Source organism: Gordonia aquimaris (assembly GCF_026262595.1).
GTDB classification, from domain to species: Bacteria; Actinomycetota; Actinomycetes; order Mycobacteriales; family Mycobacteriaceae; genus Gordonia; species Gordonia tangerina.
The window spans coordinates 1-167,089 of record NZ_JAPKFM010000008.1 but is presented as its reverse complement, the minus strand read 5'-3'; the positions used below and the strand labels follow the sequence as shown (position 1 = coordinate 167,089).

Genomic DNA, 167,089 nt, shown 5'->3' with positions numbered 1-167,089 from the left:
CGCTAGCCGAGGGCGTATCGAGATCACCACCCCAACCACCCACCGACCAGAAAGAAGCCATCGTGGCACCGATCAACTCCGGACGCGCCGGCGGCGTCACCGGCCTCCGCACCCCCCACGGTGAATCGACCGTCCGCCTCACCGTCGCCCAGGCGACCGTGCGATTCCTCGCCAACCAGTACGTCGAGCGCGACGGCGAGCGGAGCAAGTTCTTCGCCGGATGCTTCGGCATCTTCGGTCACGGCAATGTCGCCGGTCTCGGCCAGGCGTTGCTGCAGAACGAGATCGACGACGTGAACAGTGGTCGGGAGCTGTCCCTGAAGTATGTCCTCGGACGCAACGAGCAGGCGATGGTGCACTCCGCCGTCGGCTATGCCCGCATGAAGGACCGGCTGCAGGCGTGGGCGGTGACCGCATCCGTCGGTCCCGGAGCGACCAACATGCTGACCGGCGCGGCGCTGGCCACCATCAACCGGTTGCCGGTTCTGCTCTTGCCGGCCGACACCTTCGCCACCCGCGCCACCTCCCCGGTGCTGCAGGAACTCGAACTGCCCTCATCGGGTGACGTCACCGTCAACGACGCGTTCAAACCGGTCTCGCGCTACTTCGACCGGGTGTGGCGGCCCGAACAGTTGCCGGGTGCCCTGCTCGGCGCGATGCGCGTGCTCACCGATCCGGTGGAGACCGGCGCCGCCACCGTCGCGATCCCCCAGGACGTCCAGGCCGAGGCCTTCGAATTCCCGGAATCCCTGTTCGCCGAACGCACCTGGCACGTCGCCCGCCCGCTCCCGGAGCGCCACGTGATCGCCGAGGCCGCCGAGATCATCGCCTCGGCACAGCGTCCGCTCATCGTTGCCGGCGGTGGTGTCATCTACAGCCACGCCACCGACGCCTTGGCCCGCTTGTGTGAACGGACCGGCATTCCGGTGGGGCAGAGTCAGGCGGGCAAGGGCTCGCTGCCCTATGATCACCCACAGTCCGTCGGCGCCATCGGCTCGACCGGTACCACCGCTGCCAACGCGCTGGCCGCCGACGCCGATGTGGTGATCGGTATCGGCACCCGCTACAGCGATTTCACCACCGCATCGCGCACCGCGTTCACCGGCGACGGTGTGCGTTTCGTGAACATCAATGTGGCGTCCCTGGATTCGGTAAAGCACAGCGGCTACAGCGTGGTCGCCGATGCACGCGAATCCATCGAGGCCCTCGACGAGTTGCTCTCCGAGTACGCAGTCGACCCCACCTACCGGGAGCGGGTCACCGCACTCGCGCAGGAGTGGGACGACATCGTCGAGCAGGCCTACTCCCCAACCTCGGTCGGCACCAACGTCGCCACCGGCGACGAGGCGCTGACCCAGGGTGCGGTCATCGGGCTGGTGAACGAAACCTCCGATCCACGCGATGTCGTCGTCTGCGCGGCGGGCTCCATGCCCGGTGACCTGCACAAGCTCTGGCGAACCCGCGACGCGAAGGGTTACCACGTCGAATACGGCTACTCCTGCATGGGATACGAGGTGGCCGGCGGCCTCGGCGTCAAGATGGCCTGCCCCGACCGTGACGTGTTCGTCATGGTCGGCGACGGCTCTTACCTGATGATGGCCACCGAACTCGTCACGGCGGTCCAGGAGAATCTGAAGGTGATCGTGGTGCTGGTGCAGAACCACGGGTTCGCCTCGATCGGCTCCCTCTCGGAGTCGCTGGGTTCGCAACGGTTCGGCACCAACTACCGCTACCGCGGCGACAACGGGCGACTCGAGGGCGCGACCCTGCCAGTGGACCTCGCCGCCAACGCCGCCTCGCTCGGTGCCGATGTCATCCGGGCCACCACGGCCGCGGAGTTCACCGACGCCATCAAGGCCGCCAAGGCCGCCGAGCGCACCACCGTCATCCATGTGGAGACCGACCCGCTGATCGGCGCCCCGGACAGCCAATCCTGGTGGGACGTACCCGTGTCGGAGACCTCCACACTCGAGTCCACCCAGCAGGCCTACGACGTGTATGCGCAGTGGAAGGCCGTGCAGCGGCCATACCTGAACCCGACCGACCCGAACTCGACCGACCTGACCACGGGAGGAAATCAATGACCACCGACCTGCGCATCGCCGTCCTCGGCGTCGGCATGATGGGTGCCGACCACGTCGCCCGCATCACCGAGCGCACCAAGGGCGCCACCGTCACGGTGCTCAACGACTACCTTCCGGAAAAGGCCGAGGAACTGGCCGCCACCATCCCGGGCTGCCGAGCGATCAACGATCCGCTCGACGCCATCGCCGATCCGGACGTCGACGCGGTCATCCTCGCCACCCCCGGCCCGACCCACGAGAAGCAGCTGCTCGCCTGTCTCGAGGCCGGCAAGCCGGTGATGTGCGAGAAGCCGCTCACCACCGATGTCGCCACGTCCTTGGAGATCGTGAAGCGCGAAGCCGAGTTGGGCCGCAAGCTCATCCAGGTCGGTTTCATGCGCCGCTTCGATCACGAGTACGAACAGCTCAAGGGACTCATCGACGACGGCACCTTCGGGCAGCCGCTGCTCGCGCACTTCGTGCACCGCAATCCCGCGGTGCCGCCGAACTTCGACAGCGCGATGATCGTCAAGGACTCCCTCGTGCATGAGGTCGACGCGACACGGTTCTTCTTCGACGAGGAGATCACCTCGGTGCAGATCATCGCACCCGGTTCGAATCCGAACGCTCCCGAAGGCCTCAAGGATCCGCAGATCGCCATCTTCACCACCGAATCCGGCCGGCATGTCGACGTCGAGTGCTTCGTGACCACCGGTGTCGCCTATGAGGTACGCACCGAGTTGGTGGGCGAGCTGGGCTCGGCATTCATCGGCCTCGACCAAGGTCTGATCCGCAAGCAGCGCAACCCCGTTCAATCCGACACGGGCGACGGCCGCAAGATCGCGGGGATCTCGACCGGGGACATCACGCCGTCATTCGTCGAGCGATTCGGCGTCGCCTACGACGTCGAGATCCAGCGCTGGGTCAACGCGGTCCGCCGTGGCGACAACGTCGATGGCCCGGGCGCATGGGACGGGTACGCCGCCGCCGCGGTGTGCGCGGCCGGGGTCAAGGCACTCGAGACCGGGCAGCCCCAAACCGTCGAGATGGTTTCGCGCGCATCCATTCCCGGCGCCTAGGCGCAGTCGATCCACCCGTCCGAATCCTGCCGACACGCACCGAGCCGACACCAATCCGCTGGTCGAGTAGTTCCGAGCCGCTAGGCGAGGAGCGTATCGAGACCGAACCCGGCGACGTCTCGATACGCCCTCACCCTGTTCGCGGCTACTCGACCGGCGCACCCATCCATCCAGGAGAATCACCATGACCACCACCATCACCCACTGGGTCAACAACAAGGCCTACCCTGGCACGTCGAGCAACACGGCGCCGGTGACCAATCCCGCGACCGGCGCTGTCACCGGCGAAGTCGCGCTGGCCAACGTCGAGGACGCCCGCGCAGTCATCGACGCCGCCTCCGCTGCCTTCCCGGCCTGGCGTGACACCAGCCTGGCCAAGCGCACGGCCATCTTGTTCCGCTTCCGCGAACTGCTCGAGGCCCGCAAACCCGAACTGGCCGCGATCATCACCGCCGAACACGGCAAGGTCCTCTCCGACGCGCTCGGCGAGATCAGCCGCGGCCAGGAAGTCGCCGAGTTTGCCTGCGGTATACCGCATCTGCTCAAGGGCGGCTACACCGAGAACGCCTCGACCAAGGTCGACGTGCACTCGGTGCGCCAACCGCTGGGGCCTGTCGGCATCATCAGTCCGTTCAACTTCCCGGCGATGGTGCCGATGTGGTTCTTCCCGGTGGCCATCGCCGCCGGCAACACCGTGGTGCTCAAACCGTCGGAGAAGGACCCCACCGCCGCGATCTGGCTCGCCGAACTCTGGAAAGAGGCGGGTCTACCCGACGGCGTGTTCAACGTCCTGCAGGGCGACAAGACCGCGGTCGACGAACTGCTCACCAACAAGGCGATCAAGTCGATCAGCTTTGTCGGGTCCACCCCGATCGCCGAGTACGTCTACTCCACCGGCACCGCGGCCGGCAAGCGCGTGCAGGCTCTCGGCGGAGCCAAGAACCACGCCATCATCCTGCCCGACGCCGACCTCGATCTCGCGGCCGACGCCATGGTCAATGCCGGTTTCGGCTCCGCCGGTGAACGCTGCATGGCGATCTCGGTGGCCGTGGCCGTCGGCGACGTCGCCGATGACCTCGTCGACAAGATCGCCGAACGTGCCAAGACCATCAAGACCGGCGACGGCACCCGCAACTCCGACATGGGCCCGCTGGTCACGAAGGTTCACCGGGACAAGGTCGCCTCCTATGTCGACGCCGGCGAACAAGCCGGCGCCACCGTCGTCCTTGACGGCCGCACCGTAGATCCCGACGGTGCAGCCGACGGCTTCTGGTTGGGGCCGACCCTATTCGACAACGTCACCCCCGACATGAGCATCTACACCGACGAGATCTTCGGACCTGTTCTGTCGGTGGTGCGCGTCGACTCCTACGACGAGGCGTTGGAGTTGATCAACTCCAACCCGTACGGCAATGGCACCGCCATCTTCACCAACGATGGTGGCGCTGCCCGACGCTTCCAGAACGAGGTCGAGGTCGGCATGGTCGGCATCAACGTGCCCATCCCGGTCCCGATGGCCTACTACAGCTTCGGCGGGTGGAAGGCGTCGCTCTTCGGCGACACCCACGCCCACGGCACCGAAGGCGTCCACTTCTTCACCCGAGCCAAGGCCATCACCACCCGTTGGCTCGACCCGAGTCACGGCGGACTGAATCTCGGCTTCCCCCAGAATGCCTGAGGCACAGTACGACTGATACGGCCCGCAGCCGACGTTGCCGTGTGACTCACCCCCTCGTGAGTCACACGGCAACTGGGCGTTGACGACCTGTCAGAGTCGGACGGTGTCACCCGTTTCGGAGCTGCGGCGCGCGGCGTCGAGTACGTCGAGCACGGCAATCCCCTCCGACGCCGGTACCGGCTGCGGACCTCTGCCGTCAACGGCGGCGGCGAACTGCCGGTAGTACTCGTCGTAGCGACCCTGTGCCGACGGAATCGTCATCGACCCCTTTGCCGTCGACAGCACGCCGAGGCGATCCTGGCGTTCGTAGCCCCAGGAGTCCAGGTTGTCGGCCGGCCGCAGACCTTGCTTGATCTGATCGGTCTGCACATCTGTGCCGTCGCTGACGTAGCTCCCCGCAGACCCGTAGATACGCCACTGACGTGCCGCCACGTGATTGATCTTGCTGGCACTCACCGTCGAGTGAACACCGCTCAGATGGTTCAACGAGACCGCGAATCCGCAGTCGGTACGACCCTCGGGCTGATCCACGACATCCAGATGCCCGTACACCGTGGCCGCAGGACCGAACAACGTCAGCATCTGGTCGACGAGGTGCGCACCGAGGTCGCGAAGCAGTCCCCCACTCGGGCCGGCATCGAGACTTCCGGGTTCGTCGAGATCGAACCGCGACTCGCAGCGCCAGATATCCCCCAGGCTCGGTAGCACTTCGGCGACTGTCGCGATGTCGGTGTCCCAGCGGCGGTTATGGAAGACGCTGAGCAGGACGCCCGCCGACTCGGCTGCCGTCGCCAGTTCGCGCCCACTTGCGGCATTTGGCGCGAAGGGTTTGTCCGCGATGACGTGCACTCCTCGGGCCACCGCCTCGAGCACCAGATCGCGGCGGGTGTCCGGAGGCGTGGTGATGGTGACCGCGTCGACCCCGGAATCGAGCAAAGCCGAGAGCGAATCGAAGGTCGGGACACCCGGCAGATCCCCACTGACCTCGCGGCGCCGTTCGGGGCTGCGCGTGACCACACCTGCCAGTTCAATCTCGGGCACCGCCGCGATATATGGCGCGTGAAACAGTCGTCCACCCGCTCCGTAGCCCACCAATCCCAGCTTCATTCGACCCTCCATCATGTCCGGACAAATATCGGGGCTAACCGTATCTATCCTGCACCATGAGGATCAATACCTTCATCAACGGAAAACCTTTGACTGTTTGTTAGGACATAGTCGAGATATGGGTTACGATCGCTTGTGACCGCCATCACGAGCGCCGGTCGACTGTAACGCAATAGAGGAGCCCCCCATGTCCACCACCGACAGTTCGGACCTGGTCAACGAGCGAAAAGCCCTGCCACCGCTGGGCACCGGCGCCTTCCGCAGGCGCCTGCACGCAGTGGCACTGATCGCGACCCTCGGCGGTCTGCTGTTCGGCTACGACACCGGCGTCATCAATGGCGCACTCGAGCCGATGAAAGAAGATCTCGGACTCACCGCATTCACCGAGGGTGTGGTCACGAGCTCGTTGCTGTTCGCCGCGGCGTTCGGAGCCATGATCGGCGGCCGCCTCTCCGATGCATGGGGACGCCGTAAAGCCATTATGCTGCTCGCCGTTCTGTTCTTGATCGGCGCGTTGACCTGTGTCGTCGCCCCAGGCTTCGGGGTGATGGTATTCGGCCGTATCGTTTTGGGCTTGGCTGTCGGTGCGGCCTCAACGGTGGTGCCGGTCTACCTCGCCGAACTGGCACCCTACGAGATCCGCGGGTCACTTGCGGGCCGCAACGAGGTCATGATCGTCGTCGGCCAGCTCGCCGCTTTCGTCGTCAACGCGATCATCGGCAATATCTGGGGCGAGCACGACGGGGTCTGGCGCATCATGCTCGCGGTGGCCGCACTCCCCGCGATCTGCCTGATGGTCGGGATGATGCGGGTACCCGAGTCACCGCGATGGCTGATCGCCCAGGACCGCCGCGACGAGGCGCTGAAAGTTCTGTCGACCATCCGCACGCAACAGCGCGCACAGGCCGAGGTCGACATGATCAGCGAGATCCACGACATGGAGAAGGACCGTGTGCGCGGCAGCTGGTCCTCCATCCGGGACAGTCGCTGGGTGCGTCGCATCATCCTGGTCGGTATCGGATTGGGCGTGGCCCAACAGCTCACCGGCATCAACTCGATCATGTACTACGGCCAGTCGGTCCTGAAGGAAGCCGGGTTCGAGTCGAACGCGGCACTCATCGCCAACATCGCGCCCGGTGTCATCGCCGTGGCCGGTTCGATCACGGCACTCTGGCTGGCCCAGCACATGAACCGCCGGACCACATTGATCATCGGCTACAGCCTCACCACCGTCTGTCATTTCCTCATCGGTATCGCGTCGATCATGTTGCCCGTCGGTAACCCGTTGCGGCCCTATGTGATCCTGATTCTGGTTGTGCTGTTCGTGGGTTCGATGCAGACATTTCTGAATGTCGCCACTTGGGTCCTGCTGTCGGAGATCTTCCCGTTGCAGATCCGCGGTTTGGCCATCGGCATCTCGGTATTCTGCCTCTGGATGGCCAACGCCTTCCTGGGGTTGTTCTTCCCCACGCTGGTCGAAGCCATCGGCATCACCGGAACGTTCTTCATGTTCGGCGTCGTCGGCATTTTCGCGATCATCTTCGTCTACACCCAGGCTCCCGAAACCCGCGGGCGCACATTGGAAGAGGTGGAAGATGACGTGACCACCGGCGCAATCTACACCCACCACCTCCGGGCCAAGTCCGCTCCGCACAGCTGAGCCGGGCGAGCGTAGACCGCCGACGGGATGCCGGCTTGCGGTGTCGCGTATCGCGCACCACGAGGGTTGTTGTGCAACCGATGTGGCCGTCGGGTACGCGACACCGTTGCGGTGCCGTTGGTTGACTCTATGGAGTTTTCAAGGGACGGTTGCGGTCCCGACCGGGGTCGGGTGCGTGGGAAGACGTGGCTGCGTGACCTACTCGCCGGTCAGCGTGGCTCAGGCTGCGGCGGGTAGGTTGTCGAGGTTGAGGGTGCGTCGGTTGTAGGCCGGTATCGGCCGACGTGTGGGGTCGACAGCGGCGGGTGGGATGAGCCAGGGATGTCGGTCGTGACCCATGATCACTTCCCACCCGTTGTGGTGGATGTCGGCATGACACGACGGGCACAGCAGACAGCCGTTGTCCAACACCGTGATTCCACCATCAGCCCAATGCACGAGGTGATGGCCTTGGCAGCGGGTGGCCGCCACGCCGCATTTGATGCAGCACTCGTCGCGTTTGTGCAACGCTTTACGGAGATGGGCTGGGAACAGGCGTTTGTCTTTACTCATCTCCATCGGCACCGCCTCACCGTCGACGATCGCGACGGTCGCGGTGGTGTCACAGGTCAGGGTGCGCAGCATGGCTTCGGTGATCGACCCCAGGAACGGTAGTTCGGCCAGGTCAGGGGTATCGGCGGGCACCGACACCAGCAGTTGGTGACGGGGTGCGGAGGCCGCATCACCACTGCGGGCAGCGATATCCAGCAACGCTTCGAGGGCGTCGGCATGCCGGCGCTCGGTGGAACGCGCATCCGGTGAACCGTCGGGTTCAGGGCGGGGTGCCGCCAACTCTTCCATTGCGGCCGAGAATTTTTCGCCGACTTCGGTGTTGAGGTCGGCGCGCACCTGCAGGCGTCCGTCACCGTCGACATCGTGGACGAGCGTGTTGAGGTTGCGGTCCTCGGATGCCGGTAACCCACCGGTGTCGGCGGCGGCCTGGTTGCCCAGACGACGCGCACGTTTACCGATGTCGGCGGGGGTGGCGCCGGAAAAGAAGTGCGCGAGAAGTTCGGTCACGATGTTTAGACGCGCCACATCGTCGATCGGTTCCGCCGATCTTTTCCCGACATGATCGACCCCTTTGCCCACCGCGTCCACATGTTCGGCAGAGATCGCCCCATCGGCGGCATGCGCGGCCAGAGTGGGTAGCTGCGCACGGGCAGTGGCGATACGGATCAGACGGGAGGCGACCGCCGGCGCGAGCCCCATCACGATCAACAGTTCACTGAGTTTGCGGCCGTGGTCGCGGGCCACACCGAGGCGATCGAGATGGCCGACCACCGTCGCGGCGTGATGGTCGATCAGATTACGCAACGTGACCAGAGCGGTCATCGCATCGAACGCTGCACGCCCCGACATATCGTCGCCCAAGTGCAGGTCACGAACAGAATCAGTGATGGTGGTGAGATCCCCCGAAGCTCCCATGACTCCACTATGGTCGAACACCAGTTCGATGTCAAGGAGTTTCTTAAAGATAGTGCAGAAGATTTTTCGAAGGATGCGCGGTGGGTGTTATAGGTGTTGCGGCGCTTCTGGTTTCGATACGCGGCGGGCTCGCAGGCTCGCACGCCGCTACTCAACCAGCGACGGGGGGCGGCGGTGCATGGGCAGCACGCCGCTACTCAACCAGCGAGGGGGGCGGCGGTGCATGGGCGGCACGCCGCTACTCAACCAACGACGGGGGCGGCCGTGCATGGGCAGCACGCCGCTACTCAACCAGGTAGGCGGGGAGCTGGGAAACACGCCCGGCGTCTTCCGAATTGGGGTAAGCGAAACCTGATCCGGACCCCGCTCTCGACGCGTTCACGGCGGCATTTGCGTGATGCTCCGGAGCGGGCGTGCCAACTCCAGCACGGTTTCCAACACCGACCGCGCTGCCTGCGACGGCACCCGAGTCGACGAGTGCGCGATGGCGATGTCCCACATCAGCGCGGTGTCCGAACACGGCAATATCCCCGCACCGGACTGCATCCGGGCCACACTCAACGGAACGAGCGTCACGCCGAACCCCTTGACGGCCAGACTCATTCCGAAGAACTGATCGGCCACCTCGATCACGGTCCGGCGGTTCGGGATCTCCCGATCGACGACGGCCCGAGTCCCCCATCCCGGCGGGTAGTCGATCATCCGTTCCTCGGCGAGATCGGCAGTGGTGAATGATCCTCGTTGCGCCAACCGATGATCGCCTGCACACACCAAGACCAACGGCTCCTGCGCCAGCCTGTGCACGGCCAACCCCGGAAGCCGATCGGGATACGAACCCAGAAAGGCCAGATCCAGGGTGCCGGCGCGTACGCCGACGATGTTGCCCGCGGTGCCGCGCGGGTTCTGCCGCATCGCGATGGTGATTCCGGGATGGCGACGGTGGATCTCGGCGAACGCCTCGGCCAAGTCGATCGCGACGACGTTGACGAGTGCACCCACGGCCACCTCACCGCGGATGTCACCACGCACACCGTCGACCGCGTCGAAGACATCAGCGCGTGCCCGCAATGCCGCGCGTGCCGGACCGACCACCGCCCGGCCCGTCTCGGTGAGCACCAGCACCGTCGGGGTCCGGTCGAAAAGCCGATCCCCCACCTCTCGCTCCAACTTCGCCACTCCGGTCGACACCGCCGACTGCACGACGTTGAGCGATCGGGCGGCCGCGGTGAACGTGCCCTGGTCGACGCACGCGAGGAAGTACTCCAGATGTCTCAGTTCCACTGATGAACCCTCCCGCGTCCATCTCGATTTGCGATGTATACATCAGAATCTATCGCTTTTCATGAGACCGGTGCCGCACGATGATGAAAACATGTCCGCGACCGCCACCACACCTGCAACCACTACGCGATTGAGCCGAATCGTGGTGTTCCTGTTCGCGGTTACCGCCGGGTCATCGGCCGGGTGTCTCTATTACCTGCAGCCACTGCTGCATGAGATCAGCATCGACCTGTCCGTCTCGACGGCCACCGCAGGCCTGGTCGTGGCCATCACCCAGATCGGTTACCTGATCGGTCTCGCCCTGGTGGTGCCGTTGGGTGACTTCGTCAATCGACGGCGATTGGTGACGGGTCTGCTCGCGGTCTCATCTCTGGCTCTCGTAGGTGCCGGCCTGATGCCCGGGTACGCGGGCCTGTTGGTGATGGTCTTCGTTGTCGGGGTGTCGGCGTCAGCGGCGCAGGTCGTGGTGCCGTGGGCGGCCGCCATCGCCGGACCGGGAGAACGTGGCACGGTCGTCGGTCACGTGATGAGTGGCCTGCTCATCGGCATCCTGCTGTCCCGCGTACTGAGCGGCATCGTCGCCGAGGTCGGCGGATGGCGAGCAATCCTGTTCGTCGCCGCGGCATTGCAGCTGACGATGGCCGCCGCGGTCGGATTCCGTGCACCGACTGGGCCCGCCGAGGCGACGGATACCTCGGCGCACTATCTGCAGGTGCTGCGCTCGATTCTCACCCTGGTGCGGCAGCAGGAAGTGCTTCGGCACCGAATGTTGCTGGGCGGTTTGAACATGGCCGCTTTCAGCGCCATGTGGACGGCCATCGCGTTCCTGCTCGCCGGCGGCGGCGCGTCGGGTTACAACTACTCGGAGGCCGTTATCGGACTGTTCGGTCTCGCCGGCGTCGCAGGTGCACTGGCCGCGCCGGTGGTGGGCACGATCGCCGATCGCGGCTACCTCCGGCACACGCAGTACGCCGTCTGGGCCGTGCAGATCCTGAGTTGGCTGCTGCTGTGGGCAGGTGGCCACAACGTGATCGTCCTCGTAATCGCGCTACTGGTGTTCGATTTCGGCGTACAAGGGGTGCAGTTGGCCAATCAGACAGGGGTGTACTCGCTCGACGACACTGCCCGGTCGCGGCTGACGACCGCCTACATGGTGTCCTACTTTGCCGGCGGCGTGATCGGGTCGTCGGTGGGTGCATGGGCCTATCAGGTCGGCGGATGGTCGCTGGTGTGCGAGCTCGGGATCGGCTCTGCGATCATCGGTTTCGTCGCCTGGACGGTGTTCGCGCGGTCCGAGCGCAACCACCCGGTGCAAGGGGTGTCGGCGCATGCGCGGCTGCGGGGGTTGGCCTGCCGCTGATCGAGTAGCCACCGAGCCGCTAGGCGAGGAGGCGTATCGAGATCACCTACGCGACAGCTTGTTGCGCTTCAAATCAGCGATGGCGGACTTGAGCCCCCGGGTACGCGCCATACCGGCGAAGCGACGTTCGGACGCGGTTTCGGGGGCGTCGTCGGCGGTGTCGCGCAGGAATCGGTCGGGCAGCGCCAGTTTGTTGATCGTGCGCAACGTCTTCATGTACTGCACGAACAGCGACCCGGTGGTGTACGGCAGGTCGTACTTGTCGCACAAGGCACGCACGCGTTCGGCGATCTCGGCATAGCGGTTGCTGGGCAGGTCCGGATAGAGATGGTGCTCGATCTGGTAGCACAGGTTGCCGCTCATGAATGCCATCGCCGGTCCGGCGTTGAAGTTGGCGGTGCCGAGCATCTGCCGCAGGTACCACTGCCCCGGCGTCTCGTCGTCGAGCGATTCGGTGGTGAATTTCTCTGCGCCGTCCGGGAAATGGCCACAAAAGATCACCACATACGCCCACAGGTTGCGAATGACGTTCGCGCTGAGATTCGCGGTTAGCGTGTGCCGCGCATTCGGTCCGGTGAGTACCGGGAACAGGACATAGTCCTTGGCGACTTGCCGACCGATCTTCCGTAGGAACAACGTGATCTGCGGGATCGCCTCCTCCTTGGACTTCTTTCCCGCGATGACGTCCTTGAGCGCCAGATCGTGCAGCCCGATACCCCACTCGAAACTCAGCGCCAGCAACACGTTGAACAGCGGCTGGAAGGCGCGGCGCGGTTCCCAGGGCTCGTCCCGGGTGACCCGCAGGATCTTGTAGCCCACGTCGTCGTCCATGCCGACAACGTTGGTGTACTTGTGATGGATGTAGTTGTGCGAGTGCTTCCAGTGCGGGGACGCGCACACCATGTCCCACTCCCACGTGGCGGAGTGGACCTCGGGATCGTTCATCCAATCCCATTGCCCGTGCATCACATTGTGCCCGAGCTCCATGTTCTCGATGATCTTCGACAGGGCCAGCGACCCGGTGCCCAGCCACCACAGCGAACGCTTGTGGCTGCCGAACAATGCGACTCGCCCCACCACTTCGAGTGCTCGGTGCGCGACAATGGTGCGCCGCAGATAGCGGACATCGCGAAGCCCCCGATCGGCTTCGATCTCGCGTCGAAGCGCATCGAGTTCTGCGCCGAGCGCCTCGACGTCCGCGTCGGTCAGATGGGCATACTCATTGATGTCGGTGATGGCCATTGGTCCCCATTATGCCTGCGCAGCCGCGCCGGCCGCACGCCCGACCCCACGCGGTCGGGCGCGTTGGGTTCACGCTGCCCGGCGTTGCGGGGTCGACGTCGCAACGCTCGACACCGAACGGTCGCGCCGCCGACCACGCTTGCGCAGTGCAGCGATGGCGGTGCGTAAACCGCTGCGACGTCCACTGACCGGATCAACCGTGCCCTGCAGGCGTGCACCATCGGCCAACTCTGCCTTGAAACGCCACTCGGACGCCGTCTCCGGCGCGTCATCGACGGTTGCCGACAGATACTTGTTCGGCAACGACAGCTTGGCGATCGTCCGCCACGCCTTCGCGTACTGCACGGGAAGTGAACCGGTGGTGTAGGGCAGATCGTATTTCGCACAGAGCGCCTGCACGCGCACCGAGATCTCCGGCAGTCGGTTGCTCGGCAGGTCGGGGAAGACGTGGTGTTCGATCTGGTAGGAGAGGTTGCCACTCATGAAGCCGAGCACCGGACCGGAGCGAAAGTTGGCGCTGCCCAACATCTGCCGCAGATACCACTCCGCCTGGGTTTCGCTGTCGACGTCCTGCTTGGTGAACTTCTCCGCACCATCGGGGAAATGGCCGCAGAAAATGACCGCGTTGGTCCAGACATTGCGGATCACGTTGGCCAGGGCATTCGCCGACGCCGCCTTGCCGAAGGCACGGGCGTAGCCGGTGCGATGTCCCGTCGCCGCGCTCACCATCGCCGGATACACGGCGTAGTCCTTGGCGATCTGCTTGCCGACCTTCTTGCCGACATCGGCGAGGTCGCGCTGGAATTGCTCCTTGGCCTCGGGCGTCCGACGCTTCTTGCCCAGCTCGAGATGCTGCACGGCGACGCCCCACTCGAACAGCAGCGCGAGGATCGTGTTGTATGCGAGGTTGCCCAGGTAGAAGGGTCGCCACCGCTGATCGCGGGTGACGCGGAGCAGGCCGTACCCCACATCGTCGTCCATCCCGAGCACATTCGTGTACTTGTGATGGATGTAGTTGTGGGTGTGCTTCCAGTGCGCGGACGGGTCGGTGTTGTCCCACTCCCAGGTGGTCGAATGCACCTCCGGGTCGTTCATCCAGTCCCACTGACCGTGCATCACATTGTGGCCGAGTTCCATGTTCTCGACGATCTTCGCGACGCCGAGCGCACCTGCGCCCGCCCACCACATCGACCGCTTGGTGGAGCCGAAGATCAACGCGCGACCGGCGAGCTCCATGCCGCGTTGGAAGCGGATCGTGTTCCGGATGTAGCGCGCATCGCGCTCGCCGCGATCGGCCTCGATGTCGGCGCGGATGGCGTCGAGTTCACGGCCGAGCGCTGCGACGTCGGCGTCGGTCAGATGGGCGTACTCGGGAATGTCGCTGATCGCCATGAGCCCTCCCGGGTGTAGTCGAAGACCTGTGTGGTTCGGCCGGAGCACCGACCTACCATTCCGTAACCTACGCAAGCGTAGGTTAGCCGGAGCCGACGTGTCCACCCCTTGCCGATGTCAGGGCTCGATTGTGACCGAGCGCACTCTGTGCGCGGTCAGGCGTCGTCGCGCAGCAGTTCGTAGCCGACGAGATCCTCGAGGCGCCCCGCGGAGCTGGCGGCGAGCGGTTGGGTGCCGAACTCGCGCAATCCGGCCCGCCGCGCCAACGCTTTACTGCCCTCATTGGAATCGGCGGCGAACATCGTCATCCGGCGAATGTCGAGGACATCGAAGCAATGGCGGACGGCCGCCGGAAACGTCTCGCCGAGGACTCCGCTGCCGCGGGCATCCGGATGGGTGTAGAAGCCGATCTCCGCCCCGGTGACAGGGCTGATCTCGAATATCGAGATGTCGCCCAGATAGTTGTCGGTCTCGAGGTCGGCAACCGCCCAGGTACAGGTCTCCCCGCGTGCGGCGGTCCACCACTTGCGGGTGCGCTCCGCGGCGGCATGCTCGATCAGCAGCGGGTCGGGGCGCCCGAACAGGTACTTGCGCGAGACCGGGTCATCGAGGGTCTGTCGAATCCGCTCGTCATCGGCCTCGGCGAGTGGACGTAATCGGAACCGATCGGTTTCAAAAGTGGTTGCGCGCCAAGTTGATTTGGGCGCGAAGTCGTCGCCGGCACGCCACTTCGCACACCACGCGTCGACCACTTTGCTGTTCATCTCAAGCCAATCCGGGATCTTGGCGGTGAGTGTGAAACCGCAGCTGTGCGCCGTCCGGAGACTCGCGAGGTTCCCTTCCTCGGCCTGCCACCGCACCACCTCGATATCCCGGTGGGCGACGGCGTACTCGATCGCGAGGATGATCGCTCGACGGGCCAGCCCCCGACCGCGCGCATCCGGATGCAGGACGAAACCGATCTCGACGATGCGACCGGAACCGGTCAGATCGACACTGCCGATGAATCGCCCCTCATACTCGATCGCCCAGGTCATCGCGTCCCCGGACTGCCATCCGGCCCGCGCCCCGGCAATATAGCGCTCGGCATCGGTGCGGCCGTAGGGCGAGGGCATCCTGGCCCACCGCATCGTCAGCGGGTCCGTCGCGTACTCCACGACCCGCTCCGCATCCGCGGACGAATGGGCCCGCAGCGTGACGACGTCGTCGGACAGGACCAGCACTTCCATGGTCTGGGTCAGCTCAGCGCGCACGCGGATCTCCTCCGTGGTCGACTACTGCCGTCCTGACGAGCCTAACGCCATCCGGGCGCGACGCCGAGTCGAAACCGAACTCGCCCGCAGGTCCGAACCGGCGCGTCTCACACGTCGAGCGTGCAGTCCCCGGCCGCGACGCTGACGCAGGTCTGGATCCGCTCACCTTCCACGTGTTCGACTCCGGACCGCAAGTCGCGGACACACCCTTGATCCAGCATGACCACGCAGCTTTGGCAGATCCCCATCCGGCAACCGAAAGGCATCAGCACCCCCGCCGATTCACCCGCCTCGAGCAGCGTCGTCGCGCCGTCGGCCTGCGCGACCGTACCCGACCGACCGAAGGTGACGTTTCCGCCCCGCGCACCGACCGCGCCGCGTTCAAGCGCGAACCGCTCGATATGCAGTGCGTCATCGACGCCGGCATCGGCGAACATGGCCTGCACCGAGTCCAGGAACCCGGCCGGGCCGCACGCCCACGTCTGCCGCTCGCGCCAATCGGGCACCACCGTGGCCCATCGATCTCCGGTGAGTTGCCCGACGCTCCGCGTGTACTGCACATGCAGATCGATCAGGCCGTCGGCGGCGAGCCCGGCGAGTTCATCGGCGAACAGCAGATCGTCTTCGTGGGGCACCGAATGCACCAAGCAGATGTCGGCGCGCTGCCCGCGATGTCGGATGGTGCGCAGCATCGACATGATCGGGGTGATCCCGCTTCCGGCAGTGGCGAACAGGATCTTCGACGGCAACGGCTCGGGCAGCACGAACTCGCCACGGGGCGCCGCGAGTCGGACGACGGTACCCGGACGCAGACCGGTCACCAGGTGCGAGGACAGGAATCCCTCGGGCATGGCCTTGACCGTGATGGCGATGATCCGATCATCGCGACCGCCCGCGGTGACCGGGACCGATGTCAACGAGTAGGAGCGCCACGTCCAGCGCCCCTCCATGCCGACGCCGATGCCCACGTACTGTCCCGGCTGATAGTCGAAGGAGAACCCCCACCCCGGCCGGATGCGGATGGTGGCCGAATCCTCGGTCTCGGCGGTCACGGAGACGACCTTGCCGCGCAGTTCCCGAGCCGACCAGAGCGGATTCGCCAGATGCAGATAATCGTCGGGCAGCAGTGGCGTGGTGATCCTGGCGACCGCGGCGCGCGCCCACTGCGCAGCCCGGCTGCGTGCGGCGACCCCCGCCACCGGCTCTTCGAAACGCTCGCGCCAGCCCACCTGCGCACCACCTCACCCGTGACCGACGATCACGCTCGACACCCGACAACCTACGGTTCCGTAGGTTACGCGACCGTTGGCGGGCAGCCAACCGTCACAGCAGTTCGAGCAGGAACGGCAGCTCCTGAGTGGCATACCAGGCAAGGTCGAAGTCCTCCACGTCGCCGACCGCGAGCTCGGCGTCCTGGTCACCGAGGTCGGCGGCATCGATCACCACCGCCGCGGCCCGCACCTTGTCCTCGGCTTCGGCGACGTCGACGTGCACCGAGGCGATGTCACGCAGCGCCACCGGCCCGGAGATGCGAACGACCGCGTCGTCGAGTTCGGGATGCAACGTCACGTCGGCGACATCGGCAGCCACCACCACGCGACGCGGCGGAAGTCTCGGCGTGTCCCCCGGTTTCGTGGTGCGCTCGTCGGCTGTCAGGTCCGCATCGGCGGCGTCGTCGCCGGGTTCGGGAGCCTCGCCGGCGAGTAACCGCAGCGAGGCGCGCGCAGCCTCGCGCATCGCCACCTCGGCGAGTTCCTCGTCGTCACCGGATACGAACGCCTCGCGCAGGGTCGGGGTCAACGCGAAGCCGGTACCACCGACCGCGCGGAACTCGCCGACCTCGTTGAGCTCCATCAGCATCGCCAGTGTCGCCGGCAAGTACACCCTCATCCGCACCATCCCTCAACCACATCGGCACCCCGCTGTCAGATCAATCCACCACCCTATCGGCTCGTCGGCGCCGGCCCCGGTGGGCGGCCGACCCAGCGGATCACTTGGTGGCCAGGAGCTCCTCATATGCCTCGGTCACATAGTCGGTCATCGCCGGCAGATCGTTCATGACCCCGCGATCGGCGATGAACGCGAACTCCAGGTTGTCGCGGTAGTCGGTGATGCTGATGGCCAGCGCCCGCTGGGCCATCAACGTGGGGATCATGTACATCTCCGACACCGGGCACCCGTCCACGAACTTGTCGGCGACCGGCGATGTCCCCATCCCGACCGGCACGTTGTAGGCGCGGCGGTTCAGGCTGCGGAAGGCGCGCGAACTCAGCTCGGGAAAGGGCACCACACCCAATTCGGACAGGATCGGTTGCGGACCCATCGACAACCGTCGCGACGACTGCGAGTACCGATTGGCCAGGCCCGCCACCTGCGCCAGTCGCACCGCCGGATTGTCCTCCCCGACGGGCAGGTCGGTGACGAAGCTCGGTTTGCCCACGGCGATCCAGCGTGCCTCCGAATCGAGACGTCGCTCGACCCCGGGGTCACGCGCCGACAGTGGGAGCACCACGCGGACGGTGTCGGCGACGTTCACCGACTCGTCGAAGGACAGCATCCACCGGCGCATCACACCCGAGATGATCGCCAACTCCACATCGTTGACTGTGCAGTCGTAGCGGTCGGCGATCTTGGCGCATCCGCGACGTGGAACCGACGCCACCGCGAAGATCCGGGTAGACGTGGTCGAGTTGTTGAGTGGGCTCGACGGAGCCGAGTCGGAGAGTTGCTGGACGATGCTGCCCACCCGGCGCAACGCGTCCTCGGCAGTGGAGCGCACCTCGGCGACCACCGAGTTCCCGTGCATCAACGAGTCCAACAAATCGCCGGGCCGGGAGAACGCCTCGGCCACCGCACCCACCGCCAGCGACACCGAACCGGGCGGCGCTCCCGGCATCCACAGGTCTTCGGCGAGCGCTTCGACCTCCGGCTGTTCGTCGCAGATCGCCTCGCTGATCTCGAGGGCGGCCTCGTCATCGACCAGACATCGGTGGGTCTTGGTCAGAATTGCCTGCTGACCGTTTGGGAGTCCCTCGATCAGGTACATCTCCCAGAGCGGCCGGGTCCTATCGAGTGGTCGCGACATGACCCGCGCGATCAGATCCTGCAGCTGCGCGGTGTTTCCGGGGCGCGGCAGGCCGGAGCGGCGGATGTGGAAATTGATGTCGAAATCAGGGTCGTCGACCCACACGGGGCGGGCCAGCCCGAGGGTCACTTCGCGCACCACCTGCCGGTACCGGGGAATGGACTGCAACCGGTTCTCCACCAGCGCGACCAGGCTCGGGTAGTCGAGTGTCTGGGTGGTGGAGCCGCTGCGCGCAGATTTCTTCGCCGACCCGGATCTCGCGCCGTCACCTGACTGCTGTTCGGCCGCCGCAGTCGTGCCCGACTTCTCCGATTCGCCCGCGTCAACGATCAGCAGCGCTCCGAGGTGAGTCGTCGAACCCGTCTCGTCGAGGAAATAGAACATCGCTTCGCGCGGGGACAGCCGGTTGACCACGAGTGTGATCTTAGTGGTGCTGTCGGTGAGTTCGTCCGGACTGTGCTTGCTCGATCGGTGAGTCAGGTCGGGCAACGGACATCAGACCAGCGTGAAAGCAACCAGTTGCCAACGATATTCCGCGGCGCGGGTCAGCACCGGGTGTCGCGGGCCGGGCGTGGCGCGCACACGACACGGCAGCTGCTCGATGCGTGCGGCGAACGCCCGCACACGCATCCCGCGACGATAACTACCGAAGATCTCGGCGGTGCCGGGGCTGAGCATCTGCACGTGCACACGACGCAACGCGGCGGTGTCGCCGTCCACGCCACCGGGTGGTGTCAGGCGGATGAGCGCGGTGACCTGATCGATGAGATGCGCGGTTGCCAGCCCCTCGAGATGTGCCACGGTGCGCCGACGGTCGATGACCTCGAGGACCAGGGTGATGGTGCGGATGGCGTGTCGTCGGGCGTCGACTGTCGCCTTCGACAGTGCCCGACGCGGCCGGCGGGTCGGCTCATCGGGCACCGCGCCGGGCACCGTGGCGGGCGCGCTCGTGTCGGGAGCGCCGCCAGGGACCTCGTCGACGGGACGGGCCGGCGGCTCATAGGACGGTGCGGGTCGGATCAGGACTCGAGAGGGCTCCATATGAATCGGACGCATCAGGGTGCCCGCCGGTTCCGTTTCCACAGCAAATTTCTCGACAAATCCGCTGTCGCAGAACTCGGAGAAGCGTCAGCGACGCTTCTTCTTGGACTTCGGCGGCTTCTGCCGAGCGCCCTTGACGCTCTCTCGCGCGGCCGCGCGGCGTTCGCGACGCGTCGCCGAGACCAACGCCGGATCGTCGAGCTCCTCCTCTGCGGAGTGCACTTCGGTTCCGCCGCCCTCGGAGGGACCGGAGAATGTCATCGGCACCTCCGGCTGCTCCACGCCGACGGCGCGTAGCGCCGGAGGGACCTGCTTCTCGGGGGTTTCCGGCTCCTGCGTAGCGCTGCCGTTCGCGGCCGCGAAGTCGGCGACCTCGGGCGACGACAGGGTCGCCTGCGCGCCCGGCGTGGGGACTCGTGGCGGGGCCTGCTCGGTCTGCACCTGGACGTTGTAGAGGAAGCCCAGTGCCTCTTCCTTCAGACCGTCGAGCATCCCGTGGAACATGTCGAAACCCTCGCGCTGGTACTCCACCACCGGATCGCGCTGGGCCATCGACCGCAGATGGATACCCTCGCGCAGATAGTCCATCTCGTAGAGGTGGTCCTGCCACTTGCGGTCGAGCACGGTGAGCAGAATGGTGCGTTCGAGCTGACGCATCGCGCCTTCGCCGGCGATGGACTCGATTTCCTTCTCCCGGGCCTCGTAGGCGGCGCGTGCGTCGCCTACGAGTACGTCTTTGAGCTCCTCGGCGCTGATGTCGTCGCGTTCGCCGAATTCGTTCTCGCCGACGACCTCTTTGGGATCCAGCTGGATCGGGTACAGCGTCCGCAACGCCGTCCAGAGTTCGTCGAGGTCCCAATCCTCGGCGTACCCCTCGCCGGTCGCGCCTTCCACATACGCTCCGACGACGTCGTCGATCATCGTCTGGACCTGTTCACGGTGGTCTTCGCCCTCGAGGATGCGGCGGCGCTCGGAGTAGATCACCTTGCGCTGCTCGTTCATGACCTCGTCGTACTTGAGGACGTTCTTACGGACCTCGAAGTTCTGCTGTTCGACCTGGGTCTGCGCGCTCCGGATGGCCTTGGTGACCATCTTCGCCTCGATGGGCACGTCATCGGGCAGGTTGACGCGATTCATGATCGACTCGAGCGCGGCGCCGTTGAAGCGACGCATGAGTTCGTCACCGAGCGAGAGGTAGAAGCGCGACTCCCCTGGGTCACCTTGACGGCCGGATCGACCGCGCAGCTGGTTGTCGATACGACGGGACTCGTGGCGTTCGGTGCCCAGCACGTACAGGCCACCGGCCGCGCGCACCGCCTCGGCTTCCTCGGCCGCGGCCGCCCGGGCGACCTCGATGGCCTCGGGCCATGCGGCCTCGTATTCGTCGGGTGTGTTCACCGGGTCGAGCCCGGCCTTGCGCAACCGGGTGTCGGCGATGATGTCCGGGTTGCCGCCCAGCACGACGTCGGTGCCACGACCGGCCATGTTGGTGGCCACGGTGACCGCACCGGTACGGCCGGCCTCCGCGATGATCTGGGCCTCTTGCTCGTGGAACTTGGCGTTGAGGACGTTGTGCGGGATTCCGCGCTTGGTGAGCTGGCGCGAGAGGTACTCCGAGCGTTCGACGCTGGTGGTACCGATCAGGACCGGTTGCCCCTTCTCGTGGCTCTCGGTGATGTCGTCGACGACGGCGTCGAACTTGGCCTCTTCGGTCTTGTAGATCAGATCGACCTGATCCTTGCGGATCATCGGCTTGTTGGTGGGGATCGGCAGCACGCCGAGCTTGTAGATCTGATCGAACTCGGCGGCCTCGGTCTCCGCGGTTCCCGTCATGCCGGCGAGCTTGTCGTACATGCGGAAGTAGTTCTGCAGGGTGATCGTGGCCAGCGTCTGGTTCTCGGCTTTGATCTCGACGCGTTCCTTGGCCTCGATCGCCTGATGCAAACCTTCGTTGAATCGCCGTCCGTCGAGCACGCGGCCGGTGAACTCATCGACGATGAGCACGTCACCGTTGCGGACGATGTAGTCCTTGTCGCGATGGAAGAGCTCTTTGACCTTGATGGCATTGTTCAGGTAGCTGACCAGTGGGGAGTTGGCCGCCTCATACAGGTTGTCGATGCCGAGTTGATCCTCGACGAACTCGACGCCTGCCTCGTGCACGCCGATGGTCTTCTTCTTGATGTCGACCTCGTAGTGCACATCCTTTTCCAGCAGCGGCGCGATCCGCGCGAACTCGACATACCACTTGCTCGATCCCTCGGCGGGACCGGAGATGATCAGTGGGGTACGGGCCTCGTCGACCAGGATGGAGTCGACCTCGTCGACAATCGCGTAGTTGTGGCCGCGCTGCACCAGATCGGGCAGCGAGTGGGCCATGTTGTCGCGCAGGTAGTCGAAGCCGAACTCGTTGTTGGTGCCGTAGGTGATGTCGGCGGCATAGGCTGCGCGGCGCTGCTCGGAATTCATGCCGGTCAAGATCACCGCGGTGTCGAGACCGAGGAACCGGTGTACGCGGCCCATCCACTCGGCGTCGCGCTTGGCGAGGTAGTCGTTGACGGTGACCACATGCACACCGTCGCCCGATAGCGCGTTGAGGTAGGCCGGCAGCACACAGGTCAGCGTTTTGCCCTCACCGGTCTTCATCTCGGCGATATTGCCGTAGTGCAGGGCCGCGCCGCCCATGATCTGGACGTGGAAGTGCTTCTGTTCGAGCACTCGCCATGCCGCCTCACGCGCCACCGCGAACGCCTCGGGCAGCAACTCGTCGAGCGAGGCGCCGTCGGAGATGCGCTCCTTGAACTCGTCGGTCTTGGCCCGCAGTTCGGCGTCGGTCAGTGCCTCGACCTCGTCGGAGAGAGCCTCGACGTGCGACGCGATCGCATCGAGACGCTTGACCATCCGGCCTTCACCGACGCGCAGCAGCTTGTTCAGCACCGTGGATCGAGTCCCTCACTCTTGTCGACAACACACGAAATCCGGCCTGCAACGCAGTACAGGCCGGATTCCATGGTACTCAGGTCGCCTTAGTGCAACCTGATCGGTGTCGGGCTGATCGATGTCAGGCCAAACGGATCAGACCGTAGTCGAAGGCGTGGCGCCGATAGACGACCGACGGCCGGTCGGTTTCCTTGTCGTGGAACAGGAAGAAGTCGTGTCCGACGAGTTCCATTTCGTAGAGCGCGTCGTCCACCGACATGGGGACCGCCTCGTGCTCCTTGACGCGGACGACCTGACCTGGCTCATGGAGCTCGACACCGTCATCCCACTCCTGAGCGTTCGCATCGGCGCCGGCATCGGGTTGGGCAGTGAGCTGGCCATCACGAAGCGGGGGCGCGCCGATCTCGGTGGCCTCGGCCACCGACAGCGGACGGCGGTTGCCGTAGGACACCCGACGGCGGTCCTTCACCCGGCGGAGCCGGGATTCCAGTTTGTCGAGCGCGGCCTCGAGGGCGGCGTAGAAATTCTCTCCACACGCCTGGGCGCGCGCCTTGGGGCCTTTGCCCACCGCGGTGATCTCGACCTGTTGGCAGACCTTGGACTGTCGCCGATTGCGTTCGTGGTTCAGTTCGACGTCGAAACGGAAGATGGACGGATCGAAACGTTCGAGTCGGGCGAGCTTGTCTCCGACATAGATTCGGTAATGGTCTGGGATCTCGACGTTGCGTCCACTGATGTCGACCTTGGCATTGGGTTCGGCGGGTTCGTCGGCGGCGACGGAGCCGGCAGGTCGGACGAAGGCAAAACTGGGATCGAAGGCCTCGTCTGAGGTCGGACGGGCCTGCTTGGAGTCCGGGGTTGATTCGGGGGCTCGTTCACCGACCTTCGACTCGCGATGGCCTTTGCGGTGGATGACTGTTGACATAAACAACTACCTCCTTGTGGTGGTTCCCACCCGAGGACCGCAGTGTCACGACGCGACCTGATCCGATCCACCGGCACAGGCGGCATGATGCCGCTGGTGGAGGACGCCGATCAGGATGTACCACTCGCGTTTCTGCCGCCGGGCGCAGAACCCACGGCAGGAGAGGCTGGACAGCGACGTCAGACTCGTTGTCGCGCTGACACCTTCGTCGTCGGTAGGGAATCGAGTCCATGCCAGCCGACGGCTGACACTCAGTGGCAGGGGCCTCACCTCCTCGTGAAAAGCGGTGGCTACCTGTTGTGCCTTCGACCGTAGCCGGAAGTTCGCCTACTGGCCACGTTTCCGGGCAACAGACGCGTGTCACGGTTGTCCACCGGCGATTCGGTGCATCCCCAGATCTGTCGTCACCGCCTCGGCCGGCGCCGCGACGATCCACAAGCCCGGTCATACTCGACCGATGACCCGATGGCGCCCCGGCCTGGCCGGCCATGCCGTCGACGTCGCGCGCGCCGGGGTCGATCTGATGATCCCGACACACTGCGGCGGGTGCGATCTCCCCGGCATCGCGTGGTGCGCGCAGTGCGCGGCGACCCTGGCCGACTCCCCGGTGCGGCTCGAGCCCCGGGTGAAGGTCGGCGTGCCGGCATGGGCCCTCGGGCGTTACCGCGGGCCACACCGGGCCGCCCTGATCGCGGTCAAGGAGCACGGTCGTCGTGATCTGGTCGAGGAGCTCGCCGATGCCTTGGCGCGGGGGCTGGTGACGCTCGCCCAGTGGGGTGAGATCCCCGACCGCCACACCTTGACCTTGGTTCCCGCGCCCACCCGCGCCGCGTCGGCACGACGTCGGGGTGGAGATCCGGTGACCGCTATCGCCCGAGCCGCCGCTGTGCGCCTCGGACCCCGGGTGCGGGTGGCGGAGTTGCTCGTGACGGCCTCGCGGGCGCGGGACTCGGCAGGCCTCGATGCACGTGGACGGGTGGCCAATCTCACCGGCGCCGTCCACATGCGGCGCCGGGCGCGGACCCGGCCGCTGCCCGGCGGAACTCTGGTGCTCGTCGACGACATCCTCACCACCGGTGCCACCGCGGCCGAGGCGTCGCGGGTACTGTCCACCCACGGCCTGCGCCTCGCCACGGTCGTCGTGATCGCCGGCGCCTGACATGCTCCCTGGGCCGGGAGGTGTGTCAGGCGGGCCGGGTCATGGCAGGACCGGGATCACGTCCGGGGCCATCGCCGGTTCGACTTCCGTCCAGTACTGGTCGGGCTGCCCATTTGAGCTGCCCAGGCGCAGCACACCAAGGGTGTCCCCGACGTAGACGGTGGACTGGTCGGCGACGACGGCACGCACCGGCGGCGACAGGTTGCCCGACAGGAGTCCGACCGCGGGCGTGCCGTTGATCGACAGCTGGGCGACCGGGGACTCGACGGTGTCCCGGGCCACCATCAGGGTGGTGGGCGACGCCCAATCCAACGACACCGCCCGGTTACCGATGTTGTAGGCCGCGATTCGTGGGCTGGTCAGCGAGAGCCCGCCGTCGGCATTGGTGCTGACCACCGCGAAGACCACCTGGCCGCCGACGATGAGCGCCACCCGCACCCCGTCGGGGGCCACCTGCAACTCGGTGATCGCCCCACGCGCCACCGTGGCGATGGCGTCGGCGTTCACCGGGATGAGCCGTTCACTGTCGCCGGACTCGTCGCGCATCCATTGCACGGGTTGTCCGTCGACGACCGCCCAGACCGCGTTGGCGTCCTGCCCGAACGACGGCCGAGTGATCGAGACCCCGCTCGTCACGACCGCCGGATTCGCACCGTAAGGCCCGACGACCAGGTCGAATCGCCGTTCGGCGCGGGCGAGCACGGCCGCGTCGGTCTCGCCGTCGGCGGAGATCACCGCGGAGCGCACCGCGGTGCCCGAGCCGAGCGGGCCGTCGACGGGCACCGTGCCGGAGTCGGTGACCTTCAGCAATGCCCCCGACCGGATGATGTTGAGGCCGACATCGGTGGCAGGCACCGCGGTCGGGTCGAACGAGCGTACGTCGGTGGTCTGCCAGCCGGGCGCGCGCTCGGGGATCAGTGGACCGCCGTCGGCGTTGATCACGTACGGCCCGCCGATGTCGGCGGCGTCGAGGGTCCAGATGATCTGCGCCGCCAGCGCGGTACGGTCGCGGGTCGAACTGGAGCCGATACCGGTCAGTTCCACCCGCACGCCACCGTCGTTCAATGCGGTGACCGGCCCACGTAGTGCGGCACCGTTGGGGAAGCCGCTGTCGACGGCGTCTGCCAGGTCGGCAGCCGGCCCCGCGATCAGCCGGGTGAGCAGTTCGGTCGCCTCGGTGTCCTTGCCGGAGTAGAACCATCGTGGGTCCGCGACGAGGTGTTCGAGGCTGCGGTTGGTGAAGTACAGCGTGGCGCCGCGGTAGGCGGTCTCGAACTGGTTGCGGTCGAGCATCGTGCCGTTGGGCAGCGGACCGTCGATGCGCCATTGATCGCCGACCCGGGCCAGCGAGAGTGTGGTCTCGACCCGGCCTGTCGCCGGCAGCAGTTCCCCGTCGGTTTTCAGCGTGCCGACATTGTCGCCGATCAGACGCAACCGGACGGCGTCCTCACTGCGTTGGTCGACGAAGATGTTGATCTCGTCGATGATCAGCATGTCGCCTCGATCGTCCCACTGCTCCGACGAGGTGGTGGTGAGGAACTTGCGCGCAGCCTCGTGTCCGGAGTCCGGGTCGGCGGTGGCCTTGAGGAAGGCCCGCACCAGCGACTCCGGATCCATATCCGCCTGCGGGACCGGCACGGCATTGGTCGGCCCCTGGCGTTCGAACGCGGTGATCGGTTGAGGTGATGAACTGCTGGGGATCGATCCACAGGCACTCAGACCGCACAAGACTGCCAGCATCATCGCCAGCGTCGACACCGCACGATGCGCCGAGCCCCCGGCACCGGCCGGTGCGTGATCAACCGGCGCCATTGCCACCTCCCCCGTTGCTGCGCTGTGGCACGGTCGGGCCGTGTGGCCCCGATGGGTTCTGCGGCATAGATGTGCTTTGCGTTGCGGGTGGGTTCTGCGACGCGGGCGAGTTCTGCGGTGCTGATGCCGGGGTGTCGTCGGCACCCAACTCGGGCCCCGCGACCGGCTTCGGCGCGGTGCGCGCGGGTGACTGACGGCCCAGCCCCCCACCCACCGGTTTGAGCGGCAACGGGCTGCCGAGCACCTTGTGGCCCCGCACCAATGGCAGCGTCAGCCGGAAGCTGGCTCCGTTGCCGGGTTCTCCCCAGGCCTCCAGCCGGCCCTGGTGCAGGCGGGCGTCCTCGATGCTGATCGCCAGACCGAGCCCGGTGCCGCCGGAACGACGGAAGCGCGACGGGTCCGACCGCCAGAATCGGTTGAAGACGAGTTTTTCCTCCCCGGGCCGTAGTCCGATGCCGTGGTCTCGCACGGTGATGGCCACCGCGTCGCCGTCCGACCGCATCGTCAGCACCACAGGGCTGCGCTCACCGTGATCGATGGCATTGGCGAGCAGGTTCCGCAGGATCCGCTCGACGCGGCGGGGATCGATCTCGGCGATCACCGGTTCGGTCGGAAGGTCCAGCACCAACTCGGTTCCGGTCTCCTCTGCCAGGTGGCTGACCGTCGCGAGCGCACCGTCGATGGGGATCGCCATATCCATCCGCTCGGCGGCGAGTTCGGCCATACCGGCGTCGTGGCGCGAGATCTCGAGCAGCTCGTTGAGCAGCGTCTCGAAACGGTCGAGCTCCTTGTCGAGCAGCTCCACGGATCGTTTGCGCACCGGATCGAGTTCGTCGCGCCCCTCGTAGAGCACGTCACTGGCCATCCGCACCGTGGTCAGTGGAGTGCGCAGTTCGTGGCTGACGTCGGAGGTGAACTGTCGCTGCAGTCCACCGAACTCCTCGAGATGGGTGATCTGTTTCGACAGGCTCTCGGCCATATCGTTGAACGACATCGCCAGCCGCGCCATGTCATCCTCACCTCGAACCGGCATCCGCTCCTTGAGCCGGCCGTCGGCGAAGCGCACGGCGATGCGCGATGCGCTGCGCACCGGAAGCACCACCTGCCGCGACACGAGCCAGGCGATCGCGGCCAGCAGACCAAGCAACACGACGCCACCGGTGACCAGGGTGCCGCGCACCAGATCGACGGTGTTCTGTTCGCTGGTCAACGGGAACACGAGGTAGAGCTCGAGACCTGGCACCGATGCGTTGGTCGGTGTGCCGACGACGAGCGCGGGTTCCGACCCTCCGGACGCATTGGAGATCGAGGTGTATTGGTAGGCGACCTGCCCACCTTCGACCATGTCTCGCAGGTTGTCGGGGATCTCCGAGATCGGTCCGACGCCGCTGTCGCTCCCGTCGTCCTCGGTACCCGGCACCAGCAGCACCGTGTCGAAAGTGCCCACCGTTCCGGAGCTGTCGCTGGTGTCGACGTCACGGTCGGTGAGCAGCGATCGTGTCTGGCGCAGCCGATTCTGCACCGACATGTTGCCATCGCTGCTGGTCAGATCCCGTTCCACGGAGATCCGGGCGCGCTCGACCTCTTCGGTCGCCGCAGCGAGTTTCACATCGAGGAGCCGGTCGGTGATCTGACTGATCAGCACGAACACCAGGATGACGATCACAACGAACGACAGCACCAACGTCGAGACCACCACGCGCAGCTGGAGCGATCGCCGCCAGATCCTGCCGAAGGCACGACCGACGCTGCTCGCGACGCGGGTGACCCGCCCGAAGGTGCTGTTGACGCGACGTCGAGGACGGCCGATCACGGCGGGCCGGCCTTGTAGCCGACCCCCCTCACCGTCAACACGACCTCAGGATTTTCCGGGTCGGTCTCGACCTTGGCTCGGAGACGCTGGACATGCACGTTCACGAGTCTAGTGTCCGCGGGATGGCGGTAACCCCACACCTGCTCCAGCAGGACGTCACGGGTGAACACCTGACGCGGCTTACGTGCGAGTGCCACCAACAGATCGAACTCCAGCGGGGTCAGCGAGATCGGTACCCCATCCCGGGTGACCTTGTGCGCGGGGACGTCGATCTCGACAGGACCGATGGACAACAGCTCGGCCGGCTCCTCGTCGGTACGGCGCAGCCGGGCGCGCACCCGCGCGACCAGTTCCTTCGGCTTGAACGGCTTCACCATGTAGTCGTCTGCGCCGGATTCCAACCCGAGCACCACGTCGACGGTGTCGGATTTCGCCGTCAGCATGACGATGGGTACACCCGAATCGGCGCGCAGTACCCGGCACACGTCGATTCCGTTCATCCCCGGCAACATGAGGTCGAGCAACACCAAGTCGGGCCGGATCTCCCGAACCGCGGTCAAGGCCTGCGTCCCGTCACCGACGACAAACGGCTCGAAACCCTCGCCGCGCAGCACGATGGTGAGCATCTCAGCGAGTGCGGCGTCGTCGTCGACGACGAGGATGCGAGGCTTCATGCTCTCAATGGTGACACTTTCGTGACCCAACCGCGGAGATGACGCGCCGAACCGCACCGGTCCACCCATCCCTCCGGGACACTCCGGCGCCACACTCCTGCACGACGCACCGCCGCGCCTCGGCGGGTCGACCCACCCGCGGCCGTTACCATCGCGCTCGTGGGTCAACTCATTGCCGTCGAGGGACTCGACGGCGCCGGCAAGAACACCTTGGTCACCGAACTCGTCGACCGATGGCGCAGAGACGGACTCCGGGTCTGGACCGTGACGTTTCCGCGCTACGGAGAGTCTGTGACCGCAGATCTCGCCGCCGAGGCGCTGCACGGCCAACACGGCGACCTGCGCGAGAGTGTCTACGCGATGGCACTCATGTTCGCCCTCGATCGTGCCGACGCGGCCGACGAGATCCGCGCAGCCGTCGCCGCACACGACATCGTGCTCCTCGACCGGTACGTGGCGTCCAATGCCGCCTACAACGCCGCACGGCTGAGCCAGGACGCAGACGGCGAGATGGTCGAATGGGTCCGCGAGGTCGAGTTCCACCGATTTCGACTGCCGGTCCCCGACCACCATGTACTCCTCGGCGTGGCGCCCGAGGTAGCCCTCGACCGAGCGGCTCGTCGAGCCGCGACCGACGCCACCCGTCCCCGCGATCTCTACGAGCGGGACACCGACCTGCAACTTCGCGTGGATCACGTGTATCGGCAACTGGCCCAGTCGATGTGGATGTCACCGTGGTTGTCGACCGCGGACGGCGATCCGGCCGAACTCGCGCGACGTCTACTGGACGACTGAGCGCAATGCCCGCCGACGACGATTTCGATAGCCTGGGAGTTCCACCCCGCCGCGGGAAGGAGGGCGCATGACCCAACAGCCGCCGGATGGCCCGCAGCCGTTTCCGCCCGCACAGCACCCTCCGTACGGTCCCGCGCCGTGGCCGCCGCCCACCAACGGGCCGGGCGCAGGGCAGTTCGGCGGGTATCCGCCCACTCCGCAGCACGGCTGGGCGCCTGGGTATCGGCCGCCGTATCCTCCCCCACCGCCCCGCGGCCCGCGCGCCGGGATGATCGTCGGCGCGGTGCTCGGGGTCGTGACTATCGTCGTCATCATGGCCGCAGCGGTCGTGCTGACCGTCGCCACCGAGACCGACAACAGCTCCGCCGGCCGCGATCACCCCATCACACAAGGGGTCCCGACCGAGGAAACCGCGAACGCAGCCGATGCCGGCGCCATCCGCTCGGCCATGCAGATGTTCGTCGACGCGGTCAACTCACGCGACGTCGCCCGTATCCGGGCCTCGGTGTGTAGCGCGTTGCGTCCGCAGGTGACCACGCCCCTCGACATCACCGGAAACGTGGTCCTCGAAGAGTTGACCGATATCACGGTCACCGGGGATGCGGCCGCCTCGACGGTGTCCACACACGTCGAGCTCGGCAACCAACGCTCGATGACCAAACGCAACGACGAGAGCTTCGCCCGCGAAGACGGCACCTGGTACGTCTGCCCCGGCACCCAACTCGACATCGGCACGTAGGGTCCCGCCGACGGAACCCACTTTCACGTCGACAGAACCCCGAAAATCGCCGAGAGAAACCCACGGTCGGTGACCGTGTCGCGACTGTCGATCGCGGTGGGTTCTCTCGGCGATTTTCGGGGTTCTGTCGACCGCCGTGGGGCGAGTGACGAGGTTGGGTGCGGGGTGGGTCAGTAGCGGTAGTGCTCCGGCTTGTACGGGCCTTCGACGTCGACGTTGATGTACTCGGCCTGCTCCTTGGTGAGCTTGGTCATCGTGCCGCCGAGCGCCTCGACGTGGATACGTGCGACCTTCTCGTCGAGATGCTTGGGCAGGCGGTAGACCTCGTTGTCGTACTCGTCCTGCTTGGTCCACAGCTCGATCTGCGCGATCACCTGGTTGGAGAAGCTGTTGCTCATCACGAACGACGGATGGCCGGTCGCGTTGCCGAGATTGAGCAGACGCCCCTCGGACAACACGATGATCGACTTGCCGCTCTCGAAGATCCACTGATCCACCTGCGGCTTGACGTTGATCCGCTTGGCACCGGAGTTCTCGAGGCCGGCCATGTCGATCTCGTTGTCGAAGTGACCGATGTTGCCGAGAATTGCTTGGTTCTTCATCTGCCGCATGTGCGCCAGGGTGATGATCCCCAGGTTGCCGGTCGATGTGATGACGATGTCCGCGTCGGCGATTGCCTGCTCGACGGTCACCACGTCGAAACCGTCCATCAGCGCCTGCAGGGCGTTGATGGGGTCGATCTCGGTGACCTGGACTCGCGCTCCCTGTCCGGCAAGCGATTCCGCGCAACCCTTACCGACGTCACCGTAGCCGCAGATCAACACCTTCTTGCCACCGATGAGCACATCGGTTCCGCGGTTGATGCCGTCGATCAGCGAGTGCCGGGTGCCGTATTTGTTGTCGAACTTGCTCTTGGTAACCGAGTCGTTGACATTGATGGCCGGGAAGGTCAGCTCACCGGCGGCGGCAAACTGATACAGCCGCAACACACCCGTCGTGGTCTCCTCGGTGACACCCTGCACCGAGTCGGCGATGGTCGTCCACTTGGTCTTGTCGGTCTCGAAGCGGGACCGCAGCAGTTCCAGGAAGACCTTGTACTCAGCGGGATGGTCGTCCTCGGCGGGCGGGACCACACCTGCCTTCTCGAACTCGGCACCGCGCAGCACCAGCATGGTGGCGTCGCCACCATCGTCGAGGATCATGTTGGCCGGCTGGTCGGGCCAGGTCAGCATCTGCTCGGCGGCCCACCAGTACTCGGCGAGGGTCTCCCCTTTCCACGCGAACACCGGAACACCCTTGGGCTCCTGTGGCGTGCCGTGCGGACCGACCACGACCGCGGCGGCCGCGTGGTCCTGGGTGGAGAAGATGTTGCAGGAAGCCCAGCGAACCTCTGCGCCAAGCGAGACCAGCGTCTCGATCAGAACCGCCGTCTGCACCGTCATGTGCAGCGAACCGGAGATGCGAGCCCCCTTGAGCGGCAGCACATCCGCGTATTCGCGGCGCAGCGACATCAGACCGGGCATCTCGTGCTCGGCGAGTTCGATCTCTTTGCGGCCGAAATCCGCAAGTGACAGGTCGGCCACCTTGAAGTCGATCCCGTTGCGACTGTCTGCCGCAGGTGCGGAGTCCGCCACCGTGGTCATCTCGTCCCCTTCGTCTACCTTGTCGTCTGCCTTGTCTCTGGCAAGGCTATCCGACCGGGACGCGGGGCTAGGTGTCGCGGGTGGGATGCGGCAGATGCTCGCGTGCGATGTCGTCGGCGACGAGATCGGGGTCCTCGAACGGGCTGTCCGTCTTCTCCGGCCGCAGCCGGAGATTCACGATGCTGGCCGCAAGTCCGCCCCACACGATCACCATCGCGATGATCATCATGATGATGGCACCGGCGCTCATCGAACCGCCTCCTTCTCCGGCTTGGTGTCCAGTGGGGGCCACGGTTGGAATCCAGGATAGTCGCGGCCCCGCCACGACAGCAGGGTCAAGGCCACCGCACCGACGACGAGCAGCGCGATCGTGCCCCATCCGAACACTCCCAGATACCACTGCGGGTAGCCCTCGTAACCGTCGTTGATGATCGAGATGATCTTCTGCACCAACATCACGGTGAGGAACACCGGCCCGACGACGCCGATCAACGCAATCCACCAGCGTCCCAGCTGGAATGTCGACACCGCGTTGAGATGTCGACGCAACAGATCCGCGTCGCGCGCCAGCCACACCGTGAAGACCGTCATGATGATCGCCGAGGACACCACACCGATGTTGTTCGCGAACTGATCGACGGTGTCGAGTGCGATCAGTCCGGAGGTGGTGGAGAACAGGCCGATCGAGATCACGCCGCTCACGCCGGCGGTGATCACTGCGGCCACCACGCGTGACAGCCCGAACTTCTCCTGAAGCGAACTCGAGACGCCGATCAGCAACGAGATCAGGGAGGTGAAGCCGGCGACAACGAGCGAACCGAAGAACAACGCCCCCCAGAAGCTGGCGCCCGGCATCTCCGAGATCACCGCCGGGAAGGTGACGAACGACAAGATCGGGCCGGTCAGGCCCTCCAGGTCCGAGATCGCACTCTGCTGCTGGTAGGCCAAGAAGCCCAGTGCACTGAAGACGCCGATGCCGGCGAGGATCTCGAACGAGGAGTTCGCGAACGCCACCACCAGGCCCGAACTCGTCATATTCGCCTTGCGGCGCTGGAACGACGAGTAGGCGATCATGATGCCGAACGCGATCGACAGGGAGAAGAAGATCTGGCTGTATGCGGCGATCCAGACGTCGAGATCCGAGAGGGCCGACCAATCCGGACTGAACAGCGCGTTGAGGCCGTCAGCCGCGCCGGGCAGGGTGACGGCGCGCACGACGAGTCCGGCGAATCCGACGAACAACAACGGGATGAAGACCATGTTGATCTTCTCCACACCTCGGGCCACACCCAGGCACAGCACGGCCAGGATGGCCAACCACACGATCACCAGCGGCAGCGCGACGTTGCCGACGACCGTCGTGGAGATCTCCGGGTCACCCACCTGGAGGTAGTCGGAGAGGAAGAACGTCTGTGTGTCCTCACCCCAGCGCAGGTCGAACGAGTAGACGAAGTAGCTCATCGCCCAGGCGATCACCGCGGCGTAGTACACGCCGATCACGAACAGCAGTCCGGTCTGGAACCAGCCGATCGCCTCGGCGTGACGCCGGATGCGACGGAACGCCAGCGGCGCAACCGCGCGATATCGATGGCCGATTGCGTAGTCCAGGAACAGGATCGGAATGCCGGCGGTGAGCAGTGCGCACAGATACGGAACGATGAACGCTCCGCCACCGCTTTCGTAGGCAACGCCGGGGAACCTCCAGATGTTGCCGAGTCCGACCGCAGATCCGATCGCGGCCAGGATGAAGCCGGAGTTCCTGGTCCACGTCTCACGATTCGCGGTGCCAGCGTCGGGGTTGGCCACAGTTCCCTCCCTCGTCGGTTCTGCCCGACGCTATCGCACCGGTGGGGTCTGCGGGCGTCATTCGACCTCGCGCGTCAGCCGATGATGACGGTGCGCCGCCGAGCCCGACAGACACAGCGAGGAGGGCCCACCGGCACAGGTGGCCGGTGAGCCCTCCCCGGGTGTGACCGTTCGGGTGTGACTATCCGTGGAACGAGGCGCCGACGGACCGGTCGGTCTGCATCATCCGCTCCGCGGCGTTCGAAACGCCCTGGCCGAGGCCGCTCAGCTGGAGTCGCGCTTCCTCGAACAGCTTGTCCCAGTGCGCCTGAGCAACGCGGTAGGACTCGGCGCCGTCCTGCGAGATCCAGTTGCCGCCGAGTTTGTTGACCTCGCTCTTGAGCTGGTCGGACAGGTGTCCCAGCGCGGCGAAATGGCGATTGAGGTCGCCGGACAGCGTGTCCAGGCCGGCGAAGTCGTACTTGATGGGTTCAGACATGGTGGCTCCCCCTATTGAGGTATCAGTCCTGATGAGATTGGGCTGATGAGATATCGGCTGATGGGATGTGGGCGTACGCAGCGTCGGTGGATCAGAGCTTGAGGTGACCGACGCTCGACGTGATCGCCTGGGCGATGTCCTCGTCGTGCTCCGCGTACCCCTTGAACCCGGTCGTCAGCTTGCCCTCGATCTCGTCGAGCGCCGCCTGCAGTTTCTGCGCCGTCCCACTCCAGTCGGTCTGGGTGGTGTTGTAGGACTTGGCTGCAGTGCCGCCCCACGTGGCCATGCCACTCTGTGCCGAACTCTCGATCTGCCGCAGAATGCCTCGCATCTGTTCGACGATCCCCGCGATCGACTGCGATGACGCCTGTGCGGCAACAACATCGAGATTCAGTCCCGACCCTTCACCGGCCATGCTTGTTCTCCTTCTGTGTTTCGGCACCGCACGGCGATGCCCCGGTGGTATCCGCGGAAAAGTGGCCCGCTCGCGATGCTCCCGGCGCCGGCGACACAGATACCCTGACTATTTCCTCCGTACGGTTCACGGCATCCACCGCCCGTCGGGCAGCGTCTCGATCAGCAGGCCGACGGCCTGCGCGATCCGGTGAGCGCCACCCGGCGACAGCGTGGTCCACACGCGCCCGTCCGGAGACTTGCTGGGACTGGCGACGACTCGTCCACGATCGGTGTCGAAGATCGCCAGTGCACCGCAAGATTGTGTGCTGCCACTGCTCGACCAGGAGACCGCGACGATCTCCGACCGGGTGTGGCAGCAGGTCAATGCCGAGGCGAGCACGACCGCGTCGGAGCCGACAGCCCCGAGTGCATGCAACGCGTCGGCGATGTCGTTGGCGCCGTGGCAGCCGGTGAGCCGCTCGGTCAGTTCCGTGGCAGGAGCACTGAGGCCGCCGAACTCGAGCGGTTCGACGACGTCCAGTTCGCGCGCCACCAGCAACCCGACCTCGGATTCACCGGTGACGCTCACCAACCGGAGATCCACCTGCTCACCGGCCCGGCGCGCGATGACATGGTCGTGTCCGCTGCGCGCCACGCACGTCCGCCGAATCTCGGCCGCACCCGTACCCATCGTGCGGATCTCCAGCTGCCGCTCCGGTGTTCTGAGCACCCGCAGCGCGGTGGCCAGCCAGGCCACCGGCTCCCCGGCATCGATGAGACCGCGCTGCCCGATCTCGCGATCGGCAGCGGCGCGGATGGCATCGAGGTCGTCGCCATCGGCATGCGTGGGCCAGAGGTCGAGCACGACCGGCCAGGTCTGCACGTCGCTGTACTCGCCCAGTCGTCGCAACACGTCGACGTCGAGGCGGGCGGCCGGGGCGTCGGCGCTGAGTTGCCACATGTCAGAACCCCTTCCCGTGCTCGAGCGACAGTGTCTCGTCCAGGTAGCGACGGTCGAGGGTTCGACTGTCGGCGAGGTCCTGGGTGTGCGTCACGGCAGGACTCTGCGCCATGGCCACATCTGCCCAGGTGGCCAGAGGTTCGGCTTCCACCTCTGCGGCCGCCGCTTGTATGTCGGGTTCGGGCGCCGACGGCCCGCGGGTGACGAACCGATCGGCGCTGCCCGCACCATGCGGTGACATCGGTGGGGCCAAGGGCCCCGCGTGCGGAGACGGCGTGGGTTGGCTCGCCGGTGCCGACGACGTGGTGGGCGCGGGACCTCCGCCGGCCAGGATGGTGGGCGCGTAACCCGTCTTCTCCGGAGGCGGCATGACCATGCCCGCCAAGGGCAGCCCGACAGGGGCCGTCGCCGCCGCGATGGGCGCCGGTTGCGGCTGGGGTGGTGCCGGTGCGGCCGCACGGGACGCGGCTTCCCGTGCCGCCCGCTCGGCGGCAAGTGCTTGCCCCGATACCAGGTTCGGTGCAGGAGCGGCGCCGCCCCACGGAGTCGCCGCCGAGTCCGATGCGGCCTCGTAGGTCTGCATCACGCGAGCGGCCCGCAACCGCTGGTCGTGCAGAGCACGTTCTGCCTGGGCGGCGGCACCGACAAGCGCCGGTGCGACTGCGGCGATCGTGCTCGCAGTACGCATCGCCTCCTCGGCCAGGTCGACCTCGGCCAGATTCGGCATCGTCATCCGGGCGACGGTCACCGCGGCCGCCTGCGCCTCGGCACGGGCGGCGTTGCGGCCCGCGGCTGCCGCGGCATCGGCGAACCATGGGGCCAGGCGACTCAGGGTCTCGAACGACTCACTGGTGTGCACCGACTCCCAATGGATGCCGAGCGCAGCCAGAATGGTCCCGTATTCGGCTGCCGCAGATGCCAACTCGGACGCAACACGACTCCACGCCAGCCCCGCCTCGGCGAGCGGGGCTGGTCCGGCGCCATCACCGAGATCCGAGGCGAGTTGCTCGGTGGTGCGGGCGTCCCAGACGACACCGGTGAAGCCGGTCACTGTCACCTCTCCTTCCTGGCGATGATGGGTGGGCGGTCTGTCAGGTCACGTCAGATGCGGAAGCCTGCTGCGGCGTCGTCTTCGCCGCGGGCGTATCCGTCGGCTTGGGCACGAAGCAACGCCGCGATCTTGCGGAGCTCCTCGACGCCCTTCGCGGAATCCGTCGCGAAGGTCTCGGCCACCGAGTTGAAACTCGTCGCGGACACCTGCGATACCTCATCACGACCGGCCGCGGGGACACTCAGGGCGGGCACGGCACCACCCAGAGAGGTCTCCAGCCGCTCGGCCAGGCGGTCGAGTCGGCCCGCCGCCGTGACGAGTTCGGTGGGGTCGACGTTCAAGTGCGAATCTGCCATGTCTTCCTCGTTCTGGTCGGTTCGGTTGGTCAGTGCGATGAGCAGGCCGGTGAGCTCGGGTCGACGACGCCTACGAGCTGTCCGACGGATCGGGTTGCGGGTTCGACGGCGGGCCCAGTCGCAGTTCGATGTCCGGAGATGCCGAAGCCGCAGGCTGGTCGTCCTCCTGACCGATCACTGCGGGCACCACATCGGGGACCTCGCCGACGACCCGCTGGCCGTTGTCCTCGGTCACCAGATAGTCCGGAACCTGATGCTCCTCGGTACCCGCGCCCGCACCCGCGCCGCGAGCGGCGCCGGCGCCGGCCATCGGAGCCATCGATGCCGGCATCGCACCGGTGGAGGTCACCGCACCCCGGGGGGTGGTGGTCGGGCCCGATGCGGCCGGCTCGGTCATCCCGACCGAAGGGGTCATGAACGGGCGAGGCGCCAGCGGAGTCGACGCAGCGCCGACCGCACCGACACCACCTCCGCCTCCGCCTCCGCCTCCGACGCGGCCCTTGCCGCCGGAGCCACCGGCTCCACCACCACCCGGACCACCTGGCCTACCGGCGAGCCCGGCAGCCGTTGATCCGGGCATCGGATCTGCCCGTGCCGCCGACAGCATCCCGGACACCGGCGACGCGATCATCGACGGCAGCTCCGACGCCGACGACACGGCCGGAGAGACCCCGTCCAGCACCGCACTGGCCACGGCGAACGGCGATTGCGTCGCGCCGGCGGTGGTGGGTGCACTGGTGACCGGTACCTGCGCGCCGTTCGCCGTCATCTTCGCGGTGGGCGCGAGTAATTGTGCGCGCGTCACCGCAACCTGGGTGGTCGCCTCGGCGAGACCTTCGGAAGCGAACGCGACCGCCAGCCCCTGCCCGGGTGGGGTCATGATGATCGGAACCGTGCCCGCGATCTTGGCGATGGTAGCCGCGATGATCGCCTGCACCGCGGCGAGACCGGCCCCGACAATGCCCGCAGCGGCCTGGATGTCGATCGACATCCCGGTGCCCTGGGTGGACACATTCGCGGTATCTGCCGTCGCGACCGCGGATTTGCCCACCGCGGCGGTCGACGCCGTGCCGGTCCACAGCTTGTCGAGCGCCTTCACCGCTCCCGATCCCATCGACATGCTGGTCTGCAGCACCTTCGACAGTCCTTCGAAGATCGCCGACGGGTCGAAGTCGGCGCCCGAGAGGTTGCCGGTACCGAAGCCACCGAGGAGGTCGGTCAACGGCTTGATCAACAGGGTGATGTCGATCGGCGGCAGCGGCGGCAGCCCGGGCAGTGGGGGTCCTGGCGGCGGCATCGGGGGCAGAGCCGGCAGACCGTGGCCCGCGAGCACGTCGGCCACACTGGTGTCGAGGATCGGGCCCAGCGGAGATGCATCGATCATCTCCTGCACCGTCATGTGCATCATCGCCGGCACATCCGGCACCGTCACCGGCAACGGCCCGGGGTCTCCGACGCCGGTCACAGGACCGATCGGATGGTGGCCGCGGAATCGCCGTCGGCGCCCTGCATCTGGGCCAGGCCGGCGAAAGTCGCTGCGGCGCTGCCCGCATGCACGGCCGCGAGGTTGCCGACCGACAGCAGGTGGTTGGCCTGCGCGACGATGAACGAGGCCAGGAACTCCTGGCCGATGAGACCGAAGACCGGGACCATCACCGCGGTGTTGGCCGCCGCGTTGATCGATCCGGCGGCGCCGACCGCAGTCGCCATGGCCGCGCTGGTCGCCCCGAATGCCTCGACCGCTTCCGGCACGACTGTCACGTCACTCATCGCTGTCCCTCCCAATTCACCGCTGTGACTTGCTTGCGCGCTCTCGATGTCGAGCGCAACCGCCGCGATTCCCTCTTTGGACGCAGCGGCGTCCGATTCGGTTCCACTCTTGTGAAAGTTTTTTCTCGGTCGTGCCGGCTAGTCGGTCCGTGGCCGGGAATTCACCAGGTCACCGAACGACTCGTTGAACTCCTCGGTGATCGACGCGCGCTTGGCGAATGCCCGCTGAGCCGCCAGCGCGGCGGTGGCGACGATCTGCTCGCCGAGGCGCGGCCCACCCATCTCGTTGGCGCCGGGGGCAAGCCACAGACCGGTGAGCGCTCCGACACCGTCGACCTCCACGGTCACCAGATCGTCTGCCGACGTCTCGCGCACCGAGATCGCCGCGTAGCGCTCGTTGAGCTCGTAGAGACTGTTCAACTGCGCGTGTGCCCGCGCCTCGAGTTCGTCCATCGCCCAACTCATGGCGTCCCCCTACCCTGACCGCAGCCAGGACGCCGGGGCGTCGAGGTCATGGTCGTCGAGTTGCTCGGCACGTGCGAGATCATCAGCCCGCGGCAGCCTCATCGCATCCACCACGTCGCGTTCGACACCCGAGGCGATGAGCTGCTCGCGCAGTCGGATCCCGGCGGCCATCGCGGATTGCCGACACAGCCGCAGGATCTCGTCGGCCACGACCGCGGGTTCTTTGTCGAGTGCCGACTGATCGATCCGCACCGAGACGGGCAATCCCTGCGGCGTGGTGATCACCGCCAGGGAGCCGGAACGTGAGCGTGCGCTCGACAGCGCCTGCGCGGCGTCGGCCGTCTGGTCGTCGCCGGTTGCACCTCTGCGATCTTGGGCGACCCCGCCATCGAGCGCTTCGTCATCCGCGTACCCGTCGTGCGCGAAACCGTCGTGCTGATACCCGTGGTTCGCGTCCCACGTGTGGTGACCTGGTGCGGTCATGGCGACTCCCCCTTCCGGACCCCATCCTGCTGACACTTGGACGCAGCCCGGCCGCGATCGGTTCCCACGATCGACGATGTGGCGATACGAGTCCCCCGACCAACCGTGCGCACGCCCGCGGGTGCACAACAATTCGACCGACGCGTCATAGCGACCGGTCGCCGACGACGATCCTGCCATACCAGCCCGCGACCGCCCACCCAACACTCGGGTTTGCGTTCGTTCGAATGACCTCGCCGACTACCGCACAGCCGTACTCGGCCGCCTCGGCGCCCCACTCACATCACCTCGGACCGGATCGGCGATGCTGGCAGTGTGACGCACACCGACACAGACGTGCCCGGCGCACTAGACGGGCTCCGAGTCCTCGAGCTGGGCACACTGATCGCCGGTCCGTTCGCGGGCCGGCTCCTCGCCGACATGGGTGCCGAGGTGATCAAGGTCGAACCACCCGGGTCGCCGGACCCCATCCGCACCTGGGGCCAGGCCGAAAAGGACGGCCAACGGGTGTACTGGACGGTGCACGCGCGCAACAAGAAGGCGGTCACCCTCGACCTGCGCGCTCCGGCCGGCCGGGCAATCTTCCTCGAACTCGTCGAGGTCGCCGACATCATCGTCGAGAACTTCCGCCCGGGGACGCTGGAACGGTGGGAGCTCGGCTACGACGTCCTCGCGGACCGCAACCCCGGCATCATCCTCACCCGGGTATCCGGATACGGCCAGACCGGTCCGGCCGCGACCCGGGCCGGTTACGCGTCGGTCGCCGAGGCGGAGAGTGGGTTGCGTTATCTGAACGGATACCCCGGGGAGGCGCCCCCACGCCTCGCGCTGTCGCTGGGTGACACCCTGGCCGGGATGTTCGCCGCCCAGGGCACACTTGCCGCGGTGTATCGACGCACCGTCACCGGCCGCGGGCAGGTCGTCGACACCGCGTTGACCGAGGCCTGCCTGGCCGTTCAGGAATCCACCATCGCCGATTACGACCTCGCCGGGGTGGTGCGCGGCCCCTCGGGCACCCGTTTGGACGGCATCGCCCCCTCCAACCTGTATCTGGCGGCCGACGGCCTGCGCGTGGTGATCGCCGCCAACCAGGACACTGTCTTCGGCCGGCTGTGCGGCGCGATGGGCCGGCCCGAACTGGCCACCGACGAGCGCTTCGTGGATCACCGGGCCCGCGGTATCAATCAGGATGAGCTCGACGAGATCATCGCCGACTGGGCATCGCGGCACACCAGCGAGGAACTCATCGACGTCCTGAGCGCCGCCGGCGTCGTGGTCGGGCCGGTGAACACGGTTGCCGAGGTCGTCGCCGATCCGCAGATGCAGGCACGCGAGATGCTCGTCGCCCACCATGACGAGCGGCTCGGCCGAGACGTCCTCGGCCCCGGGATCGTGCCGAAGCTGTCGGAAACGCCGGGCCGGGTGCGCTCGGCCGGGCCTCCGCGACCGGGCACCCACAACGACGAGATCTATCGCGACCTCCTCGGCCTGGACGACGCCACGATGGCGGACCTGCTCCGCGACGGTGTGATCTGATGCACGATCCTCGGCTCGCACACAAGCGATGAGGCGCGACAGCGAGCGGGCAGTCTACATCGCCGCATTCGGCGGGTCGGAAAGTGTTCGTTAGACTCGTCAACGCGCGATGGAATTGCCACCATCGACCACCTACAGGGGGACCTTTTCTCACATGACGTACGACGACTCCGGAAGTTTGGACAATTCCGGTGTGCCGGCGCCCCCTCCATGGCTCCAGTTCGCCGAGCCGGAGCCGACCGAGGCGCCCGCACCGGCCCCGAGTCCCGAAAGCGCGCATCGTCAGCCCGATGTACCGCCGGACCGGCAGCACAACGGTACGGCTGCCGCCGCCGGCGCGCCTGGACACGGCGCCCCGTTGCCGCCGACCACGCCTCCTCCGCCTGGCACCACCCCGCCGAACGGAGCTGCGCAACCGCCCGGTGCGCCCCCAGCCCAGCACACGCCTTCGGCCGGCCCGATGCCCGCGACCGACCCACCGGGCCCTCGCGGTCCCATGCCTACGGCCGGCCCACAGCCGCCGTCCGGCCCACAGCCGCCGTCCGGCCTACAGCCTCCGCACGCGCCGCATTCCCCGAATTCCGCCGCCGCGCCGCAGGGCCCACCGAACTCCTTCGGTGCCCCGCCCTGGCCGGACGCGCCCGCACCCGTGGGTCCACCCCCACAGCCACCGGCCGGACCGCCGCCCGGTCAGCCGCCGATGAACCCGGGCGGACCGTACGGCGGCTACCCGATGGGACCGCCCGGATACGCCGACCCGCAGTCGGGCCCGGCGCTCGATGAGGTCGCCCTCATCCGCAAGGCCCGGCGACCACCGAGCCGAGGGTGGCGGCGCGCCGTGCACACCATCTCCGCCGGAACGATCAATCCGGGTGAGTCGTCGGCCGACGTCGAGTACAAGCGGCTGCTGGAACGCGTCAATCGGCCGGTCCGCGGCGACTACCGGATCGCTGTGCTGTCGCTGAAGGGCGGCGTCGGCAAGACCACCACCACCGTCGGCCTGGGTTCCACCTTCGCGTCGCTGCGCGGTGACCGGGTCATCGCCGTGGACGCCAATCCCGACCTCGGCACCCTGGCGCAACGCGTGCCCCAACAGACCCGCTCCACGGTGCGCGACCTGCTCGCCGATACCAACGTCTACCGGTACTCGGATGTGCGGGCGCATACATCTCAGTCGCCGAGCCGTCTCGAAGTACTCGCCTCCGAGCGGGACCCGGCGATGGCCGAGGCCTTCAGCGAAGAGGAATACCGCGGGGTGATGCGCATCCTGCAACGCTTCTACAACATCATCATCACCGACTGCGGCACCGGATTGAGCCACTCCGCGATGGGCGGGGTGCTCGACCTCGCCGACGCCATCATCCTGGTCAGCTCGCCGGCGATGGACGGCGCACGCAGTGCCGGGGCGACGCTCGACTGGCTGGCCGCCCACGGCTACGCCCATCTGGTGTCGCGCGCGGTGGTCGTGTTGAGTTCATCGCGCCCGGGCGCCTCGACGATCGACACCGATCAGCTGGGCCAGCACTTCCTGACCCGATGTCGAGCGGTGCACAAGGTCCCGTTCGACGATCATCTCTCCGAAGGCGCCGACGTGGATCTCGACCTGGTCAGTAAACAGACCCGACGCGCCTTCGCCGAACTCGCCGCCACGATCGCCGATGACTTCTCATCGGTGCCCACCGACCGCGACGAGCCGTTCTACCAGTAGCCGGTTGGCGGACCTACGACGTCGGTTTCTCGGCGGCGGGCTCGGGATCCGGCTCTTCTGGCCCGGGTTCGGCAGCCCCGTCCTGCGACGTTCGGCGCCCGTTGCGCCAACGCCGCGCGAGATGCAGGGCGGTCGGCACCACCACGGTGAGCACCGAGGCGATGATGAAGACGTCGAGGTGGTCGCGGATGATCGAAACCTGACCGAGGAAGTATCCGAGCGTGATGATGCCCGCCGCCCACGCGAAACTGCCGAGAACGCTGAACATTGTGAAGATCCGGTACGACATCCCGGTGAACCCGGCCACCAGCGGCGTCAGGGTGCGCACGATCCCGATGAACCGGGCGAAGAACACCGTCAGCGCACCGAACCGTTCGAAGTACCGGTGTGTCTTGGCGAGCGGTTCGGGACCCACCAACCGCATCAGCCGGCTCTCCACGACACTGGAGCCCAGCCGTCGGCCGATGGCGTAACCGACCTGGTCACCCATGATGGCTGCGGCGGGCACGGCGATGCACAACAACCACAGCGGCGCGAACGGATCCGGTTGCGCGGCAAACACGCCGGCGGTGAACAGCACCGAGTCGCCCGGGAACACGAACCCGATCAGCAACCCGGTCTCGACGAAGACCAGCAGACACAACCCGATCAGGCCGCCCGTGGCGAGGAAGGTGTCGACGTCGAACGGATTCATCACCTCGAGCCTAATGACGTGGGCGAGAGCCCGGCCGCGTGCGGCGCCGCAGCGGCGCCCGCCCCCCCAGCGTCGACGGACGAGGTTAACTCGATGCAACATGCCGGGCGAGATGTGCCAAACTGCGGTTTACTCATGGGTAAGCACGCCGACGAACGCCGCCGGGCCGACCGGTTCCGCGTACTCGCACGGCGCCCGCAGCCATCACGCAGATGTGATCACCAAGGAGTCACCGTGTCCGGAGCCACACCCCCGCCGGCGGCGGGGCCTCGGAGCCGAACCCACGGCCGCAACGGCAAGAGCCACGCCCTGCGGCCGGTAACCGATACCGAGATCCGCATCGAGTATCACACCATCCACGGGTACCGGCGGGCCTACCGCATCGCCGGCAGCGGACCGGCGCTGCTGCTCATCCACGGCATCGGCGACAACTCGTCGACCTGGGACTCGGTGATCCCCACGCTCGCCCAGCATTACACCGTCATCGCGCCGGACCTCCTCGGCCACGGACGGTCGGAGAAGCCCCGCGCCGACTATTCGGTGCCGGCGTTCGCCAACGGCATGCGCGATCTCCTTGTGGTGCTCGGCATCTCGAAGGTCACGGTGGTCGGCCACTCCCTCGGCGGAGGCGTCGCCATGCAATTCTGCTACCAGTTCCCACGTTTCGTGGAGCGTCTGGTCCTGGTTGCGGCCGGTGGCGTCACGCGGGAGGTCAATCCCGCACTTCGGCTGGTGTCGATGCCGATTGCGCACGAGATCCTCACCCTGCTGCGGGTGCCCGGAGTGGTTCCCTCGTTGCGACTGGCCGCCCGCACCCTGGCCGCGGCACCGCACATCCCCGGTATGCCGGCCGCCGCATCTCCGCGGCGTCTGCTCAACGACCACGAGGACCTGGTGCGCGTGCTGGGTGACCTCGCCGACGCCACCGCGTCGTCTGCGTTCCTGCGCACGCTGCGCGCAGTGGTCGACTGGCGTGGTCAGGTCGTGACCATGCTGGACCGGTGCTATCTCACCGAACGTCTTCCGGTGTTGTTGATCTGGGGCGACGAGGACACCGTCATCCCCTACCACCACGCCCGGCTGGCACATGCCGCGATTCCGCATTCGGAGTTCGAGACCTTCACCGGCTGTGGACACTTCCCATTCCATGCCGATCCGGACCGCTTCACGAAAACCATCATCGACTTCATCGACCGCAACGAGGCCGTAGTGTTCGATCCGGCGAACTGGCGTCATCTGATGTCCGAGGGCCAGCGACTCGGCGAGTTCGCCGGTGACGAGGAGACAGTGGAGGCGGTGCTCGAGGCGATCGAGGACGAACGCAGCGCCACCTGAACGACCACTACATCCGCGCCCGACCACGCCAATGCCCGTGCGATGATGTGACGGTGAGCCACCCGGGACAGCCGCCGAACGACCCGTACCACGATCCGTACGGATACCCCTCCGGTGATCCGCACGGACAGTACCGCTTTCCGCCGGCCGGCGGACAGCCACCGTCGGCGCCCCACAGCGCGCCCGGAGCGGGGCACCAGCCCTGGGGGCCGGCTCCGGTGAATCCGTATCCGCCGAATCCGTACCTGCCGAATCCCTACGGTTTCGCCCCGATGGGCGGTGACCCGTACGCACCGTACGGTCGCGATCCGATGTCGGGACTGCCGTACTCGGGGAAGTCGAAGGTGGTCGCCGGGTTACTGCAGATCTTCTTCGGCACCCTGGGGGTCGGCCGCTTCTACATCGGCGACAACCAGACCGGCGGCATCCAACTCGGGCTCACGCTGGTCGGCTTCGTGACCCTGTTCTTCTTCATCGGGTTCTTCCTGATCCTCGCGGTGAGTCTGTGGGCACTGGTCGACGGGATCATCATGCTCACCGGCGGCGTGACCGACACGCACGGATATCCGCTACGACCGTGACCGTGTCCCGCCGCCGTACCCGAAACCGCCGCTGACTCCGACCGGGCCCGTCCCGACCACGATCAGCCGCCGCAGCAACCGTCGGCGGTGCGGATGTCGCGGGTGACCTCGTTGCGTGCGGCGAGGTCATCGTCGGCGGGGTAGTCGACGCCGACCAGACACAGTCCGCGCGCTTGCGCCACCGGAATCGCGCTGTTGCGGGTCCGCTCGGTCAATAGTCCGCGACACCAGTCGATATCGCGTCGTCCGTCGCCGACGCTGGCGACAGCCCCGACCAGCGAGCGCACCATCGACCAACAGAATGCGTCGGCGCTGACCCGCGCCACCAGCACTCCGTCGGCGTCGGCGGTCCAGTCGAAACGCTGCAGATCACGGATGGTGGTGGCGCCCTCGCGACGACGGCAGAACGCCGCGAAGTCGTTGAGCCCGAGCAGGGTGGAGGCGGCCGCGTTCATGGCCGCGAGGTCGATCGGACGACGCCAGTGCGCGGTGGTGCGGGCCATGATCGGTTCCGCACCCCAGACCGCGTCGGTGAGCCGATACACGTAATGGCGTCGGAGCGCGGAGAACCGCGCGTCGAAATCCCTGTTCACCCGCTCGACGACACGGACACGGACATCATCGGGCAGCATCTTGGCCAGTCTGCCCGTCAACCGCGACGGGTCGCCGGCAATCGAGCGGGTGCCCAGCGTGGCCTCCGGCACGTCGGTATGTGCGACCTGTCCGGTCGCGTGTACGCCGGCGTCGGTACGACCGGCGACGGTCAATCGCACCGGCACACGCAGGATGGTGCCAAGCGTTTCCTCGAGCACACCGCAGACGGTCCGTTGACCAACCTGCGATGCCCACCCGGCGAAATCGGTCCCGTCGTAGGAGATGTCGAGGCGCAGACGGCAGAGCCCGCCGTCACCGGATGTGGTGACGGCGGGCTCTGCGCGCTCTGCTGAGTTCAGCGACTACTTCTTGTCGCCATCGACGTCCGCGCCCGCTGCCTCGGCATCGGGAGCGGTCGCCGCGGAGGACTCGTCGTCCACGGCCTCGGCCACGGCCTCGGCGTTCTCGACGGCCGCGTCGTCGGCGTCGGCCTCGACGGCCTCGACCGGGTTCTCGGCGTCGGTGACGTCGGCGACGTCGCCTTCGGTCGCGACGACCTCTTCGGTCTCGCTGAGCTTCTCCTCGGCGGCCTTCTTGGAGGCGGCGACGCGGGTCGCGCGGCTGGCCTCGCTCGACGCGGTCGACTCACGCACCAACTCGATCACAGCCATCGGGGCGTTGTCGCCCTTGCGCGGCAGCGTCTTGATGATGCGGGTGTAGCCGCCCGGACGATCCGCGAAGAACGGACCGATCTCGGCGAACAGCGTGTGCACGACATCCTTGTCCCGGATGTCCTTCATCACCTCACGCCGATTGGCCAGCGAGCCGGCCTTGGCGTGGGTGATCAGCTTCTCGGCGTACGGACGCAGCCGCTTCGCCTTCGCTTCGGTGGTGGTGATCCGGCCATGCTCGAAGAGCGAGGTGGCGAGGTTCGCCAACATCGCCTTCTGGTGGCTGGCCGACCCGCCGAGGCGGGCACCCTTGGTGGGCTTGGGCATTTCTCTTCTCCTCGAAGAAACTCACGATCTCTCGACCGGAAGGGTTTGGGGCGAGCGCCTTACAGCTGCTCGGTTTCAGCGAAATCCTCACCGGAGTCGGCATCGAACGATGCGTCATCGGTCCACGTACCGGTTGCCGGGTCGTAGCCGGCGACCTGCGACGGGTCGAAGCTGGCCGGGCTGTCCTTGAGCGACAGACCCAGCGCGTGCAGCTTGACCTTGACCTCGTCGATCGACTTCTGGCCGAAGTTGCGGATGTCGAGCAGATCCGACTCGGTCCGGGCCACCAGCTCGCCGACGGTGTGCACACCCTCGCGCTTGAGGCAGTTGTAGGACCGCACGGTCAGCTCGAGATCCTCGATCGGCAGGCTGAACGACGCGATGTGGTCGGCCTCGGCCGGCGACGGCCCGATCTCGATGCCCTCCGCCTCGACGTTGAGCTCCCGGGCGAGCCCGAACAGCTCGACCAGGGTCTTGCCCGCCGAAGCGAGCGCGTCGCGAGCGGTGATCGAGTTCTTGGTCTCCACATCGAGCACGAGCCGATCGAAGTCGGTGCGCTGCTCGACACGGGTGGCCTCGACCTTGTACGTCACCTTGAGCACCGGCGAGTAGATCGAGTCGACCGGAATCCGGCCGATCTCGGCACCCGACGCCTTGTTCTGCACGGCCGGCACATAGCCGCGGCCCCGCTCGACGACGAGCTCGATCTCGAGCTTGCCCTTGTCGTTCAGGGTGGCGATGTGCAGGTCAGGGTTGTGCACGGTGACACCGGCCGGAGGCACGATGTCGGCGCCGGTGACGGTGCCCGGACCCTGCTTGCGCACGTACATGGTGACCGGCTCGTCCTCTTCGGAGCTGACCACGAGGCCCTTGAGGTTCAGGATGATGTCGGTGACATCTTCCTTCACACCCGGGACGGTGGTGAACTCGTGCAGGACACCGTCGATGCGGATGCTGGTGATCGCAGCTCCGGGGATCGACGAGAGCAGGGTACGACGCAGCGAGTTGCCGAGGGTGTAGCCGAATCCCGGCTCGAGCGGCTCGATGACGAACTTCGAGCGGTTCTCGGCGATGATCTCCTCGGTCAGAGTGGGTCGCTGTGAGATGAGCATTTCTGTGTTCTCTCCTTTGGCCTACCGCTATTTGAAGGCCTCGAGGGTGAAACCGAACAGCCAGGTGGCTGCTGGCTGGACTACTTGCTGTAGAACTCGACGATGAGCTGCTCGGTGAGCGGCACGTCGATCTGAGCGCGCGCGGGCACCTGGTGCACGAGAATGCGCAGCGTCGACGGAACCACCTGCAGCCACCCCGGAACCGGACGGTCGCCCTGGATCTCCTTGGCGATCTGGAACGGGACGGTCTGCAGCGACTTCGGCCGGACGTCGATGATGTCGTACTGGCTGACCCGGTAGCTGGGCACGTCCACGCGCACACCGTTGACGGTGAAGTGACCGTGGGTGACCATCTGGCGGGCCTGACGACGGGTCCGGGCCAGGCCGGCGCGGTACACGACGTTGTCGAGGCGGGTCTCGAGCAGCTTCAGCAGCTCGTCACCGGTCTTGCCGGTACGACGGTTGGCCTCTTCGTAGTAGCGACGGAACTGCTTCTCCATCACTCCGTAGGTGAATCGGGCCTTCTGCTTCTCCTGCAGCTGGAGCAGGTACTCGCTCTCCTTGATCCGCGAGCGGCCATGCTGGCCGGGCGGGTAGGGGCGACGCTCGAACGCCTGGTCTCCGCCGATGAGATCGACGCGCAGACGACGGGACTTCTTGGTTGCGGGGCCGGTATAACGAGCCATGTTTTCTCTTCCTCCCTTTCCCGCTAGACCCGACGCCGCTTGGGCGGACGGCAACCGTTGTGTGGCTGCGGGGTGACATCGGAAATGGTGCCGACCTCGAGACCGGCTGCCTGCAGGGAACGGATGGCGGTCTCGCGACCCGAACCCGGTCCCTTGACGAACACGTCGACCTTCTTGACGCCATGCTCCTGGGCCTTGCGCGCAGCATTCTCCGCGGCGAGCTGAGCAGCGAACGGGGTGCTCTTGCGCGAGCCCTTGAAGCCGACATGACCCGAGGACGCCCAGCTGATGACGGCGCCGTTGGGCTCGGTGATCGACACGATGGTGTTGTTGAACGTCGACTTGATGTGTGCGTGGCCGTGCGGGACGTTCTTCTTATCGCGACGGCGGGTGCCCTTCTTGGGGCCTGCGCTACGTGACTTGGGTGGCATTACTTCTTCTTCCCGGCGATGGTCTTCTTCGGGCCCTTACGAGTACGGGCATTGGTCTTGGTGCGCTGTCCGCGGACGGGCAGGCCACGACGGTGACGCAGACCCTGGTAGCAGCCGATCTCGATCTTGCGACGGATGTCGGCCTGCACCTCGCGACGCAGGTCACCTTCGACCTTCACCGAGTTCTCGATGTATTCACGCAGCTTTGCGACATCGGCGTCGGTGAGATCCTTCGCCCGGAGGTCGGCAGAGAGCCCGGTCCCCTCGAGGATCTCCTTGGAGGTGGTACGACCAACTCCGTAGATGTAGGTCAGTGCGATCTCCAGCCGCTTCTCGCGGGGGAGATCCACACCAGCAACACGTGCCATGTGGCGTTTCCTTTACTTCTCAGAGGTCTGCTCCCAGTCCGTCCCCGACTCTTCTTGTGGTGATTGATGCTGCGGGGCCCCGGCCTCTGAACCGGGGGTGGGCGCCGACCCGTATGTCGACACTGGTGCTGGGAGGGCTTCACAAAGAATGTTCAGCTCTTCGATGCATATTCAGTTGTGGTCGGTAACTCTCAAGCGACCCCGAGGGGTGCCGATGATCAGCCCTGACGCTGCTTGTGACGCAGGTTGTCGCAGATCACCATGACCCGCCCGTTACGGCGGATCACCTTGCACTTCTCGCAGATCGGCTTGACGCTCGGCTGAACCTTCACGTCCGCTTCTCCTTGACTTGTCCGGGCACGACCCAGCCGCACCCGATCCTGTCCTCTCCCGGAAACCCGGGGAAGTCCTACTTGTACCGATAAACGATGCGCCCACGACCGAGGTCGTAGGGCGAGAGTTCCACGACGACCCGGTCCTCGGGCAGGATGCGGATGTAGTGCTGCCGCATCTTGCCGCTGATGTGGGCAAGAACCTTGTGCCCGTTCTCCAACTCAATGCGAAACATCGCATTGGGCAGGGGTTCGATCACTCGACCCTCGACCTCGATGGCCCCGTCTTTTTTCGCCATGTCCTCCGCGATCCTGGCTCCTGGTCGGCGGAGATCGCCCATGCGATCCCATGACACGAAGCCCGGTTGAAACCGTGTTTATCCGTTAGTGTGTGGACACCGATCGTCGCCGACCGGCCCCATCGGTGCTGACACCCGCCGGAACCGCCTCGCCGGCCCGTGGGCTCGAAGACATGCGGATACCGGCATGCGAAGCACACCGACGTTCAATGTTACGCGAACTGGCAGTTCAGACCAAACCGCCAGGAGTTGAGACAACCGCGCACTCCCCGCGCTGCCGCGCACGTCGCGACATGCGCGGCACCGTGACAGATGCGCGGTTGTGACGAGTCGCGCCGACACAGCGGCAATACAGCGGCATTACAGCGCCAATGAGGTGTGCGGCCCCACAGCGCGAATTCGGTGTGATGTGGGACACTTGACCACATATATGATACATATGACTTGAAACACGCCACCAGCTGTTGGCTGATGGACGCACACGCGCTCGGTTCGTCGTCGCACACGACTCGGGGGAACGAAGGATTTCGGGGGAAATTCATGAACGCGCCATCGACGTACGCTCCGCCGTGGGCCAAACCGGTGGCCAGGGCGGTCCATGGCGCGGACACGTCCCTGGCCTACGTGGGCCAGTTCCTCACCTTCGTCTACTACACGATCCGCTACATACCCACCACCTTCGTCCACTACCCGCGGCAAACCGTCCGCGCCGTGACCGACCTCGCGTGGGGTCGTGGCGCGGTGATCGTCGGAGGTGGCACAGCCCTGGTCATGGCCGCTCTGGGCATCGCGGCCGGCGCGACCGTAGCGGTGATCGCCCACAGCACCCTCGACCTCGTGGGACTCGGCGCGGTCTCCGGCGCCGCATCGTCGTTCGCGATCACCCGCGAGTTCGCGCCGATCCTCGCCGCGGTGGCCTTCGCGATCCAGGCCGGATGCCGCATCACCGCCGAGGTCGGTTCCATGCGGATCAGCGAGGAGATCGACGCGCTCGAGGTCATCGGCGTGCATGCGATGGCCTTCGTTGTCACCACGCGCGTCATCGCGGGCGTCCTCACCACCATCCCGACCTTCCTCGTCGCACTGGTCGCCAGCTACCTGAGTAGTTCATTGGTCGTCGGGTTCCGCGATGAGTCCGTGGGAGCCTACGAACACTATTTCGACCAGTTCCTGAACTTTCCGGACCTCGTGTTCGCGACGATCAAATGCGTCGTCTTCGTGGTGGCCGTGACCCTCATCCACTCCTATAAGGGCTTCTTCGCCAGTGGCGGCCCGGAAGGTGTCGGGGTCGCCTCCGGTCGGGCCATCCGCGCCAGCCTGGTGTCGATCATGATCCTCGATCTGATCCTCACCGTGGCGTTCTGGGGTATCAACTCTCCGTTCAGTTTCCGAGGCTGATCCGATGGCCGAATTCCGTATTCCCGGGATGTCCGCCGACACGGCGACCTACCGACGACGCGCACTCGCCTTCCTGGCCGCCTCCGTGGTGTTCGTCGGCGCTGTCGTGGTGATCGATCGGGCGATCCCGAGCGACTCGATCCGGATCACCATGTCCACGTCATCGGTGGCCGGTGGTATCCAGCGCGGTGCGTCGGTGGTCCTCAACGGCTCACAGGTCGGCCGGGTGGCTGACGTGACCACGCCGGCACCGGACACCTACGAGATCGCGCTCGATCTCGACCCCGAGCGGATGGGCGCGTCTACCGACATACTCACCGACACAGCGATGGTCAGCTACGCGCCGGAGAATCTCTTCGGTATCGCCGCCGTGGTGCTCTACGGACAGCCCGGAGGCGCCCCGTTGCACGACGGGTCGAGCTTCTCCCCACCGGAACCCGAGGACGCAACCCTCAACACGCTGCTCCACAACCTGAGCGACCTGCAGAACGAGGCGTTCGATCCGTACGTCGGCGGCGTCCTGGACATCGCCAACCAGGCCACCGGCGGTTTGCTGCCCCTATTCGGGGCCATCGGCCAGATCGCCAGCGACATCGCCGACACCCAGGTGGTGACCCCCGCCGAGACCCTCCCGCAGTACACGCAGCTGATCGGACAGGTGCGTGGCGCCGTCGACGACCTGTTGCCGCCGATCAAACAGATCATGGACTGGCAGGCGCCGCGTGCACCCGGATACCTCGAGGCCTCCGAGAAGGGCCTCTCGGCCACCGCCGGTCCGTTTGTCGACGACCTCACCCGCCTCCTCGGTCCGGATGCGCTCGGGATGACCGCGCCGCTGATGCCGGTGCTCACCGAGATCATCGGTCGGGTCCAGCAGACCTTCCCGGACAGCCGACGCAACGGTATCCAGATCGCCACCCTGATCGAACGTTTACGCAGGTCGCTGCCCGACACCCCCGACGGCCCGGTCCTCAACGTGGACGTCGTGCTCAGGTCGACGCCGGGTCTGGCGGCAGCGTTGCAACTGCCCACCGGTGGACCGGCGGGCCCCCGATGACCAGCTTCCGTCGCGCCCTGGTGTACCTGATCGTCTTCGCGGTGATGACCGTTGCCGGGGGCTTGTTCATCAACAATGCGATCGACCGTCCGGTGTCGAACGTGACCCGCACCTACACCGCCGACTTCACCAATGCCGCCGGCCTCAAGGCGGGCAACGACGTGCGGGTGCGCGGTGCACGGATAGGCAAGGTCACGGCCATCGAGGTGCACCACGCTCCCGGCGACGCGACGAGTGTCGCTCGGGTCGAGTTCGAGCTGTCGGGCGATGCCCGGGTTCATGCCAACAGCACCCTGGCCATCCGCTACCTCAACCTGACGGGCATCCGTTACGTGGACCTGCAGGACCCGGAGCAGCCCGGCGACCCGGTTGGACAGGACGAGATCATCGGCACTGCCTCGACGACGCCGTCGTTCGACGTCACGACGGTATTCCACGGTCTCGCACCGGTGTTCGCGACGATGAGCCCGGAAGACATCAACCACTTCTCGGAGAGCCTGTTGGCCGTGGTGGAGGGCGACGGCTCGAGTTTCAGCGAATTCGTGAGTTCGCTGACATCCATGATGCGGCTGGTCGACAACCGGTCCGAGGTGATCAACACACTCGTCGACAACCTCGCCGAGCTGTCCGGCGCGGTCGACGGTCGCGCCGAGTACATCGATCCGATCATCGGCTACATCTCGCGTTTCGGCACCGTGCTCGCCGAATGGACCCCCGATCTGGAGGATCTCGCCAACCACACGGGCGACCTGCTGGTACAGGCCGACTACCTCCTGGCCGCGCTCGGCGTGCAGCCCAACCGCACCCCCGACGCCGACTTCCTGTTCAACCAGATCAAGCCGATCGGTGAGGCCGCCATCGGACTGCTCTCGCTGTCGCCCGGCATCCTGCAGTCGATCAACTCGGTGCTGCCGGCGACCGACGCGGCACAGGTCGATCGAACATGCTCGGCCGGCGCGGCCGAGATACCTGCCGACGTGAAGCTGTTTCTGCGTGGAAGCCAGGTGACCTTGTGCAAACGATGAACTACGACACCCTCCGCGAGGACGGCACGTCCATGCCCAAGCTGTCGGGCCTCGGTTCGGCGATCCGCGGACTGTGGGACCGGGGCATCGGTCTGGTGAACCGCATGACCGACCACAAGCCGATGTCCAATCGAGGTCGCCGCCGCTCCGAACTGCGGTGGGGCATCGCCGGTGTGGCCGTCACCCTCGTCGCCGCGCTGATCGCGATGGGTGTCTATTGGCTGAGCCCGGGCCATTACCGGGTCGTCGCACAGTTCGACGAGGCCGGACAGATGCGAGTCGGCAACAGCGTCCGGGTCGCCGGTGTGCCGGTCGGCACGGTCAAGAGCATCGAGCTCGCAGATGACCACGTCGACGTCGAGATGGCCGTGCGGTGGGGTACATACCTCGGCGACCAGACCCGTGCCGACGTCAAGATGCTCACCATCGTCGGCGGCTCCTTCGTCGACCTGACGACCGCGGGCGACCGACCACTGGGTGACGAGCCGATTCCGGCCGCGCGCACCACGGTGCCCTACAGCCTGATGCAGACCTTCCAGACAATCCAGCCCAAGCTGGCGAAGATCGATGCCAACCCGCTGCGCACGACCATGGCCGACTTCGATGAGGCGCTGACCGCCAACCCCGGCGCGCTGCGCACGAACATCGGCGTGATCAGCTCGATGCTCGACAACCTGCAGCAGCGCCAGGATCAGTTCGGCTCGATGCTGCGATTGGCGGCCGACTACGCCGAGCAGATCAACGCCAACGGCGACGTGATCACCCAGATGGCCCGCAACCTCAGCAGCTTCATCTCCGAGTACGCCGTGTTCGCACCACGTCTGAACGTGGTGCTCGAACACACCGGTCTGCTGCTGCAACGACTGCGCGGTCTCGCCCTGCTCTATGACGACGACATCCAACCCTTGATCGATCAGCTCGACGCGATCGGCCGCGACTTCGGACCGGCGCTCCAGCGCTACACGCCGTTGATCGAGCAGGGCCGCGACCTGATCAAGCGGCTGGAAGGCATGGTGGCGCCGGACGGTTCCATCGTGATCGACCAGAGCAACCTGGTCCTGTCGTCGGACTACTGCGTACCGATGGTGGGGGTGGCGTGCTGATGCTGGTGAAGATCCTCGGTTCGAAGTGGCTGATCTCCGGTATCTCGATCACGGTGGTGGTCGCGACACTGGCGGGCCTCTACGTCGTCGGCTCCGGACTTACCGGCAAGCAGCAGTACTGCGCGGAGTTCGACGACGCCATCGGGCTGTTTCCCGGCAACCACGTCACCCAGCGCGGTGTCACCGTCGGCACCATCACGTCGGTGGAGCCCGGTCCCGGCACCGCGATAGTGCGGTTCACCGCCGACGGTGCACAGCGACTCCCAGCCGAGGTCAAGGCGGCGACGGTCGCGCCGTCGGTGATCGCCGTCCGGCAACTCGCTCTCATCGGTGACGACACCGACGGCGACACGCTGAGCCCGGACACGTGCATACCGCGCCTGTCGACCAATACGCCGGTGTCCATATCGGAGTCGCTGGAGAGCATCTCGACAGTCGCCAAACAGCTCACCACCGCGGGCGGGCCCGATGAGCTGAAGAACGTGCTCGGATTCGTCGGCAATCTCGACGACGAACTCGCCGGCACCGGGCCCGAGCTCAACGCGTTGATCAAGAAGCTCGCGATGCCCGCGAACAGTCCGATCGACGGCGCGCTCGTGGACACCGCACGCATCGTCGACAGCGTGAGCGCCATGTCCACCGGCCTCGCCGGCAACTGGGACTTCCTCGAGAAGTTCATCACCGAGATCACCGGGGTGATCCAACCTCTGGTCCTGCCGACGGTCGGTAACGTCGTCCGCATCATCGCGGCCGTCCCGGAGACGATCAACCTGCTGACCAACGTCATCTCGCACTACGGTCACTTCGTCTGGCCCGCGCTCGACGTCGTGGTGCCGGTCGCGCGCGTGCTCGGTGCCGGCATGCGGAACTTCGGCGACATCCTCGGCATCGTCCCGGTTCTCATCAAGGCCTTCGACATCTCCTTCGATCAGAAGTCGTTGGGCCTGCGTATCCGGTACACACCGCCGACCACCCGCATCCCCGCCAAGAATCCAGAGCTGACATGCGCGAACATCAACCGCCTCGTCCCGGGCCAGTGCACCGTCACCGATCCCGACGGGATGCAGGTCGACGCCATCACGATGGCCCTGATGATGACCGGGGCCAAGCCATGAGAATCGTGCCACGTATGCTGCGTCGGACCACCGCACTCCGACTGATCGCGACGCTGATGGCGGGCTGGTTGGTCACGGGGTGTTCGGCCTACACCCACTTCACCCCGGAGGAACTGCCCACACCCCAGTCCGTGCGCACCGGCTGGATGATGAACGTGGAGGTCCCGACCGCCGTCAACCTGCCGCCGCGTTCGCGGGTCGTGGTCAACGGCATCGCGTCCGGTGTGGTGTCCGCTATCGAGCCCGCGACCGGTCACACGGTCGTCCGACTGCTGGTCGATGAGTCGCAGGCGATCTCGGCGCAGGCCACGTTGGAACTCAAGCAGGACACCCTTCTCGGTGACACCTACGTCTCGATCACCAACCCGCCCGACGCCATCAGCTCGGCTCTGCCCCCCGGGGGCACGCTCCCCCAGTCCCAGGTCCAGCGGCCGGTCCAGATCGAACAGCTGATGGCGAGCCTGTCGAACTTCCTCGGCAGCGGCGACCTCATGCAGCTGGGCAGTACCTTCACCACGGTCAACAACCAGTTCCCGCAGGACCCCGCCGAGGTCCGCAAGATCCAGGCCGTGCTGACCGACACCGTGAACACCTGGGCCGACAGCACACAGGACATCACCTCGATCCTGCGCAACGTCACGGCGCTCACCGAGCGGCTCAAGAGTATGAAGGGCACCCTGCAGTTCGCTCTGAGCCCCGAAGGTGCCGGCCAGTTCCGCGCCATGAGCGACACCACCTACCTGGTGGTCGTCCTGGCCCGGCTGTCGCGGGCACTCGGTCCCGCGATGCCACTGGTGCCGGTGCTCACGGGTCTGACACGACTGATCAACACAGTCGTCAAGCCCATCCTCATCCCGGGATGGCCCGGTTCCGACGTGTCCAATGCGGAACTGCTCGTCGACGTCCTCAACGACAAGCTGGTGCCGTATTTCAAGAACGCCCCGGGGCTGAACATCCGGTCCATGGCAATCGAGAACAACGTTTCCGACCGGGAGATCGCCGGCCAGCTCACCAACGTCTTCCGCATGTTGGGAATGACCCGATGAATCCGCAGACCATCCGAGAACTGATCCTCAACATCGTTGCGTTCGTCGTCGTGCTGATCCTCGGCGGCGGCTATCTGGCGACACAGGCGTACGACTGGCGGCCGTTCGAGCAGCCGAAGACCGTCCAGATGAGCGTGGCGAACACCGGGCTCATCCTGTCCGGAACCGGCGTGTTCGCCAGCGGGGTACGCATCGGTGATGTCCGTGAGGTCCAACTCGCCCGGCAGGGGGCGACGCTGATCCTCGACTACGACAGCGACCAAGAGATTCCTGTCGACTCCACCGTCGAGATCGGTCTGCAGTCGGCCCTGGGCGAGCCGTACATCAATTTCACCTCGGGCACCTACGCCGGTCCGGCACTGCCCGACGGAGCGGTCATCTCGGCCGAGCAGATCGACGAACCCGAGTCGATCCCCGGGATCTTCGATGAAATCTCGACGATGTCGACCGCAATCGCCGCCGGCCCCATGGCCGGCGTGCTGAAGACGGTCTCGGAGGCACTCGACGGAACCGAGCCGTCGCTGGGCCGCATCAGTGACGGCACCCGGCTGGTCGCGGCCCTGCTGCTGTCGCGGTCCGAACAGCTGCGCAGCATGTTCTCCAACACCCAGATCTACACGGCAAATCTCGGGTGGATCGTCGATACCCTCCCACAGTTCTCCCGCGGACTCGATCAGGTGGTCACCGAATTCCAGGGCGCACTGCACGCGACCGCCCACCTGGTCAACAGCACCGATCTGCACGATTCGATCATGAACACGCTGCACCCGTTCTTCGAACAATTCAACCCCTACCTGGAGAAGACGATTCCCCCGGTGATGGATGCCGTGGGCCCACTGATGCCGATCGTGACCGCACTCAACCAGACCCTGCCGCAGATCAACATGAGCGAACTGCTGGCACGTGCGCTGGAACTGTTCGGTGCCGGCGACGGCATGCGACTGGTGATCACCCAGCCGAACTGAGACATCGAGACATACCCGCGTAGCAGAAGGAGATCGGCTGTGGCCGAAAACAACACGTCCACCGAGGACAAGCACGACAACGCCGACGCCGATCGTATCGAGCCAGCGGACACCGAGGCGTCCGAGACAACGACAGGCGACACCGTCGAGAACACCGGCACCGTAGAAAAGGCCGGCACCGAAGAGAAAGTCCACACCGTAGAAAAAGCCGACATCGACGGCCCCACCCCCGCCGGCCCGAAGCCGAGTGCCGAGCACGCGCCGGCACGTGCCGGTAAAGCCAAACGCCAGCTGTCCATCTCGCTCGGCACGCTCGGCATCTCACTGCTCATCGCCGCGCTCGTCGCCGCCCTCGGGACGTTCATCTACCGGGACGTGTCCGCACGCAACGACCTCGACGCCATGACGTCGGAGGCCGCCGATTCGGCGAAGGCCGAAGATGTCGCCGCTCGCTACGCCGTGGCCGCCGCCACCCTGGACTACCAGGATCTGACCCCCTGGATCGCAGCGATGAAGGACGGCGTGAGCCCGGAACTGCAGAAGAAGTACGACGTCATCGGTCAGGCCATGGAGCAGATCATCACACCCCTGCGGATGCAGACCACGGCCGAACTGGTACTGGCCAAGACCCAGGAGGTCAACGGCGACATGTTCCGCGTCGACGCCGTCGTCGACGTCGACACCAAGAGCGTGCAAACCCCCGACGGCGGCAGTGCCGTCGCGGTGTACACCGTGACGCTGGACCGATCGCAGGACTGGCTGATCACCGAGGTCGGCGATCCGACCGGCGCGATCCCCGGCGGATTGGGTGAGGCAGCACCGGATTCGGGCGCACAGGATTCGGGCGCACAGGAATCGGCTCCCGCCCCGTCGCCGGCACCTGGGGGCTGAGCGATGACGCTGAGCCGAGCCTCACGCAGCCCCGCCCTCGACGCCTTCTCCGCCAATTTCTCCGACAACGCGCTCGGCCCGGTGCGGACACTCGGCCGCACATTCCGGCTGTCGATCGTCGCGATGCTCCAGATGGCGCTCGACCTCGTCCGCGGTCAGCTCAAGGTCCGCGAGGCCGTGGTCATGGCCTGGTATCTGGTGAGTGTCACCGCGTTGCCGGCCTTCCTGATGGCCATCCCGTTCGGCGTGATCGTGACCATCCAGATCGGCAACATCATCAACCAGCTGGGTGCTCAGTCGCTATTGGGCGCCGCATCCGGATTCGCCGTCATCCAGCAGGCCGCACCGCTGGCCGCCGGGATTCTGCTCGGCGGGGCAGGTGCCTCGGCGATTGCCGCCGACCTCGGCGCGCGCACGGTCCGCGAGGAAATCGACGCCATGCGCACCATGGGTGTCGACCCCATCCAACGGCTGGTGGTACCCCGGGTGATCGCCGCCGCGGTGGTGGCACCGCTCCTGGCGATCTTCATCGTGGTGGTCGGTGTTCTCGCCGCCTTTTATCTCGCAGTCACCATGCAGGGTGTCGGGCCCGGCAGCTACTGGCAGTCGTTCGGCTCCTTCGCCTCACAGCGCGACATGCTGCTCGCGATGGTCAAGGCGTCCATCTTCGGGGTGATCATCGCGGTCATCGGTTGTCAGCGCGGGCTCGAGGCGAAGGGCGGGCCACGCGGCGTGGCCGACGGTGTCAACGCCACGGTGGTGGTCTCGACGGTGGCGATCATCGGAGTGAACTTCGTCATCACGTTGATCTACACGGTCTTCTTCCCGCTGCAGATCGGCTGAACCACCGGATGTTTGACCGTCCATGCCATCCGCGCACCTGCCATGCATCCGCGCTTGTCGAGACATGCGCGGATGCGTGGCAACCGCGCGGATGATGTGGCCGGCCTGGCACACTGTCTGCCATGTCCGCCTTCTTGATTCGTTCGGCGTTCACCGGGTTCGCCCTGTGGATCGCGACCCTGATCGTGCCGGGCCTGGACTTCGTCGGGGGTTCGACGGGTTGGCAACAGTTCGGCATCGTCGTGGTCGTGGCGTTGATCTTCGGTGTCGTCAACGCCTTCATCAAACCGATCGTGCAGATTCTGTCGATCCCGCTCTACATCCTGACGCTCGGCCTCATCCATGTGGTGATCAACGCATTCATGCTGGAGATCACCGCCTGGATCACCCGCAACACCACCCACTGGGGTCTCGAGGTCGACAGTTTCTTCTGGTCGGCGATCTTCGGGGCGATCGTGATCTCGATCGTCGGGTGGATGCTCGGGCTGTTGATGAAGGAGTCGGTGTGAACCGGCCGCGCCCGCTGCGGGCCGCCGCGGCCGTCGTCGGGGTCGTCGCGCTGCTGTTTCTCACGGCGTGCGGCGATGGTGGTGGCAGCGGCAGCGACCCGCGGACGGTGACTGTCAACGGCAGCGGTGAGGTGACCGGTGTGCCCGACACATTGCGCGCCGACATCGGTGTCGAGGCAACCGGCCCCGACGTCTCGAGCGCGCTCAACGAGTCGAGTGCACAGGTCCGCAAGGTCACCGACGCGGTGGTCGAGGCCGGGGTCGAACGCAGCGACATCCAGACCCAACAGGTGAATCTGTCTCCGCGCTACACCAACCCCGCGCCGGGCACCTCGGGCGAGATCACCGGCTATCAGGCGACCAACACCATCCGGGTCACCATTCGCGACATCGGAACGGCTTCGGATGTCCTCGCCGCGGCAGCCACCGCCGGCGGCGACAACACCCGAATCAGCAACGTCGCCTTCGCCATCGACGACGACTCGGAACTGATGAAACAGGCGCGCGAAGCGGCCTTCGACGATGCGCGCGCCCGTGCCGAGCAGTACGCGTCGCTGGCCGGCGACTCGCTGGGTAAAGTCCAGACGATCACCGAATCGACCAGCGGTCAGCAGCAACCGACCTCGGTGCAACGTGATTCGGCCGTGGCGGCTGCTCCGGTCCCGATCGAACCGGGCGAGCAGACCCTCACCTTCTCGGTGACGGTCACCTACGCGTTGAGCTGAGTTCGTCGGCGATCTCGTCGGCCCACTGCCGGATCGCGTCCCAGTCCCGCGCGTCCCGGTAGGCCTGCGGGGTGTTGCGGGCGACGGATTTCTCCATGAAGCCGTGCGGGTCGTCGGAGACCTTGCCCGCGAACACCATGTGTCCGCGCATCCCGGCCGCCTCGGCGAGTTCGAGGACTTTGTGCGGTTCGAGCCACCGCGAGTCGTCGTCGAGTTGTTCGGCGGCATGCTCACCGGTCGGTCCGGAACTGAAGATCCACAGCGGCATGGTGGCCAGAACGTCGTGGTTGTGGGCCAGGAAGTCGCGTGCGTGTTTGCGCCAACGACCCGTGTACACCGCACTGCCCAGGATCACCGCCTGATACCCCGCACAACCGGCCTGCGCCGCCTCGACGCAGTCGGCGTCGAGGCCACGGGTGCGCAGTTCGGCGGCGATCGCCTCGGCGATCTCGGCGGTAGCGTGATGCTTGCTGGCATATGCCACGAGAACCTTCGACATGTGACCATCGTCACCCTGCAGCCCGACGACGACCAGAGCAGAAGGTCCCGACTGTCGCCGCACGACCGGCGCGGGTGGCCGTGCCGGCCTCGTGGCAGGCTGGTGCGCATGCGTGCAGTGATCCAACGGGTGAGTCGGGCGTCGGTGGCCGTCGATGACAAAACGGTCGGCGAGCTCGATCTCTCCGACGGCCGGCACGGCCTCGTCGCACTTGTCGGAGTCACCCACGACGACACATCCGCGCACGCCGCCACGCTGGCGGACAAGATCTGGCGGCTGCGCATCCTCGACGGAGACGACACACAGGCGTCGGCCGCCGACCTCGACGCACCGATCCTGGTGATCAGTCAGTTCACGCTGTATGCGAACACCGCGAAGGGTCGACGGCCGTCGTGGAACGGGGCCGCGCCGGGGTCGGTGGCCGAACCGCTCGTCGATGCGGTCGTCGACACGCTGCGCGAGCTGGGCGCGACGGTCGCCACCGGCCGCTTCGGTGCGCACATGGAGGTCTCCCTGACCAACGACGGGCCGGTCACATTGATCGTCGACGTCTGATCAGGCCTCCGAGCATCGGTAGGCTGACCACGTGGGACGTATCACCACCCGTCGGCGGGTAACCAGGATTCGGCGTAACGCACCGCCATCGGCGCGCGCCGACGTGCTCGCCGTCGAGGAGCCGCTCGAGATCCGCGTCAACGGTCGCCCGTTGGTCGTCACCATGCGCACACCCGGCAATGACGTTGATCTGGCGTTCGGCTTTCTCGTGTCCGAGGGGGTGATCACCGGCGGCGATCAGGTCCGGGGCGCCCGCTATTGCGCCGGGGCCACCGAAGACGGCGTCAACACCTACAACGTGCTCGATGTCGCACTGACCCCGGAGGTGCCGCCGCCGGCACCGGAGCTGGCACGCAGCTTCACCACCACCAGTGCGTGTGGGGTGTGCGGCAAGGACAGCATCGACGCGGTGACCACCCGATCTGCTTTTCATCCCGCATCCGACCCGCTCATCGTCGACCCCGAGTTCCTGCTGGACCTTCCGACGCGGCTACGCGCAGGTCAGTCGGTGTTCGACAAAACCGGTGGGCTGCACGCGGCGGCGCTCGTCAACGCCGCAACCGGGGACATCGTGGTACTCCGTGAGGATGTGGGGCGCCACAACGCGGTGGACAAGGTGATCGGTTGGGCGGCCGCCGCGCAACAACTTCCCTTGCGCGGGCACATTCTTCAGGTATCCGGGCGTGCCAGCTTCGAGCTCGTGCAGAAGGCGGCGATGGCGGGGATATCGATGTTGTCGGCGGTATCGGCGCCGTCTTCGCTGGCCGCGGACCTGGCCGACGAACGCGGCATCACCCTTGTCGGGTTCTCCCGCGGCGAGTCGATGGTGCTCTACACGCGTGCCGATCGGGTGCAAACCCGGGCGACGGTGACATCGTCCCCTTGAGCTGAGGTCGTGCAGACCCAGAACAACTGCACCATCATGTCCGTTTTCGAACTGACCCTCGATCCCGGCGAGCACATCATCGCCGAGGGCGGCGACGTCGCCTGGCTCACGCCCGGTTTCGACATGGAGACCTCCACGTCGTTCGGCTCCGGTGGCAAGGGCGGTTTCATGAGCGGTCTCAAGCGGATGCTCGGCGGCGGACAGTTGTTCCTGACGAAGTACACAGCGCCGTCGCGTGGCGGCTTCGTCGCATTCGCGGCCAGTATGCCCGGCCAGATCCGTCATCTGCAGATCGACGCGGCCGACGAGTTCATGGTGCAGAACGGCTCCTTCATGGTCAGCACCAACGACGTCGAGGTATCAGTGGGGCTGCAGCGCAAACTCGGAGTCGGTGTCTTCGGCGGCGCGGGCGTGATCTTCCAGAAGCTCTCCGGATCTGGCTCGGCCTGGGTCCAGCTGTCCGGCGAGATTGTCGAATACGACTTGGCTGCGGGCCAATCCATGCTCGTGCATCCCGGCCACCTGGCATTGTTCCGTGCCGAGATGCCGCTGGAGTTCGCGAAGGTCAAAGGCGTCAAGAACAAGTTCTTCGGCGACTCACTGTTCCTCGCCGAGATCCACGGACCGGGCCACATCTGGTTGCAGTCGATGACCCCGGACAAACTCGCCGCCGCCCTGGAGCCCTATCTGCCCAAGGAGAACTCGTCGTCGGTGCCGTCGGGCGCCAATTGAGTCCTGCATAGTCGAGATGGTCGCGACCCGTCCGTGGGTCGAAGAGCACGGGTCAATCGAACGCTCCTGCAGGTGCCACGCCCGTTCTGCGACAACCACGCACTCGATCACCCACCGAAACACCCATGTAGTAGCCCCAGGTGGCCTCCGACCCATCTCTGCGCAAGCCCGAGCGGGTCACCAGATGTTCACGCAGCTTCGACATGCCGCACGGATCGGAGCGAAGGTCGCTGGTCATCGACGGCGAGAAGCAGTCGAGAATACGCGCCTTACCGAATATCTATTCCTCGCGTCACACCAGCTCGTGGCCGTCGCGCAGGTCCGTCGATCTGTACCGCACGCCGGCTACCGCCGAGAATGCTCGTGCAAGGTCTCGAACAGAACGCCGAGGCCACCGTCAGGTCCGCCATCAACCACTCTTGCGTTTGCGAATGGCGACTGCGCCCACCTCGGCGCGCTTACGTTGACGCTGCGCTTTCAGTGCCAGACGTTTTTGCTTGGAACTGGTCTTCTTCTCCGCCATCGTTACCTCAATGCCGAAAGTGATCGCGGATAAAATCCGCTCCCTCGAGACCATAGCCGAGAATCCCACAAAGTCCAGGCGGGCCCAGGCGCAGTGGCGCAGGTATACGAAAATCGACATTCATTTCCTACCAGTGAATTTCCCGATCATCCCGCGCACGACGAGCGACTGGCTTTTTCTTTTTTTTGGGCTAGAGTCCATGGCACCCGCGCCAGAAAAGGAGTGAGTGGCCGTGAAAGCGGTTGTGATGGAGTGTCGTATCCGAGTGTGTGCGTCGCGAGCGCGTCGCGATGCTTTCGTCGAGGCCGCAATCGAACAAGCCGCCGAGGCGTTTCCGCATCCGACCATGCGCTCGTGCGTGGTCGAGGAGAAGGCGTCTCGGATGCTCGCGCGGCAGTGGACTCAGGCCAATTCGAGCCGCGAAGAACCATGTCCGTCGACCTACGACATCTGCCTGGCCTTCGCTGACAGTTCTGGCAGACTCACCGCCGCGCGGTTGGAGAGCTTGTCACGCGACCTCCTGAGGACACTCGATTCGTCTACACACCAGTCGATGTCGGCCGAGGAGACCATTCCTTGGATTCTGACGCTGGTGTCGAGCACCGATCGGCGCGGACGGCGAGACATCGCCTTGCGCCATCCCGCCCTGGGACTGTCGACGTTGGCCCCCATGGTCGTCGGCTGAACGCGAATCTTCGAATTCACAATCCGTTGCAGTTATAGGAGAGACGTGACAATCGTGGAAACCATGTGGCCCGAGACTCGGCCCCGCGCTGAACTACATGACGAGGTCAATCGACTTTCGCAGGAGCGGATCACGGCGCATGCGGCGATGGTCGAACTACGCAGCGTGGGCGATCTCGAAAACAACGACGACTACCATCGCGCAGTACGCGTAGTCGAGATGCTCGACGCCCAACTCGTCCGCGTACGATCAATGCTCGCGTCCTCCAGCGACGGTTGGTCGATCCGGTCCGACGATCCGGGCCGCGCGCAAGAGGGATCAATCGTGACAGTGTCCTTCGATGACGACGTCGATGATGTTGCGCGTATTCATGTCGGCGATCCGACCCAAGAGCCGTTCGTCGGTGTCGAGACCTGCTCACCCGACTCCCCGCTGGGGCAGGCTGTTTTGGGATCTTCTGTGGGCGAGCGACATTCGTACCGCCTTCCCAACGGCACGGTCAGTACCATCACCATCCTGGAGTGTGTTCAACCAAGCTGAACGTGCGCGCCGTCCAAGGTTTCTGAATCACCCGGCGAGCGAGATCGCGCTCACTGTGATCACCGCGAGTTGCCAGCCGGCAACCGTGGTACTCGGGGCCCTCACCGAGGACGGCGCACGCCGCGATTCGCCCGAAACCACGTCGGAGCCTGGCGTGCACATGTTCTCACTCGGGGACCCGCGTAGGACCGATACGCTGCCTGCCGGCGAGCAGGTGGTGATCGTCTGTCCGGTTCCCGCTGCGTCATCAACTCTCCTGCCGTCGAGCTGGCGGAAACGAATCACTATGTTCCGCCATCGATCTCGAATGGTGACCACTGCCGGCGATGTCGCGGCCGCGGCGGAATCGTGTCGACTGCTCGTCATGTCAGACGGACGGGGCCGCTCGAGGCGGGAGCGTCTCGAGTTCACCGAAGAGCTCGCCCGGGCGATCACGTATCACGCGGAGATCAATGGCGGCAGAGTGGAATCGATGTCCGCAATCATGATCGACGGCGCGTCGGTGTCGGTGGATCGTGGGCTGGATCTGCTGTCGAGATGGTGCCGTCGGCATGTCGAACAGATCACGAACGCAGCAGCCGCAGGAACTCCTGCGCGGCCGGATCAAACGGTCCACCGTCGCGCGCGATGAGTGCCACAGACCGGTTCGCGGACGTTGCGGTCTGCAACTCGACCGATCGCACAGCGGGTGACCGGACTGCGATCGCAGCTGGTATCACCGCGACGCCCAGACCAATGGTTCGTGGTAACTGGTGAGAACCTCGCACGGGTGATCAAGTGGTCTATCGTCGAGCGCGATGAAAGCCATGTCGAGGCCACCTCGGAGCAGGTTCTGCATGACAAGCACGAGGGGGGAGATGTCCTCGACGAACTCGATCTTTACCCCTGGATGAGGTCGGTGGTAGTCGGCGAGCACAGCCGGTAAGTCCACCGTCGTGAACGTCTGCGCATGCCCGACGGTCGACTGGTCGATCACACCCCGCACCGGCGCCCGGGTGCGTGACGATGGTCATGTCGTCTGGGATTCTGTCGACCGATAGGCTCGCGAGGAGCTGTCGCCTCACCACATCGCGTTGGAAGGCGACGACAGACAGATTTTGACAGGAGGTCGCGCAGACGTGACGAGACTCGACGGAAAGATCAGCGATCTCTACGACGAGGTCGTCGCCCGCAATCCGGGCGAGGCAGAGTTCCACCAGGCGGTGCACGAGGTCTTCGACAGCCTCGGGCTGGTGTTGGCACAGCATCCGCACTACGCAGATGCCGGCATCATCAAGCGGCTCTGCGAACCGGAACGTCAGATCATCTTCCGCGTTCCGTGGGTGGACGACGACGGGAGAGTCCAGATCAACCGCGGGTTTCGCGTGGAGTTCAATTCTGCGCTCGGACCATACAAGGGTGGCCTCCGCTTTCACCCCACTGTGTACCTGGGCGTCATGAAGTTCCTCGGCTTCGAGCAGATCTTCAAGAACGCTCTGACCGGTCTGCCCATCGGCGGCGGCAAGGGGGGCGCCGATTTCGACCCCAAGGGGCGCTCGGACGGTGAGGTGATGCGTTTCTGCCAGTCCTTCATGACCGAGCTCTACCGGCACATCGGCGAGTACACCGATGTACCGGCCGGGGACACCGGCGTAGGCGGCCGAGAAATCGGATATCTCTTCGGTCAGTACAAGCGGATCACCAACCGCTATGAGTCGGGAGTGCTCACCGGCAAGGGGCTTGCATGGGGCGGCTCCCAGGTGCGTACCGAGGCGACGGGCTACGGCGTCGTCTACTTCGTCCAAGAGATGTTGGCCGCGTCGGGAGCGCAGTTCGATGGCCGACGGGTCGTGGTATCCGGCTCCGGCAACGTGGCACTTCATGCGATCGAGAAGGTGCAGCAGCTCGGTGGACACGTCGTGGCATGTTCGGACTCCAATGGCTATGTCATCGACGACAAAGGGATCGACCTCGCCGCGTTGAAGCAGGTGAAGGAAGTCGAGCGCGGACGCATCTCCGACTATGTGGAGCATCGCGGCGAGAGCGCCCGCTCGGTCACCTCCGGGTCCATCTGGGACGTGCCCGCTGACATCGCGATCCCCTGCGCCACCCAGAACGAACTCGATGCCGACGGCGCACAGGCGCTGATCGACAATGGTTGCCAGATCGTGGCCGAAGGCGCGAACATGCCGTGCACGCCCGATGCGATTCGCGCTTTCGCTCGCGCGGGCGTGCGGTTCGCCCCCGGAAAAGCCGCCAACGCGGGGGGCGTCGCCACGAGCGCACTCGAGATGCAGCAGAACGCTTCTCGCGATTCCTGGAGCTTCGAGCACACCGAGGATCGTCTCTCCGACATCATGAGCGCGATCCATCACACCTGTCTGGCCACCGCCGATGAGTACGGCGTTCCGGGCGACTACGTCCTGGGCGCCAACATTGCGTCTTTTACCCATGTGGCCGACGCGATGCTCTCGCTGGGTGTGATCTGAGACGATGACCGACGAGGATGCCCTATCGTCCATACGTCGATGGCACGACTCAGGTGGCGTCGTCGAGATTCTGTCGCTACGGCACGACGAAGCGGTCGTGTCACTGCGAACCTGTGACGCGGGCGAAGAGATGACTCGGCTACGCAGTACCGACCCCGCGGTCCTGCGATGGATCGACCAACATATCGGGGATGACTCTCGATCCGAATAGACGTTCTCGATGATCGCGGAGTACCCGTCGGCGATCGTGCGTGGATTGAGGTCGTTGGCCAGGGAGGTGACCACGGCGCCCCTGGCGACCAGGTGTCATCAACGATGGCAAGGTTCTCGACCTACGCAGGACAATCTGGGTTGCAGCCCATTCGCAGCGACGAGGCACCATCAGTCGCCGCCGCGCGAGGCCGCCAACCGCACCAGCTGACGCGGAGTCGCATCGGGAAGATACGCCCTGCTGATCGCCACGCCGATACGCGGAAGGTCGGCCTCGTCGCGATAGGCGAGGTACACCGCCTCATAGCGTGGATTGAACTTCTTCTTGAAGACATGTAGCGATCGAAAGCCGTAGAACGGTTCCATCGCCGCACCGAGACTGTCCAGCACCCGATCCATCCGCTCGGGCTCCGGCGCGTCCTCACTGTGCGCCAACGGTGCGCCGGACAGGGAAATGAACTGTGCCCCTTCGCCAGAGAAGATCACCGCAGATGACGCGATCAGATACTCGATGACCGGCCCGAAGCCGTCGGTCCGTCGACGCATGATGTCGAGGGTCCAGCCGCGGATCTCGCCACCGGTAGCGTAGACCGGCAGCCACGACAGCACGCCGTGCACACTGCCCTCGTCGTCGAGCGCCAGCGCCACCCGCACCTCGGGATCCATCGCCTCGTCGACGCTGCCGAGCGTGAAACCCATTTCCGGCAGCCCCTTGTCCCCCACCCATTCCTCGGAGATGGCCCGGACCTGCGACTTGATCGAGAACGGTTCGGCGGACAGATCCGTCACCCGGCATGAGATCGATTGCTTCTTGGCCTTGTTCAGCGCCGACCGCACGTGCTGCCACTTCTTGCCGGTGAACGCGAGGTCGGTCAGGTCGACGATCGTGTCCTCGGCGATCTGCACGCTGCGCCAGCCCAGTTCCTCTGCCGCACGGGCGGTGTCCGCACCGACCGAGAACCAGCAGGGCGTCTTCCCGCTCCGCTCCGCAAGATCGATGAAACCCTGCACGGTCGGCAGCAGCTCGTCGTCGTCACACACGGGATCGGCCAATGCCAGCAGGGTGCCCATGTGGCTCTGATACGCCACCACACCGGACCCGTTCGCGGAGAACAGGTAATCGTTTCCGGGCCAGGTGATCATCCACGACATGGTGCCGCCACCGTGCTCGCGCACCAGATCCTTGACGGCGGCGACCGGATCGTCGCCGGCAGGCCCGTCGTACTTGACCCGCCACGGCACCCGGAAGGCGAACCGCCCGGGGATCAGGATGGCCAACTCCACGGCCCACAGCAGTGACGTCCCCATGGTCACGGAGCCCTCGGAGTCGAAATCCCTCGTCACGGCGAGCAGCACCAGGACCACGACGGTGATGCTGACGGTGAGCGAACCCAGCACCACGGCCACCCACCACGCCCACCGACGGCCGCGCCGGAGCTGATCGGCGATGAGCACGTTGATGACGACGCCGATCAGGATGGACCACACGGAGTCGTCATCGGCGGCGTCGGTCGGCCCGAACGGGCCGTCGGTGGGGAACATCCACACCACCAGACTCGCGGCCGCGATGACCAGCACACCGATGCAGGCGAGCAGCCGGACCTCTCGTCGGGTCCGGGCGAAGAACCCGTGTTCGTCAGTGCTGAACCATTTCTCACCGATCCACAGCATCACCACGACCGCCACCACATACTGCGTGGTCGCCAACGTCCCTTCGAAGAGAAACGTGATGGCGACCGCCGCGGCCAGCAGCGCTCGCAGCCGAAGTCGCCACGGCGAGCGCAGGGTCGCCGTCGCGACCGCGACGGCGCAGATCACCATCGTCATGGCGCCGGTGGTCCGTGTGTCGGCCAGTTGCTCGGCCCATCCCCAGGACAGCCCACCACGGGTCAACAGCCACAACGCAATCGCGCAGATCAGCTCGGCCAGCACGAAACCACCGATGGCGACCATTGACACCCGAACGGTCCCCAAACGCCATTCCGCCCAACCGATCCCGACAGCCACCGCGATCAGCGCAACCACATATGTGCCGGGGCTCGTCTCCACCACGCCGGACGACAGCAGCGTCCACCACCGGAGATCGCCGAGCGACGGCAGACCGAATGCCACATCGGAGTACCAACTCTTCTCCGGCGCCCGCCCCCACAACGATCCGGTGGTGACACCGACGATGAGGATCAGCGACCACAGACCGATGGTGAATGGGACGCGGCCGACAATTCGCCGGGCATCGGACATCCTTGCGCGGACACCACCGGCGATGTCTGCGTTTGCCGCGGTTTCCTCGGTCGTGACCATCGCCCACCGTCCGGTCCAGGTTTCGTCTGGAGGTCAGCCTAGCAACGCATCACCCGGTTCACCTGCGTTCCGGCGCAGGTGAGCGATCAGTTCGGGCGTGTGGTGAGGATCCGCGGACCGTCGCCGGTCACCACGACGGTGTGCTCCCAGTGCGCTGCGCGCGACCCGTCGTCGGTGACGACGGTCCAGTCGTCGTCGAGGACCGATGTCTCGGTGGTACCCAACGTGAGCATCGGCTCGATGGCCAGCGTCGAACCGATCACCAACCGCGGACCGCGGTTGGGTTTGCCCTCATTGGCGAGGAACGGCTCCATGTGCATCTCTCTGCCGATCCCGTGACCGCCGTACCCGGCGACGATGCCGAAGGAACGCCCGAACTTCTGTTCGGCGGCACGGGTACCGAGTTCGATGGCATGCGAGATGTCGGTGAGCCGGGCGCCGTCGACCATGGCGGCGATACCGGCCTCCATCGACAGACGCGTGGCCTCGGACAGTTCCGCATCCGCGGTGGAGAGCTCCCCCACCCCGAACGTCCATGCCGAGTCACCATGCCAACCATCGAGAATGGCGCCGCAGTCGATGGACACCAGGTCGCCTTCGGCGAGGACCACATCCGTCGACGGGATGCCGTGGACCACTACCTCGTTGACCGAGCTGCAGATCGATCCGGGAAAGCCGTGGTAGCCCTTGAAGGACGGGATCGCCCCGGCATCCCGGATCACCGACTCGGCGACCTCGTCGAGATCCAGGGTGGTGGCCCCGACCGTCGCGGCCGCGCGCACCGCAACGAGGGCGGCGCCGACGACCACGCCGGCCGCCGCCATGGCGTCGACCTCACCGGGCGTCCGGAACGGCACAGGTTTGGGTTTACGAAAAGCCATGAGCAGATGGGCTACGGTGCCGTGGTGCCGATCAGGACACGCCCGCACCCAGCGCGCTGAGCACACGCTGGTGGACGTCCTGCACGTCGCCGACGGCGTCGATGGTCTTGACCTCGTCGCCGTAGTACTCGAGCAACGGTGCGGTCTCCTTGGTGTAGACCGCCATCCGGTTGCGGATCACCTCTTCGGTGTCGTCGGCGCGGCCACGGGCCATCATCCGCTCCACCACGACGTCGGTGTCGACGACGAACGACAGCACGGCATCGAGGCCGGCGTCGAGCTTGGCGAGAATGTCTTTGAGTGCGTCGGCCTGCTCGGTCGAGCGCGGGAATCCGTCGAGGATGAATCCCTTGGCGGCATCGGGCTCGCCCACCCGGGCACGCACCATGTCGACCGTGATCTCCGAGGGCACCAGGTCACCGGCATCGAGATAGCGCTTGGCCTCGATGCCGACCGCGGTTCCCTGGGAGATGTTGGCACGGAACAGGTCACCGGTGGAGATGTGCGGGATGCCGATCGCCTCGGACAGCAGTTCCGCCTGGGTACCCTTGCCGGCGCCGGGGGGGCCGAGAATGACGAGTCTCACTTGAGGAATCCTTCGTACTTACGTTGCATCAATTGACTGTTGACTTGCTTCATCGTGTCCAGACCCACACCGACCATGATCAACACGGCCGTGCCCCCAAATGGCAAGTTCTGCACACCACCGCTGTTACCGATCTCGAGGAACAGGTTGGGCAGTACGGCGATGATACCCAGGTAAATCGACCCCGGCAGTGTGATGCGGCTCAACACATAGCCCAGGTAGTCGGCGGTCGGCTGGCCCGGACGGATTCCCGGGATGAAGCCGCCGTACTTCTTCATGTCCTCGGCGCGCTCCTCCGGATTGAAGGTGACGGCGACGTAGAAGTAGGTGAAGAAGATGATCATCAGGAAGTACACGACGATGTAGACCCAGCTCCCCGGGTCGGTGAGGTACTCGCTGATGTAGCGCTGCCAGGTGGACTGTTCGCCCGCGGGATCCTGGGTCAGCTGCAAGATGAGCTGCGGAAGATACAGCAGCGATGAGGCGAAGATCACCGGGATGACGCCGGCCTGGTTGACCTTCAGCGGCAGATACGTCGACGATCCGCCGTACATCTTGCGGCCCACCATGCGTTTGGCGTACTGCACCGGGATGCGGCGCTGGCCCTGCTCGATGAACACCACGCCGGCGACGATGAGCAGCGCCGCAACGCAGACCAGGCCGAACACCAGTCCCCCACGGGTGTCCAGGATGTTTTTGCCCTCGGCCGGGATTCGGGCGGCGATACCGGCGAAGATCAGCAGCGACATGCCGTTGCCGACACCGCGCTCGGTGATGAGCTCGCCGAACCACATGACCACACAGGCGCCGGCAGTCATCACCAGCACGATGATGGCCAGACCGAAGATCGACTGGTCGTTAATGATCTGGTCGCCGACTGAACAGTCGGCCAGTAGCTGTCCGCGATCGGCGAGTGCGACGATGCCGGTGGACTGCAGCAGGGCCAGCGCCACCGTGAGGTAGCGGGTGTACTGCGTCATCTTGGCCTGGCCGGACTGACCTTCCTTGCGCAGCTGCTCGAAGCGTGGGATCACCACCGTCAGCAGCTGCACGATGATGCTGGCGGTGATGTAGGGCATGATGCCGATCGCGAACACGGACAGCTGCAGCAGCGCGCCGCCCGAGAACAGGCTGATCAGCGAGTAGATGTTGGCCGAGTCGCCCTGCGACACCTCATCGAGGCACGCTCGTACGGCCTGATAATCGACGCCGGGCGATGGGATGGTCGCTCCCAACCGGTACAGCACGATGATGCCGATGACGAAGAGGATCTTCTTCCTCAGATCGGGCGTCCTAAAGGCCGCGACGAGGGGGGAAAGCACTAACTCCTCCTAGGAACGACCACGCGACGAGGACTCGCATCCCCCACGTGCTCGGCAATCGACGTTGATCGAAGCGTCAAGACAACGCTTGAACTCTAACAGTCACGTCATCGGCGCTCGTCAGCGCGACGGCCCGGTGTCCGGCTTGTCCGACGTGACACGACGGACGGCTGCACGGAAGTCCGTGAAGCCGTCCGTCGGTCAGCGGTGACGACTCAGAGTTCGGTCGCGCTGCCGCCGGCAGCCGCGATCTTCTCCTTGGCCGAAGCCGTGAACTTGTTGGCGGTGACGTCGACCTTCACGCCGAGGTCTCCGTCGCCGAGCACCTTGACGAGCTGGTTCTTACGAACCGCACCGGCGGCGACGAGCTCGTCGACACCGATGGAGCCGCCCTGCGGGAACAGCCGTGCAATATCGCCCACGTTGACGACCTGGTACTCGACCCGGTTGTTGTTCTTGAAGCCCTTGAGCTTCGGCAACCGCATGTGGATCGGCATCTGGCCACCCTCGAAGGCGGCGGGCACGTTCTTACGCGCCTTGGTTCCCTTGGTGCCGCGGCCTGCGGTCTTACCCTTGGACCCCTCACCGCGACCCACACGGGTCTTCTCGGTCTTCGCGCCCGGAGCGGGGCGAAGGTGATGGAGCTTGATTGTCATTACTTGACCTCTTCGACTGTCACGAGGTGCCGAACCACGTTGATGAGGCCGCGGTTGATCGGGGTGTCCTCGCGGGTGACCGACTTGCGGATGCCCTTCAGTCCGAGGGTCCGCAGGCTGTCACGCTGGTTCTGTTTGGTACCGATGGTGCCCTTGATCTGGGTGATCTTCAGCTCTGCCATCACTCTCACGCTCCCTGGCCCGCGCGCGCCCGCAGCATGCCCGCGGGTGCGACATCTTCGATCGGCAGACCACGACGTGCGGCGACCTCCTCCGGCCGCTGCAACATCTTCAGCGCGGCAACGGTGGCGTGGACCACGTTGATCGCGTTGTCGCTGCCGAGGCTCTTGGCGAGCACGTCGTGCACGCCCGCGCACTCCAGCACGGCACGCACCGCGCCACCGGCGATCACACCGGTACCGGGGCTGGCCGGACGGAGCATCACGACACCGGCGGCGGCCTCACCCTGCACCGGGTGGGTCACCGTGCCGCCGATCAGCGGCACGCGGAAGAAGTTCTTGCGAGCCTCTTCGACGCCCTTCTGGATCGCGGCCGGGACTTCCTTGGCCTTGCCGTAGCCGACACCGACCATGCCCTGGCCGTCGCCGACCACCACGAGTGCGGTGAAGGAGAAGCGACGGCCACCCTTCACCACCTTCGAGACACGGTTGATGGCGACCACGCGCTCGAGCTGGTTGCGATCCTCGCGATCACGGCCGCCGCGGTCGTCGCGACGACCACGGCCGCGACGCTCGCCGCGCTGGTCGTTGTTGCCGCCGGTGGCGGCGTTGTTGTCGTTTCCGGCGGGTCCGTTTCCGCCGTCACGCTGACGTCCGGGCATCAGAGGTTCCCTCCGGTCATGGTGGTGTAGCTGGTGTAGATGGTCATCAGAAGGTCAGCCCTCCCTCGCGGGCGGCGTCGGCGAGTGCGGCGATCCGGCCGTGGTACTCCTTGCCACCACGGTCGAACACGACGGTCTCGACGCCAGCTGCCTTGGCACGGGCGGCGATCAGTTCGCCGACCTTGCGGGCCTGCGCGGACTTGTCGCCACCGGCGGCGCGAACGTCGGCCTCGATGGACGACGCCGCGGCCAGGGTCTTGCCGGCCAGGTCGTCGATCAGCTGCACGTGGATGTGGCGCGAGCTGCGCTTGACCGACAGACGCGGACGCTCGGGGGTGCCGCTGACCTTCTTGCGCAGACGGAAGTGCCGGTTGGCGGTCGCGGTGCGACGACGCGTCGACACGTCCTTGCCCAGGGGCTTGCGAACAGTTTTGGTTGCTGTATCACTCATGGCTTACTTACCCGTCTTTCCGACCTTGCGACGGATCTGCTCACCCTCGTAGCGAATGCCCTTGCCCTTGTAGGGGTCCGGACGACGCAGGCGGCGGATGTTCGCCGAGATCTGGCCGACTTGCTGCTTGTCGATACCCGAGATCGAGAACTTCGTGGGTGATTCCACGGCGAAGGAGATGCCTTCGGGCGCCTCGATCGGAACGGGATGGCTGTAGCCCAGGGCGAACTCGAGGTCACTGCCCTTGGCCTGCACGCGGTAGCCGACACCGAAGATCTCCATCTTCGTGGTGTAGCCCTGCGTGACGCCGACGACGAGGTTGTTCACCAGCGTGCGGCTCAGGCCGTGCAGGGAACGGTTGCGACGCTCGTCGTTCGGCCGGGTGACAACGATCGTGTTGTCTTCCTTGGCGACGGTGATCGGCTCCGACAGAGTGACGCTCAGCTCACCCTTGGGGCCCTTCACCCGCACGTCCTGCCCGTCGATGGTGACGTCGACGCCGGCAGGGATCTCGATGGGGCTCTTTCCAATACGCGACATGTGAGGACTCCCCTACCAGACGTAGGCGAGGACTTCGCCGCCCACGCCCTGGTTCGCTGCCTGGCGGTCGGTGAGCAGGCCCGACGACGTGGAGATGATGGCCACGCCGAGGCCGCCCAGCACCTTGGGCAGGTTGGTGGACTTTGCATACACCCGCAGGCCCGGCTTGGACACGCGACGCAGACCGGCGATGCTGCGCTCACGGCTGGGGCCGTACTTCAGGGTGACGACGAGGTTCTTGCCGATCTCCGCATCTTCGGTGCGGTACTCGGTGATGTAGCCCTCGCGCTTGAGGATCTCGGCGATGTTCACCTTGATCTTCGACGACGGCAGGGTCACCTCGTCGTGGAACGCCGAGTTGGCGTTACGCAGACGTGTCAAGAAGTCTGCGATCGGGTCAGTCATGGTCATGGTTGACCGTCAACCTTTCTCGTAGCGGTTCCCATACAGCGCCGGACACGGGAAAATGATCCCTGACCTGCGGTGGGCCTTCCACGAAGTGGATAGTTGTGCATAAGGTTCTTGCCGCCGATGCCCCTGGCTTTTCACCAGCACCGGCGACTGTTCAGTTGTGGTGAGCAGCCCGCCACGGGCAGGCAACCGTTCAAGTGTAGAGAATTGGCTGGCCAGACCCAAATCGTTGCGGGAGGTTCCTCACGGAGCGGGCGTCGCGGGCTCGGGTCACCGGGTTTCGATACGCGCCGGCTCGCAAGCTCGCGCGGCGCTACTCAACCAGCAGGTGGGGTACTCCACCGGCGCGCGGCCCCCACCGGTGATCGAGTAGCCCGCGAGCCCCCCGGGCGAGCGAGCGTATCGAGATCACCGCGGCCCGACTTCGAAGTCGTACCGCGACGTCGGCACGACATCCAGATTCTGGTGCGCGCCGAACCGCGCAACACTCTCCAGCATTCGCGTCATGCGACGTTCGAGCTCTTGCTGATCTCCCCCGCTGCCATAGAACGCGTGGACGTCGGACACCGCGTCCATTGCGAACAGCTCCTCGACGATGGCGTCGACGACCGGGGCGTCCCGGGTGAGCGCCCGTTCGACGATGTTCTGGACATAGCCGAAGGTCGCCTGGGTCTCGATCGCCACGCGGGTGTGATCGTCGAGCCAGATGCGCAGCCAGTCGGCACGCGGCAGGTCGACCGGTCGCCGCAGGAAGGCGACGTTGGCCAGCGCGTCGATCCGGGAGCCGTCGGCCGGCAGCGCGGGGTGCAGCGGGGTGCGTTCATCGACCTGCCAGGCGGCCATTGCGCCCACCCGTACATCGAGCAGGTCGAGAACGTCGGTCGGATCGTCGGCCCAGATGCTCACCACCGCATCGATCGGTGGGTCGAATTCGCTGATCCGCATCGCCCCGGCCACCGCGGCGTCGCTGATGTTCACCTGGAGCCGCTGTGCGCCGGCCGCGGCACAGGCATCCCGAAATCCGCCGGACAGCAGGGCCGATGTCGGGTCGTCGTCCCAGATCGCCGCAATCGTCTCGCCGCCATGTTGGCGACGTTAGCCGGTCGGTGTCGGACCGGCCGGAGGCGGATGATCGTCGCGCGGGTGGACTCGGATCGCGCGGGTCGGCTCGGGTCGCGCGAGCGGTCGACGAGCCGCGCCTTCGGAGCGGACCTGCGTGTTGCGAGACGACCTGCGTGGCCGACCGGATGCGGTTCGGCAGATTCGGGGCGGGCACGCTTCCGACAATTCGGGCACCATCGATGTCATGGACCGCCGACAGTTCTTGACCGCCGGAGCGCTGGCGGGCGTGGCCGGCTTCGTCGCTTCCTGCGCCGACGTCGAGCCCATCACGTCGCCGTCGTCCGACTCCGACCTCACGTCCGATGCACCACCCACGACCGACGCCGCGTCGCCCACGGTGACCGCGACGGTCGCCGAGGGCCTCAATGTGCCGTGGGCCATCACCTTCCTGCGTGACGGTTCGGCCCTGGTGACCCAGCGAGACGACGCCACGATCGTGCGGATCTCCCCCGACGGGGACGTCCGCACGGTCGGGGACATCTCCGACGCCGCACCCCGCGGCGAGGGAGGCCTGCAAGGCATCGCGCTCGGCACCGACGAGGACACGGTGTTCGTGTACTACACCACCGAACGTGACAACCGGTTGGTGCGGATGGAGTTCGACGGCGAACGGGTCTGGAACCCGAGGCCGCTGATCACCGGCCTCGACACCGCGTTCAACCATCACGGCGGCGCCGTCGTTCGTGGGCCCGAGGGCTTCCTCTATGTCGCGGTCGGCGACGCGACCCAGCCCGAGGTCGCCCAGGATGTCAACGCGTTGAACGGCAAGATCCTGCGCGTCGACGACGACGGCCGTCCGGCTCCGAATAACCCCTTCGGCAACGAGGTGTGGTCGATGGGACATCGCAACAACGAGGGCCTGGCGTTCGACGGCGCCGGGCGGTTGTGGGCCAGCGAATTCGGTCAGGACCGACGCGATGAACTCAACCTCATCGAACGCGGCGGCAATTACGGGTGGCCGCAGTTCGAGGGCGAATCCGACGATCCCCGCTTCATCGCACCGATGACCACCTGGTCCACCGACCAGGCCTCGCCGGCGGGTCTCGCGATCATCGGCGGCCAGGCGTACATGGCGGCGTTGCGTGGGCGCCGGCTGTGGCAGATACCGCTCGGGGCTGGCACCGATGTCGGCGAACCGCAGGCACTGTTCGACGACACATACGGCCGGTTGCGGGCCGTGGCCGCGGCCCCGGACGGATCGCTGTGGGTCAGCACGAGCAACACCGACGGGCGTGGAGCGTCCGCACCCGGCGATGACCGCATCCTGCGCGTCACGGTGTGCGTCGACCGGCCAGGCGTCCTGCCTTCGGCGATTTCGACGAGAAGGGTCGCTCCCGACCGGAGACGGTGCGAAAGTTGACGGTATGGATGCCACCCGCCTGCCCGAACTCGTCGACCGACTGCTCACCACCGCGCATTCCGCCAGCAGCGGCCGGGCTGCCCAGACCCTCTACGGCAGTGCCGATCATCGCCTGCGCCAGACGGTCATCGCCCTTGTTGCCGGGAACCGGATGGCCGATCACGAGAGTCCGGGAGAGGCGAGTCTGCAGATCTTGCGCGGACACGTCACGCTGAGCACCGCGACCGAGAAATGGGAGGGCATCGACGGCGATCTGTTGGCCATCCCAGACGAACGCCACGGCTTGGTGGCACAACAGGATTCGGCCGTCCTACTCACAGTGGCGACCAGCTGACATCCACCTCGGGCACACCAGACGCCGAACCTCACCGACCACGTGCGCGGTTGTGAGCAACAGCGGTTCATCAACTGATTTCCCGCATTTCACCAATCGACGGGCATGAGCTCGTATGGTTACGGCTTATGGGCCGGTCAGCGGGGGTTGACGGTGAAGCGGCGAAGGCTCTGCTGGACATCGGCAGATTCTTCACCCGGTGGGACGAGTCTGACGACGGTCGCGCGGTGTTCCGTCGCGGCGGTCGCGACGGTGACGTGTTCTACCGCGACCGCTGGAGCCACGACAAGGTGGTGCGTTCCACCCACGGGGTCAATTGCACCGGATCGTGTTCGTGGAAGGTCTACGTCAAAGACGGCATCATCACCTGGGAAACCCAGGAAACCGACTACCCGTCCGTAGGTCCCGACCGTCCCGAGTACGAACCCCGCGGATGCCCGCGAGGGGCGGCTTTCTCCTGGTACACCTACTCACCCACCCGCGTCCGCTACCCTTATGCCCGCGGAGTTCTCGTGGAGATGTTCCGGGAAGCCAAGGCACGCCTGGGTGATCCGGTACTCGCCTGGGCCGATGTCGTCGACGATCCGTTGCGCCGCCGCTCCTATCAACGCGCTCGCGGCAAGGGTGGACTAATCCGGGTCTCGTGGGACGAGGCGATCGAGATCGCGGCCGCCGCCCACGTCCACACCATCAAGACCCATGGACCAGACCGGTGTACCGGCTTCTCCCCCATTCCAGCGATGTCGATGGTGTCGCACTGCGTCGGAACCCGGTTCATCCAGTTGATCGGCGGCGTGATGACGTCGTTCTACGATTGGTATGCCGATCTGCCGGTCGCCAGCCCACAGGTGTTCGGCGACCAGACCGACGTTCCCGAATCGGGCGACTGGTGGGATGCGACCTACCTGCTGATGTGGGGTTCCAACGTCCCCGTCACCCGCACCCCGGACGCCCATTGGATGGCCGAGGTCCGCTACCGCGGCACCAAGGTCGTCACCGTGAGTCCCGATTACGCCGACAACACGAAGTTCGCCGACGAATGGCTGCCCGCGCAGGCCGGCACGGACGCGGCGCTGGCGATGGCAATGGGACATGTAATTCTGACCGAGTATTTCGTACGGCGCCGCACACCGTTTTTCGATGATTACGTACGCACCTACACCGACCTGCCGTTCCTGATCCACCTCGACGAGCACGACGACGGATCGTATGTGCCCGGAAAGTTCGTCACCGCCGACGAACTCGACCTCGCCGCGTCTCCCGACGAAGACGTGTGGAAGACCGTACTGTTGGACGAGAACACCGGGCAACCCGTGGTCCCCAACGGTTCCATGGGTTTTCGCTACGCCGATTCCGGCATGGGCAACTGGAACCTCGATCTCGGCGGTGTCCGCCCCGCATTGAGTCTGCACGGCGCATCCGCCGAACCCGTGATGGTGGGCTTCCCGGCGTTCGACTCGCCCGACGGCAGCGGGACGGTGCTACGTCGCGGCGTGCCCACCCGCCGTGTCGGTGGGCACCTGGTCACCACCGTGTTCGACCTGATGTTGGCCCAGTACGGCGTTGCCCGTGACGGGCTGCCCGGCGACTGGCCGAGCGGTTACGACGACACCACCATCCCCTACACCCCGGCCTGGCAGGCCGAGATCACCAGTGTGCCGGCCGAGTCGGCGATCCGGATCGCCCGCGAATTCGCCACCAACGCCGACGAATCCGACGGTCGGTCGATGATCATCATGGGTGCCGGGATCTGCCAGTGGTTTCACGGCGACGCCACCTACCGGGCGATCCTGTCGTTGCTGATCCTCACTGGGTGTATGGGCCGCAACGGCGGCGGCTGGGCCCACTACGTGGGTCAGGAGAAGTGCCGACCGATCACCGGGTGGATCTCGCTGGCGAACGCGCTGGACTGGACCCGACCACCACGCACCATGACCGGAACCTCGTTCTGGTACATGCATACCGACCAATGGCGCAACGACGGCTACTCCACCGCTTCGCTGGCCTCTCCCCTGGCACGTGGGGTTCTTGGCGACCAACACACCGCCGATGCGATCGCCCAGTCCGCACGCCTGGGCTGGATGCCGTTCTACCCGCAGTTCTCGGCCAACCCGCTCGAGGTGGCCGAGGCCGCCGACGCAGCCGTCGCGGCGGGCGACGCCGACGACGTGGGCAGCTACGTCACCCAAGAGCTGACGTCGGGCGCTCTCACACCGTCGATCGCCGATGTGGACGCCCCCGAGAACTGGCCCCGCACATTGGTTCTGTGGCGCTCGAATCTGATGGGATCATCGGCGAAGGGCAACGAGTACTTCCTGCGTCACCTGCTGGGCACACACCACAACGTCCTGGGTACCGAGAACCCCAACACCCCACGACCGCGCGACGTCGCCTGGCACGACGACGCACCCGAGGGCAAGCTCGACCTGTTGGTCTCAGCGGATTTCCGGATGACGTCGACGACGTTGCTCTCCGACGTGGTGTTCCCGGCCGCGACGTGGTACGAGAAACACGATCTGTCCTCGACGGATATGCATCCGTTCGTGCACGCTTTCACCCCGGCGATCGATCCGCCGTGGGAGGCCAAGACCGACTTCGAGATGTTCCATCTGCTCGCGCGAAAACTTTCCGACCTCGCTCGCATACACCTCGGCGTGCGCAGCGACCTGGTGAGCGTGCCGTTGCAACACGACACACCCGGCGAGACGGCGCAACCCCATGGCCGGGTTCGGGATTGGGTGCGCAGTGATGCGCCTGCCCAACCGGGGCACAACACGCCGGTTTTCAGCGTGGTCGAACGCGACTACACCGCCATCGCCGACAAGTTGGCCACCATCGGGCCCCTGGCCGACTCGACGGGCTTCACGGTCAAGAACATCACCTACGACCTCGCCGCACAGACCGCCAGACTGGCCGAGGCCAACGGGGTCATGCTCGGCGGTGCCGGCGACTCCCGACCCGCGATCGACACCGACGCCAAACTCGCCGAGGCCATCCTCACCCTGTCGGGCACCACCAACGGCGAACTGGCCGTCAACGGCTTTGGCAAGCTCCAACAGCGCGTCGGGATGCCACTCGACGATCTGGCACGCGGGTCCGAGGAGAAGCGAATCCGGTTCGCCGACACCCAGCAGGCGCCGGTGCCGGTGATCACCTCGCCGGAATGGTCCGGATCGGAGACCGGTGGCCGACGCTATGCCCCGTTCACCGTGAACATCGAACGGCTCAAACCGTTCCACACCCTCACCGGGCGCATGCACTTCTACCTCGATCACGACTGGATGATCGACATCGGCGAGTCGCTGCCCATCTACCGCCCACCGCTGGACATGCACCTGCTGTTCGGCGAACCCAAGCTGGGTCCCGATGGCGGCCGGCAGATCACGGTGCGCTACCTCACGCCACATTCCAAGTGGTCCATCCACTCCGAGTACCAGGACAACCTGTTCATGCTGTCGCTGTCCCGCGGCGGACCGACCGCATGGCTCAGCCCGCAGGACGCCGCAGCCATCGACGTCTGCGACAACGACTGGATCGAATGCGTCAACGCCAACGGCGTGGTGGTCTGCCGGGCCATTGTCAGCCACCGCATGCCTGCAGGTGTCTGCTATGTCCACCACGCCCAGGAACGCACCATCGACGTCCCGAAGTCGGAGGCCACCGGCCGCCGCGGCGGCATTCACAATTCGACCACCCGCCTGCTGGTGAAGCCGTCCCACCTGATCGGCGGCTACGCGCAGTTGTCGTATGCCTTCAACTATCTCGGCCCCACCGGCAATCAGCGCGACATGGTCGCCACGATCCGCAAACGCAACCAGGAGGTGACGTACTGATGCGCGTGATGGCCCAGATGGGCATGGTGATGAACCTGGACAAATGCATTGGCTGCCATACCTGCTCGGTCACGTGTAAGCAGGCCTGGACCAACCGGGCCGGCACCGAGTACGTCTGGTTCAACAACGTCGAAACCCGGCCGGGACAGGGTTATCCGCGGCGCTACGAGGACCAGGACCAGTGGCGCGGCGGATGGAAGCTGAACAAGCGGGGCCGCCTGCGGCTCCGCACGGGTGGAAGGTTGCAGAAGCTCCTCACGCTGTTCGCCAGCCCGGTGCAGCCCACCCTGGACGACTATTACGAGCCGTGGACCTACGACTATCAGACCCTCGTCGACGCCCCGCTCGGCGACGATTTCCCGGTCGCGCGCCCGAAGTCGCTGATCACCGGCGAGGACACCAAGGTGACGTGGTCGGCCAATTGGGACGACAACCTCGGTGGCGCACCGGAAATGGGTCGACTCGACCCGATCGTGGCCAAGCTGCGCCGCGAATCCGAAGACGCGATCAAGTTGAGCTTCGAACAGACCTTCATGTTCTACCTGCCGCGGATCTGCGAGCACTGCCTCAACCCGTCGTGTATGGCGTCGTGTCCGTCGGGCGCGATCTACAAACGGTCCGAGGATGGCATCGTTCTCGTCGACCAGGACCGATGCCGCGGCTGGCGACAGTGCATCACTGGCTGCCCCTACAAGAAGATCTATTTCAACCACAAGTCCGGCAAGGCCGAGAAGTGCACCTTCTGCTATCCGCGGGTCGAGGTGGGGCTACCCACCGTGTGCTCAGAGACGTGCGTCGGGCGGTTGCGTTACCTGGGCCTGTTTCTCTACGACGCTGACGCCGTCACCGACGCGGCATCGACCTCCGACGAACAGGACCTTTACCAGGCCCAGCTGGACCTCTTGCTCGACCCGGAAGATCCCGAGGTCATCACAGCAGCACGTGTACAGGGCATCCCGGACGACTGGCTCGACGCCGCCCGTCGGTCACCGGTGTACGCACTGGCCAAGAAGTACCGCGTCGCATTGCCCCTACATCCGGAATACCGCACCATGCCGATGGTCTGGTACGTTCCGCCGCTGTCGCCGATCGTCGATCTGCTCACCGATCAGGGCCACGACGGCGAGAGTCACCGCAACCTGTTCGGGGCCATCGACGCCTTGCGCATCCCGGTGGACTATCTCGCCGAATTGTTCACCGCCGGCGACAGTTCGGTGATCGAGAACGTGCTGCGCCGCCTGGCTGCGATGCGGGCGTACATGCGTAATGTGACGCTGGGCCGCGAGCTCGACGCGTCGATTCCGGCCGCAGTCGGCATGACCGAAGAAGAGATGTACCGCATGTACCGGCTGATGGCGATCGCCAAATACGACGAACGCTACGTCATCCCGACCGCGCACCTCGAACAGGCGCACGACCTCGAAGAGATGGGCTGCTCCCTCGACTACGACGACGGGCCCGGCATGTTCGACTCGTCGGCGTTCGGGGAGGCCAGCGGGCGCCCGGCACCGGTGTCGGTGGAGACGTTCCATGCCCTGCGGCAACGTCAGACCACCGACACCGCTGCGGGCTCCGACTCGTTGGCCGGCCGCACCAACCTGCTCAACTGGGACGGCAACGGAGCCCCCGACGGCCTGTTCCCGCGACGATCGGAACGCACATGAGGTGGCGCCGGTCGCGGACCGCCGACCCCGCCGTCATCGCCCAGGCGGCCTCGGTGTGCCTGAGCTATCCCGATGACGACACGCTGGCGCTGGTCCCACTTCTCGACGCCGCACTCGCCGAACAACCCGCCACCGACCAGTCAGTCGCCCCGCTTCGCTCGTTCGTCACCCACCTTCGCGACACCGATCCAATGACGCTGCGGCAGCACTACATCGAGATCTTCGACCTCTCTCGTCGACACACCCTCTACCTGTCGTACTGGTCTGCCGGGGACACCCGCCGGCGCGGCTCGGTGCTCAGCGAATTCAAACAGCGCTACCGCGACAGCGGCTTGTTGGTCGACCTGCGCGGAGAATTGCCCGATCATCTGCCCATCGTGCTGGAGTTCACCGCCCGCGATCGGTATGCCGGCACCCAACTCCTCGTCGAGCATCGCCGGGCCCTTGAGTTGCTGCGTCTGGCACTGGAAGAGCGGCAGACTCCCTATGCCGACGTCATCGGCGCCGTGTGCGCAACCCTGCCGGGCGTCTCGCCAACCGAACGCGACGCGGTGATGGCGATGCGAGATGCGTCCGCACCCGTCGAAACGGTGGGGTTGGCCCCGTTCGATCCACGTCTGCTACCGCTCACCCCAACGGCCGTCGGCACCCAACCGATGTCGAGATCACAGGCGAACCAATGAACGTGGCGCTCTGGGGAGTCCTACCGTACGTGACGCTGCTGCTGCTGATCGGCGGCACCATTTGGCGGTACCGCTACGACAAGTTCGGCTGGACCACCCGATCCTCCGAGCTCTACGAGTCCCGGCTGCTCCGGATCGGGTCACCGCTGTTCCACTTCGGCATTCTCGTGGTGATCATCGGCCACGCGATGGGTTTGGTAATCCCCGAGTCGTGGACGGAGGCGATCGGGGTCTCCGAGCACCTCTATCACGTCGTCGCCGCCGGCTTCGGCCTGATCGCGGGGGTCGCGACCTTGGGTGGAATCGCGATTCTGATCTACCGCCGACGGCGTACCGGGCCGGTCTTCATGGCCACCACGGCCAATGACAAGTTGATGTACGTGGTCCTCACGGGCGCACTGGTTCTGGGCGTCTACATCACCCTCATCGGCACTCTGCCCGACGCCGAGGGCGTCAATTATCGCGAGACCGTGTCGCCGTGGTTCCGGTCGATCTTTGTGCTGCAACCCGATGTGGATGCGATGGCCGCCGCACCGCTGCGCTTCCACATCCACGTGCTCGTCGGGATGTTGGTGTTCGCGATGGTGCCTTTCACCCGGCTCGTCCACGCCTTCACCGCGCCGGTGCACTATCTGTTCCGACCCTACATCGTCTACCGCAGCCGGGATGTCGCGCAGTCGCCCGGCAGTCGCTCGTACCGGCCCGGTTGGGCGCCCGTCGGAACAAAGGATCGCCAGCGATGACCACCGCCACGTCGACCCCGGCAGATCTCCGGTCGGGTCAGACCCTCAACCTCGCCCTCGCGACGCTTGCCTTCTGCATCAGCTTCTGGGCATGGAATCTCATCGCTCCGCTCGGTGTGCGCTATGCCGAGGTCCTGCACCTGTCGTCGACCCAGAAGTCGGTGTTGGTCGCGATCCCGATCATCGTCGGTTCGGTGGGGCGCATCCTCACCGGCGCACTCACCGACCGATACGGCGGCCGGTTGATGTTCCCCGTTCTGCTGATCGCGACCGCACCCTTCGTGGTGTTGGTCGCAGTCGCCGGCGAGGTCGGGTCCTATCCGATGATGCTCGTCGTCGGCTTCTTCCTCGGTATCTCCGGCACCACGTTCGCGGTCGGCATCCCGTTCGTGAACGCCTGGTATCAACCGTCCAAGCGCGGTTTCGCCACCGGTATCTTCGGCGCCGGTATGGGCGGGACCGCGTTGTCGGCGTTCTTCACGCCGCGCTTCGTCAGTTGGTTCGGCTACGTCACCACCCACGTGATCGTCGCGGCGGGACTGGTCGTGGTGGCGGTGATCGTGTGGATGTTCATGCACGATTCGCCCGCCTGGCAGCCCAATCGCGCGGCCGTGACACCGAAACTCATCGCCGCTGCGAAACTCCCCATCACCTGGCAGATGTCATTCCTTTACGCAGCGACCTTCGGTGGTTTCGTCGCCTTCTCCACCTATCTGCCCACCTATCTCAAGGACATCTACGACTTCGACCTGCAGGCGGCCGGCACCCGCACCGCGGGATTCGCGGTCGCAGCTGTCATCGCACGACCCATCGGAGGCGTACTGTCCGACCGGTTCGGACCCAAGCTGATCACCTTCATCTCCTGCGCCGGTGCTGCGGTGCTGGCGATCTGGATGATCACCGAGCCTCCGCTGGAGTTCCTGGCGGGCCTCGACTTCGTGCTGATGGCGGTCTGCATGGGACTCGGGTCGGGATCGGTGTTCACCTGGGTCGCGCAATCCGCCCCGACCGAACGAGTGGGATCTGTCACCGGCATCGTCGGCGCCGCGGGCGGCCTGGGCGGCTTCTTCCCGCCGATGGTGATGGGCGCGACCTACAACGCCGAGGAGCACAGCTACACGGTCGGCCTCGCATTGCTCGTGGTCTTCGCGACCGGCGCCGCGGTGTTCACGCTGTTGGGAATCAAACGGGGGCCGGTCCGCGAGCACGCGACATAGCGCGTCGCGACACCCGAAATCGCGGCGCCGGCCGACGACGGCGGGACATCGCCGAGCCCACGGTGGCGCCGACCGATATATTTCTCTCGATGACTGTCGCTTCCCGCCATCGGCCACTTCCCGCGATCACCGCCGAGATCGTCCGCCGATGATCGATGGCCTACCCGCGGCGATGTCCGTCGACCCGAGCCGCGCTCGACGCGCGCGTACACCACCGCGCCGTGCCGCGCAGATCAGTGACGCCGTGTCGGCAGACCATCTGGCTTCGCGACCGACGAGGAGTCACTGACGTTGGATCACGCCTCGCTGACACCGTCGCAGAGCGCGGTGCTGTTCGTCTTGTTGTCCCAGGCACGGGAAGTACCCAACCCGGAGCTGCGCCGCCTGGCCCCAGAACTCACCCGCAGGAGCCGCGAGACGCTCAACGACCTGGGCCTCATCGAGTCGGTCCGCGGACCGCGCAACAGCTACGTGCATGCGCTCACCGACCGTGGATGGGCGTGGTGCAGCCGGGAACTCGCAGCCGATCCGCCCCACCGATCACAACCCCCGATCCGGGCCCTGTACGCGGTGATGGCTGCCATCGGCCGCTACCTCGATACCGAAGATCTGCGGCTGCACGAGGTGTTCCGTCCGGCCGAACAGCCCATCACCGAACAGCCCGACACCGAGCCATCCGGGTCCGACCGATCCGCGACGATCGGCATCGAGAGCCGAATCCGATCGGCCTACCACGATCTCGCGCCACGTCCGGGCGCATGGGTGGCGGTGGCGGCGCTGCGTACTGCCCTGTCCGACGAGGCCGCCGAGACCGTCGACGAGGCACTGGTGAACCTCCAGCGCAGTCCGGGGGTGAGTTTGATTCCGCAAGAAGACCGGGCACTGCTCAGTCGAGCCGACCGCAGCGCCGCGGTGGTCGTCGGCACCCAGGAGTGTCATCTCTTTGCCATCGAGGAGCTGTGATGATGGATGAACGCACCCGGCGGGCCTTGGAATCGATACGTCTCGACTGGGCCGCCACCCCGGACGACGTCTGGGGCGCCCAGGCTCCCTTGCATGTCCCCGGCCTGCACGAGTCCACAGTGGACGACATCATGCGCGCCTTCGTCGACGCGCAGCGCAGCAAGGCGACGAGCCCGCTCGGTGTCGCCGTACGGGGTCCCGCAGGCGCCGGGAAGACGCACCTACTCGGTCAGGTGCGCGAACGGGTCCAGGCGGCAGGCGGGTACTTCTTCCTGGTGAAGCTGCTCGACGGTGAGGACTTCTGGCGTTCGGTGTTGGTTGCCATGTTGGAGGACCTCAGCCGGCACACCCCGACGCACCGCTCTCAACTCGCCCAGCTGCTCGACCGACTCGGCACGGCCACCGGTGTCGACCCCGACGACCTGGCGGCGGTGACCGGCCAGACGTCGGTGACCCCGGTCATCCTGGACCGCTACGTGACCGCCGTCTACACCATGCACTCGCGTCACCGCCGGCGGTCCCAACACATCCTGCGGGCACTGGTGCTGACCGAGGCCGACGACTTCGCCACCAAGGACCTCGGCGAGGCGTTCCTGCACCTCGACGTCGACGACGGCGAGGAGCTCGCGGAGTGGGGAATCCGCAATGCCCGCCTGGGCTACCAGGAAATCGTCGAGAACATCTCGCGCATCATCGCTTTCGACAATGCGACGGTCGTCGCGATCGACCAGATCGACACCCTGATCGAAGCCGCCAAATCTGAGAACCGCCACGACGAGAACTCGGTCGAGAAGGTGGCTCACGGGCTCATGTCGATCCGCGAGACAATGAGCCGGACGGCCGCCGTGGTCTCCTCCATCACCGCAGCGTGGGAGTATCTCGAGGCCAATGTCATGGCGTCGGCGATGGACCGGTTCCGCCAGCCACCACGACTGCAGCGTCCGCCATCTGCCGACTTCGGTCGGGCGTTGCTGGCCAAGCGGTTCGCGCCGTGCTTCACCGAGGCGGACTTCATCGCGCCATATCCCACCTGGCCGGTCTCGGACGCCGCACTGTCGGCGTCCGTCGACTTCACCCCGCGGGAACTGATGCGGACCGTCGACCGTCACATCGGGGTATGCCTGCGCGCCGACGCCTTCCGCGAGATGGCGTCGTTGACAACCGACACGCCGGTCGAGCCGGTACCCACCGACGACGAGAAACCGGAACTGGCACAACTCGATCAGCGCTTCGCGGAGCTGCTCGCGGCGGCCGATCCCTCCCTCGCCCTGACGCCGGAGTCGGAGGATCAGACCGTGCCGGCTTTGTTGCAGGCCGGGTTCGCCTCCTGGATCGAGGCACTCGGCGACACCGGTGACGCCTTCCGCCAGGACCCCAAGCCCAGTCCCAAAGCCGTGCTCCACGGACGGATCACGCGGATTCTCGACGCCGAGACCGATGCCGAGGAATCGTGGAGCTTCCGGGCCGTCTCGGCCACGCACCCACGCTCGGTGCAGGCCCGTCTCGCCAACGCGACGACCGCCGCCGGGCTGTCACTCGGCAGCGCCGCACGCACCCTGGTCATCCTCCGCCGCGGCCCCTGGCCGTCGGGGGCCAAGACCGCGGAGATGGTCACCGAACTCCACCAGCGGGGTGGACGGGTCGTCGCCTGGACCGACGACGACATCACGGTCCTCACTGCACTCGCGCGGATACGTTCGGAGCGTTCGGAATTTCTCAGCGAATGGACCGCCCGCCGAAACCCCGCCGCGCGAGTCGGTTTCATCGCGAAGATCCTCGAGCCCGCCGCGCGCGCCGTCCCGCCTGCCGCAACGGTCGACGACCTCGTCCGGACCGACCAGCCGGCACGACACGAACGGCCACGGGGCCGCTCCGCCGTCACGCCCGATCGCAGCGGCGACCGTTACGCGGTGTCCGCGCTCAGTGAGTCGGCCACGAGTGTCGTGCTCGGCGCCGCCGCACGGCCACCCGCGCCGATCATCAGTGGCGATGCCGACGCCGGGAAGATCACCATGGGTGCAGAGGTCGGGTCCGGACGTCCGGTCACCATCGCGCTCGAGGCCCTGCGCAAACACACCGCGATCTTCGCCGGGTCCGGTTCCGGCAAGACCGTCCTGATCCGACGGATCGTCGAAGAATGTGCGCTGCAGGGTGTCTCGTCGATCGTGTTGGACGTGAACAACGATCTGTCACGGCTCGGCTCGGCATGGCCGCACGACGAGCGCACGTGGGCCGACGACGCGGAACGCGACAAGGCCGCCGACTACATCGCCGGGACCGAGGTCGCCGTGTTCACCCCGGGCCGTTCGTCGGGCCGTCCGTTGAGCTTTCGCCCGCTCCCGGATCTGAGTGAGGTCGCCGACGACGCGGACGAGTTCGAGGCGGCCGTGGAAGCGGCGACGGCCGGACTCATCCCCCGGGCGATGGTCGGCGGCAAGACCGCCAAGGCCACGCAGTCACGGGCCGTGTTGATGGACTCTCTGCGCTATTTCGGTCGACGGCAGTCCGGCGGGATCGTCGAGTTCATCGATCTGCTGACGGACCTGCCCGACGACGTCAGCGGACTGCGGGAGGCGCGCCGCTATGCCGCCGAGATGGCCGAGAACCTCAAGGCCGCACGCGCATACGACCCGCTCTTCGGCGGCACCGGAGCGCCCGCGGACCCCGCGGTTTTGCTCACGCCGTCTCCCGGGTATCGCGCCCGCGTCTCGGTGATCAACCTCTCGGCATTGGCCAGCGATGACAAGAGACAGAACTTCGTCAACGAACTGCAGATGGCGCTGTTCGCGTGGATCAAGAAGCACCCAGCCGAGGGGCGGCCGCTCGGCGGACTCTTCGTGATGGACGAAGCGCAGAACTATGCGCCCGCCGACCGTGGCACCGCCTGCCTGCAGAGCACGTTGGCGTTGGTGTCGCAGGCACGCAAGTACGGACTCGGCCTGGTGTTCGCGACGCAGGCACCCAAGGGTCTCAACGCCAAGATCCCCGGCAATTCCGCCACGCAGTTCTTCGGCATGCTCAACGCACCTGTGCAGATCGCGACCGCACAGGAGATCGCCCGCGCGAAGGGCAGTTCGATCGGCGACGTCGGCCGCCTGAGCACCGGCGTGTTCTACGTCGCGCGCGAGGGCGCCGGGTTCACCAAGGTGACGACCCCGCTCTGCTTGAGTCATCACCCGCCGAGTCCGCCCACCGAGGACGAGGTGGTTGGGATCGCGCAGCGATCGGCAAGCTGATCCGCGCTGCGCCGATCGCTCGTCTCCTTCGGCCGCTTGGAGCCGGATGAACCTGTCGGACCCGCCTGGTCTACTGGACCGCACCTTCGAACAAAGGAGCGAACATGTCCGACCACGCCGCCGCGATCCGGGGGTTGCCGCGATGGCATCCCGAGCCGCTCGTCCAGGACACGATCCATCGCATTCGAGCACACGGGTGGTCGGTGACCGCGGTCTCGGAGTTGTGCGCCGAGTGCGCGGAGGACTGCGAGGTACCCGACTGCGCCTTCGCCTATTCCACCGGCCTGACGCTGCATTCGATCCCCGAGCTGATCGTCTACGGCCTAGACGCCGCGACCTCCAGCGCGGTGATCAACGAACTCGGGGACCTGCTGCATCGGTGCGACTGGACCGAACTCGTGCAGGCCGGCACCGAGATCTGTGTCGCCGCACTGGATGTGCCGCTACGCCTCGTCGAACTCATCGACAAGGACGACATGTGCGTGAGCAACGTCCTGTTCCCCGACGCGCCCGCCCTGCAGGTGATCTGGCCCGACGACTGGGGTCACTTCCCTTGGGATGAGGCGTACGCGCTCGAGCCGGAGCATCAACCGGTGAAGGGCGTTCTGTCCGATCCAGCGGTCCCGATCACCGGACCGCGAGTCATCTCGCGCAGCTACGGTCCCAACCGGAAGGAACGCCGGCGACGGAAACCCACTGCCGGGTAGCACGATCGGCCCCACCTCCGTCGTGGAGGTGGGGCCGATCGCCAAACCCTTCGAATCCGTAGTACTTACCGGCGTGTAGCGCCGGTTGGTACTACGGGATCGGGAGTTACCAGCTGGACTTCTGCACGCCCGGGAGCTCGCCGGCGTGCGCCATGTCGCGCAGGCACACGCGGCACAGACCGAACTTGCGGAACACCGAGTGCGGACGACCGCACTTGTTGCACCGGGTGTAGGCCCGCACGGCGAACTTGGGCTTCTTGTTGGCCTTGTTGACCAGAGCCTTCTTTGCCATGTCAGTTCTCCTTCACGGAGTTGTCTTTGAACGGGAAGCCCAGGTGACGCAGCAGCGCGCGGCCTTCCTCGTCGTTGGTCGCCGTGGTCACGACGGTGATGTCCATACCGCGCGGCCGGTCGATCTTGTCGATGTTGATCTCGTGGAACATCGACTGCTCGTTGAGGCCGAACGTGTAGTTGCCGTTGCCGTCGAACTGGCGATCGGAGAGTCCGCGGAAGTCGCGGATACGCGGCAGTGCGATGGACACGAGACGGTCCAGGAACTCCCACATCCGGTCGCCGCGCAGCGTGGCGCGGGCACCGATCGGCATGCCCTCACGCAGCTTGAACTGCGCGATGGACTTGCGGGCGCGCCGGATCTCCGGGCGCTGACCGGTGATCAGCGCGAGGTCCTCGACGGCACCGTTGATCAGCTTGGCGTCGCGGGCGGCGTCGCCGACACCCATGTTCACGACGACCTTGACCACGCCGGGGATCTGCATGACGTTGGCGTAGTCGAACTCGGTGTTGAGCGCGTCCTTGATCTCCTCGCGGTAGCGAGTCTTCAGGCGCGGCTGGGTCTTGGTTTCAGTAGAAGTCATGATCAGATGTCCTTCCCGTTCTTGCGGGAAATACGGACCTTCTTGCCGGACTCCTCGTCCACGCGGTAGCCCACGCGGGTCGGGTTTCCGTCGGAGTCCACGACCATCACGTTCGACACGTGGATCGGGGCCTCCTGGGTCACGATGCCGCCGGAGGATGCGCCACGCTCGTTGGCCGAGGCGGCGGTGTGCTTCTTGATGCGGTTGACGCCCTCGACCAGAACTCGCTGCTCCTGCGGGAAGGCCTGGATGACCTTGCCCTTGGCGCCCTTGTCCTTGCCCGAGATGACGATCACGGTGTCACCCTTGTGCACCTTCATGTCAGATCACCTCCGGTGCCAGCGACACGATCTTCATGAACTTCTTCTCACGCAGCTCACGGCCGACCGGGCCGAAGATGCGGGTCCCGCGGGGATCGCTCTCACCCTTGAGGATGACGGCCGCGTTCTCGTCGAAGCGGATGTAGCTGCCGTCCGAACGGCGGCGCTCCTTGGAGGTGCGCACGACGACGGCCTTGACGACCTCGCCCTTCTTCACGTTGCCACCGGGGATGGCGTCCTTGACAGTGGCGACGATCACATCACCAATGCCGGCATAGCGCCGCGAGGAACCGCCGAGCACGCGGATGCAGAGGATTTCCTTTGCTCCGGTGTTGTCGGCGACCCGCAGGCGAGATTCCTGCTGAATCACTCGTTGTCTCCTTGACCTGGACTTGTATGCCCGCCGGATTGCCGACCCGACGCACACGGTCTGCTGCCCACCGGACACGCGCCTGCCTGGGGTTTTCGTCTTCCGACGGCCATCCCAGTGGGTTCGCGAGCCGATTTGCGGCACGTCAGTGCCGCAGGCAACCCCACAAGTGTAGGGGAACCGCAGGTGGGGACCAAATCCGTGGAGCACTCCACGTGCGCAGACATTTTCACGACAGGTTACCGGGTCAAGCCGGCGCGATTCCGCATGCTCTCGGCGCGATTCCGGAATCTGTCGGCGGGGCCCGAAAGCAGACCAATCCGCCCACCCTTCGCCACGCGAAGTACCCGCAGACGGCACACATGGTCGGCCACCCGGCCGATGGCACCGCCGAGACGAGGAGGACTGCGTGACCACCGACAACGTCATCCGCACCGATGCCCACTCCGCCGACGGCCTCGGCGCGCCGCTGTCGATGACCGCGGCCCAGCGCGGCATCTACTACGCCCAGCAGCTCGACCCCGATGTGCCGATGGCGGTGGCGGCCTTCGCCGAGTTCCGCGACACCGTCGACGGCGACATCATGCAGCGCGCCGTCGCAGTGACCTGCGACGAGACCGAATCGGGACTGCTGCGCCTGGTGGACGCCGGCGACGACGAACCGCACGTGGTGGTGGACCGCACCCGCACGGTCACCCTGGGGCGACGTGACTTCAGCGCGGCCGACGATCCACGTGCGGCGGCGATGACCTGGATCGACGAGCACCGGTCCCAGGTAACCGACCTGTTCACCGATCCGCTGCTCGAGACCTATCTGCTGCGCCTCGGCGACAGACATCACATTTGGTACTGCTGGGGTCACCACCTGGCGTTCGACGGGTACGCGGCGATGTACATGATGCTGCGCGTCGCACAGCACTACACCGCAATCGTCGACGGCGACGAAGCCCCGCCGGCCGACATCGCCTCGATGGCCGACATCGCCGCACTCGACGCCGAGTACCGGTCGTCCGATCAGTTCGCCCGGGACCGCGCGCACTGGGCGGCCACCCTGCTCGATGATGCGCATGCGGGCGGCGACAGTGGGCAACTGCCCGAGATCACGTCGCTGTCGTCGGCGACCGCGGCAGCCGCGCCGACCGCAACCGTGCGGGCGCACACCCTGCCGCGGGCGTTGGTCGATCGCATCCGTGCCCGCGCCACCGAACACGGTGTGCGCGCCGCGTCGGTGATCACTGCCGCGGTCGCCGCCTACCTGGCACGGCTCAACGACCGCGACACGACCATGCTGAGCCTGCCGATGGCTGCCCGCGACCGCGACATCCTGCGGACCTCGGCCGGCCTGACCTCCAACGTCGTGCCGGTGCGCGCACGCATCGACGGTGGTGCGCAACCGGTGTCCGTCGCCGACCTCCTGGGATCGGTGAACCGTGAGATCAAACAGGCCGTGCGCCACCAGAAGTTCCGCCACGAGGACATCACCGGCGATGTGCTCGGCGCCGCCGGGGGCCGACGTGGCTTCTTCGGCCCGATGGTCAACGTGATGCTGTTCTTCGAGCACATCGATTTCGGCACCCTGCGCGGCGAACTGAATGTCCTGTCCACCGGCCCGGTCGAGGATGCGTCGGTCAATGTCTATGACGGCTTCACCGGCGGGATGCGGCTCGATCTCGAGGCCAATCCGAATGTCTACTCACCATGGGAGATCCGCACCCACCATGGGCGAATCGTGGAGTTCCTGGAGCGGTTCGTCACGGCTGACCCGGCAACCGCGGTCGGCGACCTCGCGGTGATGGGTGATGAAGAAGCCCGCACCGTGGCACACACGGCTATCGGGGAGCCCGTCGACCTCGGCGACACTACCCTGCTCGATCTGCTCTCCGATGCCGCCGGCCGTCACGGTCGCCGGGCAGCTCTGCTCGACGATTCTCCCGTCTCCGATTCCCCCGTCTCCGAGTACACCGTCTCCGAGTCCCCTGTCTCCGAGTACACCGACCACATCGGCGCGACAATCGGTCAGCTCAGCTACGCCGAATTGACCGCGCGCGCCGAAGCCGTCGCGGCGGGCCTGCGGGCCCGCGGTGTCGGGCCGGAGAGTGTGGTCGGGGTGGCGTTGCCCCGCAGCATCGACCAGGTGGTGGCGCTGCACGCGACGATCCGCGCCGGTGGTGCCTTTCTGCCCATCGACCCGGACGAACCTGCCGAACGACTCGGTCACATCATGTCGACCGCCCGACCGACCCTGGTGATCGGCGCCCTCGGCCGCCCACAGACCACCGACCCGACTGTCGAGACCGTCACCCTGTCCGGTCTCGCCGACCACTCCGCGGCTCCGGCGGTCACCACCCGCGCCGCCCGTCGCCGCGTACGCGACTCCCTACGCGGCGATCACCCCGCCTACGTCCTGTTCACCTCTGGGTCGACCGGAAAACCCAAGGGTGTCATGATCTCCCACCGGGCGATCGTCAACCGCCTGCGCTGGATGCAGTCGCGCTACACCCTCACCCCCGACGACCGGGTCCTGCAGAAGACCCCCGCCACCTTTGACGTGTCGGTGTGGGAGTTCTTCTGGCCGTTGGTGTCCGGTGCATCACTGGTGATCCCGCGCCCGGACGGGCACCGCGATCCGTGGTATCTGCGGGACGTGATCGCAGCGACACAGATCACCACCGTCCACTTCGTCCCGTCGATGCTGTCCACCTTCTCCGCCGCTCACGGCGACGACGCGGCCGCGACTCACGACGATCTGGGCTCGCTGCGGCAGATCTTCACCAGCGGGGAGGCGTTGACGCCGGAGACCGTCGGCGCCACCGCCACGCTCACCGATGCACCGATCCACAACCTCTATGGGCCCACCGAGGCCGCGATCGACGTGACCTTTCACGACCGCTGCGCCACCGACGACAGCACGGTGCCGATCGGTACTCCGGTATGGAACACCGCCGCATACGTGCTCGACCACCGTCTGCGACCGCAACCGATCGGAGCGGTCGGCGAACTGTATCTGTCCGGCGTGCAACTCGCGCGGGGCTACACCGGCCGCGCGGATCTGACTGCGGGACGATTCGTCGCCGACCCGCACGGTGGCGGCGACCGCCTCTACCGCACCGGGGATCTGGTCCGGCGCCGTCCCGACGGCGAACTGGAGTATCTCGGGCGCAGTGACTCCCAGGTCAAGATCCGCGGCCAGCGAGTCGAGCTCGGTGAGGTGGAAGCCGCCCTGAGCACACTGAGTGGCGTCCGCTCGGCAGCCGTCCTCATCCGCGACGACGTCGTCGCCGGTGAACAGACGCTCGTCGGGTACGTGATCGGCGACAACGACCTCGGTGACCGTGATCTCCGCGTCGAACTCGGCGACCGGCTCCCCGAGCACATGATCCCCACCGCCATCGTGGTGCTCGACGAGCTGCCCACCACACCCAACGGGAAGCTCGACCGGCGTGCGCTGCCGGCGCCCGCGTATCGCGACGCCGGAGAGTACGTCGCCCCGACGGCACCGCTGGACGCGCTGGTCGCCGACACTGTGTCCGCCGTCCTGGGCGTGGACCGGATCTCGATGACCGATAGCTTCTTCGACATCGGTGGCAACTCGTTGTCGGCGACCCGGGTCGCGGCACGCCTGACCCGATCGACGGGCCACCGCGTGGGTATCCGGACCCTGTTCGACGCCAAGGACATCGCGGGTATCGCCGACGCCGTCCGGTCGCTCGGTGTCGACGAGACCGTGCTCGCCGACGCGCCCGCGCCGGACGTCGCGACTGCCGACATCGCTTCTGCCGACCTCCCTGCCGGGCCCGTCCCGCTCTCGCCGGCGGCCACCCGACTCTGGCTGACCAACCGGATGGAGACCACCGACGCCGCGACCTACAACATCCCGTTCACGGTCCGGCTGGTCGGCGAGCTCGACACCGACGCCCTGGCGGAGGCGATGCGCGATGTCGTCGCCCGGCATGAACCGTTGCGCACCCGCGTGACCGAACACGCCGGGACCCCGTACGCCGACGTGATCGACGCAGCCGACGTGGATCTCCGGGTTCCGGTGCTCGACGCCGAGGCGGCCTCGCCGGTGACCGAATTCGCTTCGGCACCATTCGACCTCGCCGCCGACCTGCCGATCCGGGCACGAATCATCCGTACCGGCGACGCCGACCACCATCTGACCGTGGTGATCCATCACATCGCCGCCGATGGCTGGTCGCTGGCACCACTGGCCACCGATCTCGCGCAGGCCTATCGTGCCCGTCGCGATGGTGCGGCACCCGACTTCGTCGCGCTCCCACTGACCTACTCTCAGGTCAGTGCCCGGCGACACGCACAACTCGCCGACACCGTGGCCGAGGACCTCGGCTTCTGGTCTGCCGAACTGGCCGATGCGCCGCGCGAGACCGAACTGCCTTTCGATCGCCCACGTCCCCGCGTTCCCGATGCGACCGGCGGCCTGCTGCACGCCGGCCTCGAACCGGCTGTGCACCAGAAGGTCCGAGACATCGCCGAAGCCCACGGGTCGACGGTGTTCATGGTGTGCCACGCGCTGGTGGCGACGCTGCTGCGCAGCATGAGCCAGACCTCCGACATCTCTGTCGGCACGCCGGTCTCCGGCCGCGGCGACGCCGAGGTGGACGCGATGGTCGGGATGTTCGTCAACACCGTCGTCCTCCGGACCGACGTGGCCAAGGACAGCTCGTTCGCCGAGCTGCTGACGCACGTCCGCGACCGAGACCTTGCTGCGTTCGAGCATGCCGACCTGCCGTTCGACCGGCTGGTGACCGAACTCAACCCGGACCGGGGTAACTCGCATCCGCTCTTTCAGGTGTCCGTGGCACTCGAGGACAGCTCCGCCATCGACGTGGACTTCGCCGGACTGGCGGCCACCGCATCGCGGATCGACACCGGACACACCAAATTCGACTTGCAGTTCACCTTCACCGAGCATCGCGCCGCCGACGGCGGACCGGGCGGAATGAGCATCGAACTCGGTTATGCTGCAGCATTGTTCGACCGTTCGACCATCACCGGACTGAGCACCAGGTTGCGTCGCCTGATCACCGCGGTCCTCGCCGACCCGCAGGTCACCATCGGCGACGTCTCGCTGCTGGAACCGATTGAGCGACTCGATCTGGTTCCCGCGGTGGGCGCCGGGAAGCGCCCGGTCGAGCACCTGTCCCGCATCCTGACGACCGCCGTCGACGCCGAACCGCACCGGGTGGCCGTCACCGACGGCACCCGCGCACTCACCTATTCCGAACTCGACGCCGCCGCCAACCGGCTGGCCCGACTGCTGCTCACGCTCGGAGCGGGACCCGAGAGGTTCGTCGCCGTGTCGATGCCGCGCGGCGTCGACTGGATCGTCACACTCTGGGCGATCGCCCGCACCGGCGCGGCGTGGGTCCCGGTGGATCCGGAGTATCCCGCCGAGCGCATCGCCTTCATGATCGATGACTCCGGCGCAGAACTGGTGGTGACCACCCGCGACAGCGACCCCGGCGTCGAGCGAGCACACACCGTGCTTCTCGACGACGACGGGATCCGTGCCGAGCTCGACGAACTCGACGCGACGGCGCCGACCGACACGGACCGCCACGCGCCGCTCGACGTCGACCATCCGGCGTATCTGATCTACACCTCGGGCACCACCGGCACCCCGAAGGGTGTGGTGGTCAATCACCGAGGCATCGCCGACTTCGCCGCCGAGGAGGTGCGCGCATTCGGTCTGAGCCCCGAGAGCCGGACCCTGCAACTGGCCTCCCCCAGCTTCGACGCCTCGGTTCTCGAACTGCTGATGGCCGTGTCTGCGGCGGCCACCATGCATGTCGCACCGTCCGGGGTCGTCGGTGGGCGTGAACTCGCCGAACTGCTGCGGGCACATCGCATCACCCACGCATTCCTGACGCCGTCGTTGTTGTCGACGATGGATCCCGATGAGCTCCCGGACCTTCGGACGCTCGTCATCGGTGGCGAGCACCCCAACCCGGAGGTCGTGCGGCGCTGGTCGGCCCGCCGGGCCCTGTTCAACGCGTACGGGCCCACCGAGACCACCGTGGTCGCCACCATGTCCGGTGAGATCGACCCAGGCGACGAAATCCTCACCATCGGCCGTCCGATCCGCGGGATTGCCGCGATGGTGCTGGACGAACGGTTGCAGCCGGTCGCACCCGGGTCGGTCGGCGAACTCTACATCGCCGGCCCGCACCTGGCCCGTGGGTACCACGGGGTGCGACCGCTGACCTCGAAACGCTTCGTCGCCAACCCCTATGGCGATCCCGGCGACCGCATGTACCGCACCGGCGACCTGGTGCGATGGACCAGTGACACACCGGAACCGACCGGACGCCGGCTGGAGTTCCGTGGCCGTGCCGACCATCAGATCAAGATCCGCGGCCACCGGATCGAACTGGGCGAGATCGACGCCGCCCTCGTCAACGACGACCTGGTGACCGCCGCGGTGGCCACCACCGTCGGTGCTCCGTCGACGGCCCGGCTCGTCGCCTACGTCACCCTCACCGTCGCCGCCCGCGACGCCGGCGGCAACGTGACAGCCGACATCCGAGCTCGTCTGGCGCAGCGGTTGCCCCGGCACATGATCCCGTCGGCGATCATCGAACTCGACGAGATCCCCACCACCCCGATCGGCAAGGTCGATCTCCGGGCGCTGCCCGACCCGGCGTCACTCGGCATCGACACCGACACGAGCTATGTGGCGCCACGTACCGCCGCCGAACGGTCGGTGGCCGCACTGCTGGCCGAACAGCTGGGCCTCGACGTCTCCGAGATCGGCCGCGACCACGACTTCTTCGATCTGGGCGGCAACTCGTTGTCGGCGACCCAACTGGTGGGCGGTCTCGAGCAGATCGCCGGGCGCCGGGTGAGCGTGCGTGAAGTCTTCGAGCACTCCACCGTCGCCGCGATGGCCCGTCTTGCCGCGGACGTCGGCGACCGGGCACCGGCCGGATCGGGTACCACCGACAGTAACCCGGTCGACCAGGCGACGGACACACATCCGCTCTCCCAGCTGCGCCACGATCCCGACGCCGTGGTGGCCCCCGGACCGGCGCAGCAGCAGCTCTGGTTCCTCAACCGCCTGGCACGCGACGAACAGGCCGGTGGCGAGGCGGGCGGCACGGAGATGTCAGCCAGTGCCTACAACATCGCGTTCGCGCTCGACCTGCGTGGCGACCTCGACGTCGAAGCGCTCGGTGGCGCCGTGCGCCATGCGGTGGCGCGCCACGAACCGTTGCGTACCGTCTACCCCGAACACGACGGCCGCCCGGTGATGGAGATCCGATCGGCCGACGAGGTCGTGAGTGCGTTCACCACCGTCGTCACCGACGATGCGGGCGCCGACGCCGACGCCGCTGTGCTGGCGCGTCGTGGTTTCGATCTCACCACCGAGGCGCCGATCCGAATCGCGCTGCACCGCATCGAGAACGGACGGGATGGTGGGGCCCTTCGTGACACTCAGCTGGCGCCTCGCTCCTCAGGGGCCAGCGAAACAGACACTCGGCTGGCGCCTCGCTCCTCACCGACCAGCAAATCGGGCGAACAACACCACAAGCTGACCATCGTCGTGCACCACATCGCTGCCGACGGTTGGTCGATGACGCCGCTGGCGCGTGACATCGCCGAGGCGTACGCGGATCTGCGGGCCGGTCGATCACCGGCGCAGCGTCCACTTTCGGTCGGTTACCGCGACTATCTGCGGTGGCAGGCCGAGAATCTGGGTGTCGACCCGCAGCGCGGTCTGTCGATCGACGCGCACGGGATCGACGGGCAGGACGGGACGCGGCAAGCCGAACTGGCCGACTGGTGGCGTCGCGAACTCGACGGGATCGACACCGCCCCCGTCCTGCTCCCCGACCACGTCGAGGGGGCCGACGACGAGCCACACACCGGCGTCATGGACGTGGCTTTCGACACCGGACTGCGAAGCAGCCTGCGTGATCTCGCCGACGGCAAGGCCACCGACTTCATGACCGTGCACACCGTGTTCGCCGCCCTGCTGCATCGGCTGCACTCCGACCCAGACGTCCACGTCACGGGCGATCGCGCCGATGTGGTGATCGGGACCCCGGTTGCCGGGCGCAATGATCCGCGACTGTCCGATCTCGTCGGGATGTTCGTCAACTCGGTGGTGTTGCGCACCCCGATCGACGGTTCGGCCACCTTCGGTGAGTTGCTCGACACCGTGCGTCGGTGCGACCTGGAGGCGTTGTCGCAGGCCGACCTGCCATTCGAGCAGGTTGTCGCGGCGGTCAATCCCCCACGCAACGGCCGTCATCCGCTGTTCGGTGTGGTCCTGGCCTTCGATGCCGAGACCACCGACGGGCGCACACCGTCAGGTCCGATGCTCGAGCTCGACGGTCTGGCGGTCGAGGCGCAGGAGGTCGACACCGGTTCAGCACGTTTCGATCTCGAGTTACGCATACGCGGCGACCGGGCACGTTTCACTTATGCCGGTGACGTATTGAGCCGTGAGCGCGTGCGCCGCATCGCCGATGCATTCGTGTCGCTGGCCCGGCAGATCGTCGCCGACCCCGATCGCCGCATCGACGACCACGTTCTCGGTGTGCAGCCTGAGGTGGCCGCGCCGACCACGCAGCCGCGGCACCTCGCCGACATTCTCGAGGCTTGTGCCCACGAGCATCCGGCGCGGACTGCCATCGAAGCGGGCACCGACTCCATCGACTACCGCGATCTCGACGAACGCTCGGCGGCATGGGCGCGCCATCTGATCGACCTGGGTATCGGCACCGACGACGTCATCGCGATCGCCTTGGAACGCTCGATCGAATCCGTTGTCGCCGTGTGGGCGGTCGCCAAGGCGGGCGCCGCGGCGCTGCCCATCGATCCCGGCTATCCCGCCGACCGGGTGACCCACATGCTGGCCGACTCCGGCGCCATCCTGGGCATCACGGCCGCCGCGCATTTCGGCACACTGCCGCACCACCTCTGGTGGATCGGTCCCGAGGCACTGGATTCCGGTCGGGGTACATCGCGAGTCACCGCGCGCGGACCGCGCCACATCGACAGCGCGGCCTACGTCATCTACACGTCGGGCTCGACCGGAACACCCAAGGGCGTCTGCGTCACCCACCGCGGATTGGCGGCGTTCGCCGCGTCGCAGCGGGAGCTCTATCAGGTGACTCCCGAGAGCCGTACCCTGCACTTCGCGTCACCGAGTTTCGATGCCGCGATGCTGGAACTGCTCCTCGCGGTCGAGGCAGGCGCCACCATGGTCATCGCACCACCTACGGTGTACGGCGGTGACGAACTCGTCGATTTGCTCGACACGCAGGCGGTCACGCACGCGTTCATCACGCCGGCCGCGTTGTCGGCGGCCGGTCCCCGCGAGTTGCCCGCGTTGCAGACCCTCGGTGTCGGCGGCGAGGCGTCACCGCCGGAACTGGTGGCACGCTGGGCTCCGGGTCGCCGCTATCTCAACTGCTACGGCCCCACCGAGACCACGATCGTCGCCACGATGTCGCGCCCGTTGACGCCCGGTGACGAGATCACCATCGGCACACCGGTCGACGACGCGACCGCCCTGGTGCTGGACCACCGGCTGCGTCCGGTCGCCGACCGCGTGCCCGGCGAGCTGTACCTGGTCGGTCCTGGCGTGGCGCGCGGCTATCTCAACCGCACGGAGGCCACCACGACCCGGTTCGTCGCCGCCCCCGGCGGTAGCGGCACGGTCATGTACCGGACCGGTGACATCGTGAGCCGACGCGGCGACGGTGCGCTGATCTACCACGGCCGCACCGACAATCAGGTCAAGGTCCGTGGTTTCCGGATCGAGCTCGACGAGGTGGACGCCGCGTTGGGCCGCCATCGGGCAGTCGACTGGGCCGGCACACTGGTCGTGGGCAGCGGCGCCGAAGCCGCGTTGGCCGCGTACGTGACGCTGCGAGATGATCTGGCGGCCGGTGACCGACCCGAGGGTGCCGACATTCTCGACACCGTCCGGGGACGTCTACCCGCGCAGATGGTCCCGGCATCGGTCACCGTCATCGATCAGATCCCGCTGACCCGCAACGGCAAGCTGGATCGCGCGGCTCTGCCCACGCCGAACCGCCATCGGCGGTCGGTGCCCGGCCGGGCACCGGCATCCGCCGCCGAACACGTGGTGGCGCGAGTGATCGCCGAGGTGCTCGGCCACGACGAGGTGGCAGCCGACGACGACTTCTTCGCACTCGGCGGCACGTCGCTGCAGGCGACCACCGTGACCAGCCGGCTCAACCACCTCCATCGGGGCGAACCGCTGCGCGTCCGAGAGGTCTTCGACCACCCGAGGATCGCCGATCTGGCTGATCGCGTCGACATCGACCCGGAGCGGGCCGAGGTCGATGTGACCCCGGCAGCCCCCGCGGGACCGCCGGCCGAGCGGCCGTCGACCGTACCCCTGGCACCGGTGCAGCGGCGCCTCTGGTCGATCACACGTGCCACGCCCGACTCGGTGCAGTACACGATCCCGCTGGCCCTGCGGTTGCATGGTGAGCTGTCGGTCGATGCCCTGCGCGGCGCCCTGACCGATGTCGTGTCGCGACACACCGCACTGCGCACGGTGTATCCGATCCGCGACGGTCGGCCTGTCGGCGTGGTGCTCGACGAACCGGCCGACGTCATCGGGGCACTCCGCGTGCACCGACACGCAGATCCGTCCGGGGTGGCCGACGAACTCGCCGCGCGACCGTTCGATCTGACCCTCGACGCACCGTTGCGCGTTGCGGTGGCCGCTGCCGGCACCGGGGAACACGTGCTGGTGCTCGCCGTACACCACATCGCCGCGGACGGGGCGTCGTTGCCGGTACTCGTCGGCGACCTGCTGACCGCTTACCGGGAACGAATCGACGGCCGTACCGATCCGTGGCCCCCCGCCGATGTCGACTTCCGCGACTACGCGCAACGCGTCGGCGACGACCGTCCCGAGGATCAGGTGGCGTACTGGGTGAATCGACTCGCCGGCGCACCGACCGAGACGACCCTGCCCGTCTCCGACGGCGGCACCGACCGGGATCGGCGGATCGAAGGGGATCGCACCGACGACGATTCCGGTGCCGTCACCACCGTTGCCTTCGACGACGATGTGCGTAGCGGGCTGGCCGACTTCGTCCGCGACCACCACACCACCGCATTCTCGGTACTGCACACCGCCCTGACGATCCTGTTGCACCGTATGGGACTCGGCCGGGATCTGGTGATCGGCACGCCGGTTGCCAACCGGTCGCCGCGGTCGGGAACCGATCTCGACTTCTCCCGAGTGGTGGGGATGTTCGTGAACACCCTTGCGCTGCGCACTCAGATCGAACCGAGCGGCAGCGTCGCCGACCTCGTCGCCGCGGTCCGCGACGACGACCTCGCTGCGCTCGACAACCGCGACGTGCCCTTCGACGACGTGGTCAGCGAAGTCAACCCACCTCGCGAGGCCGGACGGCATCCGTTGTTCCAGATCGCGTTGTCGGTGCACGACTTCGCCGACGGCATCGATGGCACCTCGCTGTCGGTCGACACCGGTCTCGACGTCGACGTGTCCGAGGTGGACACGGGCACAGCGAAGTTCGATCTGCAGTTCACCGTCACCGGGATGAGCCCGGACGCCGACAACGCAGCCCTCGAGGTGTCCTATGCGGCGGCACGCTATCGCCGCGACGAGGTAGAGATGCTCGTCATGCGCCTCATGCGGGTGCTGCGGGCGATGCTGTGCGACCCGCAGCGCCTCGTCGGCGACATCCGAGTCACCGATCCACTCGAGGTCGCGCGGCTGTCGCCGATGACCGGTCCGACGCCCGCGGCACCGGCCACCTTCGACGCCCTGCTCGACGAGGCGGTGCGGCGCAACCCGGACGGTTGCGCAGCGATCACCGAGGACGCATCGATCACCTACGCCGAACTCGACGCGCGCGCCAACCGACTCGCCCGCGTCCTGCTCGGCCGCGGGATCGGCGCTGATCCCGCGTCCGTGGACCTCGCGGCGGCCGAACCTGTGGTGGCCATGGCCGTACCCCGGTCCATCGATGCGCTGGTCGCGATCTGGGCGATCGTCCGGTCCGGCGCCGCCTACGTGCCGATCGACCCGACGTATCCGGCAGATCGGATCGCGCACATGCTCGCCGACAGCGGCGCCCGCCTGGTGGTGACCACCGAGCAGGCACGTTCGTCGGTTCCCACCGATGCCGGCACACCGGTCGTCGTACTCGACGATCCCGCTGTTCGAACCCGCATCGGTCATTCGTCGCCCGCGCCGCTCGGCCCCGGCGAACGGATCGCACCGATCCGCACCGATCAATTGGCGTACATGATCTACACCTCCGGGTCGACCGGCAGGCCCAAGGGCGTGCTGGTACCACACTCGGGGCTGCGGGCGGTGCGCGACGAGCTGCGCGACCGGATGGCACCCAACATGTCCTCACGGGTCCTGCATTTCGCTTCCCCCAGCTTCGACGCGTCGGTGCTGGAGTTCTTGATGGCTGCGGCCGGGGCGTCGGCGCTGGTCATCGCGCCGACTGATGTCTACGGCGGTAAACCGTTGTCGGACTTCATCGACCGCCACGGGGTCACCCACGCGTTCATCACGCCGGCCGCAGTGGCCACCATGGATCCCCATGCGGTGCCCACCCTGGCGTCGCTGGCCATCGGCGGCGAGGCCTTCGGTGCCGAACTGGTCCGCCGTTGGGCTCCGGGCCGCACCGTCATCAACGTCTACGGACCCACTGAGACCACCGTGATCACCACCGGCAGTGACGAACTCGACGCCGACACCGAGCTCACCATCGGCACCCCGAACAACGGGGTGGGTGCACTGGTGCTCGACGAACGACTGCACCCGGTGCCGCCGGGGGTGACCGGAGAGTTGTACCTCGTCGGCGGCCAGGTCACCCGCGGCTATCACGGGCGACCGCAACTGACGTCCACGAAATTCGTTCCCGCGCCGATGGTCGCCGGCCCGAGTCACGCCGGCAACCGGATGTATCGCACCGGTGACCTGGCGTGCTGGACCGCGGACAACCGGCTGCGTTACGTCGGCCGCGACGATGATCAGGTGCAGATCCGGGGCTTCCGTGTGGAACTCGGCGAGATCGACGACGCGTTGGCCGCCGCGCCGACGGTCGACTTCGCCGCGACCATCATCGACGGGGCCGATCACGAGGGCAGCGGTCCGCCGATGATCCGCAGCTACGTGACCGCCGCCGACGGACAGACGCCGGATGTCGACGAGCTACGCCGTCAGGTTGCGACGGTCCTGCCCCGGCACATGGTCCCGTCATCGATCACCGTCCTCGAGGCGATCCCGCTCACGCCGGTCGGCAAACTCGATCGCCGGGCACTGCCGCAACCGGAGATCGTGTCCCGGTCGCGGGCACCGCGGCCGGGCACCGAGGCGACCGTGGCTGCCGTGTTCGCCGAGGTGCTCGAGATCGACGACGACGCGGTCGGTGCCGAGGAAGGGTTCTTCGACCTCGGGGGCAACTCGCTGATGGCCACCACGGTCACCACCCGACTCAGCGAGCGCTTCGGCCGCGACGTCAACGCCGGAATCCTCTTCGGCGCACCCACTCCCGCCGAGCTCGCGACGGTGATCGACGATGCCGACAACTCCACCGGAATGGTGGATCCGTTCGCGACCCTGCTGCCGCTACGACGGCCGGCTGCCGGCGGGGATGCACACACCGGTGACGACAGTCCGCTGTTCGTGGTGCATCCGGCGATCGGCCTGTCGTGGAGTTTCACATCACTGCTGCCGCACATCGACCGCGGGCGCGCCGTCTACGGACTGCAGAACCCGATGCTGTCCGGCGGTCGGGCACCCGAGTCGATCACCGAGCTGGCCGCTCACTACGTGCAACTGATCCGTTCGGTTGCACCACAGGGGCCGTACCGGCTGCTCGGCTGGTCGCTGGGCGGGCTCATCGCCCAGGAGATGGCGGTACAACTGTCCGAGTCGGGCGACGTCGTCGACGAGCTGACATTGCTGGATTCCTTTGTCGTGGCCGATCGTCCGGGATTCGACCGGACCCCGTCGGTCGCTGAGCTGATGGCCGAATTCGGTCTGGACATCGACACCGACGACGGGCAAGAGCCGAGTATCGCCCACGCGTGGGAGTCGGTGCGCAACGCGGGTGGGCCTCTCTCGGGTCTCAGTGAGCACGAGTTCGCAGCGGTTCACCGCACGTTCCTGGCCGCGACCCCGCTGGCCGCCGACTGGCGACCGCGGACCTACGCCGGGGATGCGAGGTTCGTCACCGCCACCGCCGACCCGCCACCCGGCGGCCCGGCCGTCGACGACTGGGCGGGGCGGATCACCGGAACCGTGCGCGAGTTCGTCGTCGACTGCAGTCACGCGCGCATGTTGTTGCCGGCGAACGTCACCGCGTACGCGGCAGCCGTGGACGGGTCCGTCACATCGGACCGATCCGCGGACCCCGGTCGTCCGAACGACCAGTGACATCCATCAGCGAGGAGGACCGATGACCAATCCGTTCGACAACACCGAAGGCGTGTTCCTGGTACTCGTCAACGCCGAGAACCAGCATTCGTTGTGGCCCGAATTCGCCGCCGTCCCCGATGGCTGGACCACGGTATACGGCCCGGCCGGCCACGACGACTGTCTTGCCTACGTCGAGGAGAACTGGCGGGACATGCGACCCGCCAGCCTGATCGAAGCGATGGAACGAAGGGAGCAGGCACATGGGACGACACGCGATGCCTGAGCGGGGCACCGACGTCGCACTCCGCCTCGACGGGGTCACCAAAACGTTCCGCTCCGGGATCTTCGGTCGGGGACCGCGAGTGGAGGCGCTACGCGGCATCGACCTCGAGGTGTCGTCGGGCACCGTGCATGCGCTACTCGGCCCCAACGGCGCCGGAAAGACCACCACGGTGCGCGCGGTCGCCACGCTGATGCGGCCCGATGCCGGGTCGGTCGTCGTCGACGGTGTGGATGCACTCGCCGAACCGGACACCGTGCGCGAGATGATCGGCGTGTCCGGCCAATACGCGGCCGTCGACGGCAACCTGACGGGGTTCGAGAATCTGCGGATGGTCGCCCAGCTCTACGGGCATCGACGGAGCGTGGCGTCGCAGCGGGCGCGGGCGATGATCGCCGATCTGCGCCTCGAGGATGCAGCCGACCGACCGATGCGCACCTACTCGGGCGGTATGCGGCGACGGCTCGACCTGGCGGGTGCCCTCATCAACGAACCGTCCCTGGTCATCCTCGACGAACCCACCACGGGCCTCGACCCTCGCGGACGCCGCCAGATGTGGGATGTCATCACCGAGCAGGTCGCGGCCGGTACCACCGTGCTGTTGACCACCCAGTATCTGGAGGAGGCCGACGCACTCGCGGATGAAATCACGGTGATCGACCAGGGCGCGATTCGCGCCCAGGGCACCGCTGCCGAGTTGAAAGCCACGACCGCCCAATCGATTCTGACTGTCGAACTCCGCGGACGCCACGACGAGGCTCGAGTGCGCACCGCGCTGACCGAGGTCGGACTGAGCGCCCCGCATCACGTCGACGCCCAGACCTGGACCGTCGCGGTCGCCGACGGCACCCGCAGCGCGGTGGCCGCCGTCCGGGTATGCGATGCACTCGGCATCGACGTGCTCGACGCAACGGTGAGCACCCCGACTCTCGATGACGTGTTCCTCGACCTCACCGGCCGCGGAGATACCGACGGCAGCGATCCTCACGGCGACCGCGATCCGGGCGGCGGCGCGTCGTTCGAGCACGCCGCCGAAGCCGTCACCCAACGATTGGAGCGTGTCTGATGTTCGCCGACACCGCAGTGATCATCGAACGAAACCTGTTGACGGTCCGCCGCATCCCCACTCTACTGATCAGCGCGACAATTCAGCCGTTGATGTTCGTCTTCCTGTTCGCGTATGTGTTCGGCGCGACGTTCGGCGGGGGCTCCTATCGGGAGTTCCTGATGGCGGGGATCTTCACCCAGACGGTGGTGTTCAATGCCGCGATCACCACCGTCGGGCTCGCCAACGACATGTCCGACGGCATCATCGACCGACTCCGCTCGCTGCCGATGTCACGTCTGGGGGTGATCGCCGGTCGGGTGAGCTCGGACATGCTGCTCGGCATCCTGGGGCTCGCGGTGATGGTGGCCTGCGGGCTCGCCATCGGCTGGCGGGTGCGTGGTAGCGCCGCCGACGCCGCGATCGCCTTCGGCATCATCGTGTTGTTCGCGCTGGCAATGGCGTGGATCGGTGCCGTCACCGGACTGGCCGCACCCAATGTCGAAGTGGCGCAGAGCATCGGCTTCTTATGGATGTTTCCGGTCACCTTCCTCTCGAGCGCGTTCATCTCCGCGCAGAGCCTGCCTGGCTTCCTGCGTCCCATCGCCGAGTGGAATCCGGTGACCGCCGTTGCCACGGCATGCCGGCAGAAGTTCGGCAACGCCTCGCCGCCGGACTTCCCCGCCCCTACCGGTTGGGTCGCCGAGCACGCCGTCGGCTATTCGATCGGCACCAGCGTGGCGATCCTCGCCATCTGTGTTCCGTTGTCGCTCATCTTGTATCGGCGTTCGACGCGCTGACGGCCGGAAGTGGTCTCGATACGTCACTCACTCCGTTCGCGACTACTCGACCAGCGATGGGATCGCCCAGCCACGCCGGGGCGCGTAGCGAGACCACCGGCAGAATGGCCTTTCACCCGCGAGACCACCCTCCGCTGGTCGAGTAGCGACCGAGGAGCCAGCCGAGGCCGCGTATCGAGACCACACCAGAACAGCCTTACACCCGCGAGACCACCCTCCGCTGGTCGAGTAGCGACCGAGGCGCCAGCCGAGGCCGCGTATCGAGACCACCGCCGCCGTGGCACACCGTCTACAGCTGCACCTGCGCCAGGATCGGTGTCGTCGGCTGCGGCGACCCGCCCTCCGGTTCCACGGTGACCGCCAGAACCGTTGCCGAGTCGAGGTTCTCGACCAGCGTCGGATCGTCGGCCCCCGTCGACGGGATGAGACCCGCCGACACCGGTTGATCCTCCTTGCCGACCAACCAGAGTTGGAACTCGCGGTCGGAAGCAATGGGGTTGTTCAGGTCACGCAGCAGTGCCACAGCCTGATTGCGCTCGCGTGAGGTGACGACCGACATGGTGCCGCGATCATCGTCGAGCTGTTGTGCGGCGAGTTGGGCGTCCGGTGCGGTCAGCACGTCGAGTGCCTGCTGACCCGCAGCGGTCACCGTGGGCGCCGCCGGGTCCGATGCGGTACCGCGTCCGATCACCACTCCGGCGCCGAGCGCCACCACGATCGCTGCTGCCGCGGCGGCGATCACTGCGGCCCGTCGGCGGCTGCGTGCTCGGTCGATCGGAATCGGCGCGGGCGCCGAATCGGCCGTCACATCACCGCTGGGTCCGTCGGACGATACAGCGTCACCACGCCCGTCGGACACCGCAAAGACATGGTCGAGCACCCGCGCACGCAGGTCACCCGGGGCATCGATTGCATACGAACTCGCGAATTCCACCATCGCCGCGCGCGTCTCGGCAACTCGCGTGTGGTAGATGCGCCGCTCGACCTCGCTCAGGTCCGCCAGTTCACGTTCCACGCGGTCGTGTTCGGTGGGCGGGAGTACCGCGACGGCATACAGTTCGATGTGATCGTCGAGCCAGTCGGTGTCAGACATGATCTCGACCTCTCAGACAATTGCGAAGCTTGCGGAGTCCGTCGCGAATACGCGTCTTGATGGTGGGCAGCGGAGTCGACATGTGTTCGGCGACCTCCGGATAGGTCAAGCCACCGAAATAGGACATCTCGATGCTGTCACGCTGCAGGACACTCAGCGTGTTCAGACACGTCCGCAGTTCGGTGTTCTCTTCGCTGGCCACCACGATCTCCAACGGCACCGTCGACGCGGGCGCCTGATTGCTCGACTCGTATTCGGTGGCCTTGCGGTGATGCACCTCCTCGGATCGGACCCGATCGACAGCGCGCCGATGAGTGATGGTCATCATCCAGCTGATCACCGAGCCACGGCCGGGGTGATACTGGTCGGCCTTCTGCCAGAACTGCAGATAGGCCTCCTGAACGATCTCCTCCGCGTAGTTCCGGTCCCGGACGACGCGCAATGCCAGGCCGTAGACACGGCCGCTGGTGAGGTCGTACAAGCGGGTGAATGCACCGCGATCGCCGAGCGCGGAATCCGCGAGCAGGGTACGCAGGAGATCGGGATCGTCGGCCGCCCCCGTGGATGTCATCCCTCCACGGTAGCCAAAGCGGTCCGGGGCAGACCGGGATCACGGCGGGAGAACAGCACCGGAGGATCGCCCGCTAGACTTGGGCAGCCACCCAGCCATGGGTTTTCGGCGAGTGGGAACGGATTGGGGCATCGTGGGGAGACATCAGCGTCTGATCGTCGGGATGTTGTCGGTGATTGCGGCGGTCGTCGCAACGGTAGGTGTGGGTACGGCGTCGGCCGCACCGACATCGCGCATCGTGAGCACCTATGACGACGATCCGCAGCAGGTCACGCTGCTCGTCTACTCGGCGGCGATGAACAAGAACATTCCGGTCACCGTGCTCACTCCCCGTGATCGGTCCACGCCCAGCCCCACGCTGTATCTGCTCAACGGTGCCGGCGGCGGCGAGGATTCGGCGACGTGGGACGCACGTACCGACTACAAAGAGTTCTTCGCCGACAAGGATGTATACGTCGTCACACCGATCGGCGGCGCCTTTTCGTACTACACCGACTGGCAGCGCGACGACCCGGTGCTCGGCCGCAACAAGTGGCAGACCTTCCTGACCAAGGAACTGCCCCCGCTGATCGACGCGCAGTTCAACACCACCGGGCGCAACGCCGTCGCCGGCATCTCGATGGCCGGCACGACGGTGTTCAACCTCGCTATCGCCGCCCCCGGCCTCTACCGCTCGGTGGCCGCATTCAGCGGATGCGCCCGGACCAGTGACCCGGTGGGTCAGCAGTACATCCGGTTCGTCACCGCCGACCGTGGCGGCGGCAACCTGGAGAACATGTGGGGGCCCCTTGACGGGCCGGGGTGGCGCGCCAACGACCCGTATCTCAACGCCGAGAAGCTGCGGGGCACCAAGATCTACATGACCTCGGGCACCGGGCTACCCGGCACCCACGAACGCCTCGAGGACCCCTTTGTCCAGGGTGATCCGTTCTTCCTCGCCAATCAGGCCCTACTGGGTGGCGCGATCGAGGTGGCGATCGATCAGTGCACGCGTCAGATGGCCGGCCGCCTCGCCGAGCTGCGCATCCCCACCGACGTCACGTTCCGAAACACCGGAACCCATTCGTGGGGCTACTGGCAGGACGACCTGCACCGGACCTGGCCGCAGATCGAACGCGACCTACGCTGACTTCCCCGGGTTCCCCACCCCGGGGGACTCACCAGCTGTCGAGGCTGGTGTAGCCGTCCTGTAGTGCGCGGGCCAGCAGGTGCGCCTTGGTCGGCGCTTCCCGGCCGACACCCGAGTACTTGGCGCGGATACGGGCCAGGTGGGTACTCACCGTCGACGCGGAGATGAACAGCGCCGTCGCCGCCTCCTCCTTCGACTCAGCCGCCAGCCACGCGAGCAGGACCTCGACCTCGCGCGACGAGAGTTCCGGTCGTCGTGGGTCGGGCATCGCACCTTCCGCTTGACGGTAATCCGACAGTCGTGTCACCCGCGCGTTCAGCCCCACGGCGGCAGGCTGGGCCATATCGTCGGGACCCGCTGGGCGGGCGGGTGTCGAGCGGCCCGGATACGGCGTATGCGAATGCGCGGTCATCTGTCTTCCTTCGCTCGGCACCAACATTTCCCGCTGATGCGGGCGCTCCAGTCCCCCGACAAGACCGCACCACAGAAACAGCAGGTTAGGCGATCACCGCCGCGCGGTGTAGACCCAGAACTGGGGACACCGATGCCCGTCAGGTCCAGCACATCGAGCCGGAGCCAGCGCTCCGGGCTGCGGCGATGTAAGGATTCACCCACGTGTACCGAGCGAGACGGGTTGTGACATCCACCCCGCCTTACTCAGGTGTGCGCCCGATACCACCTCTGCGTGAGGATCGGTCCGGTGCCGGGGCGGGCCGTCGGCCGGGGAGGGGCAGCCAACCGTCCTCGACCGCGCGCTTGAACAGATCGAGCTTGGTCCGGGTGGGACGCCCCGCGGCGGCGTACTTCTGCCGGATTCGCTTGAGGTACTCGTTCACCGTTTCCGCGGTCACCCCCAGAGCGGCACCGACTCCGGCCGACGTCTCGCCGGAGGCGTACAGGGTCAGCACCCGTTGCAGCTGTGGACTCAGATCGACTGCGGCGAGGTCGGGGTCGGCATCGATGGCTGCCGCCCACTCGGTGGTCAGCACCGCATGTCCGGAAGCCGCCGTTCGGATCGCATCGACGATCTCACCCTCCGAAGCGGATTTGAGTACCACGCCCAGAGTGCCCGCCCGCGCGGCGGAACGGAGCAGATCCGGGTGTTCCCCCGAGGTGTAGACGACGGTCCCGATGCCCTCTTCGGTGAGCCGGGCGACGTTCTCACCCGGGCTCGTGCCGTCGTCGAGCCGCAGGTCGAGGATGACGATGTCCATCGCGATACCCTGCGCCAGCAGTCCGCCCACCGTGGACGCCGAGCACACCAATTCCAGGTCGGGTTGGCGGTCGAGAATCCGTTCGATTCCCCACACCGGTGAGGGATGATCGTCGACCATCCCCACCCCGACCACCGACCGGTCCGCGGTTGCCACCCGTCCTCCCTCCGACCACCGGTATGCGCACGCGCAACGCCCAGAGTGCCGACGACCCGACGTCACCAACGCCTTCCGACAACCTTGTCACAGCGCGGTGAGTGCGCGGTCGCCGATGGTGCGTAATTCGGCCGGATGTCCGCCCCACCGAGCTCACCGGGTGGAACCGGCCCACCGCCGGTTCGGATCTGACATGCTGACGGAAGCAAATGAGAACATGTTCCAGTTTCGAGGAGACCTATCGATGTCCCAACCCGGGTCCACCCATGACGTCCTGGGCACCGCCGTCTCGATGCCGGTCGAGATCCGCAATGCTCGGTGTTTTGTCGCCGGATTCACCGCTGACGCCGCCGCGGTGGCCCACGCGATGCGGTCGGGCGGCCCGGCGGCGCCCGAGCTGCGGCCGTTGCGCCTGCGACCAGGCCGGACGATGTGCATGCTGGTCTTCGTCGACTACATCGACGGCGACCTGGGACCGTACAACGAGTTCGGCGTCTGCTTCCTGGTCGAGGAGCCCGGGCGGCCGGCCGCATCGCCGGCGTCCGCGTTGCGCTCGCTGGCCCGCGGCGACGCCCGTGCACTCATCCACCACCTGCCGGTCGACGGCGACTTCACCCTCGCCGCCGGCCGGGGCATCTGGGGCTTCCCCAAGACCCTCGCCGACTTCGACGTGGACCACGACTCCCCCACCCGCCACGGCAGGGTCTCCGCGGATGGACACCTCATCGCAGACCTCACCACCCGACGCGGCATCCCGGTGCCCGACAACGCGAAGGACACCGTGCTGAACGCGTACTCCCAACTCGACGGGGTGCTGCGGATGACGCCGTGGAAGCTGACGTCCACCGCCGGCACCCGCACCCGGTTGGGTGGTGCGCGCCTGACCTTGGGTGACCATCCGATCGCCGCCGAGTTGCGGAAACTACGCCTGAGCCGGCGCGCGCTGATGACGACATCGGTGGATCGACTGACGATGACGTTCGAGGATCCGACAACCATCTCCTGAGCCCGGCGCCCCTTCCCGAGCCCCCGCCCCAGCAGACCGCAGGCCGAGTGAGGCGAACGTGTCGCTTTCCGCGACGTTCACCTCACTCGCCGACGACACCGGTCTCGCTACACTGACTCCGAGGAACCCGGACAACACGTGGAGCGGCCGCACCGATGAGCAACCTGGAGACGCGTCCCGACGAGATCGATTGTCGCTCAACTGTTCACCGCGGCGACGCGGGAGCCGACGGGACCGTGACGGTCGAGGTGCTCGCCGCCCGCGACGTTCCGTTGGGCGGCCCGCGCGCCATGACGGTGCATCGCACCCTGCCTCAACGTCGCCGTTCGTTGATCGGCGCATGGTGTTTCGCCGATCACTATGGTCCCGACGATGTCTCGGCGACCGGCGGGATGGATGTGCCACCGCACCCGCACACCGGGTTGCAGACCGTGAGCTGGCTGTTTTCCGGCGAGATCGAACACCGCGACACCATGGGCAATCACGCGATGGTGCGCCCGGGGGAACTCAACCTGATGACCGCCGGACACGGAATCGCACACACCGAGGTGTCGACACCCGACACGACGATCTTGCACGGCGTTCAACTGTGGGTGGCGCTGCCCGAGTTCGCCGCCGACACCCCGCGAGATTTCGCCCACCACATCCCGTCGGCGTTCCACCACGACGACGTCGAGATTCGGGTCTTCCTGGGCGAACTCCTGGGTGAGCGGTCACCCGTCCACACCTTCACACCCTTACTCGGCGCGGAACTGCGGCTGCCACCCGGCGCCCAGATCGAGCTACCGGTCACCACCGCACACGAGCACGGTCTGCTCGTGGACGCCGGGGTGATCCGCGTCGTGAATTCCGCGGCCGAACCCCTGCAACCGACCGAACTCGGCTACATCGGGCTCGGTGCGACGGCACTATGCCTGCGCAACGAGTCCGACGAACCGGCGCGCGTGATACTGCTCGGCGGCGCACCGCTCGACGAGCAGATCATCATGTGGTGGAACTTCCTCGGGCGCAGCCATGAGGACATCGTCGCGTTCCGTCAGCAGTGGACCGAGCACAGTGAACGATTCGGCCAGGTCGAGGGCTACTCCGGTGACGTCCAGCATCTGCCGGCGCCTACGTTGCCGAACAGCCGGCTGAGCCCGCGGCACAACATCCCGGGCCAGGCGTGAGCGACCGTCAGGATTGCTGACCGAGCAGGCGCGCGAAGTTCGCGATACCTGCATCCTCGGCCGAGGACCGTACCCCGTTCTCGGTACGCTCCGGCTCGGGAGCCGGTACGCCCGGCGCGGATGGTCGACCCACCGCGGCCGCGAGTTCACCCGCCGCCCGCCGGATGCGATCGCCGAGCGCCGCAGTGTCGCCGGCCGCACCGGCCCAGTCCTGCGCTGCCGCGTACACAGCAGTCGGCAGCACGATCGCGCGCAGGTAGGCAAACAACGGACGCATGGCATGGTCGAGCACCATCGAGTGTCGTGGGCTCCCGCCGGTGGCGGCGAGCAGCACCGGGGTGCCCCCGAGCTTCTCCACGTCGACCAGGTCGAAGAACGACTTGAACAATCCGCTGTAGGACGCGTTGAAGACAGGCGTGGCGACGATGAGTCCATCGGCCTCGTAGAGCCGCTGCAACGCCTCGCGCACCGGGTCGACTACGAATCCGGTGGCCATCGAACGGGCGATGTCGGTGGCGAGGTCACGAAGATCGATCACCGTCACGTCGACCGCACCAGCCCCGGTCCCGTCGTCGAGGGCTCCGACGACGGCCTCGACCAACCGATCCACGAGCAGGCGCGTCGACGACGGATCGCCCAGTCCGGCATTGACGGCGACGATCCGCCGGGGAGTCCGAGCCGCGGTCATACACTCGCCTCTTCGCGCGTGTCGCCGGCCGCGGCTGCGGTGCGCGCAGCCACCAGGGAGGCGTGGGTCGGGGCGTCGGGTACCGCGGCGGGTCGGCCGGCCTCGAAGCCGGCACGCAACTGCGGCAACACCTCTCCCAACTCGTCGAGCTGGGACAGCACCGTCTTCAGCGGCAGCCCCGCGTGGTCGACGAGGAACAGCTGTCGCTGGTAGTCGCCGAAGCTCTCCCGGAACGAGAGGGTCTTGTCCACGAACTCCTGAGGGCTCCCGACGGTCAGCGGCGTCTGCTCGGTGAAGTCCTCGAGCGAAGGGCCGTGACCGTACACCGGCGCGTTGTCGAAGTACGGGCGGAATTCCCGCACCGCGTCCTGCGAGTTCTTCCGGATGTAGAACTGGCCGCCCAGGCCGACGATGGCCTGCTCGGCTGTGCCGTGTCCGTAGTGCTCGAACCGTTCGCGATAGAAACCGATGAGTCGCTGGAAGTGTTCTTTGGGCCAGAAGATGTTGTTGGCGAAGAAGCCGTCACCGTAATACGCGGCCTGCTCGGCGATCTCAGGGCTGCGGATCGATCCGTGCCACACGAACGGGGCCACGGAGTCCAATGGCCGTGGCGTCGACGTGAACGACGTCAACGGAGTGCGGAAGTTGCCCTCCCAGTCGACGACATCCTCACTCCACAGGCGGTGCAGCAGGTGATAGTTCTCGATGGCCAGCGGGATGCCCTGCCGGATGTCCTGACCGAACCACGGATAAACCGGCCCGGTGTTGCCGCGCCCCAGCATCAGGTCCACCCGACCGTCGGCGAGGTGTTGCAACATGGCGAAGTCCTCGGCGATCTTGACCGGATCGTTGGTGGTGATAAGCGTGGTGGCCGTGGACAGCTGCAACCTCTCGGTCTGGGCTGCGATGTAGGCGAGCGTCGTCGTTGGTGACGACGAGAAGAACGGCGGGTTGTGGTGCTCGCCGAGCGCGAAGACGTCGAGGCCGATGTCCTCGGCCTTCTTCGCGATCTGCACGATCGCCTTGATCCGTTCGTGCTCGGTGGGCGCGACCCCGGTGGTGGGATCGACGGTGATGTCGCTGACGCTGAAGATTCCGAACTGCATTGTCGCGCCTCCTGCGCACTCGGCGGATGTGTCATCCAGCCTAACCGGACCACGGTCCGATTAATTCCGCGGTGCTGCCGCCCGACACCCATGAGTTAGTGTGGGCTTACTCAAGAGGAGGAGACGAAATATGAAGGTTCGCAAGCCCCTTGCCGCGGCAGTTCTCGCCGCCGCCACCATCCTGGCCACGGCCGCCTGCTCCGAGGAGGCGTCGGACACGGCCAGCAGTGTCGCCAACGACGCGTCGGCGGCGGTCGCCTCGGCGGCCGGTGATGCAGCCAGCCAGGCCCGCGATGCCGTCAGCGGTGCGGTCAGTTCGGCGAAGGATGCGGTGATCGGACTGAGCACCGAGGACGCCCAGAGCACCCTGCGCACGGCGGTGGACCCGGCGAGCACCACCGAGCAGGTCGAAGGAGCCGTCGACACCAACAATCCGGAGACGATCAGCGCGCTGCAGACCTATGCCGAGACCTCCAGCGCCGCCGGCTACACGCCCGACGTGTACACGGTCAAAGAGGTGACTGAGCAAGGCTCGAGCACCGCGACGGCGACCGTTGCTGTCGCCAGCCCGCACGCCCCGGCACCGGTGGACATCCAACTGAATTATGTGCGTGTCGGCACCAACTGGAAGCTCACCGCGGACGCGGTCGACACGCTGACCAGCATGGGCGGTCAGCACGGCGGCTGAGCTTCAACCGATCATCGGCTTGCACCACGCTGTCGCCGCGTCCGGAACCCGGACGCGGCGATTGTCGTCGCAGCTATCGTTATCGCTATGTGATGTTCTTCGGGTGCAGTGGAGGCAGAGCGTCGGGCAACCGTGCCCGGCAATCGTGCAGGACCAGCACCATGTAGACCCAGCACCGTGCAGCGCCGCGTTCGTTCGTGCAGTACTGGAGATCGAACAGAACCGATGATCGGCCACCCGTGGGCCGCCGGCCAGGAGGGTACGCCATGCGGGAGACCGATCACCCCACCGAGTCAATACCGCCCGCGTTGACCGATCGCATCGCCCGGTGGCCGCTCGAGAACATCGACACACAACTCCCGGAGACCGGCGAATCCACAATCGAGACGTTGCGAGACCGGCCCGGCGCGACCGACGAATCGGCCGCCGTACCCGGTTCGATGTGGCCGCCCTCAGCGATGAATGCGAGTTGGCCACTCTCGGCGAGTAGCTCCGCGAACGACGCCCCGCTACCCCCGGTCGCCGACGTCTGGTACCCCGATCCGGTTATGGCGACCGACTCGAGGCACCTGAACACGAACGGGATGAATGTCCCGGCACAGCCGAGTTCCCGGATGGCGACCACGGCGTTGATCACATCGATGATCTCGCTCCCACTGGCCCTTGTGGGCGTGGGAGCCATCCTCGGCTTCATTGCGACGACGCTGGGGGTGATCGCCCTGGTACAGATCGCGAGCGGCCGACGACCGACGCCGGAGCCGAACCGCTATCGCGGCACAGGCCGGGCCGTGGCCGGCACGGTGGCGGGAATCGCGAGCATGATCATCGGCGCACCGATACTGCTGGTGATCTTGATGGTGCTCGCGATCGTTTGAGCGTCGATCGGACAGCGTCGGGGCGGCCCAGGCCGACCCCTACCCACAAGCGTGTCGGTGAAGTGGATCAGCTGACGGCGCGCAGGCGGCGACCTTCGCCGCCGCCGAGTTCGCGACCGAGCCACGCGACGATGTCGCTCATCACCCGGTTGCGCTCGGCGGCTCCGTCGATACGAGTGAGACCGGGCATGCAGTGGATGAGGCCGGCGTGGAATGCCGCGTCGTGCGACATGCCGTGGCGGTCCATCACGGAGCGGTACGAGTCGATGGCCTCGTCGAGAGCACCGTAGGTGACGACATCGTCACCGAAGCGAACAGCAGTCAGGCGCGGGGTGATCTCGGCCCGCCGCCGGATGTCTTCGATCAAATCCAACATGTTCACAGTCGTTCCCCCGAACTCCGTGTTGTGACCCTGGCCACGTTGCCTCCCAGAATGGTTCTGGCGCCAGGTCCGTCTAAATAGCTTGCCTTGCTAACGGCTCTTTGGGAACCGCGGACGCCAGATTGTGTGAGAATCCACAGGTCAGAGCAGATTCTCGGTACGACTCCATGTTACTGCTGTGACTCAAGTTGTTGGAGTGGCGGATAGTGCTTGATGTTCAAGCGTTATCCCGGCTACACAGCCTCGCGACGTCGTGGCCGGATGAGAGTCACGCGCGGCGCGCCGCGTCCGCGTCCATCGCCTCGATCAGACTCTTGGGACGCAGGTCGGTCCAGTTCTTCTCCACGTAGCCCAGGCATGCCGCCCTACTGTCCTCCCCGAACACCGTCCTCCAGCCGGCGGGGATGTCGTCGAAGGTCGGCCACAGCGAGTGCTGATTCTCGTCGTTGACCAATACGTAGAAGCGGCCGTTGTCGTCGTCGAAGGGGTTGGTCACGGGTGTCCTCCAGGGATCGTGGGTGGATTGTGCAGATGGATTGCGGGTGACGGTGCCGCTGCGGTGACGGTGCTGCGGCTCCTACGACTCCGCGGCGTCGGCGTCGGCGAGCCACCGGTCGAGTTCGGGCCCGATGACCTCGAGCGCGCCGGGGTTGGCCAGGCCGAGGTGATCGGCATCGACATCGACATTCGCGATGCGGCCCGCGACGTGGGGTCGCCAACCGTCGGCGACCGCGGCCGGATCCGCCTTGTCGCGGGTCGCGGTGAACACCAGCAGCGAACCGTCATACGGGGCCGGCCGGAACTGTTCGACGAGCGTTTCGCCGACCGCGAAGCTGTCCATGACGCCCTGCACCTGGTCGACGCTGAGCAGGCCCATCGACGCGATCTGTTCGCGGATGATCTCGGCGACCTCTTCGGCGCTGTCCGCGTGCACATTGTCGTCGAGGTCGAACAGATCGCGCCATCCGCCGAGGAAGTCGCCGACATAGTCGCCGCCGAGCTCGACACCGGCCGGTGCAGACCCGGAACCGTCGTCGGGTTGCGGCGGGATCGGCGACGAGTCCATGACGCCGAGGAAGGCGACCTCCTCTCCTTCGGCGCGCAGCGCGGTCGCGATGGCGTACGCGACGTAGCCACCCAGCGACCAGCCCAACAGGTGATACGGACCGTGCGGCGACACCCGGCGGATCTCGGTGAGATACCGCTGGGCCATTTCCTCCACGCTCCGCGCGCTGGGCTCGCCGGCGACCACATGCGGGTCCTGCAGGCCGTACACCGGGCGATCCCCGAGATAGGGCACGAACCCGCCATAGAACCAAGCCAGGCCACCGGCAGGATGGATGCAGAACAGCGGCGGCCGCGTCCCCTGCGCGTTGAGGGTGATCACCACCTCGCCGGAACCGGAGCCGCCGGAGATCCGAGCCGCGAGCCCACGCGCCGTGGGGTCGTTGAACAGCCAGGCCAACTCCACGTCATGCCCCTGCTCGCGCAACGCACCGAGCACCCGCGTCGCCGACAGCGAGTTGCCGCCCAACTCGAAGAAGCTCTGGGTGACACCGACCTGCTCGAGTTCGAGCACGTCGGCGAACGCGGCGGCCACCACGGCCTCCATCTCGGTCTCCGGGGCCACGTACTCCTCGGTGCCGGTCTCGATCACCGCTTCTGGAAGCGCCCGTTTGTCGAGCTTGCCCACCGGGGTCAACGGCAGCGCATCGAGCACCATGATCGCGGCGGGGACCATGTGCGACGGCAGCCGTCGGCCGACGAACTCACGCACCTCGGCCACGTCGATCCCACCGTCGCCGACGATGTAGCCGGCCAGTGCGGTCGCGACCGAGCCGCCCACACCGACGACAACGGCCGACTCCACCGCCGGATGTTCGGCCAGCACGGCCTCGATCTCGCCCAGCTCGATCCGCAGTCCGCGCAGCTTCACCTGATCGTCGGAACGTCCGGCGTACTCCAGCACCAGTTCGCCGGCACCGTCACGGCGCCAGCGAACCACGTCGCCGGTTCGGTACATCCGCTCCCCCGCGGTGCCGAAGGGGTTGACCACGAAACGCTCGGCGGTCAGTCCTGGCCGGTTCAGGTAACCCCGGGACAGTGCCGGACCGACGGCGTAGAGCTCGCCGGGCACACCGACCGGCACCGGCCGCAGACGACCGTCGAGCACGAGCAACGTCACCCCGGCCAACGGCCGTCCCAACCGCACCGGCGCGCCGACGGCCATCGGCTCACTCAGCGTGATGCCGATGGTGGTCTCCGTTGGTCCGTACAGGTTGTGGATGGCCACATGCGGCGCCCACGCGTCGACCAGCGACGGCGGCACCGCCTCACCGCCGGCCATCAGCGCGGCCAGATCCGGCAGCGCGGCCGGGTCCAGCGTCGAGAGCACCGTCGGGGTGAGGAAGGTGTGCGTCACTCGGTGACGCTGCATGAATTCCTGCAACACGTGACCGCCGACGGCCGCGGTCGGCCGGTAGGCCAGGGTGCCGCCGTTGACCGTGGCGAGCAGGTACTCCAGGACCGACGCATCGAAACTCGGCGATGCGAACCCCAGGACCACCGGGGCATCTGCGACCGACAGTCGTGAGGTCTCCTGTGCGGCGAAATTCGCCAGCCCACCATGAGTGACCGACACACCCTTCGGGCGGCCGGTGGAGCCGGATGTGTAGATCACGTACGCGACATTGTCGGTCCGCACGCGACCCGACATCTCGACGGCGCTCACCGCGGCGTCGGACAGGTCGGCGATCGCCGCTCGGGTCGAGTCACCGTCGAGACGCACCCACTCGAACTCGTCGCCGGGAAGTTCCCCGGTGCGGACGGTCAGCCCGAGGATCGCCCCCGAGTCCTCGATCATGTTCGCCACCCGTTCGGCCGGGTAGTCGGGGTCGATCGGCACATATCCGGCACCGGTCTTGGTGACCGCCCAGATCGCGGTGAGCAGTTCCACCGACCGACCGATCGCCAACGCGACCAGCGACTCGACGCCGATCCCCCGCGAGATGAGCCAGCGCGCCAGCTGATTGGACCGCGCATCGAGTTCGGCATAGGTCAGCGCGGCACCGTTTCCGTCGACTACCGCGACGCGGTCGGGGTGCGTGTTCGCAACCTCGGCGAACATGTCGCCGAGCAGGCGCGGCGCGGTCCCCGTGCCGCCGGACACCGTGGTGAACGCGGCCATCTCGCCGCCGCCGAGAAGACCGATGTCGGCCGTCAGGGTCTCCGGAGCGCTCGACACGGTCCGCAGGATCTGCACCAGTGCGTCGATGAACACCTCGATCTGGGTGGCGTCGAAGGCGTTCGGCAGATACTTGAGAGTCAGCGAGAGTCGTTGGCCCGCAACGGGTGAAGTCGACATGTTGAGCGGGTAGTGGGTGGCGTCGGAACCGGCGAAGTCCACGATCTCCAGCCCGCCGGTCAACGAGGCATCCGTGGTGGACAGCGAGTCGGTGTCCACCGGATAAGACTCGTGCACCGTCAACGTGTCGAACAGCGGACCGCCGATGCCGTTGCCGCCGGCCAGTCCGGTCAACTCCGCCAGCGACAGATGCTGGTGATCGAGAACCGCCACCTTGCTCTGCTGCAGGCGACCCAGCACGGTCGAGATCGACGCCTCCGGATCGACGTCGACCACCGCGGGCAGCGTGTTGATGAACAACCCCACCATGGATTCGACGCCCTCGAGGTCGGCCGGACGACCGGATACGGTCTCGGCGAAGGTGACCACCCGGTTGCCGGTCAACCGCGACACGAGCACCGCCCAGGCGAACTGCAGCACCGTCGCCACCGTGGCCCCCTCGGCGCGGGCGAGGGCCTCGATGCCGGCGGTCACGTCGGCATCAAGAATGACCGACAGATCTTGCGGCAGTGCCTCATTCGTTGCTTCCGCGCCCGGCGCCACCAAGGTGGGCGCCGTCACCGGCGCGAGCACCTCGCGCCAGGCCTGCCGACCGGCGACGTCGTCGGTCGCCGCGAGGTGACGCAGGTAGTCCTCGAAATCACCATCGCCGGTACCGATCTGGCCGGTGTAGGTGACTCCGTTGGCATACAGCGCCAGCAGATCGGCCAGCACCAGCGGGCCCGACCAACCGTCGATCAGGATGTGATGGTTGGTCACCACCAGATGCGCGGTATCGCCGTGGCGGACCACTGCGAAACGCATCAGCGGCGGGCGCGCCAGGTCAAACGGGGTGCGCCGCTGCGTCTGCGCGACCTGTGCCACGCGTTGCTCGACCACATCGTCGGAGGGGCCGGTGCCGTCGGTGACGTCGACGACCTCCCAGGGCACCTCGACCGATGGCGGAACCACCGTCACCACCGCACCACTGCCGGTGCGCACGAAGCCCGACCGCAATGCGCGATGGTGCGCGAACAGGGCCTGGGCCGCAGCATGCAGGCGGTCGATGTCGACGGTCCCACCAAGTTCTAGGATCGACTGCACCACGTAGACATCCACCGGCGCGGCGGTCTCCGAGCCCACGGCGCCGCCGGCGAGCTCGGCCTCGAAGTGCAAGCCCTTCTGCAGGGGAGACAGCGGCCAGATGTCGGCCCCGGGCCACCGCTGGGCCACGTCGTCGAGGTCGTCCTGGGTGACCCCGGCGCCCGGAACGTCCGACGGGGACAGGCCCGGATCACCGATCACCGACAGCGTGTCGACGATCGCGGCCAGTTCCGCCTGCCACCGCGATGCGATATCGGCGGCATCCGCATCGCCCAGCACCCCGCGGACGAACAGGAAGTCCGCCGAGAGTTCGCGGCTGTCCCGGTCCGAGAGGGTGCCGACGTTCACCGTCAGCGTGTTCATCGCGGTCATCGCACCCGACACCGTGGCCGGCAGGACCGGCGCCGCCGGGTCGGCGGTGAACGGCACCACCACGTCGTCGCCGGATGAGCGGCTGCCGGCACCGAAGAAGTTGAAACCGATCGACGGCAACGCGGTCCCGGCCAGCCGGTCGTCCCCACCGGCATCCGGCGCGGTGAAGCGCAGCAGTCCGTAGCCGATGCCGCGGTCCGGTTGAGCCAGGCGCTCCTCCTTCGCCGCTTTCACCGCGTGCACCACGTCGTCGGCCGGGTCGAGCGCCAACGGCACGAGTGTGGTGAACCAGCCGGCGGTTCGGGACAGGTCGGCGGTGTGCGGGTCGGTCCCCCGGGCCACCACTTCCTCGTAGCGGCCGTGGCCTTCGACCAGCACGGTGACCGCGGCGGTGTCGACGATGCCGCGATCGCGTTGCCACGATCGCACCGCGCGGGCCAGCGCCGCGATCAGCGCATCGTTGACGTGACCGGAGTACGCGTCGACGACCCTCGTCAGCAGCGCCTCGGTGACTGTGCGGTCCACCCGGACCCGCAGGGAGTCGACGGTCGCGAAGGTATCGCGGTGCGGGTCGAATGGCACACCGAAGTCGGTGGGATCGCGGTCCACGCGGGCCAGCCAGTGCCCCATCTCGTCACCGCGTTCGCCGGCCTGCGCGGCGAGTGCCGCATGCCAGGCCCGCGCCGAGGTCACCTCGGGACGCACCGCCGGCTCCGCACCGGACTGCAGTCGACCCCAGACGGTGATGATGTCCTCGATGAGGATCGGCCAGGAGACCGCATCGACACCGAGGTGATGGATGGCCAGGACCACACGGGCACCGCCGTCGCCGACGACCAGGACCGCGGACACGATCACTCCGGCGGCCGGGTCGAGCCGGCGCAGTGCTGCGGCATGCGCGGTGCGCAATACCTCGTCGTACTCGGCGGAGCCGGGCGCCGCGGCCGTGGTCGCCTCGTCGACGACACATCCGATGCCCTCGCCAAGCGCATACGCCCAGCCGTCGTCGGTGTGGCGCAACGTCGCCGACAGCATCGGATGGGCACGCGTCACCGCATCCAGCACGGCGGTCAGCGTCGGGAGGTCGAGTCCATCGGGTGCGATGAGCACCGTCGACTGGGAGAAGTCGGCGAAGTCCGCCCCGCTCTGCGACAACTCGAGCATCCAGGCCGCCACCGGCGGGATCGCGACCTGCTCACCGGCAGGCTCGCTCAACAGCGGCAGCCGGTCTCCGCCCGCCGCCACCGCATGCGCCATGGCCCGAACCGTCTTGTGTTCGAAGACATCTCGCGGGGACACCGAGAACCCGGCGGCACGGGCGGCAGACGAGAGCTGGATCGCGAGGATCGAGTCGCCGCCGAGCGCGAAGAACGACTCGGCCACACTCACCCGATCGACACCGAGCACGCCCGCCACGACACGCGCGAGTGTTTCCTCGGTGGAGGTCTCCGGCGCCACGTAATCGTCACCGGCGCCGTCGAGTTCGGGCACCGGAAGCGCCCGACGATCGAGCTTGCCGTTGGCCGTCAACGGCAGCGCGGACACCGGGACCACGATGCTGGGCACCATGTAGCCGGGTACCGCCCGGGCAACCGCGTCGCGCACCCGCGCCGCGTCGACGTCGGCGCCCGGTTCGGCGACGACGTAGCCGATGAGCTGTTCACCACGCCCCGGGAGTTCGACGACATTGGCGGCACCCGCGGTGATCCCGTCGACACCGAGCAGCGCGGCCTCGATCTCACCGAACTCGATGCGGAATCCACGCAACTGCACCTGCGCGTCACCGCGACCGAGGTACTCGATGTCGTCGCCGATGCGGCGGGCGAGGTCACCCGTCCGGTACATGCGGGCACCGCTGCGATCGAAGGGATTGGCTACGAACCGGGTCGCCGAGAGTCCCGGCCGGCCCAGATAGCCCTGCGCCAGCTGCCCACCGGTGACGTACATCTCGCCGACGACGCCCGGCGGCACCGGATGCAACCGCTCGTCGAGGATGTGGATCGCCAGCGAGTGCAGGGGCCGCCCGATCAGGGATGCGTCGCCCGCGGCGACGAGGTCGCGGTCGAGCGGACGGAAACTCACGTGCACGGTGGTCTCGGTGATGCCGTACATGTTGACCAATTGGGTGGTCTCGTCGGGATGGTCGTCGAACCAGCGCCGCACCTGCTCGAAGCCCAGCGCCTCACCCCCGAACACGATGTAGCGCAACGGCAGATCGACCGGGTTGCGCCGCCGCGCGTCGATGAGTTGATAGAACGCCGACGGCGTCTGGTTGAGCACCGTCACGCCCTCGGCGGCGAGCAGCTCCACGAAGGCATCGGGGTCTCGCGCCAGGGCACGATCGACGATCACCAGCCGCGCCCCACACAGGAACGGTCCCCACAACTCCCACACCGAGAAGTCGAACGCATAGGAATGGAACATCGTCCACACATCGGTGGGCCGGAAGTCGAAGTCGCCGGCCGCCGTGTCCATCAGGGTGATGACGTCGCGATGGGTGATCTCGACGCCCTTGGGCAAACCGGTCGAGCCGGAGGTGTAGATGACGTAGGCCCGCGAGGACGGCCGCACCGAGGGTACCGGCACCGCGAGATCGGTCCCGGCCGAGGCGAGTTCGTCGACGTCGACGGCCACCACGCCGGCGGGCAGACCGGCGAACAGCTCGTGTCCCGAGGTCGCCGCGTCGGTGATCACCACGCGCACCGACGCGTCGGAGACGATGAACGCCAACCGGTCCACCGGGTTGGTGGTGTCCAGCGGCAGATAGCCGGCACCGGCTTTGAGCACGGCGAGGATCGCCACCGGGAGGTCGACCGAGCGTGCGGTGGCGATACCGACGAGGTCACCGGCGCGGACACCCCGGCCCGCCAACGCCGCTGCCACCGCATCGGAGCGGCGATCGAGGTCGGCGTAGGACAGCGACACGTCCTGCGCGGTCACCGCGGTCCGCGTCGCGTGGTCGGCGACGGTGTCCGCGAACAGCTCCACCAGGGTGCGGTCGGTGTTCGTCGTCTCGGTCACGGGCGCCGGAAGTGCCGCCAGGGCGCTCGATTCGTGATCGGACAGCAGCGCGACATCCCCCACCGGCACCTGCACGTCGGCCAGGCAGGTGGCCAGCACCCGGACGAACCGATCGGCCATGGTGCGCACTGTCGCCGCATCGAACATGTCGGTGGCGTAGACGATCTGCGCCGGCCACGGTTGTCCCTGGGTGCCGCCGGCGATCGCGAAGGTCAAATCGACCTTGGCGGGTGTCTCCGGCGCCTCGATCGGCGCGATGGACAGTCCGGCGATGCTGGACGCTTCGGCGACCGAGTCGCCGAGATCGGCGGAGAACTCCGGCAGCGTCGACTGATGGAACGTGAGCAGGATCTGCGTCAGCGGTGCGAAAGCCTCTGACCGCACCGGATCCAACTGCTCGACCAGCGTCTCGAACGGCACGTCGGCGTGCGCGTACGCCTCGAGATCGGTACCGCGGACCTGGTCGATCACTGCGGCGAAGGTCATGCCCGGATCGATCTCGGCGCGCAACACCAGCGTGTTGACGAACATGCCGACCAGTGCGTCGAGGGCACGCTGCCCGCGTCCGGCGATCGGGGTGCCGACCGCAATGTCGGAGGTCGCCGACAGCCGGGCGAGCAGCACCGCGAGGCCGGCGTGGACCACCATGAACGGGGTGACGCCCCGTCCGGTGGCGACCGCCGAGATGGCCTCGACCACGTCGGCAGGGATCTCGAACGACACCTGATCGCCGCGTTGGGAGGCCACCACCGGACGGGGCCGGTCGCCGGGCAACTCGAGCACATCGGGAAGGCCGTCGAGCTTGCGTGTCCAGTACGACAGCTGTTGTCCCACCACTGAATTCGTATCGCCGACCGAGCCGAGTTCGCGGTGTTGCCAGAGCGCGACGTCAGCGAACTGTACCTCGAGCGGGGCGAACGTCGGGGCGTCGCCGGCCTCCCGTGCCGCGTATGCGGTCATCAGGTCGGCCACCAACGGCGCCATCGACTCGCCGTCGGCGGCGATGTGATGGGCGACGATGGCGAAGACGAATTCGTCGTCGGCGACGCGGAGCAGCCGCGCCCGCAGTGGCCACTGTTCGGTGACGTCGAATCCGGCGCTCACCGCGGTTTCGAGATCGGCGGTCGAGTCGACCTCGGCCCAGTCCAGGGTCGAGGTGGCCGCCTCGGCCGGGGCGATGATCTGCACCGGCACACCGTCGATCGCCGGGAACGTGGTGCGCAGGACCTCGTGGCGCACCACCACGTCGGCAAGTGCCGCACGCAGCGCGTCCACGTCGAGGCTGCCGGTCAGGCGTAGCAGCAATGGGACGTTGTAGGTCGACGCCGACGGATCGAACTGGTTGATGAACCACATACGCTGCTGCGCGAACGACACCGGAATCCGTTCCGGCCGCGGTGAGACCGCGGCGACCGGGGGCAGGCCCGCCCCGCGGCCGGCGACCGCGGCGGCCAGCGCCCGCACCGTCGGCGCCTCGAACACGTCGCGGACCGACACGTCGACACCGAACACGTCGGCGACCCGGGCAGCCACCCGCGTTGCCGACAGCGAGTTGCCGCCGACCTCGAAGAAGCTGTCGGTCGCGCCGACGCGATCGACGCCGAGCACCTCGGCGAAGACCGCCGCAACCGATTCCTCCGACTCGGTCTCGGGTGCCACGTATTCCGCAGCGATGTCGATGACCGGTTCGGGCAGCGCGCGCTTGTCGAGCTTGCCGACCGGGGTCAACGGCAGGGCATCGAGCACGGCGATACTCGCCGGCACCATATGCGAGGGCAGGGCCTGACCGACGAAGGTCCGCAGCTCGTGGGGGTCCACCGTGGTGCCGGCGGTCTCGCGCAGCACCACATAGCCCGCGAGTGCCGAGGCGACCGAGCCGCCTACGCCGATCACCACCGCCGACTCCACCGCCGGATGCGAGTTGAGTACCGTCTCGATCTCGCCGAGCTCGATGCGCAGCCCCCGCAGCTTGACCTGATCGTCGCTACGGCCGACGTACTCGAGCTCGAGTTCACCGGTCGGCCCGGGCCGCCAGCGAACCAGATCGCCGGTCCGGTAGAGCCGTTCGCCGTTGCGTCCGTAGGGGTCGGCGATGAACCGCTTCGCGGTCAACCCGGGTCGTCGAACATAGCCGCGGGCGAGCGCGCCGCCGGCCACGTACAGCTCGCCGGTGACGCCGACGGGCACCACGTTCAGACGCGAGTCCAGCACGAGCATGCCCACCCCGGGGATGGGTCGGCCGATGGTGATCGACTGCCCCGGGGCCAACGCCTCGCTGAGCGTCACGGCCACCGTCGTCTCGGTGGGACCGTAGGCGTTGAAGAACGCGTGTTGGGCTCCCCACCGGTCGATCATGGCCTGCGGCACCGCTTCCCCACCGGAGGCCACCGACCGCAGCTCGGGAACGGCGTCGGGGTCGATGGTGGCCAGCACCGACGGCGTCAGGAACAGGTGAGTGATGTGCTGGTCGCGAACGAACTGCGCGAGCGCCTCGCCGCCGACGACATCGGCCGGGCGATAGACCAGCGTGGCTCCCGACCGCAACGGCAGCAACCATTCCAGGATGGACGCATCGAAACTCGGTGACGCGTAACCCAGGATCACCGAATCCGGTGTGACGGCGAACCGGCGCAGCTCCGCGTGGGCGAAGTCGACCAGACCGCGGCTGGTGACCTGGACACCCTTCGGCGTTCCGGTCGAGCCCGACGTGTAGATCACGTAGGCAATCGCGTCGACCTCCGGCGTCCCGTTGCACTCGGCCGCCGACAGCGCGGCCGTGTCGTGCGTCGCGAGCTCGCCGACGATGTCATCGGCGTCCAGGCACTGCCAGTCGACGGTGTCGCCCAGGCCCGACCGCCGGGCCGTGGTGGTCAGACCGAGTTCGGTCCCCGAATCGGACAGCATGTAGGCGATCCGGTCGGCGGGATAGTCCGGATCGATGGGAAGGTAGCCCGCGCCGGTCTTCGCGACCGCCCAGATCGCGGTCATCAACTCGGCCGAGCGCTCGATGGCCACCGCCACCAGCGTCTCCGGCCCGGCGCCGCGCTCGGTCAGCCACCGCGCGAGCTGATTGGCGCGCGCATCGAGTTCGGCATAGGTGAGGCTGTGGCCGCGCGGATCGCGCACCGCCACATTGTCGGGATGTAAGGCGACGGCTTCGGCGAAGATCTCGCGCAGCACCATCGGCGGCGCATCGGGTGCGCCCCCGGACACCGGGGCCAGCGCCGCCCTCTCCCGTTCGCCGAGTAGGTCGATGTCGCCCACGGCGGCCGAGGAATCGGCCACCATCGCCTCGAGAATCCGCAACCAGGCGGTCGCGAAGCCCCGGATCGTCGCTTCGTCGAAGATCGACCGGGCGTAGATGAAGTCGACGCTCATCGGGGTCGATTCGGTGCGGTCCGAGACGCCCACCGACAGTTCGAATTTGGCGATCTGGTCGGGCAGTTCCAGCGGTTGGACCACGAGGCCGGCGCCCTCGAGGGCGGTCATCGACTCCTCGCCGTCGACGTGGCTGAACGCGATCTGCGCCAGCGGCGGGAACGCCGTCGAGCGGGTGGGGGCGAGTTCGTCGATGAGTTCCTCGAACTGGACGTCCGCGTGGGCAAACGCCTCGAGATCCTCGGCACGCACGCGGGCCACGAGGTCGGCCACCGAGGATGCCGGATCGACCTGCGTCCGCAACACCAGGGTGTTGACGAACATGCCGACCAGATCGCCCAGTGCGGCGTCGGTGCGTCCGGCGATCGGCGTGCCGATCACCACATCACTCGTCGACGCCAATCGCGAGATCAGGATCGTCAGCGCCGCATGTGATGCCATGAAACCGGTGACACCCTGCGCGTGGGCGAACTCGTCGAGTTTCGCGGCCAGCTCGTCGTCGAGCTGCACCGTCACCACTCCGGCGGTGGTCTCCATCACCGCCGGTCGGGGCCGATCCATCGGCAGGTCGGTGACCGACGGCAGTGACTGCAGATGTTCGCGCCAATAGCCGAGCTGCTCGGCCATCCGGCTCGACGGGTCGTCGGCCGTACCAAGCGTATCCCGCTGCCACAGCGCGAAATCGGCGTACTGGACTGCGGGCGCCGGTGCCGTCGGCACCGTATCGTCGATCCGCGACAGGTACGCGCCCATCAGATCTCGCACGAACACTGCCGTCGACGCTCCGTCGAAGGCGATGTGGTGGACCGTCAACACGACGTCGACGGTGTCCGGACCGACACGCCGCACCCGTCCGCGAATCGGCAGGTCCTCGGTGACGTCGAAGCCTCGCGCGACCGACGTGGTGAGTTCGGCCGCATCGTCGACCACCGACCAATCCAGCGCAGCACGCGCTGCACCCACCTCGAGGATCTGCTGGTATGGACCGTCCGCATCGAGCGGATAGACGGTACGCAGCACCTCGTGCCGTTCGAGCACGTCGGAGACCGCAGCGACCAGAATGTCGAGATCGAGATCGCCGGTGAGCCGCATGGCCATCGGGATGTTGTACGCGGCCGACGTCGGGTCGAATCGGTTGATGAACCACATCCGGGCTTGCGCCATCGACAGCGGCAGGCGGTCCGGGCGCTTTCCGGCCACCAGCGGGGCCACCGTCTGTTCACGCCCGGCCACCGCCGCCACCAGCGACCGGACCGTGGGGGTGTCGAACAGGTCACGCACGGAGACATCGACACCGAGTTCCTCGGCGACTCGCGCCGCGACACGCATCGCCGACAATGAGTTGCCGCCGATGTCGAAGAAGGACTCGGCGACGCTGACCCGGTCGAGACCGAGCACTCCGGCGATCACCGCGGCGACCGCGGCCTCCGCGTCGGACGCCGGCGCCTCGTATTCGCCGATCTCGAACACCGGAGCCGGCAACGTCTTCCGGTTGAGCTTGCCCGAGCTGTTGAGTTCGATGTCGTCGAGCAGCATCCACACCGAGGGATGCATGTACTCCGGCAAGCGGTCGGCGACGACCGCCTGCACCGCCGCCTGATCCACCGTCGCCGGTGCGATGTAGGCGACAAGGTGCTGCGGACCGGTCGGTGCGTCGACGACATCACATGCCGCATGCACCACCCCCGGTGCGGACGCGATGACCGACTCGATCTCGCCAAGTTCGATGCGCTGGCCGCGCAGCTTCACCTGGAAGTCGGTGCGGCCCAGATATTCGATGGCGCCGGACGCCTCCGGTCCACTCCCGGCCCGGGTGCTCCAGCGCACCAGGTCACCCGTCCGGTACAGCCGGGCGCCGGGGGGACCGAACGGATCGGCGACGAATCGTTCGGCGGTCAGCGCCGACCGGGACGCATAGCCGCGGGCCACCTGCACACCACCGAGATAGAGCTCACCGGGCACCCCCGGCGGCACCGGACGCAGGCGCGCGTCGAGCACCCGGGTCGAGGTGTTCCACACCGGGCCACCGATGGTGATGTCGACGGCCTCGGTGACGTCAGTCGAGGTGACGTCGACGGTGGCCTCAGTGGGGCCGTACAGATTGTGGATGGCGGTGTGCGGCAGTGCCTTATGGGCGTGCCGCGCCACCGCGGGCGGCAGTGCCTCACCGGAGGTGAGCAGCCACCGCAGCGTGGTGAGCTGCGCCAGTCGGGCGGCGGGCACCACGTCGAGGAACACCGACAGCATCGACGGCACGAAGTGCACCGAGGTGATGGCTTCGGCGGCCAGCAGATCGGCGATGTAGGCCGGTTCCCGGTGCCCACCGTCCCGGGCGATCACCGTGGTCGCACCCACCATCAGCGGACCGAACAGTTCAGGCACTGACACGTCGAAGGTGAACGGGGTCTTGAGCAACACCCGATCGGCCGGCGTCCAGTCGAATTCGTCGACACACCAGCGCAGGCGGTTGGCCAGCGCACGGTGGGTCACCGTGACGCCCTTCGGCCGGCCGGTGGAACCCGAGGTGAACAGCGTGTAGGCGGCGTCGTCGGGTCGCAGCGGGCTGCGTCGGTCCCGGTCGGTCACCGGAGGCTGCATCGACTCCACTGCAGCCGCGGCATCGACCTCGATCACTCGCATGCCGGGGACATCGGCTGCGAGGACACCCGACTCCCGGCCGGCGTCGACGATGACCACACCGACTCCGGCGGTGTCGATCATGTACTCGGCACGATCGAGCGGCGCATCGGGGTCGATCGGCACATATTGTGCACCGGCGGCCAGCACCGCGTTGACCGCGATGACCATCGCCGCCGAACGCTCCAGCGAGACACCCACGGCCGCACCGGGTCCGACACCGGCGGCGATCAGTTCGCGGGCCAGGATCGCAACTCGGTCGGCGAACTCACGGTAGGAGATCTCTCGCCCGTCGACGGCCAGAGCCGTCGCGTCGGGGGCGTGGTGCGCCTGCCCGAACACCGCATCTCCCACCAGCTCAGCGGGTACATCGACGACCGCGCCGGTCGACCATTCCGCGACCGCGCTCTGCTCGTCGTCGAAGATGATGGCGGCGTCGCCGATCGGGAGTTCCGGTGTGGTGAGGAGATGATCGAGCAATGCGGTGAACCGCGCGGCCAGGCGGGCCACGGTCGCGGATTCGAACAGGTCGGTGGCGTAGACGATCGAGCCCGTCCAGTCGGCTCCCGAGGGTGCCGAACTCACGGTCACCGACAGGTCGAGTTGGGCCGGCACCCACGCGGGTTCGACCGATCGCACCGACAACCCGGCGATCGGTAGGTCGGTGTTCTCCGCCGACGCCGCCGGATCGAAGGACAACATGACCTGCGCCAGTGGGGCGAAGGCCGCCGTCCGCGTCGGGTTGACCGCTTCGACCACCGTCTCGAACGGTACGTCGGCGTGCGCGAAGGCCTCCAGGTCGGTCAACCGGACGGCGTCGAGCAGTTCGGCGAAGGTGGTCTCGGGATCGATGGCGGTACGCAGGATCAGCGTGTTGACGAACATGCCGACGAGCGGGTCGAGCGCGGCCGAACCGCGGCCGGCGACCGGGGTCGCGATCATGATGTCGTCCTGCGCGGTGAGCCGACCCAGCAGCGCAGCCAGCCCGGCGTGCACGACCATGAACGGAGTGACGCCGAATCGTGCGGCGACGTCGGTGATCTGGTCGCCGAGCGTGGCCGGCAACGCGAACTCCACCCGCGCACCGACATGGGATGCGATCGCGGGTCGCGCATGGTCGGCGGGGAGTTCGAGGACATCAGGTGCTCCGCCGAGGGCCTCGGTCCAGTAGGCCAGCTGTCGGGCCACCACCGAGTCCGCCTGCTCGGGTGACCCGAGCGCGGTGTGCTGCCAGATCGCGTAGTCTGCGAATTGCACTGTCAGCGGTGCGAACTGGGGCGACCGCCCCTCCGAGCGCGCCGCATAGGCGGACACCACGTCGGTGACCAGCGGCAGCATCGATTCACCGTCGGCCGCGATGTGGTGGGCCACCACGGCGAGCAGATACTCGCCATCGGCCACCCTGTGCAACCGGACACGCAGCGGCCGATCGACGGTGACGTCGAATCCGGCGGTCATCGCGGCCTCGAGGTCGCCCTCGGAGTCCACCAGTGCCCAGTCGAGGTGGTCGGCGACGTCGTCGACCGGGCCGATGACCTGCACCGGCACCCCGTCGACGGCCGGGAAGGTGGTGCGCAGAACCTCGTGGCGCACCACGGTGTCGACGACCGCCGCGCGCAGCGCCGCGATGTCGAGGCTGCCGTTCAGGCGCAGTACCACCGGGATGTTGTAGGTTGGGGTGCCCGGCTCGAAGCGGTTGATGAACCACATCCGGGTCTGGGCGAACGACAACGGGATCGGCGACGGGCGAGGGGTGATCGCCACCAGCGGCGGTAGTCCCGCCTCCCGCCCGGCGACGGCCGCGGCCAGCGCCTGCACTGTGGGCGCCTCGAAGAGATCCCGAACCGAGACGTCGACGCCGAACGCGTCGCCGACTCGGGCGGCGACTCGCATCGCCGACAACGAGTTGCCGCCGATGTCGAAGAACGAGTCGGTGACGCTGACGCGGTCGAGCCCGAGGACCTCGGTGATCACCGTCGCGACCGCCTGTTCCGCGTCGGTCTCCGGGGCGATGTGGGTGGCGGTCTCGAAGACCGGGGCCGGCAGCGACCGACGGTCCAGTTTGCCCGCGCTGTTGAGCGCGATGTCGTCGAGCAGCATCCACACCGTCGGACGCATGTACTCCGGCAGGGATTCGGCGACGGCACCGCGCACCACGGCTTCGTCGACCGTCGACGGCGACACATAGGCGACGAGATGCTGTCCCCCACCGGGGGTTTCGACAACCGTGCAGGCCGCGTGCACCACTGCAGGCGCGGCGGCGACAACCGATTCGATCTCACCGAGTTCGATGCGCTGACCGCGCAACTTCACCTGGAAGTCGGTGCGCCCGAGGTACTCGATGGCGCCCTCGGTGTTCCAGCGAACGAGGTCACCGGTGCGATACAACCGCGAACCGGCGGCCCCGAACGGGTCGGCGACGAACCGCTCCGCGGTGAGGCCGGGGCGGGCGGCGTACCCGCGCGCGACCTGGACGCCACCGAGATACAGCTCTCCCGGGATGCCCGGCGGCACCGGCCGCAGCCGGGCGTCGAGGACCAGGGTCGAGGTGTTGGACACCGGCACACCGATGGGCACCACCTCGGTGGCGTCGGTGACGTCGACGTAGGCCACCTCGACGGCCGCCTCCGTGGGCCCGAACAAGTTGACGATCTGCACCTGCGGCAGCAGCGTGTGGGCGCGCGCGACCACCGAGGGCGGCAACGCCTCACCCGAGCAGAACAGCCACCGCAACGAGCTCAACGCCGAGATCTTCTCCGCCGGCACCACATCGAGGAACACCGACAGCATCGACGGCACGAAATGCACCGAGGTGGCACGCGTGCCGGTGATCAGATCGGCGATGTAGACCGGGTCCGCGTGGCCGCCCGCGCGCGCGACGACGACCGTCGCGCCGGCCATCAGCGGGGCGAAGAGTTCCGGCACCGAGACGTCGAAGGTGAACGGGGTCTTGAGCACCACCCGGTCCCCCGACGCCCATGGGTATTCGTCGAGGCCCCACCACAGCCGATTGAGGACCGAACGGTGCGACACCGTCACACCCTTCGGCCGCCCGGTGGAACCGGACGTGAACAGCGTGTAGAGCGCATCGTCGAGCCGCAGCGGTGCGTGTCGGTCCGCGTCGGTCACCGGCGCGACCGCCAGGTCGACGTCGTCTGCGGCGTCCACCTCGATCACCCGCACCGAGGGCCCCAGACCGGCTACCGACGCCGGAGCGCCGTGCGGGCCGACGAGCACGGTACGCACACCGGCCGTCTCGACCATGTACTGCACCCGGTCGGCGGGGACGCCCGGATCGATCGGCACGTACTGCCCACCGGCCGCGACCACGGCGTGGATCGCCAGCACCATCTCGACCGAGCGATCCATCGAGACACCCACGGCGACGCCGGGTGCCACACCCGTCGCGATCAGCTCGCGCGCCAACACGGCGGTCCGCGCACCGAGTTCGGCGTAGGTCAAGGTGCGGTCGCCGAACATCAGGGCGACGTCGTCCGGTGTCCGGGCGACCTGCGCGGCCACGGCGTCGGCGACCGTGCCTGCCGGCACACTCACCTCGGCACCGGTGGACTGCTCGACGATGTCGGCGCCGGTCCCGGCCAGCAGATCGACGTCGGCGATCAGCGTCTCGGGTACGCCGGCGGCCTGTCGCAGGATCGCCACGACCGCGTCGGCGAACACCGCGATCTGCGCATCGGAGAATGCATCTGGCAGATACTTCAGGGTGATGGACAGTTCCTCGCCCATCGGTGACGTGATCATGTTGAGCGGGTAGTGCGTGGAGTCGCTGACCTGCGCCTCGCGGATGTCGAGGCCGCCGGTCGCCGCCGCGTCGGTGGTCGACAGCGAGTCGGTGTCCACCGGATAGGACTCGTGCACGGTCAAGGTGTCGAAGAGTTGCCCGACACCGGCCAGCGCGGTCAGTTCCGGAAGGCCCAGGTGCTGGTGGTCGAGCACACTGATCTTGGCGTCCTGGAGCCCGGCCAGCACCTCCCCGACCGATGCGGACGGGTCGACGTCGACGACCGCGGGCAGGGTGTTGATGAACAGTCCGACCATCGTCTCGACCCCGTCGAGGTCGGCCGGGCGTCCCGAGACCGTCTCGCCGAAGCTGACGATCCGGTTGCCGGTGAGGCGCGACACGAGCAGCGCCCAGGCGAACTGCAGCACCGTGGCCATGGTGGCGCCGTGGGACCGCGCGAGGCGCTCGAGTGCGGCGGTCAGCTCGGCATCGACCACAACCGCATGGTTGCGCGGCAATGACTCCCGGGTCGCCTCGACGCCGGGTGCCACCAGGGTGGCGCCCTCGACGGGCGCGAGAACTCGTCGCCACGCATCCCGGCCGGCCGCATCGTCAGCTGTCGCGAGACGGAGCAGGTGGTCGGCAAAATCACCGCCGCCGGAAGCGATCTGACCGGTGTAGGTGGCACCGGAGGCGTACAAGGCCAGCAAGTCGGCCAACACCAGCGGACCCGACCAGCCGTCGAACAGGATGTGGTGGTTGGTGATCACCACACTCACCCCGACCGCATCCCGGACGAGGACCACACGCAGCAGCGGCGGGTGCGCCAGATCGAACGGCTCCACGCGCTCGCGCGCGGTGTGTTCCTCGACCAGCCGACGCCGGTCCACCTCGTCCACCGCACCGAGATCGACGGTGCGCCAAGGTACTTCCACAGTGTCGGGGATCACCGCGACCACGGCGCCGCCGTCGGTGCGCAGGTAGCCCGACCGCAGGACGCGGTGATGGGCGACGAGCGCCTGCACGGCGTCGCGCAGCCGCGCCTCGTCGACGTCCCCGCCGAGCCGCAGGACCGCCTGACTGACGTAGACGTCCACCGCGTCGGCGGCGTCGGTGAGCGCCGATTGCAGATACAGACCCTTCTGCAGGGGTGACAGCGGCCAGATCGCGGCACCCGGGTGCAGTTCGGTGATCCGGTCCAGATCCTCCTGCGTCACCGACGTACCCGCGATATCCGAGGGTGACGGGCCGACGTCACCGTGGGCCACGACGTCGACGATTGCCGCGAGTTCCGCCGACCACCGTTGCGCGATACCGGCGACGTCGTCCTCGGTGAGGATGCCGTCGATGAACAGCAGATCGGCCGACAGTTCCCGGCCACTGCCGGTCTGCCGGGTACCGACGTTCACCGTCAGTACGTGCATCGCGGCCATCGCGCCCGACACCGTTGCGGGCAATGCCGGCGCATCCGGGTCCACCATGAAATCCACGACCAGATCCTCGGTCGCGCCAGCGCGACCACCCGCGCCGAAGAAGTTGAAACCGATCGACGGCAGCGCGCGGCCGGCCAGGCGTTCGTCCCCACCGAAGCGCAACGCGCCGAACCCGACCCCGCGGTCGGGTTGTCCCAGTCGTTGCTCCTTTGCCGCCTTCACCGCGTGCACCACGTCAATGCCCGGGTCGAGCGCCATCGGAGCGATGGTGGTGAACCAGCCGACCGTGCGGGACAGGTCGGCGTGGCGCGGGGGGTCGCCCTGCGCGACGAGCTCTTCGTAACGGCCGTGCCCTTCGAGCAGCACGCCGATCGGCGATTCGTCGGCGATACCCACCGAGTGCTGCCAGGACCGCACGGCACGGGCCAGCGCGGCCAGAAGCGCGTCGTTGACGTGGCCGCCGAAGGCCTCGGGCACCACCGTGACCAGCGCCTCGGTCACCTCTGCGTCGACCCGATGCCGTACCGAGCGCAGCGTCGAGAACCGATCCCGGGTCCGGTCGAAGGAGGCGCCGAACCCAGTGGGCTCACCCAACTGGGCCGACCAGTACGCGACCTCGTCGGCCCGGTCGTCGGCCTGCTCGCTCATCGCGGCATGCCAGGCCTGTGCCGAGGTCACCTCGGGCCGCACCTGCGGCTCACTGCCCGACTGCAGTTGCCCCCACACGGTGATGATGTCCTCGATCAGGATGGGCCACGACACCGCATCGACCCCAAGATGATGGACGGCGAGCACCAGCCGTGCGGTGTCGGCGGCCGACACCAGCACCGCGGAGACCAGGACGCCTGCGGACGGATCGAGACGGGCCAGCGCGCCGGCGTGCGCGGTCTCGATCGCCGACTGCAGCTCCACCGATCCGTCGGTCGCCAGGGTGGATGTCGTGCGCACCACCGGACGCGATCCCACACCCGCGGTCGAGGTCCAGTGACCGTCGACCTCGGTCAGCCGCGCCGAGAGCATCGGGTGGGCATCGACGACGACCGACAACACACGCATCACGTCGTCGGCGGTGAGACGCTCCGGCGCGATCAGCACGATCGCCTGCGAGAAGTCCGCGAAGTCGGCTGCGGTGTCAGAGGATTCGAGCATCCACGACACGACCGGCGACAGCGCGATATCGCCGACCCCGCCGTGTGGGTCGGCCAGCAAGGGCAGGCGCTCGCCGCCCTCGGCGACCGCCTGTGCCATCGCGCGGACCGTCTTGTGCTCGAAGATGTCGCGCGGTGAAAGCGACAACCCGGCCGACCGCGCGGCCGACGACAACTGGATCGAGGTGATCGAGTCACCGCCCAACGCGAAGAAGGACTCGGTGACACTGACCCGATCGACGCCGAGCACACCGGCCACCACCTGCGCCAATCGCTCTTCCAGCGATGACCCGGGAGCGACGTAGTCCGTTGTATCGGTGTCGATCTGCGGGTCCGGGAGGGCGCGTTTGTCGAGCTTCCCGGCCGGCGTCAACGGCAACGAGTCGAGGATCTGGAGGCTGGCCGGCACCATGTGCGCCGGCAGACGTTCGGCGATGAAGCCACGCAGCCCGGCGACGTCGACGCCGGGATCCGTGGCAGCCGGGTCGGCCACCACGTACCCGGCCAGTGCCGAGGCCACCGAACCGCCCACGCCGATCACAACCGCCGAGGACACCGCCGGATGCGACGCCAGGACCGCCTCGATCTCGCCGAGTTCGATGCGCAGGCCGCGGAGCTTGACCTGATCGTCACTGCGGCCGACGTATTCCAGCACCAGATCACCGGATTCGTCGCGGCTCCACCGGACCACGTCGCCGGTGCGGTACATGCGCTCGCCGGGCGCGCCGTAGGGATCGGCGACGAACCGCTCGGCGGTGAGCCGGCGTCGGTCGAGGTAACCACGTGCGAGGGCCACCCCACCGGCGTACAGATCGCCCGCCACGCCGACGGGCACGGCGTGCAGCCGTTCGTCGAGCACCATCAGTCCCACACCGTCGACCGGGCCACCGATGTGCACCGGCCGGCCGGCCCGCAGCGGAGCACTCATCGCCACCGCCACCGACGCCTCGGTGGGGCCGTACGCATTGAAGAACCGCAGTCGGTCAGACCACCGGTCCACCAGGGACTGCGAGACCGCCTCGCCGCCCGACATCAACACCTGCAGGCCGGGAACCGACCCGGGTTCCAGCGTGGAGAGCACCGTCGGGGTCAGGAAGACATGGGTGAGTCGTTGCTCGGTGATGAACGCCGCCAGCATGTCCCCACCGAGTACGCCGTCGGGCCGGTAGATCAGCGCACCACCGGCCACCGACGCCAGCAACCACTCGAGGATGGAGGCGTCGAAACTCGGGGAGGCGAAGCCCAGGATGCGCGACGACGGCCCGGTACCGAAACGGACGACCTCGGCGGTGGCGAAGTTGTGGATGCCGCGATAGGTGACCGACACCCCCTTGGGTACGCCGGTGGACCCGGAGGTGTAGATGACGTAGGCCGTGGCGTCGAGATGCCGCGCGGCCGACAGTTCGTCGGCACGCAGCGGCGCGGAGTCGAGAGTGTCGAGAACCCCTGCGGCACCGAACTGTTCGACGGTGGACCACTCGGGACCAGCCGGCAGCCGATCGTGCACCCGCACCGTGGTCAGTCCGATGCGCACCTGCGAGTCGGTCAGCATGTGTTCGATGCGCTCGGCCGGGTAGTCGGGGTCGATCGGCAGATAGCCGGCGCCGGTCTTGGCCACCGCCCACATCGCGACCAGCAGTTCGGCGGAACGTCCGACGGCAAGCGCCACCAGCGACTCGGTCCCGACGCCACGCGAGATCAGCCAGCGGGCCAGTTGATTCGAGCGTTCGTCGAGTTGTGCGTAGGTCAGCGCGGCGCCGGTGTCATCGGTTACCGCCGGACGCTGCGGATGGCGAGCGGCAACCTCTGCGAACACCTCCGCGAGATGCCGCGCCGGCGCGCCCACCGCTCCGGCGACCGGAAGCAGCGCCGCCGCCTCATCCTCACCGAGCAGCGCGACATCTCCCACGGCCACAGCGGGGTCGGCGGTGAGCTGATCGAGGATCCGGACGAACTGGGCGGCCATGTGGTCGGCGGTGTCGGCATCGAACAGGTCGACCGCGTAGATCAGGGTGCCCTGCCAGCGATCGCCGGCATCGGTGACACCGACGGTGAGGTCGACTTTCGCCGGGATCTCCTCGACCGGAACCGAACTCACCGCCACACCCGCGACATCGTCGGCGAGGACACCGGTGGAGAACTCGGCGAGCACGGACTGGTCGAACGACAGCAGCACCTGGGTCAGCGGCGCGAAGGACTCCGACCGAACCGGTTGCAGGTGTTCGACGACCGTCTCGAACGGCACGTCGGCATGCGCGAAGGCCTCCAGGTCCGTGGCACGCACCGAATCGAGCAGTTCGGCGAACGACATCGACGAGTCGATCTGCGAGCGCAACACCAAGGTGTTGACGAACATCCCCACCAGCGGGTCGAGGACGCGTTGGCCGCGACCGGCTATCGGTGTGCCGACGGCGATGTCGTCCGACGCCGACAGCCGCGCCAACAACACGGCGAGACCGGCGTGCACCACCATGAACGGGGTCACACCGTACTCGCGGGAGATCACGCCGATCCGGTCCACGACCCAGCCGGGAACCTCGAATCCAACTTGCGCGCCGTGCTGGGTGGCCACCACCGGCCGCGGCCGGTCGGTCGGCAACTCCAGGACGTCAGGGAGTCCGCGCAGTTGGGTGTCCCAGTACGACAACTGCCGTGCGACCACCGAGTCCACATCGTCGGCGGAACCGAGGACCTCGTGCTGCCAGATCGCGAAGTCGGCGAACTGTACATCGAGGGGGACGAACTCCGGTTCGACGGTGGCCACGCGCGCCGCATAGGCGGTCACCAGGTCTGCCACCAGTGGCCCCATCGACTCGCCGTCGGCGGCGATGTGATGGACCACGAGGCCGAAGACGAATTCGTCTTCGGCGACCTGCCATAGCCGCGCCCGCAACGACCACTGCTCGGTGACGTCGAACCCGGCGCCGATCGCGGCCGCGAGATCGGCCTGCGATCTCACGATCGCCCAGTCCAGCCGATCGGTCACCTCGTCGGCCGGCGAGATGACCTGCACCGGCACGCCGTCAACCGTGGGGAACACGGTGCGCAGAACCTCGTGACGGATCACCACGTCGGTCAGCGCGACACGTAGTGCGTCGGCATCGACCGGCCCGGTCAACCGCAGCAGCATCGGGATGTTGTACGTCGACGCCGCCGTGTCGAACTGGTTGATGAACCACATCCGCAGCTGCGCGAACGACAACGGAATCCGTTGCGGCCTAGGCTCTACGGCCAGCACCGGGGCTACGCCCACGCCACGGCCACCGATCGTCTCGGCCAATCCGCGCACCGAGGGCATGTCGAACACATCACGCACCGAGAGTTCGACGTTGAACGCCTCGCCGGCGCGGCCGACGATACGCGCGGCCGCCAGGGAGTTTCCACCGAGATCGAAGATGGACTCGGCGACACTGATCCGCTCGAGCCCCAGCACGTCGGCAGCGATCTCGGCGAGGATCTTCTCGGTCTCCGTACTCGGCGCGACATACTCTGCGGCGCCGGTGATCTGCGGTTCCGGCAGTCCCCGCCGGTCGAGTTTGCCGTTGACCGTCAACGGCAACTGGTCGAGCACCATCACGACGTCGGGCACCATGTAGCCGGGCAGCGACGCCGCCGCCGCGATCCGCACATCCGACGGTGTGGCGGCGTCGTCCGCCTCGAGTACGACATAGCCGACCAACAGCTCGTCGCCGTTGTCGCGACGTTTCACCGCGACTGCGGCGGCATCGACTCCGTCGGTGCTCAACAGCGCGGTCTCGACCTCGCCGAGCTCGATCCGGAAGCCACGGAGTTTGACCTGCGCGTCGGAGCGGCCCAGATACTCGAGGGTTCCGTCGCGGGAGATCGCCAGATCGCCGGACCGGTACATCCGGGATCCGTCTGCGGCGAACGGATCGGCCACGAACCGGATCGATGACAGACCGGGACGGCCGAGGTAGCCACGGGTGACCTGGGTGCCGCTCACATAGATCTCGCCGGGCACACCGTCGGGCACGGGCCGCAGACGATCGTCGAGCAGGTGGATCGTCAGGTTGGGCAGCCCGGTGCCGACATCGGAGCCCTTGGCGGTCTCCACGAAGTCGGGGTCCAAGGCCCGGAAAGTCGAGTGGACCGTCGTCTCGGTGATGCCGTACATGTTGACCAATACCGGCCCGACCCTGCCTTCACTGGCGAGACGGTCGGCGTACCACCGCTTGACCTGAGCGAAATCCAGTGCCTCACCGGCGAACACCATGTAGCGGACACTGTCGGCCAGGTCGTTGGGCGCACCTGGGCGGACGGCGGCGGCCAGCTGATAGTAGGCCGACGGGGTCTGGGAGACGACGGTCGCGGCTTCGGTGGTCAGCAGGCGGGCGAACTCATCGGGGCTGCGGGTGGTGAGGAAGTCCACGACCACCAGACGTCCGCCGAACAGCAGCGGACCCCACATCTCGAACACCGATACGTCAAAGGCATAGGAGTGGAACATCGTCCACACGTCGTTCTCGGTGAAGCCATAGTGCTGTTGCGCGGCCGCCATCAGCGCCACGACGCTGCGGTGTTCCACCACAACACCTTTGGGTCGACCGGTGGAGCCGGAGGTGAAGATCATGTACGCGGCGGTGCGGTCGTCCACGACTGCGGGAAGCTCGGCCGCACCGGCGTGTGGGTGTCCGATCAGATCGGAGATGGTGTGCCGCGCAACGTCGAGGAAGCCCAATGCTTGGCGGCCGTCGTGATCGGTGATGACCAGTGTCGGGCCCGCATCCTCGACGATGAACGTCAGCCGGTCGGCGGGATGAGAGGTGTCCAGCGGCAGATAGGCTGCGCCGGCCTTGAGAATGCCCAGGATCGCGACCATGACGTCCACCGTGCGCGGCGTCGCCAGACCCACCACGGCACCCGCCGACACGCCGGCAGCCAGCAGTCCGGCTGCGACGCGGTCGGAACGATCGTCGAGTTCCCTGTAGGTCAGCGCACCGTCGTCGAGGTCGGTGACCGCGACCCGATCGGGGTGACGGTGCACCGCCGACCGGAAGATACCCGGTAGCGACTGCCAATCGGTGGTGCCGGCGATCGCACACGCACGTTCCCGGATGCCGTCGGTGGCCGATCGGATCGCCGCCGCGATCCCCGCCGGATCGAGTCCGTCCTTGGGTATCAGAGCGGTGACGATGGCGCTGACCGCGGCCTCGGTGTCCATCCCGCGCGCCTCGAAGACCGCGGCCGTCGCCGACACCCGCGTGAACAGGTCGGCGAAGGACACCTCGGCTCCGTTGGCGTCGAGCGCGACGGACTGCGGTGCGAGCTGCGCCGCGATGGTGATCAGGTCTCGCGTCGGTGGTCGTCTTCCCCATACAGCAGAAATGTCCACCGCGTCCACACCGATCCCTGTCACGTTCGTTCGCTGCCTTCCGACTCAGTGGAATCTGTCGCATGGTCGCCCTGGGCCACTACCCTCCCGGCACGTTCGCGCAACTCGTAGAGAACCGCGTCGAACTCTTCGGGTCCGGCCTCCGCGAGGCCGGGTATCAACGTCATCGCCGCCATCGTCAACGCCGAGTCCGCGTCGGGCGCAGTGGGACTCATCGCCTGCATCATGATGTCGAGATCACCGAAGCTCAGCGCGGGTGGCCCGGCGACCGCCAATGCGGCGGGGTCGGCGGCCGACGCCTGCGCCACGAGATCGGCGAGCGCCACCTCGGCCACGGTGTCGTCGACCGCGCTGGCGAGGAGCTCATCGTCGAGACGGATACTGACGTCGCCGACATGGAGGTCCGGATCAGTGGTGACCGAATCCAGCACCTGCACGTACCGTGCCGCCAGCCGCTCGATGGTACTCGGGTCGAACAGGTCTGTGGCGTAGAGGAATTGCGCCCGCATCCCGCCACCGCGACTGTCGCGCTCAGGGTCGTTGGGGAACAGGGTCAGCTGCAGATCCACCTTCGCCGAGGTCAGTTCCTCCCCGATGGGTGCGACCGTCAACCGGTCGAACTGCAGGGTGGGGAATTCGACGTCCTGGAAGGCCAACATCACCTGATAGATCGGGTTGTACGACGTCGGAGGCTTGGGTAGAGCGCGCGCCACGATGTTGTCGAAGGCCACGTCGGTGTGCGACATGTCGGCGAGGTCCTCGTTGCGGACTCGCGCCAGCAGGTCCACGAAGGGCTCGGACGGGTCGATGCGGGTACGCAGCGCCAGGGTGTTGACGAACATACCCACCACGTCGTCGAGGCTCTGCTCGCCGCGGCCCGCGAACGGCGTACCAATCACCAGGTCGGTGGCACCCGACATCCGGTTCAGCAACACCGCGAAGGCAGCGTGGATCACCATGAATGATGTCGTATGGTGTTGGCGCGCAACTATTTCGAGCTGCGCAACCACCGCGGCGGGGATTTCCAGGTCAACCGCAGCGCCACGGAAGGTGGGCGACTTCGGCCGCGGGTGGTCATGCGGCAGATCCAGTCGCTCCGGGACACCGGCCAGGCGATCATCCCAATAGGCCAGCTGACGCTCTTCCTCGGTGGTGCCCTCGCCATCGGTCACCGCGAGGCGTTCCGACAGCCACAGGCTGAAGTCGGCGTACTGCACCGGAAGCGGCTTCCACGCGGGTTCGGCCCCGGTGTTGCGTGCCGCGTACGCCGTCATCAGATCGCGCGCCAGCGGCGACATCGACGCACCGTCGGCGCTGATGTGGTGGATGACGAAGACCAGAATGTGCTCGGTGGTCGACAACCGCAGCAACACCGCACGTACCGGCGGCCGGGTGGTGATGTCGAATCCTTCGCCGGTCACCTCACCGATGGCATCCTCCAGCGCGGACCCCACCTCCCGGACCTGCACCGTCAGCTCGCTCTCGACGACATCGGCGGGCAGGATCACCTGGATCGGCTCCCCGTTGATCATCGGGTAGGTGGTGCGCAGCGACTCGTGGCGGCGCACCAGGTCGGCGGTGGCCAGCTGTAATGCAGCGACGTCGAGATCACCGGTCAACCGCAACGCCATCGCGACGTTGTAGGCCGCCGATCCCGGGTCGGCGCGGTTGATCAACCACAGCCCGCGCTGCATCCCCGACACACGAACCAGCTCGGCACGACTGCGGGCCAGCAACGGTGGCGCCCCGTGACCGGTTGGGCTCGCCGCCAACGCCTGTGCCAGCGTTGCGACGGTGGGACGTTCGAACAGCAACTTCACCGGCACCGGCCGGTCGAGCAGCGCCGACAGCCGCGAGGTGACCTTGGTCGCCGACAACGAGCTGCCGCCGAGGTCGAAGAAGTCGGCGTCCGCACTGATCCGATCCTGCCCGAGCACCTGCCCGAAGATACCCGCGACCACGGTCTCCATCTGCGAGCTCGGTGCGCGATACCCGATCGTGGCGGAGAAGTCCACCGGCGGTAGCGATCTGCGGTCGATCTTGCCCGATGTGGTAAGCCGGAACTCCGAGACGACCACCAGCGAATGCGGCACCATGTAGGCGGGCAGGTGCACTGCCGCCTGCTCCAGGATGCGCTTGGGGTCCGCCGTCGCCCCGTCGACCAGACGCGCGTAGGCGACCAGCACGTCGTCGCCGCCGGGCCCCGGCACTCCCAGGCTGATGACCTCGCTGACCATGGGATGCCGCGCGATGGCGGCATCGACCTCGCCTGGCTCGATCCGCAGGCCGCGGATCTTCAGCTGGAAGTCGGTGCGTCCCACGTACCGTAGCGCGCCGGACGTGGTGCGGACCACCCGGTCACCGGTGCGGTACATGCGCTCGCCGTCACCGAACGGATTCGCCACGAACCGCGTCGCGGTCAGGTCTGGCCGACCGTGATACGCCTGCGCAAGCTGTATGCCCGACAGGTACAGCTCACCGGGGACCCCGGCGGGGACCGGCCGCAGCGCCGGATCCAGTACCAGCGCACCGACTCCGGGGACCGCGCGGCCGATGGTGACCTCGTCCCCCTCGTGCAGGGGTCCGGCAGCGGTCGCCCAGATGGTGACCTCGGTGGGGCCGTAGAGGTTGAAGAACGCGCGACCCGCGCGGGCCCATCGGCGCATCAGGTCCGGCGGGCAGGCCTCGCCGACACTGATGACCCGCGACAGACTGGGCACCGCAGCCGGTTCCAGCGTCGCCAGCGCGGATGGTGTCATCACGGCGTGACTGACCTGATGAGTGTCGATGACCGTCGCGAGTTCGTCGCCGCCATAGACGCCGTTGGGGCTCACCACGAGTTCGGCGCCGGTGCACATCGCCATCAGGATCTCGAAGATCGAGGCGTCGAAGCTCGGCGACGCGACATGGAGCACCCGAGACCGCTGATCCAGTCGCAGGATCTTCTTCTGATTGGCCACCACCGTGGCCAGGCCGCGATGACTCAACGCGGCGGCCTTTGGCTTACCGGTGGAACCGGAGGTGTAGATCAGATACGCCAGGTCGTCGAGGGCCGGCGGCCGGATGAGTTCGTCGGTGCGCACCCGCGCGCCGCTGTGTCCGGCGAGCTGCAGCTCCATGGTCTCGTCGTCGATCGACAGCCACTCGACCCCGTCGGGGGCCTTGCGGGACACCTCGAGGACCGTCAGCCCCAGCGCGGCCTCGCTGTCGGCGAGGATCTCCGCGAGCCGGCCGGCGGGATGAGCCGGGTCGATGTTCACAAACGCCGCACCGGATTTGGCGACCGCCAGCATGGCCATCACCGACTGGTGTGAACGGGGGATGCACAGGGCAACAACATCACCCGGACCGAGTCCACGGGAGATCAGCTCGCGGGCGAGTTGGTTGGTGCCGGCCTCCAGGGTGGACCAGGTGATCGTACCGGCGCCGCTGATCGCGACACCAGAGGGATTGGCCTGGACCACACCGTTGAACAGCAGATCCCGCAACGTCTCGGGGATCGCCGGGGTCTTCGGACGCTCGGTGAGTGCGGCGAACTCCGCGCCGGCCACCAGGTCGATGGTGCCGACCCGCCTGGTGGGGGCCGCGACCATCGCACGCAGCACCGTGACCAGCTGATCGGCGACCCGCTCGATGGTCCGCTGGTCGAAGAGGTCAGCGGCATAGGCGAGTTCGACGTCCAGACCGGCGTCGCGGACCTGATCGGTGACGGTGATCGACAGATCGTACTTGGCCGACTGCACACGGGCGTCGAGCATCTCCGCCGAGTCGGCCCATTCCTCGAGCGCGCGGGCCTGACCCGGATGCATGGTGAGAGAGACCTGGAACAGCGGGGTGTGGGCAGCCGACCGCTCCGGCGCCACGGCCTCGACGACCCGCTCGAACGGGATCGTCGCGTGCCGCATCGCGCGGGTGCGGGTGGTGTGCGCACGATCGAGCAATTCGGCGGTGGTGTCTCCTGGTGCGATCGCGGTACGCAGCACCACCGTGTTGACGAACATGCCGACGAGATCGCTGGTCTCGGGTTCGTCGCGTCCGGCGACGGCAGTACCGATCGCGACCTCGTCCACCTCGGCCCACCGTGCCAGCAGGATGGCAAATGCCGTGTGCAGCACCGAAAACGGGGTCACGTTGTGGTCACGTGCCAGCGCGCGGACGCCGGCAACCAGATCGGGCTCGATGGTGATGTCCACGTATCCACCGCTGCCGGTGGCCACATGCGGGCGCGGATGGTCGGTGGGCAGCGGCAGGAAACCGGGCAGACCGGCCAGTTCCTGCTCCCAGAAGGCCAGCCCGTCGATCGCGACCTCGGTCGGCTCATCGGGGGCGCCGAGCAGGCGGTGTTGCCACATCGCGAAGTCTGCGTACTGGACATCCAGCGGCGGCAGCGGGTTGTCGACGCCGTCGCGCCGGGCGGTGTAGGCGACGAACAGGTCTCGGATCAGCGGCACGAGGGAAAAGCCGTCACCGGCGATGTGATGCAGCACCACAACCACGACATATCCCGAGCCGTCACGCAGAATCCTTGCCCGGAAGGGGATCTCGTGTGCGAGGTCGAATCCACGAGCCGCCTCGGCGCCGATCACCTCGTCGAGGCGGCCATCGACGTCGACCACCTCGGTGTCCACCGATGTCGACGCCTCGGCGGCATCCAGAATCTCCTGAATCGGTTCCCCACCATGGGATCCGAACCGGGTGCGCAGGGTCTCGTGGCGCTGGATGAGGTCGCCGAGCGCCTGCTGCAGGGCCGCGACATCGACGTCGGCGCCGAGCCGTACCGCGCCCGGCATGTTGTAGGTACCGGCACCCGGATCCATCCGGTTGACGAACCACAGTCGCGTCTGCGAGTGCGACAGCGGAATGATCTGCGGGCGTGGGTCGACACGGGTGAGCGCCGGCCGGCCGTCGGCCCCGCCCGATCGAGAACGTTCGGCGATCTCACCGACGTCCACCGAGGTGAACACGTCGGTGAGATCGACCCGGACGTTGTGCTCCACTCGCGCTCGCGACACCAGGCGGGCGGCCATCAATGAGTCACCGCCGAGCGCGAAGATGTTGTCACGCAAACCGATTCGCTCCACCCCGAGCAGCTCGGAGATCAGCGAGGCCAGCGTCATCTCGACCGGTGTGCGCGGCGCCTCGTAACCGACGACCGGGGTGAGATCGGGAGCCGGCAGACTCTTTCGATCGAGTTTGCCCGCGGTACCCACCGGGAACTGGTCGAGCAGCACGGCCGCCGACGGCACCATGTGCGAGGGCAGATGGCGGCGACACCACGACAGCGCCGCAGCCTCGGTCACCGAGTCGTCGTCGGATCGCAGGTAGGCCACCAGTACGGGGCTGGGACCCAGGTCGGTACGGGGTACCACCGCGGTGGCGTCCACACCTGGCATCGCGTCGAGCACCGCTTCGATCTCACCGGGTTCGATCCGCTGGCCACGGATCTTCACCTGGAAATCGGTGCGCCCCAGGTATTGCAGCTCGCCGGCCGCATCCCAGCGCACGAGGTCGCCGGTACGGTACATGCGCGAGCCCGCGCCACCGAAGGGGTCGGCGACGAACCGGTCGGAGGTCAGATCGCTACGCCCCAGGTAGCCGTCGGCCAACTGGCAGCCGGCGAGATACAGTTCTCCTGCCACACCGGTGGGCACCGGACGTAGCCGGGTGTCGAGGACGTAGGTGTCGGTGTTGGCCACCGGCCGACCGATCGGCACCGGACCGTCGTCGGCCACCACCCGGTGCTCGGTGACGTCGACCGCGGCCTCGGTTGGGCCGTACAGGTTCACCAGTTCGGCAGTGGAGCCGTCGATCACCCGATCGGCCAGCAGCCGCGGCAACGCCTCACCGGAGGTGAATACACGGCGCACGGTGGCCGGCAGCAGGGTCTCGTGGCCCTCGTTCTGCAACACCTCGGTGTACACGTCCAGCATCGACGGAACGAAGTGCGCGACGTTGACCTCACGTCGGGTGATCAGGTCCAGCAGGTATTCGGGATCGCGATGTCCGTCCGGGCGGGCGATCACCATCCGCGCGCCTTCGGCCAACGGCCACAGCAGTTCCCACACCGAGACGTCGAAGGTGAAGGGGGTCTTGTACAGCACCCGATCCGCCTCGGAGAGCGGATAGTTCGCCTGCATCCAGGCGAGCCGGTTGAGGACCGCCGAGTGCGACACCTGCACACCCTTCGGCGTACCCGTCGAACCCGAGGTGAACAACACATAGGCGGCCTCGTCGCGCCCGCCGACCGCAGCGACGGCGGGCGGTTGCGCGGCCGCGGCATCACGGGCCACCGCATCGACGCCGATCGCGGAGAGCAGCGCGGCATCGATCACCACCGGAGCCGACACCGCATCCACGATGAGTCGTCGCCGCTCGTCGGGCTGGGTGGGATCGACCGGCACATAGGCGGCCCCCACCGTGAGCACAGCGTAGATCGCCGCCACCTGCCCCGGGCCGCGGCCCACCGACACGACCACGCGGTCGCCGCGTCCGACGCCCTCGGCTAGCAGATGCGCGGTGATCACCGCACGTAACTGGTCGAATTCGGCATACGTCCACTGCCGATCGTCGAACTCGACCGCGATGCGGTCCCCGTGATCGCGGACCTGACGCTCGAATGAGGTCAGCAGATGATCAACCGATTCCGGCAGCGCGAGGGCGGGCCCCTTGCCCAGCGCCAGCATCTCCGCACGTTCGTCGTCCATCAGCAGATCGACGTCGGCCACCAGGGTGTCGAGACCGGCGAACACCCGTCCGAGGAACACCAGGAACCGCTCGAGATGACCGCGCAACTCGTCCTCGGTGTAAAGATGCGGATTGCCGTGGAAGTCGACGACCAGGCGTGCGCCGGGGCTGGCCTGGTACACGTTGAGGCGCAGATCCTCCAGGATGCCCGAGCTGAGGATCTGGTATTCGACGTCGGCACCGACCATCTCGATCGGCTTGTCGAAGAACATCAGGTTGACGATAGGTCCGAAGGACGCCGTGTTGGCATCGGCCAGCCCGGCATCGATGCGGATGTCCTCGAACCGATATCGCTGATGGCGCAGGGCGCCGGTCAGTTCGAGCTGGCTCTGCTCGATGAGGTCGCGCATCGTCAGCCGGGACACGTCGCGGGCGCGGATCGGCAGCATGTTGGCCAGCATCCCGGCGGCATTCTTGATCTTCGCCGTGGCGCGGCCGGTCACCGGAAGGCTGAGAACCACATCGTCGGTGCCGGCCATCCGCGCGAGATAGGCCGAGAAACCGGCCGTCAGCAGGACGGCGGCCGAGGTGTTGAGTTCGGTGGCCACGCGGTCGAGCTGCTCCTGGGCAGCAACGCTCATCTGGGCGCCGGCAACCAGATTGCGTGGCGACAGCGTGGCGGCGGCGGACTGCTGCGCCAGCGTGACCCGCTCGGGCAGATCCGCGACCCGGTCCACCCAGTGCGCCCGATCGGCGGCGCGACGAGTGCCCTCGCGGTACTTGATGTCGTCGGCGACGAGGTCGGCGAGGCTTGCGCCCGCCTTCGGCGCGTACTCGTCGCCCGCAAGCTCCGCGTTGTACCGGTTGACGACGTCGAGGACCGACATGAGTCCGGCATATCCGTCGAGTGCGATGTGGTGGGCCCGCACGTACCAGAACGACCGATCATCCGCGACGCGGATCAGCGTTGACACCACCAGCCGGTCACCGCGCAGATCCATTTGCCGTTGATAATCGTCATTCATCCATTGGTGCGCGGCGGCGACCGGATCGGGTTGATCGCGAAAATCGAGAAAATCGAGATCATTGTCGATCTGTTGATCGACAATCTGCATCGGGACGCCATTGACCTCGACGATCCGGGTGAATGCGGACTCCCGGGCGCGACCGCTCTCCACCGTGACCCGACGGAACAGCTCGCGGTCGAGTTCCCGGCCGGCGTCGCGGATGTCGAGGTACTGAGCAACGGTAACGGAATAGTCGGCGGAGAGGTTCTCCGCGAACCACATCCCGCGCTGAGCAGCGGTGAGTTCGAGAGGGGTCGCTTCCGTGCCGTCGGCATCACGCGCAGTATGTGCTGACCCCATCGCCTCTCTCTTCCAGTTCGTCGGCCAGCCTGATCCAGCGACTCATCGGCAAGCCCGGTCGTACGTCGATCGATGTGTCCACCGCAACGACCGTTGTGGGCTGTCTGTTCCGCGGAAACGGTGTTCCCTCGCAACAGTGTGCGTCATTATCCACCCTTCAATTCCTACTTCACCATGATTCGGTTGAATGGATGAGCCCAGACCGAACCACCTGAATTGCCGGTAAACGACAAGCTCACAGATGGATTTCGTATCCGGACGCCAGATCGTTACGCGCGGCCCCGGCGCGTCGTCCAAACGTAGGAACCGTACCTGCCCGAAAGTAATGTTTTGGTATCCCCCGACGACAATGTCGCAGGGCGTGTCGATTGTTTGGGTACCATCGCCCACAGCAACCGGCCGTGTGCTCCGGCAACCGACGTGGCCCGAGAGGAGTAGTCGATGGCCGAGCCGTCCCACAGGTCCACGACCTCGGCGACGCCCCGTTCACCCGTCGATGTCGGTCGGGACGCCGATCTGCTGACCTCTCGTGACCTCGAGATCACTCGTGCATGGACCAACGGCAACGCCGGCGATTCCGATGGCTCGGGCCCGTCGGACCAGGGCGTTGCGCCCGCAGCCCGCCACCGCCGGGCACGGCACGCGAAAGTGACCGGCGACGATTCGCCGACCGTCGCCTTTCCGGCGCTGACCCCGGCCGCCACGCCTGCACCCGAGGCCACCGACAGCCCCCGGCCCACCGTCGATGCCCCTACCGCCGACCCGGCCACCCGGGACGGTTCGATCGCCGACGGTCCGGTGGACCAGGTCGCGCCAGACGTCGCCGATGGATGGCGAATCCTCACCCCGCCGGGTGATACTTCCCACATCGCCGACATGAGCGATCCCGCCGTCAGCGATCCCGCCGTCAGCGACACCGGCCTCCTCGATGAAAACCGCGCCGAGCGCGCCCCGATCGCTGCGCCGTCCGTGCCGGAGCCGGCACGACGGTCCGAGGCCGCGCACCGGGCCGCGTCCCCGTCAGCGACCGAACCCGACACCGCAGCCGAATCCGAGTCCCTCGATCTCACGCCGGCCGCTCCCGCCGCGATCGAGGTGACCGGTCTGCACAAGCGGTTCGGCGCGAACGTGGCCGTCGAATCGGTGAGTTTTTCGGTCGCCAAGGGTTCGATCCTCGCGCTCCTCGGCCCCAACGGGGCAGGCAAGACCACGACCGTCAACATGCTGTGCACACTGCTCAAACCAGATGGCGGTACCGCGACGGTGGCCGGCCATGACGTGGTGTCCGACGCTGCGGGCGTGCGACGCTCGATCATGTTGACCGGGCAGTTCGCTGCACTGGACGAAGCGCTGTCCGGCCGCGACAACCTCATCCTGTTCGGACGGCTGATGGGGCTGTCCAAATCCGCGGCACGCGTCCGCGCCGACGAATTGCTCACATCCTTCGACCTCACCCGAGCCGCCGGCCGCCGGGTCGGTGAGTATTCCGGTGGTATGCGGCGTCGCATCGACATCGCGTGCGGCCTGGTCACCCAGCCCGAGGTTGTCTTCCTCGACGAGCCGACCACCGGTTTGGACCCGCGCAGCCGCCAGGAGGTGTGGAAACTCGTCGAGTCGCTGCGCGACCAGGGCGTCACCACGCTACTGACCACCCAATACCTGGAAGAGGCCGATACGCTCTCCGACCACATCGTGGTGATCGACCGCGGTCGTGTCATCGCATCGGGTACGGCCGACGAGCTCAAGGCCGCTACCGGTGCCTCGCATTACGACGTCACGCCGGCCGACCCGGAGGACCTGCCACGGTTGCGCGATTGCCTCGGTGACCTGCTCACCGATTCCCCCAGCGACCCAACGTCCCCACGTGGCCCAGCGTCCCCTAATGGCGGAGCCGACGGCGAATCGTCGGCCTCGGTCGCGGTGCCCGCACCGGACGGCGCGGACACCCTCGTCGAGATCGTGCAACGCACCACCGGGGCGGGGATCCGGCTCTCGGATGTCGCACTGCGCCGCCCCAGTCTCGACGAGGTCTTCCTCGCGTTGACCGATCCCAGCGCGCCGAGTTCCAACCCGGCTGCCGAACCCGCGGACGATCCGGCGTGACCTCCACCCCAGCCGCTCGGACCGCAGTGCACACCGCGCGGGCGAACACCGCTCGGGTCGACCCGGCCGGAGTCGGGCGTGCGGGTGCGACGGACACCGTCGCGACGCCGACGGTGATCACCCGCCCGCGGACTCACGCCACCGCCCAGTGGTGGGCCCTGACGATCCGCGGGTTGCGCGCGATCTTCCGCAATGGGGAGATCATCTTCGCCTTCGCCGCGCCGGTGCTGCTGGCGATCTGCTTCTACCTGCCACTGCGGTCGATCATGGACGCCGATCCCGACATGGATTACGCCGCGTTCCTGATGCCGATCATCTCGCTGCAATCGGTGAGCTTCGTGGCGTCCTCGGCGGCGATGCGCGCCTCCGTGGACACCACCAAGGGCATCAACACCCGGTTCCGGACGATGCCGATGCCGGTCGCGATCCCGACGCTCGCCCGGTTCGGCACCAACGGGGCTCTGCTGGTGATCTCGGTCATCTGCGCGGCGGTCACCAGCTTGGTGATGGGCTGGCGACCGGCGGGTTCGGTACTCGAGACGGTGGGACTGTTCGCGGTGGTGCTTGCCGTGGGGCTGCTGATCGCCATCCTCGCCGACGCCCTGGGTCTGTTGTCGAACAGCCCCGAGGCGACCAGTCAGGCGCTGTCCCTGCCGATTCTCGTCCTCGGCCTGCTGTCCACCGGCTTCGTCCCCGAGGACCAGTTCCCGGAGTGGATACAGCCGTTCGTCCGCAACCAGCCGATCTCGCAGTTCGCGACGTCGATGCGAGCGCTGAGCGACGGCACGGTCACCCTCGAGATTCTGACTCCCACGATCTGGTGGTGCGTGGGACTCGGGATCGCCGGGGTGTTCCTGACCGGACTTGGCATCCGGAAGGCTGTGCGATGACCGCCGTGCCCGCCCGGACACCCGGTGCCGCGCCCACCCCCGCCGTCGCGCCCCACGCCACCCCGGTGCAGGACCAGACCAGCGCGGTGCAGGACCAGACCGCGTCTGCGCAGAAGGCGCCACCGGTCGCCGCCCCCGGCGAGGGCACGATCCGCGCCTGGTTCACCCAGAGCGGGGTGCTGTCGTGGCGTCAGCTGTCGGTGATGGTGCACGACAAGGCGACATTCCTGCAGTTGGTGCTGGTCCCCATCCTGACCCTGCTGATGTTCAAGGTCGTCCTCGGTGATGCCATCGGCAGCGCGACCGGCCAGGACAGCACCTACGGCACCGTTCCGTTGGTCATCCTGGTGAGCGCGATGTTCGGATCGGTCGCCGCGGGCATCCGACTCAATCAGGAGCGTGGCACCGGTCTGCTGTCGCGGCTGTACGTGCTGCCCATCAACCGCGCGGCCGATCTGACCTCGCGACTGCTCAGCGAGATGTTCCGGATCGTGCTCGTCACGGCGCTACTGATCGTGGTCGGTTCGTTCATCGGGTTCGACATCACCGGCGGGTTCGGTGCCATCGCCGGGATCTTCGGGGTGGCGCTGATGTTTGGCGTCGCCTACGCCACACTGGTCCTGGCACTCGCGGTCAGTGCCGCTCCATCGGCCCCGCTCGTGCCGCTGCTGTCGCTGGTGTCGAGCGTGCTGATGTTCTTCAATTCGGGGTTCTCCCCCATCGACGCCTACCCCGGCTGGCTCCAACCGATCGTGGAGAACCAGCCGATGACGCCCACGATCGAGGTGATGCGTTCGTTGGCGGCCGGCGGTCCGATCGCCGAGAACCTGATCAAGGTGACGATCTGGACCGTCGGGATCATCGCCGTGTGTGTGTACCCTGCCCTGCGCGGCTACCGAAAGGCGGCGACCGCGCGGTGACGCCGGCGCGGTTTCCGACGCCGGGTCGCCCGGCCCACCGATCGCATCAGCCGATGGCGCGAAGACCGCCGAAACCTTCGTCGAGGTCACGCGCCAGCCAATCGAGCACCTGACGCACGGTGTGTACCACCGCCATCGGTTCGCCGAGTCGGCCGATGCGGGGCAGACAGTGCAGGATCGCCGCAGCGATCGTGGAGCCCACCCCGAGCCCGTTGAGGTCGGACACCCGGCCGTAGCGGACCAGTGCACCGGCGAGCTCGCGGTAGGTGGCGGACTCGCCATGCACCCGCACCGCTGTGAGCGTCGGGGTGACTTGAGCCCTGCGCGCGATCTCGTCACTGGTCGCACGCAAACGTGCGGCCTCCCACGGTCCGTATTCGCCGACCATGTCTCACCTGCTTCCGCAGCACCTGAGAACCACCGATTCCAGACCCGACCAGTTCCCTGTTGAGGAAATGATGACAGCTCACGCCCCGAATGTCACCGGGGCACGGTGGATTTCTACTGGTTTGGCTGCCCTTACCGGCGTGTCACTCGGCGGCGCGCTCGGCGCGGTCGGCCTCCATGGCGTCGATCAAGCTCTTCGGACGCAGATCGGTCCAGTTCTTCTCGACATACTCCAGACACGCCGCCCGGCTGTCCTCGCCGAACACCGCGGTCCAGCCTGCCGGGATGTCGGCGAAGGTCGGCCACAGCGAATGCTGGTTCTCGTCGTTCACCAGGACGTAGAAACGCCCGTTCTCGTCGTCGAACGGATTGGTCATCTGCTCTGTCGTTCCTCTCGTGTAGGTAGTGCATCCGTTGCCCTGGGCGCCCGCGGCAGGCGCGCCGCAACGTCCCCGGACCCGGATGGTGCGCATCGAGGTCAGTGGACCCGATGGTACCGGTGACGACAATCGGCCCAGACGCCCGCGTCGCCCCACGCGGGTGCACGTCATCGCCGCGCGCACGTGCCAGCTGTGCGCCTGGCGAGAACTCCGGGCGGCCGACCGGCCGTCTTCGGCCGGTCCTCCCATTGCCAGGCCGTAAGGTCGTCACCATGACGATCGACAAGACCGGGGCCGCGGTCACCGTCACCCACGAGCCTGACGTGCAGCGCTTCGAGATCGCGGTCGCCGACACCGCATCCGAACCGGCCCCGGCGGGATTCACCGCCTACCGCGATCGCGCTGACGGCGACAGTCGGCAACGGGTGTTCTTCCACACCGAGGTGGCCGAGGAGTTCGGAGGCCGCGGACTCGGCACGATCCTGATCCGACACGCCCTCGACCAGACCCGCGCCGAAGGCATCGTCATCGTCGGCGTGTGCCCGATGGTGGCGGCCTATCTCGGCAAACATCCCGAATACGCCGACGCCGCACGCAAGCCCACGCCGGACATCCTGAGGTGGCTCGACGCCGAACTCAGCTGAGGGTTCCCGGAAACACGCACACGGCGCCGTCGAACCGGCACTCGGTACGACTGACCCCGGTGCTGGAGTTCACCACCACCGATGCGATCACCTCGCGTCCCGGCGGGAGCACCCGGGCGGTGATCTGACCGTCGCGAGCTGCTCGGAGCTCGGCGACCAGCAGCCGCCGCAGTCGGCGGGCGGTCTCCGTATCGCCGCGCGCGTCCAGCGCCCCGTCGTCGAGCAGCAGTACCGTCACTCCGCGCCGCCGCGCCTGCCACGCGGCGCTGCGCACCTCCTCGGACTCCCAGGCCCGTGCCCGGATGCCGTCACGCAGTTGTGCCTCGGTCAGCCGGGCGTCGATCACCTCGTCCGGGCCGAAGGCATGCCGGTCGACCATCCGCTGCAGGATCGGGCGGGCACCGCGGTCGAGACGACGTAACTGATCATGACGTTCGGCAGCCCCGGCTCTCGCGGCGGCCTCCGTCTGCGCCTGCGCGATCTCCCGCTCGCGCAGCGCTCGGATGCGGACCTCCATCGGCGGTGCCATCAACACGAACAAGGTGGCCATCACCAGCACCGGGAAACAGAAGAACGTGATCTCGGCGCCGGCCGGATAGCCGAACCCCTGCGCGACACCCCACACCCCGGCGACCACACTGGCGCACACCGCACCCACCCAGGCGAACACCGGGCGCCGATGCAGTGCGAGCATCGTCGCCACCACGGTCAGCGCCGACACCGGTGGCGACGTCTGCAACGTGCGGTAGGTCTCCACCGGAAGACTCCACAACGACAGCGCCAGCGCACCCACCACCAATCCGGTCACCGCCACGGCGACCGGTGCCGGCGTCCGCGCTCCGCGGCCTCCGACGACGAACGCCGCCGCAACGCCGAACGCCGCCAGTCCCGCCGCCGCACCGACCCAGCTCACCCACGACCGGATCTCCCAACCCGCACCTACCGCCACCACCACATAGGTCAAGGCGAATATCCCCAACGACCAGATCACCGCAGCCGAACCGAGGCCGAACAGATCGACTGCGGCGGGATCGGCCGGGTGCTCGTCGTCGTGACCTTCGACGTCTCCCGGTGTCCGGCGACCACCGCGCACCCCGCCATCGCGTTCGGTCATGAGCGGCGCCAACCCACGTGGATGCGGGTACCGTCGCCCGGCGCTGCCGCGACATCGACCGACCCACCGGCCACGGCCTCCATCCGGCCGCGGATGCCGACCGCGACCCCGTATCGCTCATTGCCCAACGCGGTCGGATCGAAGCCGACCCCGTCGTCGCGCACGGTGATCGAGACCGCGTCGCCGGCCAGCTCACCGTCGACGACGCACCGGCTGCCCACCCCGGCGTGTCGTCGCCAGTTGCGCAAGGCCTCGCCCACCGCACCACTGATCGCGGTGAACGCCTCGGCGGGGTACGCAACCGCGTTGTCCACGACCCGTAACTCGACCACCACCCCGTCACCCACCTCGTCGGCGAGGGCCTGCAGTCGGTGCGCGAACAGCGACGCGGGCACCTCGGCACTGTCCCGCTCGTCGCCCAGGTCGAGTTCGGCCAACGCCGATGCCGCCTGGGCGGCGAGGCGCCGATCGGGCTTCCCCACCCCGACCGCCAGCAGCGCGGCGATCACCCGATCGTGGATAACCGCGGCGAATCGGGCACGCTCGGATTCGCGCGCCACCATCGCTGCAGTGGCGGCCGCCGCGGTGATGGTGGCGGCCCGACGGGTGTCCAACGACCGGACGTTGCGCGCGGTCGCGTACGCGACCGCCATGAACACCCCACTGAGCGCCATGGTCAGTGGCGCACTCAACAATTCACGCGGCGTCACCGAACCGTCGAGCCCGATCTGATTGGCCGCATGTACCAGGGTCGTCGCGACGACGAGATGCGTGATCGCCCACCGGGTCCGGCCGATCAGCACCAGCGCGATGGCGGCCACCGACGGGAACTGGATCAGCCAAATGGTGTAGCGGTCGGTGCCGTCGGGTACGCCCCGCCACGCCACGAACCACAGCAGCGTCGACAACACGTAACCCACGGCGCAGGCGCCCACCGGCCAGTCGAGCCTGCCGGGTTCGTCGCGGAACGACATCGCCACGAGTGCGACCGCCGGACCCACCACGAGTACGACGCTGAGTACCGTCCACCACGGGTCGGTGAGGTGCATGGTGCGCACCGCGACCGGCGCCATCAGCAGGCTGAATGCCAGCAGCCCGCAGCCCACGAACCGGGTGCCCACGCGTTCGAGCCGCGCCAGGTCGGAGTCGTCGGCGCGCAGTTGGCCGCGGCCGACCCCGTGGGTGGCGGTCTGCAGTCGAGCGATGCCGTTCACCGCACGGCCGTCCTCATCGGCTTTCGACATCCCCGCCGGTGATCTGTCCGTTGTGGGCACAGTCGTAGCGTCGCACGCCGTCTGCGCGAGCGAGCACGATACTGGCGCGGGTGGGTCGCCCGGGTGGCATCACCCGCGCGGTCACCCGGCCGGTCCGCATCGCTCCGAGTTCGGCCACGAGCAGGTCGTCGAGGCGCGCCTGCACGGCCGGGACGTCGGCCGTGCCGCCGTCGTCAAACAACACCACCGTGACCCCGCGTCGTCGTGCCTGCCACACCGCCGCACGCACCGCGACCGCCTGCCAGGCCGGTGCCCGGATGCCGTCACGCAATCCGGCTTCGACCAGACGCGCATCCCTCACCTCGTTGACGGTGAATGCGTGCTCGGCAGCTACCTGCATGAGCAGGGGTCGCGCCTGCCGGTCGAGCAGCGCCACCTGGCGCTCCCGCTCCTCGGCGGCGGCCGCCGTGGCCGCCGAATCCGACGCGTCCCGGACCGCCCGGGCGCGCAGCGTGCCGATCGTCTCGGCGATGGGCCGCAGCATCACGCCGAACAGTGATGCGAACAGCATCACCGGATAGACCCACGAGGTGAAGACCAGACCGGCGGTGAATCCGAGTCCGCGCGCCGCCGTCCATGTCGCAGCCGACAGACTCATCGCGATGGCACCGACCCATGCCGTGCCGATCCGTCCGCGGACCACCAGCAACGCCAGGGCGACGATGCCCGCGATGGCCGCCGGCAGACACTGGACCGGCGCGAAAGTCGCGGCCGGCACCGACCACCACGCGAGTGCGGTCCCGCCGAGCATCAACCCTGCGGCGACCGCCGCTGCCCGCGCGGGTAGCGGGTCGCCTCGCAGCCGGGTCAGCACGGCCAGGTCGACGGCCAGCAACCCGAAGGCACCGGCGAAGCCGACCCAGCTCCACACCGACGTGATGTTGACGCCGGAGCCGATCGTGACGACCAGGTAGATCACAGCCAGGGCGAGCAGTGCGCGCACCACCAACGGCGAGCGCAGACCGAACAGGTCGGTGGTGTCCTCGATCGCCGGGTCGGCCTCGTCGGCCGCCACGTCAGGCCCGTCCATCGGGCACCGCGATCGCCACCGGCGCGTGTGTGGTCGGTTCGTCGGTCCACCGCAGGATCACCGTGGTGCCGTGTCCAGGCGTGCTGCGTACCTCGGCCGAACCACCGGGAACCGAGGCCATCCGCCGGCGGATACCGATCGCCAACCCCAACCTTTCCGGTCGCACATCCGCCTCGTCGAATCCCCGGCCGTCGTCGACGACGGCGAGGCTGATCGATGCGTCCCCGAGGTCACCTACGACCAGGCAGGAGGCGTCGTCGCCGGCGTGGCGCGCCTGGTTGCGGATGGCCTCGCCCATCGCATCGATCAGGGCCGCAGCGACCTCGGCGGGATAGCGCCGACTCGCGTCGGGGTCGATCGACAGCTCACGGTCCACCTCGACCCCGGTCGATCGGATCGCCAACCGGATGCGCCGCGCGAACTCGTCGGCGTCGAGCGGGCCGGCCGTCGGGTGCTCGCCGCGACGGTCGAGCTCATGGACGGCCGAGGACGCCTGCGCCGCAAGCGCCGACGATGGTCGACCGACGTCGATGGCGAGCAGGATGGCCAGCACCTTGTCATGGATCAGCGTGGCGAACCGGGTGCGTTCGGCGTCCTCGGCGGCCGCCGCCGACGACGCGGCCGCCGCCTCGATCGCCGTTGCTCGGGTCTCGTCGAGGACCTGCGCCGTCCGGACGGTGACCACTGCGACCGCCAGGAACACTGCGGTCAGCGCGATGGTGAGCAGCGAACCCAGGTACAACTCCGGGCGGATCTGACCGTCCAGCCCGAGTTGATTGGCGGTTTGGGTCACCAGCGTCGCGATGACGATGTACGCCAACGCGAGACGCGGGTGGCCACTGAGCCCGAGGAGTAGACCCGGCACCCCGGGGAACTGCACCAACCACACGCTCCAGGTGGTGTCCTCGGATGCGACCGCTCCCGTCCAGGCGCCGAACCACAACAGGGTGGCCAGCAGCAGGCCGGCGCAGCAGGCCGTCGCCAGAACGGTGAGTCCGGTCGGTCGCCGACGGTAGGTGGCGATGATGACGACCATGGCCGGCACCGTCACGAGCAGGACGCTCACCGGTGGCCACCACCGGTCGGTCAACGCGGACTCCGAGGCGATCAGCGGCGTCAGTGCGACCGGGAAGATCAGTAGTCCGGTACCGACGAACCGGGCGCCGAATCGGCGGATGCGAGCCAGATCGGAGTCGTCGGTCGGCCCGATCAGCCGCAAGCGCCAGGCATGCAACCATGCCCTGCGTTTCGGCGTGGAGACGATCGTCATTGCCGCGGCCACCTCGTCGCCCGGTCCTGTGGTTCGGTGACGACCTTGCCACGCTTTGCCGCCGTCACGGCACCCACCCGACATCAGCGCGGTCGGTGTCGGTGTCGATGAGGCGCAGCACCAACCACCCCCATGGCCCCAGCCGCACGTCGACGGCTCCGTCGCCGCAGATGTGCAGCGGTTGGCCGGAGAGCGCGTCGACCAGCCGGGTGCCCGGTGCGGGTTGTCCGGCCGGGTGCGCCTCATCGGGATCGGAATCAGGATCGGACCAGTCCGGCCTGATGCGCCCTGCCGTCGCCGTACCCGCAGTGTTCACCACGATGAGCCACCGTCGTGCGCCCCGTGTCCAGGCGAGCAGAGCGGGTGCAGACCGGGTGTCGCACCACCGTTGCCCGCCCGACCGGAACGCGTCGTCGTCGACGACGCCGAGCAGGGCACGGTAGAACACCGCGCGGTCACCGTCGACCGGTTCGTCAGGGCTGCGACCGAGTTGGACGGGAAGGCGACGTCGGCGGCCGGTGAGCTGCCCGTGGTGGATCAACCGGGCTCCTGGCACGGTGAGGATCACCACCGCGGCCTGCCGGTCGCGTTCGCCGAAGGCCTCCGGAGCGCGCGGCTCGTCGTGGTTCTCGATGAAACGCACGCCTGTGTGGGGATCTCCATCGTCGGCGTTCGGGCGGTGGGCCAGTGTGCCCGGTTCATCTCGCAGTGTGTCGTAGAGCGTTTTGTCGTAACAGTGGTCGAAACCCTGATCGATCAGCGCGCACTCGGTGCCCCAGTAGGCCTCGGCGATGAACACGAACCCCGGGTGTCGGGCGCGCACCGAGGCGATGATGTCGGGCCAGAAGTCGTCGGTGGGCACCGGGCCCGCTCGGTTACCCCAGGTCCACGCGAAGACCTCGTTCATCACCAACATCGCCATGTCGCAGCGCACGCCGTCGCATTGCGTCGCGATCCGGGACAGCTCGGCGTCGGTGGCCGCGCGCAGGTCCGGGTCGAACGCGTTGAGTTGCGCCACATCGGTCCACGCCGGGAAGTACGGGTCGCGGCCGTGTGCGATGACCCGGCCGTCGATCTCGGTGAACGACGCGTCGTCGGCGGCGAGGTCGGCCCGATCCCCGCCGATGAACCAAGTCGGATGCGTGCCGACCCACGGGTGGTCGAGTGCGACGTGATTGGGCACGTAGTCCAGGATCAGCGCCACTCCCCGGTCGGCGAGTGCGCGCCGTGCCGCCACCAACCCGGCGGGCCCGCCGAGATGGTCATCGACGGTGTAGTCGCGCACGGCATACGGTGAGCCGACGACGTCCTGCGACTGCAGGTCCCCTACCGCTTCGGCGAACGACTCCATCAAGGCGCGATCGCCACGCGCGATCCGGGCGCCGGCCGCACTGCGCCGCCACACCCCCATCAGCCAGACGGCGTCGAAGCCGGACTCCGCGATGGCGTCCCAGGTGGCGTCCGGGACGTCGGCGAGCGTGATCGGTTCGCTCGCGCCCGTGCAGCCGATTCGGTCGGACAGCTCGGCGAGCCACACCCAGGTGTTGATCTCGTAGATCAACGGGGACGGCGGGAGCCGACGCGGGCCGATATCGGCTGGTCGATCCGTCATCGACGCCACCGGTGCACACCGCTGGGCCGCAGCCGCACATGTCCTGCGTCGGATGCGTCAGCGCCACCGTCGTGAGGGTATCGGCGGGCCACCGGACCGGCGGTCGCTCCGTGTAGGACCACGCTGGCGAGCACGGTCACCGCGATCGCGGCGACGGCGGGACCGGCGCCGCCGTCGGTGCCGAGTTGTTCGACACCGAGGAGTGCGAACACCACCGATGCCAGGCCGCGCGGACCGAACCAGCCCACGATCAGCACATCGCGGGTCGGCAGACCGCTCCCCCACAGGGACACCGCGACCGGGATCATGCGGAACATGGTGAGGCTCAGCATCGCGTAGCCGGCCATGAGTGCGAGATCGCCCGCCTCCACCACGTGAAAGGCCAGCGGCATCAGAATGGCGCCGAACAGGAACCACACCACCAGCGCGAGGAGTTCGCCACCGAGCTCGGGCAGCACCTCCAGCACGGTGGAGTCCTCGTTGCGACGGCGGCCCAACTCCTGCGTGGAAGGGTCTGCGCTGCTCTCCGCCCGATCGCGGTCGAGCACGTGACCGAACGTCATTCCCGCAACGAATGCAGCGATGAAACCGTTGCCATCGATCGTGACCGCCAGCGCGAACACGCCGACCGCGGTCGCCAGTGCAGCGATCTGCCGGGTCTTGGGCGACGAGAGGTCGCGCAGCGCCGAGACGTTGATCGCCCACGCGGCGATGCCGCCGACCACGGCCCCGGTGGCCACCCCGACCGCCAACTCGATGCCGGCCTGGCCCAGGGTGATGCCCTCGGCACCACCGACGCCGAGCGCCGTCGCCCCCAGTGCGATGGCCAGGGTCACCACCGGCGTCGCGATCCCGTCGTTGAGTCCGCTCTCCACGTTCAGCGACAACCGCAGTCGGCGTGGGATGCGGTCGTCGTCGATCACCTGCACGCTCAGCGCCGCGTCCGTGGGAGCGAGGGCGGCACCGACGAACAACGCCAATCCCCAGCCGAACTCGCCGAAGATGACTTCGGCGCCGAGGGTGCCCAGCGCGATCGTCAGCGGCAGACCCACCAGCAACAGCCGCGCCGGTAGTCGTATCGCCCGGCGCAGTCGGCCCACGTCGACGCGGGAGGCGTCGGTGAACAGCACCAGGCCCAGGGTCAGCTCGGCCAGGATGTGCACGATGGAGGTGTCCACATCGACCGCCAACACACCCCACTCCGGGTTGGCGAGCAGGTACCCGGCGAGCACGAACAGCAGCGGCCCGGTGACGTCGTGGCGGGTCAGCACCCGCGACAGCACCGCCCACAGCAGCAACAGCACACAGATGACGGCAACCGCGGAATCGGTCATCACACACCCGCGGTCCGGCCGATGAGCATGGTCGGGATTATGCCGCACCCCGACGGACTCTGCGGGTCCGCGCGTCACAGCGGTGTCCGAAC

Annotated in this window: 125 protein-coding genes; 52 read left to right on the top strand and 73 right to left on the bottom strand. The window is 67.1% G+C overall.

The genetic code is table 11. The annotated features are described in order from the left end of the window. Positions 1-62 precede the first annotated feature (62 nt). The 3 genes from iolD (at position 63) to OSB52_RS10335 (ending at position 4,820) form a co-directional block, all read left to right on the top strand. Positions 63-2,084 (top strand): 3D-(3,5/4)-trihydroxycyclohexane-1,2-dione acylhydrolase (decyclizing), encoded by a 2,022-nt coding sequence (gene iolD / locus OSB52_RS10345; RefSeq protein WP_266061582.1) that lies wholly within the window; start codon positions 63-65, stop codon positions 2,082-2,084. Next, positions 2,081-3,142: a Gfo/Idh/MocA family protein gene (locus OSB52_RS10340; RefSeq protein ID WP_266061570.1), complete on the top strand. Its 1,062-nt coding sequence runs from the start codon at positions 2,081-2,083 to the stop codon at positions 3,140-3,142. Before iolD ends, OSB52_RS10340 begins: the two co-directional genes overlap by 4 nt. Before the next feature lie 184 nt (positions 3,143-3,326). After that, a complete protein-coding gene (locus OSB52_RS10335; RefSeq protein WP_266061569.1) occupies positions 3,327-4,820 on the top strand; it encodes a CoA-acylating methylmalonate-semialdehyde dehydrogenase in 1,494 nt (497 codons plus the stop codon). 90 nt (positions 4,821-4,910) lie between these two features. Here the strand turns inward: OSB52_RS10335 and OSB52_RS10330 are convergent, their stop codons facing one another. Further along, positions 4,911-5,927, bottom strand: a complete 1,017-nt coding sequence (locus OSB52_RS10330; protein ID WP_266061568.1) for a Gfo/Idh/MocA family oxidoreductase — start codon at positions 5,925-5,927, stop codon at positions 4,911-4,913. A gap of 187 nt (positions 5,928-6,114) precedes the next feature. Between OSB52_RS10330 and OSB52_RS10325 the strand changes: the two genes are divergently transcribed. Then, positions 6,115-7,587 carry a sugar porter family MFS transporter gene (locus OSB52_RS10325; RefSeq protein ID WP_235725120.1) on the top strand — a complete coding sequence of 491 codons (1,473 nt, stop codon included), beginning with the start codon at positions 6,115-6,117 and terminating at the stop codon, positions 7,585-7,587. A 219-nt stretch (positions 7,588-7,806) separates the two neighbouring features. Here the strand turns inward: OSB52_RS10325 and OSB52_RS10320 are convergent, their stop codons facing one another. Then, the gene (locus tag OSB52_RS10320; protein ID WP_266061567.1) at positions 7,807-9,054 is read right to left on the bottom strand and encodes an HNH endonuclease; all 1,248 of its coding nucleotides are present in this window, start codon (positions 9,052-9,054) and stop codon (positions 7,807-7,809) included. A 378-nt stretch (positions 9,055-9,432) separates the two neighbouring features. Next, complete coding sequence (locus OSB52_RS10315) at positions 9,433-10,335, bottom strand: LysR family transcriptional regulator (protein WP_266061566.1); 903 nt, start codon at positions 10,333-10,335, stop codon at positions 9,433-9,435. Between the two features lie 91 nt (positions 10,336-10,426). Between OSB52_RS10315 and OSB52_RS10310 the strand changes: the two genes are divergently transcribed. Further along, positions 10,427-11,695 carry an MFS transporter gene (locus tag OSB52_RS10310; RefSeq protein WP_266061565.1) on the top strand — a complete coding sequence of 423 codons (1,269 nt, stop codon included), beginning with the start codon at positions 10,427-10,429 and terminating at the stop codon, positions 11,693-11,695. A 42-nt stretch (positions 11,696-11,737) separates the two neighbouring features. Here OSB52_RS10310 and OSB52_RS10305 read toward each other — a convergent pair whose 3' ends face one another. The 9 genes from OSB52_RS10305 to hpf all read right to left on the bottom strand — a co-directional run bounded on the left by OSB52_RS10305 (position 11,738) and on the right by hpf (position 23,570). Further along, a complete protein-coding gene (locus OSB52_RS10305; RefSeq protein WP_235725039.1) occupies positions 11,738-12,937 on the bottom strand; it encodes a fatty acid desaturase family protein in 1,200 nt (399 codons plus the stop codon). Between the two features lie 69 nt (positions 12,938-13,006). Further along, positions 13,007-14,329: a fatty acid desaturase family protein gene (locus OSB52_RS10300; RefSeq protein ID WP_235725038.1), complete on the bottom strand. Its 1,323-nt coding sequence runs from the start codon at positions 14,327-14,329 to the stop codon at positions 13,007-13,009. 155 nt (positions 14,330-14,484) lie between these two features. Continuing rightward, on the bottom strand, positions 14,485-15,558 hold the full coding sequence (locus OSB52_RS10295; RefSeq protein ID WP_277615075.1) for a GNAT family N-acetyltransferase: 1,074 nt from the start codon (positions 15,556-15,558) through the stop codon (positions 14,485-14,487). 131 nt (positions 15,559-15,689) lie between these two features. Next, positions 15,690-16,811 (bottom strand): ferredoxin reductase, encoded by a 1,122-nt coding sequence (locus OSB52_RS10290; protein ID WP_287016820.1) that lies wholly within the window; start codon positions 16,809-16,811, stop codon positions 15,690-15,692. 94 nt (positions 16,812-16,905) lie between these two features. After that, a complete protein-coding gene (locus tag OSB52_RS10285; RefSeq protein ID WP_266061562.1) occupies positions 16,906-17,472 on the bottom strand; it encodes a DUF6912 family protein in 567 nt (188 codons plus the stop codon). A gap of 100 nt (positions 17,473-17,572) precedes the next feature. Next, the gene (locus tag OSB52_RS10280; RefSeq protein WP_266061561.1) at positions 17,573-19,081 is read right to left on the bottom strand and encodes a wax ester/triacylglycerol synthase domain-containing protein; all 1,509 of its coding nucleotides are present in this window, start codon (positions 19,079-19,081) and stop codon (positions 17,573-17,575) included. Between the two features lie 81 nt (positions 19,082-19,162). Then, on the bottom strand, positions 19,163-19,750 hold the full coding sequence (locus tag OSB52_RS10275; protein WP_266061560.1) for an Rv3235 family protein: 588 nt from the start codon (positions 19,748-19,750) through the stop codon (positions 19,163-19,165). A gap of 45 nt (positions 19,751-19,795) precedes the next feature. Further along, positions 19,796-22,642 (bottom strand): preprotein translocase subunit SecA, encoded by a 2,847-nt coding sequence (secA, locus tag OSB52_RS10270; protein ID WP_266061559.1) that lies wholly within the window; start codon positions 22,640-22,642, stop codon positions 19,796-19,798. Positions 22,643-22,766: 124 nt separating this feature from the next. Further along, entirely contained in the window at positions 22,767-23,570 is an 804-nt protein-coding gene (gene hpf, locus OSB52_RS10265; RefSeq protein ID WP_235725032.1) for a ribosome hibernation-promoting factor, HPF/YfiA family, read from the bottom strand. A 457-nt stretch (positions 23,571-24,027) separates the two neighbouring features. Between hpf and OSB52_RS10260 the strand changes: the two genes are divergently transcribed. Continuing rightward, positions 24,028-24,729, top strand: coding sequence for a ComF family protein (locus OSB52_RS10260; RefSeq protein WP_266061558.1), 702 nt, complete (start codon positions 24,028-24,030; stop codon positions 24,727-24,729). 39 nt (positions 24,730-24,768) lie between these two features. Here the strand turns inward: OSB52_RS10260 and lpqB are convergent, their stop codons facing one another. The 3 genes from lpqB to mtrA are packed head-to-tail and all read right to left on the bottom strand — an operon-like array spanning position 24,769 to position 29,028. Beyond that, the gene (gene lpqB / locus OSB52_RS10255) at positions 24,769-26,541 is read right to left on the bottom strand and encodes an MtrAB system accessory lipoprotein LpqB (RefSeq protein ID WP_372475203.1); all 1,773 of its coding nucleotides are present in this window, start codon (positions 26,539-26,541) and stop codon (positions 24,769-24,771) included. Continuing rightward, on the bottom strand, positions 26,528-28,354 hold the full coding sequence (gene mtrB / locus OSB52_RS10250; protein WP_308191720.1) for an MtrAB system histidine kinase MtrB: 1,827 nt from the start codon (positions 28,352-28,354) through the stop codon (positions 26,528-26,530). Before mtrB ends, lpqB begins: the two co-directional genes overlap by 14 nt. Next, positions 28,351-29,028 (bottom strand): MtrAB system response regulator MtrA, encoded by a 678-nt coding sequence (gene mtrA / locus OSB52_RS10245; RefSeq protein WP_004023513.1) that lies wholly within the window; start codon positions 29,026-29,028, stop codon positions 28,351-28,353. Before mtrA ends, mtrB begins: the two co-directional genes overlap by 4 nt. Positions 29,029-29,187: 159 nt before the next feature. Between mtrA and OSB52_RS10240 the strand changes: the two genes are divergently transcribed. Further along, on the top strand, positions 29,188-29,823 hold the full coding sequence (locus tag OSB52_RS10240) for a dTMP kinase (protein WP_266061557.1): 636 nt from the start codon (positions 29,188-29,190) through the stop codon (positions 29,821-29,823). Positions 29,824-29,890: 67 nt separating this feature from the next. Then, positions 29,891-30,562, top strand: coding sequence for an Rv0361 family membrane protein (locus OSB52_RS10235; protein ID WP_266061556.1), 672 nt, complete (start codon positions 29,891-29,893; stop codon positions 30,560-30,562). Positions 30,563-30,732: 170 nt separating this feature from the next. Here the strand turns inward: OSB52_RS10235 and ahcY are convergent, their stop codons facing one another. The 12 genes from ahcY to OSB52_RS10175 form a co-directional block, all read right to left on the bottom strand. Continuing rightward, positions 30,733-32,205 carry an adenosylhomocysteinase gene (gene ahcY, locus OSB52_RS10230; RefSeq protein WP_266061555.1) on the bottom strand — a complete coding sequence of 491 codons (1,473 nt, stop codon included), beginning with the start codon at positions 32,203-32,205 and terminating at the stop codon, positions 30,733-30,735. Between the two features lie 67 nt (positions 32,206-32,272). Continuing rightward, positions 32,273-32,455, bottom strand: coding sequence for a methionine/alanine import family NSS transporter small subunit (locus OSB52_RS10225; protein WP_235725023.1), 183 nt, complete (start codon positions 32,453-32,455; stop codon positions 32,273-32,275). Beyond that, entirely contained in the window at positions 32,452-34,011 is a 1,560-nt protein-coding gene (locus tag OSB52_RS10220; RefSeq protein ID WP_266061554.1) for a sodium-dependent transporter, read from the bottom strand. The genes OSB52_RS10225 and OSB52_RS10220 overlap by 4 nt, the downstream gene beginning before the upstream one ends. Positions 34,012-34,192: 181 nt before the next feature. After that, on the bottom strand, positions 34,193-34,489 hold the full coding sequence (locus OSB52_RS10215) for a WXG100 family type VII secretion target (protein WP_235725020.1): 297 nt from the start codon (positions 34,487-34,489) through the stop codon (positions 34,193-34,195). Between the two features lie 91 nt (positions 34,490-34,580). Further along, a complete protein-coding gene (locus OSB52_RS10210; protein ID WP_235725019.1) occupies positions 34,581-34,904 on the bottom strand; it encodes a WXG100 family type VII secretion target in 324 nt (107 codons plus the stop codon). 126 nt (positions 34,905-35,030) lie between these two features. Further along, positions 35,031-35,846, bottom strand: coding sequence for an ESX secretion-associated protein EspG (locus OSB52_RS10205; RefSeq protein ID WP_266061553.1), 816 nt, complete (start codon positions 35,844-35,846; stop codon positions 35,031-35,033). 1 nt (position 35,847) lies between these two features. Continuing rightward, positions 35,848-36,897: a PPE domain-containing protein gene (locus OSB52_RS10200; protein WP_266061552.1), complete on the bottom strand. Its 1,050-nt coding sequence runs from the start codon at positions 36,895-36,897 to the stop codon at positions 35,848-35,850. A 50-nt stretch (positions 36,898-36,947) separates the two neighbouring features. Beyond that, a complete protein-coding gene (locus tag OSB52_RS10195; protein ID WP_235725016.1) occupies positions 36,948-37,253 on the bottom strand; it encodes a PE family protein in 306 nt (101 codons plus the stop codon). Between the two features lie 70 nt (positions 37,254-37,323). Beyond that, complete coding sequence (locus tag OSB52_RS10190) at positions 37,324-38,661, bottom strand: hypothetical protein (protein WP_266061580.1); 1,338 nt, start codon at positions 38,659-38,661, stop codon at positions 37,324-37,326. A gap of 53 nt (positions 38,662-38,714) precedes the next feature. After that, the gene (locus OSB52_RS10185) at positions 38,715-39,023 is read right to left on the bottom strand and encodes a hypothetical protein (RefSeq protein ID WP_235725015.1); all 309 of its coding nucleotides are present in this window, start codon (positions 39,021-39,023) and stop codon (positions 38,715-38,717) included. Between the two features lie 138 nt (positions 39,024-39,161). After that, the gene (locus tag OSB52_RS10180; protein WP_235725014.1) at positions 39,162-39,488 is read right to left on the bottom strand and encodes a YbaB/EbfC family nucleoid-associated protein; all 327 of its coding nucleotides are present in this window, start codon (positions 39,486-39,488) and stop codon (positions 39,162-39,164) included. A 9-nt stretch (positions 39,489-39,497) separates the two neighbouring features. Continuing rightward, positions 39,498-39,971 (bottom strand): hypothetical protein, encoded by a 474-nt coding sequence (locus tag OSB52_RS10175; RefSeq protein WP_308203665.1) that lies wholly within the window; start codon positions 39,969-39,971, stop codon positions 39,498-39,500. Between the two features lie 336 nt (positions 39,972-40,307). On the opposite strand from OSB52_RS10175, the gene OSB52_RS10170 reads away from it, so the two are divergent. After that, entirely contained in the window at positions 40,308-41,507 is a 1,200-nt protein-coding gene (locus OSB52_RS10170) for a CaiB/BaiF CoA transferase family protein (protein ID WP_266061578.1), read from the top strand. Positions 41,508-41,661: 154 nt separating this feature from the next. After that, positions 41,662-43,215, top strand: coding sequence for a MinD/ParA family ATP-binding protein (locus OSB52_RS10165; RefSeq protein ID WP_266061551.1), 1,554 nt, complete (start codon positions 41,662-41,664; stop codon positions 43,213-43,215). A gap of 13 nt (positions 43,216-43,228) precedes the next feature. Here the strand turns inward: OSB52_RS10165 and OSB52_RS10160 are convergent, their stop codons facing one another. Then, positions 43,229-43,909: a DedA family protein gene (locus OSB52_RS10160; protein WP_266061550.1), complete on the bottom strand. Its 681-nt coding sequence runs from the start codon at positions 43,907-43,909 to the stop codon at positions 43,229-43,231. A gap of 234 nt (positions 43,910-44,143) precedes the next feature. On the opposite strand from OSB52_RS10160, the gene OSB52_RS10155 reads away from it, so the two are divergent. Continuing rightward, on the top strand, positions 44,144-45,244 hold the full coding sequence (locus tag OSB52_RS10155; protein WP_372512393.1) for an alpha/beta fold hydrolase: 1,101 nt from the start codon (positions 44,144-44,146) through the stop codon (positions 45,242-45,244). Between the two features lie 53 nt (positions 45,245-45,297). Next, positions 45,298-45,825 (top strand): TM2 domain-containing protein, encoded by a 528-nt coding sequence (locus OSB52_RS24995; RefSeq protein ID WP_266061548.1) that lies wholly within the window; start codon positions 45,298-45,300, stop codon positions 45,823-45,825. A gap of 62 nt (positions 45,826-45,887) precedes the next feature. On the opposite strand, the gene truA is transcribed toward OSB52_RS24995, so the two are convergent. From truA to infA, 8 genes are all read right to left on the bottom strand, one after another. Beyond that, the gene (gene truA / locus OSB52_RS10145; RefSeq protein WP_235725044.1) at positions 45,888-46,715 is read right to left on the bottom strand and encodes a tRNA pseudouridine(38-40) synthase TruA; all 828 of its coding nucleotides are present in this window, start codon (positions 46,713-46,715) and stop codon (positions 45,888-45,890) included. A gap of 66 nt (positions 46,716-46,781) precedes the next feature. Continuing rightward, positions 46,782-47,417 (bottom strand): 50S ribosomal protein L17, encoded by a 636-nt coding sequence (gene rplQ, locus OSB52_RS10140; RefSeq protein WP_235725010.1) that lies wholly within the window; start codon positions 47,415-47,417, stop codon positions 46,782-46,784. 59 nt (positions 47,418-47,476) lie between these two features. Then, positions 47,477-48,529, bottom strand: a complete 1,053-nt coding sequence (locus OSB52_RS10135) for a DNA-directed RNA polymerase subunit alpha (RefSeq protein WP_235725009.1) — start codon at positions 48,527-48,529, stop codon at positions 47,477-47,479. A gap of 80 nt (positions 48,530-48,609) precedes the next feature. Further along, entirely contained in the window at positions 48,610-49,215 is a 606-nt protein-coding gene (gene rpsD, locus OSB52_RS10130; RefSeq protein WP_266061546.1) for a 30S ribosomal protein S4, read from the bottom strand. 23 nt (positions 49,216-49,238) lie between these two features. Continuing rightward, positions 49,239-49,646, bottom strand: a complete 408-nt coding sequence (gene rpsK / locus OSB52_RS10125; protein ID WP_160900678.1) for a 30S ribosomal protein S11 — start codon at positions 49,644-49,646, stop codon at positions 49,239-49,241. Beyond that, entirely contained in the window at positions 49,646-50,014 is a 369-nt protein-coding gene (gene rpsM, locus OSB52_RS10120; protein ID WP_235725006.1) for a 30S ribosomal protein S13, read from the bottom strand. The genes rpsK and rpsM overlap by 1 nt, the downstream gene beginning before the upstream one ends. A gap of 218 nt (positions 50,015-50,232) precedes the next feature. Next, positions 50,233-50,346: a 50S ribosomal protein L36 gene (gene rpmJ, locus OSB52_RS10115; protein ID WP_040515091.1), complete on the bottom strand. Its 114-nt coding sequence runs from the start codon at positions 50,344-50,346 to the stop codon at positions 50,233-50,235. A 77-nt stretch (positions 50,347-50,423) separates the two neighbouring features. Continuing rightward, a complete protein-coding gene (gene infA, locus OSB52_RS10110) occupies positions 50,424-50,645 on the bottom strand; it encodes a translation initiation factor IF-1 (protein WP_005170487.1) in 222 nt (73 codons plus the stop codon). 540 nt (positions 50,646-51,185) lie between these two features. Between infA and OSB52_RS10105 the strand changes: the two genes are divergently transcribed. The 11 genes from OSB52_RS10105 to OSB52_RS10055 all read left to right on the top strand — a co-directional run bounded on the left by OSB52_RS10105 (position 51,186) and on the right by OSB52_RS10055 (position 61,322). Beyond that, on the top strand, positions 51,186-52,043 hold the full coding sequence (locus tag OSB52_RS10105; RefSeq protein WP_235725005.1) for an ABC transporter permease: 858 nt from the start codon (positions 51,186-51,188) through the stop codon (positions 52,041-52,043). Positions 52,044-52,047: 4 nt separating this feature from the next. Beyond that, on the top strand, positions 52,048-53,100 hold the full coding sequence (locus OSB52_RS10100; protein ID WP_266061543.1) for an MlaD family protein: 1,053 nt from the start codon (positions 52,048-52,050) through the stop codon (positions 53,098-53,100). Beyond that, positions 53,097-54,125 (top strand): MlaD family protein, encoded by a 1,029-nt coding sequence (locus OSB52_RS10095; RefSeq protein ID WP_235725002.1) that lies wholly within the window; start codon positions 53,097-53,099, stop codon positions 54,123-54,125. Before OSB52_RS10100 ends, OSB52_RS10095 begins: the two co-directional genes overlap by 4 nt. After that, complete coding sequence (locus tag OSB52_RS10090) at positions 54,122-55,228, top strand: MCE family protein (protein WP_266061542.1); 1,107 nt, start codon at positions 54,122-54,124, stop codon at positions 55,226-55,228. The genes OSB52_RS10095 and OSB52_RS10090 overlap by 4 nt, the downstream gene beginning before the upstream one ends. After that, on the top strand, positions 55,228-56,343 hold the full coding sequence (locus OSB52_RS10085) for an MlaD family protein (RefSeq protein ID WP_266061576.1): 1,116 nt from the start codon (positions 55,228-55,230) through the stop codon (positions 56,341-56,343). Before OSB52_RS10090 ends, OSB52_RS10085 begins: the two co-directional genes overlap by 1 nt. 14 nt (positions 56,344-56,357) lie before the next feature. After that, positions 56,358-57,389, top strand: a complete 1,032-nt coding sequence (locus OSB52_RS10080) for an MlaD family protein (protein ID WP_266061541.1) — start codon at positions 56,358-56,360, stop codon at positions 57,387-57,389. Beyond that, positions 57,386-58,354, top strand: coding sequence for an MlaD family protein (locus tag OSB52_RS10075; protein WP_266061540.1), 969 nt, complete (start codon positions 57,386-57,388; stop codon positions 58,352-58,354). Before OSB52_RS10080 ends, OSB52_RS10075 begins: the two co-directional genes overlap by 4 nt. A gap of 39 nt (positions 58,355-58,393) precedes the next feature. Beyond that, positions 58,394-59,245 (top strand): hypothetical protein, encoded by an 852-nt coding sequence (locus tag OSB52_RS10070; protein ID WP_266061539.1) that lies wholly within the window; start codon positions 58,394-58,396, stop codon positions 59,243-59,245. 3 nt (positions 59,246-59,248) lie between these two features. Continuing rightward, the gene (locus tag OSB52_RS10065; RefSeq protein ID WP_266061538.1) at positions 59,249-60,088 is read left to right on the top strand and encodes an ABC transporter permease; all 840 of its coding nucleotides are present in this window, start codon (positions 59,249-59,251) and stop codon (positions 60,086-60,088) included. Between the two features lie 122 nt (positions 60,089-60,210). Further along, positions 60,211-60,597, top strand: a complete 387-nt coding sequence (locus OSB52_RS10060; protein WP_235724995.1) for a phage holin family protein — start codon at positions 60,211-60,213, stop codon at positions 60,595-60,597. Beyond that, entirely contained in the window at positions 60,594-61,322 is a 729-nt protein-coding gene (locus OSB52_RS10055; RefSeq protein WP_266061537.1) for an SIMPL domain-containing protein, read from the top strand. Before OSB52_RS10060 ends, OSB52_RS10055 begins: the two co-directional genes overlap by 4 nt. Here the strand turns inward: OSB52_RS10055 and OSB52_RS10050 are convergent. After that, positions 61,303-61,821, bottom strand: a complete 519-nt coding sequence (locus OSB52_RS10050; RefSeq protein WP_266061536.1) for a flavodoxin domain-containing protein — start codon at positions 61,819-61,821, stop codon at positions 61,303-61,305. The two genes, OSB52_RS10055 and OSB52_RS10050, sit on opposite strands and share 20 nt — an antisense overlap. A 108-nt stretch (positions 61,822-61,929) precedes the next feature. On the opposite strand from OSB52_RS10050, the gene dtd reads away from it, so the two are divergent. From dtd to OSB52_RS10035, 3 genes are read left to right on the top strand one after another with little or no spacing between them, the layout of a single operon-like run. After that, complete coding sequence (gene dtd / locus OSB52_RS10045; RefSeq protein ID WP_266061535.1) at positions 61,930-62,376, top strand: D-aminoacyl-tRNA deacylase; 447 nt, start codon at positions 61,930-61,932, stop codon at positions 62,374-62,376. A 31-nt stretch (positions 62,377-62,407) separates the two neighbouring features. Then, positions 62,408-63,262, top strand: coding sequence for a formate dehydrogenase accessory sulfurtransferase FdhD (gene fdhD, locus OSB52_RS10040; RefSeq protein WP_266061534.1), 855 nt, complete (start codon positions 62,408-62,410; stop codon positions 63,260-63,262). A gap of 36 nt (positions 63,263-63,298) precedes the next feature. Next, on the top strand, positions 63,299-63,994 hold the full coding sequence (locus tag OSB52_RS10035; RefSeq protein ID WP_266061533.1) for a TIGR00266 family protein: 696 nt from the start codon (positions 63,299-63,301) through the stop codon (positions 63,992-63,994). Positions 63,995-64,403: 409 nt separating this feature from the next. Here the strand turns inward: OSB52_RS10035 and OSB52_RS10030 are convergent, their stop codons facing one another. Beyond that, positions 64,404-64,637 (bottom strand): hypothetical protein, encoded by a 234-nt coding sequence (locus OSB52_RS10030; RefSeq protein ID WP_235724989.1) that lies wholly within the window; start codon positions 64,635-64,637, stop codon positions 64,404-64,406. Between the two features lie 112 nt (positions 64,638-64,749). Between OSB52_RS10030 and OSB52_RS10025 the strand changes: the two genes are divergently transcribed. Together OSB52_RS10025 and OSB52_RS24990 are read left to right on the top strand one after the other, a co-directional pair. Further along, on the top strand, positions 64,750-65,202 hold the full coding sequence (locus tag OSB52_RS10025; protein WP_235724988.1) for a hypothetical protein: 453 nt from the start codon (positions 64,750-64,752) through the stop codon (positions 65,200-65,202). A 45-nt stretch (positions 65,203-65,247) separates the two neighbouring features. Continuing rightward, on the top strand, positions 65,248-65,742 hold the full coding sequence (locus tag OSB52_RS24990; RefSeq protein ID WP_235724987.1) for a GreA/GreB family elongation factor: 495 nt from the start codon (positions 65,248-65,250) through the stop codon (positions 65,740-65,742). A 715-nt stretch (positions 65,743-66,457) separates the two neighbouring features. Here the strand turns inward: OSB52_RS24990 and OSB52_RS10015 are convergent. Then, on the bottom strand, positions 66,458-66,718 hold the full coding sequence (locus tag OSB52_RS10015; protein WP_266061532.1) for a LysR substrate-binding domain-containing protein: 261 nt from the start codon (positions 66,716-66,718) through the stop codon (positions 66,458-66,460). Positions 66,719-66,860: 142 nt separating this feature from the next. Here OSB52_RS10015 and gdhA point away from each other — a divergent pair, with 142 nt between their 5' ends. Next, positions 66,861-68,210: an NADP-specific glutamate dehydrogenase gene (gene gdhA / locus OSB52_RS10010; RefSeq protein WP_266061531.1), complete on the top strand. Its 1,350-nt coding sequence runs from the start codon at positions 66,861-66,863 to the stop codon at positions 68,208-68,210. 381 nt (positions 68,211-68,591) lie between these two features. On the opposite strand, the gene OSB52_RS10005 is transcribed toward gdhA, so the two are convergent. The 11 genes from OSB52_RS10005 to OSB52_RS09955 form a co-directional block, all read right to left on the bottom strand. Continuing rightward, complete coding sequence (locus OSB52_RS10005; protein WP_266061574.1) at positions 68,592-70,661, bottom strand: bifunctional lysylphosphatidylglycerol flippase/synthetase MprF; 2,070 nt, start codon at positions 70,659-70,661, stop codon at positions 68,592-68,594. 146 nt (positions 70,662-70,807) lie between these two features. Then, positions 70,808-71,602: a type I methionyl aminopeptidase gene (gene map / locus OSB52_RS10000; RefSeq protein WP_266061530.1), complete on the bottom strand. Its 795-nt coding sequence runs from the start codon at positions 71,600-71,602 to the stop codon at positions 70,808-70,810. A 31-nt stretch (positions 71,603-71,633) separates the two neighbouring features. After that, on the bottom strand, positions 71,634-72,188 hold the full coding sequence (locus OSB52_RS09995) for an adenylate kinase (protein WP_266061529.1): 555 nt from the start codon (positions 72,186-72,188) through the stop codon (positions 71,634-71,636). Next, positions 72,185-73,510, bottom strand: a complete 1,326-nt coding sequence (gene secY, locus OSB52_RS09990) for a preprotein translocase subunit SecY (protein ID WP_235724983.1) — start codon at positions 73,508-73,510, stop codon at positions 72,185-72,187. Before secY ends, OSB52_RS09995 begins: the two co-directional genes overlap by 4 nt. Positions 73,511-73,725: 215 nt before the next feature. After that, the gene (gene rplO, locus OSB52_RS09985; protein WP_235724982.1) at positions 73,726-74,166 is read right to left on the bottom strand and encodes a 50S ribosomal protein L15; all 441 of its coding nucleotides are present in this window, start codon (positions 74,164-74,166) and stop codon (positions 73,726-73,728) included. Beyond that, positions 74,166-74,348 (bottom strand): 50S ribosomal protein L30, encoded by a 183-nt coding sequence (gene rpmD, locus OSB52_RS09980; protein ID WP_187589711.1) that lies wholly within the window; start codon positions 74,346-74,348, stop codon positions 74,166-74,168. Before rpmD ends, rplO begins: the two co-directional genes overlap by 1 nt. Before the next feature lie 5 nt (positions 74,349-74,353). Next, the gene (gene rpsE / locus OSB52_RS09975; RefSeq protein ID WP_235724981.1) at positions 74,354-75,007 is read right to left on the bottom strand and encodes a 30S ribosomal protein S5; all 654 of its coding nucleotides are present in this window, start codon (positions 75,005-75,007) and stop codon (positions 74,354-74,356) included. Between the two features lie 46 nt (positions 75,008-75,053). Next, on the bottom strand, positions 75,054-75,458 hold the full coding sequence (gene rplR, locus OSB52_RS09970) for a 50S ribosomal protein L18 (protein WP_235724980.1): 405 nt from the start codon (positions 75,456-75,458) through the stop codon (positions 75,054-75,056). 3 nt (positions 75,459-75,461) lie between these two features. Next, positions 75,462-75,998, bottom strand: a complete 537-nt coding sequence (rplF, locus tag OSB52_RS09965) for a 50S ribosomal protein L6 (protein ID WP_235724979.1) — start codon at positions 75,996-75,998, stop codon at positions 75,462-75,464. A gap of 12 nt (positions 75,999-76,010) precedes the next feature. Beyond that, positions 76,011-76,409 carry a 30S ribosomal protein S8 gene (rpsH, locus tag OSB52_RS09960; protein ID WP_235724978.1) on the bottom strand — a complete coding sequence of 133 codons (399 nt, stop codon included), beginning with the start codon at positions 76,407-76,409 and terminating at the stop codon, positions 76,011-76,013. Positions 76,410-76,817: 408 nt separating this feature from the next. After that, positions 76,818-77,480, bottom strand: a complete 663-nt coding sequence (locus OSB52_RS09955) for a hypothetical protein (protein WP_372512395.1) — start codon at positions 77,478-77,480, stop codon at positions 76,818-76,820. A gap of 235 nt (positions 77,481-77,715) precedes the next feature. Between OSB52_RS09955 and OSB52_RS09950 the strand changes: the two genes are divergently transcribed. From OSB52_RS09950 to OSB52_RS09905, 10 genes are all read left to right on the top strand, one after another. Continuing rightward, positions 77,716-78,891 carry a PQQ-dependent sugar dehydrogenase gene (locus OSB52_RS09950; protein ID WP_235724976.1) on the top strand — a complete coding sequence of 392 codons (1,176 nt, stop codon included), beginning with the start codon at positions 77,716-77,718 and terminating at the stop codon, positions 78,889-78,891. 4 nt (positions 78,892-78,895) lie between these two features. Continuing rightward, complete coding sequence (locus OSB52_RS09945; RefSeq protein ID WP_235724975.1) at positions 78,896-79,225, top strand: cupin domain-containing protein; 330 nt, start codon at positions 78,896-78,898, stop codon at positions 79,223-79,225. 128 nt (positions 79,226-79,353) lie between these two features. Beyond that, positions 79,354-83,058 (top strand): nitrate reductase subunit alpha, encoded by a 3,705-nt coding sequence (locus OSB52_RS09940; protein ID WP_235724974.1) that lies wholly within the window; start codon positions 79,354-79,356, stop codon positions 83,056-83,058. Then, on the top strand, positions 83,058-84,722 hold the full coding sequence (gene narH, locus OSB52_RS09935; RefSeq protein WP_235724973.1) for a nitrate reductase subunit beta: 1,665 nt from the start codon (positions 83,058-83,060) through the stop codon (positions 84,720-84,722). The genes OSB52_RS09940 and narH overlap by 1 nt, the downstream gene beginning before the upstream one ends. Next, the gene (gene narJ, locus OSB52_RS09930) at positions 84,719-85,405 is read left to right on the top strand and encodes a nitrate reductase molybdenum cofactor assembly chaperone (protein WP_235724972.1); all 687 of its coding nucleotides are present in this window, start codon (positions 84,719-84,721) and stop codon (positions 85,403-85,405) included. Before narH ends, narJ begins: the two co-directional genes overlap by 4 nt. After that, on the top strand, positions 85,402-86,148 hold the full coding sequence (narI, locus tag OSB52_RS09925; RefSeq protein WP_235724971.1) for a respiratory nitrate reductase subunit gamma: 747 nt from the start codon (positions 85,402-85,404) through the stop codon (positions 86,146-86,148). Before narJ ends, narI begins: the two co-directional genes overlap by 4 nt. Continuing rightward, the gene (locus OSB52_RS09920) at positions 86,145-87,365 is read left to right on the top strand and encodes an MFS transporter (RefSeq protein WP_235724970.1); all 1,221 of its coding nucleotides are present in this window, start codon (positions 86,145-86,147) and stop codon (positions 87,363-87,365) included. Before narI ends, OSB52_RS09920 begins: the two co-directional genes overlap by 4 nt. Before the next feature lie 291 nt (positions 87,366-87,656). Further along, entirely contained in the window at positions 87,657-88,328 is a 672-nt protein-coding gene (locus OSB52_RS09915) for a MarR family transcriptional regulator (RefSeq protein WP_266061528.1), read from the top strand. Positions 88,329-88,330: 2 nt separating this feature from the next. After that, positions 88,331-91,564 (top strand): helicase HerA domain-containing protein, encoded by a 3,234-nt coding sequence (locus OSB52_RS09910; RefSeq protein WP_266061527.1) that lies wholly within the window; start codon positions 88,331-88,333, stop codon positions 91,562-91,564. 104 nt (positions 91,565-91,668) lie between these two features. After that, on the top strand, positions 91,669-92,271 hold the full coding sequence (locus OSB52_RS09905; protein WP_266061526.1) for a DUF4262 domain-containing protein: 603 nt from the start codon (positions 91,669-91,671) through the stop codon (positions 92,269-92,271). 106 nt (positions 92,272-92,377) lie between these two features. Here the strand turns inward: OSB52_RS09905 and OSB52_RS09900 are convergent, their stop codons facing one another. From OSB52_RS09900 to rplN, 4 genes are read right to left on the bottom strand one after another with little or no spacing between them, the layout of a single operon-like run. Beyond that, entirely contained in the window at positions 92,378-92,563 is a 186-nt protein-coding gene (locus tag OSB52_RS09900; protein WP_160900647.1) for a type Z 30S ribosomal protein S14, read from the bottom strand. A gap of 1 nt (position 92,564) precedes the next feature. Beyond that, positions 92,565-93,146, bottom strand: coding sequence for a 50S ribosomal protein L5 (gene rplE / locus OSB52_RS09895; RefSeq protein WP_235724967.1), 582 nt, complete (start codon positions 93,144-93,146; stop codon positions 92,565-92,567). Positions 93,147-93,148: 2 nt separating this feature from the next. After that, a complete protein-coding gene (rplX, locus tag OSB52_RS09890; RefSeq protein WP_235724966.1) occupies positions 93,149-93,466 on the bottom strand; it encodes a 50S ribosomal protein L24 in 318 nt (105 codons plus the stop codon). A gap of 1 nt (position 93,467) precedes the next feature. Beyond that, positions 93,468-93,836 (bottom strand): 50S ribosomal protein L14, encoded by a 369-nt coding sequence (rplN, locus tag OSB52_RS09885; RefSeq protein ID WP_235724965.1) that lies wholly within the window; start codon positions 93,834-93,836, stop codon positions 93,468-93,470. A 409-nt stretch (positions 93,837-94,245) separates the two neighbouring features. Between rplN and OSB52_RS09880 the strand changes: the two genes are divergently transcribed. Genes OSB52_RS09880 through OSB52_RS09865 form a run of 4 tightly spaced genes read left to right on the top strand, consistent with a single transcriptional unit; the run spans position 94,246 to position 110,380 of the window. After that, positions 94,246-108,273, top strand: a complete 14,028-nt coding sequence (locus OSB52_RS09880; RefSeq protein WP_372512392.1) for a non-ribosomal peptide synthetase — start codon at positions 94,246-94,248, stop codon at positions 108,271-108,273. 22 nt (positions 108,274-108,295) lie between these two features. Next, positions 108,296-108,538, top strand: a complete 243-nt coding sequence (locus tag OSB52_RS09875; RefSeq protein ID WP_235724964.1) for an MbtH family protein — start codon at positions 108,296-108,298, stop codon at positions 108,536-108,538. Further along, on the top strand, positions 108,516-109,601 hold the full coding sequence (locus tag OSB52_RS09870; RefSeq protein WP_266061525.1) for an ABC transporter ATP-binding protein: 1,086 nt from the start codon (positions 108,516-108,518) through the stop codon (positions 109,599-109,601). Before OSB52_RS09875 ends, OSB52_RS09870 begins: the two co-directional genes overlap by 23 nt. Next, positions 109,601-110,380 carry an ABC transporter permease gene (locus OSB52_RS09865; protein WP_235724962.1) on the top strand — a complete coding sequence of 260 codons (780 nt, stop codon included), beginning with the start codon at positions 109,601-109,603 and terminating at the stop codon, positions 110,378-110,380. Before OSB52_RS09870 ends, OSB52_RS09865 begins: the two co-directional genes overlap by 1 nt. A 289-nt stretch (positions 110,381-110,669) precedes the next feature. Here the strand turns inward: OSB52_RS09865 and OSB52_RS09860 are convergent, their stop codons facing one another. Together OSB52_RS09860 and sigK are read right to left on the bottom strand one after the other, a co-directional pair. Beyond that, positions 110,670-111,473, bottom strand: a complete 804-nt coding sequence (locus OSB52_RS09860) for an anti-sigma factor (protein ID WP_266061524.1) — start codon at positions 111,471-111,473, stop codon at positions 110,670-110,672. Then, positions 111,466-112,044 carry an ECF RNA polymerase sigma factor SigK gene (sigK, locus tag OSB52_RS09855; RefSeq protein ID WP_266061523.1) on the bottom strand — a complete coding sequence of 193 codons (579 nt, stop codon included), beginning with the start codon at positions 112,042-112,044 and terminating at the stop codon, positions 111,466-111,468. The genes OSB52_RS09860 and sigK overlap by 8 nt, the downstream gene beginning before the upstream one ends. Positions 112,045-112,207: 163 nt before the next feature. Here sigK and OSB52_RS09850 point away from each other — a divergent pair, with 163 nt between their 5' ends. Continuing rightward, positions 112,208-113,173, top strand: a complete 966-nt coding sequence (locus tag OSB52_RS09850; protein WP_266061571.1) for an alpha/beta hydrolase — start codon at positions 112,208-112,210, stop codon at positions 113,171-113,173. Positions 113,174-113,201: 28 nt separating this feature from the next. Here the strand turns inward: OSB52_RS09850 and OSB52_RS09845 are convergent, their stop codons facing one another. Next, entirely contained in the window at positions 113,202-113,516 is a 315-nt protein-coding gene (locus OSB52_RS09845; protein WP_235725620.1) for a LuxR C-terminal-related transcriptional regulator, read from the bottom strand. A gap of 310 nt (positions 113,517-113,826) precedes the next feature. Beyond that, entirely contained in the window at positions 113,827-114,507 is a 681-nt protein-coding gene (locus OSB52_RS09840) for a LuxR C-terminal-related transcriptional regulator (RefSeq protein ID WP_235725618.1), read from the bottom strand. Between the two features lie 280 nt (positions 114,508-114,787). Between OSB52_RS09840 and OSB52_RS09835 the strand changes: the two genes are divergently transcribed. After that, entirely contained in the window at positions 114,788-115,549 is a 762-nt protein-coding gene (locus OSB52_RS09835; RefSeq protein WP_266061522.1) for an acetoacetate decarboxylase family protein, read from the top strand. A 155-nt stretch (positions 115,550-115,704) separates the two neighbouring features. Beyond that, a complete protein-coding gene (locus tag OSB52_RS09830) occupies positions 115,705-116,718 on the top strand; it encodes a pirin family protein (RefSeq protein WP_266061520.1) in 1,014 nt (337 codons plus the stop codon). A 7-nt stretch (positions 116,719-116,725) separates the two neighbouring features. On the opposite strand, the gene OSB52_RS09825 is transcribed toward OSB52_RS09830, so the two are convergent. Beyond that, positions 116,726-117,406, bottom strand: coding sequence for a CE1759 family FMN reductase (locus OSB52_RS09825; RefSeq protein WP_266061518.1), 681 nt, complete (start codon positions 117,404-117,406; stop codon positions 116,726-116,728). Then, entirely contained in the window at positions 117,403-118,512 is a 1,110-nt protein-coding gene (locus OSB52_RS09820; RefSeq protein WP_266061517.1) for an LLM class flavin-dependent oxidoreductase, read from the bottom strand. Before OSB52_RS09820 ends, OSB52_RS09825 begins: the two co-directional genes overlap by 4 nt. A gap of 130 nt (positions 118,513-118,642) precedes the next feature. On the opposite strand from OSB52_RS09820, the gene OSB52_RS09815 reads away from it, so the two are divergent. Beyond that, positions 118,643-119,200: an MTB12 C-terminal domain-containing protein gene (locus OSB52_RS09815; protein WP_235725597.1), complete on the top strand. Its 558-nt coding sequence runs from the start codon at positions 118,643-118,645 to the stop codon at positions 119,198-119,200. A gap of 280 nt (positions 119,201-119,480) precedes the next feature. Here the strand turns inward: OSB52_RS09815 and OSB52_RS09810 are convergent, their stop codons facing one another. Continuing rightward, on the bottom strand, positions 119,481-119,882 hold the full coding sequence (locus OSB52_RS09810; protein WP_266061516.1) for a hypothetical protein: 402 nt from the start codon (positions 119,880-119,882) through the stop codon (positions 119,481-119,483). Here OSB52_RS09810 and OSB52_RS09805 point away from each other — a divergent pair. Beyond that, complete coding sequence (locus OSB52_RS09805) at positions 119,872-120,075, top strand: hypothetical protein (protein WP_266061515.1); 204 nt, start codon at positions 119,872-119,874, stop codon at positions 120,073-120,075. The two genes, OSB52_RS09810 and OSB52_RS09805, sit on opposite strands and share 11 nt — an antisense overlap. Positions 120,076-120,142: 67 nt before the next feature. Here the strand turns inward: OSB52_RS09805 and OSB52_RS09800 are convergent, their stop codons facing one another. The 4 genes from OSB52_RS09800 to OSB52_RS09785 all read right to left on the bottom strand — a co-directional run bounded on the left by OSB52_RS09800 (position 120,143) and on the right by OSB52_RS09785 (position 154,039). Continuing rightward, a complete protein-coding gene (locus OSB52_RS09800; protein WP_235725595.1) occupies positions 120,143-120,451 on the bottom strand; it encodes a hypothetical protein in 309 nt (102 codons plus the stop codon). Positions 120,452-120,725: 274 nt separating this feature from the next. After that, positions 120,726-120,953, bottom strand: coding sequence for an MbtH family protein (locus OSB52_RS09795; protein ID WP_266061514.1), 228 nt, complete (start codon positions 120,951-120,953; stop codon positions 120,726-120,728). Between the two features lie 81 nt (positions 120,954-121,034). After that, the gene (locus tag OSB52_RS09790; protein ID WP_266061513.1) at positions 121,035-146,012 is read right to left on the bottom strand and encodes a non-ribosomal peptide synthase/polyketide synthase; all 24,978 of its coding nucleotides are present in this window, start codon (positions 146,010-146,012) and stop codon (positions 121,035-121,037) included. Beyond that, positions 146,009-154,039, bottom strand: coding sequence for a non-ribosomal peptide synthetase (locus OSB52_RS09785; protein WP_266061512.1), 8,031 nt, complete (start codon positions 154,037-154,039; stop codon positions 146,009-146,011). The genes OSB52_RS09790 and OSB52_RS09785 overlap by 4 nt, the downstream gene beginning before the upstream one ends. A gap of 441 nt (positions 154,040-154,480) precedes the next feature. Between OSB52_RS09785 and OSB52_RS09780 the strand changes: the two genes are divergently transcribed. From OSB52_RS09780 to OSB52_RS09770, 3 genes are all read left to right on the top strand, one after another. Next, a complete protein-coding gene (locus OSB52_RS09780; RefSeq protein WP_266061511.1) occupies positions 154,481-156,142 on the top strand; it encodes an ATP-binding cassette domain-containing protein in 1,662 nt (553 codons plus the stop codon). 113 nt (positions 156,143-156,255) lie between these two features. Continuing rightward, entirely contained in the window at positions 156,256-157,032 is a 777-nt protein-coding gene (locus OSB52_RS09775; RefSeq protein ID WP_235725617.1) for an ABC transporter permease, read from the top strand. Further along, the gene (locus OSB52_RS09770; RefSeq protein WP_266061510.1) at positions 157,029-157,952 is read left to right on the top strand and encodes an ABC transporter permease; all 924 of its coding nucleotides are present in this window, start codon (positions 157,029-157,031) and stop codon (positions 157,950-157,952) included. The genes OSB52_RS09775 and OSB52_RS09770 overlap by 4 nt, the downstream gene beginning before the upstream one ends. A 46-nt stretch (positions 157,953-157,998) precedes the next feature. Here OSB52_RS09770 and OSB52_RS09765 read toward each other — a convergent pair whose 3' ends face one another. Together OSB52_RS09765 and OSB52_RS09760 are read right to left on the bottom strand one after the other, a co-directional pair. Further along, positions 157,999-158,340 carry a hypothetical protein gene (locus tag OSB52_RS09765; protein ID WP_235725575.1) on the bottom strand — a complete coding sequence of 114 codons (342 nt, stop codon included), beginning with the start codon at positions 158,338-158,340 and terminating at the stop codon, positions 157,999-158,001. Positions 158,341-158,482: 142 nt separating this feature from the next. Then, complete coding sequence (locus OSB52_RS09760; RefSeq protein ID WP_235725573.1) at positions 158,483-158,716, bottom strand: MbtH family protein; 234 nt, start codon at positions 158,714-158,716, stop codon at positions 158,483-158,485. Positions 158,717-158,991: 275 nt separating this feature from the next. On the opposite strand from OSB52_RS09760, the gene OSB52_RS09755 reads away from it, so the two are divergent. After that, on the top strand, positions 158,992-159,363 hold the full coding sequence (locus OSB52_RS09755; RefSeq protein ID WP_266061509.1) for a GNAT family N-acetyltransferase: 372 nt from the start codon (positions 158,992-158,994) through the stop codon (positions 159,361-159,363). On the opposite strand, the gene OSB52_RS09750 is transcribed toward OSB52_RS09755, so the two are convergent. The 6 genes from OSB52_RS09750 to OSB52_RS09725 all read right to left on the bottom strand — a co-directional run. Next, positions 159,356-160,477, bottom strand: coding sequence for a DUF8320 family protein (locus OSB52_RS09750; RefSeq protein WP_266061508.1), 1,122 nt, complete (start codon positions 160,475-160,477; stop codon positions 159,356-159,358). The genes OSB52_RS09755 and OSB52_RS09750 overlap by 8 nt on opposite strands. Continuing rightward, the gene (locus OSB52_RS09745; RefSeq protein ID WP_266061507.1) at positions 160,474-161,751 is read right to left on the bottom strand and encodes a sensor histidine kinase; all 1,278 of its coding nucleotides are present in this window, start codon (positions 161,749-161,751) and stop codon (positions 160,474-160,476) included. The genes OSB52_RS09750 and OSB52_RS09745 overlap by 4 nt, the downstream gene beginning before the upstream one ends. Further along, entirely contained in the window at positions 161,705-162,781 is a 1,077-nt protein-coding gene (locus OSB52_RS09740; protein ID WP_266061506.1) for a DUF8320 family protein, read from the bottom strand. Before OSB52_RS09740 ends, OSB52_RS09745 begins: the two co-directional genes overlap by 47 nt. Further along, complete coding sequence (locus OSB52_RS09735) at positions 162,768-164,051, bottom strand: sensor histidine kinase (protein ID WP_235725564.1); 1,284 nt, start codon at positions 164,049-164,051, stop codon at positions 162,768-162,770. The genes OSB52_RS09740 and OSB52_RS09735 overlap by 14 nt, the downstream gene beginning before the upstream one ends. A gap of 64 nt (positions 164,052-164,115) precedes the next feature. Next, the gene (locus tag OSB52_RS09730; protein WP_266061505.1) at positions 164,116-165,663 is read right to left on the bottom strand and encodes an alpha-amylase family protein; all 1,548 of its coding nucleotides are present in this window, start codon (positions 165,661-165,663) and stop codon (positions 164,116-164,118) included. Continuing rightward, positions 165,660-167,089, bottom strand: a 1,430-nt coding sequence (locus OSB52_RS09725; protein ID WP_266061504.1) for a cation:proton antiporter, incomplete at its 5' end; no start/stop codon positions are given. The genes OSB52_RS09725 and OSB52_RS09730, both read right to left, overlap by 4 nt.

What these genes read in the sequence shown, in the direction of transcription:
- OSB52_RS10050 (WP_266061536.1), bottom strand. Translation starts at nt 61,821, where the DNA reads ATGTCGAAGGTTCTCGTGGCATATGCCAGCAAGCATCACGCTACCGCC.
- OSB52_RS09845 (WP_235725620.1), bottom strand. Translation starts at nt 113,516, where the DNA reads ATGGCCCAGCCTGCCGCCGTGGGGCTGAACGCGCGGGTGACACGACTG.
- OSB52_RS10095 (WP_235725002.1), top strand. Translation starts at nt 53,097, where the DNA reads ATGACCAGCTTCCGTCGCGCCCTGGTGTACCTGATCGTCTTCGCGGTG.
- OSB52_RS09870 (WP_266061525.1), top strand. Translation starts at nt 108,516, where the DNA reads ATGGGACGACACGCGATGCCTGAGCGGGGCACCGACGTCGCACTCCGC.
- OSB52_RS09820 (WP_266061517.1), bottom strand. Translation starts at nt 118,512, where the DNA reads ATGCAGTTCGGAATCTTCAGCGTCAGCGACATCACCGTCGATCCCACC.
- sigK (WP_266061523.1), bottom strand. Translation starts at nt 112,044, where the DNA reads ATGACATCCACGGGGGCGGCCGACGATCCCGATCTCCTGCGTACCCTG.
- OSB52_RS09760 (WP_235725573.1), bottom strand. Translation starts at nt 158,716, where the DNA reads ATGACCAATCCGTTCGACGACGAGAACGGGCGTTTCTACGTCCTGGTG.
- rplQ (WP_235725010.1), bottom strand. Translation starts at nt 47,417, where the DNA reads ATGCCCAAGCCCACCAAGGGTGCCCGCCTCGGCGGGTCGGCCAGCCAC.
- OSB52_RS09865 (WP_235724962.1), top strand. Translation starts at nt 109,601, where the DNA reads ATGTTCGCCGACACCGCAGTGATCATCGAACGAAACCTGTTGACGGTC.
- OSB52_RS10085 (WP_266061576.1), top strand. Translation starts at nt 55,228, where the DNA reads ATGCTGGTGAAGATCCTCGGTTCGAAGTGGCTGATCTCCGGTATCTCG.
- OSB52_RS09850 (WP_266061571.1), top strand. Translation starts at nt 112,208, where the DNA reads ATGTTGTCGGTGATTGCGGCGGTCGTCGCAACGGTAGGTGTGGGTACG.
- OSB52_RS09785 (WP_266061512.1), bottom strand. Translation starts at nt 154,039, where the DNA reads ATGGGGTCAGCACATACTGCGCGTGATGCCGACGGCACGGAAGCGACC.
- rplO (WP_235724982.1), bottom strand. Translation starts at nt 74,166, where the DNA reads ATGACAATCAAGCTCCATCACCTTCGCCCCGCTCCGGGCGCGAAGACC.
- OSB52_RS10185 (WP_235725015.1), bottom strand. Translation starts at nt 39,023, where the DNA reads ATGAGTGACGTGACAGTCGTGCCGGAAGCGGTCGAGGCATTCGGGGCG.
- OSB52_RS10235 (WP_266061556.1), top strand. Translation starts at nt 29,891, where the DNA reads ATGACCCAACAGCCGCCGGATGGCCCGCAGCCGTTTCCGCCCGCACAG.
- OSB52_RS09770 (WP_266061510.1), top strand. Translation starts at nt 157,029, where the DNA reads ATGACCGCCGTGCCCGCCCGGACACCCGGTGCCGCGCCCACCCCCGCC.
- OSB52_RS10190 (WP_266061580.1), bottom strand. Translation starts at nt 38,661, where the DNA reads ATGATGCACATGACGGTGCAGGAGATGATCGATGCATCTCCGCTGGGC.
- OSB52_RS09730 (WP_266061505.1), bottom strand. Translation starts at nt 165,663, where the DNA reads ATGACGGATCGACCAGCCGATATCGGCCCGCGTCGGCTCCCGCCGTCC.
- OSB52_RS10320 (WP_266061567.1), bottom strand. Translation starts at nt 9,054, where the DNA reads ATGGGAGCTTCGGGGGATCTCACCACCATCACTGATTCTGTTCGTGAC.
- OSB52_RS10160 (WP_266061550.1), bottom strand. Translation starts at nt 43,909, where the DNA reads ATGAATCCGTTCGACGTCGACACCTTCCTCGCCACGGGCGGCCTGATC.
- rplF (WP_235724979.1), bottom strand. Translation starts at nt 75,998, where the DNA reads ATGTCGCGTATTGGAAAGAGCCCCATCGAGATCCCTGCCGGCGTCGAC.
- OSB52_RS10065 (WP_266061538.1), top strand. Translation starts at nt 59,249, where the DNA reads ATGACGCTGAGCCGAGCCTCACGCAGCCCCGCCCTCGACGCCTTCTCC.
- OSB52_RS10175 (WP_308203665.1), bottom strand. Translation starts at nt 39,971, where the DNA reads ATGACCGCACCAGGTCACCACACGTGGGACGCGAACCACGGGTATCAG.
- OSB52_RS10215 (WP_235725020.1), bottom strand. Translation starts at nt 34,489, where the DNA reads ATGTCTGAACCCATCAAGTACGACTTCGCCGGCCTGGACACGCTGTCC.
- dtd (WP_266061535.1), top strand. Translation starts at nt 61,930, where the DNA reads ATGCGTGCAGTGATCCAACGGGTGAGTCGGGCGTCGGTGGCCGTCGAT.
- OSB52_RS10340 (WP_266061570.1), top strand. Translation starts at nt 2,081, where the DNA reads ATGACCACCGACCTGCGCATCGCCGTCCTCGGCGTCGGCATGATGGGT.
- OSB52_RS10225 (WP_235725023.1), bottom strand. Translation starts at nt 32,455, where the DNA reads ATGAGCGCCGGTGCCATCATCATGATGATCATCGCGATGGTGATCGTG.
- OSB52_RS10080 (WP_266061541.1), top strand. Translation starts at nt 56,358, where the DNA reads ATGCTGCGTCGGACCACCGCACTCCGACTGATCGCGACGCTGATGGCG.
- OSB52_RS09905 (WP_266061526.1), top strand. Translation starts at nt 91,669, where the DNA reads ATGTCCGACCACGCCGCCGCGATCCGGGGGTTGCCGCGATGGCATCCC.
- OSB52_RS10180 (WP_235725014.1), bottom strand. Translation starts at nt 39,488, where the DNA reads ATGAGTTGGGCGATGGACGAACTCGAGGCGCGGGCACACGCGCAGTTG.
- OSB52_RS10335 (WP_266061569.1), top strand. Translation starts at nt 3,327, where the DNA reads ATGACCACCACCATCACCCACTGGGTCAACAACAAGGCCTACCCTGGC.
- OSB52_RS10285 (WP_266061562.1), bottom strand. Translation starts at nt 17,472, where the DNA reads ATGAGGGTGTACTTGCCGGCGACACTGGCGATGCTGATGGAGCTCAAC.
- hpf (WP_235725032.1), bottom strand. Translation starts at nt 23,570, where the DNA reads ATGTCAACAGTCATCCACCGCAAAGGCCATCGCGAGTCGAAGGTCGGT.
- OSB52_RS09765 (WP_235725575.1), bottom strand. Translation starts at nt 158,340, where the DNA reads ATGGTCGGCGAATACGGACCGTGGGAGGCCGCACGTTTGCGTGCGACC.
- OSB52_RS10330 (WP_266061568.1), bottom strand. Translation starts at nt 5,927, where the DNA reads ATGAAGCTGGGATTGGTGGGCTACGGAGCGGGTGGACGACTGTTTCAC.
- OSB52_RS09940 (WP_235724974.1), top strand. Translation starts at nt 79,354, where the DNA reads ATGGGCCGGTCAGCGGGGGTTGACGGTGAAGCGGCGAAGGCTCTGCTG.
- OSB52_RS09750 (WP_266061508.1), bottom strand. Translation starts at nt 160,477, where the DNA reads ATGACCGAACGCGATGGCGGGGTGCGCGGTGGTCGCCGGACACCGGGA.
- narJ (WP_235724972.1), top strand. Translation starts at nt 84,719, where the DNA reads ATGAGGTGGCGCCGGTCGCGGACCGCCGACCCCGCCGTCATCGCCCAG.
- OSB52_RS10165 (WP_266061551.1), top strand. Translation starts at nt 41,662, where the DNA reads ATGACGTACGACGACTCCGGAAGTTTGGACAATTCCGGTGTGCCGGCG.
- OSB52_RS10090 (WP_266061542.1), top strand. Translation starts at nt 54,122, where the DNA reads ATGAACTACGACACCCTCCGCGAGGACGGCACGTCCATGCCCAAGCTG.
- OSB52_RS09815 (WP_235725597.1), top strand. Translation starts at nt 118,643, where the DNA reads ATGAAGGTTCGCAAGCCCCTTGCCGCGGCAGTTCTCGCCGCCGCCACC.
- OSB52_RS09875 (WP_235724964.1), top strand. Translation starts at nt 108,296, where the DNA reads ATGACCAATCCGTTCGACAACACCGAAGGCGTGTTCCTGGTACTCGTC.
- rpsH (WP_235724978.1), bottom strand. Translation starts at nt 76,409, where the DNA reads ATGACCATGACTGACCCGATCGCAGACTTCTTGACACGTCTGCGTAAC.
- OSB52_RS09950 (WP_235724976.1), top strand. Translation starts at nt 77,716, where the DNA reads ATGGACCGCCGACAGTTCTTGACCGCCGGAGCGCTGGCGGGCGTGGCC.
- OSB52_RS10075 (WP_266061540.1), top strand. Translation starts at nt 57,386, where the DNA reads ATGAATCCGCAGACCATCCGAGAACTGATCCTCAACATCGTTGCGTTC.
- OSB52_RS10300 (WP_235725038.1), bottom strand. Translation starts at nt 14,329, where the DNA reads ATGGCGATCAGCGACATTCCCGAGTACGCCCATCTGACCGACGCCGAC.
- OSB52_RS10100 (WP_266061543.1), top strand. Translation starts at nt 52,048, where the DNA reads ATGGCCGAATTCCGTATTCCCGGGATGTCCGCCGACACGGCGACCTAC.
- OSB52_RS10260 (WP_266061558.1), top strand. Translation starts at nt 24,028, where the DNA reads ATGACCCGATGGCGCCCCGGCCTGGCCGGCCATGCCGTCGACGTCGCG.
- OSB52_RS10035 (WP_266061533.1), top strand. Translation starts at nt 63,299, where the DNA reads ATGTCCGTTTTCGAACTGACCCTCGATCCCGGCGAGCACATCATCGCC.
- OSB52_RS09840 (WP_235725618.1), bottom strand. Translation starts at nt 114,507, where the DNA reads ATGGTCGACGATCATCCCTCACCGGTGTGGGGAATCGAACGGATTCTC.
- OSB52_RS10205 (WP_266061553.1), bottom strand. Translation starts at nt 35,846, where the DNA reads ATGTGGCAACTCAGCGCCGACGCCCCGGCCGCCCGCCTCGACGTCGAC.
- OSB52_RS10005 (WP_266061574.1), bottom strand. Translation starts at nt 70,661, where the DNA reads ATGTCCGATGCCCGGCGAATTGTCGGCCGCGTCCCATTCACCATCGGT.
- narI (WP_235724971.1), top strand. Translation starts at nt 85,402, where the DNA reads ATGAACGTGGCGCTCTGGGGAGTCCTACCGTACGTGACGCTGCTGCTG.
- rpsK (WP_160900678.1), bottom strand. Translation starts at nt 49,646, where the DNA reads ATGCCACCCAAGTCACGTAGCGCAGGCCCCAAGAAGGGCACCCGCCGT.
- lpqB (WP_372475203.1), bottom strand. Translation starts at nt 26,541, where the DNA reads ATGGCGCCGGTTGATCACGCACCGGCCGGTGCCGGGGGCTCGGCGCAT.
- OSB52_RS09860 (WP_266061524.1), bottom strand. Translation starts at nt 111,473, where the DNA reads ATGTCTGACACCGACTGGCTCGACGATCACATCGAACTGTATGCCGTC.
- rpsD (WP_266061546.1), bottom strand. Translation starts at nt 49,215, where the DNA reads ATGGCTCGTTATACCGGCCCCGCAACCAAGAAGTCCCGTCGTCTGCGC.
- OSB52_RS10325 (WP_235725120.1), top strand. Translation starts at nt 6,115, where the DNA reads ATGTCCACCACCGACAGTTCGGACCTGGTCAACGAGCGAAAAGCCCTG.
- OSB52_RS09830 (WP_266061520.1), top strand. Translation starts at nt 115,705, where the DNA reads ATGAGCAACCTGGAGACGCGTCCCGACGAGATCGATTGTCGCTCAACT.
- OSB52_RS10305 (WP_235725039.1), bottom strand. Translation starts at nt 12,937, where the DNA reads ATGGCCATCACCGACATCAATGAGTATGCCCATCTGACCGACGCGGAC.
- OSB52_RS09920 (WP_235724970.1), top strand. Translation starts at nt 86,145, where the DNA reads ATGACCACCGCCACGTCGACCCCGGCAGATCTCCGGTCGGGTCAGACC.
- OSB52_RS10310 (WP_266061565.1), top strand. Translation starts at nt 10,427, where the DNA reads ATGTCCGCGACCGCCACCACACCTGCAACCACTACGCGATTGAGCCGA.
- OSB52_RS10195 (WP_235725016.1), bottom strand. Translation starts at nt 37,253, where the DNA reads ATGGCAGATTCGCACTTGAACGTCGACCCCACCGAACTCGTCACGGCG.
- OSB52_RS09810 (WP_266061516.1), bottom strand. Translation starts at nt 119,882, where the DNA reads ATGGCTCCCACGCCCACAAGGGCCAGTGGGAGCGAGATCATCGATGTG.
- OSB52_RS09945 (WP_235724975.1), top strand. Translation starts at nt 78,896, where the DNA reads ATGGATGCCACCCGCCTGCCCGAACTCGTCGACCGACTGCTCACCACC.
- OSB52_RS09835 (WP_266061522.1), top strand. Translation starts at nt 114,788, where the DNA reads ATGTCCCAACCCGGGTCCACCCATGACGTCCTGGGCACCGCCGTCTCG.
- OSB52_RS10105 (WP_235725005.1), top strand. Translation starts at nt 51,186, where the DNA reads ATGAACGCGCCATCGACGTACGCTCCGCCGTGGGCCAAACCGGTGGCC.
- OSB52_RS09825 (WP_266061518.1), bottom strand. Translation starts at nt 117,406, where the DNA reads ATGACCGCGGCTCGGACTCCCCGGCGGATCGTCGCCGTCAATGCCGGA.
- rpsE (WP_235724981.1), bottom strand. Translation starts at nt 75,007, where the DNA reads ATGCCCGGACGTCAGCGTGACGGCGGAAACGGACCCGCCGGAAACGAC.
- OSB52_RS10030 (WP_235724989.1), bottom strand. Translation starts at nt 64,637, where the DNA reads ATGTCGATTTTCGTATACCTGCGCCACTGCGCCTGGGCCCGCCTGGAC.
- OSB52_RS09755 (WP_266061509.1), top strand. Translation starts at nt 158,992, where the DNA reads ATGACGATCGACAAGACCGGGGCCGCGGTCACCGTCACCCACGAGCCT.
- OSB52_RS09735 (WP_235725564.1), bottom strand. Translation starts at nt 164,051, where the DNA reads ATGACGATCGTCTCCACGCCGAAACGCAGGGCATGGTTGCATGCCTGG.
- OSB52_RS09900 (WP_160900647.1), bottom strand. Translation starts at nt 92,563, where the DNA reads ATGGCAAAGAAGGCTCTGGTCAACAAGGCCAACAAGAAGCCCAAGTTC.
- OSB52_RS10135 (WP_235725009.1), bottom strand. Translation starts at nt 48,529, where the DNA reads ATGCTCATCTCACAGCGACCCACTCTGACCGAGGAGATCATCGCCGAG.
- rplE (WP_235724967.1), bottom strand. Translation starts at nt 93,146, where the DNA reads ATGACTTCTACTGAAACCAAGACCCAGCCGCGCCTGAAGACTCGCTAC.
- OSB52_RS10060 (WP_235724995.1), top strand. Translation starts at nt 60,211, where the DNA reads ATGTCCGCCTTCTTGATTCGTTCGGCGTTCACCGGGTTCGCCCTGTGG.
- ahcY (WP_266061555.1), bottom strand. Translation starts at nt 32,205, where the DNA reads ATGACCACGGTGGCGGACTCCGCACCTGCGGCAGACAGTCGCAACGGG.
- infA (WP_005170487.1), bottom strand. Translation starts at nt 50,645, where the DNA reads ATGGCGAAAAAAGACGGGGCCATCGAGGTCGAGGGTCGAGTGATCGAA.
- rplX (WP_235724966.1), bottom strand. Translation starts at nt 93,466, where the DNA reads ATGAAGGTGCACAAGGGTGACACCGTGATCGTCATCTCGGGCAAGGAC.
- rplR (WP_235724980.1), bottom strand. Translation starts at nt 75,458, where the DNA reads ATGAGTGATACAGCAACCAAAACTGTTCGCAAGCCCCTGGGCAAGGAC.
- OSB52_RS09740 (WP_266061506.1), bottom strand. Translation starts at nt 162,781, where the DNA reads ATGGACGGGCCTGACGTGGCGGCCGACGAGGCCGACCCGGCGATCGAG.
- narH (WP_235724973.1), top strand. Translation starts at nt 83,058, where the DNA reads ATGCGCGTGATGGCCCAGATGGGCATGGTGATGAACCTGGACAAATGC.
- OSB52_RS09800 (WP_235725595.1), bottom strand. Translation starts at nt 120,451, where the DNA reads ATGTTGGATTTGATCGAAGACATCCGGCGGCGGGCCGAGATCACCCCG.
- rpmD (WP_187589711.1), bottom strand. Translation starts at nt 74,348, where the DNA reads ATGGCAGAGCTGAAGATCACCCAGATCAAGGGCACCATCGGTACCAAA.
- rpsM (WP_235725006.1), bottom strand. Translation starts at nt 50,014, where the DNA reads ATGGCACGTGTTGCTGGTGTGGATCTCCCCCGCGAGAAGCGGCTGGAG.
- OSB52_RS09780 (WP_266061511.1), top strand. Translation starts at nt 154,481, where the DNA reads ATGGCCGAGCCGTCCCACAGGTCCACGACCTCGGCGACGCCCCGTTCA.
- OSB52_RS10295 (WP_277615075.1), bottom strand. Translation starts at nt 15,558, where the DNA reads ATGGAAGTGCTGGTCCTGTCCGACGACGTCGTCACGCTGCGGGCCCAT.
- map (WP_266061530.1), bottom strand. Translation starts at nt 71,602, where the DNA reads ATGGCTTTTCGTAAACCCAAACCTGTGCCGTTCCGGACGCCCGGTGAG.
- mtrA (WP_004023513.1), bottom strand. Translation starts at nt 29,028, where the DNA reads ATGAAGCCTCGCATCCTCGTCGTCGACGACGACGCCGCACTCGCTGAG.
- OSB52_RS09910 (WP_266061527.1), top strand. Translation starts at nt 88,331, where the DNA reads ATGGATGAACGCACCCGGCGGGCCTTGGAATCGATACGTCTCGACTGG.
- OSB52_RS10210 (WP_235725019.1), bottom strand. Translation starts at nt 34,904, where the DNA reads ATGGCCGGTGAAGGGTCGGGACTGAATCTCGATGTTGTTGCCGCACAG.